At 67.4% G+C, this 223,206-nt stretch carries 201 protein-coding genes and 6 pseudogenes (1 of these 207 only partly in view); 82 read left to right on the forward strand and 125 right to left on the reverse strand.

The genetic code is table 11. From position 1 onward, the window contains the following. Window positions 1-260 precede the first annotated feature (260 nt). The gene (locus ACYJSS_RS13110; protein WP_111260633.1) at window positions 261-524 is read left to right on the forward strand and encodes a DUF2790 domain-containing protein; all 264 of its coding nucleotides are present in this window, start codon (window positions 261-263) and stop codon (window positions 522-524) included. A 21-nt stretch (window positions 525-545) separates the two neighbouring features. Here the strand turns inward: ACYJSS_RS13110 and ACYJSS_RS13115 are convergent, their stop codons facing one another. The 6 genes from ACYJSS_RS13115 to ACYJSS_RS13140 all read right to left on the reverse strand — a co-directional run bounded on the left by ACYJSS_RS13115 (window position 546) and on the right by ACYJSS_RS13140 (window position 6,535). Continuing rightward, the gene (locus ACYJSS_RS13115) at window positions 546-1,679 is read right to left on the reverse strand and encodes a GNAT family N-acetyltransferase (RefSeq protein WP_111260632.1); all 1,134 of its coding nucleotides are present in this window, start codon (window positions 1,677-1,679) and stop codon (window positions 546-548) included. A 330-nt stretch (window positions 1,680-2,009) separates the two neighbouring features. Beyond that, window positions 2,010-3,359, reverse strand: coding sequence for an OprO/OprP family phosphate-selective porin (locus ACYJSS_RS13120; protein WP_236204649.1), 1,350 nt, complete (start codon window positions 3,357-3,359; stop codon window positions 2,010-2,012). Between the two features lie 270 nt (window positions 3,360-3,629). Then, a complete protein-coding gene (locus ACYJSS_RS13125) occupies window positions 3,630-3,863 on the reverse strand; it encodes an anti-sigma factor family protein (protein ID WP_236204650.1) in 234 nt (77 codons plus the stop codon). After that, window positions 3,857-4,468 carry an RNA polymerase sigma factor gene (locus ACYJSS_RS13130; RefSeq protein ID WP_236204651.1) on the reverse strand — a complete coding sequence of 204 codons (612 nt, stop codon included), beginning with the start codon at window positions 4,466-4,468 and terminating at the stop codon, window positions 3,857-3,859. Before ACYJSS_RS13130 ends, ACYJSS_RS13125 begins: the two co-directional genes overlap by 7 nt. Beyond that, window positions 4,468-5,589, reverse strand: coding sequence for a beta-ketoacyl-ACP synthase III (locus ACYJSS_RS13135; RefSeq protein ID WP_236204652.1), 1,122 nt, complete (start codon window positions 5,587-5,589; stop codon window positions 4,468-4,470). The genes ACYJSS_RS13130 and ACYJSS_RS13135 overlap by 1 nt, the downstream gene beginning before the upstream one ends. A gap of 514 nt (window positions 5,590-6,103) precedes the next feature. After that, window positions 6,104-6,535: an HIT family protein gene (locus ACYJSS_RS13140; RefSeq protein ID WP_236204653.1), complete on the reverse strand. Its 432-nt coding sequence runs from the start codon at window positions 6,533-6,535 to the stop codon at window positions 6,104-6,106. Between the two features lie 145 nt (window positions 6,536-6,680). On the opposite strand from ACYJSS_RS13140, the gene ACYJSS_RS13145 reads away from it, so the two are divergent. Beyond that, window positions 6,681-7,481: a class I SAM-dependent methyltransferase gene (locus tag ACYJSS_RS13145; RefSeq protein ID WP_236204654.1), complete on the forward strand. Its 801-nt coding sequence runs from the start codon at window positions 6,681-6,683 to the stop codon at window positions 7,479-7,481. On the opposite strand, the gene ACYJSS_RS13150 is transcribed toward ACYJSS_RS13145, so the two are convergent. After that, window positions 7,478-8,380 (reverse strand): LysR family transcriptional regulator, encoded by a 903-nt coding sequence (locus ACYJSS_RS13150; RefSeq protein WP_236204655.1) that lies wholly within the window; start codon window positions 8,378-8,380, stop codon window positions 7,478-7,480. The two genes, ACYJSS_RS13145 and ACYJSS_RS13150, sit on opposite strands and share 4 nt — an antisense overlap. A gap of 100 nt (window positions 8,381-8,480) precedes the next feature. On the opposite strand from ACYJSS_RS13150, the gene ACYJSS_RS13155 reads away from it, so the two are divergent. Then, complete coding sequence (locus ACYJSS_RS13155; RefSeq protein WP_236204656.1) at window positions 8,481-9,653, forward strand: MFS transporter; 1,173 nt, start codon at window positions 8,481-8,483, stop codon at window positions 9,651-9,653. A 64-nt stretch (window positions 9,654-9,717) separates the two neighbouring features. Here ACYJSS_RS13155 and ACYJSS_RS13160 read toward each other — a convergent pair whose 3' ends face one another. The 12 genes from ACYJSS_RS13160 to fadD2 form a co-directional block, all read right to left on the reverse strand. After that, window positions 9,718-10,236 (reverse strand): putative adhesin, encoded by a 519-nt coding sequence (locus ACYJSS_RS13160; RefSeq protein WP_236204657.1) that lies wholly within the window; start codon window positions 10,234-10,236, stop codon window positions 9,718-9,720. 184 nt (window positions 10,237-10,420) lie between these two features. After that, complete coding sequence (locus tag ACYJSS_RS13165) at window positions 10,421-10,720, reverse strand: HigA family addiction module antitoxin (RefSeq protein WP_236204658.1); 300 nt, start codon at window positions 10,718-10,720, stop codon at window positions 10,421-10,423. A gap of 250 nt (window positions 10,721-10,970) precedes the next feature. Beyond that, window positions 10,971-12,011, reverse strand: coding sequence for an AAA family ATPase (locus tag ACYJSS_RS13170; RefSeq protein ID WP_236204659.1), 1,041 nt, complete (start codon window positions 12,009-12,011; stop codon window positions 10,971-10,973). Between the two features lies 1 nt (window position 12,012). Next, window positions 12,013-12,603: a nicotinamide riboside transporter PnuC gene (pnuC, locus tag ACYJSS_RS13175; RefSeq protein ID WP_236204660.1), complete on the reverse strand. Its 591-nt coding sequence runs from the start codon at window positions 12,601-12,603 to the stop codon at window positions 12,013-12,015. A 122-nt stretch (window positions 12,604-12,725) separates the two neighbouring features. Next, window positions 12,726-13,250 carry a DUF3087 domain-containing protein gene (locus ACYJSS_RS13180; protein ID WP_074969123.1) on the reverse strand — a complete coding sequence of 175 codons (525 nt, stop codon included), beginning with the start codon at window positions 13,248-13,250 and terminating at the stop codon, window positions 12,726-12,728. A 15-nt stretch (window positions 13,251-13,265) separates the two neighbouring features. Beyond that, the gene (gene hrpA, locus ACYJSS_RS13185; RefSeq protein WP_236204661.1) at window positions 13,266-17,165 is read right to left on the reverse strand and encodes an ATP-dependent RNA helicase HrpA; all 3,900 of its coding nucleotides are present in this window, start codon (window positions 17,163-17,165) and stop codon (window positions 13,266-13,268) included. A 108-nt stretch (window positions 17,166-17,273) separates the two neighbouring features. Beyond that, window positions 17,274-18,101 carry an SGNH/GDSL hydrolase family protein gene (locus ACYJSS_RS13190; RefSeq protein WP_173176401.1) on the reverse strand — a complete coding sequence of 276 codons (828 nt, stop codon included), beginning with the start codon at window positions 18,099-18,101 and terminating at the stop codon, window positions 17,274-17,276. A 542-nt stretch (window positions 18,102-18,643) separates the two neighbouring features. Continuing rightward, the gene (locus ACYJSS_RS13195; RefSeq protein WP_236204662.1) at window positions 18,644-19,705 is read right to left on the reverse strand and encodes an HlyD family secretion protein; all 1,062 of its coding nucleotides are present in this window, start codon (window positions 19,703-19,705) and stop codon (window positions 18,644-18,646) included. A gap of 13 nt (window positions 19,706-19,718) precedes the next feature. After that, window positions 19,719-21,251 carry an MFS transporter gene (locus ACYJSS_RS13200; protein ID WP_236204663.1) on the reverse strand — a complete coding sequence of 511 codons (1,533 nt, stop codon included), beginning with the start codon at window positions 21,249-21,251 and terminating at the stop codon, window positions 19,719-19,721. A 177-nt stretch (window positions 21,252-21,428) separates the two neighbouring features. Next, window positions 21,429-22,334: a LysR family transcriptional regulator gene (locus ACYJSS_RS13205; protein WP_111260614.1), complete on the reverse strand. Its 906-nt coding sequence runs from the start codon at window positions 22,332-22,334 to the stop codon at window positions 21,429-21,431. A 718-nt stretch (window positions 22,335-23,052) separates the two neighbouring features. Next, a complete protein-coding gene (gene fadD1, locus ACYJSS_RS13210; RefSeq protein ID WP_236204664.1) occupies window positions 23,053-24,738 on the reverse strand; it encodes a long-chain-fatty-acid--CoA ligase FadD1 in 1,686 nt (561 codons plus the stop codon). A 285-nt stretch (window positions 24,739-25,023) separates the two neighbouring features. Beyond that, complete coding sequence (gene fadD2, locus ACYJSS_RS13215; protein WP_236204665.1) at window positions 25,024-26,712, reverse strand: long-chain-fatty-acid--CoA ligase FadD2; 1,689 nt, start codon at window positions 26,710-26,712, stop codon at window positions 25,024-25,026. A 274-nt stretch (window positions 26,713-26,986) separates the two neighbouring features. Between fadD2 and ACYJSS_RS13220 the strand changes: the two genes are divergently transcribed. Together ACYJSS_RS13220 and ACYJSS_RS13225 are read left to right on the forward strand one after the other, a co-directional pair. Then, window positions 26,987-27,943 carry an alpha/beta hydrolase gene (locus ACYJSS_RS13220; protein ID WP_236204666.1) on the forward strand — a complete coding sequence of 319 codons (957 nt, stop codon included), beginning with the start codon at window positions 26,987-26,989 and terminating at the stop codon, window positions 27,941-27,943. After that, on the forward strand, window positions 27,940-28,410 hold the full coding sequence (locus tag ACYJSS_RS13225; protein WP_021219258.1) for a MaoC family dehydratase: 471 nt from the start codon (window positions 27,940-27,942) through the stop codon (window positions 28,408-28,410). Before ACYJSS_RS13220 ends, ACYJSS_RS13225 begins: the two co-directional genes overlap by 4 nt. A 61-nt stretch (window positions 28,411-28,471) precedes the next feature. On the opposite strand, the gene ACYJSS_RS13230 is transcribed toward ACYJSS_RS13225, so the two are convergent. From ACYJSS_RS13230 to ACYJSS_RS13240, 3 genes are read right to left on the reverse strand one after another with little or no spacing between them, the layout of a single operon-like run. Then, window positions 28,472-29,344, reverse strand: a complete 873-nt coding sequence (locus ACYJSS_RS13230) for an efflux RND transporter periplasmic adaptor subunit (protein ID WP_111260610.1) — start codon at window positions 29,342-29,344, stop codon at window positions 28,472-28,474. A gap of 11 nt (window positions 29,345-29,355) precedes the next feature. Continuing rightward, window positions 29,356-29,562 carry a DUF1656 domain-containing protein gene (locus ACYJSS_RS13235; RefSeq protein WP_111260609.1) on the reverse strand — a complete coding sequence of 69 codons (207 nt, stop codon included), beginning with the start codon at window positions 29,560-29,562 and terminating at the stop codon, window positions 29,356-29,358. After that, entirely contained in the window at window positions 29,549-31,537 is a 1,989-nt protein-coding gene (locus ACYJSS_RS13240) for an FUSC family protein (protein ID WP_236204667.1), read from the reverse strand. The genes ACYJSS_RS13235 and ACYJSS_RS13240 overlap by 14 nt, the downstream gene beginning before the upstream one ends. Window positions 31,538-31,713: 176 nt before the next feature. On the opposite strand from ACYJSS_RS13240, the gene ACYJSS_RS13245 reads away from it, so the two are divergent. From ACYJSS_RS13245 to ACYJSS_RS13260, 4 genes are read left to right on the forward strand one after another with little or no spacing between them, the layout of a single operon-like run. After that, window positions 31,714-32,349 (forward strand): TetR/AcrR family transcriptional regulator, encoded by a 636-nt coding sequence (locus ACYJSS_RS13245; protein ID WP_111260607.1) that lies wholly within the window; start codon window positions 31,714-31,716, stop codon window positions 32,347-32,349. Further along, on the forward strand, window positions 32,346-33,308 hold the full coding sequence (locus ACYJSS_RS13250; RefSeq protein WP_111260606.1) for an HlyD family secretion protein: 963 nt from the start codon (window positions 32,346-32,348) through the stop codon (window positions 33,306-33,308). The genes ACYJSS_RS13245 and ACYJSS_RS13250 overlap by 4 nt, the downstream gene beginning before the upstream one ends. Then, window positions 33,301-34,248: an ABC transporter ATP-binding protein gene (locus ACYJSS_RS13255; protein WP_236204668.1), complete on the forward strand. Its 948-nt coding sequence runs from the start codon at window positions 33,301-33,303 to the stop codon at window positions 34,246-34,248. The genes ACYJSS_RS13250 and ACYJSS_RS13255 overlap by 8 nt, the downstream gene beginning before the upstream one ends. Further along, window positions 34,245-35,330: an ABC transporter permease gene (locus tag ACYJSS_RS13260; RefSeq protein WP_111260605.1), complete on the forward strand. Its 1,086-nt coding sequence runs from the start codon at window positions 34,245-34,247 to the stop codon at window positions 35,328-35,330. Before ACYJSS_RS13255 ends, ACYJSS_RS13260 begins: the two co-directional genes overlap by 4 nt. 238 nt (window positions 35,331-35,568) lie before the next feature. Here ACYJSS_RS13260 and ccoM read toward each other — a convergent pair whose 3' ends face one another. From ccoM to ACYJSS_RS13280, 4 genes are all read right to left on the reverse strand, one after another. After that, complete coding sequence (ccoM, locus tag ACYJSS_RS13265) at window positions 35,569-35,685, reverse strand: cytochrome c oxidase subunit CcoM (RefSeq protein WP_276574430.1); 117 nt, start codon at window positions 35,683-35,685, stop codon at window positions 35,569-35,571. A 159-nt stretch (window positions 35,686-35,844) separates the two neighbouring features. After that, window positions 35,845-36,000 (reverse strand): hypothetical protein, encoded by a 156-nt coding sequence (locus ACYJSS_RS13270; RefSeq protein ID WP_111260604.1) that lies wholly within the window; start codon window positions 35,998-36,000, stop codon window positions 35,845-35,847. Further along, the gene (locus tag ACYJSS_RS13275; protein WP_111260603.1) at window positions 35,997-36,593 is read right to left on the reverse strand and encodes an alpha-ketoglutarate-dependent dioxygenase AlkB family protein; all 597 of its coding nucleotides are present in this window, start codon (window positions 36,591-36,593) and stop codon (window positions 35,997-35,999) included. The genes ACYJSS_RS13270 and ACYJSS_RS13275 overlap by 4 nt, the downstream gene beginning before the upstream one ends. A 41-nt stretch (window positions 36,594-36,634) precedes the next feature. After that, window positions 36,635-36,931: an aspartate-semialdehyde dehydrogenase gene (locus ACYJSS_RS13280; RefSeq protein WP_111260602.1), complete on the reverse strand. Its 297-nt coding sequence runs from the start codon at window positions 36,929-36,931 to the stop codon at window positions 36,635-36,637. A 156-nt stretch (window positions 36,932-37,087) separates the two neighbouring features. On the opposite strand from ACYJSS_RS13280, the gene rapA reads away from it, so the two are divergent. Then, a complete protein-coding gene (gene rapA / locus ACYJSS_RS13285; RefSeq protein WP_111260601.1) occupies window positions 37,088-39,937 on the forward strand; it encodes an RNA polymerase-associated protein RapA in 2,850 nt (949 codons plus the stop codon). Between the two features lie 232 nt (window positions 39,938-40,169). On the opposite strand, the gene ACYJSS_RS13290 is transcribed toward rapA, so the two are convergent. From ACYJSS_RS13290 to ACYJSS_RS13310, 5 genes are all read right to left on the reverse strand, one after another. Further along, window positions 40,170-41,510: a spinster family MFS transporter gene (locus ACYJSS_RS13290; RefSeq protein WP_236204784.1), complete on the reverse strand. Its 1,341-nt coding sequence runs from the start codon at window positions 41,508-41,510 to the stop codon at window positions 40,170-40,172. Between the two features lie 212 nt (window positions 41,511-41,722). Continuing rightward, entirely contained in the window at window positions 41,723-42,502 is a 780-nt protein-coding gene (locus tag ACYJSS_RS13295; RefSeq protein WP_111260600.1) for a hydroxypyruvate isomerase family protein, read from the reverse strand. Then, entirely contained in the window at window positions 42,499-43,383 is an 885-nt protein-coding gene (locus tag ACYJSS_RS13300; RefSeq protein WP_111260599.1) for an NAD(P)-dependent oxidoreductase, read from the reverse strand. Before ACYJSS_RS13300 ends, ACYJSS_RS13295 begins: the two co-directional genes overlap by 4 nt. Window positions 43,384-43,517: 134 nt before the next feature. Then, window positions 43,518-43,772, reverse strand: a complete 255-nt coding sequence (locus tag ACYJSS_RS13305) for a DUF5064 family protein (protein ID WP_236204669.1) — start codon at window positions 43,770-43,772, stop codon at window positions 43,518-43,520. A gap of 189 nt (window positions 43,773-43,961) precedes the next feature. After that, window positions 43,962-44,279, reverse strand: coding sequence for a DUF2288 domain-containing protein (locus tag ACYJSS_RS13310; RefSeq protein ID WP_111260598.1), 318 nt, complete (start codon window positions 44,277-44,279; stop codon window positions 43,962-43,964). A gap of 302 nt (window positions 44,280-44,581) precedes the next feature. Here ACYJSS_RS13310 and ACYJSS_RS13315 point away from each other — a divergent pair, with 302 nt between their 5' ends. From ACYJSS_RS13315 to ACYJSS_RS13335, 5 genes are all read left to right on the forward strand, one after another. Next, window positions 44,582-45,703 (forward strand): branched-chain amino acid ABC transporter substrate-binding protein, encoded by a 1,122-nt coding sequence (locus tag ACYJSS_RS13315; protein WP_021219241.1) that lies wholly within the window; start codon window positions 44,582-44,584, stop codon window positions 45,701-45,703. Between the two features lie 115 nt (window positions 45,704-45,818). Next, window positions 45,819-46,742, forward strand: a complete 924-nt coding sequence (gene livH / locus ACYJSS_RS13320) for a high-affinity branched-chain amino acid ABC transporter permease LivH (RefSeq protein ID WP_111260597.1) — start codon at window positions 45,819-45,821, stop codon at window positions 46,740-46,742. Continuing rightward, window positions 46,739-47,998 (forward strand): high-affinity branched-chain amino acid ABC transporter permease LivM, encoded by a 1,260-nt coding sequence (locus tag ACYJSS_RS13325; RefSeq protein ID WP_111260596.1) that lies wholly within the window; start codon window positions 46,739-46,741, stop codon window positions 47,996-47,998. Before livH ends, ACYJSS_RS13325 begins: the two co-directional genes overlap by 4 nt. After that, window positions 47,998-48,765, forward strand: coding sequence for a high-affinity branched-chain amino acid ABC transporter ATP-binding protein LivG (gene livG / locus ACYJSS_RS13330; protein ID WP_111260595.1), 768 nt, complete (start codon window positions 47,998-48,000; stop codon window positions 48,763-48,765). The genes ACYJSS_RS13325 and livG overlap by 1 nt, the downstream gene beginning before the upstream one ends. 3 nt (window positions 48,766-48,768) lie before the next feature. After that, a complete protein-coding gene (locus ACYJSS_RS13335; protein WP_043242782.1) occupies window positions 48,769-49,470 on the forward strand; it encodes an ABC transporter ATP-binding protein in 702 nt (233 codons plus the stop codon). Between the two features lie 193 nt (window positions 49,471-49,663). On the opposite strand, the gene ACYJSS_RS13340 is transcribed toward ACYJSS_RS13335, so the two are convergent. Beyond that, the gene (locus ACYJSS_RS13340) at window positions 49,664-50,578 is read right to left on the reverse strand and encodes a LysR family transcriptional regulator (RefSeq protein WP_111260594.1); all 915 of its coding nucleotides are present in this window, start codon (window positions 50,576-50,578) and stop codon (window positions 49,664-49,666) included. 116 nt (window positions 50,579-50,694) lie between these two features. On the opposite strand from ACYJSS_RS13340, the gene ACYJSS_RS13345 reads away from it, so the two are divergent. After that, window positions 50,695-51,294 carry a short chain dehydrogenase gene (locus ACYJSS_RS13345; RefSeq protein WP_236204670.1) on the forward strand — a complete coding sequence of 200 codons (600 nt, stop codon included), beginning with the start codon at window positions 50,695-50,697 and terminating at the stop codon, window positions 51,292-51,294. A 3-nt stretch (window positions 51,295-51,297) separates the two neighbouring features. Here ACYJSS_RS13345 and ACYJSS_RS13350 read toward each other — a convergent pair whose 3' ends face one another. Then, entirely contained in the window at window positions 51,298-51,693 is a 396-nt protein-coding gene (locus ACYJSS_RS13350; protein ID WP_236204671.1) for a DUF488 domain-containing protein, read from the reverse strand. A 66-nt stretch (window positions 51,694-51,759) separates the two neighbouring features. On the opposite strand from ACYJSS_RS13350, the gene ACYJSS_RS13355 reads away from it, so the two are divergent. Both ACYJSS_RS13355 and gap read left to right on the forward strand, forming a co-directional pair. Beyond that, window positions 51,760-52,422 carry a COG3650 family protein gene (locus tag ACYJSS_RS13355; protein ID WP_236204672.1) on the forward strand — a complete coding sequence of 221 codons (663 nt, stop codon included), beginning with the start codon at window positions 51,760-51,762 and terminating at the stop codon, window positions 52,420-52,422. 129 nt (window positions 52,423-52,551) lie between these two features. Further along, the gene (gap, locus tag ACYJSS_RS13360) at window positions 52,552-53,550 is read left to right on the forward strand and encodes a type I glyceraldehyde-3-phosphate dehydrogenase (protein ID WP_236204673.1); all 999 of its coding nucleotides are present in this window, start codon (window positions 52,552-52,554) and stop codon (window positions 53,548-53,550) included. A 3-nt stretch (window positions 53,551-53,553) separates the two neighbouring features. On the opposite strand, the gene ACYJSS_RS13365 is transcribed toward gap, so the two are convergent. The 10 genes from ACYJSS_RS13365 to ACYJSS_RS13410 all read right to left on the reverse strand — a co-directional run bounded on the left by ACYJSS_RS13365 (window position 53,554) and on the right by ACYJSS_RS13410 (window position 62,574). Further along, on the reverse strand, window positions 53,554-54,066 hold the full coding sequence (locus tag ACYJSS_RS13365) for a GNAT family N-acetyltransferase (RefSeq protein WP_236204674.1): 513 nt from the start codon (window positions 54,064-54,066) through the stop codon (window positions 53,554-53,556). A gap of 1 nt (window position 54,067) precedes the next feature. Then, a complete protein-coding gene (locus ACYJSS_RS13370; protein ID WP_111260589.1) occupies window positions 54,068-55,162 on the reverse strand; it encodes a PLP-dependent cysteine synthase family protein in 1,095 nt (364 codons plus the stop codon). Window positions 55,163-55,171: 9 nt separating this feature from the next. Further along, complete coding sequence (locus tag ACYJSS_RS13375) at window positions 55,172-56,077, reverse strand: DMT family transporter (RefSeq protein ID WP_236204675.1); 906 nt, start codon at window positions 56,075-56,077, stop codon at window positions 55,172-55,174. A 75-nt stretch (window positions 56,078-56,152) separates the two neighbouring features. After that, a complete protein-coding gene (locus ACYJSS_RS13380; RefSeq protein WP_111260587.1) occupies window positions 56,153-56,500 on the reverse strand; it encodes a Na+/H+ antiporter subunit G in 348 nt (115 codons plus the stop codon). Next, window positions 56,497-56,766: a K+/H+ antiporter subunit F gene (locus tag ACYJSS_RS13385; RefSeq protein ID WP_111260586.1), complete on the reverse strand. Its 270-nt coding sequence runs from the start codon at window positions 56,764-56,766 to the stop codon at window positions 56,497-56,499. Before ACYJSS_RS13385 ends, ACYJSS_RS13380 begins: the two co-directional genes overlap by 4 nt. Beyond that, a complete protein-coding gene (locus ACYJSS_RS13390; RefSeq protein WP_111260585.1) occupies window positions 56,751-57,251 on the reverse strand; it encodes a Na+/H+ antiporter subunit E in 501 nt (166 codons plus the stop codon). The genes ACYJSS_RS13385 and ACYJSS_RS13390 overlap by 16 nt, the downstream gene beginning before the upstream one ends. Further along, window positions 57,248-58,750, reverse strand: a complete 1,503-nt coding sequence (locus tag ACYJSS_RS13395) for a monovalent cation/H+ antiporter subunit D (protein WP_236204676.1) — start codon at window positions 58,748-58,750, stop codon at window positions 57,248-57,250. Before ACYJSS_RS13395 ends, ACYJSS_RS13390 begins: the two co-directional genes overlap by 4 nt. Then, complete coding sequence (locus ACYJSS_RS13400) at window positions 58,747-59,079, reverse strand: Na+/H+ antiporter subunit C (protein ID WP_111260583.1); 333 nt, start codon at window positions 59,077-59,079, stop codon at window positions 58,747-58,749. Before ACYJSS_RS13400 ends, ACYJSS_RS13395 begins: the two co-directional genes overlap by 4 nt. Then, complete coding sequence (locus ACYJSS_RS13405) at window positions 59,079-61,874, reverse strand: monovalent cation/H+ antiporter subunit A (RefSeq protein ID WP_236204677.1); 2,796 nt, start codon at window positions 61,872-61,874, stop codon at window positions 59,079-59,081. The genes ACYJSS_RS13400 and ACYJSS_RS13405 overlap by 1 nt, the downstream gene beginning before the upstream one ends. A 235-nt stretch (window positions 61,875-62,109) precedes the next feature. Continuing rightward, window positions 62,110-62,574 carry an outer membrane lipoprotein gene (locus ACYJSS_RS13410; protein ID WP_031287607.1) on the reverse strand — a complete coding sequence of 155 codons (465 nt, stop codon included), beginning with the start codon at window positions 62,572-62,574 and terminating at the stop codon, window positions 62,110-62,112. A 158-nt stretch (window positions 62,575-62,732) separates the two neighbouring features. Between ACYJSS_RS13410 and ACYJSS_RS13415 the strand changes: the two genes are divergently transcribed. Continuing rightward, window positions 62,733-62,969 carry a hypothetical protein gene (locus ACYJSS_RS13415; RefSeq protein ID WP_236204678.1) on the forward strand — a complete coding sequence of 79 codons (237 nt, stop codon included), beginning with the start codon at window positions 62,733-62,735 and terminating at the stop codon, window positions 62,967-62,969. Here ACYJSS_RS13415 and ACYJSS_RS13420 read toward each other — a convergent pair. The 8 genes and pseudogenes from ACYJSS_RS13420 to dinG all read right to left on the reverse strand — a co-directional run bounded on the left by ACYJSS_RS13420 (window position 62,954) and on the right by dinG (window position 74,344). Then, window positions 62,954-64,102, reverse strand: coding sequence for a glycerate kinase (locus ACYJSS_RS13420; RefSeq protein WP_111260580.1), 1,149 nt, complete (start codon window positions 64,100-64,102; stop codon window positions 62,954-62,956). The genes ACYJSS_RS13415 and ACYJSS_RS13420 overlap by 16 nt on opposite strands. Before the next feature lie 51 nt (window positions 64,103-64,153). Beyond that, window positions 64,154-65,512, reverse strand: a complete 1,359-nt coding sequence (locus ACYJSS_RS13425) for a GntP family permease (protein ID WP_236204679.1) — start codon at window positions 65,510-65,512, stop codon at window positions 64,154-64,156. Between the two features lie 85 nt (window positions 65,513-65,597). Next, the gene (locus ACYJSS_RS13430; protein WP_111260578.1) at window positions 65,598-66,749 is read right to left on the reverse strand and encodes a sugar diacid recognition domain-containing protein; all 1,152 of its coding nucleotides are present in this window, start codon (window positions 66,747-66,749) and stop codon (window positions 65,598-65,600) included. Window positions 66,750-66,808: 59 nt separating this feature from the next. Then, window positions 66,809-67,456 carry a pyridoxamine 5'-phosphate oxidase gene (gene pdxH / locus ACYJSS_RS13435; protein ID WP_111260577.1) on the reverse strand — a complete coding sequence of 216 codons (648 nt, stop codon included), beginning with the start codon at window positions 67,454-67,456 and terminating at the stop codon, window positions 66,809-66,811. Window positions 67,457-67,513: 57 nt separating this feature from the next. Further along, window positions 67,514-68,170 (reverse strand): annotated as a pseudogene (locus ACYJSS_RS13440) (OmpA family protein); the annotation flags it as partial. 177 nt (window positions 68,171-68,347) lie between these two features. After that, window positions 68,348-69,493: a serine hydrolase domain-containing protein gene (locus ACYJSS_RS13445; RefSeq protein ID WP_111260575.1), complete on the reverse strand. Its 1,146-nt coding sequence runs from the start codon at window positions 69,491-69,493 to the stop codon at window positions 68,348-68,350. A 297-nt stretch (window positions 69,494-69,790) separates the two neighbouring features. Continuing rightward, window positions 69,791-72,061, reverse strand: a pseudogene (locus tag ACYJSS_RS13450) (beta-agarase); the annotation flags it as partial. A 138-nt stretch (window positions 72,062-72,199) separates the two neighbouring features. Continuing rightward, on the reverse strand, window positions 72,200-74,344 hold the full coding sequence (gene dinG, locus ACYJSS_RS13455; RefSeq protein ID WP_111260574.1) for an ATP-dependent DNA helicase DinG: 2,145 nt from the start codon (window positions 74,342-74,344) through the stop codon (window positions 72,200-72,202). A gap of 93 nt (window positions 74,345-74,437) precedes the next feature. Here dinG and ACYJSS_RS13460 point away from each other — a divergent pair, with 93 nt between their 5' ends. After that, complete coding sequence (locus ACYJSS_RS13460; RefSeq protein WP_111260573.1) at window positions 74,438-74,902, forward strand: CopD family protein; 465 nt, start codon at window positions 74,438-74,440, stop codon at window positions 74,900-74,902. Window positions 74,903-74,921: 19 nt separating this feature from the next. Here the strand turns inward: ACYJSS_RS13460 and ACYJSS_RS13465 are convergent, their stop codons facing one another. The 4 genes from ACYJSS_RS13465 to ACYJSS_RS13480 form a co-directional block, all read right to left on the reverse strand. Further along, the gene (locus ACYJSS_RS13465; protein ID WP_236204680.1) at window positions 74,922-75,686 is read right to left on the reverse strand and encodes a collagen-like protein; all 765 of its coding nucleotides are present in this window, start codon (window positions 75,684-75,686) and stop codon (window positions 74,922-74,924) included. Continuing rightward, a complete protein-coding gene (locus ACYJSS_RS13470; RefSeq protein ID WP_111260571.1) occupies window positions 75,679-75,954 on the reverse strand; it encodes a DUF1145 domain-containing protein in 276 nt (91 codons plus the stop codon). The genes ACYJSS_RS13465 and ACYJSS_RS13470 overlap by 8 nt, the downstream gene beginning before the upstream one ends. Window positions 75,955-76,066: 112 nt before the next feature. Continuing rightward, a complete protein-coding gene (locus tag ACYJSS_RS13475; protein ID WP_236204681.1) occupies window positions 76,067-76,801 on the reverse strand; it encodes an OmpA family protein in 735 nt (244 codons plus the stop codon). Window positions 76,802-76,900: 99 nt separating this feature from the next. Next, complete coding sequence (locus tag ACYJSS_RS13480) at window positions 76,901-77,599, reverse strand: OmpA family protein (RefSeq protein WP_111260569.1); 699 nt, start codon at window positions 77,597-77,599, stop codon at window positions 76,901-76,903. Window positions 77,600-77,733: 134 nt separating this feature from the next. Between ACYJSS_RS13480 and ACYJSS_RS13485 the strand changes: the two genes are divergently transcribed. Genes ACYJSS_RS13485 through ACYJSS_RS13495 form a run of 3 tightly spaced genes read left to right on the forward strand, consistent with a single transcriptional unit; the run spans window position 77,734 to window position 79,852 of the window. Then, window positions 77,734-78,231 carry a DUF6231 family protein gene (locus ACYJSS_RS13485; RefSeq protein ID WP_111260568.1) on the forward strand — a complete coding sequence of 166 codons (498 nt, stop codon included), beginning with the start codon at window positions 77,734-77,736 and terminating at the stop codon, window positions 78,229-78,231. A 4-nt stretch (window positions 78,232-78,235) separates the two neighbouring features. After that, window positions 78,236-78,706 carry a YchJ family protein gene (locus ACYJSS_RS13490; RefSeq protein ID WP_236204682.1) on the forward strand — a complete coding sequence of 157 codons (471 nt, stop codon included), beginning with the start codon at window positions 78,236-78,238 and terminating at the stop codon, window positions 78,704-78,706. 51 nt (window positions 78,707-78,757) lie between these two features. After that, complete coding sequence (locus ACYJSS_RS13495; RefSeq protein WP_236204683.1) at window positions 78,758-79,852, forward strand: hypothetical protein; 1,095 nt, start codon at window positions 78,758-78,760, stop codon at window positions 79,850-79,852. Window positions 79,853-79,910: 58 nt separating this feature from the next. Here ACYJSS_RS13495 and ACYJSS_RS13500 read toward each other — a convergent pair whose 3' ends face one another. The 5 genes and pseudogenes from ACYJSS_RS13500 to ACYJSS_RS13520 all read right to left on the reverse strand — a co-directional run bounded on the left by ACYJSS_RS13500 (window position 79,911) and on the right by ACYJSS_RS13520 (window position 84,609). Then, window positions 79,911-80,480, reverse strand: coding sequence for a DUF4166 domain-containing protein (locus tag ACYJSS_RS13500; RefSeq protein WP_236204684.1), 570 nt, complete (start codon window positions 80,478-80,480; stop codon window positions 79,911-79,913). After that, a complete protein-coding gene (locus ACYJSS_RS13505; protein WP_146602995.1) occupies window positions 80,477-80,848 on the reverse strand; it encodes a 1-pyrroline-5-carboxylate dehydrogenase in 372 nt (123 codons plus the stop codon). The genes ACYJSS_RS13500 and ACYJSS_RS13505 overlap by 4 nt, the downstream gene beginning before the upstream one ends. 620 nt (window positions 80,849-81,468) lie before the next feature. Beyond that, the gene (locus ACYJSS_RS13510) at window positions 81,469-82,332 is read right to left on the reverse strand and encodes a methyl-accepting chemotaxis protein (RefSeq protein WP_373874023.1); all 864 of its coding nucleotides are present in this window, start codon (window positions 82,330-82,332) and stop codon (window positions 81,469-81,471) included. Next, window positions 82,324-83,094: pseudogene (locus ACYJSS_RS13515) on the reverse strand (MCP four helix bundle domain-containing protein); the annotation flags it as partial. The pseudogene ACYJSS_RS13515 and the gene ACYJSS_RS13510, both read right to left, overlap by 9 nt. Before the next feature lie 150 nt (window positions 83,095-83,244). Beyond that, window positions 83,245-84,609 carry a CSLREA domain-containing protein gene (locus ACYJSS_RS13520; RefSeq protein ID WP_158545585.1) on the reverse strand — a complete coding sequence of 455 codons (1,365 nt, stop codon included), beginning with the start codon at window positions 84,607-84,609 and terminating at the stop codon, window positions 83,245-83,247. Between the two features lie 325 nt (window positions 84,610-84,934). Here ACYJSS_RS13520 and ACYJSS_RS13525 point away from each other — a divergent pair, with 325 nt between their 5' ends. Beyond that, the gene (locus tag ACYJSS_RS13525; protein ID WP_111260560.1) at window positions 84,935-85,729 is read left to right on the forward strand and encodes an SDR family NAD(P)-dependent oxidoreductase; all 795 of its coding nucleotides are present in this window, start codon (window positions 84,935-84,937) and stop codon (window positions 85,727-85,729) included. A 270-nt stretch (window positions 85,730-85,999) separates the two neighbouring features. Here ACYJSS_RS13525 and recJ read toward each other — a convergent pair whose 3' ends face one another. Beyond that, entirely contained in the window at window positions 86,000-87,715 is a 1,716-nt protein-coding gene (gene recJ, locus ACYJSS_RS13530; protein WP_111260559.1) for a single-stranded-DNA-specific exonuclease RecJ, read from the reverse strand. Between the two features lie 88 nt (window positions 87,716-87,803). Then, complete coding sequence (locus ACYJSS_RS13535; RefSeq protein WP_111260558.1) at window positions 87,804-88,343, reverse strand: YaeQ family protein; 540 nt, start codon at window positions 88,341-88,343, stop codon at window positions 87,804-87,806. 190 nt (window positions 88,344-88,533) lie between these two features. Here ACYJSS_RS13535 and ACYJSS_RS13540 point away from each other — a divergent pair, with 190 nt between their 5' ends. Continuing rightward, on the forward strand, window positions 88,534-90,216 hold the full coding sequence (locus tag ACYJSS_RS13540) for a hypothetical protein (RefSeq protein WP_236204685.1): 1,683 nt from the start codon (window positions 88,534-88,536) through the stop codon (window positions 90,214-90,216). A gap of 830 nt (window positions 90,217-91,046) precedes the next feature. Here ACYJSS_RS13540 and ACYJSS_RS13545 read toward each other — a convergent pair. The 8 genes from ACYJSS_RS13545 to bacA form a co-directional block, all read right to left on the reverse strand. After that, window positions 91,047-92,222, reverse strand: a complete 1,176-nt coding sequence (locus tag ACYJSS_RS13545) for a GGDEF domain-containing protein (RefSeq protein ID WP_236204686.1) — start codon at window positions 92,220-92,222, stop codon at window positions 91,047-91,049. Window positions 92,223-92,402: 180 nt separating this feature from the next. Beyond that, window positions 92,403-95,120: an AAA domain-containing protein gene (locus ACYJSS_RS13550; protein WP_236204687.1), complete on the reverse strand. Its 2,718-nt coding sequence runs from the start codon at window positions 95,118-95,120 to the stop codon at window positions 92,403-92,405. A 295-nt stretch (window positions 95,121-95,415) separates the two neighbouring features. Then, a complete protein-coding gene (locus tag ACYJSS_RS13555; protein WP_236204688.1) occupies window positions 95,416-96,105 on the reverse strand; it encodes a phospholipase D-like domain-containing protein in 690 nt (229 codons plus the stop codon). 13 nt (window positions 96,106-96,118) lie between these two features. Continuing rightward, a complete protein-coding gene (locus ACYJSS_RS13560) occupies window positions 96,119-101,362 on the reverse strand; it encodes a DNA repair ATPase (protein ID WP_236204689.1) in 5,244 nt (1,747 codons plus the stop codon). Window positions 101,363-101,571: 209 nt separating this feature from the next. Next, on the reverse strand, window positions 101,572-103,650 hold the full coding sequence (locus tag ACYJSS_RS13565) for a flotillin family protein (protein WP_236204690.1): 2,079 nt from the start codon (window positions 103,648-103,650) through the stop codon (window positions 101,572-101,574). Window positions 103,651-103,686: 36 nt separating this feature from the next. Continuing rightward, window positions 103,687-104,316 carry an OB-fold-containig protein gene (locus ACYJSS_RS13570; RefSeq protein ID WP_236204691.1) on the reverse strand — a complete coding sequence of 210 codons (630 nt, stop codon included), beginning with the start codon at window positions 104,314-104,316 and terminating at the stop codon, window positions 103,687-103,689. Between the two features lie 62 nt (window positions 104,317-104,378). Beyond that, a complete protein-coding gene (locus tag ACYJSS_RS13575) occupies window positions 104,379-105,074 on the reverse strand; it encodes a PspA/IM30 family protein (protein WP_236204692.1) in 696 nt (231 codons plus the stop codon). A 14-nt stretch (window positions 105,075-105,088) separates the two neighbouring features. After that, a complete protein-coding gene (bacA, locus tag ACYJSS_RS13580) occupies window positions 105,089-105,709 on the reverse strand; it encodes a biofilm formation regulator BacA (protein ID WP_236204693.1) in 621 nt (206 codons plus the stop codon). Window positions 105,710-106,040: 331 nt separating this feature from the next. Here bacA and ACYJSS_RS13585 point away from each other — a divergent pair, with 331 nt between their 5' ends. The 4 genes from ACYJSS_RS13585 (at window position 106,041) to ACYJSS_RS13600 (ending at window position 110,340) form a co-directional block, all read left to right on the forward strand. After that, window positions 106,041-107,240, forward strand: a complete 1,200-nt coding sequence (locus ACYJSS_RS13585) for a CaiB/BaiF CoA transferase family protein (protein WP_459479986.1) — start codon at window positions 106,041-106,043, stop codon at window positions 107,238-107,240. Between the two features lie 26 nt (window positions 107,241-107,266). Beyond that, the gene (locus ACYJSS_RS13590) at window positions 107,267-108,151 is read left to right on the forward strand and encodes a TIGR02285 family protein (RefSeq protein ID WP_236204695.1); all 885 of its coding nucleotides are present in this window, start codon (window positions 107,267-107,269) and stop codon (window positions 108,149-108,151) included. A 166-nt stretch (window positions 108,152-108,317) separates the two neighbouring features. Next, window positions 108,318-109,469, forward strand: coding sequence for a copper-containing nitrite reductase (gene nirK / locus ACYJSS_RS13595; protein WP_236204696.1), 1,152 nt, complete (start codon window positions 108,318-108,320; stop codon window positions 109,467-109,469). Between the two features lie 58 nt (window positions 109,470-109,527). Next, a complete protein-coding gene (locus ACYJSS_RS13600; protein WP_236204697.1) occupies window positions 109,528-110,340 on the forward strand; it encodes an SUMF1/EgtB/PvdO family nonheme iron enzyme in 813 nt (270 codons plus the stop codon). A 278-nt stretch (window positions 110,341-110,618) separates the two neighbouring features. On the opposite strand, the gene ACYJSS_RS13605 is transcribed toward ACYJSS_RS13600, so the two are convergent. From ACYJSS_RS13605 to ACYJSS_RS13615, 3 genes are all read right to left on the reverse strand, one after another. Then, window positions 110,619-112,133: a sialidase family protein gene (locus ACYJSS_RS13605; protein WP_236204698.1), complete on the reverse strand. Its 1,515-nt coding sequence runs from the start codon at window positions 112,131-112,133 to the stop codon at window positions 110,619-110,621. A 154-nt stretch (window positions 112,134-112,287) separates the two neighbouring features. Then, window positions 112,288-112,593 (reverse strand): hypothetical protein, encoded by a 306-nt coding sequence (locus ACYJSS_RS13610; RefSeq protein WP_236204699.1) that lies wholly within the window; start codon window positions 112,591-112,593, stop codon window positions 112,288-112,290. A 194-nt stretch (window positions 112,594-112,787) separates the two neighbouring features. Then, window positions 112,788-113,741 carry a toll/interleukin-1 receptor domain-containing protein gene (locus tag ACYJSS_RS13615; RefSeq protein WP_373874049.1) on the reverse strand — a complete coding sequence of 318 codons (954 nt, stop codon included), beginning with the start codon at window positions 113,739-113,741 and terminating at the stop codon, window positions 112,788-112,790. A 149-nt stretch (window positions 113,742-113,890) separates the two neighbouring features. On the opposite strand from ACYJSS_RS13615, the gene ACYJSS_RS13620 reads away from it, so the two are divergent. The 3 genes from ACYJSS_RS13620 (at window position 113,891) to ACYJSS_RS13630 (ending at window position 115,880) form a co-directional block, all read left to right on the forward strand. Then, window positions 113,891-114,115, forward strand: coding sequence for a hypothetical protein (locus ACYJSS_RS13620; RefSeq protein ID WP_236205553.1), 225 nt, complete (start codon window positions 113,891-113,893; stop codon window positions 114,113-114,115). 254 nt (window positions 114,116-114,369) lie between these two features. Next, a complete protein-coding gene (locus ACYJSS_RS13625; protein ID WP_275672232.1) occupies window positions 114,370-115,047 on the forward strand; it encodes a DNA adenine methylase in 678 nt (225 codons plus the stop codon). Next, entirely contained in the window at window positions 115,047-115,880 is an 834-nt protein-coding gene (locus tag ACYJSS_RS13630) for an 8-oxoguanine DNA glycosylase (protein ID WP_236205554.1), read from the forward strand. Before ACYJSS_RS13625 ends, ACYJSS_RS13630 begins: the two co-directional genes overlap by 1 nt. On the opposite strand, the gene ACYJSS_RS13635 is transcribed toward ACYJSS_RS13630, so the two are convergent. Genes ACYJSS_RS13635 through ACYJSS_RS13650 form a run of 4 tightly spaced genes read right to left on the reverse strand, consistent with a single transcriptional unit; the run spans window position 115,815 to window position 118,624 of the window. Further along, a complete protein-coding gene (locus ACYJSS_RS13635; protein ID WP_236205555.1) occupies window positions 115,815-116,495 on the reverse strand; it encodes a nitroreductase family protein in 681 nt (226 codons plus the stop codon). The genes ACYJSS_RS13630 and ACYJSS_RS13635 overlap by 66 nt on opposite strands. Beyond that, window positions 116,473-117,078, reverse strand: a complete 606-nt coding sequence (locus ACYJSS_RS13640) for a 7-cyano-7-deazaguanine synthase (RefSeq protein ID WP_236205556.1) — start codon at window positions 117,076-117,078, stop codon at window positions 116,473-116,475. The genes ACYJSS_RS13635 and ACYJSS_RS13640 overlap by 23 nt, the downstream gene beginning before the upstream one ends. Further along, window positions 117,075-118,286 carry a PfkB family carbohydrate kinase gene (locus ACYJSS_RS13645; RefSeq protein WP_236205557.1) on the reverse strand — a complete coding sequence of 404 codons (1,212 nt, stop codon included), beginning with the start codon at window positions 118,284-118,286 and terminating at the stop codon, window positions 117,075-117,077. Before ACYJSS_RS13645 ends, ACYJSS_RS13640 begins: the two co-directional genes overlap by 4 nt. 20 nt (window positions 118,287-118,306) lie before the next feature. Next, on the reverse strand, window positions 118,307-118,624 hold the full coding sequence (locus ACYJSS_RS13650; protein WP_236205558.1) for a hypothetical protein: 318 nt from the start codon (window positions 118,622-118,624) through the stop codon (window positions 118,307-118,309). Window positions 118,625-119,188: 564 nt separating this feature from the next. On the opposite strand from ACYJSS_RS13650, the gene ACYJSS_RS13655 reads away from it, so the two are divergent. The 6 genes from ACYJSS_RS13655 to ACYJSS_RS13680 all read left to right on the forward strand — a co-directional run bounded on the left by ACYJSS_RS13655 (window position 119,189) and on the right by ACYJSS_RS13680 (window position 125,777). Then, window positions 119,189-119,656 carry a BRO-N domain-containing protein gene (locus ACYJSS_RS13655; protein ID WP_236204701.1) on the forward strand — a complete coding sequence of 156 codons (468 nt, stop codon included), beginning with the start codon at window positions 119,189-119,191 and terminating at the stop codon, window positions 119,654-119,656. Then, entirely contained in the window at window positions 119,653-119,904 is a 252-nt protein-coding gene (locus ACYJSS_RS13660; RefSeq protein ID WP_173178733.1) for a hypothetical protein, read from the forward strand. Before ACYJSS_RS13655 ends, ACYJSS_RS13660 begins: the two co-directional genes overlap by 4 nt. 830 nt (window positions 119,905-120,734) lie before the next feature. Beyond that, window positions 120,735-122,153 carry a cytochrome c oxidase accessory protein CcoG gene (gene ccoG, locus ACYJSS_RS13665; RefSeq protein WP_236204702.1) on the forward strand — a complete coding sequence of 473 codons (1,419 nt, stop codon included), beginning with the start codon at window positions 120,735-120,737 and terminating at the stop codon, window positions 122,151-122,153. A 77-nt stretch (window positions 122,154-122,230) separates the two neighbouring features. Then, entirely contained in the window at window positions 122,231-123,640 is a 1,410-nt protein-coding gene (mapR, locus tag ACYJSS_RS13670; RefSeq protein WP_236204785.1) for a GntR family transcriptional regulator MpaR, read from the forward strand. 312 nt (window positions 123,641-123,952) lie between these two features. Next, the gene (locus ACYJSS_RS13675; protein ID WP_236204703.1) at window positions 123,953-124,150 is read left to right on the forward strand and encodes a hypothetical protein; all 198 of its coding nucleotides are present in this window, start codon (window positions 123,953-123,955) and stop codon (window positions 124,148-124,150) included. 154 nt (window positions 124,151-124,304) lie between these two features. Next, complete coding sequence (locus ACYJSS_RS13680) at window positions 124,305-125,777, forward strand: inorganic phosphate transporter (protein ID WP_111263384.1); 1,473 nt, start codon at window positions 124,305-124,307, stop codon at window positions 125,775-125,777. Between the two features lie 69 nt (window positions 125,778-125,846). On the opposite strand, the gene ACYJSS_RS13685 is transcribed toward ACYJSS_RS13680, so the two are convergent. Continuing rightward, a complete protein-coding gene (locus ACYJSS_RS13685; protein ID WP_111263383.1) occupies window positions 125,847-127,337 on the reverse strand; it encodes a helicase HerA-like domain-containing protein in 1,491 nt (496 codons plus the stop codon). Window positions 127,338-127,455: 118 nt separating this feature from the next. On the opposite strand from ACYJSS_RS13685, the pseudogene ACYJSS_RS13690 reads away from it, so the two are divergent. Further along, window positions 127,456-128,478 (forward strand): annotated as a pseudogene (locus ACYJSS_RS13690) (HAMP domain-containing protein); the annotation flags it as partial. A gap of 90 nt (window positions 128,479-128,568) precedes the next feature. Then, the gene (locus ACYJSS_RS13695; RefSeq protein ID WP_371921724.1) at window positions 128,569-129,333 is read left to right on the forward strand and encodes a methyl-accepting chemotaxis protein; all 765 of its coding nucleotides are present in this window, start codon (window positions 128,569-128,571) and stop codon (window positions 129,331-129,333) included. 25 nt (window positions 129,334-129,358) lie between these two features. Here the strand turns inward: ACYJSS_RS13695 and ACYJSS_RS13700 are convergent, their stop codons facing one another. Genes ACYJSS_RS13700 through purU form a run of 3 tightly spaced genes read right to left on the reverse strand, consistent with a single transcriptional unit; the run spans window position 129,359 to window position 130,845 of the window. Then, on the reverse strand, window positions 129,359-129,535 hold the full coding sequence (locus tag ACYJSS_RS13700; protein ID WP_021218046.1) for a hypothetical protein: 177 nt from the start codon (window positions 129,533-129,535) through the stop codon (window positions 129,359-129,361). Window positions 129,536-129,545: 10 nt separating this feature from the next. Further along, window positions 129,546-129,965, reverse strand: coding sequence for a CBS domain-containing protein (locus ACYJSS_RS13705; protein WP_236204704.1), 420 nt, complete (start codon window positions 129,963-129,965; stop codon window positions 129,546-129,548). A 28-nt stretch (window positions 129,966-129,993) separates the two neighbouring features. Beyond that, window positions 129,994-130,845: a formyltetrahydrofolate deformylase gene (gene purU / locus ACYJSS_RS13710; protein WP_111263380.1), complete on the reverse strand. Its 852-nt coding sequence runs from the start codon at window positions 130,843-130,845 to the stop codon at window positions 129,994-129,996. Between the two features lie 309 nt (window positions 130,846-131,154). Here purU and mvaT point away from each other — a divergent pair, with 309 nt between their 5' ends. After that, window positions 131,155-131,532, forward strand: coding sequence for a histone-like nucleoid-structuring protein MvaT (mvaT, locus tag ACYJSS_RS13715; protein ID WP_111263379.1), 378 nt, complete (start codon window positions 131,155-131,157; stop codon window positions 131,530-131,532). Between the two features lie 82 nt (window positions 131,533-131,614). On the opposite strand, the gene sbcB is transcribed toward mvaT, so the two are convergent. Then, a complete protein-coding gene (gene sbcB, locus ACYJSS_RS13720) occupies window positions 131,615-133,045 on the reverse strand; it encodes an exodeoxyribonuclease I (RefSeq protein WP_111263378.1) in 1,431 nt (476 codons plus the stop codon). Between the two features lie 181 nt (window positions 133,046-133,226). On the opposite strand from sbcB, the gene ACYJSS_RS13725 reads away from it, so the two are divergent. The 7 genes from ACYJSS_RS13725 (at window position 133,227) to ACYJSS_RS13755 (ending at window position 141,119) form a co-directional block, all read left to right on the forward strand. Next, on the forward strand, window positions 133,227-133,979 hold the full coding sequence (locus ACYJSS_RS13725) for a hypothetical protein (protein WP_236204705.1): 753 nt from the start codon (window positions 133,227-133,229) through the stop codon (window positions 133,977-133,979). 90 nt (window positions 133,980-134,069) lie between these two features. Then, complete coding sequence (locus tag ACYJSS_RS13730; RefSeq protein WP_111263376.1) at window positions 134,070-134,807, forward strand: RDD family protein; 738 nt, start codon at window positions 134,070-134,072, stop codon at window positions 134,805-134,807. After that, window positions 134,804-135,781 (forward strand): stage II sporulation protein M, encoded by a 978-nt coding sequence (locus ACYJSS_RS13735; RefSeq protein WP_111263375.1) that lies wholly within the window; start codon window positions 134,804-134,806, stop codon window positions 135,779-135,781. Before ACYJSS_RS13730 ends, ACYJSS_RS13735 begins: the two co-directional genes overlap by 4 nt. Further along, window positions 135,768-137,369 carry a DUF4129 domain-containing protein gene (locus tag ACYJSS_RS13740; protein ID WP_236204706.1) on the forward strand — a complete coding sequence of 534 codons (1,602 nt, stop codon included), beginning with the start codon at window positions 135,768-135,770 and terminating at the stop codon, window positions 137,367-137,369. The genes ACYJSS_RS13735 and ACYJSS_RS13740 overlap by 14 nt, the downstream gene beginning before the upstream one ends. Then, on the forward strand, window positions 137,366-138,667 hold the full coding sequence (locus ACYJSS_RS13745; protein ID WP_111263373.1) for a DUF4350 domain-containing protein: 1,302 nt from the start codon (window positions 137,366-137,368) through the stop codon (window positions 138,665-138,667). The genes ACYJSS_RS13740 and ACYJSS_RS13745 overlap by 4 nt, the downstream gene beginning before the upstream one ends. Then, window positions 138,664-139,791 carry an AAA family ATPase gene (locus ACYJSS_RS13750; protein ID WP_236204707.1) on the forward strand — a complete coding sequence of 376 codons (1,128 nt, stop codon included), beginning with the start codon at window positions 138,664-138,666 and terminating at the stop codon, window positions 139,789-139,791. The genes ACYJSS_RS13745 and ACYJSS_RS13750 overlap by 4 nt, the downstream gene beginning before the upstream one ends. Next, on the forward strand, window positions 139,788-141,119 hold the full coding sequence (locus ACYJSS_RS13755) for a DUF58 domain-containing protein (protein WP_111264565.1): 1,332 nt from the start codon (window positions 139,788-139,790) through the stop codon (window positions 141,117-141,119). The genes ACYJSS_RS13750 and ACYJSS_RS13755 overlap by 4 nt, the downstream gene beginning before the upstream one ends. Before the next feature lie 523 nt (window positions 141,120-141,642). On the opposite strand, the gene ACYJSS_RS13760 is transcribed toward ACYJSS_RS13755, so the two are convergent. The 3 genes from ACYJSS_RS13760 to ACYJSS_RS13770 form a co-directional block, all read right to left on the reverse strand. Next, a complete protein-coding gene (locus ACYJSS_RS13760; RefSeq protein ID WP_111264566.1) occupies window positions 141,643-142,002 on the reverse strand; it encodes a PilZ domain-containing protein in 360 nt (119 codons plus the stop codon). A 61-nt stretch (window positions 142,003-142,063) separates the two neighbouring features. Then, window positions 142,064-142,486, reverse strand: coding sequence for a DUF4124 domain-containing protein (locus ACYJSS_RS13765; RefSeq protein ID WP_111264567.1), 423 nt, complete (start codon window positions 142,484-142,486; stop codon window positions 142,064-142,066). A gap of 84 nt (window positions 142,487-142,570) precedes the next feature. Continuing rightward, window positions 142,571-142,945 carry a tetratricopeptide repeat protein gene (locus ACYJSS_RS13770; protein WP_111264568.1) on the reverse strand — a complete coding sequence of 125 codons (375 nt, stop codon included), beginning with the start codon at window positions 142,943-142,945 and terminating at the stop codon, window positions 142,571-142,573. A gap of 161 nt (window positions 142,946-143,106) precedes the next feature. Here ACYJSS_RS13770 and ACYJSS_RS13775 point away from each other — a divergent pair, with 161 nt between their 5' ends. Then, entirely contained in the window at window positions 143,107-143,910 is an 804-nt protein-coding gene (locus ACYJSS_RS13775; protein ID WP_111264569.1) for an outer membrane assembly lipoprotein YfiO, read from the forward strand. 87 nt (window positions 143,911-143,997) lie between these two features. Then, window positions 143,998-145,449: a pyruvate kinase gene (pyk, locus tag ACYJSS_RS13780; protein ID WP_111264570.1), complete on the forward strand. Its 1,452-nt coding sequence runs from the start codon at window positions 143,998-144,000 to the stop codon at window positions 145,447-145,449. Between the two features lie 222 nt (window positions 145,450-145,671). Here the strand turns inward: pyk and ACYJSS_RS13785 are convergent, their stop codons facing one another. From ACYJSS_RS13785 to ACYJSS_RS13795, 3 genes are read right to left on the reverse strand one after another with little or no spacing between them, the layout of a single operon-like run. Next, on the reverse strand, window positions 145,672-146,445 hold the full coding sequence (locus ACYJSS_RS13785; protein WP_236204708.1) for an enoyl-CoA hydratase: 774 nt from the start codon (window positions 146,443-146,445) through the stop codon (window positions 145,672-145,674). A 24-nt stretch (window positions 146,446-146,469) separates the two neighbouring features. After that, entirely contained in the window at window positions 146,470-147,408 is a 939-nt protein-coding gene (locus ACYJSS_RS13790) for an iron-sulfur-binding ferredoxin reductase (protein ID WP_236204709.1), read from the reverse strand. After that, the gene (locus ACYJSS_RS13795) at window positions 147,401-148,528 is read right to left on the reverse strand and encodes a GGDEF domain-containing protein (protein WP_111264573.1); all 1,128 of its coding nucleotides are present in this window, start codon (window positions 148,526-148,528) and stop codon (window positions 147,401-147,403) included. The genes ACYJSS_RS13790 and ACYJSS_RS13795 overlap by 8 nt, the downstream gene beginning before the upstream one ends. A gap of 224 nt (window positions 148,529-148,752) precedes the next feature. Here ACYJSS_RS13795 and ACYJSS_RS13800 point away from each other — a divergent pair, with 224 nt between their 5' ends. The 4 genes from ACYJSS_RS13800 to ACYJSS_RS13815 all read left to right on the forward strand — a co-directional run bounded on the left by ACYJSS_RS13800 (window position 148,753) and on the right by ACYJSS_RS13815 (window position 156,304). After that, window positions 148,753-150,276, forward strand: a complete 1,524-nt coding sequence (locus tag ACYJSS_RS13800) for a fumarate hydratase (RefSeq protein WP_111264574.1) — start codon at window positions 148,753-148,755, stop codon at window positions 150,274-150,276. Window positions 150,277-150,605: 329 nt separating this feature from the next. Continuing rightward, complete coding sequence (gene gspD / locus ACYJSS_RS13805) at window positions 150,606-152,933, forward strand: type II secretion system secretin GspD (RefSeq protein ID WP_373875100.1); 2,328 nt, start codon at window positions 150,606-150,608, stop codon at window positions 152,931-152,933. A gap of 52 nt (window positions 152,934-152,985) precedes the next feature. Further along, entirely contained in the window at window positions 152,986-155,790 is a 2,805-nt protein-coding gene (locus ACYJSS_RS13810) for a M66 family metalloprotease (protein WP_236204711.1), read from the forward strand. Between the two features lie 43 nt (window positions 155,791-155,833). Beyond that, window positions 155,834-156,304: a hypothetical protein gene (locus ACYJSS_RS13815; protein WP_236204712.1), complete on the forward strand. Its 471-nt coding sequence runs from the start codon at window positions 155,834-155,836 to the stop codon at window positions 156,302-156,304. Window positions 156,305-156,322: 18 nt separating this feature from the next. On the opposite strand, the gene ACYJSS_RS13820 is transcribed toward ACYJSS_RS13815, so the two are convergent. The 11 genes from ACYJSS_RS13820 to ACYJSS_RS13870 form a co-directional block, all read right to left on the reverse strand. Further along, the gene (locus tag ACYJSS_RS13820) at window positions 156,323-157,639 is read right to left on the reverse strand and encodes an Nramp family divalent metal transporter (RefSeq protein WP_275672211.1); all 1,317 of its coding nucleotides are present in this window, start codon (window positions 157,637-157,639) and stop codon (window positions 156,323-156,325) included. Window positions 157,640-157,749: 110 nt separating this feature from the next. Further along, complete coding sequence (locus ACYJSS_RS13825) at window positions 157,750-158,250, reverse strand: hypothetical protein (protein ID WP_236204713.1); 501 nt, start codon at window positions 158,248-158,250, stop codon at window positions 157,750-157,752. Window positions 158,251-158,379: 129 nt separating this feature from the next. Continuing rightward, window positions 158,380-158,682 carry a ribbon-helix-helix domain-containing protein gene (locus tag ACYJSS_RS13830; protein ID WP_111263089.1) on the reverse strand — a complete coding sequence of 101 codons (303 nt, stop codon included), beginning with the start codon at window positions 158,680-158,682 and terminating at the stop codon, window positions 158,380-158,382. Between the two features lie 467 nt (window positions 158,683-159,149). Continuing rightward, the gene (locus ACYJSS_RS13835; protein ID WP_111263088.1) at window positions 159,150-159,731 is read right to left on the reverse strand and encodes a DJ-1/PfpI family protein; all 582 of its coding nucleotides are present in this window, start codon (window positions 159,729-159,731) and stop codon (window positions 159,150-159,152) included. 88 nt (window positions 159,732-159,819) lie between these two features. Beyond that, a complete protein-coding gene (locus tag ACYJSS_RS13840; RefSeq protein WP_111263087.1) occupies window positions 159,820-160,383 on the reverse strand; it encodes a DUF2846 domain-containing protein in 564 nt (187 codons plus the stop codon). Window positions 160,384-160,458: 75 nt separating this feature from the next. After that, window positions 160,459-161,616: a phospholipase D-like domain-containing protein gene (locus tag ACYJSS_RS13845; protein WP_111263091.1), complete on the reverse strand. Its 1,158-nt coding sequence runs from the start codon at window positions 161,614-161,616 to the stop codon at window positions 160,459-160,461. Continuing rightward, window positions 161,613-162,194, reverse strand: coding sequence for a YceI family protein (locus ACYJSS_RS13850; protein ID WP_111263086.1), 582 nt, complete (start codon window positions 162,192-162,194; stop codon window positions 161,613-161,615). The genes ACYJSS_RS13845 and ACYJSS_RS13850 overlap by 4 nt, the downstream gene beginning before the upstream one ends. Before the next feature lie 142 nt (window positions 162,195-162,336). Continuing rightward, window positions 162,337-163,644: an OprD family outer membrane porin gene (locus ACYJSS_RS13855; RefSeq protein ID WP_236204714.1), complete on the reverse strand. Its 1,308-nt coding sequence runs from the start codon at window positions 163,642-163,644 to the stop codon at window positions 162,337-162,339. Between the two features lie 125 nt (window positions 163,645-163,769). Further along, entirely contained in the window at window positions 163,770-164,540 is a 771-nt protein-coding gene (locus ACYJSS_RS13860; RefSeq protein WP_236204715.1) for an IclR family transcriptional regulator, read from the reverse strand. Window positions 164,541-164,734: 194 nt separating this feature from the next. After that, window positions 164,735-166,069 (reverse strand): citrate-proton symporter, encoded by a 1,335-nt coding sequence (locus tag ACYJSS_RS13865; RefSeq protein WP_236204716.1) that lies wholly within the window; start codon window positions 166,067-166,069, stop codon window positions 164,735-164,737. Window positions 166,070-166,085: 16 nt separating this feature from the next. Continuing rightward, window positions 166,086-167,294 (reverse strand): M20 aminoacylase family protein, encoded by a 1,209-nt coding sequence (locus tag ACYJSS_RS13870; protein WP_236204717.1) that lies wholly within the window; start codon window positions 167,292-167,294, stop codon window positions 166,086-166,088. Between the two features lie 181 nt (window positions 167,295-167,475). On the opposite strand from ACYJSS_RS13870, the gene ACYJSS_RS13875 reads away from it, so the two are divergent. Further along, window positions 167,476-167,868 carry a GFA family protein gene (locus ACYJSS_RS13875; RefSeq protein ID WP_236204718.1) on the forward strand — a complete coding sequence of 131 codons (393 nt, stop codon included), beginning with the start codon at window positions 167,476-167,478 and terminating at the stop codon, window positions 167,866-167,868. A 145-nt stretch (window positions 167,869-168,013) separates the two neighbouring features. Here ACYJSS_RS13875 and ACYJSS_RS13880 read toward each other — a convergent pair whose 3' ends face one another. From ACYJSS_RS13880 to ACYJSS_RS13895, 4 genes are all read right to left on the reverse strand, one after another. Then, a complete protein-coding gene (locus ACYJSS_RS13880; protein WP_236204719.1) occupies window positions 168,014-168,346 on the reverse strand; it encodes an amidase in 333 nt (110 codons plus the stop codon). Further along, window positions 168,343-169,455 (reverse strand): serine hydrolase domain-containing protein, encoded by a 1,113-nt coding sequence (locus ACYJSS_RS13885; protein ID WP_236204720.1) that lies wholly within the window; start codon window positions 169,453-169,455, stop codon window positions 168,343-168,345. Before ACYJSS_RS13885 ends, ACYJSS_RS13880 begins: the two co-directional genes overlap by 4 nt. A gap of 109 nt (window positions 169,456-169,564) precedes the next feature. Then, entirely contained in the window at window positions 169,565-170,350 is a 786-nt protein-coding gene (locus ACYJSS_RS13890; protein ID WP_111263078.1) for an oxygen-binding di-iron domain-containing protein, read from the reverse strand. A 285-nt stretch (window positions 170,351-170,635) separates the two neighbouring features. Then, complete coding sequence (locus ACYJSS_RS13895) at window positions 170,636-171,520, reverse strand: acyl-CoA dehydrogenase family protein (RefSeq protein WP_236204721.1); 885 nt, start codon at window positions 171,518-171,520, stop codon at window positions 170,636-170,638. 138 nt (window positions 171,521-171,658) lie between these two features. Here ACYJSS_RS13895 and olsB point away from each other — a divergent pair, with 138 nt between their 5' ends. Both olsB and ACYJSS_RS13905 read left to right on the forward strand, forming a co-directional pair. Next, window positions 171,659-172,429: an L-ornithine N(alpha)-acyltransferase gene (olsB, locus tag ACYJSS_RS13900; RefSeq protein WP_111263076.1), complete on the forward strand. Its 771-nt coding sequence runs from the start codon at window positions 171,659-171,661 to the stop codon at window positions 172,427-172,429. Between the two features lie 14 nt (window positions 172,430-172,443). Further along, a complete protein-coding gene (locus ACYJSS_RS13905) occupies window positions 172,444-173,217 on the forward strand; it encodes a lysophospholipid acyltransferase family protein (protein ID WP_236204722.1) in 774 nt (257 codons plus the stop codon). Between the two features lie 3 nt (window positions 173,218-173,220). Here ACYJSS_RS13905 and ACYJSS_RS13910 read toward each other — a convergent pair whose 3' ends face one another. Both ACYJSS_RS13910 and ACYJSS_RS13915 read right to left on the reverse strand, forming a co-directional pair. Continuing rightward, window positions 173,221-174,081: a universal stress protein gene (locus tag ACYJSS_RS13910; protein WP_236204723.1), complete on the reverse strand. Its 861-nt coding sequence runs from the start codon at window positions 174,079-174,081 to the stop codon at window positions 173,221-173,223. A gap of 69 nt (window positions 174,082-174,150) precedes the next feature. Then, window positions 174,151-174,732, reverse strand: a complete 582-nt coding sequence (locus ACYJSS_RS13915; RefSeq protein ID WP_236204724.1) for an acyl carrier protein phosphodiesterase — start codon at window positions 174,730-174,732, stop codon at window positions 174,151-174,153. A gap of 137 nt (window positions 174,733-174,869) precedes the next feature. On the opposite strand from ACYJSS_RS13915, the gene ACYJSS_RS13920 reads away from it, so the two are divergent. The 3 genes from ACYJSS_RS13920 to ACYJSS_RS13930 are packed head-to-tail and all read left to right on the forward strand — an operon-like array spanning window position 174,870 to window position 177,451. Beyond that, the gene (locus ACYJSS_RS13920) at window positions 174,870-175,178 is read left to right on the forward strand and encodes an ArsR/SmtB family transcription factor (protein ID WP_111263072.1); all 309 of its coding nucleotides are present in this window, start codon (window positions 174,870-174,872) and stop codon (window positions 175,176-175,178) included. A 44-nt stretch (window positions 175,179-175,222) separates the two neighbouring features. After that, window positions 175,223-176,386, forward strand: coding sequence for an MFS transporter (locus tag ACYJSS_RS13925; protein ID WP_236204725.1), 1,164 nt, complete (start codon window positions 175,223-175,225; stop codon window positions 176,384-176,386). A gap of 15 nt (window positions 176,387-176,401) precedes the next feature. Further along, a complete protein-coding gene (locus ACYJSS_RS13930) occupies window positions 176,402-177,451 on the forward strand; it encodes an alkene reductase (protein ID WP_173178778.1) in 1,050 nt (349 codons plus the stop codon). Window positions 177,452-177,733: 282 nt separating this feature from the next. On the opposite strand, the gene ACYJSS_RS13935 is transcribed toward ACYJSS_RS13930, so the two are convergent. Further along, the gene (locus tag ACYJSS_RS13935; RefSeq protein ID WP_236204726.1) at window positions 177,734-178,573 is read right to left on the reverse strand and encodes an ATPase; all 840 of its coding nucleotides are present in this window, start codon (window positions 178,571-178,573) and stop codon (window positions 177,734-177,736) included. Between the two features lie 315 nt (window positions 178,574-178,888). Between ACYJSS_RS13935 and ACYJSS_RS13940 the strand changes: the two genes are divergently transcribed. Next, the gene (locus ACYJSS_RS13940) at window positions 178,889-179,149 is read left to right on the forward strand and encodes a hypothetical protein (protein ID WP_236204727.1); all 261 of its coding nucleotides are present in this window, start codon (window positions 178,889-178,891) and stop codon (window positions 179,147-179,149) included. Window positions 179,150-179,155: 6 nt separating this feature from the next. Here the strand turns inward: ACYJSS_RS13940 and ACYJSS_RS13945 are convergent, their stop codons facing one another. Beyond that, a complete protein-coding gene (locus ACYJSS_RS13945; protein ID WP_236204728.1) occupies window positions 179,156-180,145 on the reverse strand; it encodes an NAD-dependent epimerase/dehydratase family protein in 990 nt (329 codons plus the stop codon). A gap of 177 nt (window positions 180,146-180,322) precedes the next feature. Here ACYJSS_RS13945 and ACYJSS_RS13950 point away from each other — a divergent pair, with 177 nt between their 5' ends. Beyond that, complete coding sequence (locus tag ACYJSS_RS13950) at window positions 180,323-181,381, forward strand: saccharopine dehydrogenase family protein (RefSeq protein ID WP_236204729.1); 1,059 nt, start codon at window positions 180,323-180,325, stop codon at window positions 181,379-181,381. A gap of 1 nt (window position 181,382) precedes the next feature. Here the strand turns inward: ACYJSS_RS13950 and ACYJSS_RS13955 are convergent, their stop codons facing one another. Further along, window positions 181,383-182,279 carry a LysR family transcriptional regulator ArgP gene (locus ACYJSS_RS13955; protein WP_236204787.1) on the reverse strand — a complete coding sequence of 299 codons (897 nt, stop codon included), beginning with the start codon at window positions 182,277-182,279 and terminating at the stop codon, window positions 181,383-181,385. A gap of 91 nt (window positions 182,280-182,370) precedes the next feature. Here ACYJSS_RS13955 and ACYJSS_RS13960 point away from each other — a divergent pair, with 91 nt between their 5' ends. The 4 genes from ACYJSS_RS13960 to ACYJSS_RS13975 all read left to right on the forward strand — a co-directional run bounded on the left by ACYJSS_RS13960 (window position 182,371) and on the right by ACYJSS_RS13975 (window position 186,623). Continuing rightward, on the forward strand, window positions 182,371-182,778 hold the full coding sequence (locus ACYJSS_RS13960; protein ID WP_111263064.1) for an ACT domain-containing protein: 408 nt from the start codon (window positions 182,371-182,373) through the stop codon (window positions 182,776-182,778). 3 nt (window positions 182,779-182,781) lie between these two features. Continuing rightward, the gene (locus tag ACYJSS_RS13965) at window positions 182,782-183,384 is read left to right on the forward strand and encodes a LysE/ArgO family amino acid transporter (RefSeq protein ID WP_111263063.1); all 603 of its coding nucleotides are present in this window, start codon (window positions 182,782-182,784) and stop codon (window positions 183,382-183,384) included. 205 nt (window positions 183,385-183,589) lie between these two features. Further along, entirely contained in the window at window positions 183,590-184,171 is a 582-nt protein-coding gene (gene sodB, locus ACYJSS_RS13970; RefSeq protein ID WP_111263062.1) for a superoxide dismutase [Fe], read from the forward strand. A 385-nt stretch (window positions 184,172-184,556) separates the two neighbouring features. Then, window positions 184,557-186,623 (forward strand): putative bifunctional diguanylate cyclase/phosphodiesterase, encoded by a 2,067-nt coding sequence (locus ACYJSS_RS13975; RefSeq protein WP_111263061.1) that lies wholly within the window; start codon window positions 184,557-184,559, stop codon window positions 186,621-186,623. A gap of 177 nt (window positions 186,624-186,800) precedes the next feature. Here the strand turns inward: ACYJSS_RS13975 and ACYJSS_RS13980 are convergent, their stop codons facing one another. After that, window positions 186,801-187,712, reverse strand: a complete 912-nt coding sequence (locus tag ACYJSS_RS13980; protein WP_236204731.1) for an E3 ubiquitin ligase family protein — start codon at window positions 187,710-187,712, stop codon at window positions 186,801-186,803. Next, window positions 187,712-188,284 (reverse strand): LemA family protein, encoded by a 573-nt coding sequence (locus ACYJSS_RS13985; protein WP_111263059.1) that lies wholly within the window; start codon window positions 188,282-188,284, stop codon window positions 187,712-187,714. Before ACYJSS_RS13985 ends, ACYJSS_RS13980 begins: the two co-directional genes overlap by 1 nt. A gap of 201 nt (window positions 188,285-188,485) precedes the next feature. Between ACYJSS_RS13985 and ACYJSS_RS13990 the strand changes: the two genes are divergently transcribed. The 8 genes and pseudogenes from ACYJSS_RS13990 (at window position 188,486) to ACYJSS_RS14025 (ending at window position 199,960) form a co-directional block, all read left to right on the forward strand. Next, a complete protein-coding gene (locus tag ACYJSS_RS13990; RefSeq protein ID WP_111263058.1) occupies window positions 188,486-189,823 on the forward strand; it encodes an imelysin family protein in 1,338 nt (445 codons plus the stop codon). A 225-nt stretch (window positions 189,824-190,048) separates the two neighbouring features. Continuing rightward, on the forward strand, window positions 190,049-191,476 hold the full coding sequence (locus ACYJSS_RS13995; RefSeq protein ID WP_236204732.1) for a di-heme oxidoreductase family protein: 1,428 nt from the start codon (window positions 190,049-190,051) through the stop codon (window positions 191,474-191,476). A gap of 10 nt (window positions 191,477-191,486) precedes the next feature. Further along, window positions 191,487-192,551, forward strand: a complete 1,065-nt coding sequence (locus tag ACYJSS_RS14000) for an imelysin family protein (protein ID WP_236204733.1) — start codon at window positions 191,487-191,489, stop codon at window positions 192,549-192,551. Window position 192,552: 1 nt separating this feature from the next. Continuing rightward, window positions 192,553-193,647: a DUF1513 domain-containing protein gene (locus ACYJSS_RS14005; protein ID WP_111263055.1), complete on the forward strand. Its 1,095-nt coding sequence runs from the start codon at window positions 192,553-192,555 to the stop codon at window positions 193,645-193,647. A gap of 688 nt (window positions 193,648-194,335) precedes the next feature. Further along, window positions 194,336-194,446 (forward strand): annotated as a pseudogene (locus ACYJSS_RS14010) (hypothetical protein); the annotation flags it as partial. Window positions 194,447-194,674: 228 nt separating this feature from the next. Further along, on the forward strand, window positions 194,675-195,379 hold the full coding sequence (locus ACYJSS_RS14015) for a methyl-accepting chemotaxis protein (protein ID WP_373874561.1): 705 nt from the start codon (window positions 194,675-194,677) through the stop codon (window positions 195,377-195,379). Between the two features lie 337 nt (window positions 195,380-195,716). After that, window positions 195,717-196,871, forward strand: coding sequence for an efflux RND transporter periplasmic adaptor subunit (locus ACYJSS_RS14020; RefSeq protein WP_236204734.1), 1,155 nt, complete (start codon window positions 195,717-195,719; stop codon window positions 196,869-196,871). A 23-nt stretch (window positions 196,872-196,894) separates the two neighbouring features. Further along, entirely contained in the window at window positions 196,895-199,960 is a 3,066-nt protein-coding gene (locus ACYJSS_RS14025) for a multidrug efflux RND transporter permease subunit (protein ID WP_111263052.1), read from the forward strand. A 55-nt stretch (window positions 199,961-200,015) separates the two neighbouring features. On the opposite strand, the gene ACYJSS_RS14030 is transcribed toward ACYJSS_RS14025, so the two are convergent. The 4 genes from ACYJSS_RS14030 to ACYJSS_RS14045 form a co-directional block, all read right to left on the reverse strand. After that, window positions 200,016-200,720 carry a lipopolysaccharide kinase InaA family protein gene (locus ACYJSS_RS14030; protein WP_236204788.1) on the reverse strand — a complete coding sequence of 235 codons (705 nt, stop codon included), beginning with the start codon at window positions 200,718-200,720 and terminating at the stop codon, window positions 200,016-200,018. 388 nt (window positions 200,721-201,108) lie between these two features. Continuing rightward, window positions 201,109-201,333, reverse strand: a complete 225-nt coding sequence (locus ACYJSS_RS14035) for a hypothetical protein (protein WP_111263051.1) — start codon at window positions 201,331-201,333, stop codon at window positions 201,109-201,111. Window positions 201,334-201,892: 559 nt separating this feature from the next. After that, the gene (locus tag ACYJSS_RS14040) at window positions 201,893-203,170 is read right to left on the reverse strand and encodes a sensor histidine kinase (RefSeq protein ID WP_236204735.1); all 1,278 of its coding nucleotides are present in this window, start codon (window positions 203,168-203,170) and stop codon (window positions 201,893-201,895) included. Beyond that, entirely contained in the window at window positions 203,160-203,843 is a 684-nt protein-coding gene (locus ACYJSS_RS14045; protein ID WP_111263049.1) for a response regulator transcription factor, read from the reverse strand. Before ACYJSS_RS14045 ends, ACYJSS_RS14040 begins: the two co-directional genes overlap by 11 nt. Before the next feature lie 152 nt (window positions 203,844-203,995). Here ACYJSS_RS14045 and ACYJSS_RS14050 point away from each other — a divergent pair, with 152 nt between their 5' ends. Further along, a complete protein-coding gene (locus tag ACYJSS_RS14050; RefSeq protein ID WP_236204736.1) occupies window positions 203,996-204,724 on the forward strand; it encodes a phosphatase PAP2 family protein in 729 nt (242 codons plus the stop codon). Between the two features lie 103 nt (window positions 204,725-204,827). On the opposite strand, the gene groL is transcribed toward ACYJSS_RS14050, so the two are convergent. The 4 genes from groL to ACYJSS_RS14070 form a co-directional block, all read right to left on the reverse strand. Next, entirely contained in the window at window positions 204,828-206,468 is a 1,641-nt protein-coding gene (gene groL, locus ACYJSS_RS14055; protein WP_111263047.1) for a chaperonin GroEL, read from the reverse strand. A gap of 40 nt (window positions 206,469-206,508) precedes the next feature. Then, window positions 206,509-206,802: a co-chaperone GroES gene (locus ACYJSS_RS14060; RefSeq protein WP_111263046.1), complete on the reverse strand. Its 294-nt coding sequence runs from the start codon at window positions 206,800-206,802 to the stop codon at window positions 206,509-206,511. A 224-nt stretch (window positions 206,803-207,026) separates the two neighbouring features. After that, window positions 207,027-207,479 carry an FxsA family protein gene (locus ACYJSS_RS14065; protein WP_236204737.1) on the reverse strand — a complete coding sequence of 151 codons (453 nt, stop codon included), beginning with the start codon at window positions 207,477-207,479 and terminating at the stop codon, window positions 207,027-207,029. Window positions 207,480-207,544: 65 nt separating this feature from the next. After that, window positions 207,545-208,273, reverse strand: coding sequence for a HugZ family pyridoxamine 5'-phosphate oxidase (locus tag ACYJSS_RS14070; RefSeq protein ID WP_111263044.1), 729 nt, complete (start codon window positions 208,271-208,273; stop codon window positions 207,545-207,547). Between the two features lie 109 nt (window positions 208,274-208,382). Here ACYJSS_RS14070 and ACYJSS_RS14075 point away from each other — a divergent pair, with 109 nt between their 5' ends. Next, window positions 208,383-209,141 carry an SDR family oxidoreductase gene (locus ACYJSS_RS14075; RefSeq protein WP_111263043.1) on the forward strand — a complete coding sequence of 253 codons (759 nt, stop codon included), beginning with the start codon at window positions 208,383-208,385 and terminating at the stop codon, window positions 209,139-209,141. A 112-nt stretch (window positions 209,142-209,253) separates the two neighbouring features. Here the strand turns inward: ACYJSS_RS14075 and ACYJSS_RS14080 are convergent, their stop codons facing one another. Further along, entirely contained in the window at window positions 209,254-210,258 is a 1,005-nt protein-coding gene (locus tag ACYJSS_RS14080; RefSeq protein WP_111263042.1) for a DUF481 domain-containing protein, read from the reverse strand. A 183-nt stretch (window positions 210,259-210,441) separates the two neighbouring features. On the opposite strand from ACYJSS_RS14080, the gene ACYJSS_RS14085 reads away from it, so the two are divergent. Then, window positions 210,442-210,822, forward strand: coding sequence for an MGMT family protein (locus ACYJSS_RS14085; protein WP_236204738.1), 381 nt, complete (start codon window positions 210,442-210,444; stop codon window positions 210,820-210,822). A gap of 75 nt (window positions 210,823-210,897) precedes the next feature. Further along, window positions 210,898-212,664, forward strand: a complete 1,767-nt coding sequence (locus ACYJSS_RS14090) for an AmpG family muropeptide MFS transporter (RefSeq protein WP_236204739.1) — start codon at window positions 210,898-210,900, stop codon at window positions 212,662-212,664. Window positions 212,665-212,718: 54 nt separating this feature from the next. On the opposite strand, the gene ACYJSS_RS14095 is transcribed toward ACYJSS_RS14090, so the two are convergent. Continuing rightward, window positions 212,719-213,552 (reverse strand): mechanosensitive ion channel family protein, encoded by an 834-nt coding sequence (locus ACYJSS_RS14095; RefSeq protein WP_111264781.1) that lies wholly within the window; start codon window positions 213,550-213,552, stop codon window positions 212,719-212,721. Between the two features lie 111 nt (window positions 213,553-213,663). Then, complete coding sequence (locus tag ACYJSS_RS14100) at window positions 213,664-214,143, reverse strand: YajQ family cyclic di-GMP-binding protein (protein WP_236204740.1); 480 nt, start codon at window positions 214,141-214,143, stop codon at window positions 213,664-213,666. Between the two features lie 221 nt (window positions 214,144-214,364). On the opposite strand from ACYJSS_RS14100, the pseudogene ACYJSS_RS14105 reads away from it, so the two are divergent. The 4 genes and pseudogenes from ACYJSS_RS14105 to ACYJSS_RS14120 form a co-directional block, all read left to right on the forward strand. Further along, window positions 214,365-215,333 (forward strand): annotated as a pseudogene (locus ACYJSS_RS14105) (GGDEF domain-containing response regulator); the annotation flags it as partial. Next, a complete protein-coding gene (locus tag ACYJSS_RS14110) occupies window positions 215,330-216,241 on the forward strand; it encodes a putative 2-dehydropantoate 2-reductase (RefSeq protein WP_236204741.1) in 912 nt (303 codons plus the stop codon). The pseudogene ACYJSS_RS14105 and the gene ACYJSS_RS14110, both read left to right, overlap by 4 nt. A gap of 43 nt (window positions 216,242-216,284) precedes the next feature. Then, a complete protein-coding gene (locus tag ACYJSS_RS14115) occupies window positions 216,285-218,297 on the forward strand; it encodes a HAMP domain-containing sensor histidine kinase (RefSeq protein WP_111264777.1) in 2,013 nt (670 codons plus the stop codon). Window position 218,298: 1 nt separating this feature from the next. Beyond that, window positions 218,299-218,874: a cob(I)yrinic acid a,c-diamide adenosyltransferase gene (locus ACYJSS_RS14120; RefSeq protein ID WP_236204742.1), complete on the forward strand. Its 576-nt coding sequence runs from the start codon at window positions 218,299-218,301 to the stop codon at window positions 218,872-218,874. A gap of 333 nt (window positions 218,875-219,207) precedes the next feature. Here the strand turns inward: ACYJSS_RS14120 and ACYJSS_RS14125 are convergent, their stop codons facing one another. The 4 genes from ACYJSS_RS14125 to secA form a co-directional block, all read right to left on the reverse strand. Next, complete coding sequence (locus ACYJSS_RS14125) at window positions 219,208-220,155, reverse strand: Nudix family hydrolase (RefSeq protein ID WP_236204743.1); 948 nt, start codon at window positions 220,153-220,155, stop codon at window positions 219,208-219,210. After that, window positions 220,152-220,793, reverse strand: a complete 642-nt coding sequence (locus ACYJSS_RS14130; RefSeq protein WP_111262444.1) for a glutathione S-transferase family protein — start codon at window positions 220,791-220,793, stop codon at window positions 220,152-220,154. Before ACYJSS_RS14130 ends, ACYJSS_RS14125 begins: the two co-directional genes overlap by 4 nt. Before the next feature lie 161 nt (window positions 220,794-220,954). Then, a complete protein-coding gene (gene argJ / locus ACYJSS_RS14135) occupies window positions 220,955-222,172 on the reverse strand; it encodes a bifunctional glutamate N-acetyltransferase/amino-acid acetyltransferase ArgJ (RefSeq protein ID WP_111262445.1) in 1,218 nt (405 codons plus the stop codon). Window positions 222,173-222,295: 123 nt separating this feature from the next. Continuing rightward, window positions 222,296-223,206, reverse strand: the final stretch of a protein-coding gene (gene secA, locus ACYJSS_RS14140; RefSeq protein WP_111262446.1) for a preprotein translocase subunit SecA. Its footprint extends 1,831 nt past the window's final position; the window shows 911 of its 2,742 coding nt (coding positions 1,832-2,742); the start codon falls outside the window, past its right edge; the stop codon is at window positions 222,296-222,298.

Below are 223,206 nucleotides of genomic sequence, written 5' to 3' on the forward strand. Positions count from 1 at the left end.
TGCCGCTTCACCCATCCACCAGCGGTGATGAACGGGGCCGCGATGGCCACCCCAAACACGCTGCCCCCGTGGGTTTCGCCACGACGAACCCACTATCGATACCGATGATCTCGACTACAACAACCATCAATTTCCGCGATGAAAACGGTGGTGGTCATATAGGCCCCGTACAAAGCAGCAACCCAAACCCGTAGCAGGTAGCCATCGCGCACCGGGTTTCAGTTGAGGCTTTCCAACCGCCCAATCGAGGAAAGATCAGCATGAAAATCGCAGCCGCCGTCACCGCCGTCCTCTCCAGCCTGGCCCCCGCCGTCTTCGCCGCCGAAAGCCGCGAGCCGGGCGCCGAACTGACCGCCGTCGAATACCACTACGGCATGAACGTGGACGTGCAGAAAGTCATCTACCGCACCGACAACACCAGCAAATCCGGCGTCGTGCCCGTGGTGCTGGTCTACGAGGACAGCCAGGGTGAAGTGCACAAGATGAAGTTCCTCGAATGGGGCGGCAGCGTCAGCAACAGCTGATCCCCATCGACGACCGGGGGCTCACTCCCCCGACTTGCGATACGGCAGCAGGCCCCGCGCCTCCTCGGCATAACCGAGGATCGCGGGGCGCTCCTGCTCCAGGAAGCCCGCCACCGCCTCGCGCAGGCCGGGGTGCAGAAGGTAGTGCCAGGAGCGGGTGATCACCGGCTCGAAGCCACGGATCAGCTTGTGCTCGCCCTGGGCGCCGGCGTCGAAGCGCGGCAACCCGGCGGCGATGGCCATGTCGATGCCCTGGTAGAAGCAGGTCTCGAAATGCAGGCGGTCGAACTCCGCCAGGCAACCCCAGTAACGCCCGTACAGCGACCCCGAATCCATCAACGAGAAGGCCATGGCCACCGGCCGCGTACCCTGCTTCGCCAGCACCACGCGAATGGCCTGGGGCATGCGTTCGGCCAACAGGCTGAAGAACACCCGCGTCAGGTACGGCGCCTGGCCGCGCACCTCATAGGTGTTGGCGTAGCAGGCGTAGACGAAATCCCATTCCGCCTCGCTCAGTTCGTTGCCCTCGCGCCACTCGAACCCGATCCCCTGCCCCGCCACCTGCTCGCGCTCCTTGCGCACCTGCTTGCGCTTGCGCGAAGAGAAGGCGTCGAGGAAATCCTGGAAGTCGCGATAGCCGCGGTTGTGCCAGTGGTACTGGCAGCCCAGGCGCTCCAGCCACTGCTCGCGGCCTTGCAGGCGGGCATCGGCGAAGGCGTCGGTGAAGTTGACGTGCAGCCCGGACAGCCCCGCCGTCTCCAGCTCGGGCACCAGTTCATCGAGCAGTTGCGCTGCAGCCGCCTCGTCATGGGCCAGCAGGCGTGCACCCCGCACCGGCGAGAAGGGTACGGCGGCGAGCAGCTTGGGGTAGTACGCGATGCCGGCGCGCTGGCAGGCATCGGCCCAGCCCCAGTCGAATACGTACTCGCCATAGGAATGCGCCTTCACATAGGCCGGCATCGCCGCGAGCAACTCGCCGCCTGCGCCACGCAGCAGGCGATGGGCCGGCCACCAGCCGCTGCGCCCGCCGATGCTGCCGCTGTCCTCCAGGGTGGCGAGGAAGGCATGGCGCAGGAAGGGCTGGTCGTCCTTCAGCAGGGCATCCCAGCTGGAGGCATCGACTTCTGAAAGGCGGGAAAGGGTCTGGATCGGCATGGCGACCAGTCTGGCCTGCGGCGTCGGCGAAAAAAAGCCTGTCGTAGAGAATTCATCGACGATGTTCTTCCGCGGTTGAAGCCGCTCCCACAAAAACACACGCGCCCACCGTGGGAGCGGGTTCATCCGCGATGAGCCCAGAGGGCCCCGCCGCAGGTTGGCGCCGAGCGCAGCGAGGCCCAATGGAGCGGGGCTGGACCTCGCATCGTTGGGTTTCGTGCCTCTACCCAACCTACGACCCCTTGCCCCCTCCCGGACATCGCGAAAAACGCGCCCATAAAAAAGCCCCGCCGAAGCGGGGCTCAAGAAGGAGCGGATGAACGGTATTGCTTAGAACACGTACTGGGCGCGGACCACGAAGCCGTCACCGCTGTCATCACCAACACGGTTGGTGAAGTGGTCGGTCTTGGCCTTGGTGTACATGCCGCTGATCTTCACCGCTTCGTTGGCGTACCAGTTCACACCGATGTTGTGGACCTTGGCTTCGGTGTCTTCGGCACCACGCAGGAAGGTCTGGTTGGCAGCGGCCAGCACGGCAACGTCGTTGTCAGCCGAGATGCTGTCGTAGCGGTAGTAGATTTCCCAGGCGCCGGTCTGCTTGTTGGCAGGCTTGATGGCGTCGAACTTGCCCATTTTGTAGCCACGCGCTTCACCGGTCAGGGTGTAGGCGGCCTGGACGTAGAAGCCATCGGCTTCCAGATCGGACTGGGCGCCAGCGGAGTCGGTCTCGCGCTTCATCCACTCACCCTGGATGGAGAACGGGCCGGAGGCGAAAGCGGCTTCCAGGCCGAAGGCGGTGTCGTCATCCCAGAAGGACGTGGCGGAGTTGGTACCGGCCAGTACGGCGCGGTTGCCAAGGTTGCCGGAAGCGTTACCACCGTTGGTGTCCACGCCACGCATGCCCAGACGGGAGCGGTAGCGAACGTCGGCACCGGCTACGTCGTCCAGTTTGCGCTGGGCGAAGTTCACACCGAAGTGCAGCACGTTGCCGGCTTCGGCCATCGGGGCGAACACGCCACGGACGTTGAACTGCTTGACGCTGTCGCCTTCGTCGTCGTTGGCGTCCTTGCTGGCCAGGCTGGTGGAGACATAGCCGTAGTTGCTGATCAGCGCCTGGACCTGAACGCCGAGGCCGTCCTGGTGGGTGTTGGCCCAATCCACGACTTCGTTCATGGCGCTGCGTTCCAGAGCGGTCACCCACTTGGAGCTGGTGGCTTTTTCCAGGCCGAAGTCGGGGTCGAAACGACCGACGCGGATGGTGATCGGGTTGAAGCCGGTGTAGCTCAGCGAAGCTTCGTCGAAGTTACCGCTCGGCTGGGAGCTGCTGCCGTTGCTGGTGCTGTTGCCGTTGCCGGAGTTCTCGGAGAAGTCATAGGCGACAGCGTAGGCCCAGTCGGTGAACGCGATGCCGGAGAGTTCCAGGTAGGCGCGGCGGAAGTAGGCAGCGTCACCGGTGTCGCCATTGCGGGTGTAGAGGCCATCGAAGCGACCGTAGTCGGCTTGCAGGCGGCCGCCCAGCTTGAAGGCGAAGGACTTGTCGGTGGTAGCGACTTCAAGGCCGCCCTTGGTCTTGATAACGATGTCGGTGCCGTCGGTGGTGACGGTACCAGCGAAAGCCTGGGCGGAAATGGCCAGGGCCATGGCGCTGGCGGCAAAACCGGCGAAGTGCTTACGGATCATCGAAGATTCCCCTGTTGGTCTTTAGTGCTGGAAAACACCCGAGCGTTGGGCTCGTTCGTGCTGGGGGGGAATGTTGGCGGGGGGTTATTTCAGCTCAGTTGCTTTTAGATAAATATTTTATGACAGAGGAACTTTTTCATCGCCATTGGAAATATGGGAAAAACCGCTCTAGACCGGGCTTTACAGCCAAGCGAAGCGGCAGGTTGTCGCAGCGTGGCAGGCAACCGAATATGACAACACGACGAACATGTTACGGCGCGATGACCCGCTTCAGGGGGATTCGTGGCGTGCCCTGGCGAGCCGTTCTGCCAGTTTTTCATCACCGTCGGGAGCCGGTTCGGACAATTGCCTGAACACTGCTCGGGTGAGGTTCAACTGGGCGAGGAAGCGCCGGCAATGGGGGCAGATCAGCAGGTGCTGGCGAACACCCAGGCGCTGCACGACACCCAGCTGGCCATCGATGTAGTCGCTGGATCGGGCGACCAGCTCGCGGCAGTTCAGCATTGGCCCGTCTCCTCGAAGTGCTCCACGGTGGCGAACAGCTTGAGGCGCCCACGATGCAGCAGCACCCGGACATTGGAGAGCGAAACCTCCAGCAGGTTACAGATCTCCTGCAACTCCAGGCCCTGGCGCTCGCGCAGCAGCAGCACGCTGCGCTGCAGGTCGGAAAGGCTCAGCAGGGTCTTCTCCAGGCACTGGCGCAGCTCTTCCTCGGCGAGCAGGGCCTCGGGGGAGTCCTCGTGCCAGGCGGAGGGGGCGGCCAGCCAGTGGCCGTCGGCGGCGAAGCGCGTGTCGTCCACGGTCCCGTGGGGCGCGGGCAGGTCGTCGAGCAGGACTTCGCGGCGGCTCTGCTTGAGCCGGGTGCGGGCGGTGTTGGCGACTATGGTCAGCAGCCAGGTCTTCAGGCTGGAGCGCTGCTGGAAACCGTCCAGGCTGCGCACCACGGCGAGCCAGGCATCCTGCACCACCTCCTCGGCATGCCGGCCGCCGACGATGGCGAAGGCCACGGCGCGCATGGCGCCCTGGTAGGTATCGATGAGTTCGCGGAACGCCTGCTGCTGCCCCGCCCTGAGGCGCGGCAGCAGTTCGTCGTCCGCGGGAGCGGCCATCAGCGCTTGCGCAGGATCACGCTGCCGATGGAGTAGCCGGCACCGAAGGAGCTGAGCACGCCCAGGGCACCGCTGGGCAGGTCGTCCTGGTACTTGTGGAAGGCGATCACCGAACCGGCGGAGCTGGTGTTGGCGTAGGTGTCGAGGATCACCGGCGCCTCGTGGGCCTCGGCGTCGCGACCCAGCAGCTTGCGGGCGATCAGCAGGTTCATGTTGAGGTTGGCCTGGTGCAGCCAGAAGCGCTTCACGTCGGTGACCTCCAGCGCGTTCTCCTGCAGGTGCGCGGCGATCAGCTCGGCGACCATGGGGCAGACGTCGCGGAACACCTTGCGGCCTTCCTGCACGAACAGCTTGTCGCGGGCACCGATGCCCTCTTCCGCCGCGCGGTTGAGGAAGCCGAAGTTGTTGCGGATGTTGTTGGAGAACTGGGTCAGCAGCTTGGTGCCGACGATGTCGAACTGGTGCTTCGAGGTGGCCTGGTCGGCACGCTCGATGATCACCGCAGTGGCCGCGTCGCCGAAGATGAAGTGGCTGTCGCGGTCACGGAAGTTCAGGTGGCCGGTGCAGATTTCCGGGTTGACCATGAGGATGGCGCGCGCCTGCCCGGTCTGCACGGCGGTGGTCGCCGCCTGGATGCCGAAGGTGGCCGAGGAGCAGGCCACGTTCATGTCGTAGCCGAAGCCCTGGATGCCCAGGGCGGCCTGGACCTCGATGGCCACCGCCGGGTAGGCACGTTGCAGGTTGGAGCAGGCGACGATCACGCCATCGATATCGGCGGCGGTGCGGCCGGCACGCTCCAGGGCCTCCTTGGCGGCGCCGACGGCCATCTCGCAGAGCACGCCCCATTCTTCGTTGGAGCGCTCGGGAATGCGCGGAACCATGCGTTGCGGGTCGAGGATGCCGTCCTTGTCCATCACGAAGCGGCTCTGGATCCCCGAGGCCTTCTCGATGAAGGCGACGCTGGATTCGCTCAGCGCCTCGACCTCGCCACGCTCGATGGCGGCGGCGTTCTCGGCGTTGAAGGCCTGGACATAGGCGTTGAAGGAAGCCACCAGTTCTTCGTTGGAGATGCTCTGGGACGGGGTGTAAAGGCCGGTGCCACTGATCACGACTTTGTGCACGGTCGATCCTCTCGTTACTGGGCTGTGGCGGGCACAGCCGGTTGGGCAGTTGGTCACTGGACGAAGGCTCGGCCAGCATTGGAAAAAGGCTCATCCCGCTACGCGGGACGGAACAGCGAATCCTTGTTGTATCGGGGCGCCCAGGGGGCACGGCGGCAGGCGCGAGGGCCTTCTCACGGCTCGTCGCAGGATAGCAACGGCCCCGCGCGCAAGGCGCGAATTCTGCCACAGCGCGGGCGCTTCCGGGGTACCCGCGCCGCTGCGTCAGACCATCGGCCAGCGCCGCCACGAGTGCCTGGAAGGCTGCTCGGCGGGGCTGGAATGCGCCCGGCAGGTAGGATTGATCCTACAAATGCCTCCGTTCGTTGTGGTTATAGATGCTCGACACGCCCCACAGGACACAGGTGGACGAGTGGGAAAATCGGCTTATATGCGGCTAAAAAGGCCAAATCGACTGCCCACGGGACGCGAACGGCCGCTTTCTCCGCCGGCCGCCCGCGCCCTGCGACGGGCGTCAGAGGCGCTTGAGAAGACGCGCCTGCAGCGCTTCCAGCTCTGCCGGATCGGCCTTCTTGCTGGCGTGGATGCCCAGGGCCTCGCCCTCGAAGCGGGGGACGATGTGCATGTGGATATGAAACACCGTCTGCCCCGCCGGGGCCCCGTTGAACTGCGCCACCTGCACGCCGGCCGGCTCCAGCTCGTCCACCAGCACGCGTGCCAGGCGCTGCACCACGGCCATGACCTTGGCCAGCGCATCGGGGTCGATATCGAGGATGTTGCGCGCCGCCGAGCGCTTGGGGATCACCAGGGTGTGGCCGTAGGACTGCGGGAAGATATCGAGGAAGGCGAGCACGTCGTCGTCCTCGTAGAGCGTGTAGCAAGGGGCTTCACCACGAATGATCTGGGCGAAGACGTTCTGCGGATCGTAGGTGCCGTGAAGGCTCATCGTGGCGCTCCATTTGCCGTTTGCTGACCGCGCACCTTAGCGTCCGCCGCCGCCGGGTTGAACCCCCCACACAGGATCCGGGTTCCAAAACGCCGCCAGGCGCGGCACCCTGGCGCCCTCGGAACCCCCCCGCAAGGAACGCCACATGCCCCGCCACAAGCCCGCACTGGACATCCTCCAGCACAACAGTGCCGCCTGGGACCGCCAGGCCCGGCAACACTGCGAATGGTCACGCCCCGTGGACGCCGCCACCATCGCCGCCGCCCGCGCGGGCGACTGGCAGGTGCGCCTCACGCCCGGCCCGCTGCCCGCCGGCTGGCTCCCCGAGGTGCGCGGGCTGCGCATCCTCTGCCTGGCTTCCGGTGGCGGCCAGCAGGCCCCGGTGCTGGCCGCCGCCGGTGCCGAGGTGCTGGTGCTGGATGCCTCCGCCGAGCAGCTCGCCCGCGACCGCGAAGTGGCCGGGCGAGACGGCCTGCAACTGGAAACCCTGCAAGGCGACATGCGCGACCTCTCGCCCCTGGCCGACGCGCGTTTCGACTGCGTGTTCCACCCCATCTCCAACCTCTACGTGCCGGATATCCGCCCCGTCTGGCGTGAGTGCTTCCGCGTCCTGCGTCCCAGCGGCCGGCTGCTGTCGAGCTTCTACAACCCGGTGGTGTTCGTCGCCGACCGCGACCCGCGCCATGCCGAGCAGGGCCTGATCAAGCCGCGCTTCACCCTGCCCTACTCCGACCTCGACGACCTGGCCCCGGAGGAACTGGCGGCCAAGCGCGAACGCGGCGAGGCCCTGGTGTTCGGCCACAGCCTGGCGGAGCAGATCGGCGGCCAGCTGGAAGCCGGCTTCGTGCTGCGCGGCTTCCACGAAGACGCCCAGCCGAACCCGCGCTTCGTGATCGACAGGTACCTGCCGACCTTCCTCGCCACCTGGGCGGAAAAGCCTCTCTAGGGAAGGCGCATCCGCTCGGCGAGAAAGTCCAGCAACACCCGCACCCGTGTCGGCAGGTGCCCGCCCTGGCCGACGTAGAGCGCGTGAATCGGCTTGCTGTCGCCGGGGTTGTAGTCCTCCAGCAACGCCTGCAGGCGCCCCTCGCGGAGATCGTCGTGAACCTGGAAACTGGCCAGCCGCGCCAGCCCCAGCCCTTCCAGGGCCAGGTGGCGCAAGGCGTCGCCATCGCTGATCAGCAGGTTGCCCCGGGGCGCTTCGTGTTCGTCCTCCATGCCCGTGAAAGGCCAGTCGCGCCCCGCGCGCTGGTAGTTGAAGTTGAGGCAGTTGTGCCCGGCCAGCTCGGCGGGCGTCGCCGGTGCACCGTGGCGGGCGAGATAGGCAGGCGCCGCCACCACATGGTGAGCCGAGTCGCCGAGCTTGCGCGCCACCAGCCCGGAGTCCTTCAGCGGGCCGCTGCGGATCGCCACGTCGGCGCGGGTCTCCAGCAGGTCCACCACCGCATCGGTGAGGCTGATATCGAGGGTCACCTCCGGGTACAGGGCGAGGAACTCCGGCAGCACCGGGATCAGGTACTGCCGGCCGATGGGCACGTTGCAGCTGATGCGCACCCGCCCATGGGGCCGCGCACTGGCCCCGGCCTCGCGCTCGGCCTCATTGAGGTCGGCGAGGATGCCCAGGCTGCGCTGGTAGAAGCGCTCGCCTTCCGGCGTCAACCCCAGGCGCCGGGTGGAGCGGTTGAATAGCCGAGCACCGAGGCGCGCCTCCAGCCGCGACACCAGCTTGCTGACCGCCGAGGGCGTCATCCCGCAGGCGCGGGCGGCGCTGGTGAAGCCGCCGGTTTCCACCACGCGGACGAAGACGTCCATCTCGCCGAAACGGTTGATATCGGGCCGGGACATATGACTTGAACTCACAAGTGATTTGCGCGGAGGCAGTCTATATCAGCAAAAGCGCCGTGGATAAGCTGCCCGCCATCGCCCATCCATCGGAGCCCGCGTCATGCCCGTCGCCCTCTACGCCCTCACAGCCGGTGCCTTCGGCATCGGTGTCACCGAATTCATCATCATGGGATTGCTGCTGGAAGTCGGCGGTGACCTTGGCGTTTCCATCTCTGCCGCCGGCCTGCTGATCTCCGGCTACGCCCTCGGCGTGGTCGCCGGCGCCCCGCTGCTCACCGCCCTCAGCGCACGCCGGCCACGCAAGACCACGCTGCTGGCGTTGATGGTGATCTTCACCCTCGGCAACCTCGCCTGCGCCCTGGCGCCCAACTACACCACGCTGATGGCCGCGCGGGTGCTCACCTCATTCGCCCACGGCACCTTCTTCGGCGTCGGCTCGGTGGTCGCCACCAGCCTGGTGGCCGCTGACCGCCGCGCCTCGGCCATCGCCATCATGTTCACCGGCCTCACCGTCGCCACCATCCTCGGCGTGCCCTTCGGCACCTGGCTCGGCCAGGCCATGGGCTGGCGCGCGGCCTTCTGGGCGGTGACCGTGGTCGGCGTGGCGGCGCTGGTGATCATCGCCCTGTTCGTCCCCCGCGACCGCGAGAAGCCTGCCCCCAGCAGCCTGCGCGAAGACTTCCGCGTGCTCGGCCGCCCCGCTGTGCTGCTCGGCCTGCTCACCACCGTGCTGGGCTTCGGTGGCGTGTTCACCGTGTTCAGCTACATCGCACCGTTGCTGACCCGCGTCAGCGGCTTCGGCGAAGCGGCGGTCTCGCCGGTGCTGCTGGTGTTCGGCGCCGGCCTGGTGCTGGGCAACCTGCTGGGCGGCCGCCTCGCCGACCGCCGCCTGCTGCCGGCACTCCTCGGCAGCATGGCCGCCCTGGCCGTGGTGCTGGGCCTGATGGGCTTCGTGCTGGAAAACCAGGTCGCGGTGATCGCCTTCACCTTCCTGCTCGGCGTCGCCGGCTTCGCCACCGTGCCGCCGCTGCAGATCTGGGTGCTGGAAAAGGCCGAAGGTGCCGGCCAGAGCGTGGCCGCCAGCTTCAACATCGCCGCCTTCAACCTGGGCAACGCCCTGGGTGCCTGGCTCGGTGGCAGCGTCATCGACCAGGGCCCCGGCCTCACCGCCCTGCCCTGGGCCGCCGCCAGCCTGCCGATCCTCGCCCTCGCCGTCGCCCTCTTCGCCCTGCGCCTGGAAAAACGCCGCGACGCCCGCCTGGCCATGGCCTGAGCCAGCCCAACGAAAAAGGCCGCCGCCGGATCACTCCAGCGGCGGCCTTTCTCTGTGGAGCCTGTCAGTTTCTGACCAGCTCCCCGCCCTCCATAATGACGTCGCTCAGATTGATCACTTCGCGACATGCCGCCCAATGGCAGTTCCTGCCGCCGAATTCATACAGGAGGTCCTCCAGGAACACGCCCTTGGTCGAACCGATGCCGCTCTGCTGCACCGTCACCAACCTTGACAGGGAGCGGGCCTCACCTAGCTGCAGACTCTGTGGCGACATCAGCACGTAGTTCTTGATCTGATCACCGGCCTCATAGGTGACGGGCAGACGATCGTTGCTAGCACGCATCGTCTTGCACATCTCCGATAGCCCATTGGTCACGTCGATGAGCTTGCCGATGTCGTTGTCCAGCGTGCTCAGGCTGGAAAACTGGCCGCTCTGGTCGGGGCACCAGAAGGTGATGGTGGTGTTCGAAGGCACCGTGATCATCCTCGGGCGATTACGGTAGACCCGGCAGAACCCGCCATGCCCGGCGAACACCATGATGTTGCACATGAACACGTCGTCATGAATCTCGGCCAGTTTCATGGGTCACTCCATTGACGGTCGCCGAAGGAAAGACGGCAGGGACAGCGGATTGAACATAGCAGCGCGGATTTCGGGGCGCCAAAGCCATCCGTCCCTTGCTCGCCAGCATTCACTCCACCTGGGAGCGGAAAGGCACCCTGTCGAATCGGTGACGGTTTTCCCTGTAGACAAACCCACCCAGGAGTCAGGCGACGCGAGGGGACACATCCGCCTCGATTTCCGCACCGTGGTCCAGCTCGGCGACCCGCAAATCGTAGGCGGCCTGCAGGTTGAGCCAGGACTGCGCCTCGCCACCGAAGTAGCGGGCCAGGCGCAGCGCAGTGTCGGCGGAAATGGCGCGACGCGCCTTGACGATCTCGTGCAGGCGGGTGGCCGGAACGCGCAAGGCACCGGCCAGCGCGTTGACGCTCATGTCCAGCGGCACGAGGAATTCCTCACGGAGGATTTCACCGGGATGGATGGGACGCATGCCGTTCTTGGTCATTGGCAGTCACCGTAGGTTGGGTAGAGGAACGAAACCCAACGATACATGGCTCGGCTCCGCGCCGTAGGCCATCGGAGTGGCATCAATCGCGGATGAATCCGCTCCCACAAGAGCGCTCCGTAGGTTGGGTAGAGGAACGAAACCCAACCTGGCGAGGTTGAGCCCCGCTACGTTGGGCCTCGCTGTGCTCGGCGCCAACCTACGGACGGTGCATCGCAGTCGCATCGAGGGCGGCCCCGCAGCCCGGGCTTCAGCCCGGGGAGGCGTTGCGCAGATGGACCAGCACCTGCTCCACCCGCGCCTCCAGTGGGCCGGTGAGCACCCGGTAGGGCCAGCCGCGGCGCTGCAGTTCGGCGCGGTACCAGGCCTGTTGGCGGCGGCGGAAGGTTTCGTCCTGGCGGGTGCCGTCCTGGACGAAGGGGAAGTCGTCGGCGCAGAGGAAGGTGTGCGCATAGGGGCGTTCGGCCAGGGTGGCTAGCTCGGCCTCGGCGCCGCCGAACATCGCGTGGCTGTAGAACAGCGTGGTCAGCGCCGAAGTGTCGCAGACCAGGTAGCGCCCGGCCGTGAGCGCCGCCCGGTCTTCCCGCGCCACCTGGTTTCGGCCGATGTGCAGCAGGTCGTCGTACTCAAGCGCACCGTCCTTCGCCACCCAGTGCTCGCGGCCGAATTCGGCCACGCAAGGCGCATCGAGCGCTGCGGCCAGGGCGATGGCGAGGCTGCTCTTGCCGGTGGATTCGCCGCCGAGCAGGACGATCCGTTCGACGAAGTCGGCGTGCACCTCGGGGGCGAGGAACTCCCGCAACCCGTGGGGGTCGGCCCGCAGGCGGGTGCCGGAGACGGGCACGGCGAGGCGCTGCGGGTCGACGCAGACGTGCCGCACCGGGTGCCCGAAGACACCCGCCAGGTGCGCGGCGAACCCCTCGCCATAGCCCTCGCTGGTGAACACCGCATCCACCGTGGTGCCGAACACCGCCTGGCAGAACTCGGCGACGAACTGACGCGGCTCGAACTCGGGGGCGTCGTTGTGGGGCAGGTCGGGCAGGCGCTTGCCCTCCTCCCGCCAGGCCCGGATGCGGGCCGGGGTGACCACCTCGGCCTGCAACTCCGGAAAGCGCAGGCGCAGCCAGCGCTCACGGCGCCCGGCTTCGCAACCCGGCAGCTCGGGAAGAGACCAGCAGAGCAGCAACAGCCGCTCGCATTGCCCCCGGGCCGCGTGGATCAGCCGCTCATGGCCCAGGTGCAGCGGCGAGAACTTGCCCACCACCAGGCCAGTGCGAAAGGTCGTGTTCATCTCAGACCGGTTCCTGTCCGGCCACGGGCACGGCGGCCTCGCGCAGCTCACGGCGCCAGCGGTACAGGCCGTACCAGGCGTTGCACCAGAACAGGGTGTAGAGCCCGGCGGTGAGGTACAGCTCGCGGGAGGCGTAGAGCGGCACCGCCAGGGTGTTCACCAGCAGCCAGGCGTACCAGTTCTCCAGGCGCCGGCGCATCAGCAACAGTTGCGCCAGCACGCTGAAGGTCAGCACCAGGGAGTCCACCAGCGGTGCGTAGGCGTCGGTGAAGTGGTGCAGCAGCGCCCCATAGGCCAACGCCACCACCACCGCCAGGGCCGCCATCCACGCCAGCGTGCCTGGCGCGGTGCGGCTAACCGGCAGCTGGGTGCCGGCGTTGCCACGCAACCAGGCCCACCAGCCCAGGGCGCTGGTGACGATGAAGAAGCCCTGCAGGGTGACGTCGGCATACAGCTGGGATTCGAAGAACAACCAGCCGAACAGCACGCAGCCGAGGATGCCGCTGGACCAGGTGTGCACGCTGTTGCGCGCGGCCAGCAGCACGGCGATCAGGTTCACCAGGTCGGCGACGAGTTCGAGGGTGGAAGGCATGGGATCGTCCCTGTGGGGTGATGCTGTTCCAGTGGTTCCCCGCGTTCGCGAGGATGACGAGTGCGGGGCGGGTCTTTCGTGAGCGTCATTCCCGCGAACGCGGGAACCCGGCAAACGGCGGTTCAGCCGAAGCGCTTGACCGCGTCCAGCCAGTCCCGCTCCAGGCGCCCCTGCTCCGGGTCGAGCCCCAGGGCCAGCATCGCCTCGCGGTGCGCATCGATCTCGCGGACCATCTGGCTGAGGTCGGAGGTGTTGCCGTCCAGCTGGTGCATCTGGGTCACGCCCAGGTGGTAGAAGCGCAGCAGCTTCATCGCCGCCGGGTCGTTCACGGCGACGCCGGCCTTGACCCGGTGCATCAGGTTGGTGACGCGCATCAGGCTGCGCTTGAGCCCCCAGCCATAGACCGCCGGCGCCATGAACGGGCGCGGCCAGAACTGCAGGCGCACTAGGGCCACCGTCACCGCCAGCCCGGCCAGCACGCCGGCCAGGTTCCAGCGGAAGTTGTCGCCACCGGGGGTGCCGAACAGCTGCACGCTGGCGGTGGCGAACAGCATGGCCAGGGCGATGAACAGTACCGCGATGCCGATGGCGATGCGCCGGGTCTTCTCGCGGTACAGCTCGGGGCTCATGGGGCGGATTTCGAACAACAGGTCACTCACGGATCAACCCTCCACCTGGGTCCACTGCTTGTTGAGACGCTTGTCGGAGACCGCCATCTTCGTCCCCAGCTGCTGGGCGAAGAGGGACACGCGATACTCCTCCAGCATCCAGCGGTACAGCACCAGCTCGGGGTCGCGCTTGCCTTCCTGGGCATGCTTGGCCAGGCGCGCCTGGTACTGCTCCCAGTAGCCGGCCAGCTCGCCGGACCAGACGCGGTCACGCTGCAGCTGGGCGCCGATCTTGTCGAAGCGCTGCTCGATGGCCTTGAGGTAGCGCGGCACTTCCTTCAGCCACTCGGCCGGCGTCTCGCGGACGAAACCGGGGTACACGAGGTTGGCCAGCTGCGCCTTGATGTCGTTGAGCGCCACCGCCTGGGCCAGGTCGATGCGGCCCTTGAAGCGCTTCTGCAGGCCATGCCAGAGCTTGAGGATGTCCAGGGTCAGGCGCGCCAGGCGTTCGGCGTGCTCGGCCCAGGCACCGCGCTTCTTCTCCGCCAGCGAGGCCAGGGCGGCGCCGTCGCGGGGCAGGCTGGCTTCGCCGTCGAGGATGCAGCTGTCGAGGCTGGCCAGGAGGATGTCCTCCACCAGCGCGTCGACCCGGCCCATGTCGCGGTACAGCAGGCCCAGCTCGGTCAGGCCCGGCAGCTTGCCACGGAGGAACTTGGCCGGTTCGGCCAGCTGTTGCAGCAGCAGGCGCTGCAGGGCGCGACGGTGCTGGTACTCGGCTTCGGCCTGGGTCGGGAAGCGGTGTTCCTTGACTACGCCGCCCTCCTCCACCAGCGCCGGGTAGACGGTCATGGACAGGCCGGCGATCTTCTGCTGGGTCTTCTCGGCGACCTCGGCGAACACCTTGGCTTCCACCGCCTTCTGCGCCTTGTCGCCCTGCGGGATGGCCAGGGCGGCCTGGCTGGCCTCGGCGAAGCGCGCGGTCAGCTCGGCCAGGTCGCGGCCTTCGCCGAGGAACTTGCCGCGCGCATCGACCACCTCGATGTTCATCTTCAGGTGGTGCTCCAGCAGGCCGGCGGCTTCCGCCCAGGCCTCCTCGGGCACGCGGGCGCCGGTCATGCGCTGCAGTTCGCGGCCCAGCGCCTCGGGCAGCGAGCCCTGGGCGAAGGCCAGCTTGGCCAGCGCGGCCTTCACGAAATCCGGCACCGGCACGAAGTTCTTGCGGATCGCCTTGGGCAGGTTGCGCACCAGGGCCACGCACTTGGCTTCCAGCAGGCCGGGCACCAGCCAGTCGAGGCGCTCGGCGGGCAGTTGCGGCAACAGGGGCGCGGGCACCCGCAGGGTCACGCCGTCACGCGGGTGGCCGGGTTCGAAGTGGTAGTCCAGCGGCAGTTGCAGCTCGCCGATGCGCAGGGTGTCCGGGTACTGCGCGGCGGTGACTTCGCTGGCTTCGCGGGCCAGCACGTCTTCCTCGCGCATGATCAGCAGCTCGGGGTTCTTCGCCCGCTCGCGCTCGTACCACTTCTCGAAACTGGCGGTCTGGTAGATGTCCTCGGGCAGGCGCGCGGCGTAGTAGCCGAAGAGGGTTTCCTCGTCGGCGAGGATGTCGCGGCGGCGGGCCTTGGCCTCCAGCTCGTCGAGCCGCTCCAGCAACTGGCGGTTGGCGGCCAGGCACTTGGCTCGGCTGTGGATCTCGCCCCGCACCAGGCCCTCGCGGATGAACAGCTCGCGCGCCACCGGCGGGTCGATGGGGCCGTAGTGCACCGGGCGGCGGCCGACCACGATCAGCCCGTAGAGGGTGACCTGCTCGTAGGCCACGACCTGGCCACGGCGCTTCTCCCAGTGCGGCTCCAGGTGGTTCTTCTTCACCAGGTGGCCGGCCAGGGGTTCCAGCCAGTCGGGGTCGATCTTGGCGACCATGCGCGCGAACAGCTTGGTGGTCTCCACCAGCTCGGCGGCCATGATCCACTGCGGGCGCTTCTTGGCGATCACGGTCGAGGGGTGGATCCAGAAACGCCGCTGGCGGGCGCCGAGGTAGTCGCCATCCTCGCTCTTCTGGCCGATCTGGCTGAGCAGGCCGGAGAGCAGCGCCTTGTGCACGCGCGGGTAGTCCGCCGGCTCCTTGTTGATGGAGAGCTTGAGCTCGCGGCAGATCAGCGTCAGCTGGCGGTGGGCATCACGCCACTCGCGCAGGCGCATGTAGTTGAGGAAGTTCTTCCGGCACCAGGTGCGCAGCGCGTTGGAGCCCAGTGCCTGGCGCTGCTCCTCGAAGCCGCGCCAGAGGTTGACCAGCGCGGCGAAGTCGGAATCCACGTCCTTCCATTGCGCGTGGGCCTGGTCGGCGGCCTGCTGGCGTTCCATCGGCCGTTCGCGCGGGTCCTGCACCGAGAGCGCGCTGGTGATCAGCAGCACCTCGTCGAGGCTGCCCTGGCTGGCGCCTTCCAGCACCATGCGGCCCAGGCGCGGGTCCACCGGCAGGCGCGCCAGCTGGCGGCCCAGGGGCGTGAGCTGGCCCTCGCGGTTCACTGCCGAGAGCTCCTGCAGCAGGGTGAAGCCGTCGCTCACCGCCTTGCCGTCCGGCGGCTCGATGAAGGGGAAGTCGCCGATCTCGCCCAGGCGCAGGTGGAGCATCTGCAGGATCACCGCCGCCAGGTTGGTGCGCAGGATCTCCGGGTCGGTGAATTCGGGGCGGCCGAGGAAGTCCTCCTCGCTGTACAGGCGCACGCAGATGCCCGGCTCGACCCGGCCGCAACGGCCCTTGCGCTGGTTGGCGCTGGCCTGGGACACGGCCTCGATGGGCAGGCGCTGGACCTTGGCGCGGTAGCTGTAGCGGCTGATGCGCGCGGTGCCGCTGTCGATCACGTAGCGGATGCCGGGCACCGTCAGCGAGGTTTCGGCGACGTTGGTGGCGAGCACGATCTTGCGGCCCGGCATGGGCGCGAAGATCTTCTGCTGCTCGGCCGGGGTCAGTCGTGCATAGAGCGGCAGCACCTCGGTGTGGCGCAGGTTGGCCTTGCGCAGCACCTCGGCGGCGTCGCGGATCTCGCGCTCGCCGGGGAGGAACACCAGCACGTCGCCCGGGCGCTTGCCTTCGGCGCGCTCGTGGTCGGCGATCTCGTCCAGGGCGCGGAGGATGCCCTGGTCCACCGACAGGTCGTCGAACAGCGGCTCGCCGTTCTCGTCCACCTCGGCGGCCAGGGGCCGGTACCAGGTGTCCACCGGGTAGGTGCGGCCGGAGACTTCGACGATGGGCGCATCGCCGAAATGCTTGGAAAAGCGCTCCAGGTCGATGGTCGCCGAGGTGATGATCAGCTTCAGGTCCGGGCGGCGCGGCAGCAGGGTCTTCAGGTAGCCCAGGAGGAAGTCGATGTTCAGGCTGCGCTCGTGGGCCTCGTCGACGATGATCGTGTCGTAGCGCTCGAGCAGGCGGTCGTGCTGGGTCTCGGCCAGCAGGATGCCGTCGGTCATCAGCTTGATCAGGCTGCGCTCGTTGGACTGGTCCTCGAAGCGCACCTGGTAGCCCACCAGTTCGCCCAGGGGCGTGCCGATCTCCTCGGCCACGCGGGTCGCCACGCTGCGCGCGGCCAGCCGGCGCGGCTGGGTGTGGCCGATCAGGCCGTGGGTGCCGCGGCCGATCTCCAGGCAGATCTTCGGCAGCTGGGTGGTCTTGCCCGAGCCGGTCTCGCCGGCGATCACCAGCACCTGGTGCTTCTCCAGGGCGGCCTTGATCTCGTCGCGCTTGGCGGCGATGGGCAGGGCATCGTCGTAGCGCATGCGCGGCACGCTGGCGCGACGGGCCTCGACCTTGGCGCAGGACGCCTGGAAGCGTTCCAGCCACTGGGCGAGCTTCGCCTCGTCCGGCTTCTTGTGCAGCTCATGGAGCTGGCGGCGCAGGCGATGGCGGTCGGCGATCAGGGCGTGGTCGAGGTTCTTGTGCAGGGAGGCGATGTCGGTCATCAGGCACTGGGCAATCGTGGCAAAGGCGCGATTGTCGCAGATTCCGCCCCCGCACCGCACCGGCAAGCGCCCGCGCGCCGATGGCTCGGCGGCGCGGGGTGGAGCGGGTCAGCGGGTGGCGGTGATCGGCAGGCTGCGCAGCTCGGCCGGCACGGTGCGCAGGGCCAGGTCCTGGGCCTGCAGGGAGTTCCAGGCGAAGCCCTGCAGGGCGCTGCTGCTGTCGTGGTCCAGGCGCGCGGCCTGCTCGGACGACGGTGCCGGCGGCTGCACGCCGTAGATCAGCGCGTAGAACACCGAGGCGGTCAGGTAGCTGCCGCTGTAGCTCGGGTGGCTGCCGTCCTCGATGAACAGGTGCGGTTGCGGGGTGGCTGCCAGGGCCTGCTTCCAGGCCTGGCCGACCGGGGCCAGCAGCGCGTGGGTCTCGTTGGCCAGGCCGGTGTAGACGGCATCGAGCTGCGCCTGCATGGCCGGGTTCGCCTGGCGCGCCCAGGTCAGGTAGAGGATCGGCTGGGCGCCGGCCTTGCGTGCCTCGGCGGCCATCAGGCGCACGTAGGTGCGGGTCTTCTCGGGGTTGTCCACCGGCATGGTGCTGAAGTCCTGGATCACCACGTAGTCCCAGTGCTGGCTGGCCAGCACCTGCTGCACCACGCCGCGGTTCCAGTGGGCCTCCAGGCTGGCGCCGCCGAAGGTGACGTCACGCACGTCCAGTGGGCGCGGCTGGGCGGCGTCGAGGGACATCTGCCGGACCATGCGCGGCAGGTCGTTGTAGAAGGTGTAGCTGTTGCCCACGAACAGCACGCTGAGCGGGCGGCCCGTCACGGCCTGCGGCGAGGCGGAACCGATCACCGGTTTCGCGGACGGGTTTTCAGCGGCCACGGTCGGGCCGACGACGACAACTCCCAGCATCCAGGCCAGGAGGATTCGACGCACGTTCATACGCATGGAGGTCCCCCAGGAAGCGCAACGGTGCGGGCCACGGGCCCGCGGACCGGCGCAGGTTATGCGAATCCACCGCTGTCGCAATGCTGGCAGCGGGCGGGAGCGACGGGAGGTCATACCGTTCGGTAGAGCTGGCGAAGCGGTGGGTTGAGCGATTGGAGAGGTGGCGGATCGTTCCCGGGCGTGACGACGCGCAGCTCCTGGCTCCGCTTGGTGGAGGTAGAAAGCGACCTCCACCCTACGCATCGATCAGCTCCTGCGTGGGGCGTTGTGCCGTTGTGTAGGGGCGACTTCAGTCGCCAAGCGGCGCACAGCGCCGCCGCCCATTTGTGGGAGCGAATTCATTCGCGATCGCCTTCCCCGGAACCTTCAGGCACCTGGCACGTCCTCCTCCCCTTCCAACGCCTGCCAGCCACCCCCGAGGGCGCGGTAGAGGTCCACCAGCGCCAGGGGGGGCGTCGGGCCGGGTGAAGTCCGGGCCGACCCTGCAGGCGCCAAGGCCCATCGCCAGGACCAGCAGGGTCGCGTGTCGATGCACCTCAGTTCACCCCCGCCAGGGCCTCGGGCTCGCCACGGGTGTCCACGTCGGCTTCCACCGACATGCCCACCCGCAGGCGCGCGGCCAGGGGCTGGCCCTGGTCGAGGCGGACCTTCACCGGGATGCGCTGCACCACCTTGGTGAAGTTGCCGGTGGCGTTGTCCGGGGCGATGGCGGCGAAGGTCACGCCGGTGGCCGGGGCGATGCTTTCCACATGGCCTTGCAGCACCTCGCCGGGGAAGCTGTCCACGGTCATCTGCACCGCCTGGCCGGGGCGCATGTGGGTGAGCTGGGTTTCCTGGAAGTTGGCGACCACGTAGGCCCGTGCCAGGGGCACCACCGCCAGCAGGGCCTGGCCGGGGCTGACGAAGGCGCCGACCCGCACCGCGCGGCGGCCGACCGTGCCGTCCATGGGGGCGCGCAGTTCGGTGTGGGAAAGGTCGAGCTCGGCCCGTTCGAGGCCGGCACGGGCCTGTTCCAGGGCGGCCCGGGCGGCGTCGCGCTGGGCGGCGAGGACGTCGGTCTGCTTGCGCGTGGCCGAGAGCGCGGCGGCGTGTTCGGCCTGGCGCGCACGGCTGGTGTCGAAGCGGCTGCGCGCCTGCTGGGCGCTCTGCAGGGTGCCGGCGCCCTGCCCGGCCAGGTGCTGGTAGCGCTCCAGCTCGTGGCGGGCGAACTCCATCTCGGCGCGGTCCGCCTCCACCGTGGCCTCGGCCTGGCGGATCAGCGCGTCCTGCCGTTCCAGGGTGGCCCGGGCGTTGGCCAGCCTGGCCTCGGCGCTGGCCACTTCGGCGCGGGCGCCGGAGCGCGCGGCGCGGTAGTCGCGGTCGTCGATGCGCGCCAGCAGCTGGCCGGCCGTCACCGGCTGGTTGTCCTCCACCAGCACCTCGCCGATGAAGCCGGAGACCTTGGGCGCCACCAGGGTGAAGTCGGCCTGGACGAAGGCGTCGTTGGTGCCTTCGCCCCCGCTGCCGGCGGTGAAGTGCCAGGCGCTCCAGGCGATGAGGCCGGCGCCGGCGAGCAAGGCGCCGACGATCAGGGGGGTACGGTTGTGTGTGTCGGTCATGGTGATTCTTCCGTTAGCTCGGGGCACGCGGCGGGTAGATGCGCGTGGGCACGAAGGGGATGGCGACGATCAGCGCGGCCGCCAGGACGGCCAGGCACAGGTAGAGGTCGGAGGAGGCCAGCACCGTGGCCTGCTGGTGGACACGGCGGGCCAGCTGCGCGCCCTCCTCCAGCAGCGGGCCGTTGCCTAGGCGGTCCACCAGCTGGGTGGAGTGCAGGTGCAGGCGCAGGGTGCCGAGGGCTTCCAGCACGCCGCCGGCCAGCACCGCGGCGAAACCCTTGATGGTGTTGAACCAGGCCGAGGCGAAGGGGCCGTCCGGCGGCGTGATGCTGCCGGTGGAGAGCATCAGCAGCGGCAGCACCGCCATGGGCTGGCCGAAGATCTGCAGCGCCTGCACCAGGTAGAAGTCCTCGCGGGCCCAGGCCGAGGTCAGCCCGGCACCCAGCCAGCAGGCGCCGGCGAGCATGGCCAGGCCGCAGGCCAGCACCCAGCGGCAATCCACCCAGCGCAGGTTGCACAGGGCCGCCACCAGGGGCAGCGCCAGCAGTTGCGGCAGGGCGACCACCAGGAACACCGGGGCGCTCTGCAGCGGGCGGTAGCCCTGCACCTGGGCCAGGTAGGCGGAGGGCACGCTGATCACCCCCAGCAGCACGAAGAGCACGCCGCCCAGCACGAACAGGGCGAAGCTGAGGTTGCGCAGCTTGAGCAGCTGGAGCTTGAAGAAGGGCAGCGGGTGCTTCCATTCATTGAGCAGGAACAGCACCAGCAGCACCGAGCCCCCGCCCAGCAGCAGGCAGATCAGCGGCGACTCGAACCAGTCCAGGCGGTCGCCCTGCACCAGGCCGACCACCAGCATCGACAGCGCGGGGAAGCCCAGCAACAGGCCCAGCCAGTCGAACTGGCGGAAGCGTTCCAGGCGCAGCGGGTCCTGGGGCAGCCCCCAGGCGACGGCGGCCAGGGCCAGCAGGCTCAGGGGGATGATCTGCCAGAAGGCCCAGCGCCAGCCGACGAACTCCACCCAGAAGGCCGCCAGCGGCGTGCCCAGGCCAGGGCCGAAGGTGGCGGTCAGGGCGTAGCCGGCCAGGCCGTAGAGCTTGATGTTGGCGGGCAGGAAGCGCAGCGCCACGGTCATCAGCATCGGCGGCAGCGCCCCGCCGGCCAGGCCCTGCAGGGCGCGCAGGGCCATCAGGCACGGCAGGTTGGGCGCCAGGGGGCTGAGCAGGCCCAGCACCATGAAGGCGCCGATGGCCGCGATGGTGAAGCGGCGCAGGGAGAAGGTCACCGAGAACCAGGGGGCAAAGGCCATGGCACAGACCGAGGGCGCGGCGTAGAGCGCCAGCAGCCAGGTGCCTGCGTCACGGCCGATGCCCATGGCGCCGCGGATATCGGCCAGGGCGACCTTGGTGACGTTCTCGTTGAAGCCGGCCACCAGCACCGCCAGCAACACGCCCACCAGGCCGACGACGATGCGCAGCCCGAAGGGCGTCGTCACCGGTGCGGCGGCGGGCTTGGCGGCAGCCTGGGGCAGGGACAGGGGCGCGTTCATCGGGGCGGTGCTCCGAGGGCGCGCGAGTGCATGCAAGACATGGGGACTTCCGGGTTTCAGGGGTACGCGGAAAGTCTATGGGCGGCCATGGCATGCCGAAAATTGCAATATTTCTAATTTACGAGTGCGCTAGACGCACGACTTAACAAGCGCCCAGCGCGTCGGGGCAAGCCTCGATCAGCCGGGCAGGCCGTCCTCGCAACAGCGCTTGATCAAGGTGCGCAGCCAGCGGTGCGCCGGGTCGCTGTCGAAGCGCGGGTGCCAGGACTGGCGCACCCCCACCGTCGCCAGCGGCAGGGGGATCTCGAAGGCGCGCAGGGGCAGGCCGAGGCGCCGGCAGGTGGCGACCACGGGGTCGGGCATCGGCAGGATCAGGTCGGACTCCAGCATCGCCAGCACGGCGGAGAAGAAGCTGGGGGCGATCATCACCACCTTGCGCGACAGGCCGAGTTCCGCCAGCGCCTGGTCGATGGGGCCCTTCGCCAGGCCCCGGCGCGACACGCTGATGTGCTCGCAGGCGGCGAAGCGCTCGACGTCGAGGGGGCCCTCCAGCAGCGGGTGGCCCTCGCGCACCAGGCCGCTGAAGCGGCATTCGAACAGGCCCTGGGACTTGATCTCCGGCGGCAGGGTGAGCGAGGCGCCCACCATCAGGTCGATGCGCCCGGCACGCAGGGCGTCGTCGTCGCCGTCGATCTCCGGGACGAAGCGCAGCACCGTACCCGGCGCCTCGCGGTGGGCGCGCTCGAACAGGCGACCGCCGTAGCAGACCATGAAGATGTCGTTGGTGCGGATGTTGAAGGTGCGCTCCAGGTTGGCCAGGTCCACCTGGTCGGCATGGAACAGGCCGCTGGCGCGCTCCACCAGGTCGCGCACCTGCTCGCGCAGCTCCAGTGCCCGGGGCGTGGGCACCAGGCCGCGACCGGCGCGCACCAGGATCGGGTCGCCCACCGCCTCGCGGATGCGCGCCAGGGTGCGGCTCATGGCCGGCGCGCTCAGGTGCATGCGCCGCGCCGCCCCGGCGACGCTGCCTTCGTCGAGCAGCACGTCCAGGGCGACCAGCAGGTTGAGATCGGGCAAGGGCATGGGCCGGCTCCAGGGCGGTCGCGAGAGTCGGCACTCTAGCGGGCGGGAAATGGGGCGTCGAGGCATCACAGGCGGGATCGGGCCCATCGCCCGGCACCAAGCTGCGGAGCGGGCCGGCTGCTTCGCGGCAATGGGTTTGGCTCTGTCTGCGTTAAGTGTTGCTAGAGGATTTGAGCCCAGCTGATTGCCGAGTTTTGTTGGTGCTTCTGGTTTCGCCCACCCGGGCGAGTCCCTTTTAACAATCGCCTTAAAAGGAACCAAAAGGGCTTGCCCCATCATCCGGCCCGACTGCGTCGGGTTCCCTCACTCCATCGCCGCTCTGGGGGCCGGCGCGATGGGCCATCCATGGCCTGGCGCGCCTCTCGCGGCATCCATGCCGCTCGTCCCCCGGCGCAACGACTGCGTTCGGCCTCCTGGAGGGGCGTTGGCGGCTGCTCCAACTTTCTTCGCTCGAACCCTCACATTGACGTGCGCAGTAACCCAGCGCACGTTCGTAGGATGGCGTAGAGCGAAGCGAAACCCATGCGGTGGAGGTGGCACGACCCCTTTGGCGCCCGGAAAGGGCCGTGCTTGAGAGTCTGCATTAAAACCACAACAGCTAACGCCGACAGAGCCATGGGTTTCGCAGAGCTCTACCCATCCTACGGAGGCGCACCTGGATGCGACTGTCAGAAAAGAAAAAGCCCCGCAGGTGCGGGGCTCGTTCATGCGGAACGGATCAGCCCTTGAGCTTCTTCAGTTCCTGGTCACGCAGTTCACGGCGCAGGATCTTGCCGACGTTGGTGGTCGGCAGGCTGTCGCGGAACTCGACGGCCTTGGGCATCTTGTAGCCGGTGACGTTGGCGCGCATGTGCTGCATCACCTCGTCCTTGGTCAGGCTGGCGCCCGGCTTGACCACCACGAAGACCTTGATCGCCTCGCCGGACTTCTCGTCCGGGATGCCGATGGCGGCGCATTGCAGCACGCCCGGCAGGGTGGCGAGCACGTCTTCGAGCTCGTTCGGGTACACGTTGAAGCCGGAGACCAGGATCATGTCCTTCTTGCGGTCGACGATGCGCATGTAGCCGTCTTCCTGGATCAGGCCGATGTCGCCGGTCTTCAGCCAGCCGTCCGCCGAGAGGATCTCGTCGGTGGCGTCCTGGCGCTGCCAGTAGCCCTTCATCACCTGCGGGCCCTTGACGCACAGCTCGCCGATGGCGCCGATGGCGAGGTCGTTGCCCTCGTCGTCGACCACCTTGCACTGGGTCGAGGGGACCGGGATGCCGATGGTGCCGATCTGGATGCTCTGGAACGGGTTCACCGATACCACCGGGCTGGTCTCGGTCATGCCGAAGCCTTCGCAGATGGCGCAACCGGTGACTTCTTTCCAGCGCTCGGCCGCGGCCAGTTGCAGGGCCATGCCGCCGGACAGGGTCAGCTTGAGGGCGGAGAAGTCGAGCTTGCGGAAGTCCTCGTTGTTGCACAGGGCGACGAACAGGGTGTTGAGCCCCACGAAGCCGGTGAACTTCCAGTTGGACAGCTCCTTGACCATGGTCGGCAGGTCGCGCGGGTTGCTGATCAGCACGTTGTGGTTGCCGGTCAGCATCATGGACATGCAATGGAAGGTGAAGGCGTAGATGTGGTACAGCGGCAGCGGCGTGATCAGCACCTCGCAACCTTCGTTGAGGTTGGCGCCCATCAGTGCCTTGCACTGCAGCATGTTGGCGATCAGGTTGCGGTGGGTCAGCATCGCGCCCTTGGCCACGCCCGTGGTGCCGCCGGTGTACTGCAGCACGGCGATGTCGCCCGCAGCCGGGGAGGCATCCTTGACCGGCTTGCCACGGCCCTTGGCCAGGGCATCGTTGAGCTTCACCGCCTGGGGCAGGTGATAGGCCGGGACCATCTTCTTCACGTACTTGACGACGCTGTTGACCAGCAGGCGCTTGAGCGCCGGCAGCATGTCGCCGACTTCGGTGACCACGACGTGCTTGATGCCGGTGCGCGGCAGGACGTCCTGGGCCAGGTGGGCCATGTTGGCAAGGCAGACCAGGGCCTTGGCGCCGGCGTCGTTGAACTGGTGCTCCATCTCCCGCGCGGTGTACAGCGGGTTGGTGTTGACCACGGTGAGGCCGGCGCGCAGGGCACCGAAGACCACCACGGGGTACTGCAGCACGTTCGGCAGCTGCACGGCGATGCGATCGCCGGGTTGCAGGTCGGTGTTCTGTTGCAGGTAGGCCGCGAAGGCGCCGGACAGCTCGTAGAGCTCACCGTAGGTGATGGTCTTGCCCAGGTTGCTGAAAGCGGGCTTGTCGGCAAAGCGTTGGCAGGACTCTTTCAATACCGCCTGGATATTGGGGTACGCGTCGGCATTGATTTCCGCAGGAATGCCTGCTGGATACTTGTCCTTCCAGAAATTTTCGGTCATGGAAGCCCACTCCTAAGCAACAGCTGATCTTCACTGCACGAGGCAGTTGTTTGTTGTGTTCTGTGCGGTCGTTTCGGCCCTTTCCGGGGCAAAAAAACGCGCCGAGAGTAGCAGCTTTGCAAATGGGCGACCAGAGCCAAACAAGGCCCGGCGAGTCATTAAAATGACCAAATGCAATGATTCCGGTCATCTTTAGAGTAACGTCTCTAATCGGCGTACAGAAGGCGTCGCAGAGGGATCGCCATGCATCCGCCGGCCCTCGCGGGCCGGGGATGGGGGGAAGGGTCAGGCGATGTCGCGCAGCTCGCGACGGAGGATCTTGCCGACCGGCGTCATCGGCAGGGCGTCCTTGAGGACGATGTGCTTGGGCACCTTGTAGCCGGTGAAGTTGGCCTTGCAGTAGGCCTTCAGCTCGTCGACGCTGAGGCCGCCCTCGCGGGCCACGACGAACAGCTTCACCGCCTCGCCGGACTTGTCGTCGGGCACGCCGATGGCCGCGCAGCTGGCCACCTTCGGGTGGGCCATGACCACGTCCTCGATCTCGTTGGGGTAGACGTTGAAGCCGGAGACGATGATCAGGTCCTTCTTGCGGTCGACGATGCGCACGTAGCCGTCCGGGTCGATCACCGCGATGTCGCCGGTCTTCAGCCAGCCTTCGGCGTCGAGCACCTCGGCGGTGGCCTCCTCGCGCTGCCAGTAGCCCTTCATCACCTGCGGGCCCTTGATGCACAGCTCGCCGCGCTCGCCCAGGGGCAGCTCGGCGCCGTCGTCATCGATCACCTTGAAGGCGGTACCCGGCACCGGGATGCCCACGGTGCCCAGGCGGGCCAGGCTGCCGTAGGGGTTGGTGCTGGCCACGGGCGAGGTTTCGGTGAGGCCGTAGCCCTCGACCACCGAGCAGCCGGTCATGGCCTGCCAGCGCTCGGCGGTGGCCTTGACCAGCGCGGTGCCGCCGGAGTTGGTGACCTTGAGGTTGGAGAAGTCCAGGTCCTTGAACTCGGGGTGGTCCATCAGCGCGACGAACAGGGTGTTGAGGCCCAGCAGCGCGGAGAAGCGCCACTTCTTCAGCTCCTTGACGAAGCCGGGGATGTCGCGGGGGTTGGTGATCAGCACGTTGTGGTTGCCGTTGACCATCATGCACATGCAGTTCGCGGTGAAGGCATAGATGTGGTAGAGCGGCAGCGGCGCGATCATGATCTCCTGGCCCTGCTTCATCAGCGGCTGGCCGTCCGGGCCCAGCTGCGAGAGGCAGGCGTCCACCTGCTGCATGTTGGCCACCAGGTTGCCGTGGGTGAGCATCGCGCCCTTGGCCACGCCCGTGGTGCCGCCGGTGTACTGCAGCACGGCGATGTCGTCCAGGCCCACCTTCACCGGCTTCAGCGCGTGGCCCTGGCCCTGCTTCAGCGCGGCCTTGAAGGACACGGCCTGGGGCAGGTGGTAGTCCGGCACCATCTTCTTGACCTTCTTCACCACGGTGTTGACCAGCCAGCCCTTGAGGGCCGGCAGCATGTCGCCCATGCGTGCTTCGATCAGGTAGTCGATCTCGGTATCCGGCAGCACTTCCTGCACCAGCTTGCCGAACAGGTTGACGTAGACCAGCGCGCGCACGCCGGCGTCCTTGAACTGGTGGCGCATCTCGCGGGCGGTGTACAGCGGGTTGGTGTTGACCACGATGAGGCCGGCGCGCAGGGCGCCGAACACGGCGATCGGGTACTGCAGCACGTTGGGCATCTGCACCGCGATGCGGTCGCCCGGCTTGAGGTCGGTGTGCTTCTGCAGGTAGGCGGCGAAGGCGCCGGAGAGGCGGTCGAGCTCGGCGTAGGTCAGGGTGACGCCGAGGTTGCTGAAGGCCGGTCGGTCGGCGAATTTCTTGCAGGAACGTTCGAAGACCTCGATCACCGAGCGATAGGCGGTCAGGTCGATCTGGTCGGGGACGCCAGCAGGGCGTTTGTCGCTCCAGAAATCAGGTTGCATTGTTCTTATCCTCTTTGCCCTGAATGTGTCTGGCCCGCGAGCGGGACTGCCCGGAAATTAGCAGGTCCACACCCGTACGCAAATACTCGCGAACGCGTCATAGACAGTGTGAATCTTGCCGCCATCGCCCGTGCCTGAGCGGCCCGCTGCACCTTGACCGACCATTGCCCGGGCGGTCCCGCAGGGAACCGATCGGTCAGCCACGTGCCGAGCTTTGCGCCGCCAGGCCGCCCGTGCACAATGCGTCGACACCCCAACGCCACAAGGATTGGCCATGCCCCACGATGCTTTCTGGCTCACCGCCAGCGATGGCGCCTCACTGCACGTCAACCGCTGGAGCGGCGATGCCCCGCCAAGGGCCGTGGTGATGGTCGCCCACGGCATGGCCGAACACGGTGGCCGCTACGCACGCCTGGGCCAGGCCCTGGTGGCGGCGGGCCTGGAGCTCTACGTGCACGACCAGCGCGGCCACGGTCGCACCGCCCAGCACGGCATCCTCGGCCTGTACGCCGAGCACGACGGCTGGAACAAGGTGGTCGGCGACCTGGCCAGCCTCAACCACCACATCCGCCAGCAGCATCCGCAGGCGCCGATCGTCCTGCTCGGCCACAGCATGGGCAGCTACATCGGCCAGGCCTACCTGATGCAGCACAGCTGCAGCCTGCAGGGCGCGATCCTCTCCGGCTCCAACTACCAGCCGGTGGGGCTCTACCGCGCCGCCGCCGTGGTGGCACGGCTGGAACGCTGGCGCCAGGGCCCCAACGGCCGCAGCGCACTGATCGAGTTCCTCTCCTTCGGCTCGTTCAACAAGGCCTTCAAGCCCAACCGCACCGCATTCGACTGGCTCAGCCGCGACCCGGACGAAGTGGACAAGTACGTCAACGACCCGCTGTGCGGCTTCCGCTGCACCAACCAGTTGTGGCTCGACCTGCTCGGCGGGCTTCAGACCATCACCCCGGTGAAGAACCTGGCGCAGATCGACCCCGACCTGCCGTTGCTGGTGGTCGGTGGCGCGCGCGACCCGGTCAGCGACGGTCGCCGCCTGGAGGACCTCGCCCGCGCCCTGGGCGAGGCCGGGGTGAAGGACGTGCAACTGAAGATCTACCCCGACGCCCGCCACGAGCTGCTCAACGAGACCAACCGTGACGAGGTGACCGCCCACCTGCTCGACTGGCTGGAGCATGCCCTTGCCCACAGTCGCTACTGCCAACCGAACAAGGAGACCCCATGACCCAGGTAACCAACTTCACCTACGACGCCCTCGAAGTCGGCCAGAAGGCCAGCTACGCCAAGACCGTCGAAGAACGTGACATCCAGCTGTTCGCCGCCCTCTCCGGCGACCGCAACCCGGTACACCTGGATGCCGAGTACGCGGCCGGCACGATCTTCAAGGAGCGCATCGCCCACGGCATGTTCAGCGGCGCCCTGATCAGCGCGGCCATCGCCTGCGAACTGCCCGGCCCGGGCACCATCTACCTCGGCCAGCAGCTGAAGTTCACCCGCCCGGTGAAGCTCGGCGATGCCCTGACCGTGGAACTGGAAATCCTCGAGAAGCTGCCGAAGAACCGCGTGCGCATCGCCACCCGCGTGTTCAACCAGAACGCCGAGCAGGTGGTGGACGGCGAGGCCGAGGTCCTGGCGCCCAAGCAGTCCCTGGCCATCGAGCTGCCGGAGCTGCCGCCGATCACCATCGGCTGAACCCTGCAGGCAGGATGAAAGAAGCCCGGCAATCGCCGGGCTTTTTCGTTGCGGGGCCCGGCTATCGCTGCGCCTGCGGCTGCTCCCCGACCGTGACGCTGGCGGTCATCCCCGCGCTGAGCCGGATGTCGTCCGGCACCGGGTCGAGCTTGATGCGCACCGGGATGCGCTGGGCCAGGCGCACCCAGTTGAAGGTGGGCTCGACGTTGGCCAGCAATTGGCCGTCGGGGCTGGCGTTGCGGTCGGTGATGCCGCGGCTGATGCTTTCCACCGAGCCGGTCAGGGGGCGACCGGCGCTCATCAGCCAGATCTTCACCGGCGCACCGACGTGGATGCCCGGCAGCTTGGTCTCCTCGAAATAGGCCTGCACATAGAAGGAGGCGTCATCCACCAGCGCCATCACCGGCTGCCCGGCGTTGGCGTAGTTGCCCTGGGCCAGGCGCAGGTTGGTGATCTGTCCGCTGCGCGGCGCGCGCACTTCGCTGCGGGCCAGGTTGAGCTCGGCGACCTTCACGTCCGCCTGGGCCTGGCGATATTCGCCCCGGGCGATGTCGGCGGTGATCTGCGCGTTCTCCTTCAGCTCGGCGCTGATCGCCTGCGGCCCCAGGTGGGCGCGGCGAGAGGCCTCGTGCTCGCGCAGGCGCAGCTGCTGCTGGCGCGTCTCGGCCACCGCGCGGGCCTTCTCCAGGGCCGCCAGGTAGCGCTCGCGGTCGACGCTGAGCAGCAGGTCGCCGGCCTTCACCTGCTGGTTGTCATGGACCTTGAGGTCGACGACCCAGCCGGAGACGTCCGGCGAGATCACCACCACGTCGGCCCGGATGCGCGCATCGCGCGTCCAGGGCGAAAGCATGTAGTGCTGCCAGAGGCTCCAGCCACCGACGATGGCGGCGGCGACCAGGGCCAGGGTGATGACGATACGCAGGGTGGAACGCATGGGTTTCTCCTTCACCAGTGCCCGAACCAGGCGACCAGCAACGACAGGACACAGACATACAGGGCACAGTCGAACAGCGCTTCGTGCCAGATCCAGCGCGCCATGCCGACGCGCTGCAGGGCCAGGCGCAGCAGGCCCGTCGCCAGCAGCGCCGCCAGCGCATACATCAGAAAGGGGCTGAGCAGCACGCCGCCCAGGGACCATTCACGCAAGCCCATGGCTCGCCTCCTGTTGTTCACACCATTGGCGCCAGCTCTGCCGCAGCTGCAGCAGGGCCGCCTGGGCCAGGCGCCGGTCGATGCTGGTGCCGGCCTCGCGCAGGGCGCGGATCAGTTGTTCCGAGGGTTCGTCCATCGCACCCGCCAGCGACGCCGCCGGCCCGCGCTCCAGCAGCGGCTCGATGCTGCGCAGGAAACGCGCCTCGGAGGCTTCGATGGAGCGCTCGCCGGCGGCCAGGCAGCGGCGCAGGTGCAGCAGTTCGTCGCCGATGTCTAGGCTGGTGATGCCGTCGTCCCAGCGGTTGCGCGACTGGCTGGGCAGCGCCGGGTAGTGCCGCGCCAGCTGCAGCAGGCGGTCGGCCATGCGCCCGCCGAACCAGTTCTCGGCGCCCGCCAGCGCGCGGTGGGTGAGGCGGCCCAGGTCATGGAAGGTGGCCTTGAGCAGGCGCCGCCCGTGCCAGCCGGGGTTGGTCAGCACGATGACGCGGAACACCAGCACCGCGAAGCCGACGCCCAGGAGGATGGCCATGGCCTCGTTGAGGAACAGCGCCACGTCGTAATGCATGGTGTTCTGCGGTGCGCAAAGCACGATGAAGTGCAGGCAGAAGGAGGTCGAGGTCGCCCCCAGTGCCGGCTTGGCCATGCCCAGGGTGCCGAAGAACAGCGGTACGCCGAGGGCCATGCAGAGCAGCGGGAAGCCGCTCATCTGCGGCAGCACCACCTGGCCGATGAAGAAGGCCACCGGCAGCGCGTAGAGGATGCCGCGCAGGAACATCAGGCCGATCTGCTCGGCGTTCTCGCGGCTGGCGAACAGGCTGCAGACCACGCAGGTGAGGGTCAGCGCGCCCACCGAAGAGGTCCAGGCGGTGGCCAGCCAGAATGACGCCAGGCCGACGAAGGCGACGCTGCTGCGCAGGCCGTAGAGCAAGGCGGTGGGCAGGTCGCGGTGCCAGGACAGCGGCGCGCCGGCATCGTCCGGCGCCTCGCCGCGCTCCACCGCGCGCAGGGCTTGGGCGGCGGCGCGCATCTGCCGCAGCATCACCGCCAGGCGGCCCAGGCAATACTGCTGCACGGGCACCAGGTCATCGGCTTCGGCGGCGTCCAGCAGGCGCTGGCCGAGGGCTTCGCAGGCGGCGTCATCGGGCTCGGCCAGGCATTGCAGCACCTCGTCCATCCAGGGCGCCAGGCGCTCGGCCTCCCCCGCCGACAGTTGCCGCCACTGCCGCGCCACGCCCCGGGCCAGGCGCAGCAGGCTGAGCAAATCGCGGCTGAGCACCCGCAGGGCGGCGGCGCGCTGGCGGCCACGGTTGCCTTCGAACCAGGCGTGCTCGCGCTGGGCGTCCACGGCGACGATGCGCCCCAGCACGCCGAGCAGGCCCTGGCGTTCATGGGGCTCGCCGCGCAACGCCGAACGCGCGGCGGCGATGCCGGCGTTCCAGGCATCGCCGGCCTGGCGCGCCAGCTGGCGCTCCACCCGTTGCGGCCAGACCAGCGCGCTGACGGCGGTGGCGCAGATGATGCCGAGGCAGATCTCGGTGCAGCGCGCCACGGCCTGGTCGAATACGGTCAGCGGATGGGCGATGGCCGGCAGGCCGATGATCGCCACCGTGTAGCCCGCCAGCACAAAGGAGTAGGACCAGGCGCTGCGCAGCATGGTCGAGGCTGCGGTACACAGGCCCAGCCAGGTAGCCAGCGCGAGGATGAACAGCCAGGGCGTCTGCGCGAACAGGGCCATCGCCACCACGGCCATGACGGTGCCGACCAGGGTCCCGAGCAGCCGTGCCAGGCCCTTCTGCACCACCATCCCGGACAGCGGCTGGGCGACGATGAAGGCCGTCATCAGCGCCCATTGCGGCTGCTCCAGGCCGAAGCGCAGCGCGCACCAGAGCGCCAGGCCGCCGCCCAGGAGGGTCTTGATGGCGAACTGGAGAGCCGGGATGTCGGGGGCGAGGAACGCCCGCAGGGAATCGCGCACGCACAGGACCTTGAGGGGAATTGCCAGAAGGATAGGCCGCTTCGGCCGGTGATGAGTTCAACGGAAACAATTATTAGCAAGCTATCTAAATGCCGTCCAGCGGATTATCGAAGCGCCGTTTGAAAATTAATTAAATGCGTATTTAAATAATTCCGTCACCCTCCAGGACCTGCCGCATGACCACACCCCGCGCACCCGGCCGCCCGGCCGGCGAAGCCCAGCAACGTGAACGCCTGCTCGACACCGCCTGCGAAGCCTTCGCCCAGCAGGGCATCAAGGCCAGCAGCCTGCGCGGCATCGCCCAGAGCACCGGGGTGACGCCGGCGATGGTCAACTACTACTTCGGCAACAAGCAGCGCCTGGTGGATGCGGTGGTGGAGGAGCGCTTCCTGCCATTGGTCCGCAACCTGGCCGCGCGCCTGCAGGAGGCCGGCGACGAGCCCCTGGAGCTGGTACGTCTGTTCGTGCGCGGCATCAGCGAAACGGTGGCCGAACAGCCCTGGATACCGCCGCTGTGGGTGCGCGAAATCCTCTGCGAGGGCGGCGTGCTGCGCGAGCTGCTGCCCCAGCGCATCGCCCCGCTGATTCCGATGCTGCTGGCCCAGCGTTTCGCTGCGGCCCAGGCCCGTGGCGCCCTCAACCCGGATCTCGACCCGCGCCTGCTGGTGGTCTCGCTGATCGGCCTGACCATGCTGCCCCACGCCGCTGCGCCGCTCTGGCGCGGCATCTTCGCCAACCCGGAGATCGGCAACGACGCCCTCGTCAACCACACCCTGGCCCTGCTCGAACGCGGCCTGGAGGTATCGCCATGACCGCCCGCACCTTCATTCCAGGCCTCCTCTGCCTGGCCCTGCTGGGCGGTTGCGACCGCCGCGACAGCGAGCCCCTGCTGGGCACCCTGGAGTGGGACCGCATCGGCGTGCCCGCCGAAGCCTCGGAAACCATCCTCGACTGGAAGGTGGCCGAAGGCGACTCGGTGCAGGCCGGGCAGCTGCTCGTGGAGCTGGACCCGCGCCGCCTCGACGCGCGCCTCGACCAGGCGCGCGGCCAGGTGGCCCAGGCCGAGGCGCGCCTGGAAGAACTGAGCAACGGCGCGCGCCAGGAAAGCATCGACGCCGCCCGTGCCATCCTGGTGCGCAACCGCGCCGATGCCACCGAGGCCGGGCGCAACTACCAGCGCGTCGCCGCCCTCTACGCGCGGGGCCAGGTGGCCATCGCCGAGCGCGATCGCGCCCGGGCCAGCCGTGACCAGGCCGACGCCGCGGTGAAGAACGCCGATGCCCAGCTGCGCGAACTCACCAATGGCACCCGCCCGGAACAACTGGCCCAGGCCGCCGCCGAGCTGCAGGCCGCCCGCGCCGCGCTGGCCCGGCTGCAGGTGGATCGCGAGCACCTGAGCGTACGCGCGCCCCGCGCCGGCCGGGTCGACGCCCTGCCCTTCCGCCCCGGCGACCAGCCGCCGGCCAACGCCGAGGTGGTCAGCCTGCTGGTGGGCGAGGCGCCCTATGCGCGGCTGTTCATCCCTGCCCCGGTGCGTTCGCGCATCGCCATCGGCGACCGCCTGCAGGTAGGCGTCGAAGGGGTCGAGGGTCTGTTCACCGGGCGGGTGCGCAGCATCGCCAGCGAGGCCAGCTTCACCCCCTACTACGCCCTGACCGGCAGCGACGCCAGCCGCCTGGTGTACCGCGCCGAACTGGTGCTGGAGGGCGAGGCCGCCGCGCGCCTGCCCGCCGGCCTGCCGCTGCATGCGGAGCGCCCGGGCGATGAATGACGGCGAAGCGGTGATCCGCGCGCGCGGCCTGACCAAGCGTTTCGGCCAGCTGGCGGCGGTGGACGGGCTGAACCTCGAGGTGAACCGCGCCGAGGTGTTCGGCTTCCTCGGCCCCAATGGCTGCGGCAAGTCCACCACCATCCGCATGCTCTGCGGCCTGCTGCTGCCCAGCGAGGGGGAGATCGAGGTGCTCGGCTGCCAGATACCCCGCGACGCTGAGGCGCTGAAGCGACGCATCGGCTACATGACGCAGAAGTTCTCCCTCTACGAGGACCTGACCATCGGCGAGAACCTGGAATTCCTCGCCGCCGTGCAGGGGCTCTCGCGCCCAGAGAGCCGCCGCCGCATCGAGGAGTTGCTCGAGCGCTACTGGCTGGCGGACCGCCGCAAGCAACTCGCCGGCACCCTCAGCGGTGGACAGAAGCAGCGCCTGGCCCTGGCCGGGGCGGTCCTGCACAAGCCGGACCTGCTGCTGCTGGACGAGCCCACCAGCGCGGTGGACCCGCAGTCGCGCCGGGAATTCTGGGATTCGCTGTTCGAGCTGGCCGAGGCCGGCACCACGCCGCTGGTCTCCACCCACTACATGGACGAGGCCGAGCGCTGCACGCGCCTGGGCATCCTCGACGCCGGCCGGCTGGTGGCCGACGGCAGCCCGGCCGAGCTGATGGGCGCCCTGCCCGGCCACCCGCTGCTGATCGAGTGCGCCCAGCCGCGCCAGGCGCAACGGGCGCTGCAGGGGGCCGACGAGGTGATCGCCATGGCCCAGATCGGCGCCTCGCTGCGGGTGCTCAGCGCCGAGGCCAACGCCCGCGAGCGCATCGCCCGGCGCCTGGCCGAGCACCAGGTCGAGGCCGAGGTGAAGGAGACCGAGCCGAACCTGGAGGATGTGTTCGTCACCGTCACCCACCAGCCGTTGCAGAAGGCGGAGGCCGCGCGATGAACCTGCACCGCCTGGGCGCCATCGTCCTCAAGGAACTGCGCCAGTTGCGCCGCGACCGCCTGACCTTCGCCATGATCGTCGGCATCCCCATCATGCAGCTGGTGCTGTTCGGCTACGCCATCAACATGGATGTGCGCGGCCTCGACGCTGCGGTACTGGACCAGGCGGACACGGCGCGCTCCCGCGAGGCGGTGGCGGAGATCGGCTCCAGCCAGGTGGTGAACTTCCGCTACCACCTGGGCAGCCCCCAGGAGATCGACCGACTGCTGCGCGCCGGGCGCATCAGCGCGGCGCTGGTGGTGCCCCGCGATTTCGAGGCGCGCGTCCAGCGCCAGGACCCGGAGCGCCCGCCGCTGCAACTGGTGGTGGACGGCTCCGACCAGGTGGTGCAGGCCTCGGCCCGCCAGCTGGCGGGCTTTCCGCTGGAGGGCTGGCGCAGCAACCAGGCGATGGCGGTGGTGAACTTCTACAACCCCGAGCGCCTGGCACCGCTGAACACGGTGCCGGGGCTGATCGGGGTGATCCTGACCATGACCATGGTGCTGTTCACCGCCATCGCCCTGGTGCGCGAACGCGAGCGCGGCAACATGGAGATGCTGATCACCACGCCCGTCTCGCCCTGGGAGCTGACCATCGGCAAGGTGCTGCCCTTCGTCGGCATCGGCCTGGTGCAGGTGACGGTGATCCTCATCGTCGGCCTGCTGCTGTTCGAGGTGCCGGTGCGCGGCTCGCTGCTGGAGCTCTACGCGGCGGCGCTGCTGTTCATCTTCGCCAGCCTGACCCTGGGCGTGTTCATCTCCACCCTGGCGCAGAGCCAGTTCCAGGCGATGCAGATGGCCTTCTTCACCTTCCTGCCGCAGATCCTGCTGTCGGGGTTCATGTTCCCCTTCGCCGGCATGCCGCGCATCGCCCAGTGGATCGCCGAGGTGCTGCCGCTCACCCACTTCCTGCGCCTGGCGCGCGGCATCATGCTGCGCAGCGCCACGCTGGCGGAGCTGTGGCTGGAGATGGTCGCGCTGCTGGTGTTCACGGCGGTGATGCTCGGCGTCGCGGTATCGCGGGTGCACAAGCGGCTGGATTGAGAGGCGGGCCTGGGCCCTGTGGGGCGGGGTTCCCGGGCTGCAGCCGGGGCTAAGGGCAAGCGCGCGGTTTCACACGCAGCCGTAGGTCGGGTGCAACCCGACATCGCAGAGCAGGAGCGCGCGGGGGTTCACCCGCCCCACGTGAAGGTTTGAGCCATCACGGAACAAAAATCGTGGACGAAAAAAAGGGCGACCGAAGTCGCCCGAGGTGCCTTGCGTGCCTGTGAACCTGGTGGACTCAAGCCTTGTCGCGCTTGTGCGAGTCCTTCCAGATGAAATATCCGACGCCTGCGAAGAAGGCGACCATCAGACCTACGGTCCCGATACCGGCGAGAACCACTACATCGATGAACATTTGGCTGCCTCCTGCGTTGGCGTTGTGTGTTTCGATGGGTCAAAGGTAGACCCGCGCCGGGCAGGGGAAATTGATCTGGATCAATGGGCGCAGAGCCCCGCCGGCGAGGCCGTCGGGGAACTGATCCAGGTCAATTTAAATGGGGTGCAGCGGAGGGATTCAGCGCTTTTTCGGCTTGCGGGGCTTTTTCGACTTGCCCAGGGGCATGGCCTGCTCGAAGGCGTTGCGCACGTCGTTCAGGCGTTTCTCGTGCAGGTCATGGATGCGTTTTTCACGCTCGGCGCCGAAGTCGACCAGTTTCTCGTCATTGCTCATGAACGGATCCAGCGGAAGGTGAGATTCAGGCGAGGAGCGCAGGGCGTGCGCGTCTTCGCCACCTGGTGTTGCCAATGATGCTGTGTCGGACCGCTCATGACCAGCAGCGCCCCGTGCCCGAGCTGCAACGAGTGACCGATGCGCCCGCTCCCCTTGCGACGCAGATCGAAACGCCGGGTTCCGCCGAGGTTCAACGAAGCGATCAGCGGATCGCGACCGAGCTCTGCCTCGTCGTCGCTGTGCCAGCCCATGGAATCCTGGCCGTCGCGGTAATAGTTGAGCAGCGCGCCGTTGAGTGGCTGGCCGACCGCCGCCTGCACGCGGGCACGGATCTCGGCCAGCAGCGGCGTCCAGGGCAGCGGGCGGTGCACCAGGCCCGAGTAGCGGTAGCTGGCCTCGGCATCGCCGTACCAGGCCAGCAGCCTGGGCACCGGGTAGTCGCGGCCGTGCAGATGGACGCTGGGTTGTTCCCAGGGGGTTTCGGCGACCAGGCGGGCGAACCAGTCGTCGGCTTCTTCGACAGCGAGCCAATGGGGTTCGAAACGCAGCTGGGCGTCGGGCAGGTCGAGTGGGATGTCGTCGAACAGGTCCACGGGGTCAACCGGTAAGGGGCTGGGTGGGAATCATGCGCGCCTCAGACCTCGACATCCACCCACAGCCCCTGGCGCGGGAGCTGCTCGATCACCTCTTCGTCGGCCTGTTTCACATCGCCCTCGGCCAGCTCCTCGGCCGTGTAGCCCCGGCGCTGGCGGCGGCGCTGCTCCTCGCGGAGCAGTTCCTCGGCCTCCTGCGGGTGGCGCCGGTCCAGGCCGATGGCGCTTTCCTCGGAGCCTTCCTTCGCCGGCGTGACAGGCGGGATGTCAGGACGCGGCTTGATCACGTCCTGCTGGGATGTCACGGGAACCAGGCTATGGGGTATCGGCGGCAACATGGTTTCGGCCCTCCTCTGATCAGACTGTCGGCAGGGCGTATCACTACTTTAACGCCGCTCGCTACACTGCAACAGACATATGGAGCGCAAGTCCCGTCGCTCTTGGCACCGCGTTCCGTTAAACTTGCCGGCTTTTTTGCATGGTGGGAGAGACGCATGGCGCAGCAGTACCAACCGGGGCAACGCTGGATCAGTGACAGCGAAGCGGAACTGGGGCTCGGGACCATCCTGGCATCGGATGGACGCCTGCTCACAGTGCTCTACCCGGCCACGGGCGAAACCCGCCAGTACGCCCTGCGCAATGCGCCCCTGACCCGCGTCCGCTTCGCCCCGGGTGACGAGATCACCCATTTCGACGGCTGGAAGCTCACCGTCCAGGAAGTCGACGACATCGACGGCCTGCTGATCTACCACGGCCTCACTGCGCAGCACGAAGAACGCACCCTGCCGGAGACCCAGCTCTCCAACTTCATCCAGTTCCGCCTGGCCAGCGATCGCCTGTTCGCCGGCCAGATCGACCCGATGAACTGGTTCGGCCTGCGCTATCACACCCTGGAGCACCAGAGCCGCCTGCTGCAGTCCCCGCTCTGGGGCCTCGGCGGCGCCCGCGCGCAACCCATCGCCCACCAGTTGCACATCGCCCGTGAGGTGGCCGACCGCATCGCCCCGCGCGTCCTGCTGGCCGACGAAGTGGGCCTGGGCAAGACCATCGAAGCGGGCCTGGTGATCCACCGCCAGCTGCTGTCCGGCCGCGCCAACCGCGTGCTGATCCTGGTACCGGAGAACCTCCAGCACCAGTGGCTGGTGGAAATGCGCCGCCGCTTCAACCTGCAGGTCGCGCTGTTCGACGGCGAGCGCTTCCTCGAGAGCGACGCCAGCAACCCCTTCGAGGACGCGCAGCTGGCGCTGGTATCCCTGGAGTGGCTGAAGGACAGCGAGAAGGCCCAGGATGCCGCCTTCGCCGCCGGCTGGGACCTGCTGGTGGTCGACGAAGCCCACCACCTGGTCTGGCACCCGGAGCAGGCCAGCGACGAATACTGCCTGGTCGAGCAACTGGCCGAGGTCATCCCCGGCGTGCTGCTGCTCACCGCCACCCCGGAGCAGCTTGGCCAGGACAGCCACTTCGCCCGCCTGCGCCTGCTCGATCCGGCGCGCTTCCATGACCTGGAAGCCTTCCGTGCCGAAAGCGCCAACTACAAGCCCATCGCCGAAGCCGTGCAGGAGCTGCTGGACCAGGGCCGCCTGTCACCCGACGCCCACGCCACCATCTCCGGCTTCCTCGGCGCCGAAGGCGAAGCCCTGCTGGCCGCCGTCGCCGATGGCGACAGCGAGGCCGCCGCACGCCTGGTGCGCGAGCTGCTGGACCGCCACGGCACCGGCCGCCTGCTGTTCCGCAACACCCGCGCTGCGGTGCAGGGCTTCCCCGAGCGCAACCTGCACCCCTACCCGCTGCCGAACCCCGTGGAATACATGGAGCTGCCGGTGGGCGAACACCCCGACCTGTACCCGGAAGTCAGCTTCCAGGCGCAGCAGGAAAACGGTGACGAGGCCGAGCGCTGGTGGCGCTTCGACCCGCGCGTCGAATGGCTGATCGACACCCTGAAGATGCTCAAGAAGTTCAAGGTGCTGGTCATCTGTGCCCACGCCGAGACCGCGCTGGACCTGGAAGACGCCCTGCGCGTGCGTTCCGGCATCCCCGCCACCGTGTTCCACGAAGGCATGAGCATCCTCGAGCGCGACCGCGCCGCCGCCTACTTCGCCGACGAGGAATTCGGCGCCCAGGTGCTGATCTGCTCCGAGATCGGCAGCGAAGGCCGCAACTTCCAGTTCGCCCATCACCTGGTGCTGTTCGACCTGCCGGCCCACCCGGACCTGCTGGAACAGCGCATCGGCCGCCTCGACCGCATCGGCCAGAAGCACACCATCCAGCTGCACGTGCCCTACCTGGAAACCAGCCCGCAGGAGCGCCTGTTCCAGTGGTACAACCAGGCACTCAACGCCTTCCTCGCCACCTGCCCCACCGGCAACGCCCTGCAGCACCAGTTCGGCCCGCGCCTGCTGCCGCTGCTGGACGGCGGCGACGACGGCGAATGGCAGGCCCTGGTGGACGAGGCCGAAGCCGAGCGCAAGCGCCTGGAAGGCGAGCTGCACGCCGGCCGCGACCGCCTGCTGGAGCTCAACTCCGGCGGTGCCGGCGAAGGCCAGGCGCTGGTGGAGGCGATCCACGAGCAGGACGACCAGTTCGCCCTGCCCATCTATATGGAGGCCCTGTTCGACGCCTTCGGCATCGACAGCGAGGACCACTCCGAGAACGCCCTGGTGCTCAAGCCGGGCGAGAAGATGCTCGACGCCGGCTTCCCCCTGGGCGACGACGAAGGCGTGACCATCACCTATGACCGCAACCAGGCGCTGTCCCGCGAGGACATGCAGTTCCTCACCTGGGAACACCCCATGGTGCAGGGCGGCATGGACCTGGTGCTGTCCGGCTCCATGGGCAACACCTCGGTGGCGCTGATCAAGAACAAGGCGCTCAAACCCGGCACCGTGCTGCTCGAGCTGCTCTACGTCAGCGAAGTGGTGGCCCCCCGCTCCCTGCAACTGGGCCGCTACCTGCCGCCGGCGGCGCTGCGCTGCCTGCTCGACGCCAACGGCAACGACCTGGCCAGCAAGGTGGCGTTCGACACCCTCAACGACCAGCTGGAAAGCGTGCCGCGCGGCAGCGCCAACAAGTTCGTCCAGGCCCAGCGCGATGTGCTCTCGGCACAGATCCACGCCGCCGAAGCGAAAATCCGCCCGCGTCACGAAGCCCGCGTGGCCGATGCCGTGAAGCGCCTGAGCGCCGAGCTGGACGAGGAACTGGCGCGCATGACCGCCCTCAAGGCCGTCAACCCCAGCGTTCGCGACAGCGAGATCGACGCCCTGCGCAAGCAGCGCGACGACGGCCTGGCGCTGATGGAAAAAGCCGCCCTGCGCCTGGAGGCAATCCGCGTGCTGGTAGCGGGTTGACCGAGGTTCGCGGGAAATGAAAAAGCGCGCTTCGGCGCGCTTTTTCTTTGCCCTACATAACCGCTTCGGCGCCTGTAGGCTGGTCATCTCGTAGGATGGGTAGAGCGAAGCGAAACCCATCGAGCGGAGTTACAGGAAGGGCCCTGCGCCAGGGTTCATCGCGAATGAATTCGCTCCCACGCCGGCTAGACGGCATTCAGGGAACGCCGCCCTTATCCACAAGACATAGGCCTCAGGCCGGCACCGCATTGACGCTGCCCGTCTCCAGCCCCGCGCGCATGCTGCGGGCATCGCGGCCGAAGCAGCGGGCGGCCTGGAGCAGCGCCAGCATGGTCAGGCCCAGGGCCACGGGAATCAGGTACATGGCGTCGTGCAGGCCGATGGCCTTGAACTGCTCGGTCATCTCGCTGGCGCCGGCGGCGTACATCGCGGCGTGGGCGAAGTGGTCGGACAGGAGCCCCACCACCACCGGGCCGAGGCCACCGCCGAGCAGGTAGAGGCCGGCGAAGAACAGCGCCATTGCCGTGGCCCGCAGGCGCGGCTCGATCACGTCCTGGATGGCGGTGTAGACGCAGGTATAGAAGGTGTAGGCGAACAGCCAGCCGATGCTGAACACACCGACGAAGAGACCGATCTCGATGCGCCCGGAGAACAACGCGAAACCGGTGGCGAGGGTGGCGACCAGCATGCTGCCGGTGGCCAGCAGCAGGCGGCCACGCTCGGACTTCTCGTGGGCCTTGTCGGCCAGCCAGCCACCGACGGTCAGGCCGATCAGCCCGGTGACCCCGCAGATCACCCCGGTGGCCACGGCCGCGCTCTGCAGCGGCAGCAGGAAGTAGCGCTGCAGCATCGGCACCATGAAGGAGTTGCAGGCATAGGTGGCGAAGTTGAAGGTGAGGCCGGCCAGGGTCAGCCACCAGAAGGTGCGGATCGCCAGGACCCGCCGCAGCGGCTTGTCCACGGGCGAGAGGTCGACCTTGACCGATTCCGCGGCCCCCCGGGCCGGTTCCTTGATGAAGAACATGAACAGCGCCAGGATCAGCCCCGGGATCGCGGCGATGACGAAGGGCGCACGCCAGCTGCCGAAGGCCTGGACCATGGCGCCGATGGTGAAGAAGGCCAGCACCAGGCCCAGCGGCAGGCCGAGCATGAAGATGCCCATGGCGCGGGCGCGCTTGTTGGCCGGGAACAGGTCACCGATCAGCGAGTTGGCGGCCGGCGCGTAGCTGGCCTCACCGATGCCTACGCCCATGCGGATCAGCAGGAAGCTCCAGAAATTCCACGCCAGGGCGTTGACCGCCGTGAGGCCACTCCACACCGCCAGGCCCCAGCCCATGATCTTCTTGCGCGAACCGGTGTCGGCCATGCGCCCGAGCGGCAGGCCGGCGATGGCGTAGACGAGGGTGAAGGCGGTACCGATCAGGCCGAGCTGGAAGTCGCTCAGGCTCCACTCGTGGCGCACCGGCTCGATGATGATGGCCGGGATGGTGCGGTCGAAGAAGTTGAACAGGTTGGCAAGGAACAGCAGGAACAGAACGCGCCAGGCGTTCGCCGCCTGGGGGGAAGGCTGCAAAGGCTGCATGGGGTCGGTCTCGATTGTTGTTATCTGCCTGGCAAACCGCCTGCCAGGCTTGTAAGCCGCAATCTAGACCTTGCGGCCGTGTCCTGTCTGCGAACATTCGCAAGCGTTATGTAGGACAATCCAACACTGCCGCCGAATGATGGAAGCCGGACGGGAACCACCCCCCTCCATGGGCGTGACGCCCGTCCGACCGCCTCACGCCCTCAGCGCGCCTTGAATGCGGGCAGCCAGCCCAGGCTCTCCCCGGTCGGCTTGCCCGGCCGGTACTCGGCGGCCAGCCAGCCGGCGTAGCCACTCTCCACCAGCGCATCGAGCAGGGGCGGGAAATCCACCGAGCCCGAGCCCGGCTCGGCACGGCCGGGGCAATCGGCGAACTGCACATGGGCGATGGACCCCGCCAGCAGGCGGATGCCGGCGACCACGTCCAGCTCCTGGCGGGCCATGTGGTACAGGTCGAACTGCGCGGCGACGTTCGGCCGGCCTACGGCACGCAGCAGTTCATCCAGGTGCTCCGGCGTATTGATCAGGAAGCCCGGCATGTCGATCGGGTTGATGGCTTCGACCAGCACCCGGATGCCCAGCGGATGGAGGGTGTCGGCGGCCTTGCGCAGGTTCGCCTCCAGGGTCGCCAGGGCCGTCTCGCGGTCGAGCCCCTCGACCAGGCGGCCAGGCAGCACGTTGACGAACAGCGGGTTGACCACCGCCGCGTAGGCGTAGGCCTGGCGCAGCGCGGCATCGAACGCGTCCTGGCGCGCCGGCACCGCCGCCAGGCCCGGGCCGCCCTGCAGCAGGTCGGCGGCGGGCAGGTTGATCAGCAGCAGCGGCAGGCCGGCCTGGTCCAGTGCGGCCTTGAGCTCGCCGGCCGGCAATTCGTAGGGAAACTGGATTTCCACCGCCCCGAAGCCCGCAGCGGCGGCGGCGCCGATGCGTTCGATCAGCGGCAGCTCGGTGAACAGCATGGAGAGGTTGGCGGCGATCTTCATGGCTGCTCCTCGCGGTACATCTCCACCAGCGTCGCGGGATCACGCGCCAGGTTGCCCTGGCTGCCGTGCAGGCGCATCAGTTGCGCGGCCAGGCCGCTCATGGGGGTGGCGCTGCCCTCCTCGCGGGACAGCTTGACGGCGGTGTCCAGGTCCTTGAGCAGGGTGCGCACGTGCCACTTGATCGGTTCGAAGCGGCTCTCGGCCATCTGCGGCGCGAGGATCTGCAGCGGCCTGGAATCGGCGAAACCACCCGCGAGCGCGGGGGCCAGCAGGCTGGCGTCGACGCCGGACCTTTCCGCGAGCGCCACCACTTCGGCGATCACCAGGGCGTTGCACGCGACGATCATCTGGTTGCACACCTTGGTCACCTGGCCGGCACCGACCTCGCCCATGCGCGTCAATCGCTGGCCGAGATGGGCCAGTATCGGGCGCACGCGCTCCACATCCTCCTCCCGACCGCCGGCCATGATCGCCAGGGTGCCTGCCTCGGCACCCGGCGTGCCGCCGGAAACCGGTGCATCCACCCAGCGCATGCCGGTGCGGCGCTCGAGTTCGGCCGCCATCTCCCGGGTGGCCGCCGGCTCCAGGCTGGAGAAATCCACCAGCAACTGCCCGGGCCGCGCACCTTCGACGATGCCGCCCGGGCCGAAGACCACCTCGCGCACCACGGCCGTATCGGCCAGGCAGAGCATGACGATATCGGCCTGCGCGCAGAGTGCAGCGGGGCTGTCCACACGGCGTGCGCACAAGGCTTGGAGGGGGGCGCATTTCTCGGCGCTGCGGTTCCACACCGACAGCGGGTAGCCGGCGGCGAGCAGGCGACGGGTCATCGGCAGGCCCATCAGGCCGATGCCGGCGAAGGCGATGCTGGGAAGGGTCATGCAGGTGGGCTCCGGAAAACGGGTGCCCAATCTAAACCCAACGGTCAGGCTGTGCACGTCTCCCGGGAAGCCGGATCGCGCACCACCATCGAGCACCCGGTAACACCATGCCCCAGATCAGGGCACCGAAATGCTCAACGCCCGTCCTTGTGCAGGCGATCGAGGTCCACCGGCTCGCCCGGCTCGACCTGTAATGGCCCACGGACGTCTTCGAACATCGCATCGAACGCCTCGTGGTCACGCAGGATGGGGCCGGCATCCGGAGGCCGGCCATGCTTCATGGCGATGCGCGACACGACGCTGGCGAAGTCGAAGGCGGCATCGCGGCGCAACGCGAAACCCTCCTCGAAACGCTCGCCGTCGACCTCCCCCAGCAGGCGGAACAGCAACAGCGTGCCCTCCTGCTCGTCATGGCGGGCCTGGCAAGGGAGATCGAGGTGAATCCGGGCTGGCCGGACAGGCCAGGAGGTCGCTGCGATGCAGGTGGCCGGGCTTGAACAGGGAGGCACTCCCGAGGGGAAGGCAGGCTTCGGTCGCAGCCGCCTGGACCGGCAGGAGCGCCGCAGGACTCCCTTCGATCAGTGCCGGGTCGGCGCCTCGTCACGCTCCTGGATCAGCACCCAGGGGGCGACCACCACGGCCCAGAGCTTGGGATCGCGCGCCAGCAGGTCCTGGGCGCGGGTCTCCTCGACCTTGCTCAGCGCACCACGGCCCAGCAGCTCGGCAACCTTGGGCTTGTCGTCCTCGGCCACGGCCAGGGCCACGCCGACCAGGTCCTCGGCGCCCTCGACCCAGAGCAGCGCGCCCCGTGCGAAGAAGGGCTGCAGCTCCTCCCAGGTGATGGCGGCGGTCTCGCCAAGCAGCTTGGCATAGAGGGTGCTTGAGGAATCGTTCATGGCTTGCTCTGAGTGGGAAAGTAACGGTTGCAGGGCGGGCAATGATAACCAACGCCTGCCGTCTTGTTCACAAGTCCAGCCAGACGCTTCCTGCTCCAATCGGGGCACGCCGTTTTTCTATACGTTTGTTGTGATTAAGCGACATAGGAACATTCACCCCCCATGTGTCGGCTTTTCAAGCCGCAAATCGGCACTCTACACTGTACCGGTACAGTTGCCGCGGGATATGGCGGGGTGGAAAAAGGACCCTGTCCTGTAGGCAATCAGGACAAAAACAACGAAAAACATAAGAGTGGAGCACTATGAACAAGGCTACCAAGCAGATTTCCAAACTGTTCGCCGCCATGGCCCTCGCCGGTGTTGCCAGCTACTCCGTAGCCGCCGACACCATCAAGATCGCCCTGGCCGGCCCGGTAACGGGTGCTGTCGCCCAGTACGGTGAGATGCAATTCATCGGCGCCAAGATGGCGATCGAGCAGATCAACAAGGCTGGCGGCGTGAACGGCGCTCAACTGGAAGGCGTGGTGTACGACGACGCCTGCGACCCGAAACAAGCGGTCGCCGTAGCCAACAAGATCGTCAACGATGGCGTGAAGTACGTCGTCGGCCACCTGTGCTCCAGCTCCACCCAGCCCGCCTCCGACATCTATGAAGACGAAGGCATCCTGATGATCACCGCGGCGTCCACCAGCCCGGAAATCACCTCCCGTGGCTACCAGCTGGTCTTCCGCACCATCGGCCTGGACAGCCTGCAAGGCCCGACCGCCGGCAACTTCATCGCTGACCACATCAAGCCGAAGACCGTCGCCGTCATCCACGACAAGCAGCAGTACGGCGAAGGCATCGCCACGGCCGTGAAGCAGACCCTGGAAGCCAAGGGCGGCAAGGTCGCCCTGTTCGAAGGCATCAACGCCGGCGACAAGGACTTCTCCGCCCTGATCGCCAAGCTGAAGCAGGCCAACGTCGACTTCGTCTACTACGGCGGCTACCACCCGGAACTGGGCCTGCTGCTGCGCCAGTCGGCTGAAAAAGGCCTGAAGGCCCGCTTCATGGGTCCGGAAGGCGTGGGCAACAAGGAAATCTCGGCCATCGCCGGCCCGGCCTCCGAAGGCCTGCTGGTCACCCTGCCGAAGTCCTTCGACCAGGATCCGAAGAACCAGGCCCTGGTTGACGCCTTCAAGGCCAAGAACGAAGACCCCACCGGCCCGTTCGTGTTCCCGGCCTACGCCGCCGTGCAAGTGATTGCCGAAGGCATCAAGAAAGCCGGCGAGGACGACACCGCCAAAGTGGCCGCAGCCCTGCGCGCCAACAGCTTCGCCACCCCCACCGGCAACCTCTCCTTCGACGAGAAGGGCGATCTGAAGGACTTCAGCTTCGTGGTTTACGAATGGCACAAGGACGGCACCAAAACCGAAGCCAAATAAGCTTCCCGCCTTAGCCCAGAGCCCACTGCGAGAGCAGTGGGCTTTGTTTATTCGAGATTTGCGGGCTCCGCTGCGCCACAAGCGCCGCTTTACGTGATGCCCGAGGAGTTGGGGAATGCCTGATCTCTATCACTACCTGCAACAGCTGGTTAACGGCCTGACCGTTGGCAGCACCTATGCCCTGATCGCCATCGGCTACACCATGGTCTACGGCATCATCGGCATGATCAACTTCGCCCATGGCGAGGTTTACATGATTGGCTCGTACGTGGCCTTCATCGTAATCGCCGGACTCACCATGTTCGGTATCGACAGTCTGCCCATCGTCATGATCGCGGCCTTCTCCGCGAGCATCATCGTCGCCAGTGCCTACGGCTACAGCATCGAACGGGTCGCCTACCGGCCGCTGCGCGGCAGCAACCGCCTGATCCCGCTGATCTCCGCCATCGGCATGTCGATATTCCTGCAGAACGAGGTCCTGCTCGCGCAGGATTCCAAGGACAAGGCGATTCCCAACCTGATCCCGGGGAACTTCGTGTTCGGCGAAAGCACCATGAACGGGGTCACCATCTCGTACATGCAGGTGCTGATCTTCGTCGTCACCTTCCTGGTGATGATGGGCCTCACCCTGTTCATCTCCCGCTCGCGCCTGGGCCGTGCCTGCCGCGCCTGCGCGGAAGACATCCGCATGGCCAACCTGCTGGGGATCAACACCAACAACATCATCGCCCTCACCTTCGTCATCGGCGCCACCCTGGCCGCCGTCGCCGCGGTGCTGCTGGGCATGCAGTACGGCGTGATCAACCCGCACCTGGGCTTCCTCGCCGGCATCAAGGCCTTCACCGCCGCGGTACTCGGCGGCATCGGCAGCATCCCGGGCGCCATGCTCGGCGGCCTGGTCCTGGGCGTGGCCGAAGCCTTCGGCGCCGACATCTTCGGTGACCAGTACAAGGACGTCGTGGCCTTCAGCCTGCTGGTCCTGGTGCTGCTGTTCCGACCCACCGGCATCCTCGGTCGTCCGGAGGTCGAAAAAGTATGATCAGCCAGAAATCCCTCAAGACCGCGTTCTTCAGCGCGCTGCTGGTCTTGGCCGTCGCCTACCCGGTCCTGGGCCTGAAGCTCAGCACCGTGGGCATCAGCCTGCAGGTACAGGGCGCGAGCCCCGCCGTGCTCTGGACCATCGCCGGCTGCGCCATCGCCATGTTCTTCTGGCAGCTGTTCCGCACCCGCCTGATGGGCGCCTGGGACAGCGCGCCGAAGGTGCCGAAGCTCTCCAGCAAGGCGAGCAACTTCCTCACCCTGCCCTCCACCCAGCGCTGGATCATCCTCGGCCTGATCGTGGTCGCCCTCGCCTGGCCGTTCTTCGGCTCGCGCGGTGCGGTGGACATCGCCACGCTGATCCTGATCTACGTGATGCTCGGCCTCGGCCTGAACATCGTGGTCGGCCTCGCCGGCCTGCTGGACCTGGGCTACGTCGGCTTCTACGCCGTGGGCGCCTATAGCTACGCGCTGCTGTCGCACTACTACGGCCTGGGCTTCTGGGTGTGCCTGCCGATCGCCGGCCTGATGGCGGCCTTCTTCGGCTTCATCCTCGGCTTCCCGGTGCTGCGCCTGCGCGGTGACTACCTGGCCATCGTGACCCTCGGCTTCGGCGAGATCATCCGCATCCTGCTGCGCAACCTCACCGAGATCACCGGCGGCCCCAACGGCATCAGCAACATCGAGAAGCCCAGCCTGTTCGGCCTCTCCTTCGAGCGCCGCGCGGCCGAAGGCATGCAGACCTTCCACGAGTACTTCGGCATCGCCTACAACTCGGTGAACAAGGTGGTGTTCCTCTACCTGATCGCCCTGCTGCTGGTGCTGCTGACGCTGTTCGTGATCAACCGCCTCCTGCGCATGCCCATCGGCCGTGCCTGGGAAGCGCTGCGCGAAGACGAGATCGCCTGCCGCGCACTGGGCATGAACCCCACCATCATCAAGCTCTCCGCATTCACCCTGGGCGCCTGCTTCGCCGGTTTCGCCGGCAGCTTCTTCGCCGCCCGCCAAGGCCTGGTGACCCCCGAATCCTTCACCTTCATCGAGTCGGCGATCATCCTCGCCATCGTCGTGCTGGGTGGCATGGGTTCGCAGCTGGGGATCATCCTCGCTGCGGTGGTGATGATCCTGCTGCCGGAACTCGCCCGTGAATTCAACGAGTACCGCATGCTGATGTTCGGCGCCCTGATGGTGCTGATGATGATCTGGCGTCCGCAGGGCCTGCTGCCCATGCAACGTCCCCACCTGGAGCTGAAGTGATGAGCCGCCCGATTCTCGAAGTAAGCGGCCTCTCCATGCGTTTCGGCGGCCTCCTGGCCGTCAACGGCGTGGCACTGTCCGTCCAAGAAAAACAGGTGGTCTCGATGATCGGCCCGAACGGCGCCGGCAAGACCACCGTGTTCAACTGCCTGACCGGCTTCTACCAGCCCACCGGCGGCAGCATCCGCCTCGACGGTGAGCAGATCGAAGGCCTGCCGGGCCACAAGATCGCCCGCAAGGGCGTGGTGCGTACCTTCCAGAACGTCCGCCTGTTCAAGGAAATGACCGCTGTCGAGAACCTGCTGGTCGCCCAGCATCGTCACCTCAACACCAATTTCCTGTCCGGCCTGTTCAAGACCCCGGGCTTCCGCAGGAGCGAGCGCGAGGCCATGGACTACGCCGCGCACTGGCTGGAGCAGGTCAACCTGACCGACGTCGCCAACCGCCCGGCGGGCACCCTCGCCTACGGCCAGCAGCGTCGCCTGGAGATCGCCCGCTGCATGATGACGCGCCCGCGCATCCTCATGCTCGACGAGCCGGCCGCCGGCCTCAACCCGCGCGAGACCGAGGACCTCAAGGCCCTGATCGCCCTGCTGCGCAACGAGTACAACGTCACCGTGCTGCTGATCGAGCACGACATGCACCTGGTCATGAGCATTTCCGACCATATCTACGTGATCAACCAGGGCACCCCCCTGGCCGACGGTACGCCGGAGCAGATCCGCAGCAACCCGGATGTGATCAAAGCCTATCTGGGGGAGGCCTGAGCCATGCTGAGTTTCGACAAGGTTTCCACCTTCTACGGCAAGGTCCAGGCGCTGCACGAGGTCAGCATGGAAGTCAGCCGTGGCGAGATCGTCACCCTGATCGGCGCCAACGGCGCCGGCAAGTCGACCCTGCTGATGACCCTCTGCGGCTCGCCGCGCGCGGCCAGCGGCAGCATCCGCTATCTGGGCGAGGAACTGGTCGGCCAGGAATCCAGCGACATCATGCGCAAGAGCATCGCGGTGGTGCCGGAAGGCCGCCGCGTGTTCGCCCGCCTGACCGTCGAGGAGAACCTGGCCATGGGCGGTTTCTTCACGCCCAAGGGTGACTACGACGAGCAGATGGACAAGATCCTCGGCCTCTTCCCGCGCCTCAAGGAACGCTTCGAGCAACGCGCCGGCACCATGTCCGGCGGTGAACAGCAGATGCTCGCCATCGGCCGCGCGCTGATGAGCAAGCCGCAACTGCTGCTGCTCGACGAACCCTCCCTGGGCCTGGCACCGATCATCATCCAGCAGATCTTCGACATCATCGAACAGCTGCGCCGTGATGGCGTGACCGTGTTCCTCGTCGAGCAGAACGCCAACCAGGCGCTCAAGCTGGCGGATCGCGGCTACGTGCTGGAGAACGGGCGGATCGTCATGCAGGGCACCGGTGAAGCCCTGCTCACCGACCCCAAGGTGCGCGACGCCTACCTGGGCGGCTGATCCCCGCTGCAATACGACAACGGCCCCTTTCGGGGCCGTTTTCATTGGTGCCGGAAACAAGGGCCGGGAGCCATACCGCAGGTTGGCGCCGAGCGCAGCGAGGCCCGACATCAGGCTGCCCGCCCCGCTGCGCTGGGTTTCTCAGACGTAGGATGGGTAGAGCGCAGCGAAACCCATGCTGAGCAGGAGCCCTCTACAGCCCCAACCTGTCCAGCGCCTGGCGGCTGCGCTCGAACCAGTCCAGCAGATACTCCATCAGCACCTGGGTGCGCCGGGGCAGGCCGCCCTGGTAGGGATGCACGAGGAACACCGGTGACTGCCGCGTCTGGTAGCCACGCAACAGCCACTGCAGGCGGCCGTCGGCCAGTTCGTCATGGAGCATGTAGGACGGCAAGCGGGCGATACCGGCACCGGACAGCGCCGCCTTCTTCAACAGGCTGTAGTGGTTGCTCGCCAGGTTGCCCGCCACCTTCACCCGCTCCAGCTGGTGTTGGCGGTGATAGAGCCATTCCTCGAAGCCGGCGTAATGAGTGTTGAGCAGGCACTGGTGCCCGGCCAGGTCCGCCGGTGCCTGGGGCTCGCCATGGCGGGCCAGGTACGCGGGCGCGGCGCAGGTGATCTCCTCCAGGGAGAACAGCGGCCGCGCCACCAGGCGCTCGTCCAGGTGCGGACCGGAGCGCACCCCCAGGTCATAGCCCTCCCCCACCAGGTCGCGGTAGCTGTTGCTCAGGTCCAGCTCCACCCGCACGTCGGGATGACGGCGAGTGAACTCCAGCAACAGCGCATCGAAGAAGGTCTCGCCCAGGGACACCGGCACCGTGATGCGCACCCGTCCGGCGATCTCCTCCTGCAGGCGCTGCACCGCCTGGCGTGCCCGGTTGGCCTGGGCCAGCAACGCCTGGGCCTCGGGCAGCAGCGCGGCGCCGGCGGCGGTCAGGTCCAGCCGTCGCGTGGTGCGGTGCAGCAGGGTGGCGCCGAGGCCCTGCTCCAGCTGGCGCATGCGCTTGGACAACTGCCCCTTGCTGCACCCCAGGCGCTCGGCGGCGCCGGTGAAGCTGCCCACCTCCAGCAGCACGGCGAAGGCCGCCAGGTCATCCATCTCGCTCATGCAGAGCCCCTCACTGTTTCCATATGAGAACCACAGGTTTCCGATTGACTGGATTATCGACAACAAAAGCGACTCTACACTGGCTTCAGTCATCCACACACACAGGAATCGCCCCCATGAAGATCATCCTCATCGGCGCCAGCGGCACCATCGGCCAGGCCATCGACGACGAACTGAAGGCACGCCACGAGATCATCCGCGTCGGCCACAGCAGCGGCGACGTCCAGGTGGACATCCGCGACGCTGCGTCGATCCGCCGCCTGTTCGAGCAGACCGGCCGCTTCGACGCGCTGATCAGCGCCACCGGCAAGGTGCACTTCGGCGCGCTGGCGGAGATGGGCGAGGCACAGTTCGCCGTGGGCCTGGCGGACAAGCTGATGGGCCAGGTGAACCTGGTGCTGATCGGCCGCGAATTCGCCAACGACGGCGCCTCCTTCACCCTCACCTCGGGCGTGCTCAGCGACGACCCGATCCGCGCCGGCGCCTCGGCGAGCATGGTCAACGGCGCCATCGACAGCTTCGTGAAAAGCGCCGCCATCGAACTGCCGCGCGGCCTGCGCATCAACAGCGTCAGCCCCACGGTGATCGAGGAGGCGCTGCCGTCCTACGGCCCCTTCTTCCGGGGCTACAAGGCCGTGCCCGCGGCCCTCGCCGCCCTGGCCTATGCCAAGAGCGCCGAGGGCGCGCAGACCGGCCAGGTGTACCGCGTCTGGTAGGGCTCAGGCCTCGCCGGCGTAGCACACCGGCGAGCTGGACGGGCCTTCGCGGTCCAGTTCCTCCTCGAGGAACTCGGCCAGCACCCGGGCGTTGTTGGCCTGCTCGTCCTTGGCGGCGAACAGCAGCGTCAGCCGGCCTTCCCGGGCCATCTGCAACAGGCTCTGCCAGTGCTCGGGGTGGGCCGCGAGCTCGTCGCGATAGCGCAGGCGAAATTGATCGAACAGCGCCGGGTCGTGGCAAAAGTCCCGGCGCAGCGCGGTCGAGGGCGCCACGTCGCGCAGCCAGGCGTCGAGTGCCAGCGCCTCCTTGCGGCAGCCCCGTGGCCACAGCCTGTCGACCAGTACCCGACGCCCATCGTCGTCGCGCCGCTCCTCGTAGACCCGCCTGCACTGGATCATCGCGCCTCCCTTGAGATAGTCGATGCGCCCCGGTAACGTGGCCGCTTCCTTAAGGAGGCCCCCCGAATGCGCGTTGTCCGCCCACTGCTTTTCAGTCTGCTCCCCCTCTTCGCCGGCTGCCAGGTGTTCTCCACCGACGACGCCCCCGCGCCGCTGGCACCGCGTACCCAGGGTGAACTGAGCGTGGACGCCGGGCGCCTGCTGCTGCGCCCCTGCGCCGAGCAGCGCCGCTTCGTGGTCGCCGACAGCGGCGCCACCGGCATTCTCCAGGAAGCCGCCACCCTGCTGGACGACGGCCCCGGCCCGCTGTTCGCCGACCTGCGCGGCAACCTCGGCGCCGCCAAGGGCGCCGACGGCCAGATGGACGTCACCCAGCTCTATCGCCTGCAACGCGAAGGCCACGGCTGCGAGGACCTGAACTTCAAGCGCCTGCTGCTGCGCGCCAGCGGCCACGAGCCGGAGTGGAACGTCAACGTCAACGCCAAGGGCCTGGTGCTGGAACAGCTCGGCCAGGAGCCGGTCGCGCTCCCCTACATGGAAGAGCAACTGCCCGACGGCCGCTTCAACCTCACCAGCGAAGCCAACGGAAAGCGCATCGAACTCTGGGTCGCCCCGCAGCGCTGCGTCGACTCCATGAGCGGCTCGGTGCAGCATCTCTCCGCCGAACTGCGCCTGGACGGCAAGCCCCTGCGTGGCTGCGCCTACTTCGGTGGCTCGCGCAACGAGTGACCCCTGCCCGGCCGACTCCGGCCGGGCCGCTTTCCCGCTGCACACTCGGCCGCCATAACCGGGCGGCCGGGGCGCGCCATCAGCGACGACCTCCTAAGCTTGTCCATGGACAAGCACAAGGAGAACGACATGCTGCGCATCGCACTGAACGGATATGGCCGCATCGGCCGCGCCCTGGTCCGCGCCCTGTTCGAACGGGGCCTCGACGCCCGCGTGCGGATCGAGGCGATCAACGACCTCGGCGACGCCGCCACCCTCGCCCACCTCACCCGCTTCGACTCCACCTTCGGCCGCTTCGCCTGCCCCGTGAAGCTGAACGGCGACCGCATGGACATCGGCCTGCAGTCGATCCGCCTGCTCGCCGAACGCGACCCGGTGCGGCTGCCCTGGAGCGAACTGGGCCTCGACCTGGTGCTGGAGTGCTCCGGGCGCATGAAGAGCCGTGAGCAGGTCGAGCGCCACCTGGCTGCCGGCGCCCCCCGGGTGCTGCTCTCGCACCCGCTGGACAGCGCCGACCTGACCCTGGTCTACGGCGTCAACCACGCGCTGCTGGGCGACCAGCGCATCGTTTCCAACGCCTCCTGCACCACCAACTGCCTGGCCCCCCTGGCCCAGGTGCTGCACCAGGCGTTCGGCATCCGCAGCGGTTTGGTGACCACGGTGCACGCCTACACCAACGATCAGAACCTGCTGGACAAGACCCACGACGACCTCTACCGCGCCCGCGCCGCCGCCCTGTCGATGATCCCCACCGGCACCGGTGCGGCGCGCGCCATCGGCCTGGTCATCCCCGAGCTGGCCGGGCGCCTGGACGGCATGGCGGTGCGGGTGCCGACGCCCAACGTCTCGCTGGTGGACCTGAGTTTCATCGCCGAACGCCCGGCCAGCCGCGAGGCGGTCAACGCGGCCCTGCGCGAGGGTGCCGCGCGGATGCCCGCCGGGGTGATGGAATGCAACGAGGAGGCGCTGGTCTCCACCGACTTCAACGGCCACCCGGTCTCCTGCGTGGCGGACCTCGCCCACACCCGCGTGCAGGGCGACCTGGTCAAGGTGCTGGCCTGGTACGACAACGAATGGGCCTTCGCCAACCGCATGCTCGACGTGATGCTGGCCTGGCTGGAGCGCTGAGCCTCAACCCACCCGCAGATGACAGAGCGTCGTGCGCCGCGAACCGGTGGCACGGCGCTCCGGGTCATCGAAGGTACGCACCTCGCGGAACCCCGCCTTGCGCATCATCCCCGCCGAGCCCGCGTTTTCCTCGTGCCGCTCGATGAACACATCGCCCACCCCCTGAGCCGCCAGGCGCTCGACCACCGCCGCCAGCAACCGCGAGCCCAGGCCGCGCCCGGCCAGTTCACGGTGCACCACGGCCTCGCAGATGTAGGCGCGGGGCAGGTCGCCACGGGCCGCGTCCTGGTCCTCGGCGAAGCCCTCGCACCGATAGAAGGTGACGAAGCCGGCCAGGCGTCCCGCCTCCTCGGCCAGGTGCGCCTGCACACGCCCCTCGGCGATACCGGCCAGGTGCTCGCGCACCTCCGCTTCGGGCAGGAAGTTCCAGGGGTTGGGACCATGCTCGAAGAGGAAGCCGGCGAGCGAGTCGATGTCCCGCGCCTGGGCGGCGCGCAGCTGGATGCCGGCCGTCATCTCAGAGGCCCGCCAGCTGGATGGAGTCGGGCAGCGCCACGCCCTGCTCCGCACATGCCGCGATGGTCGCGATCAGCGGGGCCAGGTCGTAACCCTGGGCCTGCACCCAGGCATCGTCGTAGTAGGTGGTGGCGTAGCGCTCGCCGCCGTCGCAGAGGATGGCGACCACCGAGCCCTTCTCCCCCGCCGCGACCATGCGCAGGCCCACCAGTAGCGCGCCCACCAGGTTGGTGCCGCTGGAACCGCCGACGCGCCGCCCGAGGCGCTGGGCCAGGTAGCGCATGGCGGCCAGGGACAGCGCGTCCGGCACCTTGGCCATGGCGTCGATCACCTCCGGCAGGAAGGACGCCTCCACGCGTGGCCGGCCGATGCCCTCGATGCGCGAGCCGCAGTCCAGGGTCAGGCTACGGTCGCCGCTGCGGTAGGCATCGAAGAACACCGAGCGCTCGGCGTCGGCGCAGAACACCCGGGTGCGATGCTGGCGATAGCGCACGTAGCGGCCCAGGGTCGCCAGGGTGCCGCCGGTGCCGGGGCTGGAGACCAGCCAGGCGGGCTCGGGGAAATGCTCGTGGCGCAGCTGCTGGAAGATCGACTCGGCGATGTTGTTGTTCGCCCGCCAGTCGGTGGCCCGTTCGGCGTAGGTGAACTGGTCCATGAAGTGGCCGCCGCTTTCGCGGGCCAGGCGTTCGGATTCGGCGTGGATCTGCGTCGGGTCGTCCACCAGGTGGCTGCGCCCGCCGTAGAAGGCGATCTGGGCGATCTTTTCCCGCGAGGTGGAGGCCGGCACCACGGCGATGAAGGGCAGGCCCAGCAGGCGGGCGAAATAGGCTTCGGAAATCGCCGTCGAACCGCTGGAGGCCTCGATCACCGGCGCGCCCGGCTTCAGCCGGCCGTTACACAGCGCATAGAGGAACAGCGAGCGCGCCAGGCGGTGCTTGAGGCTGCCGGTGGGGTGGCTCGACTCGTCCTTGAAGTACAGCTCGATACCCGGAAGACCCGGGAGCTCCAGGGGAATCAGGTGGGTATCGGCGCTGCGCTGGAAGTCCGCCTCGATGATGCGCAGGGCTTCGCGGGTCCAGCTACGGATGTCTTGCATGACGACCTCTCAGTCCAGGATGCCGGCGGGAGCCGGAGGAGCGCTGCGCCACTGGCTCAGGGCCACCCCGGCGAAGACCAGGGCGGCGGCGCCGAGCTGCATGGGGCTGAGGCGCTCGTCCAGCAGGAGCATGGCGAAGATCAGGGTGAACACCGGGATCAGGTTGATGAACCCCGATGCCTGGCTGGCCGGCAGGCGGCCCACGCCGAAGTTGTACAGCCCATAGGCGCCGACGGTCACCACCACGCCCAGGTAGAGCATCGAGCCGATGGCCAGTGCGCCGGGCGCTTGCGGCAGCGGGGCGGTCAACGCGGCGACGGGCAGGAAGAACAGCGCGCCGATGAACGCCTGCATCGCGGTGAGCAGGAACACCGAATAGCGCGCCGACAAATGCTTGAGCAGCAGGGTGTAGCCGGTGGCGCAGACCATGGCGAGGAATTCGTAGAAGTTGCCCAGCAACGGCGCCGTGGCGTGCGCGTCCGCCTCGCCGGCCAGGCTCAGCCACACCGCGCCGGCCACCGCCAGGAGAAAGCCCGCCAGGGTGGTGCGGGTGATGCGTTCACGGAGGAAGACATAGGCGCCGACGGCCACCAGCAGGGGCAGCAGCGCGGTGATCATCCCCGCCTGGGCGGCGCTGGTGTGCTGCAGCGCCAGGGCCTCGAAGATGAAGTACAGGCAGGGTTCGCAAGCGGCGAGGCCGAGGAAGTATTTCCAGTCCCCGGGCCGCGGATCGCACTCACCGCGCCAGCGCCACGCGAGCAGGAAGACCAGGCTGCCGAATGCCATGCGCGCGAAGATCACCCACATGGGTGCCACTTCGCGGAAGGCCAGCTTGAGGGCGATGAAGGAGCTGCCCCACAAGGCCATGGCCAGAACCAGGCAGGCGACCGCCACCCAACGACCTTGCTGCGCCATCGCCTGCCTCCGGGAAAATCACAAGTCTAGGCGCCGGGCCGGCGCCACGACAGGCACAGCAAGGGGATAAAACTGTTACTGCTCCCAGGGCTTGCCCCGGGTGCGGGGCGTCAGCGGCAACTGTTGCAGCACTGCCGCCTTGGCCAGCATGTAGGCACTGACCGGGGCGCTGATGAAGAGGAACAGGCTGATCAGCAGCTCGTGCAGGCTGAGGCCTTCGCGGGTCGTCGAGAAGTAGATCAGCGAAGCCACCACCAGGCTGCCGACGCCCAGGGTGGTCGCCTTGGTCGGCCCGTGCAGGCGCATGAAGAAATCCGGCAGGCGGAACAGGCCGATGGCGCCGATCAGCACGAAGGCAGCGCCCAGCAGGAGAAACAGCGAGATGAGGATCTCGGCCCAGAGGGCCAGCGGTGCGGCGTTCATTCGATGACGTCTCCTCGCAGCATGTACTTGGCCACCGCCACGGTGCCGACGAAGCCGAGCACGGCGATCAGCAGCGCCACTTCGAAGTAGAGGGTGGTGCCCTGCCAGATGCCCAGCAGGATGATCAGGGCGATGGCGGTGACGTAGAGGGTGTCCAGCGCCAGTACCCGGTCCGGCAGGCAGGGGCCCCGGACCAGGCGGGCCAGGGTCAGCAGCAAGGCCACTACCAGCAGCCCCAGGCACAGGGGGATCACGTAGGCGAGCATGGGAAGACCTCCTTGAGGGGCGCCTCGTAGCGCGACTTGATCTCGGCGATGAGCGCCGCCTCGTCCGGCACGTCGAGGGCGTGCACCAGCAGGGTCCGACGGTCCGACGAGAGGTCGGCGGAGACCGAGCCCGGGGTCAGCGACACCACGCACACCAGGATGCTGATGGCCATCTCGTTGTCCAGGTCGATGGGCACCTCGACGAAGGCCGGGCGCAGCCTGTGCAGCGGACCCAGGGTCTGGCGCGCGACCTGGAAGTTGGCCACCAGGATGTCCCACATCACCAGCAGCACGAAACGCACCAGCAGGGTCGGGTGCCATTCCCGGGGGCGTTCGATCATCAGCGGGTTGCACAGCAACGGGATGGCCACGCCGAGCAGGCCGCCCAGCAGCCAGTGGCCGAGGGCGACCGAGTCGACCAGCAGCAGCCAGACCAGCAGCAACAGCAGGCTCATGGTCGGATGGGGCAGGAGACGACGGATCATGGCGTCGCTCCTGGCAGGCTCACCTGCCGGTAGAGGTCGACGTCATGCAGCTGCACGGCGGTGGCCTGGACGTAATCCAAAAGCGGCGCGGCGAAGGCCACCAGCAGCAAGGCGGTGGCCAGCAGCGCCAGGGTCGCCAGCAGGCGGCCACGATCCAGCTCGGCGCTGCCCAACGTGTCGTTGCCCACTCGCCAGAACAGCGTGCTGCCGGCGCGGCTGAGGGCAACCAGGCAGAGCAGGCTGCCGCCGAGCAGCAGCGACCACAGCAACGCCGCCTGCACACCGGGCGCCACCGCCTTGAGCAGCAGCACCTTGCCGATGAAACCTGACAAGGGCGGCAGGCCGGCCACGGCGATGGCGCCGAAGAAGAAGGCGCCCCCCAGCAGGTGCGGGTTCATCAGCGCCGGGCCCTGCACCAGCAGGCCGGCCTTGTCGCCGCGCTGGCGGGCGATCAGGTCGGCGAGCAGGAACATCCCGCCCGCCACCCAGGTGCTGTGCAGCAGGTAGAACAGCGACGCCGCCAGGGATTCGGGCGTGCCCAGCGCGACGGCGGCCAGCAGCGTGCCCGCGGAGAGCAGCACCAGGTAGGCCACCAGCGCCGGCAGGCGGGTGGCAGCGAGGGCGCCGATCGCCGCAAGGGCCATGGTCGCCAGGGCCAGGGGCCAGAGCCAGGCGAGGGCGAGATCGGCCAGCGCGCCGGCCCCGGCGCCGAACACCAGCAGGTAGATGCGCACGATGGAGTAGACGCCGACCTTGGTCATGATCGCGAACAGCGCCGCCACCGGCGCGCTGGCGGCCGAATAGGCACGCGGCAGCCAGAAGTGCAGCGGCAGGAGCGCGGCCTTGAGGGCGAAGACCACCAGCAGGAGCAGGCCGGCGGCGGCCAGCAAGGGTGCGCTGTCGGCATCGGCCTGGGCCACCTTGATGGAAAGATCGCTCATGTTCAGGGTGCCGGTGACGCCATAGAGCACGCCGATCGCGATCAGGAAGAAGGCCGAGCCCACCAGGTTGAGCACCACGTAGTGCAGCCCGGCCCGCACCCGCTCCGCGCCACCGCCGTGGAACAGCAGCGCATAGGAGGCGATCAGCATGATCTCGAAGAACACGAAGAGGTTGAACAGGTCGCCCGTCAGGAAGGCGCCGTTGATGCCCAGCAACTGGAGTTGCAGCAACGCGTGGAAGCGCAGGCCGCGACGGTCGTCGCCACGCACCGCATAGAGCACCACGGCACTGCCGAGCACGGCGGTGGCCAGCAGCATCAGCGCGGCGAGGCGATCGAGCAGCAGGACGATGCCGAACGGCGGTTGCCAGCCCCCCAGGGCGTAGACCTGCAGCTGGCCATCGTCGGCGCGGGCCATCAGCAGCAGCGCCAGCGGCACCAGGGCCAGGGTGGCGATGACCGAGATGCCGCGCTTGAGCCGCTCCAGGGACGGCAGCATCAGCAGCAGCGCCCCGGCGAACATCGGGATGAGGATCGGCAGGATGGACAGGTGACTCATCGCCCCTCCCCGTCCGCGCGGCCATCCACGTGGTCGTTGCCCAGCTCCCCCACGCCGCGCAGCGCCAGGGTCACCACGAAGGCGGTCATGGCGAAGCCGATGACGATGGCGGTGAGCACCAGCGCCTGGGGCAGCGGGTCGGCGTAGTGCCCGCCGCTGCCGATCACCGCGGCGTCGCCGGCGAGGCGCCCCATGGCGAAGAGGAACAGGTTGACGGCGTAGGACAGCAGGGTCAGCCCCAGCACCACGGGAAAGGTGCGAGCACGCAGCAGCAGGTAGATGCCGCTGGCGGTGAGCAGCCCAAGGGTGACGGCGAACAGGGCCTCCATCAGTGGATCTCCTCGGTGATTGGCGGGTGCAGGCTGAGCTTGCCGAGGCCGGCCAGCATCAGCATGACGGCCCCGACCACGGCCAGGTACACGCCCAGGTCGAAGAACAGTGCGGTGGCCAGCTCGATCTCACCCACCAGCGGCAGGTGGAAGTGATCGAAGGCCGAGGTCAGGAAGGGGGCGCCGAATACCAGGCTGCCCAGCCCGGTGAGGCCGGCGATCATCACCCCGGCGCCGGCCAGGCGCTGGTAGCGCAGCGGCCGACGCGCCTCGACCCAGGCCGAGCCGCTGGCGATGTATTGCAAGATCAGTGCGGAGGCGGTGATCAGCCCGGCGATGAAGCCACCGCCAGGCAGGTTGTGCCCACGCAGGAAAATGAAGGCGGACACCAGCAGCGCCAGCGGCAGCAGCAGGCGCGAGAGGGTCTCGAGGATCAGCGGCCGGCTGGAGCGCGCCCAGTTGCGGCCCTGGGGATCGCAGGTGGGGTTGGTCAGGCGCAGGCCGGAAAGCAGCGCGTGGACACCGACGGCGGCGATGGCCAGGACGGTGATCTCGCCCAGGGTATCGAAGCCACGGAAATCCACGAGGATGACGTTCACCGCGTTGTGTCCACCGCCACCGCCCACGGCGTTCTCCAGGAAGAAGTCGGCGATGGTCTGGTAGGGCCGGGTCATCACCGCATAGGCCAGCACGCCGACCACGCCGCCCCCGCCGAGTGCCAGCAGCAGGTCGCGCAGGCGGCGCGTCATCGAGCTTTCACGGGGCGTGCGCGAGGGCAGGTAGTACATGGCCAGCATCAGCAGGACCATGGTCACCACCTCCACCGAGAGCTGGGTCAACGCCAGGTCGGGGGCGGAGAAACGGGCGAAGGCCAGTGCCACCAGCAGCCCGCCGACACCGAGCACCAGCAGGGCCACCAGGCGCTGGCGGTGGAACACGGCGGTCAGCACTGCAGTCGCAGAGAGCACCAGCATGCCCACCATGGCGGCGCCATCCAGCGGCATCGGCGGGCGCGAGCCGGTCAGGTGGGAAAGCGGCCAAAGCGACACGCCAACCACCACCAGCGCCGCCAGCACCAGCAGGGCCAGGTAACGCTGTTGCGAGCCGTTCTCCAGGCAGTCGGTCAGGCGGGTGGCCCCGCGCACCACGCGCTGCATCGCCGCCTCGAACACCAGCTTGGCGTCGGCGTCGGGCAGCCCCGCGTACCAGCGGAACAGCGGCTTGCGCCCGACATAGAGCAGTACGCCACCGAGCAGCGCCACGCAGCTCATCGCCAGCGGCAGGTTGAGGCCGTGCCAGATCGCCAGGCTGTACTCGGGCAGCTCGCCCCCCAGGCTGGCACTGGCGGCCACGGCGAGCAGCGGCGCCACGGTGAAGTTGGGCGCCATGCCCACCAGCACGCAAAGCGCGACGAGGATCTCCACCGGCACCTTCATGTAGCGCGGCGGCTCATGGGGGGGGAATTTCGGCAGCGGCTTGGGCTCACCGTTGAAGAACACGTCATGCACGAAGCGCAGCGAATAGGCCACGGAGAACACGCCCGCCAGGGTCGCGCCCAGCGGCAGCAGCCAGTGCAGGCCGCCGGCCATGTCCTGGCTGAGGGCCTCGCCGAAGAACATCTCCTTGCTGAGGAAGCCATTGAGCAGCGGCACCCCGGCCATCGCCAGGGACGCCACCATCGCCAGCACTGCGGTGTGCGGCAGGTAGCGCCACATGCCGTTGATCAGGCGCATGTCGCGGCTGCCGGTCTCGTGGTCGATGATCCCGGCGGCCATGAACAGTGAGGCCTTGAAGGTGGCGTGGTTGATGATGTGGAACACCGCCGCGACGTTGGACATCGGCGAGTCGAGGCCGAACAGCAGGGTGATCAGGCCCAGGTGGCTGATGGTCGAGTACGCCAGCAGGCCCTTGAGGTCATGCTGGAAGAGCGCCATCGTCGCGCCCAGCAGCAGGGTCGCCAGGCCGCTGATGCTCACCAGGTAGAACCACCAGTCGGTGCCGGCCAGCGCCGGGTAGAGCCGCGCAAGGAGGAAGACGCCGGCCTTGACCATGGTCGCCGAGTGCAGGTACGCGGACACCGGGGTCGGCGCCGCCATCGCGTGGGGCAGCCAGAAGTGGAAGGGGAACTGCGCCGACTTGGTCAGCGCGCCCAGCAGCACCAGGCACAGCAGCAGCGGATAGAGCGCGTGGGCCCGGATGCGGTCGCCCGCAGCAAGCACGTCGCTCAGCTCGAAGCTGCCTGCCACGTGGCCCAGCAGCAGGATGCCCGCCAGCAACGCGAGGCCTCCGGCGCCGGTCACCGTCAGCGCCATGCGCGCCCCCTTGCGGGCATCCGAGCGATGGCCCCAGAAGCCGATCAGCAGGAAGGACGACAGGCTGGTGGCTTCCCAGAACACCAGCATCAGCAGCAGGTTCTCCGAGAGCACCACACCGAGCATCGCGCCCATGAACAGCTGCAGGAAGGCGAAGAAGCGCCCGATGGGCTCGCGCTCGGACAGGTAGTAGCGGGCGTAGAGGATCACCAGAAGGCCGATGCCGAGGATCAGCAGCGCGAAGAGGAAACCCAGGCCATCGAGACGCAGGCTGAAGTTCAAGCCCAGGCCGGGCAGCCAGGGCAGGACCAGCTTCAGGGTCTCCCCGGCCAGCACGCCGGGCGCCTGGGTCAGCAGCAGGGCCAGGCCTGCCAGCGGTGCCAGGGCAGCGGCGAGCGACGCCTGGTTACGTCCCAGGCGCTCGGCGAACAGGGGCAGCAGTGCGCCCAGGAAGGGCAGCGCGACAATCAGCGCCAGATACATCGATGATCCTCCTTACTTGGCCTCGTCCAGCGCTGAGGACCGGCGTGGCGAAACTCGACGATTATCCATAACTATCGATTGCCGAACATGCATTGAATTATTTCAAAAAACTAGCAAAAGCCCGCCGCCTCCGAAAGAGGGGGCCGCGCATTGCAGCGCGGCCGCCTCTCTCGGAGGTAGCACGGGAGAGTAGAGACGAAACGGGAAGGATTCGCCCGTGGCGGGCGAACCGGGATCAGTGGGAGACGCGGCTGGTACCGTTGACGGTCATGATGCGCACGCGCTCGCCTACGCGGAAGATTTCGTTTTCCTGCACTTCCTGTACATAGGCACGCATGGAGCCATCGTCCTCGCGAACGGTGATCTCGACGCCCTGGGTACGGGTCAGGCCTTCTTCGGTCGCGGCGCCCAGCAGGCCGCCGGCGACCGCGCCGATAACCGCCGCTACCACGCTGCCACGCCCGCCACCGATGGCGCTGCCGCCGACACCACCCACGACCGCACCGGCACCTGCGCCGATCGGGGTCTTGGTGCCTTCGATCTTCACCGGACGCAGCGACTCGATGGTGCCCATGCGCACGGTCTGCACCTGGCGTGCTTCGTCGCGCGAATAGGTGTCTCCGGTCAGGCTCGACTGACAGCCGCCCAGAAGCATCGCTACCGCAGAGAACGAAGCGACTAGCAGAACGGATTTACGCATAGCATTTCCTCCAGATTGGATGCTCGTCCATTAGACTCCGCAGCTGCGGAAACTGTCACCCGGCGCCTGAACAAACTGCCGATCCGTTCAGTTTCCATACAGACTCCTCACTCGGACAACGCCGAAGCGCCCGGGTGCCGCCAGAGCAAGGGTAGTTCATGGATTATTTCATCATCGTCGTCACCACCGTTGCGGGGCTGTACTTCCACGGGTGGATCTACGTGCGCATCAAGCGCTGGATGGATCGCGACCTGGCGCTGTCGCTCGCCGGGGCGGATGCCGGGCGCCGCGACTACATGCTCGAACAACTGCAGGCCGCGCATCGCGAGGGCGTGAAGCGCAAGGACCTGCCCGCCTGGCTGGAACAGGCTGCGCAGCGTTACCCCGGCGCCTGATTGCGCGCCGCCAGCGCCCAGAGCCGGGCGATGTCGGCGCTGCGTGCTTCCAGCTCTCCGGCGGCCACGGCCATCGCCCGCTCCAGCGTCATCGGCCCGGGCACCAGGCTGAAGGCCGCCTCGATGCCCGCCTCGCGCAGACGCGGGTAGCCCTCCCCCAGGCTGCCCGCCAGGGCGATGACCGGCACGCCGGCGGCCCGTGCGACACGCGCCACGCCCACCGGCGTCTTGCCGTGCAGGCTCTGGGAGTCCAGGCGGCCCTCCCCGGTGATCACCAGGTCGGCACCGACCACCGCCTCGGCCAACCCGGCCAGCTCGGCCACCAGTTCGATACCGGGACGGAAACGTGCGCCGAGAAAGGCCCGGGCGGCGAAGCCCAAGCCGCCGGCCGCGCCGACGCCAGGTTGCTGGCTGTGGTCCTGCCCCAGCTCCTGGGCGACCACCTGTGCATAACGTTGCAGCGCCGCATCCAGCTGCTCGACCTGTGCCGGGCTCGCACCCTTCTGCGGGCCGAAGACGTAGGAGGCGCCCCGGGAACCACAGAGCGGGTTATCCACATCCGCCGCGACTTCGAACTGCACATGGGCGAGGCGTGAATCGAGGCCGCCGCGATCGATCCGCGCCAGATCGGCCAGGGCAGCGCCACCGGGTGGCAGCTCGCGCCCGTCGGCATCCAGCAGGCGCAGCCCCAGGGCCTGCATGAGGCCGGCACCACCATCGTTGGTGGCGCTGCCGCCCAGGCCGAGGATGATGCGCGTGGCGCCGGCGTCCAGGGCCTGGCGGATCAGCTCACCGGTGCCGAAGCTGCTGGTGCGGGTAGCGTCCCGCTCGCTGGCGGGCACCAGATGCAGCCCGCTGGCGGCAGCCATTTCGATGATGGCGCTGCCCTCCCCCAGCCAGCCCCAGTGCGCCTCGACCTCATCCCCCAGCGGCCCGCGCACGGTCGCCATACGCCGCTCGCCACCGCTGGCCGCGAGCACCGCGTCCACCGTGCCCTCGCCGCCATCGGCCATGGGCCGCAGCAGGACCTGGGCCGCCGGAAATACCGACGTCCAGCCGCGCCCGATGGCAGCCGCCACTTCGGGCGCGCTCAGGCTTTCCTTGAAGGAGTCGGGGGCAATCACAATCTTCATCGGGTTACCTCGGGATGAGCCCGGGGTACCAGGCCCCGGGCAGTACTGCGGTCAGAGCAGGATCAGGCTGAGCAGCCAGGTGACGAGCATGCCGACGATGCCCTGCACCAGGGTCGCCAGGGTCTGCGCGCGGTAGGCCAGGGACACCGGCATGCGGCTGAACTGGGTCACCACCCAGAAGAAGCTGTCGTTGGCATGGGACACGGTCATGGCGCCCGCACCGACGGCCATCACGGTGAGCACGCGCCCCATCTCGCTGTCCAGGCCAAGCTGGCCGAGCAGCGGCGCCACCAGCGCGGAGGTGGTGACCAGCGCCACGGTGGTCGAGCCTTGCGCGGTCTTCAGCGCGGCGGCGACCACGAAGGGCATGAACAGGCCGATGCCCAGCGCCGAGAGGGTGCTGCCGAGGTAGTCGCCCAGCGGGGTGACCTTGAGCATGGCGCCGAACGCGCCGCCGGCACCGGTGATCAGCAGGATGGGCGCGGCGGAAACGATGCCCTCCACCACGTGATCGTGGAACTCCTTGCGCTTGTCCTCGCTCTTGAGCAGCGTGCAGGCCAGGGCAAGCCCCACCAGCAGGGCCACCACCGGCTGGCCGAGGAAGCTCAAAAGGCCGAAGAAGGTGCCGCTGCCGAAGGGCTTGGCGGGGAAGGCGGCGATGGAGCCCAGGCAGATCAGCAGGATGGGCACGAAGATCGGCGCGAAGGCCTGGAAGGCGCTCGGCAGCTTGCCGTAGCCGGCACGCAGCGCGGCGAAGTCCTGGTCCGCCGAGAGCGGTAGGTGGTCGTCCTCCAGCTGCACCTCACGGCCGATGAAACGGTTGGCCCACCACATGCCCGCCAGGGCAGTAGCCAGCGCCACCACCAGGCCGACGGCGATCACCAGCCCGAGGCTGGCGTCCAGGCCCAGGTTCCCTGCGGCGGCGATGGGGCCGGGGGTGGGCGGCACGAAGGTGTGGGTGGCGTAGAGGCCGGTGGCCAGCGCCACGCTCATGGCCACGGTGGAGACGCGCATGCGTGCCGCCAGGGCGTTCTTCAGCGAATTGAGGATGACGAAGCCGGAGTCGCAGAACACCGGGATGGACACCAGGTAGCCAATGATCGACATGGTCAGGGTGGGAAAGCGCTCACCCAGCAGGCGGATGACCGTCTCGGCCATGGTGATGGCGGCGCCGCTGCGCTCGAGGATCACGCCGATGACGGTGCCCAGGACGATGACGATGCCGATGTAGCCGAGGATGCTGCCGAAGCCGGTGGTGATGGTCTTGACGATCTCGCCGGTGGGGACCTGGTAGGCGAAGCCGGCGATGAAGGCCGCGGCGAGCAGCGCCAGGAAGGGATGCAGTTTGAAGCGGGTGGTGGACAGCACGATGAAGGCGATCAACGCCGCCAGGATCAGGACCAGGCCCATGTGCGGACTCCTTAGTTGTTGTTATGGATACCGATAATCGTCCGATTCTGCCGCATCCCCGACGCCATGGCCTTATGCATGCGCCCTAGGAAGCCCCCTCCAGAGCCGCCTTCACGCGTGCATCTGCACAAAGGTCGCCGCAGCGCAGCAGGTCCAGCCCCATCCCCAGGAGCAGCAACTGGTCGTGGCGCGGTTGCTCCAGGCCCACCAGCTCGGCGATGCGCTCCAGGCGGTAGCGCAGGGTGTTGCGGTGGATGCCCAGCGCCTGGGCACAGGTGCTGCCGTGGCCATCGTGCTCGCACCAGCACCGCAGGGTGCGGCACAACACGCCGTCCTCGTCCTCCAGGACCAGACCCCGCAACGGGCCCAGCCAGCGCCGGAGCAGCCAGCTGTCACGCTGGCCGAACAGCAGCGTCGACAGCCGGTGTTCCTCCAGGTGGAAGATGCGTTGCCGTGGCCGGCAGGTGCGGGCGAAGGCATGCAGCGAGCGGGTGGCGAGGGCGGCCTCGCGCAGGTCGCCGATACCGGCCTGGGGGTCGCTGATGCACAGGCGGGCGATGCCCCAGCCGCGCTCGTCGGCCTGGGCCAGCCAGACGGCATCATCGCGCTCGACGCTGTAGGGCCGGCAGCCGATCAATTCACGGGCGGACAGTGCCGCACCCAGCACCCCCTGCCGGGCCAGGCCATCCAGTACCCGCGCCCGTCGTTCCGCCAGGTCGCCCTCCTCCATCAGCTCCAGCACGCAGACCTGCTGCCTCCAGGGCAGTTGCAGGCCGATGCGCTCGGCCTCGGCGGCCAGTTGCACCAGGTCCGTCCGCGGGTCGGCGAGCTGGTTCAGCCAGGCGTCCAGCTGGTGGCGCTGCCAGTGCCGCTCGGCTTGCAGCTGGCGCTGCTCCACCAGCATCTCGGCGGCCATGCGCACCAGTTCGGCATAGGGGCGCACCGTATCCGGCTCGCCGGTGATACCGAGCACGCCGATCAGTCGCTCGGCATGGAACAGCGGCAGGTTCACCCCGGGGCGCACGCCCCGCAGGCAGGCGGCAGCCTGTTCGTCTATCTCCACCACGCGGCGGTTGGCCAACACCAGCTGGGCGCCCTCGTGGCGGGTGTGCACGCGCAGCGGGTCGCCGCTGCCGATGATCATGCCCTGGGCATCCATGACATTGATGTTGTGCGGGAGGATGGCCATGGCGCGGTCGACGATGTGCTGCGCCAGGGTGGAATCGAGTTCGAGCATGGGGCGGCCTCCTGGGGAAGCCGCCAGTCTACAGGGCGGCTACGCCGCTCAGGAAAGCCTCAGGGGGCGAGGCGCTCGCACATCCACTGGCCATCGACGAGGCGGTAGTTGAGGCGGTCGTGCAGGCGGCTCGGACGGCCTTGCCAGAACTCGACGCGTTCGGGCAGCAGGCGGTAGCCGCCCCAGTGCGGCGGGCAGGTGGGCGCCAGGTTGAGGAAGCGCCGCTCGGTCTCGGCGAGCAGCTGCTCCAGCTCGGCGCGGTCGGCGATCACCCGGCTCTGCGGCGAAGCCCAGGCACCGATGCGGCTGCCCAGGGGGCGCACCTGGAAATAGGCATCGGACTCTTCCGGGGTGACCCGCTCGACACGGCCCTCGATGCGCACCTGCCGTTCCAGGCTGGGCCAGAAGAAGGTCATGGCGGCGAACGGGCGGGCCGCGAGCTGCTCGCCCTTGGCGCTCTCATAGTTGCTGAAGAAGGTGAAGCCGCGCGCATCGAGCCCCTTGAGCAGGAGCACCCGGCAGTGCGGTCGACCGTCGGCATCGACGGTCGCCAGGGTCATGGCGTTGGGCTCGACCGGCAGCTGCTCGGTCTTCACCGCATCGCCGAACCACTGCTGGAAGAGGGCGAAGGGCTCCTCGGGAGCCTGGGCTTCGCTGAGGCCGTCGCGGGTGTAGTCACGGCGCATGTCGGCGAGGGTCTGGGTCATCACGGCGTCCTGGAAAAGGAAAGCCCTAGCTTACCCAAGGAAGGCTCATTTTCCTTGATCTGCCGCAACCACCTGCTGGGCGACCTTCGGTGGCTGGTTGTAGCGGGCCAGCAGGGCCACCAGGGTGTCCTGCGGGGTGAGGAGGATCTCCACGCGGCGGTTCAGGGAACGCCCGTCCTTGCTGTCGTTGGCTGCGCGAGGCATGTCGGAACCGACACCCTTGAGCGACAGGCGATCACGCTGCAGGCCGCTGAGGCGGAAGATCGCCGCCACCGCCTGGGCGCGCTCCTGGCTGAGCTTGCGGTTGAGGGCATCCTCGCCGGAGGTGTCGGCATGGCCGAGGACCAGTACGCCGGTCTTGGGATCGCCTTCCACCAGCTTGGCCACACGGCTGAAGGGGCCGAGGGTGATGGGCAGCAGCATGCTGGGGCGATCGGGGTTGAACGAGCCTTCCACCGGCGCGGTGACCACCAGCAGGTTGTCGCGGCGCTCCACCTCCAGCCTGCTGCCCTTGACCGCCTCGCGCAGGCGCGGCTCGTACTGGTCCAGCCAGGCCTGGGTCAGCTTCTCGTCGACCTTGGGCACCTCGGCCTTGGCCACCTTCTCGTCGCTGCCACCGAACGGCCACCACCAGTGGCTGGTGCCGCTGTTCTGCGCATGGGCTTCCGCAGCCGGCTTGTCGTGGCTGAAGGTGCTGCAACCGGAAACGGTCATGCAGAGGATCAAGGTGGACGACTTGAGCAGCTTCATGGAGGGGCCCCCGTAACAGGTGAAAGGAGAAGGCGATGCACCATCGCATGATGGCGCATCAATCTCAGGTACAGGCTGAAATTCTGGACGCAACCCCTTCATCCGCAAAGGGATATTGCACTCACCTGACGAGCGGTGCCGCTACAGGCACCCGGCGAAGGTGCGTGCCAGGAGCTGGGCGCGCGGGTCCATCAGCACATAGGGGCCGAGGGTGTTGGTGACGAAGCCGAAGGCGACCTCGCGTTCCGGGTCGGCGAAACCGATGGAGCCACCGGCGCCGGGATGCCCGAAGGCCAGGCGGCCCATGCCGTAGGTGGCGTTGGCCACGTCCGGCTGGTCGAGCATGCAGCCCAGGCCGAAACGGGTTCGGGTCAGCAGGGTGCGGTCGTCGCCGAGGGCGTGCTCGCGGGTGAGCTCCGCGAGCAGCGCGGAGTCGAGCAACTGGCCGTCCAGCAGGCCGGCGTAGAAGCCCGCCAGGCTGCGGGCGTTGCCGTGGCCGTTGGCCGCCGGCTGTTGCATGCGTCGCCATTCCGGCTTGTTGGTGCTGGTCATGATCGACGGCGGGTTGGTGAAGGCACGGGTACTGAGGGCGGTGGGCTCGCTCATCATGCACTTGAGCAGGCGCTGGGCCGAGGCGTCCCCCATGTTGCCCTTGGCGCGGGCGATATGGGCCACGCGATGGAACTCGGCGTCATCCAGGCCGACATGGAAATCCAGCCCCAGCGGGCGGGCGATGCGCGCGGCGATGGATTCACCCGGGCCACGGCCATCGGCCAGGCGGATCACCTCGCCGGCCAGCCAGCCATAGGTGATGGGGGCATAGCCGTGTTCCTCGCCGGGCGTCCACCAGGGTTCCTCGGCCGCCAGCGCGGTGGTCATCGCCTGCCAGTCGTAGAGGGCTTCTGCGGGCAGCGGCTGGCGGATCGCCGGCAAGCCGGCGCGGTGGGAGAGCAGCTGGCGCAGGGTGATGCGCTCCTTGCCGGCAGCGGCAAACTCGGGCCAGTAGCGGGCCACGGGCACGTCCAGCTCGAGCTTGCCCTCGCCCACCAGCTGCAGCGCGGCGACGGCGGTAAAGGTCTTGGTGCAGGAGAACAGGTTGAGGAGGGTGTCGGTCTGCCAGGCCTCCTGGCCGTCCTTGTCGGCGACACCCGCCCAGAGGTCGAGCACGGTCTCGCCGCCCACCTGGACGCAAAGCGCGGCACCGCGCTCCTGGGGATCGTCGAACAGCGCGGCGAACTGGTCGCGCACCTTCTCGAAGCGCAAGTCGAAGTAACCCTGGGTCTGCACCGGCACTCTCCTCGGAAAAAATGACGGCGGCATTGTTACCAAGGCCGCCGTCCTTTGTGAACCTCGCCGAAGTTCGGCGCAGGGTCCATCGGTCAGTCGAATGACTCAGGATGCATCCGGTGCATCCTGCTTCTGCGCGGGGTCGGTCTCGACCTTCGGCGCGGGGTCGGGCTTGGGCGTCGCCTCGTCGGTGGGCTTGCCGACGGGCTTCTCCGATTGCTCGGGCTGCTCGGCCGGGGCCGCTTCGGCAGGCTTGGCCTCAGGTTTGGGCTCGGATTTAGCCTCCGGCTTGGCTTCGGGCTTGGCCGCAGGAGCCGCAGCGGGCTTCTGCTCGGGCTTGGCCGCTGCCTTTTCCGCCGGCTTGTCGGCCGGTTTGGCGTCTGAGGGCTTGGCTTCGGCGGGCTTGGCCAGTTGCGCGGCGACGTCCAGGTTGGCCTTGCGCACCGCCTTGACGAAGCCGTCATAGGGACGGTCGGTGATGCCCACCAGGCCGAGGTGGCCGTTCTCGCCATCGAGCAGTCGGCCACTGGCCGGCTGGTCGAGGTACTGGAACCAGTGGGCGCCGACGATCAGCGGCTCCTCCAGGGCCTTCTTCAGGAAGTTGGCGTAGGCCGGGCCGCGCTCCTCTTCCTTGTAGACCTCGGCCACGCCGCCCCAGAACGGGCCGCGATCGCGGGAACCGAAGTGGAACTCGGTGACCATCAGCGGCTTGTCCAGCTTGCGCAGGTACTCGAAGTCGTAGCCGTGCTGCGGTTCGCGGGTATAGAAGTTGAAGCTCAGCACATCGCAGTACTGGGCGCAGGACTCCACCGCCTCCGGCACGCTGGCGGCGAAACGGCCGCCCAGCAGCAGGTGGTTCGGTGCGTGCCACTTCATCGACTCGGCGATGGTCTTGAAGTAGGTGTCGGCGAAGAAGCGCTGGAAGCGCTTGAGGTCTTCCTCGATGGCCGGGTGCTCGGGGTTCGGCAGCGGCGCCTCGAAGCCCGGGTCCTCCATCAGCTCCCAGGCGGGCAGCTCGACGCCCCAGGCCTGGGACAGGCCCTGCTGGTTGCGGTACTTGTCGCGCAGCTGCTTGAGGAAGGCACGCTTGGCCGGTACGTCGGTGGTCAGGCGCAGGGTGCCGTAGGCCAGGGCGTAGCGGGACTTCGGATCATCGCCAGGGCCGGCCCAGGCCAGCTCGTTGTCGGCGAAGTAGCCGATCAGCCAGGGGTCGTCGCGATGATCACGGGCGGCGATGGCGATGGCCCGCTCGGCGGCCATGGCGAAGCGCGGGTCGAACGGGTCGGGCATGCCGCCCCACCAGTCGAGGCCGGTGCTGATGGTGGCGTAGTCGCCGTGGATCGACAGCGGAATGGTGTAGGGCATGCGCTGGCGGGTGTTGAATTCGCCTGCGCTCCAGTTGCCGACGGTGTTGAAGCCCCAGGCCTTGAGGCGCTCGATGCTGTGGTCGACCCAGGCGGCCTTGTCCTGCTTGCCGTAGGTGCGCTCCAGGTTGGCGCCATAGAAGTCGTACCAGCGACCGTGGTCGAAGGCGCGTCCCCTGGTCGAACCGGTGTCGCGGCGGCTGTCGCCGTTGCCATACCAGGCGGCCAGGGGCTCGCCGTCCTTGGGCAGGGCGGTGAACATCGCCTCGCGGCCTTCCACGTAGGTCTGGCTGTGCTCGGGAGTGACGGCGTTGACGCCCAGGGAGTAGAAGGGATGGCCGTCCGGGGTCACCAGGTACCAGCGCCCGTCGCGCTTCTCGGTGCGGAAGAAGCCCTTGGCCTCGAAGCTCGGGCCGGCCAGCCAGCCACCGTAGGGGTCCTGCTCGGGCAGCTTCTTCTGCCACTCATCGAGCTGCTTGCGCTCCTGCTGGGCGGCGCTCTTGAGCTGCTCGTCGCTCTTGATCTTCTCCGGCCAGTCGGCCCGGGTGTACTGGCCGTAGCCGTCGATCAGGCCCATGTAGTAGTCGTCCTGCAGGCTCTGCTCGGCGGTGCCGAAGCGGCCCAGCAGGATGCTCTGCACGGCGTTGGGGTGGTCGAGGGACAGGGTCACGGCGCTGACCTGGGTCAGGTCCAGTTCGCCTTCCACTTCGGTGGCCAGCAGGTAGCGCTTGCCGTCGCGGACCCAGGGCTGCGGCGGCGCAGCGCGCATGCCGTGGGCTCGGGGCGAGGTGGCGGTGAGCGGGACCAGCAGCGTCTGCGCCGGGCCGGCGGGCAGGGCCAGGCGGGTGCGCACGACCTTGCCGTCGGCGCTCTCGATGGTCACGTCCAGGGTCAGTGCCCAGTCCATGGCGCTCTGCAGGCGCAGGCTCATGGCCCCGGCCTTGCTCCAGTCCCAGGTCCCGCTCTGCGGTGCGAGGCGCAGGCTGGGCTTGTCGGCCTGGTTGAAATTCAGACGACGGAGAATCTCGCCCTCGGGCGTGTTCTCGGCGGTCACGCTGGGCAGGCCGGCGTCCTGGGTGGTGACGGTGACGGAGTCCAGCGGGCGTACGAAGTTGAACAGCGTCTCGGCCTGTGCCGCCGAGCTCAAGCCACCGATGGCGAGCAGGATGGGCAGCAGCAGCGCTGGTTTGGTTCTGGATGACATGAAACCGATTCCCCACATGAAGTCAGTGCATAGACAGCGGAATGGGCGAATGTTGCCCGCGATCTGCAAAACCGTGCCCGCGCAAGCCGGCAATCATCGCAGAGGCGGGCCCGGCGTCAAGCGCCGCGGTGGTCTGTTTCAGCCGATCTCGCGGCGGAAGGGCGGCAGCGCATTGAGAATCGCCTTGCCGTAGCGCTGGGTCACGACCCGACGGTCGAGCAGGGTGATGGTGCCGCGGTCGGATTCCGTACGCAGCAGGCGGCCGCAGGCCTGCACCAGGCGCAGCGACGCATCGGGCACGGCGATCTCCATGAAGGGGTTGCCGCCGCGCGCTTCGATCCACTCCGACAGCGCAGCCTCCACCGGGTCGTCGGGCACGGCGAAGGGAATCTTGGCGATCACCACGTGCTCGCAGTAGGCGCCAGGCAGGTCGACACCCTCGGCGAAGCTGGCCAGCCCGAACAGCACGCTGGTTTCGCCGTCGTCCACCCGCTGCTTGTGCTTGTTCAGGGTTTCCTGCTTGGACAGGTTGCCCTGGATGAGCACGCGCTTGCGCCAGTCGCGGTCGAGGCCGTCGAAGACCTCCTGCATCTGCTTGCGCGAGGCGTAGAGCACCAGGGTGCCGCGCGAGCCTTCGACCAGCTGCGGCAGGTCGCGGATGATCGCCGCGGTGTGGGCCGCCGCATCGCGGGGGTCGGCCTTGAGGTCCGGCACCTTGAGCACGCCGGCGTCGGCATGGTGGAAGGGGCTGGGCACCACGGCGGTGACGGCTTTCTTCGGCAGGCCGGCGCGCATGCGATAGCGGTCGAAGGTGCCGAGCGCGGTGAGGGTCGCCGAGGTGACCAGGGCCCCATAGGCGACGTTCCACAGGTTCCGCCGCAGGGTCTCGGCGGCGAGGATCGGGCTGGCGTTGACCTCGATGTCATAGGCCGAGCCGAACTCGGCGAGGGTCAGCCAGCGAGCCATGGGCGGGCTCTCCTCCGGGTCCTCGGCGGTGAAGGCGGTCCACAGCTCCCAGTTGCCCTGGGCGCGGGTCTGCAGGCTGCCGAACAGCGGGTACCACTCCTCGGCCTGGTGGCTGGCGATGCCGACGCTGCCCTCCCCGTCCATGGCCTCCTTGAGCAGTTCGGTGAGGCGGGTGAACACGTCGTTGAGCTTGGCGAAGCCCTTCTTCAGCTCGATGCCCATCTCGATCAGGTGCTCGGGGACCACCCCGGCCTCGAAACGATGGCGCGGGCGCTCGCGCCCCTCCATGTCCTCGCCGGCGCGGAAGTCGGCGACCTCCTCGCAGGCGCTGAACATGAACTGCTGCTGGCTGCGGATCTCCCGCGCCAGCTCCGGCACGTTCTCGATCAGGCGGCCGAGGTCGCCCGGCAGCGGGTGCTGGGCCAGCAGCTTGGTGAGGTTCTTGGCCACCGTCTCCAGCCAGTCGGCGGTGGAGCGCAGGCGGGTGAAATGGGCGAAGTGGCCGATGGCCTTGTCCGGCAGGTGGTGGCCTTCGTCGAACACGTAGACGGTCTCGCGCGGGTCCGGCAGCACGGCGCCGCCGCCCAGGGCCAGGTCGGCCAGGACCATGTCGTGGTTGGTGACGATCACGTCGACCTTGGTCATGCCCTCGCGCGCCTTATAGAAGGCGCACTGCTGGAAGTTGGGGCAGTGGCGCTTGGTGCACTGGCTGTGATCGGTGGTGACGCGCGCCCAGTCCTGGTCCTCGATCGCCTCGGGCCAGGAGTCGCGGTCGCCGTCCCAGCGGTTGCCGGCGAGCTTCTCGATCATCTGGTTGAGCAGCTTCTGGCCGCTCTCGTCGACGTCGATGCGAAAACCCTCGTCGGCGAACAGCTGCGCGGTGGCGCTCTGCGCCTGGCCGTCCTGCAGCAGCATGTCGAGCTTGGACAGGCACAGGTAGCGACCACGCCCCTTGGCCAGGGCGAAGCTGAAATTGAGACCGCTGTTGCGGATCAGGTCGGGCAGGTCCTTGTGGACGATCTGCTCCTGCAGCGCCACGGTGGCGGTGGCGATCACCAGGCGCTTGCCGGCGGCCTTGGCCGAGGGGATGGCCGCCAGGCTGTAGGCGACCGTCTTGCCGGTACCGGTGCCCGCCTCCACCGCGACCACGGCGGGCTCGCCATCGCGATGGCCCTCGTCGTCGGCCTTGATGGCGCCCAGCACCTTGGCCACTTCGGCGATCATCAGGCGCTGGCCGTAGCGGGCCTTGAGCCCCTTGGCTTCGAGGAAACGGGAATAGGCGCCCTGGATCTGGGACTTGAGTTCGGTGCTGAGCATGGGTACTTGCGGGCGCGGAAGGCTGGATAAATTTTCAGTACTTTAACAGGGCGGCTATCATAGCGCGCCCTGTTTCCGACTGGAGAAAACCCGATGACGCCCTTCGCCGCGCTCTACGCCGTCCATGTCCTCGCCGCCCTGGTGTGGGTCGGTGGCATGTTCTTCGCCTGGATGGTCCTGCGCCCCTCTGCGGTCCAGGCGCTCGACGCTCCGGCACGGCTGAAGCTCTGGGTCGAGGTGTTCCGCCGCTTCTTCCTCTGGGTCTGGGTGGCGGTGGTCCTGCTGCCGGTGAGCGGCGTGGGCATGATGCACATGCGCTTCGCCGGCTTCGACGGCGCGCCGCGCTACGTACACATCATGATGGGGCTGTACATCGCCATGCTGGCGCTGTTCCTGCGGGTCAACGCCCTGCAATTGCCGGAGCTGCGCCGCGCGATAGCGGCCGAGGACTGGCCGGCCGGCGGCGCGGTGCTGGGTCGCATCCGCCGCCTGGTGGGTATCAACCTGCTGCTGGGCCTGTTCCTGGTGGCGATCGCCGCGGCACGTCCGAACTTCTGAGGCCGCGGCGCCTTCGTACCTACTGGATGCGCACCACGTCGAGCTGGCCGGCAGCCCCCGCGCTACCCGGCTGGCCGGGCTGCCCCGGGCGCCCCTTGCTGCCGGCGTCGGTGCGATAGAACAGGCAGCCCTTGGCGGCTCCGCCCGCTCCCGCAGCCCCCGCCTCGCCCGCCGGCCCACCGGCGCCGCCTTCCAGGCGTACCTTCACCTGGTCGACGGGGAAGTCCATCGGCACTTCCAGGCGGATGTGGCCGCCCGCGCCGCCGGCCTGGCCGTCACCGCCGTTCTGGCCGTCATAGCCACGGCCGGCAGCGCCCCAGAGGCAGCCGCCGGCATCGCCATCGGCACCGGCAAGCCCGTTGTAGCCGGGCGTTCCGATGCCGCCGCGCACATCCAGGGTGATCTCGTCCACCCGCACCTGCTCCAGGCGCAGGCTCAGGTCGCGGCCGGCGCTGGCCGGCTTCTTCATGCTGCCGGCAGCGCCGGAAGCGGTGATGTGGCCGCCGGTGCCGATCTCGCCCTGGCGCACCACGAGGCTGAAGGGCTGCTCGGAGGGAGCGATACCGATGCGCGCGTCACGCCCCATCAGCAGCTCGCCGATGCGCAGCTCGGTGACGCTGGCCGGGATCACCAGGGTGCCGTAATCGTTGACCACCACGCGGTCGAGGCTCAGGGAGCCGACCCGTGCGGGAAGCTTGAGCAGGCTGTTGGCGTCGACGCTGACGCTGCTTTCAGCCAGGACCACGGGGCTGGCCAGCAAGGCCAGGAGGCAGAGCTTACGCATGCTGGCGACCTCCCTCGGAACGGGGCAGGCCGAGCAGGTGGAAGACCCCGAACAGCAGCAACTGCAGGCGGTCGTTCCAGGGGCGCGGGCGAGTGCGCAACTGCCCGTTGCACACCACCAGCTCCAGCAGATGCAGGCCGAGCACCAGGGCGGCGACGGCGTTGAGCAGGGAAGCGAACGGCTTGGCGAAAGGTTCGATCAGATTGGCCAGCACCGCCAGCCAGAACACCAGGGCAACCAGCTTGCCCACCCCCAGGAAAAGTTTCATGCCACCCCCTCTGTTTTTTTAGTCCGCCGACCTTACTCCTCGTCTTCGCTGCTGCCAAATGGTGCACATGAAGAAGGGGCCGCGAGGGCCCCTTCGGTACGACGACGCCGCCTCAACGAGCGACGTGGATCTCCACGCGACGGTTCTGCGCACGTCCGGCATCGGTGCCGTTGTCCGCCACCGGCTGGCTCTCGCCGAGTCCCTCGGTGGTGACCTTGCCGGCGGAAACACCCTGGCTGATCAGGTAATCGGCCGCACTCCTGGCACGCCGTTCCGAGAGTCCCTGGTTATAGGTATCGGAACCGACGCTGTCGGTGTGGCCCACGACCTTGACGCTGACCGTGGCGGCATCGCTCAGGCGCGTGGCCACCTCGTTCAGTTGCGACTTGGCATCGCTGGTGAGCTCGGCCGAATCGAAGGCGAACAGCACCTTGCCCTGGTCGCTGAGCACGATCACCTCGCTCTGTGGAGCGGGCTCAGGAGCGGGTTCCTCGGCCTTGACCACGGCCGGGTAGGTCTTCTGCGGACAGCCATTGTGGTTGACCTGTGTACCGGCCGGCGTGTTCGGGCAGGTATCACGGCGGTCGAAGACCCCGTCACCATCCTCGTCGCCATCCTGTGCGTAACAGATCAGACCGCCGACGATGGCACCTGCAACGGCACCTCCACCAGCCCAAGCGGAACTCTCGATAGCGCCCAGCCCACCGCCGGCCAGACCGCCAATCGCACTGCAAAGAGGCCAGTTCCCCTGGTTGAGCGGCGCGTCGCCCGTACTGGACGTCGAGGCGCAACCCGAGAGAACACTGCCGACCAGAAGAAGTAGAGCAGCCCGTGAGAAGGTTCTCATGGTGAGGATCTCCTGTGTCACCGGTCCCATACCGGTAACACAGGAGTAAAGACCCGCCCGTCACGGCGCACAAGCTGCACGCCGCGACGGACGCGGGGTTCAGCGGTCGATCAGGATTTCCACCCTGCGGTTCAGCGCGCGACCGTCGGCCGTGCCGTTGTCGGCGACCGGCTGGCTTTCGCCTGCGCCGCTGACGCCGACGATGCTGCCCTTGGGTACGCCGCTCGAGACCAGGTAGTCCGTCACGGAGTGGGCGCGCTTCTCGGAGAGTTTCTGGTTGTAGCTGTCGGCGCCGACGCTGTCGGTATGACCGGTGATGGTCAGCTTGGCGGTCGGGGCCTCGTTGCGCAGGCGGCTGGCGATGGTGTCCAGCTTGGCCTTGTCGGCCGGGTCCAGCGCCGCGGAGTCGAAGGCGAACAGCAGGTCGCGCACGACGATGGTCTCGTCCTCGACCACGACCACTTCCTCGACCCGTTCTTCCACGACCGGTGCGGGCGGGCAACCGTTCGCATCCACCTGCACGCCCGGCGGAGTGCCCGGGCACTTGTCGCGACTGTCAGGCACACCATCGCCATCCTCGTCGCCGTCGCCATGGACCCAGCAGTAGCCGGCGGCCATGCCGCCACCGATCAACGCGCCCCAGCCTGCCCAGGAACTGCTTTCGATCGCACCCAACGCTGCACCGCCTACACCGCCTACTGCTGCACACTTGGGCCAGTCGGTCTTCTGCAGGCCGGCGCAGCCGGTCAGCAGAGTCGACACAAGTAGCAAGGGTATTGCTGTCCTTGTGATGCTCATATGCGTGTCTCCTCGTGATATCGGCCTTTGGAAACCGATAACTGGGGAGTAAAGACCTGTGATTTAAAAACCGCCAGCACTAGGCCAGCCGCAGGCAGCAGGCTAGTCTTCGCAGACTTGTCCGAGGATTTTCGATGACCGCAAGCTTCTCCTCCCGCACCCCGCAGCAGGCCCTTGCCGCCCTGCTCGACCGCTATGCACCGGCGCGCCTGCTGCTAGTGGGCAACTCCCCGCTCCCGGCCCTCGAGGCCTTCGCCGCCGCCCACCCGGAAAGCCAGGTGGTGCAGGTGCCCGCCGGCCCGCTGCCGGCCGAGCAGGCGGCGCAACGCTTCGACCTGGCGCTGGTCGCCGACTGCCTCGAGCACCTGCCCAAGCGCACCGCCCTGCAACTGCTCGGCGGCATCCGCAACCTCAATGCCAGCCGCATCGCCGTGCTGGCGGACCTCGCCGCCTGCGACTGGACCGACACCGACTTCTTCGCCCTGGCCCTGCAGGCCACCGAGCGCTTCCAGCGCGATGAACAGGTGCTCAGCCTGTTCACCTACGACCTGCGCGAATACAAGCAGGTGCCCGACTGGCTGAACGCGAAGTTCTGGGCCAACCCCGAGAACTTCGGCAAGTACTGGTGGTGACGGCATGAACGCGACCACATGCCCCTGCGGCAGCGGCAACCTCCTCGAGCTCTGCTGCGGTCGCCATCACGGCGGCCACCCCGCCCCCAGCGCCGAGGCCCTGATGCGCTCGCGCTACAGCGCCTATGTGCTGGGCCTGGTGGACTACCTGGTGGAAACCACGCTGCCCGCCCAGCGCGAGGGGCTGGACCGCGACGCGATGAAGGCCTGGAGCCTCCAGAGCACCTGGCTCGGCCTCGAGGTGGAGGCCTTCGAACTGCTCGGCGGCAAGCCCGAGCACGCCCTGGTCACCTTCACCGCCCGCTGGCATGACCAGGGCGGCGAGCACAGCCATCGCGAACGCTCCTCCTTCGTACAGAACGACGGGCGCTGGTACTTCATCGACCCGACCGTGGAAATCAGGGCCGGGCGCAACGACCCGTGCATCTGCGGCAGCGGGCAGAAATTCAAGAAATGCTGTGCGGGATACCTCTGACCCAACGCCCCGCCCCGGAAGGATTCGCCACACGACAACAAGGAGATGTCCATGCGCATGCGCACCCTGCTCGCCCCGTTCCTCGCGGGTCTCGCCTGTTTCGCCCAGGCTGCCGACGTCCAGGTCAGCCTGGGCAGCCAGGAACGGGTCACCCGCCTGTTCGCCTACCCCAACAACTGCAGCGTCATCTGCTACCGCGACTGGACCCTGGAACAGACCGTGGAGCACTACCTCGGGCAGAGCCTGAAGCGCGACGGCATCGCCGGTGGCCAGGTCAAGGTGGGCCGTGACGACAAGGGGCTCTACGCCCGCTTCAGCGGCGTGCCCTCCGACTACGGCCTGCCCCTGGTGCAGCTGCTGGATGCGGGCGATCTCGCCTACAAGGGCGCCAGCCAGCTCAACACCGATGGCAAGTGGCAATACAGCTGGTACCTCTTCCTGCCCCTGGGCATGGCCCTGGAGAACCGCCGCAGCATCGAGCTGCTGCACTTCCCGCCGGACTACTCGCTGACCAAGGCCCAGGACTACCTGGAGTCGGCCACCACTGACCGCTGGGCCGACCTGCTGGAGCAGAACGGCGTGGCCGCCGACGATACGCCCGCCTACCAGACCATCATCGACATCGCCCCCATCGCCGCCCCGGCCAGCGCCGGCAGCGACCTGGAAGGCGTCTACAGCTACTTCACCCCCTACCAGACACGCATGGTGCAGCAGCTCACCAAGGGCAGCCCGGCACTGCCGATGGTCGCCTTCGGCGGGCCGGTGCGCAGCTGGATCAAGCAGCAGTACGGCACCACCATCGGCGTGCTCGGCCTGGGCACCATCAGCCCCGCAGCCGACCAGAAGGTGCCGGTGCTGGGCAGCAACCACCCCAGCTACATCTGGTACGCCGCCGACCCGGAGAACTACGACGGCGACCAGGCCAAGGCCGATGCCGCCGGCCTCAAGGTCATGGGCCAGGACATCACTGCCGCCTGCTGGCAGGCCGGGATGGGCAAGGATCACGGCGCCAACCCCGGTAGCACCCTCGACAGCTGCAAGCAGAAGTGGCTGGTGACCGACAAGGTGCAGACCTGCGAGCTGTTCTACACCTCCATCCGCAAGCTGGACGCGGACAAGGCGAAGGAGAAGTGCACGACGCCGTGAAGCCCGTGCGAACCGGGGACAGAGGGGTCGCGGGCCTGCCCGGCGTCCCCTCCCGGGCTCAGGCGGCCCCTGCCCTGCCGGCGGGCAGGAGCTCCAGGCCGCCGCTGTAGGAGAACAGCTCCCCCAGCCCCGGCAACGAGAAGCCGACGTAGAAGTGATAACGCCCGCACTCGATACGCTTGTAGGCGGTGGTACGCGGCAACAGGGCCAGCGGAATGCGGATGCCCCGGACCCAGGCCGCCATCGGCACCCAGCGCCAGCCACCGTCACGGGTATCGACCTTCAGCGCCAGGCGCAGGGCACCGGTGCATTCCTCCCAGTGCCCATCCGGCCAATGCCCCACGGGGCGGAACAGGGAAACCAGGGTGGCGGAATCCGCGAAACGCCTGTTCCAGTGCAGGCCCGACTCATCGCAATGGATATCCACGCGCAAGGGCACGCGCCGCGCACCGAGGGGAATGCCCAGTTTTCCCGCCAGCCTGCGCCCCAGCCAGCCGGCGAGACCTGCGCCCGTGGCCAGCTCCACCTCGCCTTCGAGCACGCCGCCCTGGCGATGCAGCCGCTGCAGCAAGGGGTGCAGCCCGCTGAAGCCCTCGCCGAACCAGGCCTCGACCCGACCCGTGCTCATCGCCCGCCCAATTGGCGGCGCACCGCCTCGTCGTTGAGTTCGTCGCCGATGTGCACCCGCACCCGCCGCCCGCCGACACCTGCGCCGAGCTCGTGGAAGATCCGCTCCTCGACCTGGGACAGGCCGCCTTCGGTCATCTCCATCGGCTGCACGAGAATGGTGGGCGCCATGGACATCCACTTGCCACGCAGCATCAGCTTGATCGCCTGGCGCAGCGCGACCCTGGCTTCATTGAACTGCCCGACCAGCAGCCGCTCGGTGCTGAAACTCGCATGCACATCCTGCTCGCGCTGGGCCTGGAGCTCGCGGATCAGCATGCGGTTGCGGTAGACGCGGACGTACAACGTCGGCTTGAGAAGATCGAACACCATCGCTCCTTGGAAGACTGTGAACCCCGCGCCACGACCGGCGCCCGGCAACGCTATGCCGCCGCCCGGCCGCTTGTCCAGAGGCCTACAGCTGTTCGTCCGTGGGAGTGGGAGATGGTTCCCATGCCGGGAAGCGGAGGGCTGGAGGAGCTTGGGAACATCGCGAATGAGTGGGCTCTGCCGACCTGAGGTGTTGCTAGAGAGTTTCGAGTTCTGCTGGAGTTTTCAGTTTCGCCTTGCCGGGCGAGTCACCTTTCTCAATCGTCGGGATGCCGAACCACAGAAAAGTAGCCGACCCCTGCATACGGCTCTGGCTTCGCCAGACTCCCCTCCTGAAAGGGGCTTTTTGCCGCTGCTCCAACGTCTTCGCCAGAACCTTCATCGATGTGCGCATCACGCGTCTTGCGTAGGGTGGCGTAGAGCGAAGCGAAACCCACGCCGTGGGAATGACAGGGCACCATGGATGCCCGGAAGCACCGTGCTTGAGGCTTCCCATCACGTTCACAGATGCAGACGGCGCAAATGAACTCGCTCCCACGGAGTGAGGCTCAGCCCCCAGTGGCGAGCCTCCGCGCGGTGGATGCAAAAGGCGACATCCACCCTCGCGGATCTCCCCCACCTTAAACGCTGAACCGTGCCACCAGCCCCTTCAGGTCCACCGCCAGGCGCGCCAGCTCGCTGCTGGCCGCCGTGGTCTGGCGCGCACCAGCGGCGCTCTGGATCGAGAGGTCGCGGATGCTCATCAGGTTGCGGTCCACCTCGCGTGCCACATGGGCCTGCTGCTCGGAGGCCGTGGCGATCTGCATGTTGCGCTCGTCGATGGTGCCCACCGCCTCGGTGATCTCCTGCAGTGCACGCCCTGCCTCGTCGGCCGAAAGCTGCGTGGCCTGGGCCTGGCTGTTGCTCGCCTGCATGGCCTGAACCGCCGAACTGGTGCCGGACTGGATCGAGGAAATCATCTTCTCGATCTCCAGCGTCGAGGTCTGGGTGCGGTGCGCCAGGGCACGCACTTCATCGGCCACCACGGCGAAGCCGCGGCCCTGCTCGCCCGCCCGCGCCGCCTCGATGGCGGCGTTGAGCGCCAGCAGGTTGGTCTGCTCGGCGATGGAACGGATGACATTGAGCACCTGGCTGATATCCACCGCCTGCTGGGCCAGGCCCTGGACGCGCGCTTCGGTTTCCTGCACCTGCAGGGAAAGATGACGGATCGCATCCAGGGTCTGGGCCACGCGCTGGTTGCCCAGGTTCGCCGCCTCGCTGGACTGGCGCGCCGACGTCGAGGCCGACGCCGCGTTGCGCGCCACTTCCTCCACCGCGGCGGTCATCTGGTTGACCGCCGCAGCGGCCTGCTCGATCTCGGAATTCTGCTGCTGCAGGGTCAGGCTGCCCTGCTCGGTGACGCTGGTCATCTCCTCGGCCGCCGAGGCGAGCTGGATCGAGGAATCGGATATCTGCCGGATGGTCTGCCGCAGGTTCTCCTGCATGCCCCGCAGTGCCTCGCTGAGGCGCGTGGCCTCGTCCTGCCCGCTGACTTCGACGGTGCGGGTCAGGTCGCCCTTGGCGATGGATTCGGCGAAGCGCAGCGAATCGCCCAGCGGCCGCACGATGCTCCGGGTCAGGGTCATGGCCAGCGCCACGGTCATCGCCAGGGCCAGCAGCACCGCGCCGACGACGATGCTGATGCTGGTGTCGTAGGCATCGCTGGCGGCAACGCCCGAGCGCTTGACGCCAGCGGCGTTGAGGTCGATCAGCCTGGTCACGTGCTGCTGGTAGGTCGTCGCCAGGTCGCGTTGGCCGCCGTTGGCCCAGAGCAATGCCTGAGCGGGATCGCGGCCTTGCAGGTCGATCAGCTTCTGCAACCCCGCCATGTACGCCTGCAGGGCCTGCGCCGAGTCATCGAACACGCGCTGCTCTTCGGCACTGGTGATCATGTTGCGGCGATAATGCTCGCTTTTCTCGGTCAGGGTCTGGCGCGCGCTCTGCAACTGGTCGAGCGCGTTGCGCTGTTCGTCGGGGGTGGTGCTGGCCAGCAGGCGCAAGCTCTCCAGGCGAACGTGCAGCAGGCTGGTCTGGATATCGTTGGCGGTCTGGATGGAGGGTAGCCAGTTGGTCTCGATGTCCTGTTCAGCGCCCCGCAGCACATGCATCTGCTGCCATGAGAACCCACCGAGGACGATCACCAGCAGGGTGATCAGGGCGAAACACAGGGAAGCGCGCGAAGCGATGGTGATGGATCGTATGGACATGGCAGTACCTGCGGGTTGGGGTCTCGCCAGCGTCCCTGCCGATTCGGATTGCAGCCCCAGTCTTATCAGCCGAACTGGGCCGATCCTGAAATTGCTTTTTCCAATCGATGCGTCAGGTTTGAAACAATTTGCAAAAAACCTGCCTGCACCTCAGGGCTTGGGGCGCTCATAGGCACCCAGGTCGCACAGCGCCATGCCGTCGCCATCGCCATCCCGTGGCCGCATGGAACCGCGCTGGTCCTGGCGGGTGCAGGAGCCGACGGCGGTGTCCACCGCCGGGCTGCGAGGGCGCAGGGCGTGGGTCGGCAGGCTGGAACCATTGGCCGCCAGCGGGTAGAGCACCCGGGTGAAGGCCTCGGCATCGTTCACCTGGATGTCGGCGGTGCAGTTGCCGGTATCGGTGCCCAGCAGCAGGCCACTGGCCTGGTAGCTCGCCGTATCGCCGCCATTGGCGCAGTTGGCGACACCGATGGATGCGTTGCCGTTGCCGACGATCAGGCTGTTGCGAACCGACAGACGGCCATGGTTGAGCAGGCCGAGGGTGAGGTTGTCGGCGATGGTGACGTTGACCAGTTGCAGGCTCGGCGTACCGGCGAACATCGGGTAGTCGGAGCCGTTGGCGACCACGGCGTCGTAGTCCCCCTCGCCGTTGGCGTTCTTGCCGGAGACGGTGACGTTGGTCAGCCTGAGCACGCCGTTGCCGTCGTTGCGGATGACCACGCCGGGCCCGTCGGCGCGGTGATGGAGGAAGGCGCTGCGGGCGACATCGGCGGTGCCGGTATTGAACAGCGCCCCTCCGAGGGCGACCACGTCGTCGCCGTTGGTGACGTTCTCGCTGAACAGGCTGTCGCGCAGGGTCAGGAGCCCGCCGTTGAAGATCGCACCGCCCAGGGCGCGCCCCGAATCGCCGAAGTCCGCACGGTTGCGCTCGAACACCGAGCTGTGGACCTCCAGCGTGCCGCGATTGGAGATCGCGCCGCCGTCGCCATCGTAGAAGCCGAAGCTGGCGCGGTTGTCCTGGAATGCCACGCGCCGCACCACCAGGTAGCCGAAGTTCTCGATGGCACCGCCGTTGCGGGTGGTGTGGCCGTTGCGCAGGGTCAGGTCCTGGAGCAGCAGGGTGACACCGAGGTCGACCTCCAGCAGGCGATCGATGCCCGAGCCATCGATGACGCTGACCCCCACCCCCGCCCCCACCAGGGCCAGCTCGCCGGCACGCAGGTCGAGGTCGCCGTCGAGGTTCAGGTCCTCGTCGAGGATCTCGCCCTCCTCGCCCAGCGCCGGCGGCAGGCTCAGGGCATAGGTTCCGGCGGGCAGGAGGATGCGGTTGCTGCCACCCAGGCGGTTGGCGGCCTCGACCGCATCGCGCAGGGAACAGTCGGCATCGCAGCGGCCATCGAAAACATCATCGGTGCGGGTCACGTGGAAATCCCGTGCAGTTGCCAGGGACGGTAATGCGAGCAGGGAGGCGAGCATCAGCGAGGTGGCCAGGCGCGGCCGGCAGCGGTGGGACATGGCGAGTTCCTTTCGGCGACAGCCGGTCATTGGCCATGGCAGCGGTCGCCCTGTCGGCCACCGCATCAGCGTGGCCCGCATCCGCGTCCTGCCATCCTGGCGGCCACGGGAAATGGACCGGCCAGCGGGGCGCCGGTTCACGGCCGTTCATCAGGCCGCCTCCCCGCATCACCATTCGTCCGCCAGCGCAGCACAGGCTGGAATCCGTTTGTCGCTCCGCTTGAATGACGGTGATGCTGCGCTTGACAGTTAAAATTATAATCATAATATAAATCGTGAATTACAAGCATCATATAAACACCCTGTCCTTTTCCGGAGATACGCAATGAGCTCGCACAACCTCAAAGGCACCGCACTGATCACCGGCGCATCCTCCGGGATCGGCGCCACCTACGCCGAACGCCTGGCCCGCCGTGGCCTCGACCTGCTGCTGGTGGCCCGCGACCAGAAGCGCCTGGACGAACTGGCCCAGCGCCTGGGCGGCGAATACGGCGTGAAGGTCGACACCCTCAAGGCCGACCTCACCCAGCGCGCCGACCTGCGCGCGGTCGAACAGCGCCTGGCCACCGACACCGCCATCAAGGTGCTGGTCAATAACGCCGGCGTGGCCCAGAACGGTCCGCTCGCAGAGGCCGACCTCGACCAGGTCGACGCGATGATCCAGCTCAACGTCATCGCCCTCACCCACCTCTCGGTGGTCGCCGCCAAGCGCTTCGGCGAAGCCGGCGAAGGCGCGATCATCAACCTCGCCTCGGTGGTCGCGCTGATCCCCGAGATGTTCAACGCCACCTACAGCGCCACCAAGGCCTACGTGCTCAGCCTGACCCAGACCCTGAACCACGAGATCGCCGCCAAGGGCGTGCAGGTGCAGGCCGTGCTGCCGGGCATCACCCGCACCGAGATCTGGGAGCGTTCCGGCATCGACGCCGCGCACCTGGACCCGAACATGATCATGGAAGCCGGCGAGATGGTGGACGCCGCGCTGGCCGGCTTCGACCAGGGCGAACTGGTCACCATCCCCTCGCTGCCCGACGCAGCCGACTGGGCCGCCGTGGTCAGCGCCCGCACCAAGCTCGGCCCGAACATGTCCCGCAGCAGCGCGGCGGCGCGGTACAAGTGAGCACTACGGGTAAGGCCCGGAAACGGTGGCGCTGCGGGCCGCCTGGCGACTGAAGCCGCCCCTGCGGGACTGCCGGGCTGACGCGCGGAGATGACCGGGGCGTAGGGTGGAGGTCGCTGTTTACCTCCACCGGGCGGCGTCGAACATGGCACGCGGCTGTGCCTGGGACACGGGCGTTCGGCAGGGCTTCGAAATGGCTGGGGGTCAGAGAAACGGTGGGCTGAAGCGCCACCCTACGCCCCCATGCCCACCCTGTGCACGTCGGCGCGATCAGCGTGGCGCGATGTGCGCCACCATCAGCTGCACGCTTTCCTGCCCCCGGTATTCGTTGACGTCCAGCTTGTAGGCCAGCTCCGCCCAGCGCACGGTCGGGTTCGGCCACTGGTCGCGGTCGATGTTGAAGGCGATGCCATCGAGCTGCAGCGAGCCGCATTCGGTCTTCAGCACCAGCTTCAGGTGCCGTTCGCCGACCAGGCGCTGTTGCACCACCTGGAAGATGCCGTGGAACACCGGCTCGGGGAAATGCTGGCCCCAGGGGCCTGCCTGGCGCAGGGCGCGGGCCAGTTCCAGGTGGAACTCCTGGAGGCTCAGCTGGCCGTCGGAGAGCAGGCGGCCGGTGAGGTCGTCCTCGCTCAACTGACGGCGTACCTCGGCGTCGAAGGCTGCGGCGAAGGCACCGAAGTTTTCCATGGGCAGCGACAGGCCGGCGGCCATGGCGTGGCCACCGAACTTGCTGATCAGCCCCGGGTGGCGGGCTGCCACGGCGTCCAGCGCATCACGGATATGGAAGCCCTGCACCGAGCGCGCCGACCCCTTGAGCAGCCCCTCGCCAGCGTCGGCGAAGGCGATGGTCGGGCGGTGGTAACGCTCCTTCATGCGCGAGGCGAGGATGCCGATCACGCCCTGGTGCCAGTCCGCCTCGAACAGGCACAGGCCGAAGGGCAGGTCCTCCAGCGGCAGGTCCTTGAGCTGGGCCAGCGCCTCGCGCTGCATGCCCTGCTCGATGGCCTTGCGGTCCTGGTTGAGCTGGTCGAGCTGCACCGCCATGTCGCGGGCCAGCGCCTCGTCCTCGCAGAGCAGGCATTCGATGCCCAGGCTCATGTCGTCCAGGCGGCCGGCAGCGTTCAGGCGCGGCCCGAGGATGAAGCCCAGGTCGGTGGAGGTGATGCGCGCGGCCGGGCGGCCGGCGACCTCCAGCACCGCCTTGAGGCCGGGGCGCGCACGGCCCGCGCGGATGCGCGCCAGGCCCTGGTGCACCAGGATGCGGTTGTTGGCGTCCAGCGGCACCACGTCGGCGACGCTGCCCAGGGCCACCAGATCGAGCAGCTCGGCGAGGTTGGCGTCGGGGCGGCCGGTCCGGGCGAACCAGTCCAGCTGGCGCAGGCGCGCGCGCAGGGCCAGCAGCACGTAGAAGATCACGCCGACGCCGGCCATGGCCTTGCTAGGGAACTCGCAGCCCGGCTGGTTCGGGTTGACGATGGCGTCCGCCGCCGGCAGCTCGGGGCCGGGCAGGTGGTGGTCGGTGACCAGCACCTTGAGCCCCGCGGCCTTGGCCGCGGCAACGCCGTCGACGCTGGAGATGCCGTTGTCCACGGTCACCAGCAGGTCGGGGCGGCGCTCCAGGGCCACGGCGACGATCTCCGGGGTCAGGCCGTAGCCATATTCGAAGCGGTTGGGCACCAGGTAATCGACGTGGGCCGCGCCGAGCATGCGCAGGCCGAGCACCCCGACGGTGCTGGCGGTGGCGCCGTCGGCGTCGAAGTCGCCCACATAGAGGATGCGCTGGCGCTTCTCCAGGGCCTCAACCAGCAGCTCGACCGCGGCGTCGATGCCCTTGAGCTTCTGGTACGGGATCAGCCGCGCCAGGCCCTTGTCCAGCTCCTCGACCGATTGCACGCCACGGGCGGCGTAGAGACGGGTCAGCAGGGGCGGCAGGTCGCCGAGGTCGGGCAGGGTGGCGGGCAACGGGCGGGGATCGATACGCATGCGGCTCAGTCTTCAGGCTTGCGGGCGGACGCTGCCGCCGTGAAACAGGGGCCGCACGGATGAGCCGGGCGGCCGCGTGGGGCGGTGATCAGCGTTCGCCGGCCAGCCACTCCAGGGGAATCTCGTGCTGGCCGCGCTCATCGGTCACGAACAGCTCGCCGTCGCTGATCATCACGCTCCAGTTGATCGAGCGCGGCAGGTCCTTGGCCAGGTTCTCCAGGGCCTGCTGGTCGACGCCGACCACATTGATGTTCTTCAGGCTGCGCACACCGTCCAGCACCTTGGTCTGCCACACGCGCAGGTTGCCGTAGGCCACCAGGCTGAAGCGCTCGGTACGGCGCGAACACCAGGTGATGCGCTCGGCGTCCGGCTGGCCCACCTCGATCCAGTGCAGCACGCGGTCATCGAGGCTCTTTTCCCAAAGCGCCGGCTCGTCGACATCCGACAGGCCACGGCCGAACGACAGCTGCTCGTGGTACCAGAGGGCGTAGGCGATCAGGCGCACGGCCAGGCGCTCCTCGGTTTCCGAGGGGTGCTTGGCGACGGTGAAGCGCAGGTTCTCGTACACGCTGCGGTCGAGGTCGGTGAGGTTGAGTTCGACTTTGTAGGGCGTCGCTTGCAGGGCCATGTAGGGGCTTCTTGGTTAGGCGAAAAGGCGGCAAGTCTAACCCGAAACCCGCTGCCGCGCCCGGGCGCCATCCGGCCGTTCGGCGCCCTGGAAATGCGCTCGGGTTCCCAGCCCGTGCGACTCGGGGTTGCCAGCCGGGGGCGGCCCCCTTTATAAGCCGGCCCGGTCCGCACTTCAGGAAAGGAAGCCAATGGAAGCGTTCATCATCGTGGCCGGCATCGTCGCCCTCCTGGCCGTGGCGCTGCTGCGTTCGGCCCGGCGTACCCAGCCCACCCGCGTCAGCACCGAGGGTGCCGCGCAGATCAACCGGGTCGCCCTGCTCACCCTGCTCGAACCGCACCTGGGCCACCAGCTGGCGCAGCGCCTGGACGGCGAGGCGCGGCAACTGGCCATGCACCAGGTGGCCCCGGCCCTGCTGCTGGCCGGCGACCGCGCCCTGGCACTGGAAGCCCTCGCCGAGCTGAAGGCCGGCTACCGCCAGTCCGCCCTGGAATCCATGCTGGAGAACCTGCTGGAGACGGCCGACGCCCTCGCCGCCCTCGACCTGCTGGAAGCCAGCGCCAGCCCCCTGCCCGAAGCCCCGCTGCTGAGCATCCCGCTGATGGCCGCGGCCGGCCGCACGGAACAGGCCCGCCAGTTGCTCGACAGCGTCACCGCTGGCCAGGAAGGCCAGGTGGGCCAGGCCCTCTCCGCCCGCCAGAACCTGCTGCTGGCCGGCCTGCAACGCCAACTGGAACGCCCCGAGGCCGCCAGCCGCAGCCTGGAGCGCGCCCGCGCCATGCTCAACGTCCCGGTGCAGGAGGCCCCCGGCGACTTCCAGGCACTGCTGCGCGAATGCCTGGCCCAGGAACGCCTCGACCTGCTCGGCGAACTCGCCGTCGCCCCCGATGCACTCCTGGCCAACGACGCCGTCGCCCTGTTGCTGGAGAACAACCGCGAAGCCCAGGCCCTGGAACTGCTCGCACGCCCGGACATGCCCCTGCACGCCCTCGACTGGCACGGCATGCTGCGCCTGGCGCTGGACGGCGAACGCCCGCAACTGGCCGAACGCCTGCTGGCCCTGGCCCCGGAAGGAATGCAACAGGACCTGCTCGCCGACCTCATGGCCTGGCACGCCGGCCACGCCGACACCCCCCGTGCCGACGCCCTGCTGCGCGCCAGCGGCCTCGATGGCACCGCTGCCACCTGGCTGTGCCTTGAACTGGCGGGACGCTGCGCCGAGGCCCAGCCAGCCTGGAGCGCGGCGCTGCTGCACCAGGGGCTGGAAGCCATGGAGAACGTGGACGACGAGAGCGACTGGATTCGCCTGCGCCTGCTGGCCCTGCGCAGCCGCCTGCAGGGCGACCAGGCCCGCGACCCGGTGCGGATGACCGCCGACCTGGAGGAATTCGACGCCCTGCGCCAGCAACTGGAGTGGGATGAACAGCTGGACCAGGCCTGCCACCTGGCCTGCCTGCAACACCGCCTGGGGCTGCTGGACGCGGCCCTGGACACCCTGGAAAAGGCCGTGGCGCTCTGGGAGGCACAGGAGATAGACGACACGGACGAACGCGCCTGGTACCTGGAAGCGCTGGCCGAAACCGCCCTCACCCTGGACCAGGTCGAGCGAGCGACCGCCCTGCGCGATCGCCTGCTGGAACTGGACGGCGACAGCCGTGGCCTCGACGCCGCCCTGCTGCGCCAGCACATCGACCAGGGCCGTTATCCACAGGCCATCGCCCTGCTCGACCTGCGCAACCTGATGGCCCCCGAAAACCCCCTCGCCCGCCTGCGCCAGGCCATCGAACGCCTGCGCCCGGAAGCCCCGCAACGGGCCGATGAGCTGCAGCGGGAGCTGCTCGATGCCCTCGCCAACGGCGCCCTGGGAACGTAAGAGCCACGGAGCTGCACGCCGCATGGCGACCGAAGCCGCCCCTACGGGGCAAGGGACATGACCGCTGTGTAGGGGGGAGGTCGCTTTTTACCTCCACCCAGCGGAGTCGAGCCCGGCACGCCGGCAATGCCTGGGACTCCGCATTGATGGGTTTCGCGGGGCTCTACCCATCCTACGGGTCTGAAGTCGCCCAGGGACATGACCGCTGTGTAGGGTGGAGGTCGCTTTTTACCTCCACCCAGCGGAGTCGAGCCCGGCACGCCGGCAATGCCTGGGGCTGCGCATTGATGGGTTTCGCGGGGCTCTACCCATCCTGCGAGTCTGAAGTCGCCCAGGGACATGACCGCTGTGTGGGGGGAGGTCGCTTTTTACCTCCACCCAGCGGAGTCGAGCCCGGCACTGCGGCGATGCCTGGGGCTGCGCATTGATGGGTTTCGCGGGGCTCTACCCATCCTACGGGTCTGAAGTCGCCCAGGGACATGACCGCTGTGTAGGTTGGAGGTCGCTTTTTACCTCCACCCAGCGGAGTCGAGCCCGGCACGCCGGCAATGCCTGGACCCCGCATTGATGGGTTTCGCGGGGCTCTACCCATCCTACGGGTCTGAAGTCGCCCAGGGACATGACCGCTGTGTAGGGGGGAGGTCGCTTTTTACCTCCACCCAGCGGAGTCGAGCCCGGCACGCCGGCAATGCCTGGGACCCCGCATTGATGGGTTTCGCGGGGCTCTCCCCATCCTACGAGTCTGAGGTCGCCCTACAGGGCAGCCACGTAACCCGACGCATGCGACTCGAGCCTGTCTTCAACGCCGCGATGGCCAGGCAGCCGGTCTTTCAACTGCCCCGGGCGGGGCGGGTGGGAATGGCGGCGTGATAGTGCTCCACGCGATTGCGCCCCTGGTTCTTCGCCTCGTAGAGCGCCTTGTCCGCCAGCGACAGCAGGCGGTACAGCTCGTGCCCGGCCTGGGACGAGGTGGCGATGCCGATGCTCACGCTGAGCCGGCCCGGCCCGAGCAGGTCGCTCTCGGCGAATTCGCGGCGGATGCGCTCGGCCACCAGGGTGGCGGTGGCCGCATCGGCATCGCTCAGCAGGCAGGCGAACTCCTCGCCGCCGATCCGGCCGAACACATCGTGCTTGCGCATGCGTGCCGAGGTCACCGCACAGAAGCCCATCAGCACCTCGTCGCCGGCCGAATGGCCGAAGGTGTCGTTGAGCTGCTTGAAGTTGTCGAGGTCGCAGAGCAGCAGCGCCACCGACTCCTTGCGCGCCGCGCAGGCCTTGAGCAGCGCCTCGCCGGAGGTCATGAAGGCGCGGCGGTTGCCGATGCCGGTGAGCGGGTCGCTGAAGGCGGCGTGCTTGTACTGCAGCTCGGTGCGCTCCTTGACCATCGCCAGGGTGACGAAGGCCATGCCGATGGCGTAGAGCAGCGTCTCGAACACCATCACCGCGAAAAAGCCGGTGCTCTGCCCGTCCACCGCGGCCTGGAACGGCACGCCCCGGTCCACCACCAGGCGCACGCCGTAGGTGACGAAGTGGATCAGGTGCAGCGCCAGCGCCGGCTTGATGGACACCTGCAGCGCGTGCCGCGCGCGCCACAGCTCCAGGCCGGCAAGCAGGGTGTAGCCCAGGGTCAGCGCCGTGCTGACGAAGACCCGAGCCGGCAGCGATTCATAGAAGGCCGGCACGGCGCAGAGCGCGGCCCAGAGCAACGGCCCGGCGAGGATTCCCGGCAGGTGCGCGCGGCGCCCGGCGAACACGCGCATGGCCGTCCAGTTCATGGCGCAGCTGAACTGCAGCACGATATTGCCGAGGAGGATGGGCACCAGGTCGATGTTCATCCCGCGCAGGCTGCCGAGCACCGTGGCCAGCGCGCCGAGCAGCAGCATCAGGCTCAGGTAGCCGAGGGTGGGCTCGGGGCTGCCCCGGCGCCAGGCACGGCCCGCCAGCAGGCCGAGGAGCATGAGGATGTAGACGTCGACCAGCACCAGCGTGGGTATGTTCAGCGCCATGACGCCACTCCATGGCGAACGAGCGCCGCCCCGGAGAGGGTCGGCGGGCTGGAGTGACGAGCGAGGGCGTGCATGGTGGTACCGGAAAAGGCAGCGAATGAAAATGTGACTTGTGTCGCACTTTACGCGTAACCGTGTGCGCCCGCCACGGCCTGCCGTCGGCCAATGGCCACCCGCCATTCACAGCCGCAGCAGCAACGCCTCCAGGGCCGCCTGGGGCTGCAGCTTCCATATCGCGTAGCTGAGCGGGATCATTTCCAGCCCGGCGCGGGCCAGCACCTGGTAGCGCTCCAGGTCGAAGACGTCCTCGCTGGCGCCGGGGTAGCCGATCAGGTCGATGGCCAGCACCCGCTCGCCACGCTGGCAGAACAGGTCCAGGCAATGCCCGGCCACCGGGTAGCCGGACCAGACGCGTACGCCCTGCGCCTGCAGCGCCGTCGCCACCTGCTGCTGGAAGGCGTCCACCGCCTGGCCGCCGCCGTCGCGGCCCGGCCCCTGCTCCAGGCGCTCCAGGTAACGCCGCAACAGGTGGCCGGGGGCGAGCTGCCGCTCGTCGCCGCTGAACAGCAGCACCTGGTGCTCGCGGGCACGGGTGATGGCGACGTTGAACATGTCCTCGCGGTTGAGGTAGTGCGCCGCCTGGGCGCCGGCTCCGTCGATGGCGAAGCTGAGGATCATCAGGTCGCGCTCCTCGCCCTGGAAGCCGTAGGGCGTGGCCACGCGCACCCGGAACTGTGCCAGCAACTCGCCCGGCAGGCGTTCGGCGAGCAGGCGCCGCAAGTGTTCCACCTGGTCGCGGAAGGGCGAGAGCAGGCCGACGCTGGGCTTGACCTGGCTGTCGCGGTAGCGACCGACATGCTCTTCGAGCAGCTCCAGGGCGCGCTGCGCCTCCACCGGGTTGTGCCCGGCCGGCACGCGCTGGCCCGCCAGCCGGTGCAGGCTGAGGCTTTCGGCGGCGAGCTGCTCGGGACGCTCCTTCATCACCCGGATACGGCCGTTGTAGAAGGCCTCGTTGCTGAAGCGGATCAGCGCCGGGCGGCCGCGGAAATGTTCGTCGAGGAAGGTCAGCGCGCGCTGGCTGGCCAGGCGTTCGCCCACCAGGTCGAGCAGGCTGTTGTCGCGGTAGCTCCAGGCCTGCTGGTCGCTCTCCGGCAGCTCGGCACGCTGCAGCAGCTGCCGCTCCTGGGCGCGGGATAGGAAGGACACGTGGCGCAGCTGGCGGCTGTCGCCGGCCACCACCGCGCGCTTGCAACGCTGCAGGGCCGGCAGCGCGCTGGCGATGTCGCACTGGGTGGCCTCGTCTATCACCAGCACGTCGAACAGCCCCTCGCGCAGCGGCAGCACCTTGTGCAGGTCGTCCAGGCTCACCACCCAGATGGGGAAGGCGGCGAGCAGGCGCACCGGGTCGAGTTCGTCGAACAGCGACTGCTGGCGTTGCGAACTGCGCGCGCGGATCGCCTGGTTGTAGCGCACGAAGGTCTGCCGGTCGCTGTCCAGCAGGCGTTGCAGGCGTTCGACCCGCAGGCTGTCGATGTACTGCAGGCTGTGGGCCTCGCGGCGGCGCTGGCAGTCGCGCAGGTCGTCGAGTATCTGCCAGTGGCGCACGCTGCCGCGCACCCGTCGCTCGACCCAGGGCACCTGCAGCCAGCGTTGCCAGAAGGCCAGGGCGCCGCGTTCGGCACGCACCAGCAGGCCGCTCCAGCGCAAGGCCTGGCGGCTGCGCGTGTCGAAGGCCCGGGACAAGGCGGCCTCCTCGTCCAGCAGGTCCTTCAATGCGCGCTGCTGGCGCGCCACGGCGCCCTCCTCCAGTGGCGGCAGCTCGCCCTGCAGCAGTTGGTCGAGGCGCGCACGCAGAGTGCGCAGAAGTGATTGCTCCTCCACCTGCAGCACGCCGTCGCGCAGGCCGAGGTCATCGCGCAGCTTGTCGGCGATCACCGTGACCGCCTGCTGGCTACGGCTGACCAGCAGCACGCTCTCGCCCTGCAGGTGGCGGTCCAGCGCCAGCGCCGCCAGGGTGTAGCTCTTGCCGGTGCCGGGCGGCCCGGCGACGAAGCTCAGGGGGTAGCGGGTGGCGTTGGCCAGGGCCTGGCGCTGGGCCAGGCTGAGGGAGGCCGGCAACGCTTCCGGGCGGCTGGGGGTGCCGAGGATCGTGCTCTCCTCGCCGACCGCATCCTCGCCCAGCAACTGCCGCAGTGCCGGCGAATGGCGCTCCGCGCCCTGCAGCAATTGCAGTTCATGAAGAATGCCGCGGCTGCCGGCACCGCGCTCGGCCAGGGCCACCAGCGCCGCGGCGCGCAGCGACAGGCGTTGCGCAGCCATGGCCTTCTTCAGGGTCGCGGCGCCCTCCAGCCCGGGGAAGGCGCTGGCCGGCAGCACCTCGCCGACCACGGTGAAGCGCTGCAGCCAGGCCATCAGGTCGGCCAGGTAGTGATCGTCCAGCGCACCGCTGGGCAGCGGCAGGCTTTCCAGCCCCTGCTCGGCATCGGCCTTGAGCAGCTGGCGCAGCAGGCGGCGGTTGAGCTGGGGCTGGGCGAGGTCGATGGCCAGGCTGGGGGGCGCGCCCTCGCCGAGGCTTTCCAGGCGCGCCTCGAAGTACACCAGCGGCGCGCAGTGGCGCACCGTCCTGCCTTCCGCATCGCTACGCCGGCCGCACACCGGCAGCACGCCGTAGATCAGCTGCAGCTCGCGCTGGTAGAGGTTCTGCTGCTGCAACAGGTGCTCGCCCAGCTCGGCCGACAGCGCGGCGAAGGGCATGGCGCCGCTGGCCAGCTCCTCGCGCCCGTCCAGCCAGCCCCAGCGCTCGGCCTTGAAGGTGCTGACATCGTCCAGTTGCAGTTCGCGGCTATCGGCCTGGTAGCAGGCGCGGTAGAAGGACAGGCGTTTCGCGATCGACGGCATGGGGCGTCCCGGGCGGTTTCCAGCGGCGCATTGTGCCGGAATCAGGAGGATGGGCTGAATCGGTTGGTGTGTGTTTTGGCGATGGGTTTGGGATTGGGGCGTTCGGGAGCGTCGAGGCAGCGGGGGAAAGCGGTGGGCTGAAGCGGAGCGCCGCCCGGCCCACCCTACGCGCTGCCCGCTAGGTCGCCCCGGCACAAGCAGGCGGTTTCGAGCCGGGTACATCCGCGATGCCTGGGAGTCCGTATTGATGGGTTTCGTGCCTCTACCCATCCTACGAGAGCGGTGCCGCGCCCAATCAGCGCGGGGCGTAGCGCTTCCAGAGTTCTTCGAACTCCGCCAGGTAGCTGCCCACCAGTTGCGCATTGTCGATCACCAGCAGGTTCTCCTCGTTGCTGGTGCTGGCGCTGCGGGTCCAGTTGAAGCTGCCGTTGAGCAACAGGCGGCCGTCGAACAGGGCGAACTTGTGGTGCATGTGGAAGGGGCTGTCGTCGATGCGCAGGGGCACGCCGGCGGCCTGCAGCTGGCGGATGTCGCTGCCTTCGTCGAACTGTTTCTCGTTGTCGCTGATCACCCGCACCGCGATGCCGCGCTGGTGGCAGGCGAGGATCTCTCTGCTGAGCTGGTCGTCGGAGATGGTGTAGACGCAGATGTCCACGCTCTGCCGCGCCTGGCGCAGCAACTCGCGGATCTTGCGCCGGCATTCCTCGCCGGGGCTGAAGTGGGCGCTGGCGAGGGTGCGCACCGGTGCTGCGCTGACGTCCAGGGTCTTGACCACCTGCTCCAGCCACTTCAGCGCCGGCAAGGTGTTGGCGGCGTCGGCCAGGGCCAGCTCGCGCACCAGGTCGAAGGCGCGGTTGCGCAGGTAGCGCACCTGGTCCGGGTCCAGCTCGCTGCCCAGCTGGCGCAGCTCGTCGCGCTCCTCGTTGCTCAGTTTCAGGTCCAGCAGGCTGTCACGCAGCTGCTGGTCGAGTCCTGCGAAATCCATGGCGACCTCCGGGTCAGGTGGGCGTGCCGTCGGTGCCGGGCGTCGGCAGGGCGCCGCCCAGTTCGTTGAGGCGGTTGGCGATGTCGGTGATGCGGTGATGGGTGCGCAGGTCGACGTCGATCTTCTTGTCCATGATGCGGATCAGCGGCATGAAGCTGTTCTCCAGGCTGTCGGCCAGGCTCAGCAGCACTTCGCGCACGCCCTCCTGGGCCGGGGCGGTGACGTCCACCTTGAACGCGGCGGGCGGTTGCACCAGCGCCTCCAGGCGTTGCAGCAGGGCCTCCCACGGCACCTCGGCGGCGGCCGGCGCAGGGGCATCGTGACGGGCCAGGCCGCGCACGCTTTCCACGAGATCGTTGAGCTGGGCCACCACGCGGGCGCCGACGTCGGTGTCGCTGCCGCCCATGGACTTGTTGCGCAGGAAGTCGCGCTTGATCTGGGCCCAGCGCTCGGCCTGCTCCGGGCTCTGGTTGCCGCGCAGCTCGGCGAGCTTGAGCAGGTTCTCCTCGGCACCGGTGGTGAGCAGTTGCGACTCGCCCTGGTAGTGGTCGGCCAGAAGCTGCAGCAGCTCGGCGTCGTTCATCACGGCGGAGATCTTCTCCGCCATCTTGTTCATGTTGCGGTAGCTGCCCTGCAGCTTGAACGGCGGTTCGGTGCGGTACTGGTCGGCCTGGGCGGCACTGGCGATGTACTGCTGGTTGACCTTGAGCACCACGTCGCGCACCTGCATCAGGCGTTGCAGGGTGGTGGTGATCTCGTTGATCTCCGCACCGCTGTAGCTGTGGCTCAGCTCGTTGGCGGAGAAGGGCTTGCCCTCGGCGCGGGCGACGAAGCGGTAGACGTCGGCCATGTCGCGGGTGGCCAGGGGCGCCAGCACCGGGTTGGAGGTCAGGCCGTTCTCGATGTAGCTGAGGGCGAAGGCGTCCTGCATGCCACCCAGGGTGTCGCCGAGGTTATAGATGTCGGCGCGGTTGGCGAGCATGTCCGGGATACGGAACACATCGCCCGACTCGGTGTACGGGTTGCCCGACATCACCACGCAGAACTTCTTGCCACGCATGTCGTAGGTCTTGGTGCGGCCCTTCCACACGCCCTCGATGCGCCGGGTGCCGTCGCAGAGGGAGATGAACTTCTGCAGGAATTCCGGGTGGGTGTGCTGGATGTCGTCGACGTAGAGCATCACGTTGTTGCCCATCTCCAGCGCCAGGTTGAGCTTCTCCAGCTCCTGGCGCGAGGTGGCGTCCGGCGCCTGGGCCGGGTCCAGGGAGCGCACCTCGTGGCCGAGGGCCGGGCCGTTGATCTTCATGAAGATCAGCCCGAGGCGGTGCGCCACGTACTCCATGAGCGTGGTCTTGCCGTAGCCGGGGGGCGAGATGAGCATCAACAGGCCCATCAGGTCGGTGCGCTTGTTCTCCCCGGCGGTGCCCATCTGCTTGGCCAGGTTGTCGCCGATCACGCCCAGGTAGACATCGTTGATCAGCTTGTTGCGCACGAAGGAGCTGAGCGGGCGCGGCTTGAACTCGGCCAGGCGCAGGGCTTCGCGCTCACGGCCGATGACCGCCTGGCGCAGCGCCTGGTAGCGCTGCAGGCCGGGCAGGAAGTCTTCGCGGTGCTGGCGCAGGCGGGCGAAGAAGTCGTCCACCGCCAGCTGCAGGCTGCGCTCGACGATGCGCGGGTGCTCGCCCATCAGGCCGGTGACGACGAAGCGCAGGTCGACCTCGGTGATGCGCCGCGGGAAGTCCTCGGCCAGCAGCGACAGGGCCACCGCCTCGGGGATGTAGTCGGCCAGGGCGGCATGCTCGCCCTCCGAGCACAGCCCCTGCAGCCAGTTGCCCGCCAGCGCCCATTGCGCCGCCGGGCGCTCGGCCAGGCGCGACAGGGCCTGCTGGTAGTCGTCCCACATGCGCGCGCCCTGCAGGCGCAGCTTGAGCGCCTCCTGCAGCTGGCGGGCGTATTTGCTGAAGGTGAATTCGATGCGTTCGGCGGCCAGTTCCTGCACCAGGTACTCGGCGGCTTCCGCCGGGACGGCGGCGCCCAGCCCCAGGGGCTGCTCGACGAGGAAGGCCTGCATCGCGGCGAGGATTTCCGCCTGCAGCTGCAGCAGGCCCTCGCGGCGGCCGAACAGCTGCTGGATATGCCGGCTGGTGCGAGCCCGCTCCGGCCATTGGGCGGCGCTCTCGTCGCGGCGGCGGAGGTCCCAGAACAGGCTGGCGAAGGCCCGCGCCGGGGCGGCGTGGCGCAGCAGCCCGGCGCTTTCGCGCAGCGGCAGCAGCTGGGCCAGGATGGCGGCGGCGTCGTGGTCGTGGATGCCCTTCTCGTAGCCTTCCTTGTAGCGCGGCGCGGCGAAGTCGCGGATCACCCGCGCCAGTTCGTCGGGCTGCCCCAGCAGTTGCTTGAGGCCGTCCAGGCTGAGGTTCTCCTGCCCCGCATCGGCGGCGTCGAGCACCTGCCCGGCGAGGTATTCGGCGCGGTACAGCTGCGCGGATTCGGACTCCAGCGCCACCTGCCAGAAGGCCTTGAGGACATCCAGCTCGGGGTCGCGCAACGGTTCGAGGAAGTCGGTGCCGGTGAGGTGCAGGTGCAGCTCGTCGCCCCGGGGCATCAGGGTCAGGTCCAGCTCCTGGGTGTTGACGCTGAAGCGGTGGCGCGGGCCGAGCTTGATGACGTTGCCGCCCTCCTCGAACAGCTCGGTCTTGTCGCGCAGGGCACGCACCGCCTGGTCGCGGGCGCCCTTGAGGCGGGCCTCGACGTCATCGGCCTTGACGCTGTCCTTGAGCTCGCGCAGGCGCTCGGCCAGTTCGCGCAGCTTGAGGATCAGCGGGTCGGCGGCGAAGAAGGCATTGAGCTCTTCGGCCTGGGTGAATTTCGCCGTGCGCCGGCCGAGGCTGTCGAGGATGCGCCGGGCCGCGTCGAGCAGGCCCTGGGCCTTGCGCTGGCGCTCGTCGAGCAGGGATTGCTTGTGCGCCTCGAAGGTTTCCAGCAGCTCTTCGCGCTTGGCAAGGATGTCGCCGAGGAACTGTTCGTGGTCACCGAAACGGCTTTCCAGTTCCTCCAGCTGCACCAGCAGGCGCGACAGCTGCTCGTCGCAGCGCTCCGGGTCCTGGGCCTGGCCCAGGGCGTTGGTGATGCCCTGGCCGAAGAGTTTGAACTGGGCACCGAACTGGGCCACGGTCTCGGTGGACCCCAGCCCCTTGCGCCGCTGCTCGGCGCGGGCCTTGGCCTGGTTGAGGCGGGCGTAGATCTCGGAGATGGATTCGATGATGCGGGTGCGCTGGGTGGCGTCGTCGATCTGCAGCGAGGCCATCAGGCTGGAGAGCATGTCGAGGTCGGCGGCCATGGCCTGCAGCGCGGCCAGGGGCTCGGCCAGCTGGGCCACGGTCTCGGCCTTCTGCGCCTCGGCGTCGAGGGCCTCCAGGCGGGCGACGAAGGGCTGCAGCGCCTGCTCGCTGGCGAGGAAGCCGGCGGTGGCGGCGGCAGTGCGTTCCTGGGCCTCCTGCAGCTCGGCTTCCATGGCGTCGATGCGCGCGACGTCTATGTAGCGGTAGTCGCGGATGGTCAGCAGCAGGCCGCGCTGGGCGGTGATGCCGTTGAGGGCGTCGACGAAGCTCTGCACCTGGTCCCAGCTGTCCGGCAGCAGGCCCTCGAGCAGGGCTTTCTGTTTCTCTTCGGCGCCGACCATGGCCTGGTCGGACTGGCGGCGGATGCTCTCGACCTTCTCGTATTCGTCGAGCACCAGTTCGGCGGTGGCGGCCACTTCGCGCAGCAGCGGCGCCAGGCCTTCCAGCTGGTCGCTGCCGAGCCAGTGGTAGACGTCGAACAGGCGGCGGGTGTTCTGGCACAGCTGGGAGTAGCGCTGCACCGAGACCACGGGGGTCTCGATCTCGCGGCTGAGGTCATAGAGGTCGGAAACCCCACGCACCAGCTCGGCATTGCCGATGCGCCCGAGGAAGCCGCTGCGGGCCGGCTGGCGGGCGGCGAATTCCTCGGTGAAGAAGGGGGTCTGCCAGACCTGCATCGGGTGGATGCGGGTGGGCTCGTCGCCCTCGGCGGCGAAGATCACCATGCGCCCGTCTTCCAGACGCGCGTAGCCGTGGCCGAACAGCGGGTTCTGCAGCTGGCGGTTGATCATGTTGTAGGTGAGCAGCACCGCCCGCCCCTGTTCGGGGTGGTAGAAGATGTACTGCACGTCCTCGCCGTTGGGCGAGCGCACGGCACGCTTGAAGCGCATGCCGTCCATGGATTGCTCGAAGGTCTTGTACTCGCCGTTCTGCAGGTAGTAGCCACCGGGGAAGATGATGCCGTGGTCTTCCGGCAGCTGGACGCAGGCCAGGCCAATGGCGTCGATGCGCTCGACCTTGCGGGTCAGGCTGTTGAACACCAGGTAGCGCCACTGCTCTTCGCGGTAGGGCAGCACCTTGAGCAGGATCAGGCTGCCGAGGCGGGCGAACTCGACTTGGGCGTCGTCCAGGGACTGGGTCTTGTCGAGCACCTCCTCGCGGTAGATGCCGAGGCCGTCCTCGGTGTTGTTCTCGACCTTGATGGTGAGGTCGCCGCCGATGGTTTCGACGAACACGGTGTCGAGGATGTTCAGGTGCGGGTGGCGGCCCTGCACCACCATCTCGCGGGTGGCCTTCTTCCATTCGAAGTCGAAGGGCGCCGGCAGGGCGATGTCGCGCTCGCCACGGTTGTCGATGTAGCGCACGTCGCGGCCGTCGGCGGAGATGGACCAGCGGAACACGCGGATGTCGGTGATGCGCTCGCCGATCTGGAAGCTCGCCAGCAGCTTGCCGTCGCGGATGGCCAGCTGCAGCAGGCGGGTGTTCTTGTAGTAGGTGTAGAGCTCGTTGAAGTCGTTGACGAAGCCCTGGGCCGCGAGGAACGAACCATCCAGTGGCACCGGCTCGGCTTCGTAGCCCTCGCCCTCCTCCACCAGGCGGTAGAGGGAGAACACGTCGGCGACATGGGTCTCCTTCTTCAGGCCGATGAAGACGTTGTAGCCGAACAGCAGGCAGTCGCCGACCTGGACGATGTCGCGGGCGATGCAGTTGTTCTCGGTGCGGATGCGCACGCGACCGATGACGTCCATGCGGCTGCTGCCGAACTCTTCCAGGCGCTTCTGGTTGAGGGACTCGGTGGTCTGCCGCAGGCGTTGCCCCTGGTCCAGCAGGCGCTTGTGCAGCACCTCGTAGGCGCCGCCTTCGGCGACGGCCTTGTCCAGTACATCCTGTGCGGGGGTTGCGGCTTGGGCATCCGACATCGTGGTCTTCCTGAATCTGCGACGCTGTTGAAAGAGCTGCCGTTGTGTAGGTCCACGCGTCCGCGCGGATGACGGTGGCCATACCGGGCACCGTCATTCCCGCGAACGCGGGAACCCACTGAGAAGAGCGCGAGCAGCCTTCGAAACCATGTGGGGAACGACCCCGGAAGCGAGCGTCGGTGGACGCAGCCCGCTCCCGGGACCAACCGTCAGGCGCCGGCGACCGGGTCCTGCGGTTCGGCCTTGCGCTCGGGCGCCGGAGCGGCGACGGCAGCGGCAGGCGCCGACTTGCCGTTGAGCAGGCGGGCCAGCACGTCCTGCACCACCGGGCTCTTGCCCACCACGCCTTCGATGGCCTTGCCCACGGAGAGCGACTTGGCGAAGGAGTTGAAGAAGTCGCCTTCGCCGCCGACGATCTCGATCTTCGCCTTGCCCAGCGCGGTGGCGAGCACCTCGGCCTGGTCCTTGGCGATGTCCTTGTTGGCGGCGATGGCGGCCATGGCTTCCTCGAAGCTCTTCTCCAGCTGCATGCGGAACTCCTCGTGCTGGCGAGCGCTGTCGCTGAGGGCATCCAGGGCACCGAACTTCTTGCCCAGGCCTTCGGCCTCGGCGTTGAGGCGCTGCAGGAGGATTTCCGCTTCCGCCGAACCCAGGTCCTTGGTGGCCTTGGCCTTGGCGGCGCCGAGCTGTTCCTCGCCACGCGCCTGGGCGCCCAGCTTCTCTTCCAGGACCTTGGCTTCGGCCAGGCCGTCCTTCTCCTTGGCAGCGGCGGTGGCTTCCAGCACGCGGGCGTCGGCCAGGCCTTTCTCCTGCTCGCCACGGGCTTCGGCGATCAGCTGCTCGGCGCGTACGCGGGCTTCGGCGAGGCCTTCCTTCTCCTTGGCGGCGGCGGTGACTTCCAGCACCCGCGCATCGGCCAGGCCGGGGGCGGCGCGCTCGGCCTCGATGCCTTCGGCCAGGCGTTTCTTGGCTTCGGCCTGCTTGGCCGCGGCTTCCAGTTCGGCCTGGGCCAGGTTGTTGATTTCCACGGCCTTGTGCTTGGAGCGGGTCTCGTCGGCCTCGGCCTGCTTGACCTGGCGCACCAGCTCCTGCTCGGCCTCGGCCTGCGCCTGGAGCACGATGACCTGCTTGGCGCGCTCGGCCTCGGAGATCTCACGCACTTCCTTGATGCGCTCTTCTTCCTGGGCCACGGTCTTCTCGACGGCGACGCGGTCGCGGATCACGTTGGCGATGTTCTTGCGCTGTTCTTCCAGCGCCTTTTCCTTCTCGATGCGCTGCAGCTCGACCTCGCGCTCGCGGGCGACCACTTCCAGGTCCTTGGCACGGGTGACCTTCTCCACCTCGATGACCACGGCGCGCTGGCGGTTCTGCTGGGCCACTTCCACTTCGCGCTGGTGGTTCTCGACGCGCACGTCGATCTCCTGCTGCGCCTGGATGCGTGCCTGCTCGGCCTTGAGGCGCTCCTCTTCCTTGACCTTGGCGGTCTCGGCTTCCTCGCGGGCGCGGATGGTCTCGATCTCGCGCTTCTGCCGGGCTTCGGCGTCGGCCTGCTGGCGTTCCAGGGCCAGGGCGGCTTCGCGGGTCTCGACGTTCTTCTTCTGGATCGCCAGTTCCTGGTTGCGCTCCAGCTCGTTGGTGATGACGTTCTGCGCGGCGGTCAGCTCGGTGATCTTGCGGATGCCTTCGGCGTCGAGGATGTTGCTCGGGTCGAGGGAGTTCTTCGCGGTCTGCTCCAGGTAGTCGATGGCGACGTCTTCGAGCACGTAGCCGTTCAGGTCGTTGCCGATCACCTCGATGATGCGGTCGCGGAAGTCCTGGCGGTTCTCGAACAGCTGGACGAAGTCGAACTGCTTGCCGACGGTCTTCAGCGCCTCGGAGAACTTGGCGTTGAACAGCTCGTTCACCGCGGCGCGGTCGGAGGCACGCTCGACGCCGATGGCCTTGGCCACCTTGAGCACGTCTTCCTGGGTTTCATTGACGCGCAGGTAGAAGGCGACGGTGATGTCGGCGCGCATGTTGTCGCGGCAGATCAGCCCGTCCTTGGCGCGGCGATCGACTTCCAGGGTGATCAGCGAGATGCGCATGAACTCCTTGAGGTGGATGACCGGGTACACCAGGGCGCCGGTGAAGTGCACCTTGGGCGTGGAGGACATGTCGTTGACGATCAGCGCGGTGCCCTGCGGGACCTTGATGTAGAAGGCCTTGAACAGGGCCAGGATGCCGACCACGGCCAAGATGACGAGACCGAAGATGGAAGCGAAGGGGATCACCGCCTCTAAGTTACTCATTGCAATCACTCTCCTTTGATGCTGAGACGCACCGGGTCAGATGCCCCGGAATTCGTCCTCGGTGATGACCCGATAGGCGTGCTGCGCCTCCAGGTATTCCAGTAATACGACGCGGTCGCCGCGCTTGAGCCCGAGGGCTTCGTCGGCACGGACCTTGAGGATCAGCCCGGCGCCACCGTCTTCGAGCACGGCTTCGCCATGCTCCAGGGTGACCCGGCCGCTGCGCACCATGGCAGTCTGGCCGAGCACGCTCTTGCTGGTGACGGCCTCCGCCTTGTGGAACAGCGGCCGCAGCGGGCTGCAGATGAGCGCCGCCACGGGCAGCGCCAGGCCCAGCGCGACCACGGCCACGACCAGGCCCAGCGGGTAGCGCAGGAGGCCCAGGGGCAGGTGGCTGAGGACCAGGAGTTCGGCGAAATAGCTGAGGAACCAGGCGCCGGCGAACAGCAGGCTGAGCACCAGGGTGACCGGCACGCCGTTGAGCTTGAGTTTCGACAGCAGGGCCGCGACGCCATCGCCGGCGAGCAGCGAGTCGGCCTCGACGTCCAGCAGGTCGACCTCGACCAGGCCGAGCGCGACGATCGCCCAGTAGACGATGGCCAGGCACAGCAGGAAGCTGAACAGCACGGTGGGGAACGACAGTGCGGTCTGCAGGAAGATGTCCATCGCTTTCCTATCCCTGAAAAGGCTGGGGCGGGGCCGAGCGGCTCCGCCCGTTCAACGGTGGATCAGGACTTGCCCTTGTCCTTCAGGCGCGCCAGCACGCTGTCGGCGCTGGTGCCGTCGGCGACGATGCCGGCTGCGCGCAGCTTGGCATCGAGGTCATCGTCCGGGCTGCTGGTGGCGGCCAGTTCGGCGGCCGCTTCCATCTTCGCCGCACGCTCGGCCTGCTGGCGCTTGATCCGCTCCAGCGATTCGACGGCGGTGTGCAGCTTGGTCTGCGAGCCGCTGTAGCGCTGGGCCACGGCCATCTGCGCCTTCTGCACGCTCTCGGTGGCCTTGACGGTATCGACCTGTTGTTTCAGATGCTTGATGTTGCCTTCGGCCTGGGTCACGGCCTTGCGCAGCTGGGCCACGCTGGCGGCGAAGCCGGCGGCCTGCTCGCGCTCGACGGCCAGTTCGTTCTCCAGGTTGGCGATCTTCTCCGCCACTTCCTTGGCCAGGGCCTCGTTGCCGCCTTCCAGGGCCTTCAGCGCATAGGCTTCGTACTCGCCGACCTTGGCGACACACTTGCCGGCACGATCCTCGGCCAGTTTCTGCCGCGCCATGATCTCGGCCAGGGCTTCCTTGGACTTGCGCAGCTCCAGGTCGGCGTCGCGGATTTCCTGGTCGAGGATGCGCAGCGCCTGGCTGTCGACAATGGCCTCGCCGGCTTCGTTGACACCGCCGCGCAGGGCGGTCAGCAGCTTGCTCCAAACGTTCATGTGCTTCCTCCAGGTCAGGCCTGAGCCTTCAGGTAGCCTTCGTAGGCTTCGGTGGCGCGGATCACGTTGCTGGCGAGCGTCTCGATCTCGTAGACCACGTTGGACAGGATCGAGGAGGCGCTCAGGGCGCCGAACATGGTGTAGCAACGCTCGCCGCCGGGCAGCGTCTCCAGGCCGATGCTGGACAGCGGGAACAGCTGGCGGCTGAGCAGCACCTCCTCGTTGAAGGCGGCCACGTCGCGCACGTCGCTCTGCGGCCAGAGCAGCGCCTCGACGATGATCTGCTCACCGTGCAGGGCGACGAACAACGGCAGGTCGCCGTACTCACGCATGGTCACGTGCAGGCTGGGCTCGGCGCCTTCGATCAGCTCGATGCCGGCATCGCCACGGGTGAAGAGCTCGGTCGCGGCCAAGGCCTCGCAGAGCGCTCGCGCATTCCAGATCTGAGGCATTTCCATGGCCCCCTCCTTTTCCAGATTGACCGGCCCCGGTTGAGGCTGGCGCAGCTTGCGTTCAACCGCCAGGAGCGCCTGGGCGTTCTCCGGCAGTATCCAGACTTCCTTTTTCACCAGCCCCTGGTCACGCAGGCGCTGGCGGAACAAACGTTGGTAATGGGCGGATGACTTGTTTTGCATGAGCGCAGATTAGTTCATCACATGTGAGCTTTCAATCCATCACATGTAATATTTTCAAGGCTTGCCAAACGCGCGCAGGACTAAGCCTCGGAGCGGGCCCGAAGGGTTCTGCGAAGGTGGGAAGAGGAGCGGCGGGGCATGAGGACCTGTCCATGGTGTCTGCTGTACGCGTGCCGTGTCGCCAGGGATTAGAACCCCCTGGTCGCGCCTTGGAAAGCGGGGATCGGCCGAAGACCGACCTGATTCACGAAAAAGCAGCCGGCCAGCGGCTGCCCTGAAACGGGGCAATGGTCTAGGCTAGGCGGGTTTTTTCCTGCCCAACGGACGTGCAATGGATACCCTCGCCAAGCCTCTCGCCGGACTGAAGGTCATCGAACTCGGCACCCTGATCGCCGGCCCCTTCGCCTCGCGCCTGTGCGCGGAGTTCGGCGCCGAGGTGATCAAGGTCGAGTCCCCCGACGGCGGCGACCCGCTGCGCAAGTGGCGCAAGCTCTACGAGGGCACCTCGCTCTGGTGGTTCGTGCAGGCGCGCAACAAGAAGTCGCTGACGCTGAACCTCAAGCACCCCGACGGCATCGCCATCCTCAAGCGCCTGCTGGGCGAGGCGGACATCCTCATCGAGAACTTCCGCCCCGGCGTGCTGGAGAAGCTCGGCCTCGGCTGGGAGGTGATCCACGCCTTGAATCCGAAGCTGGTGATGGTGCGCCTCTCCGGCTTCGGCCAGAGCGGCCCGATGAAGGACCAGCCGGGCTTCGGCGCGGTGGGCGAATCCATGGGCGGGCTGCGCTACATCACCGGCTTCGAGGACCGCCCGCCGGTGCGCACCGGCATCTCCATCGGCGACTCCATCGCCGCGCTCTGGGGCGTGATCGGCGCGCTCATGGCGCTGCGCCACCGCGAGGTCAACGGCGGCGAAGGCCAGGTGGTGGACGTGGCGCTGTACGAGGCGGTGTTCGCCATGATGGAGAGCATGGTCCCGGAGTTCGACGTGTTCGGTTTCATCCGCGAACGCACCGGCAACATCATGCCCGGCATCACCCCCTCCTCCATCCACACCAGCGCCGACGGCCGCCACGTGCAGATCGGCGCCAACGGCGATGCCATCTTCAAGCGCTTCATGCTGGCCATCGACCGCGAGGACCTGGCCCTCGATCCGACGCTCGCCAGCAACGACGGCCGTGACGCGCGCCGCGACGAACTCTACGGGGTGATCGACCGCTGGGTCGGCTCGCTGCCCCTGGACCAGGTACTGGCGGTGCTGACCCGCGCCGAGGTGCCGGCCAGCCGCATCTATTCCGCCGAGGACATGCTCACCGACCCGCAGTTCATCGCCCGCGAGATGTTCCTCCAGGCGCGCCTGCCCGACGGCAAGCCGTTCCGCATGCCCGGCATCGTGCCCAAGCTCTCGGCGACCCCGGGCTCGGCCGAATGGGTGGGCCCGGAGCTGGGCGAACACAATGCCGAAGTGCTCGGTGCCCTGGGCTACGACGCCGCACGCATCGACGCCCTGCGCAAGGAAGGCGCCATCTGAGACGCCTCCCACCCTTCTCCTCGCCGATGGCCGGTGGTCCCGGACTCCGCTCGCGCCTGCGCGGCCTGCTGCTCGGCGGCGTGCTGCTGGTGGCCGCCGGCGGCTGTGCGGCGGCACCCGACACGCTGATCACCTGGACGGTGCGCGACATGGCGCCGTTCAACATCATGGAAGGCCCGCTCAAGGGCCAGGGCATCGCCGACCGGATGCTCGGCCTGTTGCAGCAGCGGCTGCCGCAGTACCGCCACGTCAACAGCCGCGTCAACCGCGCTCGTGCCAACCAGATGTTCGCCCGCGACACCCTCACCTGCGACGCGGGCGTGCTGAAGACCCAGGAGCGCGAGCAACTGATGTACTTCTCCATCCCAACCCTCGGTGTGGTGACCAACGGAGTGGTGGTGCGCCGGGAACTGGAGGACGAGATCCAGCCCTACCTGAAGGACGGCAGGATCGACCTGCAGGCCTTTCTCGCCGACCCGCGCCAGCGCCTCGGCGTCCTGGTGGAGCGCAGCTACGGGCCGTTGATCGACGCCACGCTGCACGCCACAGCCCCCGAGCGCCTGCTGGTGCACCACGGCAACAACGCGCTGGGCAGCCTGCTGCAGATGCAGCAGCACGGCCGCATCAGCGCCCTGCTCGGCTACTGGCCCGAGGTGCGCTACCTGGCCGAGACCGATGGCGTGGATGTCTCCGACCTGCGCTTCCATCCGGTGCAGGGCATGCCCAGCTACCTGCTCGCCTACGTGGGCTGCTCGAAGACACCCGAAGGCAAGCGGGCCATCGAGGCGATCAACGAGGTGATCCGCGAGCTGCGCGGCGAGGAGCTGATCCAGCTCTACGCCCGCTGGCTGGACGGCCCCACCCGCGAGGCCTACCTGCAGGACTCCAAGGGCTTTTTCGGGAAGGATTGAGCCCGCCCCACCTTGCGCAAGGCCGGCACCTGCGCAAACGCGACATGACGCACATCCTCCCTGCAGCAGGTTGTCCAGTTGCAGGCTTGCTTGTCTCAGCTCAAGGAAAGTTCCTGGCCACGCGGTATCTCTGTAGCCAACGACGGTAGTCATTACGGAGATGATCATGCACGACGAGGAAGCGATGTCCCTTTCCCGCCGCACCCTGCTCGCAGGCGCGGTGGTGCTCGGCGTCACCGGCTCGGTGCTCGGCAGCGGCAAGGCGCTGGCCGGGGCGGAGCCGGCACCGAAGAAACCGGGTGCGGCCCCGGACCTGTCCAGGCTGGAGCGGGTCAAGGTCGAGCTGGTCGCCCCACCCTTCGTCCACGCCCACGAGGCCCGCGCCAGCGGCTCGCCGAAGGTGGTGGAGTTCACCCTGACCATCGAAGAGAAGACCCTGGTGCTCGACGACGAAGGCACCGAAGTCCACGCCATGACCTTCAACGGCTCGGTGCCCGGCCCACTGATGGCGGTGCACCAGGACGACTACGTGGAGCTCACCCTGGTCAACCCCGCGACCAACGTCATGGCCCACAACATCGACTTCCACGCCGCCACCGGCGCCCTGGGCGGCGGCGCGCTGACCATCGTCAGCCCCGGCGAGCAGGTGAAGCTGCGCTTCAAGGCCACCCGCGCCGGCGTGTTCGTCTACCACTGCGCACCGGGCGGCGCGATGATTCCCTGGCACGTGGTCTCGGGCATGAACGGCGCGATCATGGTGCTCCCCCGCGACGGCCTGAAGGACCGCGCCGGCAAGGCGCTCGAGTACGACAAGGTGTTCTATGTCGGCGAACAGGACTTCTACGTCCCGCGTGACAAGGACGGCAGGTTCAAGCGCTACGCCAGCCCGATGGAGAGCTTCGCCGACACGCTGGGCGTCATGAAGGGGCTGGTCCCCAGCCACATCGTGTTCAACGGCAAGGTGGGCGCCCTGACCGGCAAGAACGCCCTCAAGGCCCGCGTCGGCGAGACGGTGCTGGTCGTCCACTCCCAGGCCAACCGCGACACCCGCCCGCACCTGATCGGCGGCCACGGCGACTACGTCTGGGCCAGCGGCAAGTTCAGCAACCCGCCGGAGCAGGACCTGGAGACCTGGTTCATCCCGGGTGGCGCGGCCGGCGCGGCGCTCTACACCTTCCGCCAGCCGGGCCTGTACGCCTACCTCAACCACAACCTGATCGAAGGCGTGCTGCTGGGCGCCACCGCGCACTTCCAGGTCGAGGGCGAATGGAACGCCGACCTGATGAGCCAGGTCGAGCCGCCATCGCCGATCAAATGAGCCCGCCGGCCGGCCCGCAAGGGCCGGCCCTCCACCCTGGCCAACGGACGCCGCCGCCATGCACAAGGCCACCCGGATCAGCCTGCCCGCCGCCTTCGCCATCGCGACGGCGGCCCTTCTCCTCGGTCCACGGCACCCGCCCGAACCGGCACCGGAAACGGTGGCACTGACGGCCCGTGCCTTCACCTTCCGCCCCGCCGGCGACTACTGGCAGGAGGCACGCGCCATCGACGCCCCCGCCCGGCGCGAGCGGCTACAACCCGGCTTCGAGGTGATGAAGTACCAGGTCAGCCAGGCCGAATACGCGCGCTGCGTGGCCGAGGGCGACTGCCTGCCGCTGAGCGAAGGGACCAGCCCCCGCGACGACCTGCCCATCACCGGCGTGAGCCTGCTGGACGCGCAGCTCTACGCCGACTGGCTGAGCCGCCGCACCGGCCAGCGCTGGCGCCTGCCCAGCGACCTCGAATGGGCCTTCTTCGCCGGCTCGCGCTGGGCCGACGACGCCCTGCTCATCGACGACGACGGCAGCAACCCCGCACGGCGCTGGCTGGCCCGCTACAGCTTCGAGGCCGAGACACGCACCGCCGAATCGGCCCGGCCGCTGGCACGCGGCGGCCATGGGCTCAACGAATTCGGCATCGCCGACCTCGCCGGCAACGTCTGGGAATGGACCGACAGCTGCCACCAGCGCATCAAGCTCGATGCGCGAGGGGCGCAGCTCAGCCGCATCGAGGCCTGCTCGATCCGCATCGCCGAAGGCCGCCACCGCGCGGCGCTCAACGACTTCGTGCGCGACGCGCGCGGCGGTGGCTGCGCCGCCGGGCAGCCGCCGGACAACCTCGGCTTCCGCCTGGTCAGGGACATCCCGTGATCCCCCTCAAGGCGCAGTGCAAAGGCCCTCAATAGACTGCCCTCGCCCTCCAGTGCCGAGCGCCGCCATGACCGTCGACCTGATGCCACCTCGCCCATCCACTACCAGGAGCCCGATTTCCTTGGCTTCGGCAACGCCGAGCTGAATGGGTGGTGTGAATCTCCCCGGCTTAATCAAAATTGCAACCGAAACCCTTCCCACGAGAGCTGACGATGCACTTGTATGAACGATCCAAGTCGCGATGTTCTTTAATTGCTCCTGCAACTTCTTAGTAGGAGTTACTCGGCAGGCCCAGCATTACTGCTCGCCATCTGATGCCAACTTCTACCATCGTCCGTTGACATCCAGAACTCGCCCCTTGCCGACCCGGCGTACGCCGTTTTGCCGTCTCGGCTGTAGAACAATTGGTTGAAGAATATCGGCGCCTCGGTGGTTTCGATCCAGTTCTTGCCGCCGTCGGCGGTGTAGACCATGCGGTTGGGGGAGAAGAAGCCGATTTCGAAAGCGATACCGTTTTTTTCGTCGCGAAAGGTGGGCATCAGCATAAAGCGCGAGTTGGTGGAGTCCTGCCAGGTTTTGCCCATGTCATGACTTTCGTAGGGGTTAACGGCAATGCTCGCGGCGCAGCGACAGCGCAATACGCTTTCTTGCGATACGGAGAACATCTGGATGGCGCCGGGAAGTTCGCGGATATCAGACTTGCCGCTGGGCAAATCCAATACGGCAATCTTGCGACCAGGCAGGGTGGTAACGAGCGTGTCGCGTACAAGGTGGGACTGCGCGCGTACGCCGGGGATGTCCCAAAATGAGATGTCCATCGTGTAGTGAGCCAGCGGGGTCCACGTATCGCTGCCATCAGGTGCTGAGGACACTCGCACGTCGTTGCCGTGCAGCGTGGTGGCAATCACCCGCTTGTTCCAATAACTGAGGTCCACTACAACACCGAATGGCAAGTTGCCGCGGATAGAACGCCATGTGGCGCCCAGGTCGTCGGATTGCCGAAGGATCCCCAGTTCACCACCTGCCAACCAGCTTCCTCCCGGCGTAACCAGGACCGACTCCACCGATACCTGGCTATTGATGTCGTGAGCAACCGGCCTCAAGCCAGGGCGCCAACTGAATACCACGCCGTTTGCACTGCCATACACGAAGTCTCCTTGATCGGTATCCTTCACCGATACAAATCCGTAGCTCATTTCTTTGGCAAGTTTGAAGGCTGCGTCCATATGTGCAGGTACGCTGTCACTACTCCATGACAAGGCAGGTTCCGCGAGTAGCGGTTTAAGACTGGGCAGGGCTTGGTCGATGAGTTCGGTAGTAATGCCTGCGTCCGGTTCAGGCTTATGGGCAAAAAGAACCTTGTTGTCCAAGCCCAACTGAATGATTTCACCGAGGTCAGTCAGGCGCCTGCTTTTCACTTCAAAGCGACTGAAGCTCGGATTCATGGTCACCAGCGAACCGACGCACATATACCCACATCGTTGCGCGGAGAACTCAACGAATCGATACGTGCCTGGCGGTAGGGAGGCAGCGTAGATGGCTGTTCTGGAGGTTGAATCCAGTGTTGGCAAGAGGGCGAATTGTCTGCTCGACTCAGCTCCTATAGGCAGGCGCTCAACAACTATGTTGTCCCAGTTCTTGAAGAACTGGCTGGCGCTGGCCATGTTGGGAAGCACCCGTACCAGTACGGCTCCGTCGGTTGGCGATTCGATTTCGGCGGTGCGCATTTCGACACTGGCGCAACCAGACAAGAACATCAGCAGAACAGTAGACAGCAGCACCCCGACACGCATGGTATCCCTTCCATAAACGAACCTCTTGGACGCGTGATGGTATCTGGGTGAATTTGATATGTCTGCGGATGAATTCGATGAGTTCACTGGACCGAGCAAGGGTTAGAGCACTGCACCAACGACCTCGATTTGCGGTTCGGTGTATGGCCAGACCTCAAGGACACCAGCCCAAAGACGTTCCGAATGCGTCTGCAAGACGAGCCAGCTTCTCAGCGGCCTTTGCAGAAATAGCGAGAGGCGGCTCTTTGATCATGTAATACAGGTGATCGAGGGCGACTCCGGCCTCGCCGTGAGCCAGGTAGTCCAAAACAATTTCTCTCCCATTCTCAAGACCTTCTTGAGCCAGAGGATGGTCATCAGGTACGGGGCCGAGCTGCGCATAAGCCTCTGACATCAATGCAGAGACCTCATCCAGAACTTCACACAGGTCTGCATGCAGTGTCGGGCTCAGTTGACTCATCTCGCTTTACTCACTGTCCGCTCTCGGCCAAAAGCAGCCGGTGGATTCTGGCTGTGCGATTCATTCTCTGCGTAAGCTAGTTACAAGGCCTATTCAGATACCGGTGACGAAACATAGTTTGAGGCGGCCTCTGAGACCGCCTTGTCATTTCTGGCTCAAGGATTCTTTTTCAGCACCCGCAGGCAGGCGTCAGCTCAACGCTGCAGAGGGGCGATGACGGTTTCCCATAGCATCTCAGCGGCGCCTTCCTGGGACAGCTTCTGGTCCTGCCCCCTACGGAAGGTCATCCCCAAGCTGGTGAGATAGAGAGACTGGTCATCCGCTTGCACCGTAAGCATTTCGTTGTAGGAGTTGCCACTGAACGAAGCGCCCTGGCTGTAGTAGATCCCCGCCCCCATTTGCCCTCCAACGAAGACTGTTGCTCTCGCAACGTCTTGGCCATCTTTGTAGATGGTCGCGGAGAACCTATTGGCGTCGACACGACGAAACACGCCCTCGAAGCCAGGGTTTCGCGCCTGGAGCTCTTGCAGAGAGTTTTCGAAATAGCGGGCGATGTATTCGAAGGTATCAATCTGGAATCGGTCTCTGTCCAGCTGAGTGAACGTCTTGGCAAGGCGAAGGTTGCTTGATCGCGGCCCGCTAGGCACTGCCTGTTGAGGGGTAATCAGTTCGACTCGAGCAGCTTGCGGGCTAGCTTTCGCATGAGTGCTGCGCAACTTTTCAGCCGCTTTACGGACCTCTTTCGCCACCTGCAAGAACGCCTCATCCCTGTCAGGCCACTGCGTTACCGGCTTTCCATCCTGAGGAGTGCCAAGCAGTTTGCCGAATGGCGCGTAGTGCCAATCACATGCGCGCAGGATCACCGGGATGACGATCGCCTCCCCCGCATGATGGCGCTCCATGGCCCGATTCATCTCGATGTTGTAGCAATAGTCCGAAGCGATGAAGTCCGGGCTGACCAACAACAAGATGATCTCATCGCTGTTGATATGGTCATCAATGGCAGTATCGATTTCCTGGCCAGCATGGATCCTTCGATCATGCCAAGTCTCGATGACTCCTTGCCGCTTTAGCATGGCGAGCTGCTTCTCAAGCTGATCTCGCAGCGCTTCGTCAGCGTGACAGTATGAGAAAAACACATTCGGCAAGATGGTTACTCCAACTGATCGAAGATGGCCCAATCTTACGGCCTGTTTTATGCCTAATACAAAGCCTCCTGAATTGTGATTTCCTAATAACTACAATCCCAAGTCAGCGTAACCGCACCTCGCCTGCCACAAACAAAACGGAGCACGGCATGGAGATCGTCACCCTTGTCCAAATCAGCTTGAACCACATAAAAACAGCCATCGGCGTCGGGGGCGGCTTCAGGCCTACCCTGTCGCGCGTGGTGTTTGCAGAAGCTAAAGATGCGGAAATTCAGACTTTGCGCGACGTGGTTATCAAGGCAGCCGGGGAGAACGGAGAGGCGGGAACGCTCGATGATCTCAAGCACCGGGCATCCTATGGACCAGGGGCATAGTCTTCGACATTCAGGCAGGCAACGTCTCATACAGCCAGGCTTATGCAAACTGCGAGGCGTTCCCAGCACTCAAGTCTGGAGACCGCTACTTCCGCCTTGAGGAAGTCAAAACAGCGCCCCGCCATTTGTGACACCTGCATGCCAATTCCTGGTGAGTGCAGTGCGATGAGTCAGTCTGCACAGCCACTACCCCCTGGATCTCCGTTCAGCCGTTAAGCGTTGACATCATCGTCATTTCTGACGATGCTGGGCTCATGAGATACCCAGGCGGAAAAGGCAAGTGCTACCAGCGCTTGATCAACCTGATGCCACCGCATCAGACATACATTGAGTCCCACCTTGGTGGTGGCGCCGTCATGCGCAACAAGAAAGCTGCGCAGCGGAACATCGGCTTGGACCTTGATTCCAAGGTCATCGAGCTTTGGCAGTCGAAGCTCCCCGGGACCTGTGAGCTCCACCAGGTCGATGCCCTGTCCTTCCTCGAAAGCTATGCGTTCGAAGGAGAGGAGCTGGTGTATGTGGATCCGCCCTACGTTCCCGATACGCGCCGGCGCGAGAAGGTCTACCGCTGCGACTACACCGAAGCTGACCACATCCGTCTACTGCGTTGCTTGGTCGCACTACCTTGCAATGTGATGCTGTCGGGCTATGACTGTGATCTCTACAACAGAGAGTTGGTCGGGTGGCGGAAAGTCAGTTTTCCAGCAAAAACCCACGTAGAGATGCGCGAGGAAGTGGTGTGGATGAACTTCGCCCCCCCTAGTCGACTGCACGACACCCGCTACCTCGGCGAGACCTTCAGGGACCGCCAGACCATTCAGCGCCGCCAAACCAGGCTCCGCACTCGCATCGAGAGCCTGGACCCCATCGAGCGGCACGAATTACTGCAGTGGATGCAAGAGCTCTACGGCAACGACGAGGAGGCCGCCTAATGCAACTTGGCGCTATTTTCATGGACCAAGTGGTCTTCAATGTCGAGCTACCCCAAGCAGAGGCAGAGGTCCTTCCAGGCGTCCCATGGGGTGCCATGGAAGCATTCCCGACGCCGGCATATTGGGCATACCAGGTCTATGCCCGCCGGCTCACCGGCAACCGAATCAACTACAAGCTCGGTGCCACGCTGAAAGAAGAAGTCGGCGCTTGCCTGTTGGGTGGCCATGGCATTCCTGCCAACGTCGGCATCGCTGCCTTCCATCACGTAAGAGAGCGTGGTGCTTTCGGCGAGAAGCCCCCAGCAGAAGAAGTCCTGCTTGAGTGGCTGCAGGAGCCCCTCGCGATCGACGGACGCGAAGTCCGGTACCGGTTCGCCAAGCAGAAGGCGCGCTATCTCAGCGCCGCGCTTCAGAAGCTTTCTGCTGAGCGACCGCCTCTTTCGTCAGGAAAGGAGCTTCGTGACTGGCTGCTGGCTATCCCTGGCATTGGTTACAAGACCGCGTCATGGGTAGCTCGCAACTGGCTGGACGCCGACGACGTGGCCATCCTGGATATCCACATCCTGCGGGCAGGCCTGCTGGGCAAGTTCTTCGAGGACAACCTGACGGTCGAGCGCAATTACCTGGAGCTCGAGGAACAGTTCATCCGCTTCAGCAAAGGGCTCGGTGTCAGGGCTTCCGAGCTGGATGCGCTGATGTGGCTGGAAATGATGTCGTCCCCCTCCACGGTGCACAGCATCATGGGGATGGGCCACCATAATCCCGACTCAGCTGCTCGCGGCCGCACCAAGAAGCGCAAGACCAACCCCCGCCAGCTTGCCCTGATCGGCTAAACCACTGGCCCAAGGCTCGCCCGTGATGCCGAGCGGGCAGAAGTTGAGTCCCTGGGCTGTAGCCGTCAGGGCCATCACTCCGAGCAACGCGCCCGCATCACGCCAGATGAGACTGCACCCGTCTTGGTACTTCCCCAAGGTCCTCTCTGGCTCGGCCAGGAATAGAAAACGGGTTGCCTGATCGCCTGCCAGAACCTGCAGGCTCAGATCGAGCAGGCCTGCGAGCCTGGCGGACGCATGCTTAATCTCTGCGAGCTGATGACTCCTGGGCACATACAACCACCACCGGCCATCTTCAGGTCGCTTTATGACGACATGAATAGGGTGAATCGCGCCTGCGGACGGCGCCGCTCGATGCTCTAGGTCGAAACCAAGTTCCGAAGCACCCACTCCACGCGTTCTGCAGGCCAACCAGAGGAATGCACCGAGCTGCTGGTCATCAACAGAGCCGAACTCACGATGCGACGCGCGGGCGTCTATGACCTCGCTGAACGGCCGATCAGGCACACCCGAGGTGGATGGGAGCGAGCAAGTCACACCCAGCTCCCACACGATCGGGGTGTAAGGCTCAGGAGCACTCCTGGGCAGGGGATCAGCCAGGTCGATCCAGGTCATAGCCGACCTCTAGGAAGACCTCCATGTACTTGTTGCAGCCGCGGCAGTTACCACATGCCACGTGAGATTTGTGGCAACTGTGGGCCCAGGCCAGGAGCCCAGCTGGAATGCCCGACTGACGCACAAGCTCAGCAGTAGAAAGCTCGATCGCGGGGGCCTCAACCACAATGCCGCCCTCCTGCAGGGAGAGCAGATGGCTGATTGCAGCCATGAACTCAGGCGAACCATCTTTGTGGAAGCCATCCGACTTAACCGTGCCGAGCCATAGGTGTGTCACGCCAAACGAAATCGCCTTCATCGCCGCCAGCGTGACCAGCATCTGGTTCCTATACGGCCACCAGTCGGAGGCCGGTGCCAAGCCTTCAGCTTGGGTGCCCACCATGTCTCCAGAGCCAAGCTGACGACAGTCGATCTCAATCACGTGATGTGGAATATCCAGCTGCTGGCAGATCGTGCGTGAAGCTTCGATCTCAGCCTGTGCCGCCAGCTGACCGTAGTTGAGGGTGAATGCGATGTCTGGCCGCTTCCACCAAGCAAGCGTCAAGGAGTCCATGCCTCCGGACAACAGCAAACCTGTTTTCATAGCTCCACCGCTTCCCAGACCATCTGATAGACCGCACTGACGTAGTCATCAGACATGGTGCAATCGGAGCCCTCCATCATCTTCTGATCTTGCTCGGACTCATTCTCCGCATAGAAAACGACGGGCTTGTTCAAGGCTCGGGCGTAACCAATCTCGAAAATCGTGCCCGAGTCAAAGCCATCGCCGATCGCGAACAGCACATCACAGTTGCGGACACCTTCGAGGTCTTTTTCCACAACGTCTCCCGCGGTGCCCAGACCGACATCGTGGTAGGGAGAAAAAACGTCGAGGCCCATGGCTTTCAGGTCCCGGCGAGCCTGCCCGACCATCCAGAGCTCAGCGAGCGTAAAGAACGGGCCAGCGAGGTAGACCTTGGGTATGTAGCCATCGCGGTACCGCTGAGAGGGCTGCAAGGCCTTCGGCTTGAATGCTGCCAACAAGGCTTGGTCGGGGAATCCCTGGCTCTCGCAATAGAAGGCTGTCGCGATGGACGCAATCGAAGCGGCATCGTGAGCAGACAGGCCGTTGTCCAGCCACCCCAGCGCAAAGTGGGCAGCGAAGGTGTCACCGGAACCGATCTTCCATACGCGCTCCGTGCGATAGGCCGGTACCGTGGAGATCTTGCCGTTGTCGTACACAAAGGCACCCAAGGGCCCCATTTTGATGACAACAACTTCCGCGTTTTCCTGTTTAGCCAAAGCAGCCGCGATGTCCTGAGGGGACAATCCGCGGGAGCCGGGCAACAGCAAGTTGGCTTCGTGGCGATTCAGGACCAAGGCCAGGTGCTTGGCGGTGGAGCCATTGGCGCTGAAGGATTCAGGCTCATCAGCGTTCTGGGGATCAAACACCGCGAAGTCTGCACTCACCACCGCGGTTCCATCGATCATGCCGAAGCGGAGGACCTTCTCTCCGCTCACCACCAAAGTCGACCTGGCATGAGTACCACGTCGAATGTCGGGATTGGCCAGACCATGGATGTACTCAAAGGTCACCCCTGCTTCAGCAGGTGCGCCATTGAACTTGAAGCCCTCAGCGGCTGCGCGCGCCTCTACAACTTCTTGGGTTCCACTATCTACGGAGGCGTGCAGTTCAGCTATACCGCCGAAACGGGCAATCGCCGTTGCCGCGCGTCCTGCCGATCCATAGATATCGTCCCAACCCGGGCGCATACACCGCTCCCGGTAAACGCCTCCTACGATGGTGATCATGGAGCTCTCCTTGCCCGCGATTAGACGTGATACACCCGAACTCGCACTTGCCCGCCGCTGATGCCCAGTACACGAGCCTGGAACTGTTCGTTCTGGTTCATGCAGTTCCGCAGTTGGTTCAGGTGTGGATCGACAATCCCACCCGCCTCAACGCCATTCCACAGCGCAACAACAACCTGGTTACCACCTTGCCCAAAGGCAATGTCGAGCACATCGCCGACCTGCAGCCCTGCAATCACCTGAGCTTTCGGCGATGCAAGCTGAGTGTCGAACCGAAGAGTTGAACAAGAATCGCTGGGGGTATCTGGACCCAGATAGCTACCGCCTGAACCGGACATATTGCATTTCCTTCTGCTAGTCGACTGGAGTTTTAGGGATATCACAGTGTGCAGGCAAAGTGCCATTGACCACCGTCAATGATGAGTGGACTGCCCGCGTAGATGACGTGAACGTCGTCTTTGGCTACCACATCTAGCCGACCAGCACCTCACTCGTGAACGTCCGCTTTTGGCCGATTTCTGCCACTCACAAGCAGCAGACCCTGTTAGTTAGGCGTTGATTTGCTCGCATTCACGCCCCCTGTAACGAACGACTGCCACACCCTTGCCCTCCCAGCCCCTCCTCCCTATCCTCCCCGAGCCACGGTAAATCCCGTGGCCGGGTTTGACAGCCCGATGACAAGGCGCGGTGCGCCACAAGGTGCATGCGAAAAACAGCGAATGTTTTTTGCAGGCACGAGCACGCATGCAGTTTTCAACTGCATTGCTTTATGGCGGATCGCGCGGGGAGACCCCCGTGGTCTGCCGGTCTCTTGTCCCGGTCTGTCAACCCCGCGCGATTCGCCACCCTTCGAATGACAGCGAAGGATGGCGGAGTGGTCCACCGGACAAGGAACCTATGCCATGAAAAATGCATTCACCCCTCTCGTTTTCTATCACCACCACCAACGCCTGCGCGCCGCGATGGTCGACAACCAGCCCTGGTTCGTCGCCCATGATTTCGCGCAGTTGATCGGCCTGGCCGATGCCCTCCCCTTGCTCCCGGCCCTGGAGCCTCACCAGCAGAAAACCCTCGCCCTCATCTACACCGACGGCTTCCATGAAGAGGTGGTGGTGATCAGCGATATCGGCGCCTACCGGGCGCTGTTCCAGTTCGGCACGCCCAGGCACGGCAATGTGGGCCGCTGGGTGAACGAAGTGCTGGTGCCGACGCTGCATGACTATCACCGCACGCCCGATGCGGCCCCCACGCGTGAAACGCTGACCTACGAGGGCCGGCAGTTGGGCGTGGTGCGCTGGCAGGGTGAGCTGTGGGTGGCCTGGCGGGATTTGCCGCTGTTCATGGCCGGCGGCCAGGAGGTGTCGGTATGAGCCAGGAGGTTGCGGAACGCCGGCTGCGGCAGTTGGTGGATCGGATGGAGTCGCGGTTGAACACCGTGCATGTGATCGCCGAGATCATCCGGGACAACGCGGGCCTGCGCGAGGGCATCCCCGGGCCCTACCTGGATGAGGTCGGCGAAGGGGCCTTGATGGATGCGATGGTGGACCTGTGCCGCAGCAACCAGCAGGAGTTCTGGCAGCTGATGAAGCTGGAGCAGCTGGCGTTGTGGAAGAGCTGACCCGAGCCGGGCCCCTCTCGGCGTCGGGAGGGGCCTTTGGGGCAACGGGGTTGCCCTTGTACGGGTGCTCTGGATGGACCGCGCGGGAGAAGTCTTTCACGAGTAAAAATCCACGCTCGCGGAAGGTGGCTTCGCTTTTGCCCTTCTGGAAGGGTCGTAATCAGGCCTCGGAGCATGCAGCCGCCGCTCACTCCGGACGTAGGGTGTGCTGCGCGCACCTCGGACTCGCCACCAGCACCGCGCTGAATGCACCCGTCATGCACATGAGGCCCTGTTGCAGACAGCCTTGCGCGGGAACTCCCCGCCCTCTGTCGAGTGGTTCCCCGCATTCGCGAGGATGACGGGGGTTGGCTGGGCGCCCGGATTTGTACCGTCACCCTCGCGAACGCGGGGGCCACTGAAACGTTGTGCCATGCAGACTCGGGCACCGCTGCGCGAATGAATCGATCCCACACCGCTGCGGCACTTCATGGTGCTGCTCCATCCGGACGATGCGCCTGCACAGGTGCGGGGCGAAGCCTTGCCGGTCCCCGCCACGTGCTGCTGGTGTGCGAGTACGCCATGGGGGTGGAACAGCGCCGGCCGGGGTCAACCCCTGCCAGGCGCAGATCGCCAACTGCTATCGCCCGGTGCTGCGCCTCTAACGCTGCGACCTATTGCCGCGCATGCCGCACGGTGCACCCGGGCTACGCCCGGAACCAAGTGCCTTGCGGCATGGGCGGTCCTCCCGTTCCATCTGATATGGTTTTTGCCCCATCACCTGAATCTGTTTCCAGTATCAGCCTCTCCCTATAGTCCGCCTCGCCGTCATAGCCCAAAAGGCCAGCATCATGAGCGAGATGATTCCCGTCAGGCAGGTAGAGGTCGTCCAACCGAGTCGCCCCGCCGCCGCCAGCAAGTCCCTTTACGCCTCCAGTGCCCCCATCCACACCCGCAGTTTCACGGGGCGGTTCCGCAACTTCCGCCTGCTCGGCGCGGGGCTGCTGTGCCTGTTGTTCTTCGGCACCCTCTGGTTCGACTGGGATGGCCGCCAGGCCGTGCTCTGGAGCCTGGAGGACAGCAAGTTCTACATTTTCGGCGCGACCTTCTGGCCGCAGGATTTCATCCTGCTCTCGGGGCTGCTGATCATTTGCGCCTTCGGGCTGTTCTTCATCACGGTGTTCGCCGGCCGGGTCTGGTGCGGCTACAGCTGCCCGCAAAGCGTCTGGACCTGGATGTTCATGTGGGTCGAGCAGCGCACCCAGGGCGACCGCAACCAGCGCATCAAGCTGGCCGCCGCGCCCTGGGGCGTGGAGAAGGTGGCGCGCAACGTCGCCAAGCACGGCCTGTGGCTCGCCATCAGCCTGGCGACGGCGGTGACCTTCGTCGGTTACTTCACCCCGGTGCGCGAACTGGCCACCGAGCTGGTGACCCTTCAGGCCGGCGGCGTCTCGCTGTTCTGGGTGCTGTTCTTCACCGCCGCCACCTACGTGAACGCCGGCTGGATGCGCGAGCAGGTGTGTATCCACATGTGCCCCTACGCCCGCTTCCAGAGCGTGATGTTCGACAAGGACACGCTGATCGTGTCCTACGACGCCGCCCGGGGCGAGTCCCGTGGGGCGCGCAAGAAGGGCAGCGACCCGAAGGCCCAGGGCCTGGGTGATTGCATCGATTGCACGGTGTGCGTGCAGGTCTGCCCCACCGGCATCGACATCCGCGACGGCCTGCAGATCGCCTGCATCGGCTGCGCGGCCTGCGTGGACGCCTGTGATTCGGTGATGGACAAGATGGGCTACGCCCGTGGCCTGGTGGGCTACAGCTCGGAACGCGCCCTGGAGGGCGGCCACACCCACCTGCTGCGGCCGCGCCTGATCGGCTACGCCACGGCCCTGGTGCTGATGATCGGCGCCTTCGGCTGGCTGCTGGCCTCGCGTTCGGAAATATCCCTGGACGTGATCAAGGACCGTGGCATGTTCCGCGAGAACGCCGCCGGCGAGATCGAGAACATCTACAACCTCAAGCTGATCAACAAGACCCAGCTCAGCCATCGCTACCGCCTGGAGCTGGCCGAGGGCGAGGGCCTGCGCCTGCAGGCACCGGCGGAGGTGAGCATCGAGGCCGGCGAGATCCTCGAACTGCCGGTCTCGGTGGCGCAGGAGGACGACACCCTGGGCGGCGGCTCCCGCGAGCTGGTGTTCCGCATCACCAGCCTGGACGGTGACACGGCGACCGCCACCGCCGACAGCACCTTCGTCAGCCCGAGGCGCTGAGCATGGACGGCGCAGCTGGCGGCGTCCCGACGCAGCGCTTAGAGTGGGCGGCCCAGGCCGCCCACCCGCAGGACAAGATGAAGCGCTACGAGAAATTCGCCGACGAGATCGCCGAGCTGATCCGTACCGGCGTGCTCGCACCGGGGGAGAAGGTGCCCTCGGTGCGGCATGCCAGCCGCACCTACGGCGTCAGCGCCTCCACCGTGTTCCAGGCCTACTACCTGCTGGAAAGCCGTGGACTGATCATGGCCCGCGCACGCTCCGGCTACTTCGTCTGCCAGCACGTGCAGCGCCCGCTGCGCGAGCCCGAGGTGGCCAGCCGCGAGGCCGCCACCACCGAGGTGGACGTCAGCGAGCTGGTGTTCTCGGTGCTCAGCTCCATCAAGGACCCGGACACCGTGCCCTTCGGCTCGGCCTTCCCCAGCCCGGAGCTGTTCCCCCTGCAACGCCTGGCGCGTTCCATGTCCCACGCGGTACGGGAGATGGACCCGCGCTCCACCGTCGCCGACATGACGCCCGGCAACCACGCCCTGCGCCGGCAGATCGCCCTGCGCTACATGGTCGGCGGCCTGCCGCTGCCCATCGAGGAGCTGGTGATCACCAACGGCGCGCTGGAGGCACTCAACCTCTGCCTGCAGGTGGTGACCCGCCCGGGCGACCTGGTGGCCATCGAGTCGCCGGCCTTCTACGCCAGCCTGCAGGTGCTGGAACGGCTCAAGCTGAAGGCGGTGGAGATCCCCGTGCACCCGCGCGAGGGCATCGACCTGGAAGTGCTGGAGCGCAGCCTCGAACAGTTGCCGATCAAGGCCTGCTGGTTCATGAGCAACTTCCACAACCCGCTGGGGGCGAGCCTGACCGAAGCGCGCAAGCGACGCCTGGCGGAACTGCTCAAGCAATACCAGGTGCCGATGATCGAGGACGACGTCTATGCCGAGCTGTACTTCGGCCAGCAGGCGCCCAAGCCGGTGAAGGCCTTCGACAGCGAGGGCCTGGTGATGCACTGCAGTTCGTTCTCCAAGAGCCTGGCACCGGGCTACCGGGTCGGCTGGGTGGCCGGGGGGCGCTATGCCGGGGAGATCGAGCGGCTGAAGCTGATGACCAGCATCTCCGCCTCGGTCCCGGCCCAGGCGGCCATCGCCGACTACCTGCAGCACGGCGGCTACGACCGCCACCTGCGGCGCCTGCGCTACGCCCTGGAAAGCCAGCAGAACGCGATGCTCGCCGCAGTCGCCCGCCATTTGCCGGAGCAGACCCGGGTGAGCCGTCCGGACGGGGGCTACTTCCTCTGGCTGGAATTCCCCGAGCAGGTGGACTCGCTGCGCCTGTTCCAGCTGGCGCTCGCCCAGGGCATCAGCATCGCGCCGGGGCCGATCTTCTCGGCGACCCGGAGTTTCAGCAATTGCGCACGCCTGAACTACGGCCACCCCTGGACGACACGCAGCGAACAGGCGATGGAAACGCTCGGACGCATCATCCGCAGCCTCTGAACAAGCACCAGGGACGTGCACGGCGAGTGCAACGAAAGTTGAACTCGTCGTGACTTCGGCTTTCTATTCGATAGAGCTTCTGGTGAGTTTCCCTATATACTTCGCCGCCCCTCCGAAGTTATCCGGCTTAGTTGCGCAAAGGCGCGATGCGCCTGGCTCTCGGTGGTGTAAGAAAGTCGACCGGGATGGTCGCTGAAGAAAATGGAACGGCCGTCCGGCCCAAGTCCATGACAGGCGAAAGTTGCAGAAGGCCCTCGCGCCCTCCATCGCCGGAAACTCAAGACCCATTATTCAGACCAAGCGGATCAATACGTGACGAAAGACGAACTGCGCGCCGAACTCGAGCGCCAGGAAAAACGTTACAAGGATGTTTACGGCGGCGAAGTGACCACTTATGCCGCGCAGCCCGACCCCGAACGCAAACCCTGGCGCAAGCGCCCCACCTACCAGGACCAGGCCTTCGAGCGCGAAATCCAGAAAATCGAGAAAGAACTCGGCCAGGACAGCTGAAACGATTTCGAACAATGCCCTGCATGGCCCTGATTTACTGGGCTGCGCTGCCGTGACGCAGTGGTAACCGATACCGATCAGCGGTCGGACGCTGGGCGCGGGCCGGTTTTCTGGCATAATTCGCGCCCCCTAACCAGCCTGTCACTAAACCTTCATGTTCGATCTCTTCAGCGGGCTTGATGCCTGGCTGGTGCTGAGCCTGTTGCTCGCCCTGGCATTCGTCCTGACCTTCGAGTTCATCAACGGTTTCCATGACACCGCCAACGCGGTGGCCACGGTCATCTACACCAAGGCCATGTCGCCCTACCGCGCGGTGGTCCTCTCCGGCATCTTCAACTTCCTCGGCGTGCTGCTGGGCGGCGTCGGCGTCGCCTACGCCATCGTCCACCTGCTGCCGGTGGAGCTGCTGATCAACGTCAACACCGGCCACGGCCTGGCCATGGTGTTCTCGCTGCTGGCAGCGGCCATCACCTGGAACCTCGGCACCTGGTACTTCGGTATCCCGGCCTCCAGTTCGCACACCCTGATCGGTTCGATCCTCGGCGTCGGCCTGGCCAACGCGCTGATCAGCGACCTGCCGCTGGGCGAAGGCGTGAACTGGGGCAAGGCCATCGATATCGGCCTGTCGCTGATCTTCTCGCCGGCCGCCGGCTTCATGGTCGCGGCATTGCTGCTGCTGTCGCTGAAGTGGCTGTACCCGGCGTCGAAGATGCACAAGACCCCGGAGACCCGCAAGGAAGTCGACGACAAGAAGCACCCGCCCTTCTGGAACCGCCTGGTCCTGGTGCTTTCGGCCATGGCCGTGAGCTTCGTGCACGGTTCCAACGATGGCCAGAAAGGTATCGGCCTGATCATGCTGGTGCTGATCGGCATCGTGCCGGCCAAGTTCGTGCTCGACCTGAACAGCACCACCTACCAGATCGAACGCACCCGTGACGCGGCCACCCACCTGAGCCAGTTCTACCAGCGCCACAACGACACCCTCGGTGAGATGCTGGCCCTGGGCAAGGCCACCCCCAGCGAGATGCCGCAGGCGTTCCGTTGCGATCCCAAGCAGACCGAAGCGACCATCGATGGTCTGCTGACCAACCTCAAGGGCGTCGCCAGCTACGCCGACATGAGCGAGGAAACCCGCGTCGAGACCCGCCGCTACCTGCTCTGCCTGGACGACACCGCGAAGAAGGTGGGCAAGCTTTCCGACCTGCCGGCCCGCGAGAAGGCGGACCTGGAGAAGCTGCGCAAGGACCTGACCGCCACCACCGAATACGCGCCCTTCTGGGTGATCATCGCGGTGGCCCTGGCCCTCGGCATCGGCACCATGGTCGGCTGGAAGCGCGTGGTACTCACCGTCGGCGAGAAGATCGGCAAGCAGGGCATGAGCTATGCCCAGGGCATGAGCGCGCAGATCACCGCCGCCGCCGCCATCGGCCTGGCCAACATCTACAGCCTGCCGGTTTCCACCACCCACGTGCTGTCCTCCGGCGTGGCCGGCACCATGGTCGCCAACAAGAGCGGCCTGCAGGGCGGCACCGTGCGCAACATCCTGCTGGCCTGGGTGCTGACCCTGCCCACCTCCATGGCCCTGGCCGCTGGGCTGTTCTGGATCTCGACCAAGCTTTTCGTCTGATCCCCCCGCTATAAGAAAGGGCGCCTACGGGCGCCCTTTTCGTTGCGGTGTCCCCCGGGTTGGCGGGCACTAGCGGCGTTTGCCCCCCAGCAGCGATCCCATCAGGCCGCGCACCAGTTGGCGGCCCAGCTGGTTGGCCGCCTGGCGCACGGCGGTCTTCATCGCCTGGCTGGCGAGACTGCCCAGGAGTTCGCCAGCGGCACCGGCGAACCCCGGGTCCGGATCGGCGGGCCCGGCCTTGCCCTTGGCCTCGGGAGCGACCGGTGCCTCGGCGGCGCGGGCGCTGAGGATCTCGTAGGCGGACTCACGGTCGATCGGCTTGTCGTAGCGCCCGGCCTGGGGCGAGCTGCGCACCCGCTCGGCGCGCTCGGTCTCGCTGAGCGGCCCGATGCGCGACTGCGGTGGCGCGATGGCGACGCGCTGCACCATGGCCGGCGTGCCCTTCTCCTCCAGCGTGCTCACCAGCGCCTCGCCGATGCCCAGCTCGGTGAGCACGCTGAGGCTGTCGAAGGCCGGGTTGGGACGAAAGCCGTCGGCGACCGCGCGCAGGGATTTCTGCTCCTTGGCGGTGAAGGCGCGCAAGCCGTGCTGGATGCGCAGGCCGAGCTGGGCCAGCACCTCGTCGGGCAGGTCGCCAGGGGACTGGGTGACGAAATAGACGCCAACGCCCTTGGAGCGGATCAGCCTCACCACTTGCTCCAGGCGTTCCTGCAGGGCCCGGGGCGTGTCGTTGAACAGCAGGTGCGCCTCGTCGAAGAACAGTGCCAGCACCGGTTGCTCGGCGTCGCCGCGCTCGGGCAGCTGCTCGAACAGTTCGGCCAGCAGCCAGAGCAGGAAGGTGGCGTAGACCTTCGGCGCCTCGTGCACCAGGCGGCTGGCATCGAGCAGGTGGATGCGACCACGACCGTCGCGGTCGGGGTGGAGAATGTCTTCCAGTTGCAGCGCCGGCTCGCCGAACAGGGCATCGGCGCCCTGCTGCTCCAGGGTCGCCAGGCGCCGCAGCAGTGCCTGGGCGGAGGCACCGGCGAACAGGGCGCGGTCCTCGCCGAGCAGTTCGGGGTGTTCGCGCAGGTGGTTGAGCAGCGCCTTCAGGTCCTTGAGGTCGAGCAGCAGCAGGCCCTCGCGGTCGGCCACCTGGAAGGCGGCGTAGAGCGCGGCCTGCTGGCTGTCGGTGAGTTCCAGCAGGTTGCCCAGCAGCAGCGGGCCCATTTCGCTGAGGGTGGTGCGCAGCGGGTGGCCGCTCTTGCCGGCAACGTCCCAGAGCGTCACCGGGTAGGCCTTGCTCTGGTGTTCGAGCCAGGGCATCGAGGCGATGCGTTCGGCGATCTTGCCCTGGGGCTCGCCAGCGGCACCGAGGCCGCACAAGTCGCCCTTGATGTCGGCCGCGAAGACCGCCACGCCCGCATCGCTGAAGGCTTCGGCGAGGCGTTGCAGGGTCACTGTCTTGCCGGTTCCGGTGGCGCCCGCGACCAGGCCGTGGCGGTTGGCCAGGCGCAACGCCTGGGTGATCGGCTGGCCGGAGGGGTCAGCGCCAAGAATTATCGATCTGGATGCAGGCATCTCGCCATCCTCAAGCTTTACTGGTTCTTTACCGACACAGTGTTCAACGCCGGATCCGTTCATAAAAAACCGGTGGCCCGCCAAGACTGGTACCTGCCTCAATCGGACGCAAGAAGACATGACCAAGAACCTGAAGTTCAGCCACAAGATCCTGCTGGCAGCCTCTCTGGTAGTGATAGCGGCGTTCTCGCTCTTCACGCTCTACAACGACTACTTGCAACGGAATGCGATCCGCGAGGATCTTGAAAGCTACCTCAGGGAAATGGGGGACGTGACCGCCAGCAACATCCAGAACTGGCTTTCGGGCCGCATCCTGCTGGTGGAGAACGTCGCGCAGAACATCGCCCGGCATGCCGAGGCCGAGTCCGTGACCTCACTGCTGGAGCAGAAGGTGCTGGCCTCGACCTTCGCCTTCACCTACCTGGGCAGCTCGGACGGCTCCTTCACCATGCGCCCGGACAGCGCCATGCCGGAAGGCTACGACCCACGTACCCGCCCCTGGTACAAGGACGCCATGGCCGCCGGCGGCACCACGCTGACCGAGCCCTATATCGATGCCGCCACCAGCGCGCTGATCATGACCATCGCCACCCCCGCCGGGGACAAGGGCGTGGTCGGCGGCGACCTGAGCCTGGATACGCTGCAGCAGATCGTCAATTCGCTGGATTTCCAGGGCATGGGCTACGCCTTCCTGGTCAGCGAGGACGGCACCATCCTGGTCCACCCCAACAAGGACCTGGTGATGAAGAAGCTGGCGGATCTCTACCCGCAGAACACCCCGCGCATCAGCACCGATTTCTCCGAGGCCGAGCTGGACGGCGAGGCACGCATCCTCACCTTCGCCCCGATCAAGGGCCTGCCGACGGTGAAGTGGTACATCGGCCTGTCCATCGACAAGGCCGAGGCGTTCTCGATGCTGCGTGAGTTCCGCACCTCGGCGATCATCGTCACGGTCGTGGCCGTGGTGATCATCATCGCCCTGCTGGGCATGCTGATCCGCGTGCTGATGCAGCCGCTGCTGCTGATGGGCCGCGCCATGCAGGACATCGCCCAGGGCGAAGGCGACCTGACCCGCCGCCTGGAGGTGCATTCCCAGGACGAGTTCGGCGAGCTGGCCCAGTCCTTCAACCGGTTCGTCGAGCGCATCCACGCCTCCATCCGCGAGGTTTCCGCCACCACGCGCCAGGTCAACGAAGTGGCCAAGCTGGTGCTGTCGGCCTCCAACTCGTCGATGAGCAACTCCGACGAGCAGGCCCAGCGCACCAACAGCGTCGCTGCGGCGATCAACGAGCTGGGCGCCGCCGCCCAGGAGATCGCCCGCAACGCCGCCGATGCCTCGCACCAGGCGTCCGATGCGCGCAACCAGTCCGAGGACGGCCGCCAGGTGGTGGAGAAGACCATAGTCGCCATGAGCGACCTGTCCGGGAAGATCCGCGCCTCGTGCGGCAACATCGAGACGCTGAACAGCAAGACGGTGAACATCGGGCAGATCCTCGAGGTCATCAAGGGCATCTCCGAGCAGACCAACCTGCTGGCGCTCAACGCCGCCATCGAAGCCGCCCGTGCCGGTGAAGCCGGCCGGGGCTTCGCGGTGGTGGCGGACGAGGTGCGCAACCTCGCCCACCGCACCCAGGAGTCGGCGCAGGAAATCCAGAAGATGATCGAGGAGCTGCAGGTGGGCGCGCGCGAGGCGGTCAACACCATGACCGAGAGCCAGCGCTACAGCGAGGAGAGCGTGACCATCGCCAACCTCGCCGGCGAGCGCCTCTCCAGCGTGACCCAACGCATCGGCGAGATCGACGGGATGAACCAGTCCGTGGCCACCGCGACCGAGGAACAGACCTCGGTGGTGGAGTCGCTGAACATGGACATCAACGAGATCAACATGCTCAACCAGGAAGGCGTGGAGAACCTCCAGGCCACCCTGCGCGCCTGCGCCGACCTGGAGCAGCAGGCTGCCCGGTTGAAGCACCTGGTGGACAGCTTCCGCATCTGAACCCCGCGGGCATGAAAAAGGCGCCTCAAGGCGCCTTTTTCGTTTCGTCGGCTTCGTCCTGGATCTGTTTCCAGAGGGCCTCGGCATCCGGGAAGTCGGTGCCGTCCTCCTCGTCCAGCGCCTCGGGGTCATAGCGCCGCACGCATCCCTCGCCGAGGGTGGGCGGGGCTTTCGAGGTCGCGCGGTCGAGAGGGTCGGACATGCTCAAGCTCCTAGGTCGGGCGGCCGGCATCGTGCTGGGCGAAGGCCTTGATCGCGCGCAAGGCGTCACGACGGCTGAGCACGCCCACCAGCACACCGCCTTCCACGACCGGCAAGGCCTCATGCTGCTCGCGCAGCAAGCGCTGGCAGACATCGACCACGTCCTCGTCCGGGGAAACGCTCCCCGGCTGCGCCTGCATGCACGCGCCCACCACTCCCCCTACGGCATCGTAGTAGGCACCGGAAAGGATGCCGCGCAGGCAGTCGGACTCGGACAGCATGCCTAGCAGGTGGCCCTGGGCGTCGACCACCGGGGCACTGCTAAGGCGGTGCTCCAGCAAGCGCTCGATGGCCAGGAACAGGTCGGTGTCCGGCCGGAAGCTCACCTGGTGATGGGTCATGTAGTCACGAACCTGGACGGACTTGAGCATGGGATCGTTCCTTGTTCCTGTTACGCGATCAGTCGAAGACGACGGTCTTGTTGTCGTGCACCAGCACGCGGTCTTCCAGGTGGTAGCGCAGGCCGCGGGCCAGGACCAGCTTCTCCACGTCCTTGCCGAGGCGCACCAGGTCCTCGATGTTGTCGCGGTGGCTGATGCGCACCACGTCCTGCTCGATGATCGGGCCGGCGTCCAGCTCCTCGGTGACGTAGTGGCAGGTCGCACCGATCAGCTTCACGCCACGCAGGGATGCCTGGTGGTAAGGCTTGGCACCGATGAACGAGGGCAGGAAGCTGTGATGGATGTTGATCACCTGGTGACGGTACTTCTGGCACAGGTCCGGCGGGATGATCTGCATGTAGCGCGCCAGCACCACGTTGTCGGCCTTGTGCTCGTCGATCAGGCGCGAGACCTGCTCGAAGGCCGGCTGCTTGTTCTTCGGGTCCACCGGCACGTGGAAGTACGGGATGCCGTGCCATTCGACCATGCTGCGCAGGTCGTCGTGGTTGGCGATCACGCAGGGGATCTCGCAATCCAGCTCGCCGCTGTGCCAGCGGTGCAGCAGGTCGGCCAGGCAGTGGGACTCGCGACTGGCCATCAGCACGACGCGCTTCTTGACGGCGGAGTCGGTGATGCGCCACTCCATGGAGAACTCACGGGCGATGGGCGCGAAGGCCTGGCGGAAACCCTCCAGGTCGAAGGGCAGCGAATCGGCGCGAATCTCGTGGCGCATGAAGAACCATCCACTCTGTGTGTCGGAGTGATGGCTCGCCTCGGTAATCCAGCCGTTATAAGTAGCCAGGAAATTACTGACCTTGGCTACGATGCCAACGCCGTCCGGACAGGCGATCACCAGACGAAATGTGCGCATGGGGGAAACTCCAGATACTTCGCAAAGGCGGCCATTCTATCCACACACCGTGAAAACTTCAGCTGCCCCGTGAAGTTCCCGTCACCGCATGCTCCCCATCGGCCCAACTCGGAGGGCGGCCCCGATGCACGCAAGTTCCAACCTCCGGATCGATCGATTGGGACAGTGCGCATTAATTCAAACAACGGCCTGTCGGGAAAATAATCCCGACAAAACTTTTCCCGCTGTTTACTTGTATTAGCGCGCTGACTATTATCCCTGACATTCAAGTCACCGCCGCCAACACCATTTTCACCAAGGGACTCAGACATGTCGCTGATCAACGAATACCGCGCCACCGAAGAAGCCATCAAAGAACTGCAAGAGCGCCTGAAGAACCTGTCGCAAGACGACAAGCTGAAGAAAGAGCTGGAGTTCGAAGGCAAACTGCGCACCCTGATGGGCGAATACCAGAAGTCCCTGCGCGATATCATCGCCCTGCTCGATCCGGACTCCAAAACTTCCAAGGCCCCGCGTGTTGCCGCCAAGACCACTGGCAGCAAACGCGCCCGCAAGGTCAAGCAATACAAGAACCCGCACACCGGCGAAGTTATCGAAACCAAAGGCGGCAACCACAAGACACTGAAAGAGTGGAAAGCCAAGTGGGGCGCCGACACCGTTGAAAGCTGGGCCACCCTGCTGGGCTAATTGCCAACGGAACGAAAAACGCCAGCGAAAGCTGGCGTTTTTTATTGTCCGGAATAACCCCTTGTTGCAAAGGGGCATCCCTTCATAGCCGGTAGCGCTGGCGCAATACGGCGGCGTGTTCCGCCCAGGCCTGGAGTATCGCCGACTGGGCGGGCGTGGCGCCCGCGCTCAGCTCCTGCACGGCCTGATCGAACGCCGCCAGGGTAGTGGGCGCGCCCAGGGCCGGATCAACCAGCCGGTTTCTGCAGAATGCCGTCCATTGTTCCTGTTCCGCAGGTGACAAAGTGTCCGGGAAGTTTCGAGCGCGGTAACGGAAGAGCAACTCCGGTAAACGCACATCATCGAATGGCCAGGGTTCACGCGCCAGGCGAAGCGGTTCGGCATTTCGCACTTGCTCGCAGAGTCGCCTGTCGCGATCACCAATAAAACCGTCATAGAGTTGCTGCTCCGGATCTTCGGTTCCGGGAAAGGCGTCCTCCGCGTAAATGACCGGTAACTTGTCCTGCCACTGCGTGCGCAACTCGGCAAGTTGTCGCGCCGTTTCCTGAATCCCCGCCAAGTCCACTTGCAGGCGCTGCTGGTCCGCCGCCCGCAGGACACTAAGCGGGGCCACTACCGGGCAACGATTGATATGCACGAGTTTCAACGGCACCGGCACTTCGCCCTCCGCCAATTCATCGCGCCTTGTATAGAGGCGACGTCGCAGAGTTTCCGCATCGAGGTTCAGCAGCGGCGATACATCCGATAACAGGTCGCAGACTATCAATGCATTGCGGTTCTTCGGATGCCAGGCGAGCGGCATTACCACGGAGAAGTAATGCCGTGCCGCCGAAAAACGACCGGATATATGCACCAGCGGCTGCAGCAGGCGGATCTGTTCCTGCACCTTGTGCTTGCTGCGCAACTGGAAGAGGAAGTCGTACAACCTCGGCTGCCGGTCCCGCACCAGGCGCGCCAGGGCGATGGTGGCGCGCACATCGGAAAGGGCGTCGTGGGCCTGGCCATGGTCGATGCCGTTGGCGGCGGTCAGGCGTTCGAGGCGCAGCGACACACGCCCCTCCTCGGTCGGCCACTCGATGCCTTCCGGGCGCAGGGCATAGGCGGTACGCAGGGTGTCGATCAGGTCCCAGCGGCTGTTGCCGCCCTGCCACTCCCGCGCATAGGGGTCGTGGAAGTTGCGGTAGAAGCTGTAGCGGGTCATCTCGTCGTCGAAACGCAGGGTGTTGTAGCCCGCGCCGCAGGTGCCCGGTCGCGACAACTCGGCGTGCACGCGGGTGATGAACTCGCCTTCGTCCAGCCCCTTTTCGCGCAGGGTCTGCGGAAGGATCCCGGTGACCAGGCAGGCGCCCGGGTGGGGAAGGATGTCGTCGCTGAGCCGGCAATAGAGGTTCAGCGGCTGCTCGATCTCGTTGAGCGCCTCGTCCGTGCGGATGCCCGCCACCTGGATGGGGCGGTCGCAACGCGGATTGATGCCGGTGGTTTCGTAGTCGTACCAGAAGATGCTGGAAGTCACGCTGCCTCCTATGGCCAAGGGGCCGGAGTCTATCACCCGGACGGCCGGGGCCGGCGCCCGCCAATTCGCCAAACAGTGACGCAGCCGATTGAATTCGTCCTGCCGAAACCAGAAAATACCGCGCTCGCGCCATGCCCGCCCCGGGCCTGAGCCTCCTGCACCGACTCACAAGGAAGCGACCATGCAAGGCACCCCCGAAAACCCCTATTCCGCGCCCCAGAGCGCCCTGGTCGAAACAGTCGACAGCGGCGAACTGAGCATCGAGGCCGCCCTGGCCCGTGGCTACGACTTCAATATCGGCGATGTGATCAGCGAGTCCTGGCAGCGGGTCAAGGGCTCCAAGGGCATGATCGTCTGCGGCATGATCATCTACGGTGTCGCCAGCCAGATCCTGGCCACACTGCTCGGCCTGGTCCTGGGCTTCATCGGCGGCATGGCCGGTGAACTCGCCGCCACGGTGCTTTCCTTCATCGGCGGCGTCATCGGCTCCGGCCTCTGCGCCACGGTTCTCGGCGGCATCTACCTGCTGGGCATCCGCCAGGCAGCCGGCCAGCCGCTGAACTTCAACGAGCTGTTCAGCAACTTCAACCTGTTCGTGCCGCTGTTCATCCTCAATATCCTGATGGCGGTGCTGATCTACATCGGCTTCCTGCTGCTGCTCATCCCCGGCTTCTACCTGGCCATCGCCTATATGCTCGCCCTGCCCCTGGCGATGGAGCGCAAGCTGTCGCCCTGGGAAGCCCTGGAAGCCTCGCGCAAGGCCATCACCCAGCGCTGGTTCAAGGTCTTCGGCCTGATGCTGGTGCTGTCGCTGATCATGTTGCTCAGCATGATCCCGCTGGGCATCGGCCTGATCTGGACCTTCCCGATGTTCATCATCGCGGTCGGCATCCTCTACCGCACCATCTTCGGCGTGCGGCCCCCGCCGCAGTGATCCGCTTAGTGCCGACCCGCCACCGGCGGGTCGGTTGCCTCGCCAAGTGATGCTCCGCTAGCATCGTGCTTTCCCCAACGCAGTCGACCCATGACATCGACGTCCCGCACCACCAGCCCATATGGAAATGAGCAGGGTCAGTCCGCCCCCCTGGACACCCGCTACCAGGTGGAAACGCCCGAGGGCATCGACCTCGTGCTGCGCCCCGCCAGCCTCCTGCCCCGCGCCCTCGCCTACACGGTGGACCTGCTGATCCGCGGCATCCTGCTGCTGGTGCTGTATTCGGTGTTCCTGCTGCTCGGGCAGTTCGGCATGGGCCTGGGGCTGATCGTCACCTTCCTCGTCACCTGGTGGTACATGGTGCTGTTCGAGGTGCTCAACCAGGGCCGCTCGCCGGGCAAGCACCTGATGGGGCTGCGCGTGGTCCACGACGACGGCACGCCGGTAGGCTGGTCCTCCTCCCTGGTGCGCAACCTGCTGCGCTTCGTCGACATCCTGCCGTTCGGCTATGCCCTGGGCATCCTCAGCACACTGATGCACCCCGCCTTCAAGCGCCTCGGCGACCTCGCCGCCGGCACCCTGGTGGTGTACCGCGAGGACAAGCCCTCGCGCCCGCAACTGCCGGACGCCGAGCCACAACGCGCGCCCTTCATCCTGAGCCTCGCCGAGCAGCGCGCCATCCTCGGCTACGCCGAACGCCAGGCCGGCCTCTCCAGCGGTCGCCGCGCCGAGCTCGCGGGCATCCTCGCCGAGCCGCTGGAGGTCCCGGCCGAACAGGCCGAGGCCCGCCTCAACGGCATCGCCAGGAGCCTACTGGGAAGTCCATGAAACAGAGCCTGTTCGAACGTCGCCACCAGGCCGACTGGGAACGCTTCGGCGCCCAGCTCGAGGCCCTGGAGCGCGGCAAGGCCGACGCCAAGTCCTGCGAGGGCTTCGCCGCCGACTACCGCCACCTCTGCCAGCAACTGGCGCTGGCCCAGGAGCGTGGCTACAGCAGCCACCTGATCGACCAGCTGCAGCAACTGGCCATGCGCGGCCACCAGCAGTTCTACCGCCACCGCAGCCACCTCGGCGCGCAGATCCTCGGCTTCGTCCTCGGCGGTTTCCCGCGCCTGGTCCGCGAGCAGTGGCGCAGCATCCTCATCGCCAGCCTGCTGTTCTACGTCAGCCTGGCGGTGATGGGCGTGCTGGTGCACCAGTTCCCCGACCTCGTCTACAGCGTGGTGCCGCCGGACCAGGTGGCCGAGATGGAATCCATGTACGAGCCCGACGCCCATCGCATCGGCGCCAGCGAACGCGACTCCGGCGACGACTGGATGATGTTCGGCCACTACATCATGAACAACATCGGCATCGCCTTTCAGACCTATGCCAGCGGCCTGCTCTTCGGACTCGGCAGCCTGTTCTTCCTGTTCTTCAACGGCCTGATGATCGGCGCCGTCGCCGGGCACCTGACCCAGGTCGGCTATGGCGAGACCTTCTGGTCCTTCGTCATCGGCCATGGCGCCTTCGAGCTCACCGCCATCACCTTCGCCGGTGCCGCCGGGCTGCAGCTGGGCTGGTCGCTGCTCGCCCCCGGGCGGATGACCCGCGCCGAATCCCTGCGCCTGGCCGCCACCCACAGCGTCAAGCTGATCGCCGGCGCCATGCTCATGCTGCTGATCGCCGCCTTCATCGAGGCCTACTGGTCGTCCATGACCTTCACCACGCCCAAGGTGAAGTACATCGTGGGCGCGGGCCTGTGGCTGCTGGTGGGCAGCTATTTCTGCTTCGCCGGTCGGAGTCGCCATGCGCCTGACTGATGCCAGCGTCGCCATCCGCCCGCGCAGTGCCTGGGAAGCCATGGACCTCGGCGTGCTGCTCGCCCGGCGCCACATGGGCCTGCTCATGGCCAGCTGGGCGCTGATCACCCTGCCGGTGTTCCTCCTGCTCAGCCTGCTGCTGTGGAACTACTCCGGCTGGGCGATGTTCGTCTTCTGGCTGCTCAAGCCCGCCTTCGAGCGGCTGCCGCTGTACATCCTCTCCCGCGCGCTGTTCGGCGACACGCCGACGCTCAAGGAGGCGCTCAAGGCCTACCCGCGCCTGCTCAAGCCACAGCTGATCGCCAGCCTCACCTGGCGCCGCTTCAGCCCCACGCGCAGCTTCGACATGCCGGTGATGCAACTCGAAGGCCTCTCCGGCGCGGCCCGCAGCCAGCGCCTGGTGGTCCTCGGCCAGCGCGATGCCGGCGGCGCCACCTGGCTCACCGTCATCGGCATGCACCTGGAAACCGCCCTGTGGATGGGCCTGATCACCCTCCTCTACCTGATGCTGCCGCAGCAGGTGGTGGCCGACTGGGACTGGCAGAAACTGCTGCAGCAGGCCGAAGGCGACTGGGTGTGGATGGAGCACCTGTCCAACAGCCTGTACTTCTTCGTGCTGATGATCTGGGAACCGGTCTACGTCGCCTGCGGCTTCACCCTCTACCTGAACCGCCGCACCGCACTCGAAGCCTGGGACATCGAACTGGTGTTCCGCCGCCTGCGCCAGCGCCTGACCGGCCTCGCCTACGCCTTGGTGCTGGGCATGGGCGTGGTCCTGGCGACCGCCCTGCCCGCCCAGCAGGTGCTGGCCGCCGAAGGCGCCAGCAGCTGCCCGCTCCCGGTCGAAGACCCCAATGGCCCCGACGCCCCGCGCCTCACTCACCAGGAACTGAGCAGCCAGGCCGCCAGCGAGAGCATCGCCAAGCTGCTCGACGAGCCCCCCTTCGAGAACCGCGAGACGGTGACCCGCTGGCGCTTCCCCGACACCGACGCCAAGGACAAGAAGAAGGAAGAGCTTTCCAAGGAAGACGCGGAAAGCCTCACCAACTTCATCAAGGGCCTGTTCAAGCTGGCCGACCTCTGGAACAGCACCTCCTGGCTGGCGCTCATCATCAAGGTCGTGCTCTGGGGGCTGCTGATCAGCCTCCTCGCCCTGATCATCTGGCGCTACCGCGAGTGGCTCTCCACCTTCGTCGGCAGCATCGGCCTGCCCCAACGCAGGCGTCGCGAGGCGCCGTTGCAGCTGTTCGGCCTGGAAGTCGCCCCCGAGAGCCTGCCAGACGACGTCGCCAGCGAAGCCGAGCGGCTCTGGGCCGAGCACCCGCGCGAGGCCCTCGGCCTGCTCTACCGCGCGCTGCTCAGCCACCTGCTCCACGATTTCCGCCTGCCGCTCAAGGGCTCCCACACCGAAGGCGAAATGCTGCGCATGGTGCAGAACCTGCAGCGTGAAGAGCTGTCCCGCTTCGCCCAGGTCCTCACCCGTCACTGGCAGAACCTCGCCTATGGCCACCAGTTGCCGCCGGAGAGCCTCAAGCGCGGCCTCTGCGAGGGCTGGCGCCGCCTGATCGCCAAGGGAGCCAGCGCATGACCCGTCGCGGCGGCTTCATCTTCGGTGCCCTGATCGTCCTGTTGCTCGGCCTGTTCCTCATCTGGCTGCTGAACAAGATCGAGCCGTACCAGGAAACCCTTACCCACGGCCCCTCGCCCGAGGCGCGTTTCAACGACTACCTCGCCGCCGAGAGCTTCCTGCGCAAGCAGGGGCTCAGGGTCAGCCGCGCCGATGGCCTGGAGGTCCTCGCCGACCTGCCCGCCCCCGGCCATACCCTGCTGCTGCTCGCCGACCGCAGCCGCATGACCCCGCGGCAGGCCGATCGCGTGCTGGACTGGGCGGCCCACGGCGGCCACGTGCTGTTCGTCGCCGAAGCCCTGTACGACGAGGACGAAGGCGAGAGCGGCGACCTGCTGCTGGATCGCCTCGGCATCCAGCAGTTCGAGACCGAAGACCTCGACGAGGAAGACAGCGAGGACGCCCAGCAGAGCGAGGCGACCGAGGGCGAGGAAGACGCCGCCACCGAGGAGGACGCCCAGACCGACGCGGCCGAGGATGACCCGCAACAGGCCCAGGCCGAGGAAGAAGCCCCGGCCGAGGCCGACGCCGAGCCGGAGGAAGAAGACCGCTACCCCGAGCTGACCAAGCTCTACCTGGAGAACGAGGACGCGCCGGCGTACATCGACTTCGACACCGGCTTCCACCTCTACGACAGCGAAGACCGCGCCCATGCCTGGGCCAACAGCGCCAACGCCACCCACATGCTGCAGATGAATCATGGCGACGGCCTGATCACCGTGCTCACCGACAGCTGGATCTGGCAGAACCGCAACATCGTCAGCCACGACAACGCCTGGCTGCTCTGGTACCTGACCCAGGACACCGAGGTGACGCTGCTCTACAGGGCCGAACGCGACGACCTCCCGGCACTGCTCTGGCGCAACTTCCCCGAGGCCCTGGTGGCCCTGGCCCTGCTCATCGCCCTGGTGCTCTGGCACGTCGGTCGCCGCCAGGGGCCGCAACTGGCGCCTGCCAGCCGTTCGCGTCGCCAGCTGGAGGAACACCTGCGCGCCAGCGCCGACTTCCTCCTGCGCCGCAGTGGCAAGCACGTGCTGTTGCAGGGCCTGCAGCGCGACATCCTGCGCCGTGCGCGGCGCCGTCACCCCGGTTTCGAACGACTCGGCGTGGCCGAGCAGTGGCAGGTGCTCAGCCGCCTGACCCGCATGCCCACCGCCGCCATCAGCCAGGCCATGCGGCCGCTGCCCAAGCAGCGCCTCAGCGCCTCCGAATTCACCCGCCAGGTCGCCCACCTGCAAAGCCTCAGGAATGCCCTATGAGCGAACAGACGCCCGATCAGCCGATCAACGATGAAGCCGAAGGCCTGAACCTGGACCTTTCCGACGTCACCCCCGAAGCCCCGCCCGCCGTGGCGCCGGCCCCCCAGCCGAGCGAGCCCGTCGCCGCCCCCGCCGCGCCGGCCGCCGCCCCCTCGGCCGCCAGCAGCCAGCGCCAGCGCGCCAGCCAGCTGGCCCAGGCCCTGCGCCAGGAACTGCAGAAGGCCGTGGTCGGCCAGACCGCCGTCATCGACGATGTGCTCACCGCCCTGATCGCCGCCGGCCACGTGCTGGTCGAAGGCGTGCCGGGCCTGGGCAAGACCCTGCTGGTGCGTGCCCTGGCACGTTGCTTCGGCGGCGAGTTCTCGCGCATCCAGTTCACCCCCGACCTGATGCCCAGCGACGTCACCGGCCACGCCGTGTACGACATGCAGAGCGAGCAGTTCAAGCTGCGCAAGGGCCCGGTGTTCACCAACCTGCTGCTGGCGGACGAGATCAACCGCGCCCCGGCCAAGACCCAGGCCGCACTGCTGGAAGTGATGCAGGAGCGCCAGGTGACCCTCGAAGGCCGCGCCCTGCCGGTGCCCCTGCCCTTCCTGGTGATGGCCACCCAGAACCCCATCGAGCAGGAAGGCACCTACCCGCTGCCGGAAGCCGAGCTCGACCGCTTCATGCTCAAGCTGCGCATGGACTACCCCGAGGCCGGGGAGGAAATCGCCCTGGTCCGCCAGGTGACCCGCTCCGCCCGCGCCGACATGCTGGAAGTCGCGCCGCTGCGCACCCTGCTGCAGGCCAAGGACGTCCAGGCCCTGCAACGCATCGCCAGCGAGCTGCCGATGGACGACCAGGTGCTCGACTATGCCGTGCGCCTGGCCCGAGCCACCCGCACCTGGCCGGGCCTGGCCCTGGGTGCCGGCCCGCGCGCCTCCATCGCCCTGGTCCGTGGCGGTCGCGCCCGCGCCCTGCTGCGTGGCGGCGACTTCGTGCTGCCCGATGACGTGAAGAGCTGCGCCCTGGCCGTGCTGCGCCACCGCGTGCGCCTCTCGCCGGAACTGGATATCGAAGGCCAGTCCGTGGACCAGGTCCTGCAACAGCTGCTGGAACAGGTGCCGGCGCCGCGTCTATGAAACCATCGCGCATCCTGCTCGGCCTGATCGCCGGCCTGCTGGCCGTGGCGCTGGTGCTGGGCACCCTGCATGCCCTCGGCAGCAAGCTGCCGGACCAGCTGCGCCTGCTCTGGTGGGGGCTGCTCTGCGCCCTCGCCCTGCTCGCCGTGCTCGATGCGCTGTGGCTGCGCCGCCTGCCTTCGCCCGCGCTGGAGCGCCAGTTGCCGGGCAACCTGTCCCTGGGCCGCTGGGGCGAGGTGCGCCTGCGCGTGCACCACGCCTTCACCCGCGCCTTGCAGCTCAAGGTCTACGACCATGTGCCGGCGGGGATGGACACCGAGTTCCTGCCCCAGTCCGTTGCCCTGCACCCGGGCGAGGTCACCGAGTTCGGCTATCGCGTGCGCCCGCTCAAGCGCGGCCGCTTCGCCTTCCCCCTGTGCGAGGTGGAACTGCCCAGCCCGCTGGGCCTGTGGGGCCAGCGGCGCTACCTCGACCTGCCGGGCGAGACCCGCGTCTACCCCGACTTCGCCCGCCTCTATGGCGCCCAGCTGATGGCGGTGGACGACTGGCTCAGCCAGCTCGGCGTGCGCCAGCGCCCGCGCCGTGGCCTGGGCCTGGAGTTCCACCAGCTGCGTGAGTTCCGCGACGGCGACACCCTGCGCCAGATCGACTGGAAGGCCACCGCGCGCAAGCGCACGCCCATCGCCCGCGAGTACCAGGACGAACGCGACCAGCAGATCGTCTTCATGCTCGACTGCGGCCGTCGCATGCGCAGCCAGGATGGCGACCTCTCGCACTTCGACCACGCCCTCAACGCCAGCCTGCTGCTCAGCTACGTGGCCCTGCGCCAGGGCGATGCGGTCGGCCTCAGCACCTTCGCCGGCGACCAGCAGCGCTACCTCGCACCGGTCAAGGGCCCGGCCCAGTTGAGCGTACTGCTCAACGCCGTCTACGACCTCGAGAGCACCCAGCGCCCGGCCGACTTCGGCGCCGCCATCGACGCCCTGCTGGCCCGCCAGCGCCGCCGCGCCCTGGTGGTCCTGGTGACCAACCTGCGCGACGAGGACGACGAGGAGCTGCTGGCGGCGGTCAAGCGCCTCGGTCGCCACCACCGGGTACTGATCGCCAGCCTGCGCGAAGAAGTGCTGGACGCCCTGCGCCACGAACCGGTGCAAGGCTTCGAGCAGGCGCTGTCCTACTGCGGCACGGTGGACTACCTCAACGCCCGCGCCAGCCTGCACGAGCGCCTCGCCGCCCACGACGTCCCGGTGCTGGATTGCCGCCCCGGCGAACTCGGCCCCGAACTGGTGGGGCGCTACCTGGCCTGGAAGAAGGCCGGCGTGCTCTAACCCCATCGGGGCACAACCGTACCCGTATGCTTGATTCCCGGGCTGAAGCCCGGGCTACGGGAGTCAATGCCCGAGCAAGAAACCGGAACCACGTGGCGGCTTGGCCGCCATGATGGGTTTCGCTTCGCTCTACCCATCCTACGTACTGATGCGCACAACATCTGGGCCGACGTGCGCCGATGTTGGAGCAGCCGCCAAATGCCCCCTTTCAGGAGGCCGAGCGCAATCGTTGTGGAAGGGGTTGAGCGACATGGATGTCGCGAGAGCGATGTCGGGCCAGGGATGGCCCGTCAGCGCGTGCCCCTGGAACGATGATGGAGCGAGGGGAGTCTGGCGCCAGCCAGACCCGTATGTCGGGGGCGAGTTTTTTGGTTCCTTTTCAACGATTGGAAAAGGGACTCGCCCGGGTGGGCGAAACCAAAAGCATCAGCAGAACTCGGCAATCAGCTGAGCTCAAATCCTCCAGCACCAATTCAAACGCCAGCCGCCGCGCCTGAGGCGCAGCGGCTAACGCCGGATACGGCTACGCCGACGCGGCGAGGGGACGAAAGCTGAAGTAGTGGCGCAGCGCCTCGACCATCTCCACGTATTCCGGCGGCGGTGCCACCAGGGCGAAGCCAGAGTCGAAGTTCCCCGGGTTGACGTCTTCCCGGCTCCACTGGCAGGTCGCATAGAAGTCGATGAAATGCTGCTGGCCGTCATGCCCCGGGATCTTCAGGCGCATGTCGAAACGGGCCCCTACCAGCATCGGCAGTTGGCTGATGAGCATCAGGCCGTCGAGGGAAACGTTGCCCAGATAGCCCATGGGTTTGTCGGTGATGCGGTTGAATACCTTCAGGTAGTAGGGCAACTGATGGCGTTCTATTCGGCGCTGGCTACGCATGATGGCGAATCGCTATTGATGGCCGTTCAGTATGGCCTCACTACTGCACTCGAACCAACTATTAACCGCAGTGCTGGCTGATCTCCGCGGTCAATTGGCGACGGGCGGCATCGATCTCGCCGTCGCTGTAGTACTGACGCTCACCCTTCTCGTCGAGACGGTAGAAAGAGGCACCTTCGCGAAGCCGCGCGAGATCGCTGCGCAGCTTGCCGCATTGCTGTTGACGCTGGTTGCGTGCGTCCGCCGCCTTGCGCTGGGCCTCGGCCTGCTCCTGGCGGCGGGCATCGAAGAACTGCTCGGTGCGTTGCTCGCGCTCGCGGGTGGCCTCGTCACGTTCCACCACCTGCGGCTTGACCTGGACCTGCTGGGCGCCGGCCTGGGGACGCTCGCTGAAATGGACCTTGCCACTGGCGTCGGTCCAGCGATAGATCTCCGCGCTGGCCAGCCCCGGCAGCAGGACGACCAGCAAAAGCAGGCGACGCATGGCACCCCTCCCTGAAACAAAGGCAAAGCTTAGCGCTGGCACGAAGCCACTCAAGCGAGCCACGACCGACGGTCGAAACATCGGTCAGAGCGCGGCCGGGCTGGCCTTGGCGGGCGCGGCGCCGCTGATCTGGCCCAGCTTCTCCAGGGTCTCCAGCCGCGCCCGGGCGCGGTAGGCGTACTCGCTGGTGGGGTAGCGGCCGATGATGAAGTGGTAGGTCTGCGCGGCGTCCACGAACAGGCTCTGGCGCTCCAGGCACTGGCCGCGCAGCAGGGAGATCTCCGGCTGCATATAGGCCCGCGAGCGGCTCTTGCGCTCGGCCTGGGACAGCTCGAGCATGACCGTGTCGCAGTCGCCCTCGTCGTAGGCGTGGTAGGCATTGTTCAGGTGGTGGTCGAGTGACCAGCGGGTGCAGCCGGTGAGGCCGGCGAGCAGGGCCAGGATGATCAGCGTGCGCATGGGTAGTTCCTCCGTTGGCGAGTATATCGGCGCTGTCGGATATTTCTGCAACGCCATCCGGCAGAGACCCGGGCACATCCTCCGATGGGACTTGCGCCACGCCCCCGCGGCCCCGGCCGAGCCGCTGCTAGACTCGCCGAAACACCGCCATCGGAGCCCCCATGCAGCCCGTCCGCCCTGCCCTCCTGAGCGCCCTCCTGCTGCTCGCCGCCTGCTCCCCCACCACGCCTCTGTTCATCGCCCAGGTGACCACCAACGAAGCGGTGGAATACAAGGTGATGAAGAACAACCGCATGGCTGCGGCCGTGGAGGAAGACGGCGATCTGCTCACCTACAGCGCCATGGCCATCCGCGACGGCACCAGCGCCGAGGCCGAGAAGCTCTACCTGACCGGCTACGAGGACCACCAGTTCAGCGCCGAGGTGCGCGCCATCTCGCTCTACCAGATCGGCCTGATCTACATGAGCCGCTACAACGACCAGCGCGACGACACCAAGGCGCTCAACCGCTTCTACCAGATCACCAACGAATTCCCCGGCACCCGCGCCGCCGAGCGGGCCGAAGCACGCATCCTGATGATCCGCCAGCGCGCCGACGAGCCGGTGCAGAAGACCGCCCGCGAGTTGCTGGCGGACTGGAAGCCCAGCCAGAACCTCGACCTCTACCGCAGCGACCTCGACCCGGACATGACCCTGCTCTCGCGCCGCGCCGTGCTCAAGGACCGCGTCGACGAAGCCGAGCAGCTCTACTCCCTGGCCCTGGGCGACGCCCACGTGCAGCCCGACATCAAGGCCCGCTCGCTGTACCAGATGGCGCTGATGAACCTCGCACCGGCCAACCCCCGGGCCGACCGGGGCCGCGCCATCGGCTACCTGCGCCGCCTGCTCGCCGAGTTCCCCGATGCCGAGCAGGCCGAGAACGCCGCGCGGCACCTGGACCAGGCCTTGAATCCGGGCGTGCAATGACCCCCGCAAAGGGTAGTGAAGAGGAACAATGACTACAGGTTGCCAGCGGTGTAGCCTCGGGCTCTGCTTGAAAAATGGAGCCTTCGCATGTCCCTTCGCCGCACCAAGATAGTCGCCACCCTCGGCCCAGCCAGCAACTCGCCCGAGGTGCTGGAACAGCTGATCCTCGCCGGTATCGACGTCGCCCGCCTGAACTTCTCCCACGGCACCCCCGACGAGCACAAGGCGCGCGCGCGCCTGGTCCGCGAGCTGGCGGCCAAGCACGGCCGCTTCGTGGCCCTGCTCGGCGACCTGCAAGGCCCGAAGATCCGTATCGCCAAGTTCGAAGGCAAGCGCATCGAGCTGGAAGCCGGCGACAAGTTCCGCTTCTCCGTCACCCACCCGCGTGACGCCGGCAACCAGGACGTGGTGGGCATCGACTACCCGGACCTGATCAAGGACTGCGGCGTCGGCGACGAACTGCTGCTGGACGATGGCCGCGTGGTCATGCGCGTCGACGCCACCACCGCCGATGAACTGCACTGCACCGTGCTGATCGGCGGCCCGCTGTCCGACCACAAGGGCATCAACCGTCGCGGCGGCGGCCTCACCGCCCCGGCCCTGACCGCCAAGGACAAGGCCGACATCAAGCTGGCCGCCGAGATGGACCTGGACTACCTGGCCGTCTCCTTCCCCCGTGACGCCGCCGACATGGAACTGGCCCGCCGCCTGCGCGACGAAGCCGGTGGCAGCGCCTGGCTGGTGGCCAAGATCGAACGCGCCGAAGCCGTGGCCGACGACGAAGCCCTGGACGGCCTGATCCGCGCCAGCGACGCCGTGATGGTGGCCCGTGGCGACCTGGGCGTGGAGATCGGCGACGCCGAGCTGGTGGGCATCCAGAAGAAGATCATCCTGCACGCCCGTCGCTACAACAAAGCCGTGATCACCGCGACCCAGATGATGGAGTCGATGATCCACAGCCCCATGCCGACCCGCGCCGAAGTCTCCGACGTAGCCAACGCCGCGCTGGACTACACGGACGCCGTGATGCTCTCCGCCGAGAGCGCCGCCGGCGAATACCCGGTGGAAGCGGTGCAGGCCATGGCCCGCGTCTGCGTCGGTGCCGAGAAGCACCCCACCAGCCAGAAATCCAGCCACCGCCTGGGGCACACCTTCAGCCGCTGCGACGAGAGCGTGGCCCTGGCGACCATGTACACCGCCAACCACTTCCCGGGCGTGAAGGCCATCATCTGCCTCACCGAGAGTGGCTACAGCCCGCTGATCATGTCGCGCATCCGCTCCTCGGTGCCGATCTTCGCCTTCTCCCCCCACCGCGCCACCCAGGCCCGCGTCGCCCTCTTCCGCGGCGTGCAGACCGTGCCCTTCGACCCGGCCGCGCTGCCGGCCGACAAGGTCAGCCAGGCCGCCGTGGACGAGTTGCTCAAGCGCGGCATCGTGCAGCAGGGCGACTGGGTCATCCTCACCAAGGGCGACAGCTATCACACCGTCGGCGGCACCAACACCATGAAGATCCTCCACGTCGGCGACCCGCTGGTGTGAGGCATCCGCAGTAAATGGAAAGGCCGCTCATCGAGCGGCCTTTTTCATTCGAGCAGAGCATGACCGACATGTAGGGTGGAGGTCGCTTTTTACCTCCACCAAGCGGAGTCGAGCGTGCCTGACCCGCCTTATCGATGGGTTTCGCGGAGCTCGCGGAACGCCGCCCGCCCCATCCTGCGGTTGCCGGAGCGCTGTGGGCCGGGCGAGACCCGCGTGCGAGCCTCAGGCGAACCTTGAGAAATCCGGCTTGCGGCGCTGCATGAAGGCCGAGAGCGCTTCGATCGCCTCGGGGGTGCGCAGGCGCTGACCGAACAGCTCGCCCTCCTCCATGATCACCTGGCGCAATTCCTCGCGGCCCGGCTCGCGCATCAGGCGCTTGCTCACCGCCACGGCAGAAGGTGCCAGCTGCTCGAAGCGCTGGGCCATCTCGCGGGCACGGGCCAGGGTCGCGGCACCATCGTCCAGCGCCTCGTTGGCGATGCCCCAGGCCGCCGCCTGCTCACCGGTGAAGGCTTCGCCGAGCAGCAGCAACTGTGCGGCGCGGGCATGGCCGAGCATGCGCGGCAGGATCAGGCTGGAACCGAACTCCGGGCACAGCCCGAGGTTGACGAAGGGCATCTTCAGCTTGGCGTCGCGGGCCACATAGACCAGGTCGCAATGCAGCAGCAGCGTGGTGCCGATGCCCACCGCCGGGCCGCTCACCGCCGCCACCACCGGCTTGGCGAAATCGAACAGCACCTTCATGAAGCGGAACACTTCGCTGTCCAGCCCCGAGGGCGGTGCCTGGATGAAATCGGCGACATCGTTGCCGCTGGTGAAGCAGGTCTCGCTGCCGGTGATCAGCACCGCGCGCACACTGCGATCTTCGCCAGCCGCGTCCAGGGCATCGGCCATGGCGCCGTACATGGCGCGGGTCAGGGCGTTCATCTTGTCCGCACGCTGCATGCGGAGGGTCAGCAGGCCCTGGTCACGTTCCAGGTGGATGTGCTCGCTCATGGTGGCTCCTCGGCGGTGGCCGCCTCAGAAGGAGCGGCTCAGGAATACGTCGGCCAGCAGTTGATTGCGCGGCAAACCGGCCAGATAGAGGCGGCGCGCGAAGTCTTCGACGCTGGCGGGGCTGCCGCAGAGTAAGGCGACGGTCTGGCGCGAAACAAGCCGGAGATCGGCCAAAACACCTTGCAGCTGCGCCGTGGTGGCCAGCTCGACCCGCAGGTTGTCGTGGCGCCCGGCCAACGCCCGCAGGGGTTCGGCGAGGTAATGCCCGGCCGGGTCATGGGCCAGGTGAATGAGGCGGATCGCGCCCTGGTGATGCTGGCGCAAGGCCTCGCGGAGGATGCCCCAGAGCGGCGCCAGGCCGGTGCCCGCAGCGAGGATCAGCAGTGGCCGGCCATCCCAGTCCGGGTCGTAGTGCAGCGCGCCACCGCGCAGCTCGCCCAGGCGCAGGGTGGCGCCGACCTGCAACGGCCGCAGCGCATCGGCGAAGGCGCCGGGCTGGCGGCAGTCGATGTGGAACTCCAGCCAGGGCTCCTCGCCCGGCACGCTGGCCAGCGAATAGGGCCGGGCGACCCCCTCGGCGTTCCACAGCAGCAGGTGCTGCCCGGGGCTGTAGCGCACGGGGCGCTGGGGCCGCAGGCGCAGGCGCGCGACCTCGCCCAGCCAGTCCAGCGCCACCACCTCGGCCGGCAGGCCATCACGCTGCGGGTCGAACGCCTCCACCACCAGGTCCGTCACCACCCGGCACTGGCAGGCCAGGCGCCAGCCTTCGGCGCGGCGCTCGGGGTCGAGCGCCTCGGGCCGCGCGTCGAGCGGCTCGCCGGCCAGGCAGCGCACCAGGCAGGCATGGCAACTGCCGGCCCGGCAACTGAAGGGGATCTTGCATCCTGCGGCGTTGAGCTGGTCCAGCAGGTTGCTGGACGGTGGTACGGTCCAGCGTCTTCCCGCGACCTCGATTTCAGGCACCCTGCTCCTCCCAGGCGGCATCGCAGCGGTTCCGCCCGCCACGTTTGGCCCGATAGAGTGCCTGATCGGCGCGCTGCAGCGCATCATCGAGTTCGTCGCTCACCGCCAGCAGCGTCATGCCGGCCGACAGGCTCAGCCCGTCCACCTCGACACCCACCGGATCGGCGGAGGCGAAGGCCTCGCGCAGGCGCTCGCAGCAGGCGGTGAGGCGATCGGCATCGCAGTTGGGCAACAGCAGGACGAACTCCTCCCCCCCGTAGCGCGCCAGGATGTCGCCATCGCGCAGGCAGGCCCGCGCCACGGCGGCGAAGGTCTGCAGCACGCGGTCGCCGGCGGCATGGCCGTGGATGTCGTTGATGCGCTTGAAGTGGTCGAGGTCGATCAGCGCCAGGCCGTGCTGGCGGCCGGGCGCCAGGGCTTCCAGCTCACGGGTGGCCAGGCGCAGGAAGTGACGGCGGTTGAACAGCCCGGTCAGCTCGTCGGTGGCGACCAGGTCTTCGAGCTGGCGCATCATGCCGCGCAGCGTGTCCTGGTGCGCCTGCAGGGCGAAGCGCCGCTGGCGCATGCGCTGGCGCAGGGCCTGCACGTAGCTGGCGAACAGCGCCAGCCAGCCCAGCACCACGAACAGCGCGCACACCTGCAGCACCGCCAGGGCCGGTTCGGCGAGGCGCATCTGGTACGCCTCCCACAGGTTCAGCCCGGTGAAGGCGAAGAAGCCGATGGCCGAGCACCGTACGAAAACCCGCGGCTGCAGCTGGAACACGCCGAACAGCATGATCAGCACATAGACCACCAGGAGTGCGCCCCGGGCGCCCTCCAGGTCGGACAGCAGCAAGGTATGCCAGGCGAGGGCCACCAGGACCTGCGCCTCGGTCAGGCTGGGATCGCGAAAGGCCAGGTTGCGGCCGCTGAGGAAAATGAACAGGAAGGCCAGTTGCGAGAGCACGATCAGCCCGCAGGCGACCAGTGCGCTGGCGAAGGAGGCCTGGTACAGATCCCCCAGGACGGCTATCCAGAACAGGCAGAGCGCCAGCGCATAGGTGCAAGCGGCCATGCCGAAGCGTTTCAGCAGCAGGCTTTGCAACGCACGATGGGTGACCCGTTGACTCGCTGTGCTCATGGGCTCCATCCCGTAGTGGCACCATGCCGCCACTCTACGCCCGTGATCACAAAAAACCTAGGGGACGCGTGAGGGGCGGTCAGCGACCAAGGTCGACTGTCGGCGGGTGTGCCCGCGCTTGAGCACGCGGTATACTTCCGCGCCATTTTCACCCCCAATCCAATGCGCGCCGGGTCGTGGTCCGGCGCTTCCCGATGTTCCCGAATTCAAGAGGAGCGCGCCCCATGACCGTGATCAAGCAGGACGACCTGATACAGAGCGTCGCCGACGCACTGCAGTTCATTTCCTATTACCACCCCGTCGACTTCATCCAGGCCATGCACGAGGCATACCTGCGCGAGGAGTCGCCCGCCGCGCGCGACTCGATGGCGCAGATCCTGATCAACTCGCGCATGTGCGCCACCGGTCACCGCCCGATCTGCCAGGACACCGGCATCGTCACCGTTTTCGTGCGTGTCGGCATGGACGTGCGCTGGGATGGCGCCACCATGAGCGTCGACGACATGATCAACGAAGGGGTGCGTCGCGCCTACAACCTGCCGGAGAACGTGCTGCGCGCCTCCATCCTGGCCGACCCGGCGGGCGCCCGTAAGAACACCAAGGACAACACCCCGGCGGTCATCCACTACTCCATCGTCCCCGGCAACACCGTGGAAGTGGACGTCGCGGCCAAGGGCGGCGGCTCCGAGAACAAGTCGAAGATGGCGATGCTCAACCCCTCCGACTCCATCGTCGACTGGGTGCTCAAGACCGTCCCCACCATGGGCGCCGGCTGGTGCCCGCCGGGCATGCTCGGCATCGGCATCGGCGGTACCGCCGAGAAAGCCGCGGTGATGGCCAAGGAAGTGCTGATGGAGTCCATCGACATCCATGAGCTGAAGGCCCGTGGCCCGCAGAACAGGATCGAGGAGATGCGCCTGGAGCTGTTCGAGAAGGTCAACCAGCTGGGCATCGGCGCCCAGGGCCTGGGCGGCCTGACCACCGTGCTCGACGTGAAGATCATGGATTACCCGACCCACGCCGCCTCCCTGCCGGTGTGCATGATCCCCAACTGCGCCGCCACCCGTCACGCCCACTTCGTGCTCGACGGCTCCGGCCCGGCCGAACTGGAAGCGCCGCCGCTGGACGCCTACCCGGAGATCGTCTGGGAAGCCGGCCCCTCCGCGCGCCGCGTCGACCTCGACACCCTGACCCCGGAAGACGTGCAGAGCTGGAAGCCGGGCGAGACCGTCCTGCTCAACGGCAAGATGCTCACCGGCCGCGACGCCGCGCACAAGCGCATGGTCGACATGCTCAACAAGGGCGAACAGCTGCCGGTGGACCTCAAGGGTCGCTTCATCTATTACGTCGGCCCGGTCGATCCGGTCGGTGACGAAGTGGTCGGCCCGGCAGGCCCCACCACCGCCACCCGCATGGACAAGTTCACCCGCCAGATCCTCGAGCAGACCGGCCTGCTGGGCATGATCGGCAAGTCCGAGCGCGGCCCCATCGCCATCGACGCGATCAAGGACAACAAGGCCGTGTACCTGATGGCCGTCGGCGGCGCCGCCTACCTGGTGGCCCAGGCGATCAAGAAGTCCAAGGTCCTGGCCTTCGCCGAACTGGGCATGGAAGCGATCTACGAGTTCGAAGTGAAGGACATGCCCGTGACCGTCGCGGTCGACACCAAGGGCGAGTCGGTGCACATCACAGGCCCTGCGATCTGGAACAGGAAGATCGCCGAAAGCCTGGCGGTGGAAGTGAAGTAAGCCTCCCCGCTCCATGAAGAAGCCCGGCCCCCGCGCCGGGCTTTTTCATGGGCGCGGATCAGCGCCAGCGTCGCTGCAGGGCGGGTTGATCCATCAGGAAACAGGGCGTCATCGCAGGGCAACGCCCGGGATTTTCCTGAATCTGCCAACCAGTCGCCCATGACCGAATGGTCAGGATAAACAGTGTGAAACCGCCCACAGTTGCAAGCGGATTTTTAGTACATGCGTGCAACTTTACTTATTCTCGCCAGTCCTTCGGCCCCGGGTAGGGCCCTCCAGAGAAAACCAGCAAGGCGCATGGATGCGCGGATGTCTGTCGAGCTTTCCAGATGCCTCGTGCCACACCCGTATTCCCGTCACTGCGCCTGGTGGCGCGCTACCTGCTGCTGACGCTGCGCACCAGGCTCCGTCATGTCGCCTGGATCGTCCTGCTGCTCTGCCCCCTGGCAATGGCGCAACCGTCCGCTGACGGCAGCGAAGAGCGTTGGACCATCAACATGCGCGATGCCGACATCCAGGACTTCACCGAACTGGTGGCCGGCATCAGCGGCCAGACGCTGGTGCTCGACCCGCGCGTCAAGGGCCGGGTCACCGTCATCTCCGAATCACCGCTGACCCTCAGCGAGGTCTACCAGCTGTTCCTCTCGGTGATGAGCACCCACGGCTACAGCGTGATCGCCCAGGGCAACCAGGCGCGCATCGTGCCCGACATCGAAGGCCGCAGCGTCGCCAACAGCCCCCTCGGCAGCGGGCCGGAAACCTTCGAGACACGCCTGATCCAGGTGCAGCAGACCCCGGTCAACGAGCTGCTGCCGATGATCCGCCCGCTGGTGCCGCAGAACGGCCACCTGGCGGCCATCCCCTCCAGCAACGCCCTGATCGTCAGCGACAAGCGCGCCAACATCGAGCGGCTGATCACCCTGATCACCCAGCTCGACCGGGCCGGCGCCGACGACAGCGTGTTCTACGACATGCAGCACGCCTGGGCCAAGGACGTGGCCGCCATGCTCCAGGAAAGCCTGCGCCGGGGTCAGGCCGTCGGCAACGGCAACGCCCAGGTGATCGCCGACCCGCGCACCAACCGCCTGCTGCTGCTGGGCCCGCCCGAAGCCCGCGAGCGCCTGCTGAAGATGGCCCGCCAGCTGGACACGGCGCCCGTGCGCTCCGCCAACACCCGGGTGGTGCGCCTGCGCCACGGCGATGCCAAGGACCTGGCCAAGACCCTCAGCGACCTGTCCGAGCAGCTGCGCGGCGCCACCTCGCCCACCACCACCCAGGCGCCGGTGCTGATCCGCGCCGACGAAGGGCTCAACGCCCTCATCCTCATGGCCGAGCCCGACATGGTCAGCCAGCTGGAGGAGCTGGTGCAGCAGCTCGACGTGCCCCGGGCCCAGGTCCTGGTGGAAGCCGCCATCGTCGAGATGTCCGGCGACGTCAGCGAAGCGCTCGGCGTGCAGTGGGCCATCGACGGCCGTTCCGACAGCGGCCCCATCGGCGGCACCAACTTCAGCAACACCGGGTTGTCGGTGGGCACCCTGCTCGGCGCCATCGAAGCCAAGACCCCGGTCAACCTGCCCGACGGCGCCATCGTCGGCATCGGCAACGACAACTTCGGCGCCCTGATCACCGCGCTGTCGGCCAGCGGCCACAGCAACCTGCTGTCCACCCCCAGCCTGCTCACCCTCGACAACCAGCAGGCCGAGATCCTCGTCGGCCAGAACGTGCCCTTCCAGACCGGCTCCTACACCACCGATGCGGCCGGGGCCAACAACCCCTTCACCACCATCGAGCGCAAGGATGTCGGCGTCACCCTCAAGGTCACCCCGCACATCAACGAAGGCGGCACCCTGCGCCTGGTGATCGAGCAGGAGATCTCCTCCATCGCCCCCAGCACCGGAGCGGCCTCGCGAGCGGTCGACCTGGTCACCAACAAACGCATGATCAAGAGCACCGTGCTGGCCGACAACGGCCAGGTCATCGTGCTCGGCGGCCTGATCCAGGACGACGTGACGCGCAGCGAGAGCAAGGTGCCGCTGCTGGGCGACGTCCCGCTGGTCGGCGGCCTGTTCCGCTCCAGCAAGGACGTCAACGTCAAGCGCAACCTCATGGTCTTCCTGCGGCCCAGGGTGGTGCGTGACGGCACACGCCTGGCCGACCTGAGCCAGGAGAAGTACCAGGACATGCGCCACCTGACCGCCGCCAAGGACACCCAGCGTGCCCTGCCGCAGGACCCGGTGCAGCTGTTCCAGCAGACGGCACCGCAAGCCCCGGCGCGAGCCACCCCGCCGCCCCCGGCAAAGCCTGAGCCGGCCACCGTCGCGCGTCCCTTTGCGGCCCCGGCGCAGGCGCCCCTGCACGCCAGCACCCAGGCCAGCGCCACCCCAGCCGCCCCCAAGGCCAGCCCGCCGCCTGCCGCCCCCAGGGTGGCGCAGCGCTACAGCATCAACCTGATCGAAGGCAGCAACGAGCAGTACATGCGCGCGCTGATGGCCCGCCACCCCGGGGAGCCCCTGCGCATCCAGCGCTCACAACGCGATGGCCGCGACTGGTACCGCATGTTCTACGGCGACTACCCCCAGGCGGACCTGGCCGAGCGCGCCCTGCACAACCTGCCTGCCACCCTGCCCAGCCACCGAGGCCAGGTGACAGCGCTGTAACGGACACACGGAACAACCACAACAACGCCGAACTGTGAACAAGCGAGGGACCATGTTGCGCAAGATCGTTCTTATCTCCGGGTTGCTGAGCCTGGCCGGCTGCCTCGATCTGGGTGGCGGCGGAGGTGGCGGGGGCAGCAGCCCAAGCCCCGGCACCGGCGGGTCCGGCAGCGTCACCACGCCGCCCGCCCAGCCGGGCACGCCGCCGGACGAGACCGCGCCCCCCGAAATACCGGTCACGCCGCCGGTGACCCCGCCCACCGAACCGCCGGTGACCCCGCCGGGCGAGCGCTTCCCCGAGCCGGATGCCGCGGTGGTCGACGAAGTGAACGCCCTCGGCTTTTACGACCAGACCGCCGACGGCCAGCCGCGCCCGGTGCGCAACGACCTCAGCGGCACCCTCGCCGCCATGCTGCAGTTCGTGCAGAGCCACTCGGTGGACCCGCAAGGCAACGAAGCGAAGAACATGCCGCGCCTGACCAGCGAGCGCGAAGCCCTGCTGCTGGTCACCCCCGCCCCGGACCAGCCCCTGCCCACATCCCTGCGCGTGCAGGTGCTGGTGGACGGCGCCCTCAAGGGCGAGTTCGCCCTGCGCCACCCCGACGAGCTCTACCGTGCCGACCGCACCGGCAGCGACGCCCGCCCCGACGTGGTGTATTCGCGCCGCGCCTGGTCCGCCGTGCTGCCCTGGGACTGGGTGGTGCCCGGCATGAGCCTGCAGCTCAGCGACGACCGGGGCCGCAGCGGCCAGCGCGCCGCCGAAGCCTTCGACTTCGCCCCGCCCGCCGAGCTGCTGGTCCAGGCCATCCGCATCGGCATGCTGACCCCCGAGGTCCCGGGCGGCCAGCACTGGTTCAACAGCCAGCCGGCCCAGGCCGCCACCGACTACTTCCAGACCGTGCCCATCGCCCGCATGGTGGCCAGCCAGTACGAGGACGTGCTGCTGCGCAAGGTGATGGTGGCCAACGGCACGATCTACGACGCCGACCTCGGCCAGGTCAGCGCCACCACCGGCGACGTCTACAGCGGCGACATGCGCGAGAACACCGCCAAGTCCACCTTCAGCACCGGCATCAACCTGGCCAACTGGGGCATCACCAGCGCCGGCATGGCCAGCCAGGAGCAACCGCAGCTGACCAACTCGGCGGTCATCCACCACGCCCGTGGCCTCTACAGCAACGGCACCGTCAACCATGGCCTCAGCGGCGGCAACGGCATCCTCACCCTGATCGACTCGGTGGGGAACGAATTCAGCCACGAGATCGGCCACCACTACGGCCTGGGCCACTACCCGGGGCAGAGCGGCGACAACTACTTCTGGTCCGGGCATCACCACGACAGCGGCTGGGGCTACATCGCCTACCGCAAGCGCATGCGCGCCAACCTGCACTGGACCCGCGCCAAGACCGGCGGCCTCAACGGCATGCCGATCTATGCCGATGCCTACAGCTTCGCCACCGACGCCATGGCCGGCGGCAACTTCGCCAGCGGCCTGTCGCGCTACACCCACTACACCGGCTACAGCACGCGGCAGAAGATCCAGCCGGCGCTGAACCGCGCCGTCTGGGCCCCCGACTCCCCCACCGGCTACCGCAAGTGGGACGCCACCAGCCGCAAGATGGAGGTGTTCCAGCCGAAGACGCCCAAGTCCAGCAACGTCTGGTACGACAGCGCCGACGGCAACTACCGCAAGCCGCGTCTGTTCGGCGTCCCGGTCATCACCCTGCTCGGCGGCTACGACCCGGAGACCGGCGCCGCCGTGCTCTACCCGGCCCTGCGCGGCAACTGGGGCCAGGTCTACGACCTGCCGCCGCCCGATGCCGCCGCCACCAGCAGGCAATGCTGGCTGGAGGTCAGCTTCGCCAACGACAGGACCCAGCGCATCGCCGTCGCCCCCACGCGCCTGGGCAGCAACGCCAACAAGCTGCACGTCAACCTGGCCCAGGCCGAACGGCCCGTCGCGGCGGCCCTGCAATGCCGCGACACGGCCGGCGCCGCCACCACCGAGCTGGCCAGCCTGATCATTCCCCAGGGGCTGCCGGCGATGGCGCCCGCCGTTATCGTCGGTCGTGACGCACGCTTCGACGCGCTGCGCGAGGTGGAACTGCCGAAGCTGGACAGTGCCCTCGCCGCCCTCGCCGGGCAGGCGGTGCCGACCCTCAAGGGCGAGGCGCGCGTGCTCTTCGACAGCTACAGCGACCGCCCCGACGGGCTCTCCGGTACGGCCCAGCAGGTTCTGCAGCGCCTCAACATGCAGCAGGCGAAGGCTCAGCGCCTGAACCGCTGGCTGGATGCCTACGGCAGCCGCCTGGCCAGCGACGCCGAGGCCGCCAAGGCGCTCGACACCCTGCTGGCCACCCTGCAACTCGACGCCACTCCGCTGCTGCCGCCGGCCCAGCCGCTGACCATGAGCAACGGCAACTGCGTGCGCATCGAACAGGTCGATGGCGCCTGGAAGCCCTACGTCGCCGCCAAGGCGCAGTGCACCGGGGCGATCGACGAGCAATGGCGGGTCGATGCCGGTGGCCGCATCCATAGCGCGGCCCAGCCGACGCAGTGCCTGACCGCCAACGGCGACATCGGCCTCAGCACCTGCGACAGCCAGGTCGACGCCCAGGCCTGGGATTTCTCCGCCCTGCCGCAACTGAAGTACGGCAACCGCTGCATGGACCTTTCCGGGGGCTACCTCACCGACGGGCGCGGCAAGCTGATCACCTATGGCTGCACCGGGGGTGGCAACCAGAAGTGGTACGGGCCGACGCTCAACGACAACGGGCTGTTCCCGTTGCTGCAGAGCCGCAACCTGAACCTGTTCATGGCCTATGCCGACCAGCGCGCCAGCCGCACCGCGCCCTAGCCCGCGCCCGGGTCGCCGCAGCCTGGTGCTGCTGGCGGCCCTGTTGGCGAGCGCCCCCGCCCTGGCGGTGCAATTGCCAAAGGCGCTGCTCGCCGAGCCCGCCACCCTGTCGCTCAAGCCCTACCCTGCGCCCCGCCCGCTGACGGGCCTCGACGGCTGGCGCCTGTACAGCGTCTTCAGCCGGGGCGACGGCCAGGGCCTGGCCTCGCTCAGCCTCGACGACGGCAGGCTGCTCAGCGTGCAGGCCGGCGCCCGGCTGCCCGATGGCACCGAGGTGCTGGCCGTGGAGCGGGATCGCCTGCTGCTGCGGCGCGGCGGCCAGGTGGGCGAGCTGGTCATCCAGGGGCTCGCACTCCGGGCCCCGGCAACGGCCATCCGCGCCGTCGACGTCGAACCCGCGACGACGGTGCCGGTGCTGCCGGCAGGCTGCGAATCCTTCGTCCAGGCCGGCGTGCCCCTGGACGAGTTGCAGGCCCTGGGCGGCTGCCCCATGGCAGTCGACTCCAGCCCCTGAAACACGCCGGCCCGCCGGTCAGGCCATCCAGAAATACAGCAACGTCAGGTTGGCCAGGGAGATCAGCCCGAACAGGCTCCAGGCGATGCTCGCCACCAGGCGGCTGTTGGCGAAGGGCCCCATCAGCCGGCGGTCGCTGGTGAAGCGGATCAACGGCCACAGGGCGAAGGGTAGTTGCAGGCTCAGTACCACCTGGCTCAGCACCAGCAGCTTGCCCACCGCACCCTCCCCCAGCCAGACCACGCCGATCAGCGCCGGCACCAGCGCCAGGGCGCGGGTGATCAGGCGCCGCTGCCAGCAGGGGATCTTCGCCTGCAGGAAGCCCTCCATCACCACCTGGCCGGCGATGGTGCCGGTGAAGGTGGAGCTCTGCCCCGCCGCCAGCAGCGCGAAGCCGAACAGGAAGCTGGCCAGTGCACCGCCCACCAGGGGGTCGAGCAGGTGGTAGGCGTCCTGGATTTCCACCACCTCGGTGTGGCCGCTGCCGTGGAAGGCCGCCGCCGCGAGGATCATGATCGCCGCGTTGACCAGCAGCGCCAGGGACAGCGAGCCGATGGTGTCGAAACGAGCGAAACGGATGGCGCTGCGCTTGCTCGCCTCGTCGTCGCCGTTGACCCGGGTCTGCACCACCGACGAATGCAGGTAGAGGTTATGCGGCATCACCGTGGCGCCGAGGATGCCGATCGCCAGGTACAGCGGCTCCTGGCTGGAGAGCACGTCCCAGGAGGGCCGCAGCCCGGCGGCGACGTCCGGCCAGTAGGGTTTGATCAGCATCAGCTCGACGAAGAAACACGCGCCGATGGTGGTGATCAACCCCAGCACGATGGCTTCCAGGCGGCGGAAGTTGGCGCCTTGCAGGGCGAGAACGATCAGCGTGTCGAAGGCGGTCAGCACCACGCCGGTGGTGATGGAGACGCCCAGCAGCAGGTGGAAGGCCAGGGCCGCGCCCAGCACCTCGGCCAGGTCGGTGGCGATGATCGACAGCTCGGCGAGCAGCCACTGCCCACGCGCCACACCGGGGCGGTAGCGCTCCCGCGAGAGCTGCGCCAGGTCACGCCCGGTGGCGATGCCCAGGCGCGAGCAGAGGCTTTGCAGCAACATGCCCGAGAAGCTCGCCAGCACCACCACGAACAGCAGCGCATAGCCGAAGCGCGAGCCCGCCTCGATGGCCGTCGCCCAGTTGCCCGGGTCCATGTAGCCCACCGACACCAGCAGGCCGGGGCCGACGAAGAGCATGAGCTTGCGCCCCAGGGACGCGTTGGCCGGCACCGCCACGCTGTGGCTGACGGCGGAGGGGCAGAACGGCGCGGTGGCCGTGGTGGGCAGCTTGTACATCGGGGACGCGCCGGGCGGAGGGAATGACGCAGCTTAAACGCCGCGAAGCCTCGCGCAAATGCCCGCGCGGTCGAGAAGGGCCAGCCCGGGTGCGGGCCGGCCCGGCAGGATCAGAGCTTGGCTTCCAGCGCCTTCTGGATCGCCTCGGCGCGGGCATCGACATCGTCGACGTTGGTGAAGGGCTTGAAGTTGAGGCTCAGCACGCCGCCGTCGAAGGCGACGCCATCGGGGTAGTTGCTGGAGGGCGCGGTGGCCTCGTCATAACGCACCACCACCTTGCTCAGCTTGGCCTTGAGCGCCTGCTTGCCCATGTCGTCCACGGCCACGGAGGCGAAGGCCTTCTCCAGCGGGGTGAAGTAGACCTGCTTCCAGAAACCGTCCTGGGTGTAGTTCTGCGCCTGGTCAGGCAGCGCGATGCTGTTCCACTGCACGTCCACCGGCACCTCGAAACCGGCGGCAGCCTGGATGGCCTTCAGTTGCTCGACGTAGGGGCCTTCCTGGTAGGCGGTGATGGCGCGGCGCTCGGCCAGGGACGGGTCGGCGAAGGCGCTGGTGCCGGCCAGCAGGCAGGCGGCGAGGAGGGAAACGGAAAAGAGGCGTTTGGCAGCCATGAAAGTAACTCCTGGGATCTGGACTCCAGCCACGACGGCGACTGGCAGGCGCGCGGCCAAGGCATCCCTGCCACGCGCGCGAACAGCCTAGACCGACCAGTCAGGGAATTCCGCCGACCGCCGCAAGTTTCAGCCAGCCCGCCGGGGCAGCAGCGCCAGGTTGGCCGGCGCGCTGCGCTGGGCCAGGTAACGGGTGCAGCTCACCCGCAGGAAGGAGGCGAAGTTCACCACCTCGCCGCGGTAGTCCATGACCTCCTCGTAGAGCTTGGTGATCAGCTGATTGGTGGTCATGCCGTCCACCTCGGCGATCTCCCGCAGGATGTCCCAGAACTGGTTCTCCAGGCGCAGCGTGGTCACCACGCCGCGGATGCGCAGTGAGCGCGAGCGGGACTCGTAGAGGATCGGGTCGGCCTTTACATAGAGTTCGCACATGGGGCGGGTTCCTTTCTCGGGTGTGCCCTGAAAACCTGCAGGGGTGGATTCATTTGAACTTGGTAAACCACATCCTTGGGACGTCGTCATGAGCCATCGGCTCTGCCTATGACGATTCGACAGGATGAACCCGTGCCGTAGGGTGTGCCGTGCGCACCTCCGCTCGGTGCTTCCGGCGAGCTCCAGGTGCGCGCAGCACACCCTACGTCCGGAGTGAGCGACCGCTGCATGCTCCGCAGTCTTATGGTTCCCACGCTCAAAGAGCCAAAAGCAAAGCCAGGTTCCAAGAGCGTGGATGTTCACTCACCAAGCGGTGCTCAGCGGCGCCATTGTGCATCGAACGCCCACATGGCACCGCACCTTACGGGATGGCACTTCGTAGGATGGCGTAGAGCGAAGCGAAACCCATCAAACGGCGCCACAGGCGGCCCCGGGAATCCAATGATCCCCGGAACGCAGGCTCGCCCTTACAGGGTGATACGGGTGCCCAGCACTTCGAGGAACTTCGCCAGCCAGGCCGGGTGCGCCGGCCAGGCGGGGGCGGTGACCAGGTTGCCGTCGACGTGGGCCTGGTCCACGGGGATGTCCACGTACTCGCCACCGGCCAGGGTCACCTCCGGGCCGCAGGCCGGGTAGGCGCTGCAGGCGCGGCCCTTGAGCACGCCGGCGGCCGCCAGCAGCTGGGCGCCGTGGCAGACGGCGGCGATGGGTTTGCCCGCAGCGTCGAAGGCCTTCACCAGTTCGATGACCCGGGCGTTCAGGCGCAGGTACTCGGGGGCGCGGCCGCCGGGGACCAGCAGGGCGTCGTAGTCCTCGGCACGGACCTTGTCGAAGTCGAAGTTCAGCGCGAAGTTGTGGCCCGGCTTCTCGCTGTAGGTCTGGTCGCCTTCGAAGTCGTGGATGGCCGTGCGCACGCTCTGGCCGGCGCGCTTGTCCGGGCACACCGCATGCACGGTGTGACCGACCATCGACAGGGCCTGGAAGGGCACCATGGTTTCGTAGTCTTCGGCGTAGTCGCCGACCAGCATCAGGATCTTCTTCGCCGCCATGGCGGGTTCCTCCGTGTGGGGCCTTCGAGGATTCAAAGGGTAGACGAAGTATCCGCCCGCCCTCCCCGCGCCGGGTAACAGGCGGCTACTACAAGTCGTCCAGCGGCTCGCCGGCGGAACCGAAGCGCTGCAGCGCGTGCACTTCGCGGGTGGCGGCGATCTCGCTGGCGCCCAGCTCGGCGCCCACCAGTTGCAGCGGGCCGTCGCCCTGGGGCGGCAGCTCGGCATTCTGCGGCGGCGGGTTCAGCTCGTCGTAGCGCAGGTAGTAAGTGGCGCCGGCAGCGGCGTCGAGGGCGAAGCTGGTGATCTCGGTGAAGTCCAGCGGGCCGCCGGCGAAGAAGGTCCAGTAGCTGCCCAGCAGCGGGCGGCGCATCTCCAGGCGGTAGCTGGCGGTCTCGAACTCCAGGGGCAGGTAGCCGTTGCTCGGCAACGCGCCGATCAGCTCGCCATTGATGAACAGGCCCGGCGCCTCCAGCTCCTGGTCGGCCCAGTCGCTGCGCGGACGATAGAGGTAGACCAGCGCATGGTCGGCATCGCTGGGCGTGCGCGCGACGAAGGCCGGCCCGTCGGTGGCGCCGAAGAAGGCCCCGGGCGTGGAGCAGCCGGAAAGCAGCAGGGCGAGGAGCGACAGGGCGGGCAGCGGACGGCGCATGGGCGCATCTCTTGTTGTGGTCGTGCGCGGGAGATTAGCCGGCGCGGGCCCGGCCGACACCCGACAAAGGTTCGGCTAGCGGCGGCGGTCCAGCAGGTTGACGGCGAGGCGGTCGAGCCAGCCCCAGAGCCGCTGGTAGAAGCGCTTGATCAACGGTCGCGCATGCCAGGCCTCGAGGGTGATCTCGCGGCTGTCGTCGAAGTCGCGGCTCAGGCTGGCGGCCACCTCGGCGGTGAAGTGCCGGTCCAGCGCCTCCAGGTTGGCTTCCAGGTTGAAGCGCAGGTTCCAGTGGTCGAAGTTGCAGGAGCCGATGCTCACCCAGTCGTCCACCAGCACCATCTTCAGGTGCAAAAAGCGCGGCTGGTACTCGAAGATGCGCAGCCCGGCGCGCAACAGGCGCGGGTAATAGCGCTGGCCGGCGAAGCGCACCGGCGGGTGGTCGGTGTTGCGGCTGGTCAGCAGCAGGCGCACGTCGACACCCCGTCGCGCGGCCTTGAGCAGTGCGCGGCGAACCTTCCAGCTGGGCAGGAAATACGGCGTGGCCAGCCAGATGCGGGTCTTGGCGTTGCGGATGCTGCGCACCAGCGACTGCACGATGTCCCAGTGCTGGCGGGCGTCGGCGTAGGCCACCCGGCCCATGCCGATGCCGGCGGACGGCAGCGGCGGCAGGCGCTCCAGGCCCGGGGCCTCGTCGGGGCGCCAGGGCCGGCGATGCAGGTTGGCCAGCCACTGGTAGTCGAAGATCAGCTTCCAGTGCACCACCAGCGGCCCCTCGATGGCGACCATCGCCTCGTGCCAGCGGCTCTCGGGCTGCTCGGGCTCCCAGAACTCGTCGGTGGAGCCGGTGCCGCCCACGTAGGCGACGCGGTCGTCCACCACCAGCACCTTGCGGTGGTCGCGGTAGAAGTTGCGCACCCCGCGCCGCCAGCGCACCGGGTTGTAGAACTGCAGCTGCACGCCGGCCAGGACCATGCGCTGGCGCAGGGCGCTGCCGAGCTTCTTGCTGCCGAAGCCGTCGAACAGGCAACGCACCTTCACCCCGCGTTGCGCCGCCAGGCACAGCGCCTCGACCAGCGCCTCGCTGCAGCGCCCGTCTTCCACCAGGTAGAGCTCCAGGGATACGTGGTGCTCGGCCCGGGCGATGTCGGTGAGCATCGCGGGGAAGAAGCTCGGCCCGTCGATCAGCAGCTCGAAGCGGTTGCCGGACTTCCAGGGGAAGATGTGGCCCATCAGCGCGCGGTGAAGATCAGCACGGCACCCACCGGCACCGAGAGGCTGATGGAGGACAGCCCGGCCATCTCGCGCAGCATGCCGAGGGACTCGGTGAGGCCGAAGTCCTCCACCTGCAGCACCAGGGGCGCCAGGGTCACCACCTGGAAGCGGCGGTCGTCCAGGCGCGTGGCCAGCAGCTCGGCCATGTACTCGTGCTCGCGGCCGTGCAGCTTCACCTTCAGCGGCAGGCGCAGCTCCAGCTGGGCGCCGGGGGCGAGGTCGGTGATGGGGCGCAGGTCGAGCTGGGCGAAGACCTCGGCCTCGGGGTTGCGCTCGATCTCGAAGAACAGGTCGCGCAGGCGCTGGTCCCGCAGCGGGATGCCGGTGCTCACCGATTCCAGTTCGACGCGCAGGTGCGCCTTGCCGCTGTCGGCGATGGTGCCGTGCAGGGTGAGGAAGCGGTGGACCTCGGAGAGGTTGCCACCCTTGGTGGAGATGAAGGAGAGGCGCGAGGACTCGTTGTCCAGGTACCAGTCGGCCTGCACCGGCAGCGCAAGGGCGCCGAGCAGGGCGGGAATGAGGGGGAATAGCTTGGCCATGCGGGCTCCTGTCGCACAATCGCGCCACCTTAAACCGGCAGTCGGTGCGCCTGCAAACCACAGGCACGGGGCGGCGAACGCTCATGGGGTCGGCGCCCGCCCCGCGAGGAGGGAGGCGGCCGGGAGGGTCCCGGCCAGCCGATCAGAAGCTATAGACGTAGTTCAGGTAAAGGCGTTCCGCATTGTGGGTGATGACGCCGGCGGGCCCCCGCGAGGGGGTGAAGCGGGTCACCCCGTCGGCGCGCCCCTTGGTGTGGAACTCGTTGTGCAGCCAGGCCAGGCTCAGGCCATCGAGCAGGCCGGCGAAGCGGTATTGCAGCACGCCCTGGAATTCCCGACGGGAGAAGCCGTCATAGCCGGCGGCATGGTCGGAGAAGGCGTAGTGGCCGTCCAGGCGCAACCCCGGCAGGCCCAGCGCCGCGAAATCGGTGCCGGCCACCAGCTTGAACATCGCCTCGCCCTCGGCACCGAACAGGTAGAACAGCTTGGCGCTGCTGTTCCAGGTGCCGTGGTCCTGGCTGAAGAAGAAGCGGTCGAAGTCATCGCCCCGCACCTGGTTCCAGGTCATGCCCAGGTAGTGATGCGGCCAGCGCATGCGCGCGGAGAGGTCCAGGTAGCGCGCCCCGTGCGACGAGGTGGCGTCGTAGAGGCCCGGCACACCGCCGTAGTCGAACAGCCGCCCGGCATCCTGCTGGGCACCGAGGGTGGCGTAGAGATCGAGCAAGCGCGCCCCGCCCAGCGCGAGGCTGCGCTCGAGCTTCGCCGAGCCGACCCGCAGGTAGTCCTCCGACTCGCCGTATTCCAGCTTCAGCGTGCCGACGCCGGGCAGTTCCAGGCCCAGGGCGAACAGGTGCAAAGCGTCGATCTTCCGACCGCGGAAGTTGGTCAGGTCGTCCGCCCAGCCCGACTCGTTGCGCGCGCTGAAGCCCTCGATGCGGCTGTAGCGCAGCTCCAGGCCGGGACGGCGGAAATCCACGTCCGCCCCCAGGGTGGAGGGCGGCAGGACGCGGCTGAAGGGGTCGTCGTAGTACTGGGCGTAGCGCCGGCTCTTCTTGCCCAGCCCCAGTTGCAGCTCGCCCGGCTCGCCGGCCAGGCGCGCGCGCAGGTAGGCCTCCACCGGCTTGGCGATGCCATGGGGGGATCGCACCGAATGGCCCGCTTCCAGGTTGCTGATGCTGGTGGCGTCGCGGCCCACGCGCAGGTCGTCGGCCAGCCCGTAGGCGTAGTCGAACCCCAGCACCTCGCGGTACCAGCCGGAGTTGAAGCCGAGCAGCGTGGCCTGCACCCATTCGTCGCGCACGGGGCCGACTTCGCCGCCGTTGCTCTCCTTCCAGTAGTACTGGCTGTAACGCACGGCGAGCTTGCTGTCTTCGAGGAAGGTGCCGCCCTGGCACAGGCCGGCGAGCGTGAGGCAGGCGAGACCCGCCAGGCCCTTTTCGAGCATGTTCATCTCATGTCCTTCTTGTTGTTCTGGATGAGGTGGATGCCGTCCGGACGGGCAGGATCCATTGTCGATCCGGGACCGGGAAGGGCAATCGAATTGGGTTCCGCCCCACGGAACGGGGCGGAGGGGCCTCAGCCGAGGCTGTGCTGCAGGTCGTCGACAGTGCCGGCGAGGTCGTCCAGGTGCCGCCGGCTGACACGCTCGACGCTGTCCTGATCCCTCGGCCAGTGCAGGGCCACACTGCCCACCAGGCGGCCCTGGCGGTGCACCGGCAGGGCCACCGCGCGGATCAGGAAAGGCAGGCGCACCGAGTATTCCCAGGAGCCTTCGATGCGCTCGCCGAAACCCTGGTCATGCGTCTGCCGATGGGCGAGCCGCAGTGTCTCGTCCGGCAGCGCGTGGCGCCTGGCGAGGCGTTGCAGCTCCTCGTCACCGAGGGTGGCAAGGCAGGCGCGCCCCATGGCGGAATCGGCGAGGCTGGCCTTCAGCCCCACCACCAGGCGATTGGTGGGGTAGCGCCGACGCAACACCTCGGGCACCGCGCTCTCCACCACGTGCAGGTCGTCCCCGTCGAAGAACGACAGGTCGGCCACCAGGCCGGTGCGCTCGGCCAGTGCGCTGAGCAGGGGCGAGGCCCGTTCCACCAGCTGGCGGGCGAAGCGCTGGTCCGGGTCGCCGAACAGGCGCTGGGCGCTGAGCCGGTAACGCCGGTCGCACAGGCCGCGATACAACCAGCCCTGCTCCAGCAGCGTATGCAACAGCCGCGAGACGGTGGCCTTGGGCAGGCCGGTCAGGTAGTGAAGCTCCTCCAGGCCGAGCGAGCCGTGCTCCCCCAGCAGCTCGACGATGGCCAGGGCACGCTCCACCGAGCGCACGGTGCCGCTTTCTTCTCTGCTGCGCATTTGCGCCTCCCCCTCGCCCGCCGAGGTCACGCCAAACTCCTGCACGCAACGGGCCCGCCTCGGCGGGCCCCGCTCGGGCCCCACCTTGCAGCGCCGGTGGGCAGCGCTGCAAGCATCGGGCCCGCCGCTCGCGGGCGAGGGGTCGCCCCCCGCAGCCTGGGCGACGCGCTCGGCCAGGGGAGGTCCGCAACGGCTCATTCGACCAGTCTCCGTGTGGCGTGGGCCAGCAGCCGGCGCCGCTCGCGACGCTCCAGCGCGGCCGGGGCCCCTTCGCGCAGGTTCCAGGCCGCGACCAGCCCGATGCCGGCGGCGAACAGGACGTAATAGGCCGGGGCGACCGGATCATCGGCGACCTGGGTCAGCCAGGTGACGATGAAGGGGGCGAAGCCGCCGAAGAGCATCACCCCCAGGTTGTTCGACAGCGCCAGGCCGGTGGAGCGCACCCCGGTGGGGAATTGCTCCGCGCCGGCGGTGGGGCCCGGCCCGTAGAGGGTGCCGATGGCGGTGCACAGCAGCAGCTGCATCACCAACAGGCGCTCCAGGCTGGGCGCTGCGGCCACCCAGGCGAACAGCGGGTAGACCAGCACGAAGAAGGCGAAGGTCCCCGCCAGCATCACCGCGCGACGGCCGAACAGGTCGGAGAGCGCTCCGGCGATGGGGATCACCAGGGTCATCAGCGCCACCGCCGCCATCTGCACCATGAACACCTGGTCCAGCGGCAGGCCGAGCTGCCTGTGCGCGAAGGTCGGCATGTTCACCAGCACCACGTAGAAGGCCACGGTGCCGCTGATGGTGTTGCCCAGGGTCACCAGCACGGCGCGCCGGTTGTCCCGCAGCATCCGCCCCAGGCTGAGGTTATCCACAGCCTGGCGGGCGCGGCTTTCGAGGAAGGCCTCGGTCTCCTCCATGTTGCGGCGCATCCACAACCCCACCGGGCCGATCAGCAGGCCGACGACGAAGGGCAGGCGCCAGCCCCAGCTGTCCAGCGCCTCGGGCGAGAGGCTGTGGGTGACCAGCGCGCCCATCCCCGAGCCGGCGAACACCGCCAGGCACTGGCCGAACAACTGCCAGGAGCCATACAGGCCACGGCGATGGGCCGGCGCGCATTCCACCAGGAAGGCCGTGGCGCTGGCGTACTCGCCGCCCGTGGCGAAGCCCTGGATCATCCGCGCGACCACGATCAGCAGCGGCGCACCCAGGCCGATGGCGGCGTAGTCCGGGGCGAAGGCGATCAGGGCGATGGAGAAGGTCATCAGCAGGATGATCAGCTGCATCGCCGCCTTGCGTCCCTTGCGGTCGGCATAGAGCCCCAGCAGCACGCCACCGACCGGGCGCATGAAGAAGCCGACGCCGAAGGTGGCCAGGGCCATCAGCAGCGAGGCGTATTCGTTATCGGAAGGGAAGAACAACCTGGCGATGATGCTCGCCAGGAAGCCGTAGACGATGAAGTCGTACCACTCGAGGGCGTTGCCGATGACGGCAGCGGTCACCTGGCGGCCGCGCGAGGCGCCGCGGGTTGGCGTGTGCATGGTGAGCCTCCGGGGCTTAGGCGTGGGCGAGGGTCGCGCTGCTGGGCAGGTCGCTGCGGGCGGCCTGGAGCCAGGCCTCCGCCAGGGCGGCCCAATAGGCCGCGCCGCGCACGAGGATGTCGTCGTTGAAGTCGTAGCCGTGGTTGTGGACCATCGGCCCCTCGCCGTTGCCGATCACGAGGTAGCTGCCGGGGCAGCGCTGCAGCATCCAGCCGAAGTCCTCGCTGCCCATCAGCGTTTGCGCCTCCTGCACCGCGCCCTCCCCCAGCAGGCCCACGGCCACGTCGCGGGCGAAGGCGGTCTCGGTCGCATGGTTGACCGTCACCGGGTACGCCGGTCGGTGCTCGATGGCCACGCGGCAACCGTGGCTCGCGGCATGCCCGCGGATGATCGCGGTGACCCGCTGCAGCTGCAGTTCGCGCACCTCCGGGTCCAGCGCCCGCAGGCTCAGGCGCAGCAAGGCGGTCTGCGGGACGACATTGGCCGCCTCCCCCGCCTGCAGCGCGCCCACGGTGACCACGGCGGCACGTTGCGCATCGATGTTGCGCGCCACCACCGTCTGCAACGCCATGACGATATCGGCGGCGGCCACCAGCGGATCGACGCACAGGTGCGGCATGGAGCCGTGCCCACCGACGCCTTCCAGGGTGACCTCCAGCAGGTCCTGCGAGGCCATCACCGGCCCGGCGCGGAAGGCCATGCGCCCCGCCTCCAGCCCCGGCATGTTGTGCATGGCGAACAGCGCATCGCAGGGGAAGCGTTCCAGCAGGCCATCGGCGAGCATCGCCTCGGCGCCGCCCTGCCCTTCCTCGGCGGGCTGGAAGATCAGGTTGAGGGTGCCGTCGAAGTGCCCGGCCTCGGCCAGGTAGCGCGCGGCCCCCAGCAGCATCGCGGTGTGGCCGTCATGCCCGCAGGCGTGCATGCAGCCGGCGTGGCGGCTGCTGTGGGCGACCCCGGTGGCTTCGCTGATGGGCAGCGCATCCATGTCGGCGCGCAGCCCCAGCCGCCGCGAGCCATCGCCACGGCGCAGCACGCCGACCACGCCGGTGCGGCCGATGCCCCGGTGCACCTGGTAGCCCCAGCCCTCCAGGGCACGGGCCACCAGAGCGGCGGTGCGGGTTTCCTCGAAGCCCAGTTCGGGATGGGCGTGGATGTCCTGGCGCAGGCGGCGCAACGCGTCGTCGATGCCATCGAGCCAGGCAGGGATATGCGCGTAACGGGTCATTGTTGTTGTTCTCCTCGTCATGGCCGCCCGGGAAGGCGGCCCGGCGCCAGTCAAGCGCCACGGGGCGAGGAGGACAATCGAAGACGGTTCCACAGGGTGGAACAGGGCACTGCCGCCTGGCCGCACACAGCCGCTGCCCGCTATAAGAAATGCCTCGGTCCGTCTTCAGAGGAGATTCGCCATGGAACGATTCACCGGTGGTTGCCTGTGCGGCGCGGTGCGCGTCGTCGCCTCCGGGCGCCCGTATCGGGTCGGCCTGTGCCACTGCCTGGACTGCCGCAAGCACCACGGCGCGCTGTTCCACGCCTCGGCGATCTTCCCCCGTGATGCGGTGGCGATCGAGGGCGAGGTGGGCGAGTACGCCGGGCGCTGCTTCTGCCCCCGCTGCGGCTCCTCGGTATTCGGACGCAGCGGCGACGAGATCGAGGTGAACCTCGGCGCCCTGGACGCCCCCGACCAGTTGCAACCGACCTACGAGCTGTGGACGGTGCGCCGCGAAGCCTGGCTACCGCCCTTCCCCCTCGCCCGGCACTACGCGCGCGACCGCGACGGAAGCAGCCGTTTCGAGGCGTGAAGCCAATGACGCGGCCTGCGTGAGCGATCGTTGCCTGAGAGGGCCTGCTCAGGAGCGTGCTTGCCGGGTCTCTCAAGCCCCTGACGCCTACGCATTGATGGGTTTCGCTTCGCTCTACCCATCCTACGAAATGGGCATGTCGCCGTCAGGGCAGGCTGTCCGCCTGCGGCAGCAGCTGGCAGCCCTGGCGCGGGCCGAGCCAGGCGGCGGTGGAGGTGGCGCCGAGGCCGCGCGAGGTCACGCGCTTGGCGGCGGCATCATCGAGGAAGGCGCTGGTGGGCACGTACTGCTTCACGTAGCCCAGGCAGTAGTCCGCCGGGTTGTCCATGACGTAGCGGCAGGAGCAGTACTCCTTGGCGGTGTAGGCGCTGATGATGCCGGGGAAGGCCTGGATGTGGACGCGGTTCTGCCAGGCGAGGCCGGCCAGCACCAGAAGCAGCAGGGCCAGGATGGCGAGGATGGGGTGGCGGCGGATCATGGCTGCACCTCCTGGGCGAAGGCGGCCTGGGCCAGCTTGAGGAACGCGTTGTGCTGGTAGCTGCCGTCGCGGTCATCGGCGAAGCGCACGATCACCAGTTTCTGCGCCGGCAGCACGTAGAGCGCCTGGCCCCAGTGGCCGAGGGCGGCGAAGGTGTCTTCCGGGGCGTCGGGCCAGGGCTTGGCACTGCCCGCCACCACCGCGTTGAGCCACCAGTGCCCGCCGGGAACGGCGTCGCCGGGGGCCTTGGGGTCGGTATGGAATTCGGCGAAGGGCTTGCGGTTGAACGCCACCCATTCCCTGGGCAGCAGCTGGCGGTCGCCCCAGCGGCCGTCGCGTTGCATCAGCAGGCCGACACGGGCGAGGTCACGGGCGCTCATGTAGGCGTAGGACGACCCGACGAAGGTGCCGGCGGCGTCGGTTTCCCACACCGCCGAGCGAATGCCCAGGGGGTCGAACAGCGCGGTCCAGGGGTAGTCCTTGTAGGCATCCCCGACCATGCCCCTGAGCGCGGCGGAGAGCACGTTGGTGTCGCCACTGGAGTAGCGGAAGCGCTTGCCGGGCACGGCATCCAGCGGGTGCGCGGCGGCGAAGGCGGCCATGTCGCCACGGCCCCGGGTGTAGAGCATGGCCACCACCGAGGACTTCAGCGGCGCGTATTCGTAGTCCTCCTGCCAGGCGAGGCCCGAGGCCCAGTGCAGCAGGTGGTCCATCTGCACCGCACCATGGCCGGCGAAGGCCGGGTAGTGGCGGGCGACCGGGTCGTCGAGCTTGAAGCGGCCTTCGCCATAGGCGACGCCCAGGGTGGCGGCGAGCAGGCTCTTGCTCACCGACCAGGTGAGGTGCGGCGTCTCGGCACGGGTGGGGCCGGCATAGCGCTCGTAGATGAGTTCGCCATCGCGGATCACCACCACGGCGTCGGTGCGCACGCCCTTGCGCTGGGCATCGTCACGGGCGGGGAAGGCATAGGCCTCGAAGGCGTCGAGGGCGGCGCCGGAGGGTGTGGCGCCCTGGGCCCATTCGGCACCGGGCCAGGTTTCGGCGTGGGCGAGCGTGGCGGCGCAGAGGCCGAGTGCCAGGCTCAGGGTTCGCAGCAGCGGGACGGGCATTGGTCAGCCTCTTGTTGTCAGCGGAGGCGGAACCGTAGCACGGGGAATATGACGCTAAAAAGCGCCGAACGTGCCGCTTGCGGGGACATTCGGCGCGAAAGGTCAGTGTTCAGCGGGGCAGGCGGTAATCGTCCGGGCCCATCAGGTCGAGGCCGCATTGCAGGTTCTCGATCCAGTAGAGGAAGGCACTGATCATCTCCTTGCCCACGAAGGGCCGGCCGTGTTGCGGCACGATCATCTCCACGTCCATCTCGCGGACCATGGCGGCCCACAGGCGACAGGCCTTGTTGCCAGCCATGTAGCGGCGGTGGAAGCCCTCCATCTCGGGCACATGGTTGACGAAATCACGCACCGGGTTGGCGTCGTCGACCATGGACGCGCCCATGTCGCCGGAGAAGAGGATCTTGCTGATCGGGTCGTAGATCTGGAAGTTGCCCACCGAGTGCAGGAAGTGCGCCGGCACCGCCTTGAGGTTGCAACGCCCCAGCGGGATCGACTGGCCACGGTCGGGCAGCGCGATGATGCGGTCGTAGGTGGAGATGCCGTGGCTGATGGCCAGGTAGTTGGCCGTCAGGTGCGGCAGGAAGCGCGCCCAGAGCTTGGAGCAGATGACCTTGGCGCGGGTGTGCAGCAGCCACTTGTCCAGCGACGCGATGATGTCCGGGTCCTGGTGGGAGGCGAAGATGTAGGTCAGCTCCTGCAGCGGGATGTGCTTGGACAGCTCCAGCGACAGGGGGGTGTAGGTCAGGTCGCCGCCCGGGTCGAGCAGCAGGTATTGCTCATGATCGGTGATCAGGAACTGGTTGGACTGCACGCCATCACCACTGACCAGGTCGTCGAACATCAGGCATTGGTGGGCGCCGTTGTCGAACAGCACTATGGGTTCACGCCGCATGGAAACCTCGAATTGGTTGCGGCGGCCAGCATCGTGGTTGTGGATTTTTCCCGTACTGACCTGAATCAAGCGAACCCGGCGTCAAGGGCGAAAACGTCGCAGGGGCGGGCGCTGCGTCGCGATTGGCGGAATGCGGCGTGAACACAACGCTCGGAGGTGAGGCCGGTGTAGGGTGGAGGACGCTCTTTTCCTCCACCAGGCGAGGCCCGGCTGGGACCCCGATGATGGGTTTCGCGTAGCTCTACCCATCCTACGAACCCAGCCCAACCTACGGAGTTCTGCGGTTCAGCCCAGGCCGAGGCTGGCGCGGGCTTTTTCCAGGCGTTTGGCGCGGGGGCCGACGGCGAGGCTGAGCACGCCCTGGTCCCGTTGCCAGAGCGTGGCCCATTCCTGCGGGCCGTTGGCGAGGGCGCTTTCCAGCTCGGGGCGCAGGCCGTCGAACTGGGCGAACAGGCCGGCCAGCATCAGGTGCATCGTCGGGCTGGTGGCGCACAGCCGGGAGACCTCGGCGGCGCTGCCGAGCAGCCCCAGCAGGCGCAGTTGCAGGGGCTCCGGCCAGCCGCTGTCACGGCCGACACCGAGCAGCCAGCCACCCATGGCAGCAAGCACGTGCAGGTCTTCGATGCTGCGGAAGGGCTTCACGTAGGCGTCCCAGCCATCGCCGGCCAGGCGCTCGCAGTGGGCGGCGTCCAGGTGCAGGCGGGCGTGGGGGATATCCGGCATCAGCGGCAGCGACGGCAGGGCCTCGATGCGCACGCCCGGGGCGCCGTTGCGCACCACCACCAGGGCCAGGCGCGGCGGCTGGCCCTCGGCTTCCTCGCGGGCGGCCACCAGCAGCCAGTCGGCGGCGTCGGCGGCGGTGACGAAATCCTTGCGCCCGGACAGGCTCAGCCCGGTGACGCGGGTCTGCATGTCCGCCGGGCGGGTGCTGCGGCTTTCGGTCACGCACAAGGCGCCGAGACTCTGCGGCGCAGAGGGCCAAAGCAGGCGCAGCGCGCCCTGGTAGCCGGCGAGGAAGGCCAGGCCCGGCGTCGCGGCGAGCCGCCCGCCGAGCACCGCCAGCTCGAAGGGCGAGGCTTCGCCCAGGCGCTCCAGCAGCGCGCCGTACCAGTCCTCCAGGGGGGCCGGGGGCAGGCGGTCGTTGATGTCCAGCAGGCGTTGCCAGGTCATGTCGGGCTCCTTGGGTCGCTGTCATTCAAGCATCACGGAAACGTCACGGTGGTGACACCGGGTCTCCCTAGCCTGACTTTGCACAACAAGATCGACCGGCTGCAACCGGGATCTAGCCGGCTAACGGAGGCTTCATTCATGACCCAGATCGCCATCACCCGCGACAACGCCGCCCGCGGCGAGAAAAGCCCACGCCGCCTGCAGGCCGAGCGCCTGACCGGCATCGCCGCGCTGCGTGAAGCCCAGGCCCTGCGCTACCAGGTGTTCAGCGCGGAGTTCGACGCCAAGCTCAAGGGCGCCGAGTTCGGCCTCGACATGGACGACTACGATCCGCACTGCATGCACATCGGCGTGCGCGACCTGGACAGCGACCGCCTGGTGGCCACCACCCGCCTGCTCGATCACCGCGCCGCCCACGACATCGGCCGCTTCTACAGCGAAGAGGAATTCCAGCTGGTAGGCCTGGGCGACCTGCAAGGCCCGGTGCTGGAGATCGGCCGCACCTGCGTCGACCCGGCCTACCGCAACGGCGGCACCATCGCCGTGCTCTGGAGCGAGCTGGCCGAGGTGCTCAACGAAGGCGGCTACCGCTACCTGATGGGCTGCGCCAGCATCCCCATGCAGGACGGCGGCATCCAGGCCCAGGCCATCATGCAGCGCCTGCGCGAACGCTACCTGTGCACCGAACACCTGCGTGCCGAACCGCGCACCCCGCTGCCGGCGCTGGAGTTGCCCGGCAACGTCATCGCCGAGATGCCGCCGCTGCTCAAGGCCTACATGCGCCTGGGCGCGAAGATCTGCGGCGAGCCCTGCTGGGACCAGGACTTCCAGGTCGCCGACGTGTTCATCCTGCTCAAGCGCGACGAGCTCTGCCCACGCTACGCCCGCCACTTCAAGGCGGCGGTCTGAACGGAGGCGTCGGCATGAGCACGCTGCGCCTGTACCTGCGCATCGCCCGCCTGCTGGCGGTGGTCGGCCTCGGCCTGCTGCTGGCCTGCTGGGTCGGGGTGCTGGAGCGCCTGTTCCGGGGCCGCGACCTGATGGTGCGGCGCCAGCGCCTGACCCGCTGGTTCCTCGCCCGCCTGAGCGCCGCCCTGCCCTTTCGCGTGAGGGTGACGGGGGCCGTACCGCGCCAGCCGATGCTGTGGGTGTCCAACCACGTGTCCTGGACCGATATCCCGCTGCTGGGCATGCTCGCGCCGCTGTCGTTCCTGTCCAAGGCCGAAGTGCGCGCCTGGCCGGTCGCGGGCTGGCTGGCGCACAAGGCCGGGACGCTGTTCATCCGCCGTGGCGCGGGCGACAGCAACCTGGTGGGCCAGCAACTCGCCCGCCACCTGGGGCTGGGCCGGCAACTGGCGATCTTCCCCGAAGGCACCACCACCGACGGCAGCCTGCTGCGCACCTTCCACAGCCGCCTGCTGACCAGCGCCTGCGAAACCGGCGTGCCGGTGCAACCGGTGGCGATCCGTTACCTGCGCGACGGCCAGCGTGACGGGATCGCGCCCTTCATCGGCGACGACGACCTGCTCTCGCACCTGCTGCGCCTGCTCGGCAGCGAGGTGGCAGAGGTGGAGATCCACCTGCTGCCGCCCATCCCCACGCTCGACCAGAGCCGCACGGTGGTCAGCCGCCAGGCCCACGGCGCGATCCGCACTCGGCTGTTCGGCGAGGAAACCGCCGAGGAGCTGGCGGCCTGAACCTCAGTCCCGCCCCGGCGGGACCGCGAGGATGTCGCACTCCAATTCGCGCAGCGCCGCATCGGCGACGCTGCCGATCAGCACCCGCTTGATCCCGCCCATGCCCCGGGTGCCGAGCACCAGCAGGTCCGGCGGCGAGTCGGCCATGACCCGGCGCAGGACGGTCATCGGCAACCCCTCTTCCACCCGTTGCTCCCCCACCACGCCCAGCAGGCCCTGCTCTTCGAGGAAGCCGGCCAGGTTGAGCCGCGCGTTGCGCTCCTCGCCGGTGAGGTGGTCGTCCAGCGCGGGGGTGGCGATGCCGGCGTTCATCAGCATCACCTTGGCGAAGGGCTCGAAGGCGTGCACCGCCCGGCAACGCGCGCCATCCATCAGCCCCAGCGCCTTGGCCGCGCGCACGGCGCGGGCCGAGGTGGGCGAGAGGTCGAGGGCCAGCACCAGGTCGCGGTAGGAGGACTCGGGCTCGCGGTTGACCACCAGCACCGGCGTTTCGCAGGTGCGCACCACGCGCTCCAGGGTGGTGCCGACGAAGACGTCGCGCAGGGCGTTGCGTCGGTGAACCCCCATCACCAGCAGGTCGATATCGCCCCAGCGCGCGCATTCGGCGATGCGCGGCGCCGGGTCACCGGCTTCCACCCAGATTTCCGGGGCGCGGCCGGCGCGTTCGGTGAATTCGCCGAGGCGCGCCTCGAGGTCGCGGCGGATCTGTTCGACCTCCAGCTCGACGCGCAGCTGCGGCTGGTCGCTGTCGACCACGTGGAGGATGAACCAGGGGCAGTCGAACTGCCGCACCAGGCGTGCGGCGCGCAGCAGGGCGCGCTCGGAGCGCGAGGACAGGTCGGTCGCCAGCAGCAGGGATTTCATGGGGCACCTCCGTAAACCGTTAGTTACGGATAGTGCACGCCGGTAAGGGGCGGTGGTGCTTGATGCAGGTCAAGCGCGGCGGGATGCCTCGGAGGCGAAGCCCTGCAGCTCGGGGTAGAAGCGACGGAAGGTATCGCTGAGCGGCTCGTACAGGCGCTCGATCTCCGCGAAGGCGCCGTCCAGCAGGCCGGGACGGGAGAAGCGGCGCGACATGCCGAGCAGCACCTGCTCGATGATCGCGAAGTCGCGGTAGCTGCCGAGCCAGTCCTGCGCGGCCATGCGCGGGGCGATGAAGGCCAGCCGCTCGGGCAGCGCCGGCTCCTCGGCCAGCACCCGGTAGACCTGGCCGGTGAAGGCCGGCAGCGGCACCTCGGCGTAGCGCTGCCAGTCCCGCGCCAGGCAGTGGTCGAAGAACAGGTCGAGGAGGATGCTGGCGACGCGGCGGCGCTCGGCCGGGAACAGCGCCCTGGCCTCGGCGGTGAGCGGGTGGGCATCGGTGAACACGTCGATGCGCCGATGCAGGCGGATGCCGGCCTCGATGTCCGCCGGCCAGCGTCCGTCCAGCGGCCCCTTGACGAAGTCGCCGTAGAGGCTGCCGAGCAGTTGGGCGGGCTGGTCGCCGCCGAGGTGCAGGTGGGCGAGGTAATTCATCGGCCAAGCTTACGCCCATGGCCGGGGGCGCTTCCATCAGCCGCCGTGATGAAGACTATCGGCACAAACGATCCTGTATCGCCCGGAGCCGATATATAGTTCGCCCATTCCCGATATGGCTTCACCCGGATCGCCCAATGACCACGCCCATCGACATCGACGAAATCATCAAGGCCCTCGCCCACCCGGTGCGGCGCGAGATGCTGCAGTGGCTGAAAGACCCGCACAAGCACTTCGTCGAACAGGACCACCCGTTCGAGATCGGTGTCTGCGCCGGCAAGTTCGACCAGCGCACGGGGCTTTCGCAGTCGACAGTCTCGGTGCACCTGGCGACCCTGCAGCGTGCCGGGCTGGTCACCAGCCGCAAGGTCGGGCAGTGGAACTTCTTCAAACGAAATGAAGCCGTGATCAGTGAATTCCTTCGCCAGATGAGCGACGAGCTCTAGGCCTTCATACCTGCTACGACCCCCAACTTTCCAGGAGCAGGCCCATGCCGACTTCGCTTCTCGTCCTCGCTTTGTCCGCGTTCGCCATCGGCACCACGGAATTCGTGATCATGGGGCTGCTGCCCGATGTGGCCGCCGACCTCGGCGTGTCGATTCCCTGCGCCGGCTGGCTGGTCACCGGCTACGCCCTGGGCGTGGCCGTGGGCGCCCCGTTCATGGCCATGGCCACGGCCCGCTTCCCCCGCAAGGCCGCGCTGCTGGCACTGATGGGCATCTTCATCCTCGGCAACCTGCTGTGCGCGGTGGCCGCCGACTACGAGCTGCTGATGCTGGCGCGGGTGGTCACCGCCCTCTGCCACGGCGCCTTCTTCGGCATCGGTTCGGTGGTCGCCGCCAGCCTGGTGCCGGAGAACCGCAAGGCCTCGGCCGTGGCGCTGATGTTCACCGGCCTGACCCTGGCCAACGTGCTCGGCGTGCCCCTGGGCACCGCGCTGGGCCAGGCCGCCGGCTGGCGCTCGACCTTCTGGGCCGTGACCCTGATCGGCGTCGCCGCGCTGATCGGCCTGTGGCGCGTGCTGCCCAACCGGCATGACGAAGAAAAGGCCGACATGCGCAGCGAACTGGCCGCGCTCAACGGCGCCGGGCTGTGGCTGGCGCTGTCGACCACCGTGCTGTTCTCCGCTGCCGTGTTCTGCATCTTCACCTACGTGGCGCCGCTGCTGGGCGAAGTCACCGGCGTCTCGCCCCGCGGCGTGACCCTGAGCCTGCTGCTGATCGGCCTGGGCCTGACCCTGGGCAATGTCATCGGCGGTCGCCTGGCCGACTGGAAGCTGGCGCAGACCCTGATGGGCGTGTTCGTCGCCCTGGCCGTCGCCTCCACGGCACTGAGCTGGACCAGCGTGGCGCTGATCCCCACCGAGATCACCCTGTTCCTCTGGGCCACGGCCGCCTTCGCCGCCGTGCCCGCCCTGCAAGTCAACGTGGTGGCCTTCGGTGCCGGTGCGCCGAACCTGGTCTCCACCCTGAACATCGGCGCCTTCAACGTGGGCAACGCCCTCGGCGCCTGGGTCGGCGGCCTGGTCATCGACCAGGGCCTGGGCCTGACCCGTGTCCCACTGGCCGCAGCCGTGCTGGCGATTCTCGCCCTGGTCGCGACCGTCCTGACCTTCAGTCAACGCAAACCCGAGCTGGAAACCGCTCTCGACTAATCCGAGGTGTATCCCATGGCAACGCTTTTCGATCCCATCAAGATCGGCGAACTGGAACTCGCCAACCGCATCATCATGGCCCCGCTGACCCGCTGCCGCGCCGACGAGGGCCGCGTGCCCAACGCGCTGATGGCCGAGTACTACACCCAGCGCGCCTCCGCCGGCCTGATCATCAGCGAGGCGACCTCCGTCACCCCGCTGGGCGTCGGCTACCCCGACACCCCCGGCATCTGGAGCGACGAGCAGGTCAAGGGCTGGAGCAACATCACCAAGGCCGTGCACGCCAACGGCGGCAAGATCGTCCTGCAGCTGTGGCACGTGGGCCGCATCTCCGACCCCAGCTACCTGGGCGGCGAAACCCCGGTCGCCCCCAGCGCCATCGCCGCCAAGGGCCACGTCAGCCTGCTGCGCCCGCTGCGTGACTACCCGGTGCCCCGCGCCCTGGAAACCGAAGAGATCGGCGACATCATCGAGGCCTACCGCGTGGGCGCCGAGAACGCCCAGGCCGCCGGCTTCGACGGCGTGGAGCTGCACGCCGCCAACGGCTACCTGATCGACCAGTTCCTGCAGGACAGCACCAACAAGCGCACCGACCTCTACGGCGGCTCCCTGGAGAACCGCGCACGCCTGCTGCTGGAGGTGACCGACGCGCTGATCAAGGTCTGGGGCGCAGGCCGCGTGGGCGTGCACCTGGCGCCGCGCGCCGACTCCCACGACATGGGCGACTCCAACCGCGCCGAGACCTTCGGCTACGTCGCCCGTGAGCTGGGCAAGCGTGGCGTGGCCTTCATCTGCGCCCGCGAGAAGGTCGCCGACGACAGCCTGACCCCGAGCCTGAAGGAAGCCTTCGGCGGCGTGTTCATCGCCAACGAACGCTTCACCAAGGAACAGGCCAACGCCTGGCTGGCCGAAGGCAAGGCCGATGCCGTGGCCTTCGGCATCCCCTTCATCGCCAACCCCGACCTGCCGGCGCGCCTGGCCCAGGATGCCCCGCTGAACGAGCCGCACCCGGAAACCTTCTACGGCAAGGGCCCGGTCGGCTACATCGACTACCCGCGCCTGTAAGCGGCAACGCTGCGATGAACCAAGCCCCGGCCCGCAAGGCCGGGGCTTTTTCGTGGCTATGGATAAGTCCGAACAGCGAATTCCACAGCCGGCACGAATCGCAGGATGGCGTAGAGCGCAGCGAAACCCATCACCACCTTTGCCGGTGACAACGGAGCGCGATGGCATGAAGAGCGGGCGAATGAATTCGCCCCAACAGGGTGCCCCCGGCGGCATTGCGATCCGTCCGGGCATGAAAAAGCCCCGGTCCTTGCGGAGCGGGGCTTTCCATGGCGACAGGGATCAGCGGGCGTTGATCTGCTGCTGCAGGTTCTGCACCTGGCTTTGCAGGGTGCTGATGTTGCGGGTCATCTGTGCGCGGAAGGCGTCGAACTCGGCGGTGTTGCCGCCCACGTTCTGGGCCGGTGCCGGGCGGTTGTCCAGTTCGCTGCGCAGCACGAGCAGGTCCTGTTCCAGGCTCTTGATCGCCTGGTTGGGGTTGCCCTGCTTCTTCAGCGCGTCGATTTCAGCGGAGAGGGCCTTCAGGCGCTCATCGACCTTGGACGAATCGCCCTGGGCGGCCTTGAGCTTGCCCTGCTCATCCGCCAGGCCCTTGAGGCGGCCGTCGAGCTGGCCGGCGGTGCCTTCCTGGGCCTTGAGGTCGGCGGCGATCTGGTCGACACGCTTGCCCTGGCCGCCGATCTGGGTATTGAGGCTCTGCTGCTGCTTGACCAGTTCGGCGACCTTGGCCTGCAGCTGCTTGAGCTCGAGCTTCAGCGACTCGCTGCCGCTGGTGACGTTGGATTCGGTGGCGACCACCTTGCCGCTGATGTCCTGGATGCGACCGGCGGCTTCCTCGCTGATGCGGGCGAAGCTCTCCTGGGTGGCGACCAGTTGCTGCTCCATCAGCGAGATCTGCTGGAAGCTCCACCAGCCGAGGCCGCAGAAGGCGATCAGCAGCGCGCCGATCAACGCCCACAGCGGGCCGGTGCTGGGCACCTTGACCGCCGCTGCATGGCCGTGGCCCGCATGGCTGGGCTGGGCATGGGCGGCGTGGCCATGGTGGCCGTACGCGTCGCGATCCCGGGAATCGGTGGTCAGGCTGGGGACATCGTCCAGTTCATCGAGAGCATCGTTACGCATGGTTGACCTTCGGAAGAGAGCGCTAAGGGCCGCGGCTGGCCACAAGTGCGCCAGTATACCGTTTCGCTCGGGCGGCATCAGCGTCGCGCCAAGCTGGTGCGATTTCGCACCGCCACGGGGCGACGCACGGTCGATCGACCCGCTGCAGGCCCCAGGGTTCCTGAATACGTGAACTGGTACGCACCTTGCTAATCACCCCTTGGGGCGTCTTGGGGGCGCTTCAGCCTGGCGGGCCCGTGCAGTGGGGGCCCGACGCGCTCCGCCGATCCGGGAAGAGACGGACGGAGCTCTCTTCTGATCATGGGGGGATTACGCGTGGAACTGACCAAAGCCGTACTGGACTGCATGCAAACCCTGCGTCGGCAGATTCGCGAGGAGCAGGCGCTGGACATCCGTCTCAGCCAGCCCGACGCCATCCAGTCGATGCTCAAGGCCTGCGCCGAGTCGCGACAGGAAAGCATCATCAGCCTGGGCGAACGGCTCAGCGAACTCACCGGCATCCGCGTGAAGAAGGAGCTGAGCGAGGAAGAGCTGATCCGCAAGTACACCCAGTACGCCGGCCCGCTGCGCGGCTGAGCCGCCTCAGGGCTGCTGGGCCTTCCACCAGGTGCAGAACTCGTCCAGCGCCGACCAGACGCTGGCCGTGGGGTCGTACTCCAGGTAGTGCCGCGCGCGGCTGATGTCGAGGGAGAAATCCCGCGCCATCACCGCCACGCCGAGGCGGAACAGCGAAGGTTCCGGGCGCCCCGGCAGCAGCTTGCAGACGGTCTCGTTGAGGGTCGCCGCCGCGTGGGCGATGGCGAAGGGCATGTGCCGGGTCACCGGTGGCAGGTCGAGGCGGCGCAGCACGTAGTTGACCACGTCCCACAGCGGCACCGGCTGGCCGTTGCTGATGTTGTACACCTTGCCCAGCGCCGGCCCCGCCGCCAGCAGGCCGCTCAGCAACACCTCGTTGAGGTTGTGCACGCTGGTGAAGTCCACCTTGTTCAGGCCGTTGCCGATGATCGCCAGGCGCCCCTTGCGCTGCATCTCGATCAGCCGCGGGAAGATGCTGGTGTCGCCGGCCCCGGTGACGAAGCGCGGGCGGAAGGCGATCACTTCCAGGCCGAATTCCTCGGCGGCGAACACCTTCTGCTCGGCCAGGTACTTGGTGGCGCCGTAGTGGTCGGAAAAGCGCTTGGGCACCTGCTCCTCGCGGATGCCAACGTGGGAGCGACCGTCGAAATAGATGGAGGGCGAGGACAGGTGCACCAGGCGCCGCACCTTCCGCTTCAGGCAGGCTTCGACCATGTTCTCGGTGACTTCGACGTTGGCCTGGTAGAAATGCTGGTAGCTGCCCCAGACCCCCACCGCGCCGGCACAGTGCACCACGGCCTCGATGTCGTCGCAGAGGGCCAGCGCCAGCTCGGGGTCTGCCAGGTCGCCCTGGACGAATTCAGCGCCGCGCCGCACCAGGTGCTCCACCGCTTCGGGGCGACGGCCATTGACCCGCACCGCCAGGCCCTGCTCCAGCGCGAAACGGGCGAAGCGCCCGCCGATGAAGCCGCTCGCCCCCGTTACCAGAATCTTCATTGCTCATCCCCCCGGTGTTCTCGTCATGCCTGCGACTCTAGCAGCGCGGGCCCGGCGGCGCCGTGGCGTCGCGAGCCAGCGGCCCGACCTTGAAAGCCAAGACGCCCAACCTAGGTCCGGCATCACGTGGCGGAGAGACGGCTAGTCTTGTCGACCACATCAACGAGGAGATACGGCATGGGCGATTCAGCCTGGATGATCTACGGCGCCAACGGCTACACCGGCCGCCTGGTAGCCGCCGAAGCGGTGCGCCAGGGACTGGCGCCCATACTGGCCGGGCGCAACGCGCAAGAGGTGGAGCGCATCGCCGCCGAGCTGTCGCTGCCGGCCCGCACCTTCGACCTGGCCGACCCGCTGGCCAGCCGTGCGGCACTTTCGGGGGTCACGGTCGTGGCCCATTGCGCCGGCCCCTTCTCCGCCACCAGCGCGCCGATGATCGAGGCATGCCTGGCCAGCGCCAGTCACTACGTCGACATCACCGGCGAGATCGCCGTGTTCGAGCAGGCCCGCGCCTACGACCTGCTGGCCAGGGAGGCGGCCCTGGTGATCTGCCCGGGCGTCGGCTTCGACGTCATTCCCACCGATTGCGTGGCGGCCTGCCTGAAGCTGGCGCTGCCGGATGCCAGCCACCTGGCACTGGGCTTCGACACCGGCAGCGGCTTGTCGCCGGGTACCGCCAAGACCTCGGTGGAGGGGCTGCGCCTGGGCGGGCAGGTACGCCGGGATGGCGAGCGGGTCGGGGTGCCCCTGGGCTATCGCCAGCGACGTATCGACTTCGGCCGTGGCGAGAAGAACGCCGTGACCATCCCCTGGGGCGATGTGGCCACGGCCTATTATTCCACCGGCATCCCCAATATCGAGGTCTACCTGCCGGCACCACCGGTGGCGGCCCTGGGCATGCGCCTGATCGACCCGCTGCGCGGCCTGCTGGGCGGCGCGGGGGCGCAGAAGTGGCTGAAGGGCCAGGTGGACAAGCGCGTGCGCGGCCCCGACCAGGCCACCCGTGAACGCCTGCGCACCTGGGTCTGGGGCGAGGCGCGCAACGCCGCCGGGGAAACCCGCACCGCGCACCTGGAAACCGCTAACGGCTACGAGGTCACCGTGCACGGCGTGCTGCTCGCCGTGCGCCACCTGCTCGCCTACAACGGGCCCGGGGGCTACCGCACGCCGTCGCTGCTGTTCGGCGAGCGCTGCGTGGAGCAGTTGCCGGGCAGCGGGCCCATCCGCATCGCCTGAATCAGGCCTGCACCAGCCAGCGGGCACCGGCGTGGGCCAGGTGCTCGGTGAGCTGGGCGAGCAGCTCGCCACCATGGCGCCAGTGGTGCCAGTAGAGCGGCACGTCGATGGGGCGCCCGGGAATCAGCTCGCGCAGCTCCCCCCGCGCCAGCTGGCCTTCCACCTGGTGCTCGGGCACCAGCCCCCAGCCCAGGCCGCCTTCGGTAAGGCGCACGAAGCCCTCGGACGACGGGCAGAGGTGATGGGGGAAGCTGCCGGCGACGCCCAGCGACTCCATGTAGCGGTGCTGGAGCAGGTCGTCGGGCCCGTAGACGATGGAAGGCGACCGGGCCAGCGCCGCCGGCGTGACGCCCTCGGCGAAATGCCGGGCGATGAAGGCCGGGCTGGCCAGTGCGCGATAGCGCATGGCGCCCAGGGGAATGCTGCGGGCCCCTGCCACCGGCCGCTCGGCACCGCATACGCAACCCGCCACCTCGCCGGCACGCATGCGCTTGAGGCCGACGTCCTGGTCTTCCACCACCAGGTCCATCAGCACCTCGTGGCGCGAGCAGAAGTCCGCCACCGCCCGCGCCCACCAGGTGGCCAGGGTGTCGGCGTTGATGGCGATGCGCAGGCGCTCGCGGGGGCCACCTTCGTCCAGGGCCGGCACCTGGGACTGCAGGTCGCGCTCCAGCAGGCGCACCTGCTGCACGTGGTTGAGCAGGCGGGTGCCGATATCGGTCGAGGTGGGCGGCGTGGCGCGCACCAGCACCGGCTGGCCGACCCGTGCCTCCAGCAGCTTGATGCGCTGGGACACCGCCGACTGCGACAGGCCGAGTACCTGCGCCGCGCGCTCGAAGCCGCCCTGCTCCACCACCGCCGCCAGGGCGGCCAGCAACTTGTAGTCGAACAAATCGATTTTCCTAATAGGGGATCAGCATGATTTGTTTTTCTTATACACGCCTCCTCCGCAGAATCGCCACATCTCCCCTTCGAACAGGACCCCCTCCATGGCCGGCGAAACCTCCCTCGCACTGCTGATCCGCAGCATGTCCCCGCATCTGAACGAGGGCGACTACGTGTTCTGCACCCTCACCGACACCCGCGCGCTGCAGGGCTGCGAGGCCGTCGGCAGCTTCCGCGAGCGCGAGGGACTGACCGTGATCCTGGCCCGCGAGGACGCCGATCGCCTGGGCCTGGCCTACGACTACGTAGCCGCCTGGATCACCCTGGAGGTGCATTCCTCCCTGGCCGCCGTCGGCCTGACCGCCGCCTTCGCCGGCGCCCTCGCCCAGGCCGGCGTCAGCTGCAACGTCATCGCCGGCTATTACCACGACCACCTCTTCGTCGCCCGCCGCGATGCCGAGCGTGCCCTCTCCACCCTGCGGGCGCTGGCCGCCAGCGCCGGGGAGGCCTGAGCCATGTGGCAGAGCTACGTCAACGGGATGCTGGTGGCGGCGGGGCTGATCATCGCCATCGGCGCGCAGAACGCCTTCGTCCTGGCCCAGAGCCTGCGCCGCGAGCACCACTTGCCGGTGGCCGCGCTCTGCGTGCTGTGCGATGCGGTGCTGGTCTGCGCCGGGGTCTTCGGCCTGGCCACGCTGCTGGCCCAGAACCCCACGCTGCTGGCCGTCGCGCGCTGGGGCGGCATCGCCTTCCTCAGTTGGTACGGCGCCAAGGCGCTGCTCCGGGCGCTCAACCCACAGACCCTGGACCAGGCGGCAAACGCCGGCCCGCGCTCACGCAAGGCGGTACTGCTGGCGGCCCTGGCGGTGACCCTGCTCAACCCCCACGTGTACCTGGACACGGTGCTGCTGATCGGCTCCCTGGGCGCCCAGCAGCCGGTGCCCGGTGCCTACGCCCTGGGCGCCGCCAGCGCCTCGCTGATCTGGTTCTTCGCCCTGGCCCTGGGCGCCGCCTGGCTGGCACCCTGGCTGGCCAGGCCGGCCACCTGGCGCCTGCTCGACTTCGGCGTGGCGCTGATGATGTTCGCCATGGCCGCACAATTGCTGAACGGTCTCTGAGCACGCCTTGTCGAACCCCTCAGGCACGATGCAAAGGCCCTGGCGCCGCGATTTCCACACGTTTGCTGCGTGGTTATGCCGCAGGGCCGATGCTATGATCCGGGCTTCGCGGCAAAAAAGAGTACAAACTCGCAGCCGCCTACCGGCCGCCCGTGAACGGCCCCGCGCCTCGCGCACAAATCCAGACCTGATGAAGGAGATAGACATGGCTTTCGAATTGCCGCCGCTGCCGTACGAGAAGAATGCCCTCGAGCCGCACATTTCCGCCGAGACCCTGGAATTCCACCACGACAAGCACCACAACACCTATGTCGTGAACCTGAACAACCTGGTTCCGGGCACCGAGTTCGAAGGCAAGAGCCTGGAAGAGATCGTCAAGACCTCGTCGGGCGGCATCTTCAACAACGCCGCCCAGGTGTGGAACCACACCTTCTACTGGAACTGCCTGAGCCCCAACGGCGGTGGCCAGCCCACCGGCGCCCTGGCTGACGCCATCAACGCCGCCTTCGGTTCCTTCGACAAGTTCAAGGAAGAGTTCAGCAAGACCTCCATCGGCACCTTCGGCTCCGGCTGGGGCTGGCTGGTGAAGAAGGCCGACGGCTCCCTGGCCCTGGCCAGCACCATCGGTGCCGGCTGCCCGCTGACCAGCGGCGACACCCCGCTGCTGACCTGCGACGTCTGGGAACACGCCTACTACATCGACTACCGCAACCTGCGTCCGAAGTACGTCGAGGCATTCTGGAACCTGGTCAACTGGGACTTCGTAGCCAAGAACTACGCTGCCTGAGACCCGCTCCAGCTTCACGAGAAGACCCGGCCCTGGTGCCGGGTCTTTTCATTTGCGCGCCCGGTGCGGACGCGCCCCGGTGCGAAGCTTGCAGGGCCATGGCGCTCGACGGCGCGCAGCCGGGCAAGCGGGCCTCGCCGTCCGCCGGATCGCCAAGGCATTCGCCCAGGCTGTGCCAGAATAAATCCGTCGAACGGCATTCAAGTAGGGAGGATGTGCACCGACACAGTGCGGGATGGGACAAGGTTCGTCCGCCCATGCGCCGGTAGAGGACCGGGCAAGGTGAAAATACCCGCATTTGCGTAATGGCCCTTTGACGGCTATCTCGTGTTTGCCAATACTCAAGCGGTCTGACGCCTACCGGCATCGAACAAGGAATCCCTACTTGAAGCTGGATCTCAAACACAGCTTGTCGCTGAAGTTGCTCCGCGTGGTGCTGATGTCCGCGCTGGTGGTCGGTGTGGTGCTGAGCTGCGCGCAGATTGTGTTCGACGTCTACAAGACACGTCAGGCGGTGGCCAACGACGCCCATCGCATCCTCGGCATGTTCCGCGATCCCTCGACCCAGGCCGTCTACAGCCTCGACCGGGAGATGGGCATGCAGGTCATCGAGGGCCTGTTCCAGCACGAGTCGGTCCGCTTCGCCGCCATCGGCCACCCCAACGAGCCGATGCTCGCCGAAAAATCGCGCCCGCTGATGGAGCTGCCGACGCGCTGGCTCACCGACGCGATCCTCGGCAAGGAACAGAACTTCACCACCCAGCTGGTGGGTCGCGGCCCTTACAGCGAGTACTACGGCGACCTCAACATCACCCTGGACACCGCGCCCTACGGCGAGGACTTCGTCATCAGTTCGGTGATCATCTTCATCTCCGGCGTGTTGCGCGCCCTGGCCATGGGCCTGGTGCTCTACTCGGTCTACCACTGGCTGCTGACCAAGCCGCTGTCGAAGATCATCGAGCACCTCACCAACATCAACCCGGACCGCCCCAGCGAACACAAGCTGCCCATGCTCAAGGGCAACGAGAAGAACGAACTGGGGCTGTGGATAAACACCGCCAACGAGCTGCTGGCCTCCATCGAGCGCAACACCCACCTGCGCCGGGAAGCGGAAAACAGCTTGCTGCGCATGGCCCAGTACGACTTCCTCACCGGCCTGCCCAACCGCCAGCAGCTGCAGCAGCAGCTGGACCAGATCCTCGATGATGCCGGCCGCCTGCAGCGCCGCGTCGCCGTGCTCTGCGTGGGGCTGGACGACTTCAAGGGCGTCAACGAGCAGTTCAGCTACCAGACCGGCGACCAGTTGCTGATCGCCCTCGCCGACCGCCTGCGCGGCCACAGCGGCCGGCTCGGCGCGCTGGCCCGCCTGGGCGGCGACCAGTTCGCCCTGGTCCAGGCCGATATCGAGCAACCCTATGAAGCGGCCGAACTGGCCCAGAGCGTGCTCGACGACCTCGAGGCGCCCTTCGCCCTGGAACAGCAGGAAGTGCGCCTGCGCGCCACCATCGGCATCACCCTGTTCCCGGAAGACGGCGACAGCACCGAGAAGCTGCTGCAGAAAGCCGAACAGACCATGACCCTGGCCAAGAGCCGCTCGCGCAACCGCTACCAGTTCTACATCGCCAGCGTCGACAGCGAGATGCGTCGCCGCCGCGAGCTGGAGAAGGACCTGCGCGAAGCCCTCAACCGCAACGAGCTGCACCTGGTCTACCAACCCCAGGTCGACTACCGCGACCACCGCGTGGTCGGCGTGGAGGCGCTGCTGCGCTGGCAGCACCCGCAGCATGGCTTCGTGCCGCCGGACCTGTTCATCCCCCTGGCCGAGCAGAACGGCTCCATCATCCCCATCGGCGAGTGGGTGCTCGACCAGGCCTGCCGCCAGCTGCGCGAATGGCACGACCAGGGCTTCAGCGAACTGCGCATGGCGATCAACCTCTCCACCGTGCAGTTGCACCACGCCGAGCTGCCGCGTGTGGTCAACAACCTGCTGCAGGTCTACCGCCTGCCGCCGCGCAGCCTGGAAGTGGAAGTCACCGAGACCGGCCTGATGGAGGACATCTCCACCGCCGCCCAGCACCTGCTGAGCCTGCGCCGCTCCGGCGCGCTGATCGCGATCGACGACTTCGGGACCGGCTACTCCTCGCTGAGCTACCTGAAGAGCCTGCCGCTGGACAAGATCAAGATCGACAAGAGCTTCGTCCAGGACGTGCTCGAGGACGAGGACGACGCCACCATCGTGCGTGCCATCATCCAGCTCGCCCGCAGCCTGGGCATGCAGGTGATCGCCGAAGGCGTGGAGACCCAGGAGCAGGAGGCGTACATCATCTCCCAGGGTTGCAACGAGGGTCAGGGCTACCTGTACAGCAAGCCCCTGCCCGCCCGCGAACTCACCGGCTACCTCAAGCAGGCGCGCCGCCTGACCAACGCCGCCTCCAACCCCGCGACGCTCTGAACCCGGACATGAAAAAGCCCGCCTCGATGGCGGGCTTTTTCATGGCTGTCGCGCGAGTCCTTGCGGGTCCGTGAGCGCCCTTCCCGGGCTGAAGCCCGGGCTACGGAACGACAGGGCACGGTGCCGTAGGTTGGCGCCGAGCGCAGCGAGGCCCAACGTGCAGGCCCAGGCAGAGGCTCACATCAGCCCCGTCACCTGCAGCAGGTACACAGTGGCCACCGCGCCGATGATGCACACGACAGCCCCGCCCAGAGCCTGCCAGTAGAAGGAGCGTGCCAGCACGTCCTCGCCATGGCTGGAGAGCAGGAAGGGTCGCGACTCGCCCGGCTTGCGCAGGTGGTTGACCGCCGGCGCGGCGCTGGTGGAACGGTGGCGGTCCTCGGCTTCCAGCTGGGCGGCGAGGCGTACGCGGTTCCACTCGGCCTCGTCCAGCTGGCCGTCGCCGTTGCTGTCGAAACGCTTCAGCAGCCCGGTGAAGTCGCTCTTCCATTCACGGATCACCGCGCCCTGCGCCGCCGTGCCATCGAAGCCCTGATGGCCGGCACCGGCGGTATGGAAATCGCCGATGGCGTAGAGCGGGCCGCCGACGTGCAGACGTTCCTCGGTGTAGCGGTACTCACCGCCCCCCAGCAACATGCCAAAGAAGCCGGCGTGCGCCGCTCCGTTGCGCGGGTGGCGCTGGTTGCCCTTCCACACCTCGCGGGTGGACGGGCGCACTTCGGCGCCGCGTGGGTCGATCAGGCAATTGCCGGTGCCATCGCCCAGCTGCAGCCACTGGTCGCTGGTGCCGCTCTCGATCACCCGCCAGCTCTTGTTCTTGCCGCTCTCCTGGTACTCCTCGATACGGAAGCGCCACCACAGGCAGGGCTTGCCGGTGAGCGGCGCCTGCAGCTGGCCGAGGGTGGATTCCTGGAGGACGCCATAGAGCTCGACATAGCCCTGGGCGGCGGAGCGGATCTTCGAGGTCGGCGTATCCAGCAGGAACCGCGCCTCGGACAGGCGCTTGAGGCACCACCAGCCGCCGCCGAAGAAGGCGCCGAGGCTGAAGGCCAGGCTCATCGCGAGCCCGGCGGCATCGCCACTGACCATCAGTTGAACAGCGACTTGAGGTCGACGTCGGCTTTCTCGGCCTCGCTGAACACCAGCAGCTCGGCGGGCTTGAAGCCGAACATGCGAGCCAGCAGCACGTCGGGGAACTGCTCGATGCGCACGTTATTGAGGTTCACCGCCTCGTTGTACAGCTCACGGCGGTCGGCGATGCCGTTCTCCAGCCCGCTGATGCGCTGCTGGAGGAACTGGAAGCTCTCGTTGGCCTTGAGCTGCGGGTAGTTCTCCGCCAGGGCGAAGAGTTGGCCGAGGCCCGCGCGCAGGCCGCTTTCGGCCTGGCCCAGGGCGCCGACGTCGCCACGCTCGCGGGCGCTGGCCACGGCGTTGCGGGCGGCGATGACGTTCTCCAGGGTGGTGCGCTCGTGCTGCATGTACTGCTTGCAGGTCTCCACCAGCTTGGGCAGCTCGTCGTGGCGCTGCTTGAGCAGCACCTCGATGTTCGACCAGGCCTTGGTCACCCCGTGCTTGAGGCGCACCAGGGCGTTGTAGAGCGTCACCGCGTAAGCGGCGACCAGCAGGGCAGCGACGATCAGGGCAACACTGGTCAGGGACATGCGGGCGGCTCCTTGGCTTCGATGGAACGTGACTGCTGGCATTCTAACGTCAGCCCGGCTGGCGCATAGAGACGGCGGGCACATCCCGCATCCAGGGGACGGTGCATCGGGCCTTTTCAAAAATGCAAATCTTTCGCATTATGTCGCGGTTTCTCGGGCGCAATTGCGCCACGTCCCCCACAACACGCAAAGGAATTCGCCATGAGTCGTATGCCCCTGGCTACTGCCAGCCTGCTTGCCATCGCCATCACCCTCGCCGGTTGCGGCGACGACAAGGACAAGGCCGCAGCACCGCAAGCCGCCGCTCCCGCAGCCGCCAGCAGCACCCCAGCCGCGACCGTAGCGAAAGTCGACGAAGCCGCCGCCAAGGCCGTGGTCAAGCACTACGCCGACCTGGCCCTGGCCGTCTTCAGCGACGCCCACAGCACCGCCGTCGACCTGCAGAAAGCCGTCGACGCCTTCATCGCCAAGCCCGGCGACGACACCCTGAAAGCCGCCCGTGAAGCCTGGCTGGCCGCCCGCACCCCGTACATGCAGAGCGAAGTCTTCCGCTTCGGCAACGCCGTCGTCGACGACTGGGAAGGCGGCCTCAACGCCTGGCCGCTGGACGAGGGCCTGATCGACTACGTCGCCAAGGACTACCAGCACGCGCTGGGCAACCCGGGCGCCACCGCCAACATCATCGCCAACAAGGAAATCCAGGTCGGCGAAGACAAGATCGACGTCACCGAGATCACCGGCGAGAAGCTCTCCAGCCTGAACGAACTGGGCGGCTCCGAAGCCAACGTCGCCACCGGCTACCACGCCATCGAATTCCTCCTCTGGGGCCAGGACCTCAACGGCACCGGCCCGGGCGCCGGCAACCGCCCGGCCACCGACTACGCCCAGGGCAAGGACTGCACCGGCGGCAACTGCGACCGCCGCGCCGCCTACCTGAAGGCCGCCACCGACCTGCTGGTCAGCGACCTGGAATACATGGTCGGCCAGTGGAAAGCCGGCGTCGCGGACAACTACCGCGCCAAGCTGGAAGCCGAGCCTGCCGAGTCCGGCCTGCGCAAGATGCTCTTCGGCATGGGCAGCCTGTCCCTGGGCGAACTGGCCGGCGAGCGCATGAAGGTCGCCCTGGAAGCCAACTCGCCCGAGGACGAGCACGACTGCTTCAGCGACAACACCCACAATTCGCACTTCTACAACGGCAAGGGCATCCGCAACGTCTACCTGGGCGAGTACAAGAAGGTCGACGGCACCACCCTGACCGGCCCGAGCCTGTCCTCCCTGGTGGCCAAGATCGACGCTGCGACCGACGCCACCCTGAAGGCCGACCTGGAAGCCACCGAAGCCAAGCTGCAGGTGCTGGTGGACAGCGCCGACAAGGGCGTGCATTTCGACCAGCTGATCGCCCCGGACAACGCCGAAGGCAACCAGATCGTCCGTGACGCCATCGCCGCCCTGGTCAAGCAGACCGGTGCCATCGAGCAGGCCGCCGGCAAGCTGGGCATCAGCGACCTGAAACCGGACAACGCCGACCACGAGTTCTGATCGACTCGTCCACGCGTCCCGCAAAGCGGATGCGGCCCATCGCCGCATCCGCTTTTTTCATGCCCGGAAATCCGTCTCTCGTCTCGCTGCAAGGCACGTCACGCCTGGGTTCCACCAGCCCCGCAGCTGCCAGCCGGACCCGCTATCACAAACGCAAATCCCTCTTATTTAATAGCCGTTCGCCTGCTAACATTGCCCGCCTGTTTTCCCCAGCCGGACCCGCCAATGCCCGTATCGTCGGCCCTCCGCCACCTGTCGCCGCTGTTGCTGGCCGTTGCCCTGGCCGGTTGCGACAAGCCTCCCCGCTTCACCCAGGCCGAACCCGGCGAGCAGCTTTCAGGCGGTGCCGCGACCATCAACCTGCATGACCGCAACGCCTTCTCCCAGGCCTCCGGCAACCTCACCCCGAGCCGTCGGCTGGACTTCAACGTCGGCAACAGCTTCTTCCGCAACCCCTGGGTGATCGCCCCCTCCTCCACCACTGCGAGGGATGGCCTGGGCCCGCTGTTCAACACCAACGCCTGCCAGAATTGCCACGTGAAGGACGGCCGCGGTCATCCGCCGGGCGTTCGCGGTGACAACGCCGTGTCGATGCTGGTGCGCCTGTCCATCCCCGCCGAAGCCAAGGCCGAGCACCAGCAGATGCTGGAGCGCCTGGGCGTGGTGCCCGAGCCGGTGTACGGCGGCCAGCTGCAGGACGTCGCCATCCCCGGCGTCGCGCCGGAAGGCAAGGTGCGCATGCGCTACGAAACCGTCCCGGTGACCCTCGCCGACGGCACCCGCGTGGAACTGCAGAAACCGATCCTGGAAATCACCCAGCTCGGCTACGGCCCCATGCACCCGCAGACGATGTTCTCCGCCCGGGTCGCCCCGCCGATGATCGGCCTGGGCCTGCTGGAGGCCATTCCCGAAGCCGCCATCCTCGCCAACGCGGGCGCCTCGAAGGACAAGCCCGCCGGCATCGTCGGCCGCCCCAACCGGGTCTGGGACGACGCCGCCGGCAAGACCGTGCTCGGCCGCTTCGGCTGGAAGGCCGGCCAGCCCAGCCTCAACCAGCAGAACGCCCACGCCTTCTCCGGCGACATGGGCCTGACCACCAGCCTGTTGCCCCACGACGACTGCACGCCCGCCCAGGTGGACTGCCTGAATGCCGTGAACGGCGGCGAGCCTGAGGTCAGCGACAACATCCTGCGCCTGGTGCTGTTCTACAGCCGCAACCTCGCCGTGCCCTCGCGGCGCGGGGTCAACGACCCGCAGGTGCTGGACGGCAAGGGCCTGTTCCACCAGGCCGGCTGCCAGGGCTGCCACACCCCGAGCTTCACCACCGGCAGCGATGCCGCCGAGCCGGAGCTGGCCAACCAGGTGATCCGCCCCTACAGCGACCTGCTGCTGCACGACATGGGCGAGGGGCTGGCCGACGGCCGCCCCGAGTTCCAGGCCAGCGGCCGCGACTGGCGCACCGCGCCCCTCTGGGGCATCGGCCTGACCCAGGCGGTCAACGGCCACACCCGTTTCCTCCACGATGGGCGCGCCCGCAACCTGCTCGAGGCCATCCTCTGGCACGGCGGCGAGGCCAAGGCGGCGAAACAGACCGTCATGCGCTATGACGCTGGACAGCGAGCCGCGCTGCTGGCATTCCTGAATTCCCTTTAAGGAGCCCTGCATGTTCAGACCCAAACTGCTCTTCACCAGCCTCGCCGCCCTGGCCCTGGGCGCCTGCGCCCCGCAGGACCCGCAGGCCCAGGCCACCGCCGCGCTGGCCAAGCAGGTGATCCTGCCCACCTACAGCCGCTGGGTGGAAGCCGACCGCGCCCTGGCCGCCAGCGCGCTGGCGTTCTGTTCCGGGAAGCAAGACCTGGCCAAGGCCCGTGCCGACTTCCTCGCGGCGCAGAAGGCCTGGGCCGAGCTGCAACCGCTGATGGTCGGCCCCCTGGCCGAGGGCAACCGCGCCTGGCAGGTGCAGTTCTGGCCGGACAAGAAGAACCTGGTGGGTCGCCAGGTCGAGCAACTGGTCAAGGCCAAGCCCGACATCGACGCCGCCGGCCTGGCCAAGTCCAGCGTCGTGGTCCAGGGCCTCTCCGCCTACGAATACATCCTCTTCGACAGCAACCTGGACCTCGCCGACCCGGAGCAGAAGGCGCGCTACTGCCCGCTGCTGGAAGCCATCGGCCAGCGCCAGCAGAGCCTCGCCGAGGAGATCCTCGCCTCCTGGAACAGCAAGGACGGCATGCTCGAGCAACTGAGCAAGTTCCCCAACCCGCGCTACGCCGACTCCCACGAGGCCGTCTCCGAGCTGCTGCGTGTCCAGGTCACCGCCCTGGACACCCTGAAGAAGAAGCTCGGCACGCCCATGGGCCGCCAGACCAAGAGCCAGCCGCAGCCCTACCAGGCCGATGGCTGGCGCAGCGACACCTCCCTGGCCAGCCTGGGCGCCAGCCTGCTCAGCGCCGAGCAGCTGTGGAACGGTGCCGACGGCAAGGGCATCCGCAGCCTGCTGGGTGACGACCAGAAGGCCCTGGCCGACAAGATCGACGGCGCCTACGCCGACGCCCGCGCCAAGCTGGAGGCCCTGCAGCCACCGCTGAGCACGCTGCTGCAGAGCGAGGAAGGCCTCAAGCAACTGAACGGCTTCTACGACAGCCTCGACGTGGTGCACCGCCTGCACTCCAACGAGCTGGCCCGCGTCCTCAACGTGCAACTGGGCTTCAACGCCAACGATGGTGACTGATATGTTCCGCCGCCAGGTACTCGCCCTCGGCAGCCTCCTGCTCGGCGCCGTGACGCTGGGCGGCTGGACCCTGAGCCGCCAGGGTCGCGACCCGCTGCTGCTCTCCGCCCGTGACGATGCCGATGGCGGCCACTACGCCGTCGGCTACCGCCTCGACGGCACCCAGGTGTTCGCCACCCGCGTGGCGCAGCGCTGCCACGACATCGTCGAACACCCCAGCGAGCCGGTGGCCCTGTTCGTCGCCCGCCGCCCGGGCACCGAGAGCTACCTGATCGACCTCACCGACGGCAGCCTGCTGCAGACGGTGCGCTCGCAGCCGGACCGCCACTTCTACGGGCACGGCGTGTTCCACAAGAGCGGCGAGTGGCTCTACACCACCGACAACGACACCACCGATCCCGGTCGCGGCCTGCTCGGCGTGTATGCCTACGCCGACCGCCGGCTGAGCTTCCAGGGCGAGCTGTCCACCCACGGCCTGGGCCCGCACCAGGTGTCCTGGATGCCGGACGGCGAGACCTTCGTGGTCGCCAACGGCGGCATCCGCACCGAGGCCGAGAGCCGCGTGGAAATGAACCTCCATGCCATGGAGCCCAGCCTGGTGCTGATGCGCCGCGACGGCAGCCTGATCAGCCGCGAGACCCTGCCCCAGCAGATGAACAGCGTGCGCCACCTGGCCATCGCGAGCGACGGCACCATAGTCGCCGGCCAGCAGTACATGGGCGATGCCGGCGACCATGCCGACCTGCTGGCGATCAAGCGCCCGGGCCAGCGCTTCCAGCCCTTCCCCCTGGCCGACGAGCAACGCCTGTCGATGGCCCAGTACACCGCCAGCGTCGCCATCCACGACGGACTGCGCCTGGTGGCCCTGACCGCCCCGCGCGGCAACCGTTTCTTCATCTGGGACCTGGACAGCGGCGCCGTGCGCCTCGACGCCCCGCTGCCCGACTGCGCCGGCGTCGGTGCGGTGAAGGACGGTTTCGTGGTCACCTCCGGCCAGGGCCGCTGCCGCTTCTACGACTGCCGCAAGGCGACGATCGCCGCCGCCCCCCTGCAGCTGCCCGCCGGGCTCTGGGACAACCACCTGCACCTCGCCTGACACCTGCATTTCGTCGCCGCGACCTCAACGAACGGTCACGGCGGCCGACCTATACTTCACCAGCCAACCCCTCCCTCCCACGTCCCTGAGGCGTAACTACATGTCCCTGCAAAACTCCCTGCGAGGCCAGCTCCTCGCGCTGTTGGGCGGCAGCCTGCTGCTGATCCTGGTCATCGCCCTGACCTGCTTCAACTTTCTATCTGGAGGGATCCAGTCCTACCGCAACCTGGTAGGCGGCACGCTGGAGGCATCCAGCCTCGTCGACAGCGCCAACGTCGAATTCAAGGGCCAGGTGCAGGAATGGAAGAACGTCCTGCTGCGCGGCAAGGACCCGGCCGCCCTGAGCAAGTACTGGGGCCAGTTCGAGGACCAGGAACGCAAGGTCCAGGATATCCTCGGCAAGCTGGTCAACGAGGCCCGCGAGCAGGGCGACAGCGGCCTGCAGAGCCAGGTGGAGCGCCTGCGCAGCGAGCACCAGAGCCTGGGGGCCGCCTACCGCAAGGGCCGCGAGGCCTTCCTCGCCGCCGGCGCCGAACCGACCGCAGGCGACAAGGCGGTACAGGGCATCGACCGCGCCGCCAGCGAGCAGATGACCGCCCTGGTCACCCAGCTGCATGACCGCGGCACCCAGCAATCCGCCGAGATCAGCGCCAGCGCCGCCAGCACCGTGACCACCGGCCTGGTGGTGATGCTGGTGTCCAGCGTGCTGGTGGGCCTGCTGGCGATCTGGCTGATCAACCGCCGCCTGATCGACCCGATCCGCACCCTGATCGACCACATCGGCCGCCTCAGCCAGGGCAACTTCGGCGAGCGCGTCGACAGCAGCCGCCGCGACGAACTGGGGCGCCTGGCCAACTCGGCGAACATCCTGCGGGACTTCCTCGCCGACACTTTCAACCGCCTCAAGCACAGCACCGCCGAGCTGGACAGCGCCAGCGGCGAGCTCAACGCCATCGCCACGCTCATGGCCGGCGGCACCCGCGAGCAGTTCTCGCGCACCGACCAGGTGGCCACGGCGATGCACGAGATGTCCGCCACCGCCCAGGAGGTGGCCCGCCATGCCGCCGATGCCGCACGCGCCGCCGACGACGCGGACAGCTCGGCCCAGCAGGGCGAACGGGTGATGCAGGCGACCATCCAGAGCATCACTGGCATGCGCGGCGAGATCGACTCCACCGCCGAGGTGATCCGCCGCCTGGAGAACGACAGCGGCCGCATCAGCAAGGTGCTGGAAGTGATCCGCGGCATCGCCGAGCAGACCAACCTGCTGGCGCTCAACGCCGCCATCGAGGCCGCCCGCGCCGGCGAACAGGGCCGGGGCTTCGCGGTGGTCGCCGACGAAGTCCGCACCCTCGCCCAGCGCACCGCCGAATCCACCGCCGAGATCCACCAGATCATCGACACGGTACAGACCGGCGCGGTGAACGCGGTGCGCGCCATCGAAAGCGGACAGAGCCGCAGCGAGCAGAGCGTCACCCAGGTGACCGAAGCCGGTGCGATGCTGCAACGCATCACCGGCGCGGTGGAAGCCATCCGCGACATGAACCGGCAGATCGCCACGGCGGCGGAGGAGCAGACCTCGGTGGCCGAGGACATCTCGCGCAACCTCACCGAAATCACCGCCATCGCCGTCACCAACGACGAGAACGTGCAACGCACCGAAGCCGCCAGCGGTCGCCTGCACGAACTCTCCGGCGAGCTGAGCGAGGTCACCCGCCGCTTCAGCGCCTGACCCCTTTTCACCCGGCACAGGGATGTGCCGCTCCAGTCGCAGCCCGGTGGCACCCTCGCCGCCCCATGGGTTCGCGAGAGTTGCACCCGCCCCCTTCGAGAGCACCGCTGCGCTGTTTATTGCGCTTCACCGGCCTCCCCGCCCAGGCGCCGTTCTCGCCAACTGAAATGCGCCGATTCGTAGCGATCTCCGGCGATCTGCAAGGCACTGAACAGGCATCGTGCCAGCATGTAAACTTTTGCAATTCCGCGCCTTTGACTTGCCCCCGCCAGTGGTAATAAGGTGCACCCCTCGCCTATTCCCAGGCCCTCAATCTGCCTTGCCAAGGAACCGGAATATGTTGCTCCGCCGCATGCTCATCATGCTCGGCGTGGTCATCCTCGTGGTGGCCGCGCTTGCCGCGTACAAGTTCTTCTCCATCAAACAGCAGATCGCGATGTTCACGGCGCCCAAGCCTGCCATCAGCGTCTCGGCCGCCAAGGCGGTGGAAGTACCCTGGCAGGAGCGCCTGCCGGCCATCGGTTCGCTCAAGGCCTTCCAGGGCGTGGACCTGACCGTGGAAGTAGGCGGCACCGTGCAGGAGGTGCAGTTCCTTTCCGGCGAGAAGGTCAAGCTCGGCCAGCCGCTGATCCAGATGGACAGCGACGTCGAACAGGCCAGCCTGGCGACCGCGGAAGCCTCCCTGGCCCTGGCACGCGTCGAATTCGAACGCGGCCGCAGCCTGGTGAACCGGCAGAACATTTCCAAGAGCGAATTCGACCGCCTCTCCTCGGAGCTGCAGAAGTCGACCGCCAGCGTTGCCCAGTTGAAGGCCATGCTGGCGAAGAAGCGCATCGTCGCGCCCTTCGCCGGCACCATCGGCATCCGCCAGGTGGATGTGGGTGACTTCCTCTCCTCGGGCACCACCATCGCCACCCTGCAGGACCTCAGCACCCTGTTCCTCGACTTCTACCTGCCCGAGCAGGCAGTGCCCAAGCTCGCCATCGGCCAGCACGTGCGGATCAGCGTCGCCGCCTACCCGGGCGAGTTCTTCGACGGCGCCATCGCCGCGATCAACCCCAAGGTCGAGGACAGCACCCGCAACCTGCAGGTGCGTGCGCTGCTGCAGAACCCCGACAGCAAACTGCTGCCGGGCATGTTCGCCAACCTGGAAGTGCTGCTCCCGGGCGACAACCTGCGCATCGTGGTGCCGGAAACCGCCATCACCTACACCCTCTATGGCAACTCGGTCTACGTGATCGATGCCAAGAAGGGCGAGGACGGTCAGGCAGTGAAGGACGACAAGGGCCAGCCGGTCCTGGTGGTCGAACGCCGCTTCGTCGAGACCGGCCAGCGCCGCGACGGCAAGGTCGTGGTGCTCAAGGGCCTGAAGGCCGGTGAGCAGGTGGTGACCGCTGGCCAGCTGAAGCTGGACAACGGCTCCAACGTCGCCATCGCCGATGACCAGGCCCAGCAACCGAAAACGGACAAACAAGCCAGCGCCGAGCAGTAGGCTCGACGCCAAGGAATACCGATATGGCTTTCACAGATCCCTTCATCCGTCGCCCGGTACTGGCGACCGTGGTCAGCCTGCTGATCGTGCTGCTGGGCTTCCAGGCCTTCAGCAAGCTGGTGATCCGCCAGTACCCGCAGATGGAAAACGCCCTGATCACGGTGACCACCGCCTACCCCGGGGCCAACGCCGAGACCATCCAGGGCTACATCACCCAGCCGCTGCAGCAGAGCCTGGCGAGCGCCGAAGGCATCGACTACATGACGTCGTCGAGCCAGCAGAACCTGTCGATCATCTCGATCTACGCGCGCATCGGCTCCAACTCGGACCGCCTCTTCACCGAACTGCTGGCCAAGGCCAACGAGGTGAAGAACCAGCTGCCGCAGGACGCCGAGGACCCGGTGCTGTCCAAGGAAGCGGCGGACGCCTCGGCGCTGATGTACATCAGCTTCTACAGCGACGAGCTGTCCAACCCGCAGATCACCGACTACCTGTCGCGGGTCATCCAGCCCAAGCTGGCGACCCTGCCGGGCATGGCCGAAGCGGAGATCCTCGGCAACCAGGTCTTCGCCATGCGCCTGTGGCTGGACCCGGTGAAGATGGCCGCCTACGGCGTCACCGCCGGCGACCTCAGCGACGCCGTGCGCAAGTACAACTACCTGTCCGCCGCTGGCCAGGTGAAGGGCGAGTACGTGGTGACCAGCATCAACGCCACCACCGACCTCAAGTCCCCCGAAGCCTTCGCCGCCATCCCGGTGAAGACACAGGGCGACCGCCGCGTGCTGGTACGTGACATCGCCCGCGTCGAGATGGGCGCCGAGAACTACGACTCCATCAGCTCCTTCGACGGCATCCCCTCGGTCTACATCGGCATCAAGGGCACCCCCAGCGCCAACCCGCTGGACGTGATCAAGCACGTGCGCGCGATCATGCCCGAGCTGGAAGCCCAGCTGCCGCCGAACCTCAAGGTGTCCATCGCCTACGACGCCACGCGCTTCATCCAGGCGTCCATCGACGAGGTGGTGAAGACCCTGGGCGAGGCGGTGCTGATCGTCATCGTGGTCGTGTTCCTGTTCCTCGGCGCCTTCCGCTCGGTGCTGATCCCGGTCATCACCATCCCGCTGTCGATGATCGGCGTGCTGTTCTTCATGCAGCTGATGGGCTACTCGATCAATCTGCTGACGCTGCTGGCCATGGTGCTCGCCATCGGCCTGGTGGTGGACGACGCCATCGTGGTGGTGGAGAACATCCACCGGCACATCGAGGAGGGCAAGACGCCCTTCGATGCCGCCATCGAGGGCGCCCGCGAGATCGCCGTGCCGGTCATTTCCATGACCATCACCCTGGCGGCCGTGTATGCCCCCATCGGCTTCCTCGAAGGCCTCACCGGTGCGTTGTTCCGCGAGTTCGCCCTGACCCTGGCGGGCGCGGTGATCATCTCCGGCGTGGTCGCCCTGACCCTCTCGCCGATGATGTGCTCCAAGCTGCTGCGCCACGAGGAGAACCCGAGCGGCCTGGCCCACAAGCTGGACATGATCTTCGAGCGGCTCAAGCGTCGGTACCAGAGCGCGCTGCACGGCACCCTCAACACCCGCCCGGTGGTGGTGGTGTTCGCGCTCATCGTGATGGCGCTGATCCCGGTGCTGCTGATGATGACCAAGAGCGAACTGGCCCCCGACGAGGACCAGGGCATCGTCTTCCTCATGGCCAAGGCGCCGCAGCCGACCAACCTGGACTACCTGAACGCCTACACCGACGAGTTCGTGGAGATCTTCAAGTCCTTCCCCGAGTACTACTCCTCGTTCCAGATCAACGGCTTCGATGGTGTGCAGGCCGGTATCGGCGGCTTCCTGCTCAAGCCCTGGGACGAGCGCGAGCGCACCCAGATGGAGCTGCTGCAGGAGGTACAGGGCAAGCTCGACCGCATTCCCGGCCTGCAGATCTTCGGCTTCAACCTGCCGTCGCTGCCGGGCACCGGCGAAGGCCTGCCCTTCCAGTTCGTGGTCAACACCCCGAACGACTACGAGTCCCTGCTGCAGGTGACCGAACGCATCAAGCAGCGCGCGGAAGCCTCGGGCAAGTTCGCCTTCCTCAACGTCGACCTGGCGTTCGACAAGCCGGAAGTGGTGGTCGACATCGACCGCCAGAAGGCCGCGCAGATGGGCGTCTCCATGGAAGACCTCGGCTCCACCCTGGCGCTGCTGCTGGGCGAGGGCGAGATCAACCGCTTCACCATCGACGGTCGCAGCTACAAGGTGATCGCCCAGGTGGAACGCCCCTACCGCGACAACCCGGACTGGCTGAACAACTACTACGTGAAGAGCGAGAGCGGCGCGATGGTGCCCCTGTCGACCCTGATCACCGTGCACGACACCGCGCGACCGACCAAGCTCAAGCAGTTCCAGCAGCTGAACTCGGCGATCATCGAGGGCTTCCCGGTGGTGAGCATGGGCGATGCGGTGGAGACCGTGGCGCAGATCGCCCGCGAGGAAGCCCCGCGCGGCTTCGCCTTCGACTACGCCGGCGCCTCGCGCCAGTACGTCCAGGAAGGCAGCGCGCTGTACGTCACCTTCGGCCTGGCCCTGGCGATCATCTTCCTGGTGCTGGCCGCGCAGTTCGAGAGCTTCCGCGACCCGCTGGTGATCCTGGTGACGGTGCCGCTGTCGATCTGCGGCGCGTTGATCCCGCTGTTCCTGGGGATCTCCAGCATGAACATCTACACCCAGGTGGGCCTGGTGACGCTGATCGGCCTGATCAGCAAGCACGGCATCCTGATCGTGGAATTCGCCAACCAGCTGCGTCGCGACAAGGGCCTGAGTGCGCGCGAAGCGGTGGAGGAAGCCGCCTCCATCCGCCTGCGCCCGGTACTGATGACCACCGCCGCGATGGTGTTCGGCATGGTGCCACTGATCCTCGCCACCGGCGCGGGTGCGGTGAGCCGCTTCGATATCGGCACGGTGATCGCCACCGGCATGTCCATCGGCACGCTGTTCACCCTGTTCGTGCTGCCCTGCGTCTATACCCTGCTGGCCAAGCCGGACCCACGACCGGCTGCCCAGCCCGAGGCAGAGCCCGTCGCGGGCCACTGAGCCACGTTGAACGAGAAGGCCCCGCATCTGCGGGGCCTTCTTCATTCCAGGGTTCTCAGAGCCGGTGCAGCGCCTCCACGCGGCTGCCGAAGGCATGCTCGTAGGCCGCCAGCAGGTAGGCCCAGTCCTCGTCGCGGATGGCCGAATGGCGCCTGATCTGGCCGACATCGTTGCGCGCCGCCCGGGCATGGGCGAAGCGACGGCGGCTCTTCTCCAGATCGATCAGGGCGATTTCCACCGATTCGGCGCCCTCCCCTTCCCCGAGGCGGATGAACACATGCTTGGGATAGAGGCAGCCGTGCTGCCAACCGCCCCGGTGCAACCGCGCCAGCACCTGCGCCATCTGGCCGAGCACCCGCTCGCGCTGGCCCTTGGCGTCGGCGCGTTCGTCCAAGGAGGCGTACCAGCGCTCGAAATCGATGAAGCCCTCCAGGGCCTCCGTCACCAGCAGCGCCTGCCAGGCGCCCTCGCCACCGCGCCGCGCGCCGCAGTACACCAGCCGCGGCACCCTCACGCCGAGGCGTTCGAAGGCGCGGATGGCATCCCGTTCGCGGAGCACCGTCGGGCGTCCGAAGGGGTGCAGCACGCTGCGATAGAGGTGGCCACACTGGCGCTTGCTATACAGCAGGACCCCGTCGTCCCGGCGCACCCGCTCCACCCCGCTCTCGCCGCCCCGTCGCAGGTTCGGCGCTTCTACCCACTCACCACGCCAGCCCCAGAAGCGCTCGAACGGGTCGTCCATATCGCTCGCCAACGCAATCACAGCTGTCTCCATCAGACCTTCCCCTCCGTTTATCGCCTGGTCGGTCTCAGTCTCCGTCGAGATCCAGACCACCCAGGGGGGCGAATGACTCACGCCCTTTTTGATGTCGCTTGCGGTAACAGGAACGTGCACTCGGTAACCCTGTGCACGGCGGCAAGCCCGGACCCACGTCACCCCATGGGGCAACGATGCCTCTATTCCGGGCGATGAACCCCGGCAACCCTACTACCGCCAGCGGGTGAGCAGCAGGTTTGCAAGGTCCATACCGTTGCAGGCAGTCGGCGCTGGAGGGACGAGAAAAGGTGCGTGGCGATCACGGAATGACGGCGGCGGCGCAAATGAAAAGCCCCGCATGCGCGGGGCCTGGATGTCTACGGGACGGTATTCAGCCTTGCGGCCCCATGCCCTGGGAAAGCCCGAACATCAGCAGCAGCAACTGCCTGTCGGGCACCGCGTCGGCCTTGTGCCGGGCATTGGGAGGCAGGGGACAATAGCCGAGGCCATTGACGCTGACGACCGAAGGTGACGGCTCATGCCAAGCCGCCGCGGCGATGGACGCGACGCCCAGGGCTCCTACGAGGAACAAAGCTCGCGTTATTTCTAACTTCATGATCGCAACCCCTTGATAGCGCTGCCAAACGCTGTGTCTTCACACTAGATCAATAGTTCACAGTCCGCTTTTTCGAAGTGACGAATGGCATGTCGCTCTCGCCTGGTCATCCCTCCGCGGCTCTTGTCCCTAAGGAGCAGCGCACTCTCAACCGCCTGTTTGCCGCATCACGCGGCGCCGTCGGCCTCGGCACCGTCGGTTGGCAGACGGGCGAGGCTAGCGGTGATTCATTGCAAATCCGTGTCAGTACATCGTCCGGGCCCGGCCACCGCCCGCAGGTCGAGCCCGGCGCCGCCGTCCAGGTAACAGGAATCACCCCGGAGTAACCCCATTGCCCACGTGCAAGGCCCCGGTGGGACCGCGCGCAAAGCGCCAGGTTCCCTGAAAGCCCCATGCTGCCTTGCGCTCGCCCTCCCCCCGGGCGTGGCGAGTGTTACCTCGGCGCGATGGGAGCCGAACACTGCAAGGTCCGTTCCCTCCATGGGCCATCGGGTCCCTGGATACGATCAGCTTCCACCGCCAGCCGTCATCCCGGCGTCAAGCCGATGTGAAAAATCTGTCAGGCGGCGCCATCCAGGTCGACGCGGAAGTGACAACCGCCAGAGCCGGACGGCGACAGGCGAACCACCCAGCCCTGGCTTTCGCAGATGCGCTTGACCAGCGACAGGCCGAGCCCGAGACCATCTCCGCGTTGCTCGATGCCCCGCACGAAGGGCAGGAACATCGCCTCGCGCTGCTCTTCCGGGATACCGACCCCGCTGTCCTCGACGCTGAATCCGCGCTCGTCCAGACGCAGCTCGATATGGCCCGACTCGGTGTAGTGCAGGGCATTGCGCAACAGGTTGCCCAGTACCGAGCGGAGCAAGGCCGCGTTGTAGAGAACCGCCGAGGTGACGCCGGGGTGGTAGTCGAAGCGCAACCCCTTGCCCTCGATGGGGTCGCGCCAGAGGCCGGCCAGCTCGTCGGCCAGGCTGCCGAGCCGGGATTGCGGCACCATCTCGCCACCGTTGCGCTGGGCGCGGGCAAGCATGAGGAAGGTCTGCACCAGGTCGCGCATCTCCTCGCTGGCCCGACCGATGCGGAGCACCTGCTGGCGCGAGCGGTCGTCGAGGTGGTCGTTTTCCATCAGCAGTTCGCAGGAGGTGGCGATCACCATCAGGGGCGTGCGCAGTTCATGGCTCACATCGCTGGTGAACAGGCGCTCGCGGGTCAGGGCATCGCGCAACCGGCCGAGGGTGTCGTCGAAAGCCTGGGCCAGCTGGCCCACTTCGTCGGAGGTGTAGTCCGGCGCCAGCGGCGGCGCCAGGCCGAGCAACTGGTCGCGATGGCGGACCTGCCCGGCCAGGCGTACCACCGGCGCGATGACCTTGCGCGCCAGCAGCCAGCCGAGCAGCGCCGAGAGCAGCACGCTCAGGATGAAGCCCACCAGCACCACGCCGTAGAGCGCCTGCTCGCGGTCCTCGAAATCACTCTGGTCCTGCAGCAGTACGTAGCGGTGGCCGTCGATGTCCCGCACCAGGGCGTGGAACGAGAGCTGGCCTTCGAAGAGTTCATGGAAACCCGGCGCCAGCTTGGCGTATTCGACGGGCAGGGCGTAGGGGCCGGTGCCCTCGCCGAAGTAGAAACGGGTATCGCTGTCCAGGCTCGGTGCCCGACCCTTGGCGAGGTTCTCGTAGAGGATGCGCTCCAGCTCGTTGTTCAGGTCGCGGGAGATCAGCTGTTCCTCGATCAGGTGCACCACTTCGATGATGCCCAGCGAGAAGGTCCCCCCAACCAGCGCCGTCATCAGGGTGAAGGCGATGACGATGCGCCGCGCGAGGCTCTGCCTAAACTCCATCGGCCGACTCCGCCAGGCGATAGCCGAGGCCGTGCAGGGTGTGCAACAGGGGGCTGCCGAAGGGCTTGTCGATCACCTGGCGCAGCTGGTGGATGTGGCTGCGCAGGCTGTCGCTGTCCGGGCAGTCGTCGCCCCACAGCGCCTCCTCGAGGGCTTCCCGGCGCACCAGGTGGGGGCTTTTCTGCATCAGCACGGCCAGCAGCTTGAGGCCGATGGGGTTGAGCTTGAGCGGCTTGCCGGCACGGCTGACCGCCAGGGTGTCGAGGTCGTAGCTCAAATCGCCCACCTGCAGGCTGCGCTTGCCACCGCCCTGGGAGCGCCGCAGCACGGCCTCGATGCGCGCCGACAGCTCGGAGAGCGCGAAGGGCTTGAGCAGGTAGTCGTCGGCCCCGGACTTGAACCCCTGCAGCCGGTCGTCGAGTGCATCGCGCGCGGTGAGCATGATCACCGGCGTGTCGCGTCGCGCCTCCTCGCGCAGGCGCCGGCAGAGGGCGTAGCCGTCCAGGCCGGGAAGCATGATGTCGAGCACGATCAGGTCGAAGTGTTCGGTGGCCGCCAGGTGCAGGCCGGACAGGCCGTCCTGGGCGCAGTCCACGCTATAGCCCTTGAGCTCCAGGTAATCGGCCATGTTGGCCAGGATGTCGCGATTGTCTTCCACCAGCAAAATCCGCATCTGCAGTTCCCCCGCCTCATCGATGCCCTTCCGGGCCAGGGCGTCTTTGACAGTTTTTTCACCCGCGGTTCACGGTGCCACCACGGCGGCCACGGCAGATTACGCCCATTCCCTCGCCTGACAATCCCCCGCATGCAATCCGGAGACACCCCATGCCCCCTACCCACTCCTGCCGCCCGATCGCCTATGGCTGGGCGCTCGGCCTGCCCCTGGCGATCATCCTCGCCCTGCTGGTGATCGAGCCGACGCGCCTCGACTTCGCCCTGGCCGATCTGTTCTACCGGCCGGGAGAAGGCTTCATCGGCGCCCACAGCTTCTTCCTCGAGGACGTGATGCATGACCGCGCCAAGCAGGCGGTGATCGCAGTGGCGCTGCTGGCCCTGGCCGGGCTCGTCGCCAGTTGCCTGTATCGCCCCTGGTACGGCCTGCGCAGGCGTCTCGGCTACCTGGTCCTGGCGATGGGCCTGTCCACCGCGATCGTGACGCCCCTGAAGGCGCTGACCGCCGTGCACTGCCCCTGGGACCTGACCCGCTATGGCGGCGTGGAGACCTACACCCCGCTGCTGGCCGAACGCGCGCCCACTGCCAAGCCCGGACGTTGCTGGCCGGGCGGCCACGCCAGCAGCGGCTTCACCTTCTTCGCGCTGTACTTCCTGCTGCGCGACCGCAATCGCCGCCTCGCACGCCTCGCCCTGGTCGGTGCCCTGGCCCTGGGCGGGCTGTTCTCGGTCGGGCGAATGATGCAGGGCGCGCACTTTCTCTCCCACAACCTGTGGACGGCGCTGCTGGACTGGCTGATCTGCCTCGGCTGCTACCGCTTCATGCTCTACGCGCCCCAGGCCGACGAGGCGCCCCAAGGCGTCACGGAACTGGCGCCCTAGCAGGTAGCGGGCACACGGATGGGCCCGGCCCGCCGCTTTTCCACAGGCAAAAGAAAGCCCCGCACGAGGCGGGGCTTCTTTCAGACCGGATGGACTGGGTGGCTTACATCATGCCGCCCATGCCGCCCATGCCGCCCATGTCCGGCATGGCAGGAGCAGCCTTGTCTTCCGGCAGCTCGGCGACGATCGCCTCGGTGGTGATCATCAGGCCGGCGATGGAAGCAGCGGCTTGCAGCGCGGTACGGGTGACCTTGGCCGGGTCGATGATGCCGAACTCGATCATGTCGCCGTACTGGCCGGTGGCAGCGTCGTAGCCGTAGTTGCCCGAACCCTGCTTGACCTTGTCCAGGACCACGGAGGCCTCGTCACCGGCGTTGGCGACGATCTGGCGCAGCGGAGCTTCGACAGCGCGACGCAGGATGTTGATACCCGCGTTCTGCTCTTCGTTGGCACCGGTCAGGTCCTTGATGGCAGCCAGAGCACGAACCAGGGCTACGCCACCGCCAGGAACCACGCCTTCTTCCACTGCAGCGCGGGTCGCGTGCAGGGCGTCTTCAACGCGGGCCTTCTTCTCTTTCATCTCGACTTCGGTGGCAGCGCCAACCTTGATCACGGCAACACCGCCAGCCAGCTTGGCCAGGCGCTCCTGCAGTTTTTCCTTGTCGTAGTCGGAAGAGGTTTCTTCGACCTGCTTGCGGATCTGGGCAACACGCGCCTCGATGTCGACCTGCTGGCCGGCGCCATCGATGATGGTGGTGTTTTCCTTGCTCAGGACCACGCGCTTGGCGTTGCCCAGGTGCTCCAGGGTGGCGCTTTCCAGGCTCAGGCCGACTTCTTCGGAGATGACGGTACCGCCGGTGAGGATGGCGATGTCCTGCAGCATGGCCTTGCGGCGGTCGCCGAAGCCCGGGGCCTTGACGGCAGCAACCTTGACGATGCCGCGCATGTTGTTGACCACCAGGGTGGCCAGGGCTTCGCCTTCGACGTCTTCAGCCACGATCAGCAGCGGACGGCCGGACTTGGCAACGGCTTCCAGAACCGGCAGCAGTTCGCGGATGTTGGAGATCTTCTTGTCGACCAGCAGCAGCAGCGGGCCGTCGAGCTCGGCCACCATGGTGTCCGGCTTGTTGATGAAGTAGGGGGACAGGTAGCCGCGGTCGAACTGCATGCCTTCCACGACGGACAGTTCGTTTTCCAGGCCCGAGCCTTCCTCGACGGTGATCACGCCTTCTTTACCGACCTTCTCCATGGCTTCGGCAATGATGTTGCCGATGGAGTCGTCGGAGTTGGCGGAGATGGTGCCGACCTGGGCGATGGCCTTGGTGTCGGTGCACGGCTTGGACAGGTTCTTCAGCTCGGCGACGACGGCGGCGGTGGCCTTGTCGATGCCGCGCTTGAGGTCCATCGGGTTTAGGCCGGCAGCGACCGACTTCAGACCTTCGGTAACGATGGCCTGGGCCAGCACGGTAGCGGTGGTGGTGCCGTCACCGGCAGCGTCGTTGGCCTTGGAGGCAACGTCTTTCACCAGCTGGGCGCCGATGTTCTCGATGCGGTCCTTCAGCTCGATTTCCTTGGCGACGGAAACGCCGTCCTTGGTGATCAGCGGGGCGCCGAAGCTGCGCTCCAGAACCACGTTACGGCCTTTCGGGCCGAGGGTGGCTTTCACGGCATCAGCCAGGGTGTTAACGCCAACGAGCAGTTTCTTGCGAGCGGCATCGCCGAATTTTACGTCTTTAGCAGCCATGTTCTTTTTCCTCGAATTCTATGGGGGAAAGGGGGGTGGTTCAGGCTTCGATGACAGCGAGGATTTCGTTCTCGCTCATCACCAGCAGCTCTTCACCATCGACCTTGATGGCGTTGCTGCCGGAGTAGGGGCCGAATACCACCTGGTCACCCACTTTCACTGCCAGGGCACGGACTTCGCCGTTGTCCAGAACGCGACCGGTACCGACGGCGACCACTTCACCGCGGTTCGGCTTCTCGGCAGCCGAGCCCGGCAGCACGATGCCGCCAGCGGTCTTGGTTTCTTCTTCGCTGCGACGGATTACGACGCGGTCATTCAGGGGACGAAGCTTCATTGTCTAACTCTCCCAATCAGTGTTTTCCGGCGCCGGTACGAACGACCGGCGGGTTAGCGAAATCCGGCGTGGCCGGCTGCGGGGTGCAGGGCACTCCGCTGAAGTCTGACCTTGCCGGCGAGGGCAAGGAACCTTGCGGTGACCGATACATAGGGGCGTTCGTGGGCATTTCAAGGGCAGCGGCTGAAAAATTTGCAGGAAGTTCAGCGCCGCCGACCGGAGGCTCAGTTGTCGCGGCGCTCGTACTCGCCTTCGATCACGTTCGGGCGGGTCTGCCCGCTGCGGGCGGCGAGATCGTCGGCGAAGGCACGCTGGCGCAGGGCCTGCTCCTGGGCGCGCTTGAGCAGGCGACCGATCAGCAGGCGGCGGGTGAAGGGAATCAGGCACAGCACACCGAAGATGTCGCTGATGAAGCCGGGCAGCAGCAGCAGGCCGCCGCCGACGGCGATCAGCAGGCCTTCGAGCATTTCCTGCTCGGGCATCTCGCCACGGGCGAGTTTCTCCCGCGCGCGCCAGGCCGTGGCGACCCCGGCGACCCGCAACAGGACGCTGCCGAGTACGCCGGTGCCGATGACCAGCAGCAGGGTCGGCAGGACGCCGATGGCGCTGCCGACCTGGATCAGCACGGCCAGTTCGATGATCGGGAAAAGCAGGAAGAGGAACAGAAAGACACGCATCGAGGGATCCTTGACGGAAGAACGGCTTCCGATGGCAATTTAGATGAAGCCGCCCTCCATCGAATTCAAGCGTCGGGTTCGGCGACGGACGGCCAGGCCTCAGCGCGCGCCAGCGCCACCAGGGCCTGACGGACCGCGCCCGGGTTGTTACAGGATGTTGGGAAGGGCAGCCAATGCACCACCTGCCCGGTGCGCAGGTGGAAGCCCTCCGCGTCGATGCCGACCATCTCCGCCGTCTCCCCGGGCAGCCCACGCAATGCCAGGTAGTGGGCGATGGCCGACTGGTGGTCGGCGTTCATGTGCTCGATCATGCTGCGCTCGGCCTCGCCGGCGAAGGGGTTGCCCTGCACCACCTGGTCGATCCAGTGGATGGCGCCGAAGCCGCCGATGAAGCGGGCACGCACAGGCTCCAGCACCCAGAAGTCGAAGTCGTGGGTCTGATGGTAGTCACGCGACTGCGGAAAATAGCGGTAGTAGCGCTCGCTGGCGGCCGCGATCTCGGCCGCGTCGGTGAGCTGCCGCGCCTCGGCGAGCAGGGTCAGGCGGCCGACGGCCTGGATGTCATCGGCGCCCCGCTCCCCCACCAGCAGCGAGCACTTGGGATCCTTCTGCAGGTTGTGGGTGTGCTGGGCGATGCGGCTGATGAGGATCAGCGGTCGGCCGGCGGCGTCCAGGCAATAGGGCGCCACCGATCCGAAAGGGAAGCCCGGCATGGCCTTGGACTGGGTCGAGAGGACGCCGCGGTATTCCTTGAGCAGCAATTCTCGGGCATTCTTTGCGGCTTTCACGCTCACCTTCTGACTCCTTGCAGAGAATCCGTCGAAAACGGACGGGCGGCCAGAATAACGGTTCCAGGCCGCCAGCGGGGATAGCGCCACTCAATTCGACTTCGAGGGGAAAAGCATGCAGCTCAAAGACAAAGTCATCATCATCACCGGCGGCTGCCAGGGCCTCGGCCGCGCCATGGGCGAGTACCTCGCCGGCAAGGGCGCCAAGCTGGCGCTGGTGGACCTGAACCAGGAGAAACTGGACGACGCCGTGGCCGCCTGCAAGGCCGCCGGCGGCGATGCCCGTGCCTACCTGTGCAACGTGGCCAACGAAGAGCAGGTGACCCACATGGTCGCCCAGGTGGCCGAGGACTTCGGCGCCATCAACGGCCTGGTGAACAACGCCGGCATCCTGCGTGACGGCCTGACCATCAAGGTCAAGGACGGCGAGATGACCAAGATGAGCCTGGCCCAGTGGCAGGCAGTGATCGACGTGAACCTGACCGGCGTGTTCCTGTGCACCCGCGAAGTGGCGGCGAAGATGATCGAGCTGAAGAACGAAGGGGCGATCATCAACATCTCCTCCATCTCCCGCGCCGGAAACATGGGCCAGGCCAACTACTCCGCCGCCAAGGCCGGCGTCGCCGCCGACACCGTGGTCTGGGCGAAGGAGCTGGCACGCTACGGCATCCGCGTGGCGGGCGTGGCTCCCGGTTTCATCGAGACCGACATGGTCGCCAGCATGAAGCCCGAAGCCCTGGAGAAGATGACCTCCGGCATTCCGCTCAAGCGCCTGGGCAAGCCCCTGGAGATCGCCCACTCGGTGGCCTACATCCTGGAGAACGACTACTACACCGGTCGCGTCCTGGAACTCGATGGCGGCCTGCGCCTGTAAGGCCGAACCGCCATGAAAAAGCCCCGCATCAGCGGGGCTTTTTCTTGGCTGGGTGTTTAGCCGTCGGGCCTGCCTTAGCCCGGGCTTCAGCCCGGGGGAGCCGGCGGGAGGCTTACCAGCCCACACCGAAGCCGACGGTGTAGCGGGTCTCGTCGATCTCGCCTTCGGAGCCGCTGACCATATCCTTCTCGGCCTTCAGGTTGAGCGAGGCCCAGTCGGTGACCTTGTAGCGCAGGCCCACTTCGGCATCCAGGGAGTAGTCGGCGGCATTGCCCAGCGGGCGGCCGACTTCGCCGACGGTGAAGAGCTCGACCGTCTTGCCCACCAGGTAGCGGTTGTAGTCCCACTTCACGCTGAGCGCGTAGAAGTTGTCCTTCTCGCCATTGGTGTATTCGTAGTCGGTGCGGTTGACCAGGGACGCCAGGGAGAATGCGCCCAGCTCGTCGTCCCAGAACTGGTAGCCGGGACCGGTACCGAGGGTGCGCTGGCGCTCCAGGTCCTCGATCTTGTCGCGCTTGTATTCGGCGCGGCCCTGCCAGAAGAACTTGTCGGTGATGAACCGGTCCAGGGCGTACTCGAGCTCCCAGTTCTCGGTGGTTTTCACGTCGTCCTGGAACTCGCGGTTGTACTCGCCCGTGGCGTTGTGGCGCCAGCGGCCGTGGCGGGCCTTGGTCTTGAAGTCGACGTCGTAGTCGTCGGTGTCCTTCTCGGCGCGCTTGTAGTCCAGGGCCAGGTCGACGTTGCCGGACCAGGTCAGGTCCTCGACGAAGGGCTTGGGCTTCATGATCTGCTCGATGCTGGCCAGTTCGACGGTCCTGGGCGCCTCGCCGTTGGCCAGGATCACCTTGCCGGGCTCGGCCGGGCGCAGGGTCTTGGCACGCTCGCCGGTGACATCGTCCTGCTTGATCATCAGCTCCTGCTCGCTTTCCAGGGTGGCGATCTTCTTCCAGTCCAGCGGGATGGAGCCGCCGTAATCGGTTTCAAGCATGAGTTTGCCACCATCGAAGACCCTGATCTTGCCGGACAGGCGATCGCCGTTCTTCATCCACACGGTGTCGGCGAGGGTGGGGGTCGAGGCAGCCGCAATGGCTAGGCACAACAGGGTTCTGGACAACATAGGCGGATACACGGGCTCAAGTTCGCGAAAAACCGGGCATTATCCGCAAGCCCGGCGGCTGAGCAAGGACTGACCGACGGACAAGCCTCAAGTTCCACAAAAAGAGGCTGCCGCAATGCGGTTGTAGCCCCCTGGCCGCCGCCCTATTCTGGCGATCCCCCCCGCACTGGACACCCGCCCGCCATGGCGACCCGCAAGCCACGCCCCGATGTGAACGTCCCGGCCGACCTGCCCAAGGCCAGCGCCGAGGTGCGCCGCGAAGCGCTGTACCTGACCCTGGCCCAGGTGCCGCCAGGCAAGGTGGTGAGCTACAGTCAGCTCGGCGAAATGGCCGGCCTGGGGCGCGCGGCGCGCTGGGTCGGGCGCACCCTGAGCCAGTTGCCCCACGGCACGCGCCTGCCCTGGCACCGGGTGATCGCCGCCGGTGGACGCCTCAGCCTGCCGGCCGGAAGCCCCTCCGGGGACGAGCAGCGGGCACGTTTGCGGGCCGAGGGGGTCTTCATCCATAACGAACGGGTGGATATGCGTCGGCATGGCTGGCTTCCCATGCCACCCAAGGGTTAGAGTGCGCGCTTTGTCGCGGTTCCGTCGCGTGCACCTCGTCATGGACCGCCCCGTGATTTCTGGATTACACGCCTGATGCCCCACCGTACCTGGCGCGCCGCCCTGGCCGCCTACGCCAGCCCGGCCACCCTCGCGCTGCTCCTGCTGGGCTTCGCCGCCGGCCTGCCGTACATGCTGGTGTTCTCCACCCTCTCCGTCTGGCTGCGCGAGGCGGGCGTCTCCCGCGAGACCATCGGCTTCGCCAGCCTCATCGGCCTCGCCTATGCCTTCAAATGGATCTGGTCGCCGCTGCTGGACCAGTTCCGCCTGCCGCTGCTCGGTCGCCTCGGTCGCCGTCGCTCCTGGCTGGTGCTGTCCCAGGTCCTGGTGGCGCTGGGCCTGGTGGGCATGGCCCTGTGCGACCCGCAACAGCACCTGACCTGGCTGATCGCGATCGCCGTGGTGGTGGCCTTCGCCTCCGCCACCCAGGACATCGCCGTCGACGCCTACCGCCTGGAGATCGCCGAGGACAGCCGCCAGGCCGCACTGGCCGCCAGCTACATGCTCGGCTACCGGGTCTCGGCGCTGCTGGCCACCGCCGGCGCGCTGTACTTCGCCGAATGGTTCGGCTCCACCTCGTTGAGCTATGAGTACGGGGCCTGGGCCGGCACCTACCTGCTGTTCGCCCTCCTCATGCTGCCCGGCCTGGTCACCAGCCTGTGGATGCGCGAGCCACGCATCGACGCCCAGGTCCAGACCAGCACCTCGCGCTTCAAGCTCAAGGACCAGTTGGCCTCGGTGCTGATCCTGCTGGTGATGCTGATCTCCCTGCCGGCGATGATCACCGGCATGCTCGACCGCGCCTGGCCGCGCGCCCTGCTCTACTTCCTCTTCCTGGTGGCCTGCCTGTCGCCCTGGGGCCGGCGCCAGATCGCCCCGGTGCGCGAGCTGCTCAGCCAGCAGCGCCGCCAGTTGCTGGTGGCCGCGCGGGGCAGGGTGATCCCCAACTTCGACTTCGTCCACCAGGCGGTGTCGATGATCGTGCTGATCGTCATCCTGGTGACCACGGCGGCGGCCATCAAGGCCTATGCATCGGGCGCCTGGCCGCGTGGCACGCTGTTCGTGCTGATCGCCCTCGCCTGCTTCTCCGCCCCGGGCCGCCTGCTGATGGCGCCGGTGGTCACGCCCATCAGCGAGTTCGTCCAGCGCTACCGCTGGCAGGCGCTGCTGCTGCTGGGGCTGATCGCCACCTACCGCATGTCGGACACGGTGATGGGCGTGATGGCCAACGTCTTCTACATCGACCAGGGCTTCAGCAAGGAGCAGATCGCCAGCGTCAGCAAGCTCTTCGGCCTGATCATGACCCTGCTCGGCGCGGGCGCCGGCGGCCTGCTGATCGTGCGCTTCGGCATCCTGCCGATCCTCTTCATCGGCGGCGCGTCGTCAGCGGCGACCAACCTGATGTTCGTGGTGCTCAGCGACATGGGCCCGCACCTGGACATGCTGATCCTCACCATCTCCTGCGACAACTTCAGCGCGGGGCTCGCCACCTCGGCCTTCGTCGCCTACCTGTCGAGCCTCACCAACCTAAAGTTCTCCGCCACCCAGTACGCGCTGCTCAGCTCGATCATGCTGCTGCTGCCGAGGCTGATCGGCGGCTACTCGGGCGTGATGGTCGAATCCCTCGGCTACCACCAGTTCTTCCAGCTCACCGCGCTGCTCGGCGTGCCGACGCTGATCCTCATCGCCGTGCAGTGGGGCCAGGAGCGCCGGCAGCCCGACAGCAGCACCCCGCCGACGACGGAAGCGGACGCACCCGCCGCGCCGCCCCCCGCTCCCCGCGCGCAGTCGGAACAGCCGTAGCGCTTTCCATGGACATGAAAAAGGCCGGCATTCGTCGGCCTTCTCGCATCCACCTCACCCTGCGGTGGGGACCACCTGCACCATGCGCGGCTGGGCGAGCTGGACGCCAGCCTCGTGCAGCTTGTCGCGCACCGACTCGTTGAGCATGAAGATCACCCCCCAGTAATCGGCATTCGACGTCCACATGCGCAGCGACAGGTTGATCGAGGTGTCCCCCAGTGCGGAGACCACCACCACCGGAGCCGGGTCCTTGTGCACTCGCGGGTCCTCGGCCAGCTTGAGCAGTACCTCGCGGGCCTTGGCCAGGTCGCTGGCGTAGTCGACCTTGACGTCGTACAGCACCTGGCGGGTGGCCTGGTTCGAGTAGTTGGTGATGATGCCGTTGGACAGCGAGCCGTTGGGCACGATGACGGTCCTGTTGTCGCCGGTACGCAGCACGGTGTGGAAGATCTGGATCTGGTCCACCGTCCCCATCACGCCCTGGGCCTCGATGAAATCGCCAGCCTTGAAGGGGCGGAACAGCAGGATCAGCACGCCGCCGGCGAAGTTCGCCAGGCTGCCCTGCAAGGCCAGGCCGATGGCCAGGCCGGCCGCACCGATGGCGGCGATGAAGGATGTGGTCTCGATGCCGACCATGGAGGCCACGCTGACCAGCAGCAGCACCTTGAGGACCATGTTGGCCAGGCTGCCGATGAAGCCGTGCAGGGTCTTGTCGACCCGGCGCATGGCCAGCAGGTTGCTGACCCGGTTGGTGATCCGGTTGATCAGCCACCAGCCGATCAGCAGGGTGATCAGCGCCAGCGTGAGCTTGCCGCTGTACTCGAGGATGATCGGCAGCCAGCCCTCGGATCGTCTCACCAGTTCGTCGACGGTTATATCCACACGCACTCTCCTTTCTTGCCTTCACGAGAACAAAAACGCCGTGGGCAGGCCACGGCGCAGGTCGCTGACCCTGCACGTTGCGACGCGGGCCAGCGGTGAAGGTTCAAAAAAGCAGTGTCAGTCGCGGAAGTTGGTGTACTGCAGCGGGAAGTCCAGGGGCTCGCCGCGCAGCATGGCGATGGCCTCCTGCAGGTCGTCGCGCTTCTTGCCGGTGACACGCACCTGCTCGCCCTGGATCGCGGCCTGGACCTTGAGCTTGCGCTCCTTGATCAGCGCGACGATCTTCTTCGCCAGCTCCTTCTCGATGCCCTCGCGGAACTTCACTTCCTGCTTGACCACCTTGCCGGACGCGAAGTGATCCTCGATCTCCATGCAGTGGATATCGATCTTGCGCTTGATCAGGTTGCTGCGCAGGATGTCGAGCATCTGCTCCAGCATGAAGTCGGCTTCGGCGGTCAGGGTGACGGCCTTGTCCTTGCTCTCGAAGCTGCACTTGCCGCGCAGGTCGAAGCGGCGATCGAGCTCCTTGATCGCGTTGTCCACCGCGTTGGTGAGCTCGTGTTTGTCCAGCTCGGACACCACGTCGAACGATGGCATGGGATTCCTCCAGATAGACGGCGCGACCCACTTCACGTAAGGAAGGCGCCTGGCTTGACGGTAAAAAAAGCGGGCCCATTATAACTGAGCAACGGAGCCCGTTTTTTGCAGGATTGCATGGCAGCTAAGCATTCAGCTCTGACAGGCGGACGCAAAACCTGCTGAAATAGGCACTAATAGCAACAAGCCACTACCGCCAACCCTTGCCACTTCCCTGTGAGCCTGCCATGCCCAACCCTCATCTCAGCATCCTGGTGGTGGACGACGCCAAGTTCTCCAGTGCCATGATCGGTCGCGCCCTCACCCAGGCCGGTTACCAGGATGTCCGCTTCGCCAGCAGTGCGACGGAAGCCCTGCGCCTGCTCGAGGAGCGCCCCGCCAACGTACTGCTGGCGGACTGGCTGATGCCCGAGATCGACGGCCTCGAACTGACCGCACGGGTGCGCCAGCTGGACGAGATGATCGACCACTACACCTACGTCATCCTGCTCACCGGCAAGGAAGGCGAGAACGTCCTGGGCGAGGCCTTCGACCGCGGCGTCGACGACTTCATCAGCAAGGCGGCGATGAACGAGCAACTGGTGCCCCGCGTCTACGCAGCGGACCGCCTGTGCAACACCCTGCAGCGCCTGCTCCACGAGAACCGGCTGATGACGCAGAACATCGCCAGCCTCGAGCAGCGCAACCTCGTGGACCCGCTCACCGGCCTGGGCAACCCGCGCTACCTGCGCCAGAAGCTGTCCGACAGCCTGCGCCAGGTCGAATCCCGTGGCGGCGCGCTGTGCTACCTGCTGATCGGCCTGCACGACGCCTCCGCCCTGCGCGTGCAGTACGGCAACGACTTCTACAACGAGCTGCTCCACGGCGTCGCGCGGCGCCTTCAGCAGCTGGTACGCCCGCTGGACGTGCTGACCCGCCTGGATGACAACCATTTCGGCCTGATCACCCTGCTCGAAGACCTCCACGAGTGCTCGCCCAGCAGCTTCAAGCGCCTGCACGAAGGCCTCAACCTCAAGGCCTTCAAGACCAGCGAGGGCTTCATCACCCTCAAGGCGGGCATCAGCCTCGTCGGCATGGACGGCAAGGCACTGCCGGTGGACGTGGAGAACATCATCGAACAGGCCTCCCGGCTGCTGCCAGAGTCCTACGCCAGCGGCCGGGTCAGCGCCATCCGCCTGCCCCTGCCGTGACCTGGCACATCCTCGGCATCGGCAGCCTCGGCAGCCTCTGGGCGATCCGCCTGGCACGCGCCGGACTGCCGGTGCGCCTGGTACTGCGCGACGCCGACCGCCTGGCCGCCTACCGTGCCGCAGGCGGCCTGACCTTGGTGGAGCAGGGCCAGGCCCAGCGCCTGGATCTGCCCGCCGAACTCGCCACCGACGAGTCCCCCATCCAGCGCCTGCTGCTGGCCTGCAAGGCCTATGACGCCGAGGCGGCCGTCGCAACGCTGGCCCCTCGCCTCGCGCCTGGCGCCGAGCTGGTCCTGCTGCAGAACGGCCTGGGCAGCCAGGACGCCGTCGCCGCGCGCGTGCCCCATGCCCGCTGCATGCTCGCCTCCAGTACCGAAGGCGCGTTCCGCGACGGCGACTTCCGCGTGGTCTTCGCCGGCCACGGCTTCACCTGGCTGGGCGACCCGCACGCCGTCGCCCCGCCGGCCTGGCTGAACGAGCTGGAGCACGCCGGCATCCCACACGGCTGGACGCCGGACATCCTCTCGCGACTTTGGCGCAAGCTCGCCCTCAACTGCGCGATCAACCCGCTGACGGTGCTCCACGGCTGCCGTAACGGCGGTCTGCTCGAGCACCCGGCGCAGGTCCAGGAGCTGTGCGCCGAACTCGCCGAACTGCTGCGCCTGTGCGGCCAGCCGGACGCCGCGCAGGACCTGCACGACGAAGTCGGCCGGGTCATCCAGGCCACCGCCGCCAACTACTCCTCCATGTACCAGGACGTCGCCGCCAGGCGCCGCACCGAGATCAGCTACCTGCTGGGCTACGCCTGCGCCGCCGCCGAGCGCCACCGCCTGGTCCTGCCCCACCTGCAGGCCCTGCTCAGGCAGTTGCGCGCCCACCTGGCCGAGCGCGGATTGCCGCTGGACTGACCCCGCGCTACCCTGCCGGCAGCCCAACCGCCTGGATCCCCCCTTGAACAGCCTGCGCCAGCGCCTCGAAAACCTGTCCGTCGGCAGAAAACTGCTGGCCGCCCTGCTGGTCCTGATGGCCACCGTGCTGCTGATCGCCAACCTGGCCTTCATCAGCGCCGCCTACTGGATTTCCCAGGAGAGCATGGCGCCCCAGGCCCTGCAGACCCTCGGCCGCCTGTTCGCCACCGCGCCGCTGTCGCGCGAGGCGCTGGCCTCACCGGAATCCGCCCGCCGGTTGCTCGACCAACTGGACAGCTACACCCCGTTGCGCGCCGCCGCCCTCTACGACGGCCAGGGCGAGCTGCTGGCGCAACTGATCAGCGGCAGCATGATGAAACTGCCGCAGCACGCCGAGAAACTGCAACGCTGGCGCCTGCACGAATTCCGCACCAGCCAGGTGGTGGAGCTGCCCCAGGACAACGGCCCGCCCGGCTACCTGCTGCTGGTGGCCTCCAGCGAGCTGCCCGGGGCCTTCTACACCGGTACCCTCACCGCCAGCCTGGCGATCCTCGCCAGCAGCGTGCTGCTCTGGCTGCTGGTGGCGCGGCAGATCCGCGTGATGGTCACCGGCCCGATCCGCCGCCTCGAGGAGCTCTCGCGCCAGGTCACCCGCGAGGAGAACTACGCCTTGCGCGCCCAGCGCGGCAACCGCGACGAGATCGGCAGCCTGGCGGACGCCTTCAACACCATGCTCAGCCGCATCGAGGCGCGCGAGCAGCAGCTCAAGCGCGCCCGCGACGACTCGCAGAACGCCGTCGACCAGGCCCAGGCGCTGGCCGAGGAGACCCGTCACTCCAACCGCAGGCTGGAGCTGGAAGTGCAGGTGCGCAGCAAGATCGAGAAGAAGCTCACCGGGTTCCAGAACTACCTCAACAGCATCATCGACTCGATGCCATCGGCGCTCATCGCCCTCGACGAACAGCTCTATGTCACCCAGTGGAACCAGGAAGCCACCGCACTTTCCGGCACCACCCTGGACGATGCCCTCAACCAGCCGGTGTTCCTGGCCTTCCCTTCGCTCAAGCCCTTCCTGCCGCAGATCAAGCTCACCGCCGAGCGCCACAAGGTGGAAAAGGTCGAACGGGTGAGCTGGCTGCTGGGAGACGAGGTCCGCCACTACAGCCTGACCTTCTACCCCCTGATGGGCGGCACCGGGCGTGGCGTGGTGATCCGCGTCGATGACATCACCCAGCGCCTGTCCATGGAGGAGATGGTGGTGCAGTCGGAGAAGATGCTCAGCGTCGGTGGGCTGGCCGCCGGCATGGCCCACGAGATCAACAACCCGCTGGGGGCGATCCTGCACAACGTGCAGAACATCCGCCGGCGCCTGTCACCGGACCTGGAGAAGAACCTGGAGCAGGCACGGGCCGACGGCATCTGCCTCGACTCGGTGAACCACTACCTGGAAGCACGCGAAGTGCCCAAGCTGCTGGACGGAATCCACCAGGCCGGCACCCGCGCGGCGAAGATCGTTACCCACATGCTTTCCTTCAGCCGCCGCAGCAACCGCCAGCTCGCGCCCTGCCTGCTGCCGGTGCTGCTCGACCAGGCCGTGGAGATCGCCAGCAACGACTTCGACCTGACCGAGGGGTTCGACTTCAAGGGCATGACCATCACCCGCGAATTCGACCCCGACCTGGGGCCGGTGCCGGGCACCGCCAACGAACTGGAACAGGTGCTGCTGAACCTGCTGAAGAACGCCGCCCAGGCCATCCACCAGCGCGACGACGACCAGGAAGGCCGCATCACCTTGCGTACCCGCCTGGCACCGCCCTGGGCGGAAGTCCAGGTGGAGGACAACGGCGTCGGCATTCCGGAGAACGTGCGCAAGCGCATCTTCGAGCCCTTCTTCACCACCAAGGAAGTGGGCCAGGGCACCGGCCTCGGCCTGTCGGTCTCGTATTTCATCATCACCAACAACCACAAGGGCCAGATGGAGGTGCACTCCAAGCCGGGCCAGGGAACCTGCTTCACCCTGCGCCTGCCGTTGACCTCCGGCCCCTCGGGAACCTGATATGGGCAACCGCCTCTCGAAGATCTACACCCGCACCGGCGACACGGGCGAGACCGGGCTTTCCGGCAACCGTCGCGTCGCCAAGAACCACCCCCGCATCGAAGCCATCGGCGAGGTGGACAGCCTCAACAGCCAGATCGGGCTGCTGCTGGCCGAGATGGCCGAGCGGCAGGCCGACTGGCCCGGGCTGGCTGAAGTGATCGAGGTGATCGCGCCCTGCCAGCACCGCCTGTTCGACCTCGGTGGCGAACTCTCGATGCCCGAGTACCAGTCGCTGCGCGCCAGCGAAGTGGAACGGCTGGAAGTGGCCATCGACCGCTGGAACGATGAGCTGGGCCCCCTGGAGAACTTCATCCTGCCCGGCGGCTCGCGCCTGGTGGCCCAGGCCCACGTCTGCCGCTCCGCCGCCCGCACCGCCGAACGCCGGGCCCAGGCCCTCAACGCCGAGGAGCCACTGCGCGGGGAATTGCTCGCCTACCTCAACCGACTCTCCGACCTGCTCTTCGTCGCTGCCCGCCTGATCGCCCGGCGGCAGGGGATCGGCGAAGTGCTGTGGCAGGCCGCGGCAAAGGCCTGAAACCACGGCTCTGCGGCCAGGATAGGGCGATACATCCAGTAGCCCGGGAGGCCAGCCGAACCGCATGGCACGAAGCGGATCACACCTTGCGGCCTCATCAACGCGGCACGCGCGCTTTGGTGGATGCTAAGAGCGGCATCCACCCTACCCACCTCGGCATCTCCCGCCTGATTGCAGGAGGGCAGCAGCAAACGAATGTGGAAGCAGGCGGTAACGCGCGACGCACTGCAAGAGCCGGCGGCGTAGGGTGGACCACGCTTCACCGGTCCACCAATCGTGCTCATGCCCACTCCCGCCGGTGGGCGTGAACAATGGCGCCCACCCTCCCCCTCTTCAGCCTTGGCCGGGCCAGAAGGCACGGATGCCCGCCACGCCCTGGGCGCCGATGCTCCATGCCCGTTCACGGTCATCGGGACCGACGCCGCCAAGCAGGTACACCGGTTTGTTGAAGCGGCGGATCATCGATTGCGCGGCCTCCCAGCCCAGGGGCTGCACGTCCGGGTGGGTCTGGGTGGGCTGTACCGGTGACAGGGTGACGAAGTCCACCCCCATCCGGGTCGCCAGCTCCAGCTCCTCTTCGCTGTGACAGGACGCCGCCAGCCAGCGCGCTTCGGGGAATGGGCGCCCCTTGGCGGCGTACTTGCGCAGTTGCTCGGCAGTCAGGTGCCAACCCGCTGCCGGGAAGTCGCCGAGCCACTCCAGCGGCCCCTTGAGCATCAACTGGGCCTTGCGCGCGCAGAGCCCCTGGATGTCCACCGCCAGGTCGCGGTACTGCGGGTCGAACATGTTCGGCGCGCGCAGCTGGATGAGCTGAACGCCCTCGGCGACCGCGCGCCGCACGCCTGCCAGCAGCTCAGCCGCCTCAAGGCCATCCGGGGTGATCAGGTAGCGGTCCGGCAACCGTGCCGCGGCAATGATCGGTTGGTTGGCGGCCGGGAACGCGTAATCGGACAGGTCGCTGGACTCCACCCAGACCAGCGGCTGGCCTTCGGCACCGTGTGGTTCGCCGTCGAAGGCGGTGACTTCCCAGACATCCAGCAGCACCTGCTTGTCGGGGTAGTCGTGATGAACCTGGATCAGCGGGCGCGCGGCGCTCACGCGGATGCCCAGTTCTTCTTCCAGCTCCCGCGACAGCGCGGCCTGCACGGCCTCGCCCTCCTCCACCTTGCCACCGGGGAACTCCCACAGGCCGCCCTGGTGTTTGTCGTCCGGGCGGCGTGCGATCAGCACCCGGCCGTCGGCGCCGCGGATGACCGCGGCTGCGACGTGCACTCGCTTCATTCGATGATCTCCGTTTCCTGCAGGGCGGCCTGGTACCAGCGCTGGAACGCGGGCCACCGATAAATGGTGTCGACATAGGCCGCGGCTTCGCCGGGAAGCTCGACGGCGTAGCTGCGCAGGCGGCTGGCCACCGGCGCGTAGAAGGCATCGGCGATGCTGGCATGGCCGAACAGATAGGGGCCGTCCTGGCCGAAACGGCGACGGCAATCCGACCAGATGGCGCAGATGCGGCGGATGTCCTCGGCAGCCTCTTCGGGGATGCCATCCAGCGCCTGGTTGCGCTTCATGTCCATGGGCATGTGGCTGCGCAAGGCGACGAAGCCGCTGTGCATCTCCGCGCAGATGGCGCGCGCATGGGCACGGGCGGCCTGGCCGAAGGGCCACAGGTGGGCCTCGGGAAAGCGCTCGGCAAGGTATTCGGCGATGGCCAGGGAGTCCCAGATCGCGCCATCGGCCTCGGTCTCCAGCACCGGCACCTTGGCGGTGGGCGAATGAGCCAGCAGGCGCCTGTGGCTATCGGCAGCGTAGAGCGGGATGCGCAGCTCTTGGAAAGGGGCCTCGGTGAGCGCCATGGCGAGCCAGCCGCGCAGCGACCAGGACGAGTAGTTCTTGTTGCCGATGACCAGGGTGAGTGCCATGCGTTTCTCCTTGAGACCCACGGGTAATCCAGAGGGGTCGCTGGACCTTAAAAGGCGCAGGCGGTGATGGCAAATTCCCGTTGCTCATGGGGCCATGAACAACGGGAATGCCAGGAGCCAGGGCGGTTGACACCGCGAACGGAGTCGCGGCGGCACGAGGCTCAGGTGCGGTATTCCGCGTTGATCTTGACGTACTCGTGGGACAGGTCGGTGGTCCAGATGGTTTCGCTGCAGGCGCCGCGTCCCAGTTCGATGCGGATGCCGATCTCTTCGCGGGCCATCACGGCGGCCCCCTGGTCCTCGGTGTAGGTCGAGGCACGGCCGCCCTTGCTGGCGATGCAGACCTCGCCCAGGAACACGTCGATCTTGCTCACGTCCAGCTGCGGCACGCCGGCACGACCGACTGCGGCGAGGATGCGGCCCCAGTTCGGGTCGGAGGCGAACAGCGCGGTCTTGATCAGCGGCGAATGGGCCACGGCGTAGGCCACGTCCAGGCACTCCTGGTGGGTGCCGCCGCCGTTGACCTGCACGGTGACGAACTTGGTGGCGCCTTCACCATCACGGACGATGGCCTGGGCCACTTCCATCGAGACTTCCAGCACCGCCTGCTTGAGCGCAGCGAAGAGTTCGCCGCTGGCCTGGGTCACTTCCGGCAGGGCCGCCTGCCCGGTGGCGACCAGCATGCAGCAGTCGTTGGTGGAGGTGTCGCCGTCGATGGTGATGCGGTTGAAGGACTTGTTGGCGGCATCGCGCAGCAGGTCCTGCAACACGCCCTGGGCGACCTTGGCGTCGGTGGCGATGTAGCCGAGCATGGTGGCCATGTTCGGCCTGATCATGCCGGCGCCCTTGCTGATGCCGGTGACGGTGACGGTGACGCCGTCATGCACGAACTGGCGGCTGGCGCCCTTGGGCAGGGTGTCGGTGGTCATGATGCCGGTAGCGGCAGCGGCCCAGTTGCCTTCGGAAAGATCGGCCAGGGCGTCGCCCAGGGCGGCTTCGATCTTCTCGACCGGCAGCGGCTCGCCAATCACACCGGTGGAGAACGGCAGCACGGCGCTGGCGTCGACGCCCGCCAGTTCGGCCAGCTTGGCGCAGGTGCGCTCGGCGGCGGCGAGGCCTGGCTCACCGGTGCCGGCGTTGGCGTTGCCGGTGTTGGTCAGGAAATAGCGCACGGGACCGAGGACACGCTTCTTCGCCAGGATCACCGGCGCGGCACAGAAGGCGTTGAGGGTGAACACGCCCGCTACGGTGGAACCCTCGGCGCAGCGCATGACCACCACGTCCTTGCGGCCAGGGCGTTTGATGCCGGCAGAGGCGATGCCGAGTTCGAAACCGGGAACCGGGTGCAGGGTGGGCAGGGGGCCGAGACCAACAGCCATGGAAGCGCTCCTTGTCGTGTCGTCAGTTGAATCGGCGGCTGGGCGCCGCCGTTCCGGGGATGTCGAGTTGAAAACGCCGCGAGCGGCTGGGCCGGTCGCGGCGTGGGGAACTGCAGCCTAGCCTCAGCTGATCTGGCCGTGGCAGTGCTTGTACTTCTTGCCGGAACCACAGGGGCAGGGCTCGTTGCGGCCGACCTTGGGCTCGGTGCGGACAGGGGCGGCGGCCACTGCCACGTCACCCTCTTCGCCCTGCATCTGGGCTTCGGGCTCTTCCAGGCCAGGGGCCTCGGCATGCTGGAACTGCATGCGCTTGGCCAGTTCCTCGGCTTCGCGACGCAGACGAGCCTCTTCCTCGGCCGGGTCTTCGCGGCGGACCTGGACATGGGACAGGACGCGGATGGTGTCGCGACGGATGGAATCCAGCAGCTCCTGGAACAGGGTGAAGGACTCGCGCTTGTATTCCTGCTTGGGGTTCTTCTGCGCATAACCGCGCAGGTGGATGCCGTGGCGCAGGTGATCCATGGTGGACAGGTGGTCCTTCCACAGGTCGTCCAGCACGCGCAGGAGCATCTGTTTCTCGAAGGAGCGCAGGGCTTCGGCGCCGGCCAGCTCTTCCTTCTCGTTGTAGGCGGCGATCAGTTGCTCGAGGATCTTGGTGCGCAGGGTGTCCTCGAACAGCTTGTCGTCTTCGTCCAGCCACTGCTGGACCGGCAGCTTGATGCCGAAGTCGCTGTACAGGGCGGCTTCCAGGCCGGAGATGTCCCACTGCTCGGGCAGCGATTGCGGCGGGATGTGGGCGTCGATGGTGCGGCCCAGCACGTCCTCGCGGAACTCGGCGATGGTCTCGCCGATGTCTTCGGCGGCCAGCAGGCTGTTGCGCATGTGATAGATCACCTTGCGCTGCTCGTTGGCCACGTCGTCGAATTCGAGGAGCTGCTTGCGGATGTCGAAGTTGCGGCCTTCGACCTTGCGCTGCGCCTTCTCGATGGCGTTGGTCACCATGCGGTGCTCGATGGCCTCGCCGGACTGCATGC

It is taken from the genome of Pseudomonas sp. No.21 (assembly GCF_054558415.1).

What these genes read in the sequence shown, in the direction of transcription:
- ACYJSS_RS13110 (WP_111260633.1), top strand. Translation starts at nt 261, where the DNA reads ATGAAAATCGCAGCCGCCGTCACCGCCGTCCTCTCCAGCCTGGCCCCC.
- ACYJSS_RS13115 (WP_111260632.1), bottom strand. Translation starts at nt 1,679, where the DNA reads ATGCCGATCCAGACCCTTTCCCGCCTTTCAGAAGTCGATGCCTCCAGC.
- ACYJSS_RS13120 (WP_236204649.1), bottom strand. Translation starts at nt 3,359, where the DNA reads ATGATCCGTAAGCACTTCGCCGGTTTTGCCGCCAGCGCCATGGCCCTG.
- ACYJSS_RS13125 (WP_236204650.1), bottom strand. Translation starts at nt 3,863, where the DNA reads ATGCTGAACTGCCGCGAGCTGGTCGCCCGATCCAGCGACTACATCGAT.
- ACYJSS_RS13130 (WP_236204651.1), bottom strand. Translation starts at nt 4,468, where the DNA reads ATGGCCGCTCCCGCGGACGACGAACTGCTGCCGCGCCTCAGGGCGGGG.
- ACYJSS_RS13140 (WP_236204653.1), bottom strand. Translation starts at nt 6,535, where the DNA reads ATGAGCCTTCACGGCACCTACGATCCGCAGAACGTCTTCGCCCAGATC.
- ACYJSS_RS13145 (WP_236204654.1), top strand. Translation starts at nt 6,681, where the DNA reads ATGCCCCGCCACAAGCCCGCACTGGACATCCTCCAGCACAACAGTGCC.
- ACYJSS_RS13150 (WP_236204655.1), bottom strand. Translation starts at nt 8,380, where the DNA reads ATGTCCCGGCCCGATATCAACCGTTTCGGCGAGATGGACGTCTTCGTC.
- ACYJSS_RS13155 (WP_236204656.1), top strand. Translation starts at nt 8,481, where the DNA reads ATGCCCGTCGCCCTCTACGCCCTCACAGCCGGTGCCTTCGGCATCGGT.
- ACYJSS_RS13160 (WP_236204657.1), bottom strand. Translation starts at nt 10,236, where the DNA reads ATGAAACTGGCCGAGATTCATGACGACGTGTTCATGTGCAACATCATG.
- ACYJSS_RS13165 (WP_236204658.1), bottom strand. Translation starts at nt 10,720, where the DNA reads ATGACCAAGAACGGCATGCGTCCCATCCATCCCGGTGAAATCCTCCGT.
- ACYJSS_RS13170 (WP_236204659.1), bottom strand. Translation starts at nt 12,011, where the DNA reads ATGAACACGACCTTTCGCACTGGCCTGGTGGTGGGCAAGTTCTCGCCG.
- pnuC (WP_236204660.1), bottom strand. Translation starts at nt 12,603, where the DNA reads ATGCCTTCCACCCTCGAACTCGTCGCCGACCTGGTGAACCTGATCGCC.
- hrpA (WP_236204661.1), bottom strand. Translation starts at nt 17,165, where the DNA reads ATGACCGACATCGCCTCCCTGCACAAGAACCTCGACCACGCCCTGATC.
- ACYJSS_RS13190 (WP_173176401.1), bottom strand. Translation starts at nt 18,101, where the DNA reads ATGAACGTGCGTCGAATCCTCCTGGCCTGGATGCTGGGAGTTGTCGTC.
- ACYJSS_RS13195 (WP_236204662.1), bottom strand. Translation starts at nt 19,705, where the DNA reads ATGACCGACACACACAACCGTACCCCCCTGATCGTCGGCGCCTTGCTC.
- ACYJSS_RS13200 (WP_236204663.1), bottom strand. Translation starts at nt 21,251, where the DNA reads ATGAACGCGCCCCTGTCCCTGCCCCAGGCTGCCGCCAAGCCCGCCGCC.
- ACYJSS_RS13205 (WP_111260614.1), bottom strand. Translation starts at nt 22,334, where the DNA reads ATGCCCTTGCCCGATCTCAACCTGCTGGTCGCCCTGGACGTGCTGCTC.
- fadD1 (WP_236204664.1), bottom strand. Translation starts at nt 24,738, where the DNA reads ATGACCGAAAATTTCTGGAAGGACAAGTATCCAGCAGGCATTCCTGCG.
- fadD2 (WP_236204665.1), bottom strand. Translation starts at nt 26,712, where the DNA reads ATGCAACCTGATTTCTGGAGCGACAAACGCCCTGCTGGCGTCCCCGAC.
- ACYJSS_RS13220 (WP_236204666.1), top strand. Translation starts at nt 26,987, where the DNA reads ATGCCCCACGATGCTTTCTGGCTCACCGCCAGCGATGGCGCCTCACTG.
- ACYJSS_RS13225 (WP_021219258.1), top strand. Translation starts at nt 27,940, where the DNA reads ATGACCCAGGTAACCAACTTCACCTACGACGCCCTCGAAGTCGGCCAG.
- ACYJSS_RS13230 (WP_111260610.1), bottom strand. Translation starts at nt 29,344, where the DNA reads ATGCGTTCCACCCTGCGTATCGTCATCACCCTGGCCCTGGTCGCCGCC.
- ACYJSS_RS13235 (WP_111260609.1), bottom strand. Translation starts at nt 29,562, where the DNA reads ATGGGCTTGCGTGAATGGTCCCTGGGCGGCGTGCTGCTCAGCCCCTTT.
- ACYJSS_RS13245 (WP_111260607.1), top strand. Translation starts at nt 31,714, where the DNA reads ATGACCACACCCCGCGCACCCGGCCGCCCGGCCGGCGAAGCCCAGCAA.
- ACYJSS_RS13250 (WP_111260606.1), top strand. Translation starts at nt 32,346, where the DNA reads ATGACCGCCCGCACCTTCATTCCAGGCCTCCTCTGCCTGGCCCTGCTG.
- ACYJSS_RS13255 (WP_236204668.1), top strand. Translation starts at nt 33,301, where the DNA reads ATGAATGACGGCGAAGCGGTGATCCGCGCGCGCGGCCTGACCAAGCGT.
- ACYJSS_RS13260 (WP_111260605.1), top strand. Translation starts at nt 34,245, where the DNA reads ATGAACCTGCACCGCCTGGGCGCCATCGTCCTCAAGGAACTGCGCCAG.
- ccoM (WP_276574430.1), bottom strand. Translation starts at nt 35,685, where the DNA reads ATGTTCATCGATGTAGTGGTTCTCGCCGGTATCGGGACCGTAGGTCTG.
- ACYJSS_RS13270 (WP_111260604.1), bottom strand. Translation starts at nt 36,000, where the DNA reads ATGAGCAATGACGAGAAACTGGTCGACTTCGGCGCCGAGCGTGAAAAA.
- ACYJSS_RS13280 (WP_111260602.1), bottom strand. Translation starts at nt 36,931, where the DNA reads ATGTTGCCGCCGATACCCCATAGCCTGGTTCCCGTGACATCCCAGCAG.
- rapA (WP_111260601.1), top strand. Translation starts at nt 37,088, where the DNA reads ATGGCGCAGCAGTACCAACCGGGGCAACGCTGGATCAGTGACAGCGAA.
- ACYJSS_RS13295 (WP_111260600.1), bottom strand. Translation starts at nt 42,502, where the DNA reads ATGAAGATCGCCGCCAACCTCTCCATGCTGTTCACCGAGCTGCCGCTG.
- ACYJSS_RS13300 (WP_111260599.1), bottom strand. Translation starts at nt 43,383, where the DNA reads ATGACCCTTCCCAGCATCGCCTTCGCCGGCATCGGCCTGATGGGCCTG.
- ACYJSS_RS13310 (WP_111260598.1), bottom strand. Translation starts at nt 44,279, where the DNA reads ATGAACGATTCCTCAAGCACCCTCTATGCCAAGCTGCTTGGCGAGACC.
- ACYJSS_RS13315 (WP_021219241.1), top strand. Translation starts at nt 44,582, where the DNA reads ATGAACAAGGCTACCAAGCAGATTTCCAAACTGTTCGCCGCCATGGCC.
- livH (WP_111260597.1), top strand. Translation starts at nt 45,819, where the DNA reads ATGCCTGATCTCTATCACTACCTGCAACAGCTGGTTAACGGCCTGACC.
- ACYJSS_RS13325 (WP_111260596.1), top strand. Translation starts at nt 46,739, where the DNA reads ATGATCAGCCAGAAATCCCTCAAGACCGCGTTCTTCAGCGCGCTGCTG.
- livG (WP_111260595.1), top strand. Translation starts at nt 47,998, where the DNA reads ATGAGCCGCCCGATTCTCGAAGTAAGCGGCCTCTCCATGCGTTTCGGC.
- ACYJSS_RS13335 (WP_043242782.1), top strand. Translation starts at nt 48,769, where the DNA reads ATGCTGAGTTTCGACAAGGTTTCCACCTTCTACGGCAAGGTCCAGGCG.
- ACYJSS_RS13340 (WP_111260594.1), bottom strand. Translation starts at nt 50,578, where the DNA reads ATGAGCGAGATGGATGACCTGGCGGCCTTCGCCGTGCTGCTGGAGGTG.
- ACYJSS_RS13345 (WP_236204670.1), top strand. Translation starts at nt 50,695, where the DNA reads ATGAAGATCATCCTCATCGGCGCCAGCGGCACCATCGGCCAGGCCATC.
- ACYJSS_RS13350 (WP_236204671.1), bottom strand. Translation starts at nt 51,693, where the DNA reads ATGATCCAGTGCAGGCGGGTCTACGAGGAGCGGCGCGACGACGATGGG.
- ACYJSS_RS13355 (WP_236204672.1), top strand. Translation starts at nt 51,760, where the DNA reads ATGCGCGTTGTCCGCCCACTGCTTTTCAGTCTGCTCCCCCTCTTCGCC.
- gap (WP_236204673.1), top strand. Translation starts at nt 52,552, where the DNA reads ATGCTGCGCATCGCACTGAACGGATATGGCCGCATCGGCCGCGCCCTG.
- ACYJSS_RS13365 (WP_236204674.1), bottom strand. Translation starts at nt 54,066, where the DNA reads ATGACGGCCGGCATCCAGCTGCGCGCCGCCCAGGCGCGGGACATCGAC.
- ACYJSS_RS13370 (WP_111260589.1), bottom strand. Translation starts at nt 55,162, where the DNA reads ATGCAAGACATCCGTAGCTGGACCCGCGAAGCCCTGCGCATCATCGAG.
- ACYJSS_RS13375 (WP_236204675.1), bottom strand. Translation starts at nt 56,077, where the DNA reads ATGGCGCAGCAAGGTCGTTGGGTGGCGGTCGCCTGCCTGGTTCTGGCC.
- ACYJSS_RS13380 (WP_111260587.1), bottom strand. Translation starts at nt 56,500, where the DNA reads ATGAACGCCGCACCGCTGGCCCTCTGGGCCGAGATCCTCATCTCGCTG.
- ACYJSS_RS13385 (WP_111260586.1), bottom strand. Translation starts at nt 56,766, where the DNA reads ATGCTCGCCTACGTGATCCCCCTGTGCCTGGGGCTGCTGGTAGTGGCC.
- ACYJSS_RS13390 (WP_111260585.1), bottom strand. Translation starts at nt 57,251, where the DNA reads ATGATCCGTCGTCTCCTGCCCCATCCGACCATGAGCCTGCTGTTGCTG.
- ACYJSS_RS13395 (WP_236204676.1), bottom strand. Translation starts at nt 58,750, where the DNA reads ATGAGTCACCTGTCCATCCTGCCGATCCTCATCCCGATGTTCGCCGGG.
- ACYJSS_RS13400 (WP_111260583.1), bottom strand. Translation starts at nt 59,079, where the DNA reads ATGGAGGCCCTGTTCGCCGTCACCCTTGGGCTGCTCACCGCCAGCGGC.
- ACYJSS_RS13405 (WP_236204677.1), bottom strand. Translation starts at nt 61,874, where the DNA reads ATGTATCTGGCGCTGATTGTCGCGCTGCCCTTCCTGGGCGCACTGCTG.
- ACYJSS_RS13410 (WP_031287607.1), bottom strand. Translation starts at nt 62,574, where the DNA reads ATGCGTAAATCCGTTCTGCTAGTCGCTTCGTTCTCTGCGGTAGCGATG.
- ACYJSS_RS13415 (WP_236204678.1), top strand. Translation starts at nt 62,733, where the DNA reads ATGGATTATTTCATCATCGTCGTCACCACCGTTGCGGGGCTGTACTTC.
- ACYJSS_RS13420 (WP_111260580.1), bottom strand. Translation starts at nt 64,102, where the DNA reads ATGAAGATTGTGATTGCCCCCGACTCCTTCAAGGAAAGCCTGAGCGCG.
- ACYJSS_RS13425 (WP_236204679.1), bottom strand. Translation starts at nt 65,512, where the DNA reads ATGGGCCTGGTCCTGATCCTGGCGGCGTTGATCGCCTTCATCGTGCTG.
- ACYJSS_RS13430 (WP_111260578.1), bottom strand. Translation starts at nt 66,749, where the DNA reads ATGCTCGAACTCGATTCCACCCTGGCGCAGCACATCGTCGACCGCGCC.
- pdxH (WP_111260577.1), bottom strand. Translation starts at nt 67,456, where the DNA reads ATGACCCAGACCCTCGCCGACATGCGCCGTGACTACACCCGCGACGGC.
- dinG (WP_111260574.1), bottom strand. Translation starts at nt 74,344, where the DNA reads ATGCTCAGCACCGAACTCAAGTCCCAGATCCAGGGCGCCTATTCCCGT.
- ACYJSS_RS13460 (WP_111260573.1), top strand. Translation starts at nt 74,438, where the DNA reads ATGACGCCCTTCGCCGCGCTCTACGCCGTCCATGTCCTCGCCGCCCTG.
- ACYJSS_RS13465 (WP_236204680.1), bottom strand. Translation starts at nt 75,686, where the DNA reads ATGCGTAAGCTCTGCCTCCTGGCCTTGCTGGCCAGCCCCGTGGTCCTG.
- ACYJSS_RS13470 (WP_111260571.1), bottom strand. Translation starts at nt 75,954, where the DNA reads ATGAAACTTTTCCTGGGGGTGGGCAAGCTGGTTGCCCTGGTGTTCTGG.
- ACYJSS_RS13475 (WP_236204681.1), bottom strand. Translation starts at nt 76,801, where the DNA reads ATGAGAACCTTCTCACGGGCTGCTCTACTTCTTCTGGTCGGCAGTGTT.
- ACYJSS_RS13480 (WP_111260569.1), bottom strand. Translation starts at nt 77,599, where the DNA reads ATGAGCATCACAAGGACAGCAATACCCTTGCTACTTGTGTCGACTCTG.
- ACYJSS_RS13485 (WP_111260568.1), top strand. Translation starts at nt 77,734, where the DNA reads ATGACCGCAAGCTTCTCCTCCCGCACCCCGCAGCAGGCCCTTGCCGCC.
- ACYJSS_RS13490 (WP_236204682.1), top strand. Translation starts at nt 78,236, where the DNA reads ATGAACGCGACCACATGCCCCTGCGGCAGCGGCAACCTCCTCGAGCTC.
- ACYJSS_RS13495 (WP_236204683.1), top strand. Translation starts at nt 78,758, where the DNA reads ATGCGCATGCGCACCCTGCTCGCCCCGTTCCTCGCGGGTCTCGCCTGT.
- ACYJSS_RS13500 (WP_236204684.1), bottom strand. Translation starts at nt 80,480, where the DNA reads ATGAGCACGGGTCGGGTCGAGGCCTGGTTCGGCGAGGGCTTCAGCGGG.
- ACYJSS_RS13510 (WP_373874023.1), bottom strand. Translation starts at nt 82,332, where the DNA reads ATGCAGGAGAACCTGCGGCAGACCATCCGGCAGATATCCGATTCCTCG.
- ACYJSS_RS13520 (WP_158545585.1), bottom strand. Translation starts at nt 84,609, where the DNA reads ATGTCCCACCGCTGCCGGCCGCGCCTGGCCACCTCGCTGATGCTCGCC.
- ACYJSS_RS13525 (WP_111260560.1), top strand. Translation starts at nt 84,935, where the DNA reads ATGAGCTCGCACAACCTCAAAGGCACCGCACTGATCACCGGCGCATCC.
- recJ (WP_111260559.1), bottom strand. Translation starts at nt 87,715, where the DNA reads ATGCGTATCGATCCCCGCCCGTTGCCCGCCACCCTGCCCGACCTCGGC.
- ACYJSS_RS13535 (WP_111260558.1), bottom strand. Translation starts at nt 88,343, where the DNA reads ATGGCCCTGCAAGCGACGCCCTACAAAGTCGAACTCAACCTCACCGAC.
- ACYJSS_RS13540 (WP_236204685.1), top strand. Translation starts at nt 88,534, where the DNA reads ATGGAAGCGTTCATCATCGTGGCCGGCATCGTCGCCCTCCTGGCCGTG.
- ACYJSS_RS13545 (WP_236204686.1), bottom strand. Translation starts at nt 92,222, where the DNA reads ATGGCGCTGAACATACCCACGCTGGTGCTGGTCGACGTCTACATCCTC.
- ACYJSS_RS13550 (WP_236204687.1), bottom strand. Translation starts at nt 95,120, where the DNA reads ATGCCGTCGATCGCGAAACGCCTGTCCTTCTACCGCGCCTGCTACCAG.
- ACYJSS_RS13555 (WP_236204688.1), bottom strand. Translation starts at nt 96,105, where the DNA reads ATGGATTTCGCAGGACTCGACCAGCAGCTGCGTGACAGCCTGCTGGAC.
- ACYJSS_RS13560 (WP_236204689.1), bottom strand. Translation starts at nt 101,362, where the DNA reads ATGTCGGATGCCCAAGCCGCAACCCCCGCACAGGATGTACTGGACAAG.
- ACYJSS_RS13565 (WP_236204690.1), bottom strand. Translation starts at nt 103,650, where the DNA reads ATGAGTAACTTAGAGGCGGTGATCCCCTTCGCTTCCATCTTCGGTCTC.
- ACYJSS_RS13570 (WP_236204691.1), bottom strand. Translation starts at nt 104,316, where the DNA reads ATGGACATCTTCCTGCAGACCGCACTGTCGTTCCCCACCGTGCTGTTC.
- ACYJSS_RS13575 (WP_236204692.1), bottom strand. Translation starts at nt 105,074, where the DNA reads ATGAACGTTTGGAGCAAGCTGCTGACCGCCCTGCGCGGCGGTGTCAAC.
- bacA (WP_236204693.1), bottom strand. Translation starts at nt 105,709, where the DNA reads ATGCAAAACAAGTCATCCGCCCATTACCAACGTTTGTTCCGCCAGCGC.
- ACYJSS_RS13585 (WP_459479986.1), top strand. Translation starts at nt 106,041, where the DNA reads ATGGATACCCTCGCCAAGCCTCTCGCCGGACTGAAGGTCATCGAACTC.
- ACYJSS_RS13590 (WP_236204695.1), top strand. Translation starts at nt 107,267, where the DNA reads ATGGCCGGTGGTCCCGGACTCCGCTCGCGCCTGCGCGGCCTGCTGCTC.
- nirK (WP_236204696.1), top strand. Translation starts at nt 108,318, where the DNA reads ATGCACGACGAGGAAGCGATGTCCCTTTCCCGCCGCACCCTGCTCGCA.
- ACYJSS_RS13600 (WP_236204697.1), top strand. Translation starts at nt 109,528, where the DNA reads ATGCACAAGGCCACCCGGATCAGCCTGCCCGCCGCCTTCGCCATCGCG.
- ACYJSS_RS13605 (WP_236204698.1), bottom strand. Translation starts at nt 112,133, where the DNA reads ATGCGTGTCGGGGTGCTGCTGTCTACTGTTCTGCTGATGTTCTTGTCT.
- ACYJSS_RS13610 (WP_236204699.1), bottom strand. Translation starts at nt 112,593, where the DNA reads ATGAGTCAACTGAGCCCGACACTGCATGCAGACCTGTGTGAAGTTCTG.
- ACYJSS_RS13620 (WP_236205553.1), top strand. Translation starts at nt 113,891, where the DNA reads ATGGAGATCGTCACCCTTGTCCAAATCAGCTTGAACCACATAAAAACA.
- ACYJSS_RS13625 (WP_275672232.1), top strand. Translation starts at nt 114,370, where the DNA reads ATGAGATACCCAGGCGGAAAAGGCAAGTGCTACCAGCGCTTGATCAAC.
- ACYJSS_RS13630 (WP_236205554.1), top strand. Translation starts at nt 115,047, where the DNA reads ATGCAACTTGGCGCTATTTTCATGGACCAAGTGGTCTTCAATGTCGAG.
- ACYJSS_RS13635 (WP_236205555.1), bottom strand. Translation starts at nt 116,495, where the DNA reads ATGACCTGGATCGACCTGGCTGATCCCCTGCCCAGGAGTGCTCCTGAG.
- ACYJSS_RS13640 (WP_236205556.1), bottom strand. Translation starts at nt 117,078, where the DNA reads ATGAAAACAGGTTTGCTGTTGTCCGGAGGCATGGACTCCTTGACGCTT.
- ACYJSS_RS13645 (WP_236205557.1), bottom strand. Translation starts at nt 118,286, where the DNA reads ATGATCACCATCGTAGGAGGCGTTTACCGGGAGCGGTGTATGCGCCCG.
- ACYJSS_RS13650 (WP_236205558.1), bottom strand. Translation starts at nt 118,624, where the DNA reads ATGTCCGGTTCAGGCGGTAGCTATCTGGGTCCAGATACCCCCAGCGAT.
- ACYJSS_RS13655 (WP_236204701.1), top strand. Translation starts at nt 119,189, where the DNA reads ATGAAAAATGCATTCACCCCTCTCGTTTTCTATCACCACCACCAACGC.
- ACYJSS_RS13660 (WP_173178733.1), top strand. Translation starts at nt 119,653, where the DNA reads ATGAGCCAGGAGGTTGCGGAACGCCGGCTGCGGCAGTTGGTGGATCGG.
- ccoG (WP_236204702.1), top strand. Translation starts at nt 120,735, where the DNA reads ATGAGCGAGATGATTCCCGTCAGGCAGGTAGAGGTCGTCCAACCGAGT.
- mapR (WP_236204785.1), top strand. Translation starts at nt 122,231, where the DNA reads ATGAAGCGCTACGAGAAATTCGCCGACGAGATCGCCGAGCTGATCCGT.
- ACYJSS_RS13680 (WP_111263384.1), top strand. Translation starts at nt 124,305, where the DNA reads ATGTTCGATCTCTTCAGCGGGCTTGATGCCTGGCTGGTGCTGAGCCTG.
- ACYJSS_RS13685 (WP_111263383.1), bottom strand. Translation starts at nt 127,337, where the DNA reads ATGCCTGCATCCAGATCGATAATTCTTGGCGCTGACCCCTCCGGCCAG.
- ACYJSS_RS13695 (WP_371921724.1), top strand. Translation starts at nt 128,569, where the DNA reads ATGAGCAACTCCGACGAGCAGGCCCAGCGCACCAACAGCGTCGCTGCG.
- ACYJSS_RS13700 (WP_021218046.1), bottom strand. Translation starts at nt 129,535, where the DNA reads ATGTCCGACCCTCTCGACCGCGCGACCTCGAAAGCCCCGCCCACCCTC.
- ACYJSS_RS13705 (WP_236204704.1), bottom strand. Translation starts at nt 129,965, where the DNA reads ATGCTCAAGTCCGTCCAGGTTCGTGACTACATGACCCATCACCAGGTG.
- purU (WP_111263380.1), bottom strand. Translation starts at nt 130,845, where the DNA reads ATGCGCACATTTCGTCTGGTGATCGCCTGTCCGGACGGCGTTGGCATC.
- mvaT (WP_111263379.1), top strand. Translation starts at nt 131,155, where the DNA reads ATGTCGCTGATCAACGAATACCGCGCCACCGAAGAAGCCATCAAAGAA.
- ACYJSS_RS13725 (WP_236204705.1), top strand. Translation starts at nt 133,227, where the DNA reads ATGCAAGGCACCCCCGAAAACCCCTATTCCGCGCCCCAGAGCGCCCTG.
- ACYJSS_RS13730 (WP_111263376.1), top strand. Translation starts at nt 134,070, where the DNA reads ATGACATCGACGTCCCGCACCACCAGCCCATATGGAAATGAGCAGGGT.
- ACYJSS_RS13735 (WP_111263375.1), top strand. Translation starts at nt 134,804, where the DNA reads ATGAAACAGAGCCTGTTCGAACGTCGCCACCAGGCCGACTGGGAACGC.
- ACYJSS_RS13740 (WP_236204706.1), top strand. Translation starts at nt 135,768, where the DNA reads ATGCGCCTGACTGATGCCAGCGTCGCCATCCGCCCGCGCAGTGCCTGG.
- ACYJSS_RS13745 (WP_111263373.1), top strand. Translation starts at nt 137,366, where the DNA reads ATGACCCGTCGCGGCGGCTTCATCTTCGGTGCCCTGATCGTCCTGTTG.
- ACYJSS_RS13750 (WP_236204707.1), top strand. Translation starts at nt 138,664, where the DNA reads ATGAGCGAACAGACGCCCGATCAGCCGATCAACGATGAAGCCGAAGGC.
- ACYJSS_RS13755 (WP_111264565.1), top strand. Translation starts at nt 139,788, where the DNA reads ATGAAACCATCGCGCATCCTGCTCGGCCTGATCGCCGGCCTGCTGGCC.
- ACYJSS_RS13760 (WP_111264566.1), bottom strand. Translation starts at nt 142,002, where the DNA reads ATGCGTAGCCAGCGCCGAATAGAACGCCATCAGTTGCCCTACTACCTG.
- ACYJSS_RS13765 (WP_111264567.1), bottom strand. Translation starts at nt 142,486, where the DNA reads ATGCGTCGCCTGCTTTTGCTGGTCGTCCTGCTGCCGGGGCTGGCCAGC.
- ACYJSS_RS13770 (WP_111264568.1), bottom strand. Translation starts at nt 142,945, where the DNA reads ATGCGCACGCTGATCATCCTGGCCCTGCTCGCCGGCCTCACCGGCTGC.
- ACYJSS_RS13775 (WP_111264569.1), top strand. Translation starts at nt 143,107, where the DNA reads ATGCAGCCCGTCCGCCCTGCCCTCCTGAGCGCCCTCCTGCTGCTCGCC.
- pyk (WP_111264570.1), top strand. Translation starts at nt 143,998, where the DNA reads ATGTCCCTTCGCCGCACCAAGATAGTCGCCACCCTCGGCCCAGCCAGC.
- ACYJSS_RS13785 (WP_236204708.1), bottom strand. Translation starts at nt 146,445, where the DNA reads ATGAGCGAGCACATCCACCTGGAACGTGACCAGGGCCTGCTGACCCTC.
- ACYJSS_RS13795 (WP_111264573.1), bottom strand. Translation starts at nt 148,528, where the DNA reads ATGAGCACAGCGAGTCAACGGGTCACCCATCGTGCGTTGCAAAGCCTG.
- ACYJSS_RS13800 (WP_111264574.1), top strand. Translation starts at nt 148,753, where the DNA reads ATGACCGTGATCAAGCAGGACGACCTGATACAGAGCGTCGCCGACGCA.
- gspD (WP_373875100.1), top strand. Translation starts at nt 150,606, where the DNA reads ATGCCTCGTGCCACACCCGTATTCCCGTCACTGCGCCTGGTGGCGCGC.
- ACYJSS_RS13810 (WP_236204711.1), top strand. Translation starts at nt 152,986, where the DNA reads ATGTTGCGCAAGATCGTTCTTATCTCCGGGTTGCTGAGCCTGGCCGGC.
- ACYJSS_RS13820 (WP_275672211.1), bottom strand. Translation starts at nt 157,639, where the DNA reads ATGTACAAGCTGCCCACCACGGCCACCGCGCCGTTCTGCCCCTCCGCC.
- ACYJSS_RS13825 (WP_236204713.1), bottom strand. Translation starts at nt 158,250, where the DNA reads ATGGCTGCCAAACGCCTCTTTTCCGTTTCCCTCCTCGCCGCCTGCCTG.
- ACYJSS_RS13830 (WP_111263089.1), bottom strand. Translation starts at nt 158,682, where the DNA reads ATGTGCGAACTCTATGTAAAGGCCGACCCGATCCTCTACGAGTCCCGC.
- ACYJSS_RS13835 (WP_111263088.1), bottom strand. Translation starts at nt 159,731, where the DNA reads ATGGCGGCGAAGAAGATCCTGATGCTGGTCGGCGACTACGCCGAAGAC.
- ACYJSS_RS13840 (WP_111263087.1), bottom strand. Translation starts at nt 160,383, where the DNA reads ATGCGCCGTCCGCTGCCCGCCCTGTCGCTCCTCGCCCTGCTGCTTTCC.
- ACYJSS_RS13850 (WP_111263086.1), bottom strand. Translation starts at nt 162,194, where the DNA reads ATGGCCAAGCTATTCCCCCTCATTCCCGCCCTGCTCGGCGCCCTTGCG.
- ACYJSS_RS13855 (WP_236204714.1), bottom strand. Translation starts at nt 163,644, where the DNA reads ATGAACATGCTCGAAAAGGGCCTGGCGGGTCTCGCCTGCCTCACGCTC.
- ACYJSS_RS13860 (WP_236204715.1), bottom strand. Translation starts at nt 164,540, where the DNA reads ATGCGCAGCAGAGAAGAAAGCGGCACCGTGCGCTCGGTGGAGCGTGCC.
- ACYJSS_RS13865 (WP_236204716.1), bottom strand. Translation starts at nt 166,069, where the DNA reads ATGCACACGCCAACCCGCGGCGCCTCGCGCGGCCGCCAGGTGACCGCT.
- ACYJSS_RS13870 (WP_236204717.1), bottom strand. Translation starts at nt 167,294, where the DNA reads ATGACCCGTTACGCGCATATCCCTGCCTGGCTCGATGGCATCGACGAC.
- ACYJSS_RS13875 (WP_236204718.1), top strand. Translation starts at nt 167,476, where the DNA reads ATGGAACGATTCACCGGTGGTTGCCTGTGCGGCGCGGTGCGCGTCGTC.
- ACYJSS_RS13880 (WP_236204719.1), bottom strand. Translation starts at nt 168,346, where the DNA reads ATGATCCGCCGCCACCCCATCCTCGCCATCCTGGCCCTGCTGCTTCTG.
- ACYJSS_RS13885 (WP_236204720.1), bottom strand. Translation starts at nt 169,455, where the DNA reads ATGCCCGTCCCGCTGCTGCGAACCCTGAGCCTGGCACTCGGCCTCTGC.
- ACYJSS_RS13890 (WP_111263078.1), bottom strand. Translation starts at nt 170,350, where the DNA reads ATGCGGCGTGAACCCATAGTGCTGTTCGACAACGGCGCCCACCAATGC.
- ACYJSS_RS13895 (WP_236204721.1), bottom strand. Translation starts at nt 171,520, where the DNA reads ATGACCTGGCAACGCCTGCTGGACATCAACGACCGCCTGCCCCCGGCC.
- olsB (WP_111263076.1), top strand. Translation starts at nt 171,659, where the DNA reads ATGACCCAGATCGCCATCACCCGCGACAACGCCGCCCGCGGCGAGAAA.
- ACYJSS_RS13905 (WP_236204722.1), top strand. Translation starts at nt 172,444, where the DNA reads ATGAGCACGCTGCGCCTGTACCTGCGCATCGCCCGCCTGCTGGCGGTG.
- ACYJSS_RS13910 (WP_236204723.1), bottom strand. Translation starts at nt 174,081, where the DNA reads ATGAAATCCCTGCTGCTGGCGACCGACCTGTCCTCGCGCTCCGAGCGC.
- ACYJSS_RS13915 (WP_236204724.1), bottom strand. Translation starts at nt 174,732, where the DNA reads ATGAATTACCTCGCCCACCTGCACCTCGGCGGCGACCAGCCCGCCCAA.
- ACYJSS_RS13920 (WP_111263072.1), top strand. Translation starts at nt 174,870, where the DNA reads ATGACCACGCCCATCGACATCGACGAAATCATCAAGGCCCTCGCCCAC.
- ACYJSS_RS13925 (WP_236204725.1), top strand. Translation starts at nt 175,223, where the DNA reads ATGCCGACTTCGCTTCTCGTCCTCGCTTTGTCCGCGTTCGCCATCGGC.
- ACYJSS_RS13930 (WP_173178778.1), top strand. Translation starts at nt 176,402, where the DNA reads ATGGCAACGCTTTTCGATCCCATCAAGATCGGCGAACTGGAACTCGCC.
- ACYJSS_RS13935 (WP_236204726.1), bottom strand. Translation starts at nt 178,573, where the DNA reads ATGCGTAACGATGCTCTCGATGAACTGGACGATGTCCCCAGCCTGACC.
- ACYJSS_RS13945 (WP_236204728.1), bottom strand. Translation starts at nt 180,145, where the DNA reads ATGAAGATTCTGGTAACGGGGGCGAGCGGCTTCATCGGCGGGCGCTTC.
- ACYJSS_RS13950 (WP_236204729.1), top strand. Translation starts at nt 180,323, where the DNA reads ATGGGCGATTCAGCCTGGATGATCTACGGCGCCAACGGCTACACCGGC.
- ACYJSS_RS13960 (WP_111263064.1), top strand. Translation starts at nt 182,371, where the DNA reads ATGGCCGGCGAAACCTCCCTCGCACTGCTGATCCGCAGCATGTCCCCG.
- ACYJSS_RS13965 (WP_111263063.1), top strand. Translation starts at nt 182,782, where the DNA reads ATGTGGCAGAGCTACGTCAACGGGATGCTGGTGGCGGCGGGGCTGATC.
- sodB (WP_111263062.1), top strand. Translation starts at nt 183,590, where the DNA reads ATGGCTTTCGAATTGCCGCCGCTGCCGTACGAGAAGAATGCCCTCGAG.
- ACYJSS_RS13980 (WP_236204731.1), bottom strand. Translation starts at nt 187,712, where the DNA reads ATGGTCAGTGGCGATGCCGCCGGGCTCGCGATGAGCCTGGCCTTCAGC.
- ACYJSS_RS13985 (WP_111263059.1), bottom strand. Translation starts at nt 188,284, where the DNA reads ATGTCCCTGACCAGTGTTGCCCTGATCGTCGCTGCCCTGCTGGTCGCC.
- ACYJSS_RS13990 (WP_111263058.1), top strand. Translation starts at nt 188,486, where the DNA reads ATGAGTCGTATGCCCCTGGCTACTGCCAGCCTGCTTGCCATCGCCATC.
- ACYJSS_RS13995 (WP_236204732.1), top strand. Translation starts at nt 190,049, where the DNA reads ATGCCCGTATCGTCGGCCCTCCGCCACCTGTCGCCGCTGTTGCTGGCC.
- ACYJSS_RS14000 (WP_236204733.1), top strand. Translation starts at nt 191,487, where the DNA reads ATGTTCAGACCCAAACTGCTCTTCACCAGCCTCGCCGCCCTGGCCCTG.
- ACYJSS_RS14005 (WP_111263055.1), top strand. Translation starts at nt 192,553, where the DNA reads ATGTTCCGCCGCCAGGTACTCGCCCTCGGCAGCCTCCTGCTCGGCGCC.
- ACYJSS_RS14015 (WP_373874561.1), top strand. Translation starts at nt 194,675, where the DNA reads ATGTCCGCCACCGCCCAGGAGGTGGCCCGCCATGCCGCCGATGCCGCA.
- ACYJSS_RS14020 (WP_236204734.1), top strand. Translation starts at nt 195,717, where the DNA reads ATGTTGCTCCGCCGCATGCTCATCATGCTCGGCGTGGTCATCCTCGTG.
- ACYJSS_RS14025 (WP_111263052.1), top strand. Translation starts at nt 196,895, where the DNA reads ATGGCTTTCACAGATCCCTTCATCCGTCGCCCGGTACTGGCGACCGTG.
- ACYJSS_RS14035 (WP_111263051.1), bottom strand. Translation starts at nt 201,333, where the DNA reads ATGAAGTTAGAAATAACGCGAGCTTTGTTCCTCGTAGGAGCCCTGGGC.
- ACYJSS_RS14040 (WP_236204735.1), bottom strand. Translation starts at nt 203,170, where the DNA reads ATGGAGTTTAGGCAGAGCCTCGCGCGGCGCATCGTCATCGCCTTCACC.
- ACYJSS_RS14045 (WP_111263049.1), bottom strand. Translation starts at nt 203,843, where the DNA reads ATGCGGATTTTGCTGGTGGAAGACAATCGCGACATCCTGGCCAACATG.
- ACYJSS_RS14050 (WP_236204736.1), top strand. Translation starts at nt 203,996, where the DNA reads ATGCCCCCTACCCACTCCTGCCGCCCGATCGCCTATGGCTGGGCGCTC.
- groL (WP_111263047.1), bottom strand. Translation starts at nt 206,468, where the DNA reads ATGGCTGCTAAAGACGTAAAATTCGGCGATGCCGCTCGCAAGAAACTG.
- ACYJSS_RS14060 (WP_111263046.1), bottom strand. Translation starts at nt 206,802, where the DNA reads ATGAAGCTTCGTCCCCTGAATGACCGCGTCGTAATCCGTCGCAGCGAA.
- ACYJSS_RS14065 (WP_236204737.1), bottom strand. Translation starts at nt 207,479, where the DNA reads ATGCGTGTCTTTCTGTTCCTCTTCCTGCTTTTCCCGATCATCGAACTG.
- ACYJSS_RS14075 (WP_111263043.1), top strand. Translation starts at nt 208,383, where the DNA reads ATGCAGCTCAAAGACAAAGTCATCATCATCACCGGCGGCTGCCAGGGC.
- ACYJSS_RS14080 (WP_111263042.1), bottom strand. Translation starts at nt 210,258, where the DNA reads ATGTTGTCCAGAACCCTGTTGTGCCTAGCCATTGCGGCTGCCTCGACC.
- ACYJSS_RS14085 (WP_236204738.1), top strand. Translation starts at nt 210,442, where the DNA reads ATGGCGACCCGCAAGCCACGCCCCGATGTGAACGTCCCGGCCGACCTG.
- ACYJSS_RS14090 (WP_236204739.1), top strand. Translation starts at nt 210,898, where the DNA reads ATGCCCCACCGTACCTGGCGCGCCGCCCTGGCCGCCTACGCCAGCCCG.
- ACYJSS_RS14100 (WP_236204740.1), bottom strand. Translation starts at nt 214,143, where the DNA reads ATGCCATCGTTCGACGTGGTGTCCGAGCTGGACAAACACGAGCTCACC.
- ACYJSS_RS14120 (WP_236204742.1), top strand. Translation starts at nt 218,299, where the DNA reads ATGGGCAACCGCCTCTCGAAGATCTACACCCGCACCGGCGACACGGGC.
- ACYJSS_RS14125 (WP_236204743.1), bottom strand. Translation starts at nt 220,155, where the DNA reads ATGAAGCGAGTGCACGTCGCAGCCGCGGTCATCCGCGGCGCCGACGGC.
- ACYJSS_RS14130 (WP_111262444.1), bottom strand. Translation starts at nt 220,793, where the DNA reads ATGGCACTCACCCTGGTCATCGGCAACAAGAACTACTCGTCCTGGTCG.
- argJ (WP_111262445.1), bottom strand. Translation starts at nt 222,172, where the DNA reads ATGGCTGTTGGTCTCGGCCCCCTGCCCACCCTGCACCCGGTTCCCGGT.